This window comes from Oceanicaulis alexandrii DSM 11625 (assembly GCF_000420265.1).
Lineage (GTDB): Bacteria > Pseudomonadota > Alphaproteobacteria > Caulobacterales > Maricaulaceae > Oceanicaulis > Oceanicaulis alexandrii.
The window spans coordinates 56,598-284,805 of the sequence record NZ_ATUP01000001.1 but is presented as its reverse complement, the minus strand read 5'-3'; the positions used below and the strand labels follow the sequence as shown (position 1 = coordinate 284,805).

At 61.8% G+C, this 228,208-nt stretch carries 208 protein-coding genes and 4 tRNA genes (2 of these 212 only partly in view); 135 read left to right on the top strand and 77 right to left on the bottom strand.

Annotation, left to right across the window (positions count from 1 at the left end):
- The 7 genes from G405_RS0101365 to G405_RS0101335 form a co-directional block, all read left to right on the top strand.
- On the top strand, positions 1–125 hold the 3' end of the coding sequence (locus tag G405_RS0101365; protein ID WP_022699701.1) for an RluA family pseudouridine synthase. 853 nt of this gene lie to the left of the window's left edge; only the last 125 of its 978 coding nucleotides appear in the window; its start codon lies off the left edge, out of view; the stop codon is at positions 123–125.
- Entirely contained in the window at positions 122–811 is a 690-nt protein-coding gene (locus tag G405_RS0101360) for an HAD-IA family hydrolase (protein ID WP_022699700.1), read from the top strand. Before G405_RS0101365 ends, G405_RS0101360 begins: the two co-directional genes overlap by 4 nt.
- Positions 808–1,548, top strand: a complete 741-nt coding sequence (locus tag G405_RS0101355; RefSeq protein ID WP_022699699.1) for an ATP12 family chaperone protein — start codon at positions 808–810, stop codon at positions 1,546–1,548. The genes G405_RS0101360 and G405_RS0101355 overlap by 4 nt, the downstream gene beginning before the upstream one ends.
- Before the next feature lie 107 nt (positions 1,549–1,655).
- Entirely contained in the window at positions 1,656–2,765 is a 1,110-nt protein-coding gene (locus tag G405_RS0101350) for an ATP-binding protein (protein WP_022699698.1), read from the top strand.
- Positions 2,766–2,774: 9 nt separating this feature from the next.
- Positions 2,775–3,143, top strand: coding sequence for a response regulator transcription factor (locus tag G405_RS0101345; RefSeq protein ID WP_022699697.1), 369 nt, complete (start codon positions 2,775–2,777; stop codon positions 3,141–3,143).
- 4 nt (positions 3,144–3,147) lie between these two features.
- Positions 3,148–5,457: a methyl-accepting chemotaxis protein gene (locus G405_RS16280; protein WP_156861314.1), complete on the top strand. Its 2,310-nt coding sequence runs from the start codon at positions 3,148–3,150 to the stop codon at positions 5,455–5,457.
- A 155-nt stretch (positions 5,458–5,612) separates the two neighbouring features.
- On the top strand, positions 5,613–7,145 hold the full coding sequence (locus G405_RS0101335; protein WP_022699695.1) for an acyl-CoA carboxylase subunit beta: 1,533 nt from the start codon (positions 5,613–5,615) through the stop codon (positions 7,143–7,145).
- A 293-nt stretch (positions 7,146–7,438) separates the two neighbouring features.
- Here G405_RS0101335 and rnd read toward each other — a convergent pair whose 3' ends face one another.
- The 5 genes from rnd to G405_RS14670 form a co-directional block, all read right to left on the bottom strand.
- A complete protein-coding gene (rnd, locus tag G405_RS0101330) occupies positions 7,439–8,593 on the bottom strand; it encodes a ribonuclease D (RefSeq protein ID WP_022699694.1) in 1,155 nt (384 codons plus the stop codon).
- 46 nt (positions 8,594–8,639) lie between these two features.
- Positions 8,640–9,947 carry an MFS transporter gene (locus tag G405_RS0101325; protein ID WP_022699693.1) on the bottom strand — a complete coding sequence of 436 codons (1,308 nt, stop codon included), beginning with the start codon at positions 9,945–9,947 and terminating at the stop codon, positions 8,640–8,642.
- Positions 9,944–10,657 (bottom strand): lysophospholipid acyltransferase family protein, encoded by a 714-nt coding sequence (locus G405_RS0101320; RefSeq protein ID WP_022699692.1) that lies wholly within the window; start codon positions 10,655–10,657, stop codon positions 9,944–9,946. The genes G405_RS0101325 and G405_RS0101320 overlap by 4 nt, the downstream gene beginning before the upstream one ends.
- 37 nt (positions 10,658–10,694) lie before the next feature.
- Positions 10,695–11,309, bottom strand: coding sequence for a TetR/AcrR family transcriptional regulator (locus tag G405_RS17225; RefSeq protein WP_022699691.1), 615 nt, complete (start codon positions 11,307–11,309; stop codon positions 10,695–10,697).
- 292 nt (positions 11,310–11,601) lie between these two features.
- Positions 11,602–12,321 (bottom strand): lysophospholipid acyltransferase family protein, encoded by a 720-nt coding sequence (locus tag G405_RS14670; RefSeq protein WP_022699690.1) that lies wholly within the window; start codon positions 12,319–12,321, stop codon positions 11,602–11,604.
- A 150-nt stretch (positions 12,322–12,471) separates the two neighbouring features.
- On the opposite strand from G405_RS14670, the gene aspS reads away from it, so the two are divergent.
- Positions 12,472–14,289 carry an aspartate--tRNA ligase gene (gene aspS / locus G405_RS0101305; RefSeq protein ID WP_022699689.1) on the top strand — a complete coding sequence of 606 codons (1,818 nt, stop codon included), beginning with the start codon at positions 12,472–12,474 and terminating at the stop codon, positions 14,287–14,289.
- A gap of 69 nt (positions 14,290–14,358) precedes the next feature.
- Here the strand turns inward: aspS and G405_RS14665 are convergent, their stop codons facing one another.
- From G405_RS14665 to G405_RS16275, 3 genes are all read right to left on the bottom strand, one after another.
- Entirely contained in the window at positions 14,359–15,789 is a 1,431-nt protein-coding gene (locus G405_RS14665) for a pentapeptide repeat-containing protein (RefSeq protein ID WP_022699688.1), read from the bottom strand.
- Positions 15,790–15,901: 112 nt separating this feature from the next.
- Positions 15,902–16,393 carry a pentapeptide repeat-containing protein gene (locus G405_RS0101295; protein WP_022699687.1) on the bottom strand — a complete coding sequence of 164 codons (492 nt, stop codon included), beginning with the start codon at positions 16,391–16,393 and terminating at the stop codon, positions 15,902–15,904.
- A 54-nt stretch (positions 16,394–16,447) separates the two neighbouring features.
- Positions 16,448–19,048: a TSCPD domain-containing protein gene (locus G405_RS16275; protein ID WP_022699686.1), complete on the bottom strand. Its 2,601-nt coding sequence runs from the start codon at positions 19,046–19,048 to the stop codon at positions 16,448–16,450.
- A 243-nt stretch (positions 19,049–19,291) separates the two neighbouring features.
- Here G405_RS16275 and G405_RS0101285 point away from each other — a divergent pair, with 243 nt between their 5' ends.
- From G405_RS0101285 to G405_RS0101275, 3 genes are read left to right on the top strand one after another with little or no spacing between them, the layout of a single operon-like run.
- Positions 19,292–19,705, top strand: coding sequence for an NADH:ubiquinone oxidoreductase subunit NDUFA12 (locus tag G405_RS0101285; protein WP_022699685.1), 414 nt, complete (start codon positions 19,292–19,294; stop codon positions 19,703–19,705).
- Between the two features lie 4 nt (positions 19,706–19,709).
- Positions 19,710–20,183, top strand: a complete 474-nt coding sequence (mlaD, locus tag G405_RS0101280) for an outer membrane lipid asymmetry maintenance protein MlaD (RefSeq protein WP_022699684.1) — start codon at positions 19,710–19,712, stop codon at positions 20,181–20,183.
- A 44-nt stretch (positions 20,184–20,227) separates the two neighbouring features.
- Positions 20,228–20,701, top strand: coding sequence for a DUF2155 domain-containing protein (locus tag G405_RS0101275; RefSeq protein ID WP_233345971.1), 474 nt, complete (start codon positions 20,228–20,230; stop codon positions 20,699–20,701).
- Here the strand turns inward: G405_RS0101275 and aat are convergent.
- The 4 genes from aat to aroQ are packed head-to-tail and all read right to left on the bottom strand — an operon-like array spanning position 20,668 to position 23,668.
- Positions 20,668–21,318: a leucyl/phenylalanyl-tRNA--protein transferase gene (gene aat / locus G405_RS0101270; protein ID WP_022699682.1), complete on the bottom strand. Its 651-nt coding sequence runs from the start codon at positions 21,316–21,318 to the stop codon at positions 20,668–20,670. The genes G405_RS0101275 and aat overlap by 34 nt on opposite strands.
- Positions 21,319–21,334: 16 nt before the next feature.
- Positions 21,335–22,684: an acetyl-CoA carboxylase biotin carboxylase subunit gene (accC, locus tag G405_RS0101265; protein ID WP_022699681.1), complete on the bottom strand. Its 1,350-nt coding sequence runs from the start codon at positions 22,682–22,684 to the stop codon at positions 21,335–21,337.
- 10 nt (positions 22,685–22,694) lie between these two features.
- Positions 22,695–23,189, bottom strand: coding sequence for an acetyl-CoA carboxylase biotin carboxyl carrier protein (gene accB, locus G405_RS0101260; protein WP_022699680.1), 495 nt, complete (start codon positions 23,187–23,189; stop codon positions 22,695–22,697).
- A 23-nt stretch (positions 23,190–23,212) separates the two neighbouring features.
- On the bottom strand, positions 23,213–23,668 hold the full coding sequence (gene aroQ / locus G405_RS0101255; protein WP_022699679.1) for a type II 3-dehydroquinate dehydratase: 456 nt from the start codon (positions 23,666–23,668) through the stop codon (positions 23,213–23,215).
- A 111-nt stretch (positions 23,669–23,779) separates the two neighbouring features.
- Between aroQ and thiS the strand changes: the two genes are divergently transcribed.
- The 3 genes from thiS to G405_RS0101240 are packed head-to-tail and all read left to right on the top strand — an operon-like array spanning position 23,780 to position 25,272.
- On the top strand, positions 23,780–23,989 hold the full coding sequence (thiS, locus tag G405_RS17125) for a sulfur carrier protein ThiS (protein ID WP_022699678.1): 210 nt from the start codon (positions 23,780–23,782) through the stop codon (positions 23,987–23,989).
- Positions 23,990–23,992: 3 nt separating this feature from the next.
- Positions 23,993–24,787, top strand: coding sequence for a thiazole synthase (locus G405_RS0101245; protein WP_022699677.1), 795 nt, complete (start codon positions 23,993–23,995; stop codon positions 24,785–24,787).
- Positions 24,788–24,843: 56 nt separating this feature from the next.
- Positions 24,844–25,272, top strand: a complete 429-nt coding sequence (locus G405_RS0101240) for a VOC family protein (RefSeq protein ID WP_028284452.1) — start codon at positions 24,844–24,846, stop codon at positions 25,270–25,272.
- Here G405_RS0101240 and G405_RS0101235 read toward each other — a convergent pair whose 3' ends face one another.
- The 4 genes from G405_RS0101235 to G405_RS0101220 all read right to left on the bottom strand — a co-directional run bounded on the left by G405_RS0101235 (position 25,273) and on the right by G405_RS0101220 (position 31,364).
- Entirely contained in the window at positions 25,273–26,184 is a 912-nt protein-coding gene (locus G405_RS0101235) for a hypothetical protein (RefSeq protein ID WP_156861312.1), read from the bottom strand.
- A gap of 94 nt (positions 26,185–26,278) precedes the next feature.
- Positions 26,279–27,007: a DsbA family protein gene (locus G405_RS0101230; RefSeq protein ID WP_022699674.1), complete on the bottom strand. Its 729-nt coding sequence runs from the start codon at positions 27,005–27,007 to the stop codon at positions 26,279–26,281.
- An 80-nt stretch (positions 27,008–27,087) separates the two neighbouring features.
- On the bottom strand, positions 27,088–28,512 hold the full coding sequence (locus G405_RS0101225; protein WP_022699673.1) for a M48 family metalloprotease: 1,425 nt from the start codon (positions 28,510–28,512) through the stop codon (positions 27,088–27,090).
- Positions 28,513–28,637: 125 nt separating this feature from the next.
- Positions 28,638–31,364 (bottom strand): Rne/Rng family ribonuclease, encoded by a 2,727-nt coding sequence (locus G405_RS0101220; RefSeq protein WP_022699672.1) that lies wholly within the window; start codon positions 31,362–31,364, stop codon positions 28,638–28,640.
- A gap of 524 nt (positions 31,365–31,888) precedes the next feature.
- Here G405_RS0101220 and G405_RS16270 point away from each other — a divergent pair.
- The 3 genes from G405_RS16270 to prfB all read left to right on the top strand — a co-directional run bounded on the left by G405_RS16270 (position 31,889) and on the right by prfB (position 36,986).
- Positions 31,889–33,109, top strand: coding sequence for an N-acetylmuramoyl-L-alanine amidase (locus G405_RS16270; RefSeq protein ID WP_160091578.1), 1,221 nt, complete (start codon positions 31,889–31,891; stop codon positions 33,107–33,109).
- 118 nt (positions 33,110–33,227) lie between these two features.
- On the top strand, positions 33,228–35,759 hold the full coding sequence (locus G405_RS0101205) for a penicillin-binding protein 1A (RefSeq protein WP_022699669.1): 2,532 nt from the start codon (positions 33,228–33,230) through the stop codon (positions 35,757–35,759).
- Positions 35,760–35,872: 113 nt separating this feature from the next.
- Positions 35,873–36,986, top strand: a protein-coding gene (gene prfB / locus G405_RS0101200) for a peptide chain release factor 2 (protein WP_156861310.1) whose coding sequence is annotated in 2 segments (ribosomal slippage) — positions 35,873–35,941 and positions 35,943–36,986 — 1,113 coding nt in all. Because the reading frame shifts where the segments join, the coding sequence is not laid out codon by codon here.
- A 75-nt stretch (positions 36,987–37,061) separates the two neighbouring features.
- On the opposite strand, the gene G405_RS14650 is transcribed toward prfB, so the two are convergent.
- The 4 genes from G405_RS14650 to bcp all read right to left on the bottom strand — a co-directional run bounded on the left by G405_RS14650 (position 37,062) and on the right by bcp (position 40,306).
- Positions 37,062–37,541, bottom strand: a complete 480-nt coding sequence (locus G405_RS14650; protein WP_051143325.1) for a bactofilin family protein — start codon at positions 37,539–37,541, stop codon at positions 37,062–37,064.
- Between the two features lie 64 nt (positions 37,542–37,605).
- Positions 37,606–38,844, bottom strand: a complete 1,239-nt coding sequence (locus G405_RS0101190; RefSeq protein WP_022699666.1) for a M23 family metallopeptidase — start codon at positions 38,842–38,844, stop codon at positions 37,606–37,608.
- Positions 38,845–38,999: 155 nt separating this feature from the next.
- The gene (locus tag G405_RS0101185; protein WP_022699665.1) at positions 39,000–39,842 is read right to left on the bottom strand and encodes a ferritin-like domain-containing protein; all 843 of its coding nucleotides are present in this window, start codon (positions 39,840–39,842) and stop codon (positions 39,000–39,002) included.
- A complete protein-coding gene (bcp, locus tag G405_RS0101180; RefSeq protein ID WP_022699664.1) occupies positions 39,839–40,306 on the bottom strand; it encodes a thioredoxin-dependent thiol peroxidase in 468 nt (155 codons plus the stop codon). The genes G405_RS0101185 and bcp overlap by 4 nt, the downstream gene beginning before the upstream one ends.
- A 94-nt stretch (positions 40,307–40,400) precedes the next feature.
- Here bcp and G405_RS0101175 point away from each other — a divergent pair, with 94 nt between their 5' ends.
- On the top strand, positions 40,401–43,868 hold the full coding sequence (locus tag G405_RS0101175) for a YhdP family protein (protein WP_022699663.1): 3,468 nt from the start codon (positions 40,401–40,403) through the stop codon (positions 43,866–43,868).
- Complete coding sequence (locus G405_RS0101170; RefSeq protein WP_022699662.1) at positions 43,865–44,971, top strand: anhydro-N-acetylmuramic acid kinase; 1,107 nt, start codon at positions 43,865–43,867, stop codon at positions 44,969–44,971. The genes G405_RS0101175 and G405_RS0101170 overlap by 4 nt, the downstream gene beginning before the upstream one ends.
- 83 nt (positions 44,972–45,054) lie before the next feature.
- Here the strand turns inward: G405_RS0101170 and G405_RS0101165 are convergent, their stop codons facing one another.
- Positions 45,055–45,738 (bottom strand): alpha/beta hydrolase, encoded by a 684-nt coding sequence (locus G405_RS0101165; RefSeq protein ID WP_022699661.1) that lies wholly within the window; start codon positions 45,736–45,738, stop codon positions 45,055–45,057.
- Positions 45,739–45,971: 233 nt separating this feature from the next.
- Between G405_RS0101165 and G405_RS0101160 the strand changes: the two genes are divergently transcribed.
- The 11 genes from G405_RS0101160 (at position 45,972) to G405_RS0101110 (ending at position 54,794) form a co-directional block, all read left to right on the top strand.
- Positions 45,972–46,439, top strand: a complete 468-nt coding sequence (locus G405_RS0101160) for an Rrf2 family transcriptional regulator (protein ID WP_028284451.1) — start codon at positions 45,972–45,974, stop codon at positions 46,437–46,439.
- Complete coding sequence (locus G405_RS0101155) at positions 46,436–47,575, top strand: cysteine desulfurase family protein (protein ID WP_022699659.1); 1,140 nt, start codon at positions 46,436–46,438, stop codon at positions 47,573–47,575. The genes G405_RS0101160 and G405_RS0101155 overlap by 4 nt, the downstream gene beginning before the upstream one ends.
- Positions 47,576–47,595: 20 nt before the next feature.
- Entirely contained in the window at positions 47,596–49,107 is a 1,512-nt protein-coding gene (gene sufB / locus G405_RS0101150) for a Fe-S cluster assembly protein SufB (RefSeq protein ID WP_022699658.1), read from the top strand.
- Between the two features lie 3 nt (positions 49,108–49,110).
- On the top strand, positions 49,111–49,428 hold the full coding sequence (locus tag G405_RS14645; protein ID WP_022699657.1) for a hypothetical protein: 318 nt from the start codon (positions 49,111–49,113) through the stop codon (positions 49,426–49,428).
- A complete protein-coding gene (locus G405_RS0101140; protein WP_022699656.1) occupies positions 49,421–50,077 on the top strand; it encodes a hypothetical protein in 657 nt (218 codons plus the stop codon). Before G405_RS14645 ends, G405_RS0101140 begins: the two co-directional genes overlap by 8 nt.
- A gap of 101 nt (positions 50,078–50,178) precedes the next feature.
- Entirely contained in the window at positions 50,179–50,943 is a 765-nt protein-coding gene (sufC, locus tag G405_RS0101135; protein WP_022699655.1) for a Fe-S cluster assembly ATPase SufC, read from the top strand.
- A complete protein-coding gene (gene sufD, locus G405_RS0101130) occupies positions 50,943–52,040 on the top strand; it encodes a Fe-S cluster assembly protein SufD (protein ID WP_022699654.1) in 1,098 nt (365 codons plus the stop codon). Before sufC ends, sufD begins: the two co-directional genes overlap by 1 nt.
- Positions 52,040–53,281 (top strand): cysteine desulfurase, encoded by a 1,242-nt coding sequence (locus G405_RS0101125; RefSeq protein WP_022699653.1) that lies wholly within the window; start codon positions 52,040–52,042, stop codon positions 53,279–53,281. Before sufD ends, G405_RS0101125 begins: the two co-directional genes overlap by 1 nt.
- 74 nt (positions 53,282–53,355) lie before the next feature.
- On the top strand, positions 53,356–53,742 hold the full coding sequence (locus tag G405_RS0101120) for an SUF system Fe-S cluster assembly protein (RefSeq protein WP_407667926.1): 387 nt from the start codon (positions 53,356–53,358) through the stop codon (positions 53,740–53,742).
- Positions 53,743–53,752: 10 nt separating this feature from the next.
- Positions 53,753–54,112 (top strand): HesB/IscA family protein, encoded by a 360-nt coding sequence (locus tag G405_RS0101115; protein WP_022699651.1) that lies wholly within the window; start codon positions 53,753–53,755, stop codon positions 54,110–54,112.
- 76 nt (positions 54,113–54,188) lie between these two features.
- Positions 54,189–54,794 (top strand): glutathione S-transferase, encoded by a 606-nt coding sequence (locus G405_RS0101110; RefSeq protein WP_022699650.1) that lies wholly within the window; start codon positions 54,189–54,191, stop codon positions 54,792–54,794.
- 74 nt (positions 54,795–54,868) lie between these two features.
- Here G405_RS0101110 and G405_RS0101105 read toward each other — a convergent pair whose 3' ends face one another.
- The 4 genes from G405_RS0101105 to G405_RS0101090 all read right to left on the bottom strand — a co-directional run bounded on the left by G405_RS0101105 (position 54,869) and on the right by G405_RS0101090 (position 60,402).
- Positions 54,869–55,930, bottom strand: a complete 1,062-nt coding sequence (locus G405_RS0101105) for a GGDEF domain-containing protein (RefSeq protein ID WP_022699649.1) — start codon at positions 55,928–55,930, stop codon at positions 54,869–54,871.
- 95 nt (positions 55,931–56,025) lie between these two features.
- Positions 56,026–57,531 carry a DEAD/DEAH box helicase gene (locus tag G405_RS0101100; protein WP_022699648.1) on the bottom strand — a complete coding sequence of 502 codons (1,506 nt, stop codon included), beginning with the start codon at positions 57,529–57,531 and terminating at the stop codon, positions 56,026–56,028.
- Positions 57,532–57,703: 172 nt separating this feature from the next.
- A complete protein-coding gene (locus tag G405_RS0101095) occupies positions 57,704–58,975 on the bottom strand; it encodes an amidohydrolase family protein (protein ID WP_028284450.1) in 1,272 nt (423 codons plus the stop codon).
- Positions 58,975–60,402 (bottom strand): amidohydrolase, encoded by a 1,428-nt coding sequence (locus tag G405_RS0101090; RefSeq protein WP_022699646.1) that lies wholly within the window; start codon positions 60,400–60,402, stop codon positions 58,975–58,977. The genes G405_RS0101095 and G405_RS0101090 overlap by 1 nt, the downstream gene beginning before the upstream one ends.
- A gap of 207 nt (positions 60,403–60,609) precedes the next feature.
- On the opposite strand from G405_RS0101090, the gene G405_RS0101085 reads away from it, so the two are divergent.
- The gene (locus G405_RS0101085; protein WP_022699645.1) at positions 60,610–61,446 is read left to right on the top strand and encodes a penicillin-binding transpeptidase domain-containing protein; all 837 of its coding nucleotides are present in this window, start codon (positions 60,610–60,612) and stop codon (positions 61,444–61,446) included.
- Between the two features lie 30 nt (positions 61,447–61,476).
- On the opposite strand, the gene parE is transcribed toward G405_RS0101085, so the two are convergent.
- A complete protein-coding gene (parE, locus tag G405_RS0101080; RefSeq protein ID WP_022699644.1) occupies positions 61,477–63,636 on the bottom strand; it encodes a DNA topoisomerase IV subunit B in 2,160 nt (719 codons plus the stop codon).
- Between the two features lie 86 nt (positions 63,637–63,722).
- Here parE and G405_RS0101075 point away from each other — a divergent pair, with 86 nt between their 5' ends.
- Positions 63,723–64,127: an ACT domain-containing protein gene (locus G405_RS0101075; protein ID WP_022699643.1), complete on the top strand. Its 405-nt coding sequence runs from the start codon at positions 63,723–63,725 to the stop codon at positions 64,125–64,127.
- Here G405_RS0101075 and G405_RS0101070 read toward each other — a convergent pair.
- The 4 genes from G405_RS0101070 to G405_RS0101055 all read right to left on the bottom strand — a co-directional run bounded on the left by G405_RS0101070 (position 64,124) and on the right by G405_RS0101055 (position 70,317).
- Positions 64,124–64,732, bottom strand: coding sequence for a transglycosylase SLT domain-containing protein (locus G405_RS0101070; protein ID WP_028284448.1), 609 nt, complete (start codon positions 64,730–64,732; stop codon positions 64,124–64,126). The genes G405_RS0101075 and G405_RS0101070 overlap by 4 nt on opposite strands.
- A gap of 227 nt (positions 64,733–64,959) precedes the next feature.
- Positions 64,960–68,307 (bottom strand): autotransporter outer membrane beta-barrel domain-containing protein, encoded by a 3,348-nt coding sequence (locus G405_RS0101065; protein ID WP_022699641.1) that lies wholly within the window; start codon positions 68,305–68,307, stop codon positions 64,960–64,962.
- 211 nt (positions 68,308–68,518) lie between these two features.
- A complete protein-coding gene (gene glnA, locus G405_RS0101060; protein WP_022699640.1) occupies positions 68,519–69,925 on the bottom strand; it encodes a type I glutamate--ammonia ligase in 1,407 nt (468 codons plus the stop codon).
- A gap of 53 nt (positions 69,926–69,978) precedes the next feature.
- The gene (locus G405_RS0101055) at positions 69,979–70,317 is read right to left on the bottom strand and encodes a P-II family nitrogen regulator (protein ID WP_022699639.1); all 339 of its coding nucleotides are present in this window, start codon (positions 70,315–70,317) and stop codon (positions 69,979–69,981) included.
- Positions 70,318–70,466: 149 nt separating this feature from the next.
- Between G405_RS0101055 and G405_RS14640 the strand changes: the two genes are divergently transcribed.
- The 4 genes from G405_RS14640 to G405_RS0101035 all read left to right on the top strand — a co-directional run bounded on the left by G405_RS14640 (position 70,467) and on the right by G405_RS0101035 (position 76,405).
- Positions 70,467–71,999 carry a bifunctional ADP-dependent NAD(P)H-hydrate dehydratase/NAD(P)H-hydrate epimerase gene (locus G405_RS14640; RefSeq protein ID WP_022699638.1) on the top strand — a complete coding sequence of 511 codons (1,533 nt, stop codon included), beginning with the start codon at positions 70,467–70,469 and terminating at the stop codon, positions 71,997–71,999.
- 67 nt (positions 72,000–72,066) lie between these two features.
- Complete coding sequence (locus G405_RS0101045) at positions 72,067–74,337, top strand: NADP-dependent malic enzyme (protein WP_022699637.1); 2,271 nt, start codon at positions 72,067–72,069, stop codon at positions 74,335–74,337.
- A 71-nt stretch (positions 74,338–74,408) separates the two neighbouring features.
- The gene (locus G405_RS0101040; protein WP_156861308.1) at positions 74,409–74,906 is read left to right on the top strand and encodes a hypothetical protein; all 498 of its coding nucleotides are present in this window, start codon (positions 74,409–74,411) and stop codon (positions 74,904–74,906) included.
- 134 nt (positions 74,907–75,040) lie between these two features.
- Complete coding sequence (locus G405_RS0101035) at positions 75,041–76,405, top strand: MATE family efflux transporter (RefSeq protein ID WP_022699635.1); 1,365 nt, start codon at positions 75,041–75,043, stop codon at positions 76,403–76,405.
- Here G405_RS0101035 and G405_RS0101030 read toward each other — a convergent pair.
- The gene (locus G405_RS0101030; RefSeq protein WP_022699634.1) at positions 76,402–77,289 is read right to left on the bottom strand and encodes a hypothetical protein; all 888 of its coding nucleotides are present in this window, start codon (positions 77,287–77,289) and stop codon (positions 76,402–76,404) included. The two genes, G405_RS0101035 and G405_RS0101030, sit on opposite strands and share 4 nt — an antisense overlap.
- Before the next feature lie 72 nt (positions 77,290–77,361).
- Entirely contained in the window at positions 77,362–77,991 is a 630-nt protein-coding gene (locus G405_RS0101025) for a methyltransferase domain-containing protein (protein WP_028284447.1), read from the bottom strand.
- Positions 77,992–78,156: 165 nt separating this feature from the next.
- Between G405_RS0101025 and G405_RS0101020 the strand changes: the two genes are divergently transcribed.
- Positions 78,157–78,241: transfer RNA gene (locus G405_RS0101020), tRNA-Leu, on the top strand.
- A 254-nt stretch (positions 78,242–78,495) separates the two neighbouring features.
- Here G405_RS0101020 and G405_RS0101015 read toward each other — a convergent pair.
- Positions 78,496–78,684, bottom strand: a complete 189-nt coding sequence (locus G405_RS0101015) for a YqaE/Pmp3 family membrane protein (protein ID WP_022699632.1) — start codon at positions 78,682–78,684, stop codon at positions 78,496–78,498.
- A gap of 28 nt (positions 78,685–78,712) precedes the next feature.
- Complete coding sequence (locus G405_RS0101010) at positions 78,713–79,408, bottom strand: hypothetical protein (RefSeq protein WP_156861306.1); 696 nt, start codon at positions 79,406–79,408, stop codon at positions 78,713–78,715.
- Between the two features lie 98 nt (positions 79,409–79,506).
- Between G405_RS0101010 and G405_RS0101005 the strand changes: the two genes are divergently transcribed.
- Positions 79,507–79,872 (top strand): YidH family protein, encoded by a 366-nt coding sequence (locus G405_RS0101005; protein WP_022699630.1) that lies wholly within the window; start codon positions 79,507–79,509, stop codon positions 79,870–79,872.
- Between the two features lies 1 nt (position 79,873).
- On the opposite strand, the gene G405_RS0101000 is transcribed toward G405_RS0101005, so the two are convergent.
- The 4 genes from G405_RS0101000 to G405_RS0100985 all read right to left on the bottom strand — a co-directional run bounded on the left by G405_RS0101000 (position 79,874) and on the right by G405_RS0100985 (position 82,533).
- Positions 79,874–80,428, bottom strand: coding sequence for a hypothetical protein (locus G405_RS0101000; RefSeq protein WP_156861304.1), 555 nt, complete (start codon positions 80,426–80,428; stop codon positions 79,874–79,876).
- A gap of 85 nt (positions 80,429–80,513) precedes the next feature.
- Complete coding sequence (locus tag G405_RS0100995) at positions 80,514–80,780, bottom strand: DUF7218 family protein (protein WP_022699628.1); 267 nt, start codon at positions 80,778–80,780, stop codon at positions 80,514–80,516.
- Positions 80,777–81,961 (bottom strand): mechanosensitive ion channel family protein, encoded by a 1,185-nt coding sequence (locus tag G405_RS0100990; protein ID WP_022699627.1) that lies wholly within the window; start codon positions 81,959–81,961, stop codon positions 80,777–80,779. Before G405_RS0100990 ends, G405_RS0100995 begins: the two co-directional genes overlap by 4 nt.
- A 62-nt stretch (positions 81,962–82,023) precedes the next feature.
- Positions 82,024–82,533 carry a Dps family protein gene (locus G405_RS0100985; RefSeq protein WP_022699626.1) on the bottom strand — a complete coding sequence of 170 codons (510 nt, stop codon included), beginning with the start codon at positions 82,531–82,533 and terminating at the stop codon, positions 82,024–82,026.
- A gap of 256 nt (positions 82,534–82,789) precedes the next feature.
- Here G405_RS0100985 and G405_RS16730 point away from each other — a divergent pair, with 256 nt between their 5' ends.
- The 5 genes from G405_RS16730 (at position 82,790) to G405_RS0100960 (ending at position 84,789) form a co-directional block, all read left to right on the top strand.
- Positions 82,790–82,966 carry a DUF1328 family protein gene (locus G405_RS16730; RefSeq protein WP_022699625.1) on the top strand — a complete coding sequence of 59 codons (177 nt, stop codon included), beginning with the start codon at positions 82,790–82,792 and terminating at the stop codon, positions 82,964–82,966.
- A gap of 81 nt (positions 82,967–83,047) precedes the next feature.
- Positions 83,048–83,269, top strand: coding sequence for a hypothetical protein (locus tag G405_RS0100975; protein WP_022699624.1), 222 nt, complete (start codon positions 83,048–83,050; stop codon positions 83,267–83,269).
- 47 nt (positions 83,270–83,316) lie between these two features.
- Positions 83,317–83,601, top strand: a complete 285-nt coding sequence (locus tag G405_RS0100970) for a hypothetical protein (protein WP_022699623.1) — start codon at positions 83,317–83,319, stop codon at positions 83,599–83,601.
- 10 nt (positions 83,602–83,611) lie between these two features.
- On the top strand, positions 83,612–83,974 hold the full coding sequence (locus tag G405_RS0100965) for a hypothetical protein (protein WP_022699622.1): 363 nt from the start codon (positions 83,612–83,614) through the stop codon (positions 83,972–83,974).
- Between the two features lie 11 nt (positions 83,975–83,985).
- Complete coding sequence (locus G405_RS0100960) at positions 83,986–84,789, top strand: formate/nitrite transporter family protein (protein ID WP_022699621.1); 804 nt, start codon at positions 83,986–83,988, stop codon at positions 84,787–84,789.
- 432 nt (positions 84,790–85,221) lie between these two features.
- Here G405_RS0100960 and G405_RS0100955 read toward each other — a convergent pair whose 3' ends face one another.
- A complete protein-coding gene (locus tag G405_RS0100955) occupies positions 85,222–85,947 on the bottom strand; it encodes a PRC-barrel domain-containing protein (protein ID WP_022699620.1) in 726 nt (241 codons plus the stop codon).
- A 196-nt stretch (positions 85,948–86,143) separates the two neighbouring features.
- The gene (locus tag G405_RS0100950; RefSeq protein WP_022699619.1) at positions 86,144–86,917 is read right to left on the bottom strand and encodes a response regulator; all 774 of its coding nucleotides are present in this window, start codon (positions 86,915–86,917) and stop codon (positions 86,144–86,146) included.
- Positions 86,918–87,079: 162 nt separating this feature from the next.
- Between G405_RS0100950 and G405_RS17285 the strand changes: the two genes are divergently transcribed.
- The 4 genes from G405_RS17285 to G405_RS16725 all read left to right on the top strand — a co-directional run bounded on the left by G405_RS17285 (position 87,080) and on the right by G405_RS16725 (position 89,819).
- On the top strand, positions 87,080–87,298 hold the full coding sequence (locus G405_RS17285; protein WP_407667901.1) for a NepR family anti-sigma factor: 219 nt from the start codon (positions 87,080–87,082) through the stop codon (positions 87,296–87,298).
- A 40-nt stretch (positions 87,299–87,338) separates the two neighbouring features.
- The gene (locus tag G405_RS0100940) at positions 87,339–87,917 is read left to right on the top strand and encodes a sigma-70 family RNA polymerase sigma factor (RefSeq protein ID WP_051143358.1); all 579 of its coding nucleotides are present in this window, start codon (positions 87,339–87,341) and stop codon (positions 87,915–87,917) included.
- A 2-nt stretch (positions 87,918–87,919) separates the two neighbouring features.
- Positions 87,920–89,620, top strand: a complete 1,701-nt coding sequence (locus tag G405_RS16265; protein WP_022699616.1) for a sensor histidine kinase — start codon at positions 87,920–87,922, stop codon at positions 89,618–89,620.
- A gap of 61 nt (positions 89,621–89,681) precedes the next feature.
- Positions 89,682–89,819 carry an entericidin A/B family lipoprotein gene (locus G405_RS16725; RefSeq protein ID WP_022699615.1) on the top strand — a complete coding sequence of 46 codons (138 nt, stop codon included), beginning with the start codon at positions 89,682–89,684 and terminating at the stop codon, positions 89,817–89,819.
- A gap of 47 nt (positions 89,820–89,866) precedes the next feature.
- On the opposite strand, the gene G405_RS14625 is transcribed toward G405_RS16725, so the two are convergent.
- Together G405_RS14625 and G405_RS0100920 are read right to left on the bottom strand one after the other, a co-directional pair.
- Positions 89,867–90,541: a gamma-glutamyl-gamma-aminobutyrate hydrolase family protein gene (locus G405_RS14625; protein WP_084683377.1), complete on the bottom strand. Its 675-nt coding sequence runs from the start codon at positions 90,539–90,541 to the stop codon at positions 89,867–89,869.
- Positions 90,538–91,833, bottom strand: a complete 1,296-nt coding sequence (locus G405_RS0100920) for an ATP-grasp domain-containing protein (protein ID WP_156861302.1) — start codon at positions 91,831–91,833, stop codon at positions 90,538–90,540. Before G405_RS0100920 ends, G405_RS14625 begins: the two co-directional genes overlap by 4 nt.
- A gap of 84 nt (positions 91,834–91,917) precedes the next feature.
- On the opposite strand from G405_RS0100920, the gene G405_RS16875 reads away from it, so the two are divergent.
- The 8 genes from G405_RS16875 (at position 91,918) to lon (ending at position 106,060) form a co-directional block, all read left to right on the top strand.
- On the top strand, positions 91,918–92,094 hold the full coding sequence (locus G405_RS16875) for a hypothetical protein (protein WP_022699612.1): 177 nt from the start codon (positions 91,918–91,920) through the stop codon (positions 92,092–92,094).
- 115 nt (positions 92,095–92,209) lie between these two features.
- Positions 92,210–93,940, top strand: a complete 1,731-nt coding sequence (locus G405_RS0100910; protein WP_022699611.1) for an autotransporter assembly complex protein TamA — start codon at positions 92,210–92,212, stop codon at positions 93,938–93,940.
- A gap of 2 nt (positions 93,941–93,942) precedes the next feature.
- Positions 93,943–97,974: a translocation/assembly module TamB domain-containing protein gene (locus G405_RS0100905; RefSeq protein WP_022699610.1), complete on the top strand. Its 4,032-nt coding sequence runs from the start codon at positions 93,943–93,945 to the stop codon at positions 97,972–97,974.
- A gap of 216 nt (positions 97,975–98,190) precedes the next feature.
- Positions 98,191–99,621, top strand: a complete 1,431-nt coding sequence (gene tig, locus G405_RS0100900; protein WP_022699609.1) for a trigger factor — start codon at positions 98,191–98,193, stop codon at positions 99,619–99,621.
- A 181-nt stretch (positions 99,622–99,802) separates the two neighbouring features.
- Positions 99,803–100,426 (top strand): ATP-dependent Clp protease proteolytic subunit, encoded by a 624-nt coding sequence (locus G405_RS0100890; RefSeq protein WP_022699608.1) that lies wholly within the window; start codon positions 99,803–99,805, stop codon positions 100,424–100,426.
- 233 nt (positions 100,427–100,659) lie between these two features.
- Positions 100,660–101,931, top strand: a complete 1,272-nt coding sequence (gene clpX / locus G405_RS0100885; RefSeq protein WP_022699607.1) for an ATP-dependent Clp protease ATP-binding subunit ClpX — start codon at positions 100,660–100,662, stop codon at positions 101,929–101,931.
- Positions 101,932–102,038: 107 nt separating this feature from the next.
- Positions 102,039–103,463, top strand: a complete 1,425-nt coding sequence (locus G405_RS0100880; protein WP_022699606.1) for an alpha/beta fold hydrolase — start codon at positions 102,039–102,041, stop codon at positions 103,461–103,463.
- A gap of 191 nt (positions 103,464–103,654) precedes the next feature.
- A complete protein-coding gene (gene lon, locus G405_RS0100875; RefSeq protein ID WP_022699605.1) occupies positions 103,655–106,060 on the top strand; it encodes an endopeptidase La in 2,406 nt (801 codons plus the stop codon).
- 57 nt (positions 106,061–106,117) lie between these two features.
- On the opposite strand, the gene G405_RS0100870 is transcribed toward lon, so the two are convergent.
- Positions 106,118–106,933 carry an amidohydrolase family protein gene (locus G405_RS0100870; RefSeq protein ID WP_022699604.1) on the bottom strand — a complete coding sequence of 272 codons (816 nt, stop codon included), beginning with the start codon at positions 106,931–106,933 and terminating at the stop codon, positions 106,118–106,120.
- Between the two features lie 71 nt (positions 106,934–107,004).
- On the opposite strand from G405_RS0100870, the gene G405_RS0100865 reads away from it, so the two are divergent.
- On the top strand, positions 107,005–107,433 hold the full coding sequence (locus tag G405_RS0100865) for a MarR family winged helix-turn-helix transcriptional regulator (protein WP_022699603.1): 429 nt from the start codon (positions 107,005–107,007) through the stop codon (positions 107,431–107,433).
- A 3-nt stretch (positions 107,434–107,436) separates the two neighbouring features.
- On the opposite strand, the gene G405_RS0100860 is transcribed toward G405_RS0100865, so the two are convergent.
- Entirely contained in the window at positions 107,437–108,036 is a 600-nt protein-coding gene (locus G405_RS0100860) for a peptidylprolyl isomerase (protein ID WP_022699602.1), read from the bottom strand.
- A 243-nt stretch (positions 108,037–108,279) separates the two neighbouring features.
- Between G405_RS0100860 and G405_RS0100855 the strand changes: the two genes are divergently transcribed.
- From G405_RS0100855 to G405_RS0100845, 3 genes are all read left to right on the top strand, one after another.
- Positions 108,280–109,446: a bifunctional chorismate mutase/prephenate dehydratase gene (locus G405_RS0100855; protein WP_022699601.1), complete on the top strand. Its 1,167-nt coding sequence runs from the start codon at positions 108,280–108,282 to the stop codon at positions 109,444–109,446.
- A gap of 25 nt (positions 109,447–109,471) precedes the next feature.
- Positions 109,472–109,547: transfer RNA gene (locus G405_RS0100850), tRNA-Val, on the top strand.
- 128 nt (positions 109,548–109,675) lie between these two features.
- Entirely contained in the window at positions 109,676–109,894 is a 219-nt protein-coding gene (locus tag G405_RS0100845; protein WP_022699600.1) for a hypothetical protein, read from the top strand.
- A gap of 14 nt (positions 109,895–109,908) precedes the next feature.
- Here G405_RS0100845 and G405_RS16260 read toward each other — a convergent pair whose 3' ends face one another.
- Positions 109,909–111,192, bottom strand: coding sequence for a glucuronyl esterase domain-containing protein (locus G405_RS16260; protein WP_022699599.1), 1,284 nt, complete (start codon positions 111,190–111,192; stop codon positions 109,909–109,911).
- 164 nt (positions 111,193–111,356) lie between these two features.
- Here G405_RS16260 and G405_RS0100835 point away from each other — a divergent pair.
- Positions 111,357–111,433, top strand: a tRNA-Asp gene (locus G405_RS0100835).
- Positions 111,434–111,504: 71 nt separating this feature from the next.
- A tRNA-Asp gene (locus tag G405_RS0100830) sits at positions 111,505–111,581 on the top strand.
- Positions 111,582–111,664: 83 nt separating this feature from the next.
- On the opposite strand, the gene G405_RS0100825 is transcribed toward G405_RS0100830, so the two are convergent.
- The 4 genes from G405_RS0100825 to G405_RS0100810 form a co-directional block, all read right to left on the bottom strand.
- Positions 111,665–112,369, bottom strand: coding sequence for a CPBP family intramembrane glutamic endopeptidase (locus G405_RS0100825; RefSeq protein WP_022699598.1), 705 nt, complete (start codon positions 112,367–112,369; stop codon positions 111,665–111,667).
- Positions 112,370–112,491: 122 nt separating this feature from the next.
- The gene (locus G405_RS0100820) at positions 112,492–113,742 is read right to left on the bottom strand and encodes an ABC transporter permease (protein ID WP_022699597.1); all 1,251 of its coding nucleotides are present in this window, start codon (positions 113,740–113,742) and stop codon (positions 112,492–112,494) included.
- A complete protein-coding gene (locus G405_RS0100815; protein ID WP_022699596.1) occupies positions 113,739–114,422 on the bottom strand; it encodes an ABC transporter ATP-binding protein in 684 nt (227 codons plus the stop codon). Before G405_RS0100815 ends, G405_RS0100820 begins: the two co-directional genes overlap by 4 nt.
- Entirely contained in the window at positions 114,419–115,891 is a 1,473-nt protein-coding gene (locus G405_RS0100810) for an efflux RND transporter periplasmic adaptor subunit (RefSeq protein ID WP_233345969.1), read from the bottom strand. Before G405_RS0100810 ends, G405_RS0100815 begins: the two co-directional genes overlap by 4 nt.
- 332 nt (positions 115,892–116,223) lie before the next feature.
- Between G405_RS0100810 and G405_RS0100805 the strand changes: the two genes are divergently transcribed.
- The 19 genes from G405_RS0100805 (at position 116,224) to G405_RS0100715 (ending at position 135,243) form a co-directional block, all read left to right on the top strand.
- Complete coding sequence (locus G405_RS0100805) at positions 116,224–116,589, top strand: NADH-quinone oxidoreductase subunit A (RefSeq protein WP_028284441.1); 366 nt, start codon at positions 116,224–116,226, stop codon at positions 116,587–116,589.
- A 5-nt stretch (positions 116,590–116,594) separates the two neighbouring features.
- Complete coding sequence (locus G405_RS0100800) at positions 116,595–117,158, top strand: NuoB/complex I 20 kDa subunit family protein (protein WP_022699593.1); 564 nt, start codon at positions 116,595–116,597, stop codon at positions 117,156–117,158.
- Positions 117,159–117,182: 24 nt separating this feature from the next.
- Positions 117,183–117,797, top strand: coding sequence for an NADH-quinone oxidoreductase subunit C (locus G405_RS0100795; RefSeq protein ID WP_022699592.1), 615 nt, complete (start codon positions 117,183–117,185; stop codon positions 117,795–117,797).
- A 5-nt stretch (positions 117,798–117,802) separates the two neighbouring features.
- A complete protein-coding gene (locus tag G405_RS0100790) occupies positions 117,803–118,993 on the top strand; it encodes an NADH-quinone oxidoreductase subunit D (RefSeq protein ID WP_022699591.1) in 1,191 nt (396 codons plus the stop codon).
- Positions 118,990–120,030 carry an NADH-quinone oxidoreductase subunit NuoE gene (gene nuoE, locus G405_RS0100785; protein ID WP_022699590.1) on the top strand — a complete coding sequence of 347 codons (1,041 nt, stop codon included), beginning with the start codon at positions 118,990–118,992 and terminating at the stop codon, positions 120,028–120,030. The genes G405_RS0100790 and nuoE overlap by 4 nt, the downstream gene beginning before the upstream one ends.
- A gap of 3 nt (positions 120,031–120,033) precedes the next feature.
- Positions 120,034–121,341 carry an NADH-quinone oxidoreductase subunit NuoF gene (nuoF, locus tag G405_RS0100780; RefSeq protein WP_022699589.1) on the top strand — a complete coding sequence of 436 codons (1,308 nt, stop codon included), beginning with the start codon at positions 120,034–120,036 and terminating at the stop codon, positions 121,339–121,341.
- Positions 121,342–121,350: 9 nt separating this feature from the next.
- Positions 121,351–123,462 carry an NADH-quinone oxidoreductase subunit NuoG gene (gene nuoG, locus G405_RS0100775; RefSeq protein WP_022699588.1) on the top strand — a complete coding sequence of 704 codons (2,112 nt, stop codon included), beginning with the start codon at positions 121,351–121,353 and terminating at the stop codon, positions 123,460–123,462.
- Between the two features lie 5 nt (positions 123,463–123,467).
- A complete protein-coding gene (nuoH, locus tag G405_RS0100770; protein ID WP_022699587.1) occupies positions 123,468–124,520 on the top strand; it encodes an NADH-quinone oxidoreductase subunit NuoH in 1,053 nt (350 codons plus the stop codon).
- A 16-nt stretch (positions 124,521–124,536) separates the two neighbouring features.
- Positions 124,537–125,025 carry an NADH-quinone oxidoreductase subunit NuoI gene (gene nuoI / locus G405_RS0100765; RefSeq protein ID WP_022699586.1) on the top strand — a complete coding sequence of 163 codons (489 nt, stop codon included), beginning with the start codon at positions 124,537–124,539 and terminating at the stop codon, positions 125,023–125,025.
- Positions 125,026–125,129: 104 nt separating this feature from the next.
- Positions 125,130–125,738 carry an NADH-quinone oxidoreductase subunit J gene (locus G405_RS0100760; protein ID WP_022699585.1) on the top strand — a complete coding sequence of 203 codons (609 nt, stop codon included), beginning with the start codon at positions 125,130–125,132 and terminating at the stop codon, positions 125,736–125,738.
- Positions 125,738–126,049 carry an NADH-quinone oxidoreductase subunit NuoK gene (nuoK, locus tag G405_RS0100755; RefSeq protein WP_022699584.1) on the top strand — a complete coding sequence of 104 codons (312 nt, stop codon included), beginning with the start codon at positions 125,738–125,740 and terminating at the stop codon, positions 126,047–126,049. The genes G405_RS0100760 and nuoK overlap by 1 nt, the downstream gene beginning before the upstream one ends.
- A 9-nt stretch (positions 126,050–126,058) precedes the next feature.
- The gene (gene nuoL / locus G405_RS0100750) at positions 126,059–128,191 is read left to right on the top strand and encodes an NADH-quinone oxidoreductase subunit L (protein WP_022699583.1); all 2,133 of its coding nucleotides are present in this window, start codon (positions 126,059–126,061) and stop codon (positions 128,189–128,191) included.
- Positions 128,192–128,197: 6 nt separating this feature from the next.
- A complete protein-coding gene (locus tag G405_RS0100745) occupies positions 128,198–129,745 on the top strand; it encodes an NADH-quinone oxidoreductase subunit M (RefSeq protein WP_022699582.1) in 1,548 nt (515 codons plus the stop codon).
- 12 nt (positions 129,746–129,757) lie between these two features.
- A complete protein-coding gene (nuoN, locus tag G405_RS0100740) occupies positions 129,758–131,209 on the top strand; it encodes an NADH-quinone oxidoreductase subunit NuoN (protein ID WP_022699581.1) in 1,452 nt (483 codons plus the stop codon).
- A complete protein-coding gene (locus G405_RS0100735; protein WP_233345968.1) occupies positions 131,199–131,945 on the top strand; it encodes a biotin--[acetyl-CoA-carboxylase] ligase in 747 nt (248 codons plus the stop codon). The genes nuoN and G405_RS0100735 overlap by 11 nt, the downstream gene beginning before the upstream one ends.
- A gap of 24 nt (positions 131,946–131,969) precedes the next feature.
- On the top strand, positions 131,970–132,764 hold the full coding sequence (locus G405_RS0100730; protein ID WP_022699579.1) for a type III pantothenate kinase: 795 nt from the start codon (positions 131,970–131,972) through the stop codon (positions 132,762–132,764).
- Positions 132,758–134,431: a ribonuclease J gene (locus G405_RS0100725; RefSeq protein WP_040704865.1), complete on the top strand. Its 1,674-nt coding sequence runs from the start codon at positions 132,758–132,760 to the stop codon at positions 134,429–134,431. The genes G405_RS0100730 and G405_RS0100725 overlap by 7 nt, the downstream gene beginning before the upstream one ends.
- 18 nt (positions 134,432–134,449) lie before the next feature.
- The gene (mce, locus tag G405_RS0100720) at positions 134,450–134,890 is read left to right on the top strand and encodes a methylmalonyl-CoA epimerase (RefSeq protein ID WP_022699577.1); all 441 of its coding nucleotides are present in this window, start codon (positions 134,450–134,452) and stop codon (positions 134,888–134,890) included.
- On the top strand, positions 134,887–135,243 hold the full coding sequence (locus G405_RS0100715) for a DUF1467 family protein (RefSeq protein WP_022699576.1): 357 nt from the start codon (positions 134,887–134,889) through the stop codon (positions 135,241–135,243). Before mce ends, G405_RS0100715 begins: the two co-directional genes overlap by 4 nt.
- A gap of 3 nt (positions 135,244–135,246) precedes the next feature.
- Here G405_RS0100715 and G405_RS0100710 read toward each other — a convergent pair whose 3' ends face one another.
- Positions 135,247–136,197: a DMT family transporter gene (locus G405_RS0100710; protein ID WP_022699575.1), complete on the bottom strand. Its 951-nt coding sequence runs from the start codon at positions 136,195–136,197 to the stop codon at positions 135,247–135,249.
- 128 nt (positions 136,198–136,325) lie between these two features.
- Between G405_RS0100710 and proS the strand changes: the two genes are divergently transcribed.
- The 21 genes from proS to G405_RS0100600 all read left to right on the top strand — a co-directional run bounded on the left by proS (position 136,326) and on the right by G405_RS0100600 (position 159,218).
- Positions 136,326–137,654: a proline--tRNA ligase gene (gene proS / locus G405_RS0100705; protein WP_022699574.1), complete on the top strand. Its 1,329-nt coding sequence runs from the start codon at positions 136,326–136,328 to the stop codon at positions 137,652–137,654.
- Positions 137,651–138,994 carry a lipoprotein-releasing ABC transporter permease subunit gene (locus G405_RS0100700; protein ID WP_022699573.1) on the top strand — a complete coding sequence of 448 codons (1,344 nt, stop codon included), beginning with the start codon at positions 137,651–137,653 and terminating at the stop codon, positions 138,992–138,994. Before proS ends, G405_RS0100700 begins: the two co-directional genes overlap by 4 nt.
- Complete coding sequence (locus tag G405_RS0100695) at positions 138,987–139,676, top strand: ABC transporter ATP-binding protein (RefSeq protein ID WP_022699572.1); 690 nt, start codon at positions 138,987–138,989, stop codon at positions 139,674–139,676. The genes G405_RS0100700 and G405_RS0100695 overlap by 8 nt, the downstream gene beginning before the upstream one ends.
- Positions 139,677–139,993: 317 nt before the next feature.
- Positions 139,994–143,446 (top strand): DNA polymerase III subunit alpha, encoded by a 3,453-nt coding sequence (gene dnaE, locus G405_RS0100685; protein ID WP_022699570.1) that lies wholly within the window; start codon positions 139,994–139,996, stop codon positions 143,444–143,446.
- Positions 143,447–143,699: 253 nt separating this feature from the next.
- Positions 143,700–144,545 (top strand): 30S ribosomal protein S2, encoded by an 846-nt coding sequence (rpsB, locus tag G405_RS0100680; protein WP_022699569.1) that lies wholly within the window; start codon positions 143,700–143,702, stop codon positions 144,543–144,545.
- A 34-nt stretch (positions 144,546–144,579) separates the two neighbouring features.
- The gene (gene tsf, locus G405_RS0100675; protein ID WP_022699568.1) at positions 144,580–145,521 is read left to right on the top strand and encodes a translation elongation factor Ts; all 942 of its coding nucleotides are present in this window, start codon (positions 144,580–144,582) and stop codon (positions 145,519–145,521) included.
- 102 nt (positions 145,522–145,623) lie between these two features.
- A complete protein-coding gene (gene pyrH, locus G405_RS0100670) occupies positions 145,624–146,361 on the top strand; it encodes a UMP kinase (RefSeq protein ID WP_028284439.1) in 738 nt (245 codons plus the stop codon).
- Positions 146,362–146,380: 19 nt separating this feature from the next.
- Positions 146,381–146,938 carry a ribosome recycling factor gene (gene frr, locus G405_RS0100665; protein ID WP_022699566.1) on the top strand — a complete coding sequence of 186 codons (558 nt, stop codon included), beginning with the start codon at positions 146,381–146,383 and terminating at the stop codon, positions 146,936–146,938.
- A gap of 55 nt (positions 146,939–146,993) precedes the next feature.
- Entirely contained in the window at positions 146,994–147,713 is a 720-nt protein-coding gene (gene uppS / locus G405_RS0100660) for a polyprenyl diphosphate synthase (RefSeq protein WP_022699565.1), read from the top strand.
- The gene (locus tag G405_RS0100655) at positions 147,706–148,560 is read left to right on the top strand and encodes a phosphatidate cytidylyltransferase (protein ID WP_233345967.1); all 855 of its coding nucleotides are present in this window, start codon (positions 147,706–147,708) and stop codon (positions 148,558–148,560) included. The genes uppS and G405_RS0100655 overlap by 8 nt, the downstream gene beginning before the upstream one ends.
- Positions 148,557–149,738 carry a 1-deoxy-D-xylulose-5-phosphate reductoisomerase gene (gene dxr, locus G405_RS0100650; RefSeq protein WP_022699563.1) on the top strand — a complete coding sequence of 394 codons (1,182 nt, stop codon included), beginning with the start codon at positions 148,557–148,559 and terminating at the stop codon, positions 149,736–149,738. The genes G405_RS0100655 and dxr overlap by 4 nt, the downstream gene beginning before the upstream one ends.
- A 25-nt stretch (positions 149,739–149,763) precedes the next feature.
- Positions 149,764–150,957 (top strand): M50 family metallopeptidase, encoded by a 1,194-nt coding sequence (locus G405_RS0100645; protein WP_022699562.1) that lies wholly within the window; start codon positions 149,764–149,766, stop codon positions 150,955–150,957.
- Between the two features lie 35 nt (positions 150,958–150,992).
- Positions 150,993–153,398 (top strand): outer membrane protein assembly factor BamA, encoded by a 2,406-nt coding sequence (bamA, locus tag G405_RS0100640; RefSeq protein ID WP_022699561.1) that lies wholly within the window; start codon positions 150,993–150,995, stop codon positions 153,396–153,398.
- Positions 153,399–153,402: 4 nt separating this feature from the next.
- Entirely contained in the window at positions 153,403–154,008 is a 606-nt protein-coding gene (locus G405_RS0100635) for an OmpH family outer membrane protein (protein ID WP_022699560.1), read from the top strand.
- Positions 154,009–154,020: 12 nt separating this feature from the next.
- Complete coding sequence (gene lpxD / locus G405_RS0100630) at positions 154,021–155,049, top strand: UDP-3-O-(3-hydroxymyristoyl)glucosamine N-acyltransferase (RefSeq protein ID WP_022699559.1); 1,029 nt, start codon at positions 154,021–154,023, stop codon at positions 155,047–155,049.
- Positions 155,046–155,504 carry a 3-hydroxyacyl-ACP dehydratase FabZ gene (gene fabZ, locus G405_RS0100625; RefSeq protein ID WP_022699558.1) on the top strand — a complete coding sequence of 153 codons (459 nt, stop codon included), beginning with the start codon at positions 155,046–155,048 and terminating at the stop codon, positions 155,502–155,504. Before lpxD ends, fabZ begins: the two co-directional genes overlap by 4 nt.
- A gap of 10 nt (positions 155,505–155,514) precedes the next feature.
- Positions 155,515–156,306: an acyl-ACP--UDP-N-acetylglucosamine O-acyltransferase gene (gene lpxA, locus G405_RS0100620; RefSeq protein WP_022699557.1), complete on the top strand. Its 792-nt coding sequence runs from the start codon at positions 155,515–155,517 to the stop codon at positions 156,304–156,306.
- Between the two features lie 3 nt (positions 156,307–156,309).
- A complete protein-coding gene (locus G405_RS0100615; RefSeq protein WP_022699556.1) occupies positions 156,310–157,194 on the top strand; it encodes an LpxI family protein in 885 nt (294 codons plus the stop codon).
- Positions 157,166–158,350: a lipid-A-disaccharide synthase gene (gene lpxB, locus G405_RS0100610; RefSeq protein ID WP_022699555.1), complete on the top strand. Its 1,185-nt coding sequence runs from the start codon at positions 157,166–157,168 to the stop codon at positions 158,348–158,350. The genes G405_RS0100615 and lpxB overlap by 29 nt, the downstream gene beginning before the upstream one ends.
- 87 nt (positions 158,351–158,437) lie before the next feature.
- On the top strand, positions 158,438–158,995 hold the full coding sequence (locus tag G405_RS0100605; protein WP_022699554.1) for a hypothetical protein: 558 nt from the start codon (positions 158,438–158,440) through the stop codon (positions 158,993–158,995).
- On the top strand, positions 158,988–159,218 hold the full coding sequence (locus G405_RS0100600; protein ID WP_028284435.1) for a helix-turn-helix transcriptional regulator: 231 nt from the start codon (positions 158,988–158,990) through the stop codon (positions 159,216–159,218). Before G405_RS0100605 ends, G405_RS0100600 begins: the two co-directional genes overlap by 8 nt.
- Before the next feature lie 70 nt (positions 159,219–159,288).
- On the opposite strand, the gene gltA is transcribed toward G405_RS0100600, so the two are convergent.
- Together gltA and gltX are read right to left on the bottom strand one after the other, a co-directional pair.
- Entirely contained in the window at positions 159,289–160,593 is a 1,305-nt protein-coding gene (gene gltA, locus G405_RS0100595) for a citrate synthase (RefSeq protein WP_022699553.1), read from the bottom strand.
- Between the two features lie 56 nt (positions 160,594–160,649).
- Positions 160,650–162,041: a glutamate--tRNA ligase gene (gene gltX / locus G405_RS0100590; RefSeq protein ID WP_040705076.1), complete on the bottom strand. Its 1,392-nt coding sequence runs from the start codon at positions 162,039–162,041 to the stop codon at positions 160,650–160,652.
- A gap of 109 nt (positions 162,042–162,150) precedes the next feature.
- Here gltX and G405_RS14615 point away from each other — a divergent pair, with 109 nt between their 5' ends.
- The gene (locus G405_RS14615) at positions 162,151–164,271 is read left to right on the top strand and encodes a ComEC/Rec2 family competence protein (protein ID WP_156861298.1); all 2,121 of its coding nucleotides are present in this window, start codon (positions 162,151–162,153) and stop codon (positions 164,269–164,271) included.
- A gap of 1 nt (position 164,272) precedes the next feature.
- Here the strand turns inward: G405_RS14615 and G405_RS0100580 are convergent, their stop codons facing one another.
- From G405_RS0100580 to G405_RS0100560, 5 genes are all read right to left on the bottom strand, one after another.
- On the bottom strand, positions 164,273–164,947 hold the full coding sequence (locus tag G405_RS0100580) for a 2-hydroxychromene-2-carboxylate isomerase (RefSeq protein WP_022699550.1): 675 nt from the start codon (positions 164,945–164,947) through the stop codon (positions 164,273–164,275).
- Between the two features lie 65 nt (positions 164,948–165,012).
- Entirely contained in the window at positions 165,013–165,690 is a 678-nt protein-coding gene (gene lexA, locus G405_RS0100575; RefSeq protein ID WP_028284434.1) for a transcriptional repressor LexA, read from the bottom strand.
- Between the two features lie 84 nt (positions 165,691–165,774).
- Complete coding sequence (trpC, locus tag G405_RS0100570; protein WP_022699548.1) at positions 165,775–166,566, bottom strand: indole-3-glycerol phosphate synthase TrpC; 792 nt, start codon at positions 166,564–166,566, stop codon at positions 165,775–165,777.
- A gap of 29 nt (positions 166,567–166,595) precedes the next feature.
- A complete protein-coding gene (gene trpD, locus G405_RS0100565) occupies positions 166,596–167,612 on the bottom strand; it encodes an anthranilate phosphoribosyltransferase (protein ID WP_022699547.1) in 1,017 nt (338 codons plus the stop codon).
- Positions 167,609–168,196 (bottom strand): anthranilate synthase component II, encoded by a 588-nt coding sequence (locus G405_RS0100560; protein ID WP_022699546.1) that lies wholly within the window; start codon positions 168,194–168,196, stop codon positions 167,609–167,611. The genes trpD and G405_RS0100560 overlap by 4 nt, the downstream gene beginning before the upstream one ends.
- Positions 168,197–168,285: 89 nt before the next feature.
- Between G405_RS0100560 and G405_RS14610 the strand changes: the two genes are divergently transcribed.
- Complete coding sequence (locus G405_RS14610) at positions 168,286–169,272, top strand: divergent polysaccharide deacetylase family protein (protein ID WP_022699545.1); 987 nt, start codon at positions 168,286–168,288, stop codon at positions 169,270–169,272.
- On the opposite strand, the gene trpE is transcribed toward G405_RS14610, so the two are convergent.
- Entirely contained in the window at positions 169,269–170,771 is a 1,503-nt protein-coding gene (gene trpE, locus G405_RS0100550) for an anthranilate synthase component I (protein ID WP_022699544.1), read from the bottom strand. The genes G405_RS14610 and trpE overlap by 4 nt on opposite strands.
- Positions 170,772–170,787: 16 nt before the next feature.
- Complete coding sequence (locus G405_RS0100545) at positions 170,788–172,695, bottom strand: peptidylprolyl isomerase (RefSeq protein ID WP_022699543.1); 1,908 nt, start codon at positions 172,693–172,695, stop codon at positions 170,788–170,790.
- A gap of 180 nt (positions 172,696–172,875) precedes the next feature.
- On the opposite strand from G405_RS0100545, the gene tpiA reads away from it, so the two are divergent.
- From tpiA to G405_RS0100490, 11 genes are all read left to right on the top strand, one after another.
- On the top strand, positions 172,876–173,607 hold the full coding sequence (gene tpiA, locus G405_RS0100540) for a triose-phosphate isomerase (RefSeq protein WP_028284433.1): 732 nt from the start codon (positions 172,876–172,878) through the stop codon (positions 173,605–173,607).
- A gap of 73 nt (positions 173,608–173,680) precedes the next feature.
- A complete protein-coding gene (locus G405_RS0100535; protein ID WP_022699541.1) occupies positions 173,681–174,685 on the top strand; it encodes a response regulator in 1,005 nt (334 codons plus the stop codon).
- 53 nt (positions 174,686–174,738) lie between these two features.
- Entirely contained in the window at positions 174,739–175,152 is a 414-nt protein-coding gene (gene secG / locus G405_RS0100530) for a preprotein translocase subunit SecG (RefSeq protein ID WP_022699540.1), read from the top strand.
- Between the two features lie 206 nt (positions 175,153–175,358).
- Positions 175,359–176,987: a CTP synthase gene (locus G405_RS0100525; RefSeq protein ID WP_022699539.1), complete on the top strand. Its 1,629-nt coding sequence runs from the start codon at positions 175,359–175,361 to the stop codon at positions 176,985–176,987.
- Positions 176,988–177,099: 112 nt separating this feature from the next.
- Positions 177,100–177,282, top strand: a complete 183-nt coding sequence (gene rpmF / locus G405_RS0100520) for a 50S ribosomal protein L32 (protein WP_022699538.1) — start codon at positions 177,100–177,102, stop codon at positions 177,280–177,282.
- A 171-nt stretch (positions 177,283–177,453) separates the two neighbouring features.
- Positions 177,454–178,731: a phosphopyruvate hydratase gene (gene eno / locus G405_RS0100515; protein WP_022699537.1), complete on the top strand. Its 1,278-nt coding sequence runs from the start codon at positions 177,454–177,456 to the stop codon at positions 178,729–178,731.
- A 181-nt stretch (positions 178,732–178,912) separates the two neighbouring features.
- A complete protein-coding gene (locus G405_RS0100510; protein WP_022699536.1) occupies positions 178,913–179,245 on the top strand; it encodes an FtsB family cell division protein in 333 nt (110 codons plus the stop codon).
- Positions 179,246–179,376: 131 nt separating this feature from the next.
- Positions 179,377–180,405 (top strand): pyruvate dehydrogenase (acetyl-transferring) E1 component subunit alpha, encoded by a 1,029-nt coding sequence (pdhA, locus tag G405_RS0100505; RefSeq protein WP_022699535.1) that lies wholly within the window; start codon positions 179,377–179,379, stop codon positions 180,403–180,405.
- Positions 180,406–180,410: 5 nt separating this feature from the next.
- A complete protein-coding gene (locus G405_RS0100500) occupies positions 180,411–181,826 on the top strand; it encodes a pyruvate dehydrogenase complex E1 component subunit beta (RefSeq protein WP_022699534.1) in 1,416 nt (471 codons plus the stop codon).
- Positions 181,827–181,836: 10 nt separating this feature from the next.
- The gene (locus G405_RS0100495) at positions 181,837–182,268 is read left to right on the top strand and encodes a hypothetical protein (RefSeq protein ID WP_022699533.1); all 432 of its coding nucleotides are present in this window, start codon (positions 181,837–181,839) and stop codon (positions 182,266–182,268) included.
- Between the two features lie 12 nt (positions 182,269–182,280).
- A complete protein-coding gene (locus G405_RS0100490; RefSeq protein ID WP_022699532.1) occupies positions 182,281–183,630 on the top strand; it encodes a pyruvate dehydrogenase complex dihydrolipoamide acetyltransferase in 1,350 nt (449 codons plus the stop codon).
- 49 nt (positions 183,631–183,679) lie between these two features.
- Here G405_RS0100490 and G405_RS0100485 read toward each other — a convergent pair whose 3' ends face one another.
- Positions 183,680–184,585 carry a haloalkane dehalogenase gene (locus tag G405_RS0100485; protein WP_022699531.1) on the bottom strand — a complete coding sequence of 302 codons (906 nt, stop codon included), beginning with the start codon at positions 184,583–184,585 and terminating at the stop codon, positions 183,680–183,682.
- A gap of 128 nt (positions 184,586–184,713) precedes the next feature.
- Here G405_RS0100485 and lpdA point away from each other — a divergent pair, with 128 nt between their 5' ends.
- From lpdA to G405_RS0100445, 7 genes are all read left to right on the top strand, one after another.
- On the top strand, positions 184,714–186,162 hold the full coding sequence (gene lpdA, locus G405_RS0100475) for a dihydrolipoyl dehydrogenase (RefSeq protein WP_022699529.1): 1,449 nt from the start codon (positions 184,714–184,716) through the stop codon (positions 186,160–186,162).
- Positions 186,163–186,256: 94 nt separating this feature from the next.
- Positions 186,257–186,946 carry a hypothetical protein gene (locus tag G405_RS0100470; RefSeq protein WP_156861296.1) on the top strand — a complete coding sequence of 230 codons (690 nt, stop codon included), beginning with the start codon at positions 186,257–186,259 and terminating at the stop codon, positions 186,944–186,946.
- A gap of 147 nt (positions 186,947–187,093) precedes the next feature.
- The gene (locus G405_RS0100465; RefSeq protein WP_022699527.1) at positions 187,094–187,984 is read left to right on the top strand and encodes a TolB-like translocation protein; all 891 of its coding nucleotides are present in this window, start codon (positions 187,094–187,096) and stop codon (positions 187,982–187,984) included.
- Between the two features lie 226 nt (positions 187,985–188,210).
- A complete protein-coding gene (locus tag G405_RS0100460; RefSeq protein WP_022699526.1) occupies positions 188,211–189,062 on the top strand; it encodes a translocation/assembly module TamB domain-containing protein in 852 nt (283 codons plus the stop codon).
- 13 nt (positions 189,063–189,075) lie between these two features.
- Positions 189,076–190,329, top strand: a complete 1,254-nt coding sequence (locus tag G405_RS0100455; protein WP_022699525.1) for a polymer-forming cytoskeletal protein — start codon at positions 189,076–189,078, stop codon at positions 190,327–190,329.
- A 117-nt stretch (positions 190,330–190,446) separates the two neighbouring features.
- On the top strand, positions 190,447–192,888 hold the full coding sequence (locus tag G405_RS0100450; protein ID WP_022699524.1) for a M1 family metallopeptidase: 2,442 nt from the start codon (positions 190,447–190,449) through the stop codon (positions 192,886–192,888).
- Positions 192,889–192,890: 2 nt separating this feature from the next.
- A complete protein-coding gene (locus tag G405_RS0100445) occupies positions 192,891–193,394 on the top strand; it encodes a DUF6702 family protein (RefSeq protein WP_022699523.1) in 504 nt (167 codons plus the stop codon).
- Here the strand turns inward: G405_RS0100445 and G405_RS0100440 are convergent.
- The 3 genes from G405_RS0100440 to G405_RS0100430 form a co-directional block, all read right to left on the bottom strand.
- Positions 193,391–195,121: an alpha/beta hydrolase family protein gene (locus tag G405_RS0100440; RefSeq protein WP_022699522.1), complete on the bottom strand. Its 1,731-nt coding sequence runs from the start codon at positions 195,119–195,121 to the stop codon at positions 193,391–193,393. The two genes, G405_RS0100445 and G405_RS0100440, sit on opposite strands and share 4 nt — an antisense overlap.
- Before the next feature lie 136 nt (positions 195,122–195,257).
- Positions 195,258–195,857 (bottom strand): hypothetical protein, encoded by a 600-nt coding sequence (locus G405_RS0100435; RefSeq protein WP_022699521.1) that lies wholly within the window; start codon positions 195,855–195,857, stop codon positions 195,258–195,260.
- Complete coding sequence (locus G405_RS0100430; RefSeq protein ID WP_022699520.1) at positions 195,844–196,149, bottom strand: autorepressor SdpR family transcription factor; 306 nt, start codon at positions 196,147–196,149, stop codon at positions 195,844–195,846. Before G405_RS0100430 ends, G405_RS0100435 begins: the two co-directional genes overlap by 14 nt.
- 123 nt (positions 196,150–196,272) lie before the next feature.
- Here G405_RS0100430 and lipA point away from each other — a divergent pair, with 123 nt between their 5' ends.
- Together lipA and G405_RS0100420 are read left to right on the top strand one after the other, a co-directional pair.
- A complete protein-coding gene (lipA, locus tag G405_RS0100425) occupies positions 196,273–197,256 on the top strand; it encodes a lipoyl synthase (protein WP_022699519.1) in 984 nt (327 codons plus the stop codon).
- 8 nt (positions 197,257–197,264) lie between these two features.
- Positions 197,265–197,783, top strand: coding sequence for a type II toxin-antitoxin system RatA family toxin (locus G405_RS0100420; RefSeq protein WP_022699518.1), 519 nt, complete (start codon positions 197,265–197,267; stop codon positions 197,781–197,783).
- Here the strand turns inward: G405_RS0100420 and G405_RS0100415 are convergent.
- The 3 genes from G405_RS0100415 to G405_RS0100405 form a co-directional block, all read right to left on the bottom strand.
- A complete protein-coding gene (locus G405_RS0100415; protein ID WP_022699517.1) occupies positions 197,775–198,260 on the bottom strand; it encodes a CinA family protein in 486 nt (161 codons plus the stop codon). The two genes, G405_RS0100420 and G405_RS0100415, sit on opposite strands and share 9 nt — an antisense overlap.
- The gene (locus G405_RS0100410; RefSeq protein ID WP_022699516.1) at positions 198,257–199,396 is read right to left on the bottom strand and encodes a bifunctional 2-C-methyl-D-erythritol 4-phosphate cytidylyltransferase/2-C-methyl-D-erythritol 2,4-cyclodiphosphate synthase; all 1,140 of its coding nucleotides are present in this window, start codon (positions 199,394–199,396) and stop codon (positions 198,257–198,259) included. Before G405_RS0100410 ends, G405_RS0100415 begins: the two co-directional genes overlap by 4 nt.
- Before the next feature lie 136 nt (positions 199,397–199,532).
- Complete coding sequence (locus G405_RS0100405) at positions 199,533–199,736, bottom strand: hypothetical protein (protein WP_022699515.1); 204 nt, start codon at positions 199,734–199,736, stop codon at positions 199,533–199,535.
- A 168-nt stretch (positions 199,737–199,904) separates the two neighbouring features.
- Here G405_RS0100405 and dusB point away from each other — a divergent pair, with 168 nt between their 5' ends.
- The 9 genes from dusB (at position 199,905) to hflX (ending at position 211,436) form a co-directional block, all read left to right on the top strand.
- Positions 199,905–200,930: a tRNA dihydrouridine synthase DusB gene (gene dusB / locus G405_RS0100400; protein WP_022699514.1), complete on the top strand. Its 1,026-nt coding sequence runs from the start codon at positions 199,905–199,907 to the stop codon at positions 200,928–200,930.
- On the top strand, positions 200,927–201,973 hold the full coding sequence (locus G405_RS14605) for a two-component system sensor histidine kinase NtrB (RefSeq protein ID WP_022699513.1): 1,047 nt from the start codon (positions 200,927–200,929) through the stop codon (positions 201,971–201,973). Before dusB ends, G405_RS14605 begins: the two co-directional genes overlap by 4 nt.
- Positions 201,973–203,244, top strand: coding sequence for a response regulator (locus tag G405_RS0100390; protein ID WP_022699512.1), 1,272 nt, complete (start codon positions 201,973–201,975; stop codon positions 203,242–203,244). The genes G405_RS14605 and G405_RS0100390 overlap by 1 nt, the downstream gene beginning before the upstream one ends.
- A 72-nt stretch (positions 203,245–203,316) precedes the next feature.
- A complete protein-coding gene (locus G405_RS0100385) occupies positions 203,317–205,539 on the top strand; it encodes a sensor histidine kinase (RefSeq protein WP_028284432.1) in 2,223 nt (740 codons plus the stop codon).
- A gap of 5 nt (positions 205,540–205,544) precedes the next feature.
- The gene (gene ntrX, locus G405_RS0100380) at positions 205,545–206,954 is read left to right on the top strand and encodes a nitrogen assimilation response regulator NtrX (RefSeq protein WP_022699510.1); all 1,410 of its coding nucleotides are present in this window, start codon (positions 205,545–205,547) and stop codon (positions 206,952–206,954) included.
- A 20-nt stretch (positions 206,955–206,974) separates the two neighbouring features.
- Complete coding sequence (gene trkA, locus G405_RS0100375) at positions 206,975–208,348, top strand: Trk system potassium transporter TrkA (protein WP_022699509.1); 1,374 nt, start codon at positions 206,975–206,977, stop codon at positions 208,346–208,348.
- Positions 208,349–208,352: 4 nt separating this feature from the next.
- Positions 208,353–209,747, top strand: coding sequence for a potassium transporter TrkG (locus G405_RS0100370; protein WP_022699508.1), 1,395 nt, complete (start codon positions 208,353–208,355; stop codon positions 209,745–209,747).
- A 103-nt stretch (positions 209,748–209,850) separates the two neighbouring features.
- Positions 209,851–210,108: an RNA chaperone Hfq gene (gene hfq / locus G405_RS0100365; RefSeq protein ID WP_009800894.1), complete on the top strand. Its 258-nt coding sequence runs from the start codon at positions 209,851–209,853 to the stop codon at positions 210,106–210,108.
- On the top strand, positions 210,105–211,436 hold the full coding sequence (gene hflX, locus G405_RS0100360; RefSeq protein WP_022699507.1) for a GTPase HflX: 1,332 nt from the start codon (positions 210,105–210,107) through the stop codon (positions 211,434–211,436). Before hfq ends, hflX begins: the two co-directional genes overlap by 4 nt.
- Before the next feature lie 5 nt (positions 211,437–211,441).
- Here the strand turns inward: hflX and mazG are convergent, their stop codons facing one another.
- Positions 211,442–212,293, bottom strand: a complete 852-nt coding sequence (mazG, locus tag G405_RS0100355) for a nucleoside triphosphate pyrophosphohydrolase (RefSeq protein WP_022699506.1) — start codon at positions 212,291–212,293, stop codon at positions 211,442–211,444.
- A 120-nt stretch (positions 212,294–212,413) separates the two neighbouring features.
- On the opposite strand from mazG, the gene G405_RS16255 reads away from it, so the two are divergent.
- Both G405_RS16255 and G405_RS0100340 read left to right on the top strand, forming a co-directional pair.
- Positions 212,414–214,747 (top strand): ATP-binding protein, encoded by a 2,334-nt coding sequence (locus G405_RS16255; protein ID WP_084683373.1) that lies wholly within the window; start codon positions 212,414–212,416, stop codon positions 214,745–214,747.
- A gap of 12 nt (positions 214,748–214,759) precedes the next feature.
- The gene (locus G405_RS0100340) at positions 214,760–215,155 is read left to right on the top strand and encodes a response regulator (RefSeq protein WP_022699503.1); all 396 of its coding nucleotides are present in this window, start codon (positions 214,760–214,762) and stop codon (positions 215,153–215,155) included.
- Here the strand turns inward: G405_RS0100340 and G405_RS16250 are convergent.
- Both G405_RS16250 and G405_RS16245 read right to left on the bottom strand, forming a co-directional pair.
- Positions 215,152–215,958, bottom strand: a complete 807-nt coding sequence (locus G405_RS16250) for a response regulator (RefSeq protein WP_022699502.1) — start codon at positions 215,956–215,958, stop codon at positions 215,152–215,154. The two genes, G405_RS0100340 and G405_RS16250, sit on opposite strands and share 4 nt — an antisense overlap.
- A 69-nt stretch (positions 215,959–216,027) precedes the next feature.
- Positions 216,028–216,792: a response regulator gene (locus G405_RS16245; protein WP_022699501.1), complete on the bottom strand. Its 765-nt coding sequence runs from the start codon at positions 216,790–216,792 to the stop codon at positions 216,028–216,030.
- A gap of 328 nt (positions 216,793–217,120) precedes the next feature.
- On the opposite strand from G405_RS16245, the gene G405_RS0100325 reads away from it, so the two are divergent.
- A complete protein-coding gene (locus G405_RS0100325; RefSeq protein WP_233345966.1) occupies positions 217,121–217,891 on the top strand; it encodes a Crp/Fnr family transcriptional regulator in 771 nt (256 codons plus the stop codon).
- Between the two features lie 10 nt (positions 217,892–217,901).
- On the opposite strand, the gene G405_RS14585 is transcribed toward G405_RS0100325, so the two are convergent.
- The 8 genes from G405_RS14585 to tmk all read right to left on the bottom strand — a co-directional run.
- Positions 217,902–219,356: a DUF1254 domain-containing protein gene (locus G405_RS14585; protein WP_169447481.1), complete on the bottom strand. Its 1,455-nt coding sequence runs from the start codon at positions 219,354–219,356 to the stop codon at positions 217,902–217,904.
- 22 nt (positions 219,357–219,378) lie between these two features.
- Positions 219,379–221,730, bottom strand: a complete 2,352-nt coding sequence (locus G405_RS0100315; RefSeq protein ID WP_022699497.1) for a TonB-dependent receptor — start codon at positions 221,728–221,730, stop codon at positions 219,379–219,381.
- A gap of 47 nt (positions 221,731–221,777) precedes the next feature.
- Complete coding sequence (locus G405_RS0100310; protein ID WP_233345965.1) at positions 221,778–222,971, bottom strand: hypothetical protein; 1,194 nt, start codon at positions 222,969–222,971, stop codon at positions 221,778–221,780.
- A 526-nt stretch (positions 222,972–223,497) separates the two neighbouring features.
- A complete protein-coding gene (locus G405_RS0100305; protein ID WP_028284429.1) occupies positions 223,498–224,886 on the bottom strand; it encodes a M24 family metallopeptidase in 1,389 nt (462 codons plus the stop codon).
- Positions 224,887–225,122: 236 nt separating this feature from the next.
- Positions 225,123–225,986 carry an MBL fold metallo-hydrolase gene (locus G405_RS14580; protein WP_022699494.1) on the bottom strand — a complete coding sequence of 288 codons (864 nt, stop codon included), beginning with the start codon at positions 225,984–225,986 and terminating at the stop codon, positions 225,123–225,125.
- Positions 225,983–226,765 (bottom strand): TatD family hydrolase, encoded by a 783-nt coding sequence (locus G405_RS0100295; protein WP_022699493.1) that lies wholly within the window; start codon positions 226,763–226,765, stop codon positions 225,983–225,985. The genes G405_RS14580 and G405_RS0100295 overlap by 4 nt, the downstream gene beginning before the upstream one ends.
- Before the next feature lie 8 nt (positions 226,766–226,773).
- Positions 226,774–227,814, bottom strand: coding sequence for a DNA polymerase III subunit delta' (locus G405_RS0100290; protein ID WP_022699492.1), 1,041 nt, complete (start codon positions 227,812–227,814; stop codon positions 226,774–226,776).
- A protein-coding gene (tmk, locus tag G405_RS14575; RefSeq protein WP_022699491.1) for a dTMP kinase crosses the window boundary here: on the bottom strand, positions 227,811–228,208 show its 3' portion. The gene runs 238 nt beyond the window's last position; only the last 398 of its 636 coding nucleotides appear in the window; the start codon falls outside the window, past its right edge; it ends in the stop codon at positions 227,811–227,813. Before tmk ends, G405_RS0100290 begins: the two co-directional genes overlap by 4 nt.

The following is a 228,208-nucleotide window of genomic DNA, read 5'->3' as shown; positions in this document are numbered from 1 at the left end:
CGCGCGACGGTCAGCCGCCTCTGGTGCTGGAAGCGGATTTGCCGCGCCATATGGCCGACAGTTTTGACGCGCTGGGCTTTAACCCCGACGACAATCTGATGCTGGTTGAAGAGGCGCTCACATGAACGAGCTCAAGCTCGCCGTCTTTGACGTGGACGGCACGCTGGTCGACAGCCGCGAGGTGATCCACCGCGCCATGACCCGCGCCTTTGACCGTGCCGGGCTGGGCGAGATCCCCTATGACAAGGTGCGTATGATCGTGGGGCTGGAGCTGACCGAAGCCGTGCTGCGTCTGGCGCCGGCCGACTATCCCGCCGAACGCATTCCCGAACTCGCCAATTTCTACAAGCAGGCCTTTGTGGAGATGCGCGCCCAGGACGGCTTCTCAGAACCGCTCTATGAGGGCGCTCGCGAAACCGTGGAACGCCTGGCCGATGAAGGTTGGCTGCTGGGCGTCGCCACGGGCAAGGCGCGGCGCGGGCTGGATATCGTGTTTGAGCATCATGGCCTTCACAAGCATTTCCAGACGCTTCAGACCGTGGATGGCGGGGCGGGCAAGCCCAATCCGCGCATGGTGCTGGACGCGATGAAGGAAACCGGAGTCGACGCGTCGCGCACCGTGATGATCGGCGACACCAGCTGGGACATGCTGATGGCGCGCGCGGCGAAAACCCATGCGCTGGGCGTCTCCTGGGGCTTTCACACCCATGACGAGATCGCCGAGGGCGGCGCTCATTCCATCCATGATGAATTTGAACACCTCAATGCGGCGCTCGACGCCTTTGCAGAGCATGGAGACAGCGCGGCATGAGCATGTCGAAAGCCAAGGCGGAAAACCGCGAATTGCCCAAACGGTTCTACAAAGAGGTCAGCCTTCAGCCCGGCGAAGGCGGCTGGTCGGTGCTTTTGGACGGACGCCCGGTGAAAACTCCCGCCAAGCGCGCCTTGCAAGTGCCGTCCGAAACGCTGGCTCAGGCGCTGGCGGCGGAATGGTCGGCGCAGGAGACAGTGATCGATCCCTTCACCATGCCGATCACGCGCATCCTGCATGTGGCGCTCGACCGTATCGAAGGCGTGCGCGAGGGCGCTGCGGAGGAAGTGGCGAAGTTCGGACGCACAGATCTTTTGAGCCATCGCGCCGACGAGTCCGGTCTCGCCGCGCGACAGGCTGAACTGTGGGATCCGTATCTTGAGTGGGCGAAAACCGCTCTGGACGCACCGCTCAACGCGGCCGCGACCGTATTGGCGCTGGAGCAGCCTGAAAGCTCGATCGAGGCGCTGAAGGCGCGGGCGCTGGCCCAGGATGATCTCCGGTTGACGGCGCTGGTCAGCGCCACGCCAATTCTCGGCTCGGCGATTCTGGCGTTTGCATTGTTGGAAGGTGAGGCCGACGCAGAGGCCGTCTGGACCGCCGCGCGCGTGGATGACGATTACCAGACCGAACGCTGGGGCGAGGATTCAGAGGCCGCTTTGGCCGCCGCCAATCGCAAGCGCGATCTGATCGCCTGCGAGACCGTGATGCGGGCGCTTGATGAGGCAGAAGTGTAATTCCTTAAGTTGTTGCGAGCCAGGCGGCTTCCCCTCAGGGGATCACTAGCGGCACTTACCGTTAATCTTATGCGCGCGAAATGCGTCCGAAGGAGTGTTCGGGCGCCATGCGTAATCTTGAGATCTCTCCCCCTGTCGATCTTCCAGACGCCAATCTTTTAGGGCAGGCGATCGAAGCGTGCGAAGTCAGTATCACCATAGCCGACATGTCGCATCCAGATGGCCCTTTGACCTTCGTCAATCAGGCTTTTCTGGATACGACCGGGTATCGTCGGGACGAGGTGATCGGTCGAAACTGCCGTTTCCTGCAGGGGCCTGATACAGACCCTGATGCGATTAGCGCAATGCGAAACGCCATTCGCCGGGGCGAGTCCCTTCGTATTGATCTGCTCAATTATCGCAGGAATGGCGAGACGTTCTGGAATGCGCTCCATCTGTCGCCGCTCTGCGGGCCACGCGGAACGGTGCGCGCCTATATCGGGTTGCAGCACGACGTGACGCAGATTCGCGCCGCCCGTCTCGCCGAGCATCACCGTCAAAAGATCGAGGCGCTAGGGCGTCTTGCGGGCGGTGTGGCGCACGAGATCAACAATTTGCTCCAGCCGCTGATTTCCTTGCCGGAACTCGTTGCTGAGGACCTGCCCGAACATGCGATTCAATCCAGAGCGGATCTGGACCTGATGGTTCAGAGCGCCCGTGATGCGCGGGATCTTGTCGCTGAGATTCTCACATATACGCGCACATCGCCTCAGGCCGGCGAGCAGCTGGTTCTGGCGCCGGCGATTGCTGACGCGCTGGCGTTTGTGAAACGGTCTCTTGCGAGCTCGGTCCAGGTGACCTTCACGAATGAGGCGACTGAGGAGCTGGCTGTACGTGACCTGTCGCGCGCAGGACTGCAGCAGATCCTGACGAATCTGATTCTGAACGCCGCGCATGCGATGGGCAGCGCCGGGGACGTCACGCTTCGCCTGCAGTCAGACAAGAGCGATCTGGTCCTCACGGTTGAGGATGACGGACCCGGCGTGAGCCCTGAGGTCGCGGACAAGATTTTCGAGCCTTTCTTTACGACCAAAGCCGCCGGCAAAGGCGCTGGGCTCGGCCTGTATGTGGTTTTTGACCTGGTCTCGCGAGCTCATGGCCAAGTGCGACTTCTGCCCCGCGCAAAGGGCGCCTGTTTTGAACTACGGTTTCCATCTTCCAACGCCCCTCATCTTTAGGAGTCTGATATGGCCAAGGTCTTGATTGTTGACGATGTCCCTGGAGTGCGGCGATCCATCGCCGGTGTACTCAGTCGTGCCGGGCACGAGATTGAAGAAGCGGCCGACGGTGTCGCCGGTATCGAGGTTGCGCGGCGCTGCCGACCCGATATCGCGGTCGTGGACATGCTGATGCCGGAACAGGATGGCCTGGAAACGCTGGAGCAATTGCGCGCAGGCGGGTTGGCGGGAAAGCTGATCGCGATATCCGGCGGCGGCGCCCTGATTGACGCTGAAGACGCGCTGTCCGCCAGTCAGAACCTTGCGGACGCGACGATCCGCAAACCGTTCGAAAACAGCGAACTTGTCTCACTTGTGAATTCACTGAGCGAGGAGTGATCCCGTGCTTGCAAGCATCATGAGAAACTGGCCGATTTCCCGGCGGATTGTCGTCGGATTGTCGGTTTTGGGTCTGTGCCTTGTGCTGATCGCAACGAGCGCCTTGTTCAGCCTGAACCAGATCACATCCGCCTTTAAGCATTACGAGACCGCCTCTCTGGAAGTTGAGGCGGCGGATATGCTGAGAGTCCGTACCACGGACTTCATCGGGGGGGCGAAGGAGTACGCCGCACGTAACACCCAAGCGCGTTTTGACGCGACCCAGGCCTTGTTCGAGGCTGTTGAGCAGGCTCAGGCCGAGGCGCTCGATGTTGCTCCTGACGAAGCCTATCGAACGGCGTTGCAGTCTGCAGGCGAGGAGCTCGCAGCGCTGCGCCAGGCCTTTGAGCTCATGGCGCGAGAGCGTGTGGAGCGAAACCTGATTGTTGAGGAGCAATTGCGTCAGACCGGAGAGCGGATGACGCAGGACCTTCAAGCGGTGCAGCTCGGCTCAGGGACAGACCCAGGCGTCATGACTGTGCTGTTTCACATCGCTCAAGCTCGCAATCTGGCGAACCGCTTTTTGGATGATCTGAACGCAACCGACCTGGCGGGCGCCCGGTTGGAAATCGAGGAAGCCTCACGTCTGGCGAGTTTGCTTGAGGCTCCGTCCATGCGTTTGCCTGAGGGTTTGGAGCGGTTCGACACGGGGCTGGATTTGCTGGCGCAGGCCATGTCTGAAGAGCAAAGCGCCAATAGTGCGTTTTTTGATCAACGCGTGCCCGCTTCCATGACCGCCATTAACGCCATGGTGGAGGTGGCCAACCACTCCAAGACAATGGCCTTGAATGAGCTGGTGGCCGCTAAAGCGGCCGCGTTTGTCCAGATCGGATTAGTTCTTGCGCTTGCGGTCGCCCTGGGCGCCGCCGCCGCCTTCGTGCTTATTCGCTCGATTGTCACGCCGGTCACTGCGTTGACTGCGTCCATGACCAATCTGGCGGAGGGGCGGCTGGAGACCGAAGTTCCAGGCGTTGACCGACATGACGAGATGGGCGCCATGGCGCGGGCGTTGTTCGTGCTGGCGGAGAATTCCAGGGATCGCGTCAAGCTTGAGCAAGAGCGCCTGGTGAAGGTTCAGGAGCAGCGGCACCGTCAGGATGCGATTGATCAGCTTGTGGCGATGTTCGGCAAATCCACGGCCGGGGTCATGCAGCGATTTGACCAATCCTCGTCCTCCATGGGCGGTACGGCGCAAAATATGGAAAAGGCCGCCGACCAGACTCACGCCAAGGCGAATTCCGTGGCCCGCGCAATGGTGCAGGCGCAACAGGCGATCGAAACCATCGCCTCGGCCGCTCAGGAGATGAACGCCTCAGTCGCCGAAATCGGGGAACAGGCGACGCGCACCTCCCAGATGAGCAAATCAGTGAAAGACAGAGCTGATGAAGCTGGCGCCGATGTGGGTCGGCTGGGCGAAGCGATCGACCAGGTGTCCAGTATTGTGTCCCTGATCAATGAGATCGCGGACCAGACCAATCTTCTGGCCCTTAACGCGACCATCGAAGCGGCGCGCGCCGGTGAAGCAGGCAAGGGCTTCGCCGTGGTGGCCAGCGAGGTCAAATCTCTGGCCGAACAGACGAGCCGGGCCACGGATGAAATTGGCGATGCGATCAAATCCATCACCAGTCTCTCATCAACCGCCACGCAAGCGATGGAAGATATCCAGTCCTCGATCCTGGCGCTGGACGAGGTGGCGGAGACGGTTGCTGCAGCCGCTGAAGAGCAGCGCGCCGCCACAGACGAAATTGCGCGCTCTGCGGGGGCGCTTGCGGATCAGTCAGGACAAATCACAAGTGAAATCGAAGAAGTGAATGTGGCCGGCGCGGTCGCGCGTGAAGCGTCTCAGGAAGTCCGTACGGCGTCCTCCAGCCTCAGCGAAGAGGCATCGGTGCTTTCAGAAGAGGTGCGAAGCTTCCTCGACGGCATCGGCGATAGCAGCACGCGTGACGCCATTGCGCCCCAGCCTGTTCATATCGCAGCCCATCTGGAGGTGAGGGGGCAAAGGCAACCGGTCACGATCATGAGGATTTCTCCTGCAATTGTGGAGATTGAGGGGAATATCGCCATGGAGTCAGGGACGCGGTGTCAGTTGACCCTGCCGGACCATGAGCCTGTCTTTGTTCGCATTGCAGGCAGCACCGAGCGGATTACGCGCCTTCAGCTTTCTATGGAGCGGTCCGCCCTGGACGCCATGGAGCGTTATCTGAATTCGGTGCTCGACCAGTATCGGCGCGCTCCGGGAGGAGAGTTGTCACAGGCCGCCAACGCAGCCTGACACTCAACCCTGAGACAAATGGGTCAGACAAGACCCCGAGGCCCTGCTTGATGGTGGGAGCCTCGGGGTCTTGCTGGCTTTACAGCACATTTGCACAGGAGCGCGAACCGGTGCTAGCAAGCGCATAATGAATAATAATCTTGGGAGTGTGGCTGATGAAAGCCGTCCTGGAACAGCTCGACGCGAAACGTGAAGCGGCCCGCATGGGCGGGGGTGAAGCCCGCATCAAGGCCCAGCATGACAAGGGCAAGCTGAGCGCGCGCGAACGTCTGGACGTGCTTCTGGACGAGGGCAGTTTTGAAGAGTTCGACATGTTCGTCGAACATGACTGCACCGAGTTCGGCATGGCCGAGAAGAAAATCCCCGGCGACGGCGTGGTCACGGGCTCGGGCACCATCAATGGCCGTCTGGTCTATGTGTTCGCCAAGGATTTCACCGTGTTCGGCGGCTCTCTGTCCGCCGCTCATGCGCGCAAGATCTGCAAGGTTCAGGACGCGGCGCTGAAAAACGGCGCGCCGATCATCGGCTTGTTTGACGCCGGCGGCGCTCGCATCCAGGAAGGCGTGGACGCGCTGGGCGGCTATGCCGAGATATTCCAGCGTAACACGCTGGCTTCGGGCGTCATTCCGCAAATCTCCGTCATCATGGGGCCGTGCGCGGGCGGCGATGTCTATTCGCCCGCCATCACCGACTTCATCTTCATGGTGAAGGACACCTCCTACATGTATGTGACGGGCCCGGACGTGGTGAAAACCGTCACCAACGAGATCGTCACCCATGAAGAGCTGGGCGGCGCCTCCGTTCACGCCAAGAAATCCGGCGTCGCCGAAGGCGCGTTCGAGAACGATATCGAGGCGCTGGTCCAGGTGCGCCGCCTGATCGACTTCCTGCCCGCCTCCAACCGTGAAGACCCGCCCGTGCGCGAGGTCTTTGACGCGCCAGACCGCGTCGAGCCCAGCCTGGATACGCTGGTCCCGCCGAACCCCAACAAGCCTTATGACATCAAGGAATTGATCGCCAAAGTGGCCGATGAGGGCGATTTCTTCGAGATCGCGCCCGATTACGCCACCAATATCGTGGTGGGCTTTGGCCGACTGGAGGGCCAGACCGTGGGCTTTGTGGCGAACCAGCCGCTCAGCCTCGCCGGCGTTCTGGACATTGACGCCTCCAAGAAGGCCGCGCGCTTTGTGCGCTTCTGCGATGCGTTTGAAATTCCGCTGATCACCTTTGTGGACGTGCCGGGCTTCCTGCCGGGGACGAAGCAGGAATATGGCGGGCTGATCAAGCATGGCGCGAAGCTGTTGTTCGCCTATGCCGAGGCCACCGTCCCGAAGCTCACCGTCATCACCCGCAAGGCCTATGGCGGCGCCTATGACGTGATGGCGTCCAAGCATTTGCGCGGCGATGTGAACTATGCCTGGCCGACGGCGGAAATCGCGGTGATGGGCGCCAAGGGCGCCGCGGAAATCATCCACCGCAAGGATTTGGGTGACGCGGACAAGATGGCCGAGCATGTGAAGGAATACGAAGACCGGTTCGCGAACCCGTTCGTGGCCGCCTCACGCGGTTTCCTGGATGATGTGATCCAGCCTCACAACACCCGCCACCGCCTGATCAAGGCCCTGCGCACCCTGCGCGGCAAAGAGCTCACCAATCCCTGGAAGAAGCACGACAATATTCCGCTTTAGGGAATGTCTCGCTGAATGTTTGAAAAGCCCCGGTCATGGACCGGGGCTTTTTGTTTGGGATTTGAACGATCTCTTTCACCGCGCAGGCGGGGATCCAGAGCCGGATGTGCAGCGCTTGATGATCTCTGGGTCCCGGCCTTCGCCGGGAGAGAGAGGGAGTATGAAATGCTGAAACATCAACCACGAGCAGCGCTACTCCCTCTCAAGGGCCTCCGGATCAAGTCCGAAGGCCGAGAGGGCCGGGCTTAGCATTTCGGTCCTCGGACTTGATCCGGGGACCCATAGCGAAACCGCTATTCCAGCTCGACAGCCTCGACCTTGCCGTTTTCCAGCACCAGGGCGATCTCGCCGCGTTTGAGGCGCAGGGCTTCGGCGCCGAACACGTCGCGGCGCCAGCCCTTGAGGGCGGGAATGTCAGCCTCGTCGTCGGCGGCGAGCTTCTCGAGATCGGGCACGGTGGCGATCAGCCGGCTGGCGACGCCCTCCTGCTCGGAGACGACCTTGAGGAAGACTTTCAGGATTTCGATGATCGGCCCCAGATTGGGCGGGCTGGCTTCGGGCTTGTCCACCTTGGGCGCATAGGCTTTGGGGTCGGCCAGCGCTTCTTGCATGATCGCGATCAGGCGCTCGGCGGGCTTGGAGCGTTCAAAGCCCTTGGGCACGGCGCGCAGATTCTTCAGGTCATCCAGCGAGGTCGGGCTGGCGTGCGCCAGCTCGTACAGGCCGTCATCCTTGATGATGCGAGAGCGGGGAATGTCGCGGGTCTGCGCTTCGGTCTCGCGCCATTCGGCGGCGGCCTTCAGCCCCGCCAGCCATTTCGCGGTGGTCTTGCGCAGTTTCAGACGCTTCCAGGCGTCTTCAGGATGCATCTGATAGGTGGCCGGGTCGGTGAGGGTTTTCATCTCCTCGGCCAGCCAGGCTTCGCGGCCCACTTTGGCGAGTTTCTCACGCAGGATCGGGAACAGGTCGCGCAGATGGGTCACATCCGCGAGCGCATATTCCTTTTGCTTGTCAGACAGCGGGCGGCGCGACCAGTCGGTGAAACGCGAGCCCTTGTCGAGATTCACCTTCACCAGCGCACGCACCAGATTGTCGTAAGACACGGAATCGCCCAGGCCCACGGCCATGGCGGCGATCTGGCTGTCAAACAGCGGTTTCGGGATCAGCCCGCCGCCCTCGTGAAAGAAGATTTCCAGATCCTGCCGACAGGCGTGAAACACCTTCATGACGCTCTGATCTGTCAGCAGGTCATAGAAGGGCTGAAGGTCGAGACCTTCGGCCAGCGGGTCGATCAGCACTTCGGTCTCGTCGCCCGCCGCCTGTATCAGGCACAGCTGCGGCCAGAACGTGCTCTCGCGCATAAACTCGGTGTCTACGGCGACAAACTCGGCTTCACGCAGCTTCGCACACGCTTGGGCCAGGGACTCAGTATCGGCGATCCATTCCATGGCCCGCTCGAATATACCGAAGAGAGCGGTTTGGCGAGCCCTCAGCTCACTGAGGGCTTTTTCGTCGCGACAGCATGCGCCAGATAATGAAGGCGACCGCTCCCAGCGATCCCAGGGCGACGAAGACGAAGGCGGTTTGCAGCGGCGCGCTGACCGCGCCGATGATCAGAAGCACCAAAGGCCCCAATGTGCCGCCCAGCCCGTTGAGCACGCCCGACGCCGCCAGCAGCCGCCCGCGCATCTCCGCCTTGGCGCGGCGCTGAGCCATGGCCTGCAACGGCACCAGGAACAGCCCGCCGCCCACGGCGGAGAGGGTCAGATCAAAGAGGATGCGCCAGTTCTCGCGGTCGGACAGGAAGTCTGCGGCGTTGATCAGCTCAAGCCCCGGCGCCCGGTTCATCGTGTACAGCGCGATGTCGAGGGGGAAGACGGTCAAGAGGATCGCGCCGATCAGGGAGAAGCGCAGCGCATCGCCCGATTTTGACAGCGCGCCGCAGATCACGGCCCCGAGCGCAGCGCCTATGGTGAAGATCAGCTGGAAGACCGCCACTACGCCTTCATCGGCGCTCAGAACATCGCGGGTGAACAATGGCAGCACGGTGATCACCGCCGCCGCCAGCATCCAGAACCAGGCGACGCCCAGGAGAGGCCGCAGCACCTCAGGCGCGCGCAGGGCGTGACCGAGCATGCGCGGGGTCTCCCACAGGACGCCCAGCAGCCCCCAGCGGACTTTCAGATCGGGATTGCCGCCCGGCGCCGGGGTTTGCTGGCGCATGGCGATCCAGCCCAGCACCGCCATGACCACCAGAAGCGCGCTGATCAGCGGCACGCCCCAGTCCGGCGCGATCAGCAAGGTGCCGCCAATGGCGCCCGACAGGATCGCCACATTGATGGCGCCGGACAGCGCTGCATTGGCGGGGACCAGCTCGTGCGGCTCCATCAGGGAGGGCAGGGCGGAATTGCGCGCCGGCAGGAAGAAGGTCGACTGCACGCCCATCAGGAAGAGGGTCAGGAGCAGCGCCAGCGGCAGCTGGAACAGGAAGCCGATCGCCGCCAGGACCATCAGGATGATCTCGGCGAATTTGGCGATGCGCATGATCTTGGTGCGGTCGTAGCGGTCGGCCACCTGTCCGGCGATGGCGGAGAAGGCGAAGATAGGCACGGTGAAGGCCGTGGCGGCCAGCGGCACCATGACGGCGTTGTCGAGACCGAACACCGTCCAGCCCTGATAGGTGGCGAGCGCCACCAGCGCATAGCGGAACAGATTGTCGTTAAAGGCGCCCAGGGTTTGCGCCAGCCAGAGCGGCAGGAAGCGGCGCTGGGTCATCAGGGTCGAGACGATTTTCAGGCTCATGTCAGCCCCTCCTTCACCAGCGCGTCGGTGCGCGCTTCAATCACGGCCTCAAGGCGCGCCATGAATTCATCTTTCTCAAGGCCGGGCTCGATGGGATCGAGAAACTCCACAACGGCGCGGCCCGGCGTCTTGCGAAAGGATTGCTGGTTCCACGCCAGCCCTAGATTGGTGGCGACCGGCGTGCACGGGCGGTTCAGGTCAGCGTAGAGGTGCCAGACGCCCTTGCGATAGGCGTGTTTCTCGCCCGGCGCGGCCAGATGGCCTTCGGGATAGATCAGCACGTCACGGCGCTCATGCCGAAGCATGTCCAGGCTGTCGTTCATCCGGGCGCGGGCGTCGTCTCCGCCGCCATTGGACAGGACGATGGCCCCGAGCTTGTTGAGGATGCGGCCGACCAAAGGGAATTTGTACAGATGATCGCCCGCCACGAAGGACAGCTGGGCCAGTTCGGAAATCATCACAAAGCCGTCGCCCCAGCTTTGATGCTTGGCGGCGATGACGCTGGGCTCTCGCGGCAAGCGGTCCTTGCCGCGCACCTCGATGCTGATCCCGGCGATGAAGAACAGCGCGACGCGCTGGGCGGAGCCATAAAGCTGGATGCCATAGGCAAGCGGTTTGCGACCTGGCAACAGGGCCAGCAGGGAGCAGGCGAGGGCGAACACGGCGGTGATCAGCCAGTAGGCGACGAAATAGGCGGCGGAGCGAACCATGGCGCATCCTCCTTGAGACGTCGGTGAAGAGAAGGGCTCAATCCGTTTTCAGAGCGGCCAGGGCGGCGTGCGCCAGGGCTGGCGCATTGTCTGTCATCAGGCCTGTCAGGCGCCCGGCCATGCGGTGGGCGGCGGGTTGCAAGACAAGACCCAGCGCCATGGCGGCCTTCAGCTCGGGGTCGCCGGGCGGGCAATCCCCATTGTCCATGGCGCGGGCGATGGCCTGGGCGATCAGGGTCACCGGGTCGGGGCGGCCCGCGCGGTCTGTGCGGCCAAAGCGGAACATGTGGATGAGATGGTATTCAAACAGCGCCGGGTCTTCATCAGCGGCCTGGCAATAGACACCCACCACACGCGTGACGGCGTCTTCAAAGTTGACCGCTTCGCTCAGCGCGGTCTCGACCAGATCAAACAGACGCGAGTGGATCGCTTCGAACAGGGCTTCGGCCAGCACTTCCTTGCTTTTGAAATGGCGGTAGATCGACCCTTCGGCCACCTGAGCCGCACTGGCGATCTCACGGGTGGACACCGCGTCCACGCCATGTTGCGCGAACAGCACCAGGGCCGCGCGTTCGATCCGCGCCTTGGCGGTGCCGTCCACAGCGGTCACCCCGCGGGGATCGGGGATTCCGGGGAGAGCGTCGTCCGCCATGTGAACCTCCTTGATGCGCCCTGAACTTGTGGCGCTGATGGGTGAGACCAGTACTTACTCTAGAGCGATTAAGCCAATGAGTGAGCGATCACTCACATTTGCATCATGGCGGAGCCTGGCGGGCGAGTCAACACTGAGTGAGCGTTCACTCATTTTTGGTCCAGCGCTTGTATGACTTCCGGGAAGGGGAGGGAGATGGGGCGGTGCAAAGGAGGTGCGCTTGCGGGCGCGGATGCTTGGGGGTCTCGCATCCATGCACGAAAGTTGAGGCGGCGTATGGCCGGTTCTCGCCTTACGGGCGCTTGGCCAGCGCTTCAGCTTCAAGCGTGCGCGTGTGGTCCTGAACCCTCTGTTGCAGAGCACTCATGAAGGCGCGGCTATCAGCCTCGAGCGCCATGGCGGGCAGAAATTCGATCACGGCTGTGCCTGGATGCAGCACTTTGTCCTGCTCAGGCCAGAAACACCCAAGATTGGTGGCGACGGGGATGACGGGACGGTCCAGGGCATGCGCCAGACGGTGCACGCCTTTTCGAAAGCGTCGCCCGCCGCCCACCGGCGTCAGGCCGCCTTCAGGAAAGATCAGGGCCGAACGTTGATCGCGCGCCAGCTGCGCCGCGCCGGCATCAAGCGCGCCTGTGGCGCGTCGGCCCGCATCATTGTCCACCACCACGGCGCCCGCGCGCTGCAGATACAGCCCGACCAGCGGAAAGCGCAGCATGTGATCGCCGATCACATAGGCGAGGCCGGGGTCGCGGGCGATATGGCATAGCCCGTCGCCATACGATTGATGCTTGGCGGCGAAGATGACGGGCTGATCGGCGGGGATATGCTCAAGCCCGCGATATTCGAGATTCACGCCGCATACATGCAGCCAGCCCCGGAACAGTCTTGAGAAGGCGCCGATCGCCCAGACCGCCGCCTGTCGGCCGGGCCAGAGCAGCAGCGGCGCGCAGGCAATGGCCAGCGATCCCGCCAGCGTCCAGAACCCGGTATGAAAAAGCGTCGCGCGCATGAGCGTCAAAATTGATGTGTTCGCCCGGTCTCACAAGCGCTTCGTGTGCAGCGCGACGCTCTTTACTCTGTTGCATGTCTTGACAGAGCAGGTGCAAACGTTCCTTTTCCAACCGCTTCTCGACCGCCCAATTGAAACGGACGATTTTCCATGCACGCTTATCGCACCCATACTTGCGGAGAGCTGCGCAAAGCCCAGATGGGCGAAACTGCGCGGCTGTCCGGCTGGATCCACCGCAAGCGCGACCATGGCGGTCTGCTGTTTGTGGATTTGCGCGACCATTACGGTCTGACCCAATGCGTGCTGGAGCCTGATAATCCCAATTTCGCGACCCTGGAACGGATGCGCGCGGAAAGCGTCGTCACCGTGACCGGCAAGGTCGTGGCGCGCTCTGAGGACACGATCAACCCCAACCTGCCCACCGGCGAGATCGAATTGCTGGTCGAGGACCTTGTGGTTCAGTCCGCCGCTGAAGAGCTGCCGCTGCCCGTGTTCGGCGAGCCGGACTGGTCAGAAGAAGTGCGCCTGAAGCACCGCTATATCGATCTGCGCCGGGAAAGCCTGCACAAGCGCATCGTGCTGCGCTCGAAGATCATCGACTCCTTGCGTCGCCGCATGGTCGATGAGGGCTTCACCGAATACCAGACGCCGATCCTGACCGCGTCTTCACCGGAAGGCGCGCGCGACTTCCTGGTGCCGTCGCGCCTGCATCCGGGCCAGTTCTATGCGCTGCCCCAGGCGCCGCAGCAGTTCAAACAGCTGATCATGGTGTCGGGCTTTGATCGCTACTTCCAGATCGCACCGTGCTTCCGGGACGAAGACGCCCGCGCCGACCGCGCGCCGGGCGAGTTCTATCAGCTCGACATGGAAATGAGCTTCGTCACCCAGGATGAGGTCTTTGGCGTGATGGAGCCGGTTCTGGCCGGTCTGTTCCGTGAATTCGCCGACGACCGCAAAGTCCCTGACGAGGCTTTCCCGCGCATTCCCTATGCTGAAGCCATGCGCAAATATGGCTCTGACAAGCCTGATCTGCGCAACCCGATCGAGATGGAAGCCGTCACCGAGCATTTCGCCGGGTCCGGCTTCAAGGTCTTTGCGGGCATGATCGAGAAGAACCCCAAGGTCGAGGTTTGGGCGATCCCGGCGCCGAAGGGCGGCAGCCGCGCGTTCTGCGACCGGATGAATTCCTGGGCGCAGAAGGAAGGCCAGCCGGGGCTGGGCTATATCTTCTGGCGTGAAGAAGAGGGCGCGCTGGCCGGCGCCGGCCCCATCGCCAAGAATATCGGTCCGGAGCGCACCGAGGCCTTGCGCACCCAGCTCGGTCTTGAAGCGGGCGACGCCGTGTTCTTCGCCGCGGGCGAGCCGTCCGCGTTCGCCAGCTTCGCCGGCAAGGCCCGCAATGTGGTCGGCCAGGAACTGAACCTGTTTGAAGAGAACGTCTTCCGCTTCTGCTGGGTCGTCGATTTCCCGATGTATGAATGGGATGAAGACAACAAGAAGGTCGACTTCTCCCACAACCCGTTCTCCATGCCGCAAATGGATCCCGATGAGTTCATGGCGCTCGACAAGAACGACCATGAAACGCTTCTGGGGATGAAGGCCTGGCAGTACGACATCATCTGTAACGGCATCGAGCTGTCTTCAGGCGCCATCCGGAACCACCGTCCGGACGTGATGCTGAAAGCGTTTGAATTCGCTGGCTATGGCGAGGATGTCGTGGAAGAGGCCTTCGGCGGCATGCTGAACGCCTTCCGTTACGGCGCCCCGCCGCACGGCGGCATTGCGCCGGGCGTGGACCGGATCGTGATGATCCTGGCCGATCAGGACAATTTGCGCGAAGTCGTGATGTTCCCGAAAGACCAGCAGGCGCGCGATCTGATGATGAATGCGCCGGCCCCTGCGGAGATGCGCCAGCTGCGCGAACTGCACCTGCGCACCGTGACGCCCGAGGCCAAGAAAGACAGCTAAGGGGTCACCCCCTGCTGCAGAAATGAAAACGGCGGGTCACTGACCCGCCGTTTTTGTATTTGAGGCTTTTCAGCCTTCGTTTTCAGGCGGACGAGGCGGTTGCGGCGGCTGGGGGCGTTCATTGCGCGCTTCGCGTTCGCGGCGGCGCTCTTCAGCACGCTGGGCGGCCTCTTGCTGGCGCTGGGCTTGCTCGGCAGCTTGTTCGGCCCGCCGCCGTGCTTGGTCCGCCGCTTGCTCCATGCGGCGAGCTTCGTGCTCCGCCAGCTCGGCATGGGAACGCGGGTTGGGCTGTTTGGGCGGCGCAGGCGGCGCGCCGTCCAGCGTCATGGGCGGTGCGACAGGTTTGGGGGCTGGACCGCTTTGCTCCAGGATCAGTCGAATGCGGTCTCCCAGCTCGGTGGGATGGAAATCGAAACTCCAGTCCACCTGATCCAGATCGCCATTGGCCTGAGCTTCGGCCAGAGCGCGAGCGGCGACGCGCAGACTGTCTCTCACCACTTCCGCTGTGGCTTGTTCGATCGCCAGCTCGACGCTGTCGGAACTCTCGGTTTCGTTGATGCGCACAGTCACGTCCTGTGCGGCATGACGCAGCTCTGACAGCGCCTCGCGCAAGGCGAGCGCCATTTCACGCTCGCGCACGCGCATGATCTGGCCGCTTTCGGAGATGGCCGCTTCCAGTTCGGCGCTGGCGCGTTCCAGCTCGGCGCGCTGGCTTTCCAGGCTAGCCACCGGAGCCGCCACTGCAGTCTCCGAACTGCGGCGCAGGGTGAACACCAGGCTGCCATCCTCTGAACAGCGAGTCAGCGTGTAGTCAAAGGGCAGGCGCGTATTCTCATCGCCGCACACATGCTGGAAATTCTCCGCCGTCAAACCTTCCGCATCGCGCAGATCGGTGGACGACAGATTGACCGCTATGAATTGCGCATCTGAAAAACGGGTGTCGCGCAGATCGGCGAAACTCAGATCGGTGTTTTCAAAGATCACGTTGCGAAACAATCCGCCGCGCCCGTCCACGCCGCGCAGCCGGGCGCCGAAGAAGTGGGCGCGCATCAGATTGGCGTCACGCAGATTGGCCTGGCTGAGATCGGCTTGCCGGAAGACGGTGTCGGGCAGGTTGGCGCTGCGCAGATTGGCGCCGCTGAGATCGGAGAGGAGGTAAACCCCGCCCTCCATATTCGCATCTCGCAGATTGGCGCCGCGCAGGCTGACCTGATGCGCGCGCAAGCGCATCATCTGAGCGTCTTCCAGATTGGCGCCATCCAGCTCGACATTCGACAAACGGGCTTCTGACAATGTGGCGTCGGTGAAATTCGCGCCGGACAGATTCAGGTCGATCAGCTGTGCGCCAAGAATCTGGGCGTCTGAAAAGTTCGCGCCGGAAAAGTCGCCGCCGATCATTTGAGCGCCGGCCAGATTGGCGTCAACAAAGTCACAGGATGGACAGTCGCCGCCGATCACGAGACGGCGATGGGGTTCGCCAGCCAGTCCCGGGGCGGACAAACACGTGCTCAGGGCCAAAGCCAATATGAATGTGCGGTATGGCATGGCGATAGATGTAATCCGCCTATGCATCAGGGGCGACTAAATTCGCAGTAAGATGCAGTGAACCTGTTCACCGACAAGGCGGAATTCTCAGGCCGGGCGGTAAAAGCGTGCTGGCGTCGCCACATGCTGTATTGAGTTGAGCCTGGGTCAGGCCGCGTGCGGTTTCCATTTCGGCGCCGGACAGATTCGCGCCATCGAGGCGTGCCCCTGTGAAATCAGCGCTGCCGAAATAGGCGCCCGCCGCTGTGGCGCGGCTCAGGTCGGCATAGGCGAAGCTCGCGCCTGTGAAGCGCGCGCCGAATAGGTTGGAGACGGACAGATTCGCTCGTGCGAAATTGGCGTGGTTCATCGTCGCCAGGCTGAGATCGGCCTGGCGCAGACGGGCGCCTGAAACGTCAATATGGGGCAGATCGAGATAGCTCAGATCCGCCTGAAACAGATTGCAGCCCGGACAGGACTGACCGGCTTGAACCCGCGCGATTTCGCTGACGTTCTGGGCGAGAGCGCTGCCCGGCAAGGCCGCAAGCAGGCCAATAACGCAAAGAAACTGTTTCAACATGGCGCACACCTTGTCTGTTACCGGTCTGCCCTGCGCAAGTTTCAGGCCTGAACCCTAGACCTTTCCCGCCCAGCCGCAGGCGTCACAGCCCAGTAGCCCGGCGTTTTCAATCACGGTGAAATGACCGCATTCCGGGCAGGGATCGCCATGATAGTTCACCGCAGGCTCTTCCAGCCGCTCCACGGACGCGCCGCCCGCATGACCGCCGCCTGAGGCGGGCTTGGGATCAAACTCAAATCCCGTGCCTGCGGCCGGACTGTCAGAGCTTTCCGGTTTGGACCGGCTGCCCAGCATGACCACATTGTCGGGCAGCTGACCGCGGGAGAAGCCCTTGGAGATCAGGCTGGCGGGATCTGCTTCGCGCACCAGCTTTTCCTGTTCGACGCCTTTGCCAAGTCCGCCGGGATCATAGGGGTGGGCATCAGCCTGGGCGAGGTCTTCACGGCCCAGATAGCTCACCGCCAGTTCACGGAAGATGTAATCGAGGATCGAGCTGGCGTGCTTGATGGAATCATTGCCGCCCACCGCGCCCGCCGGTTCGAATCGGGTGAACAGATAGGCGTCCACATACTCTTCCAGCGGCACGCCGTATTGCAGGCCGATGGAGATGGAGATGGCGAAATTGTTCATCAGCGAGCGGAAGGCGGCTCCTTCCTTGTGCATGTCGATGAAGATCTCGCCCAGCTCGCCATCCTCGAACTCGCCGGTGTGCAGGTAGACCTTGTGGCCGCCCACAGTGGATTTCTGGATATAGCCCTTGCGGCGATCGGGCAGCTTGCGGCGCTCGGCGGCGCGCTCGACATATTTCTCCACCACGCGTTCGACGACACGCTCTTCAGCGATGACCGAACGGCGCACAGAATCGCCGGTTTCATATTCGATCGTGTTCAAAAGGTCATAGAGCGCATCGCCTTCACGGCGGATGGACAGGCCCGTCAGGCCGCGCCGCGCGCTGGAGGCGATCAAGGCGCCCAGCTCTTCAATGGAGCTTGAACCGGGCAGGGCCAGTTCCAGACTGGCTGAGCCTTCAAGCGCCTCTTCACAGGCCTCCGCCATCGCCAGTCGCGCCTCGGGGGCGGGGTCTGCGAATACGGCGCGCAGTTCGGGGGGCAGCGTGTCGCAATCATCCAGGCGTCCTGCGCCATGCACATAGCGTTCGGCGGCGACCACTTCGAGGGGATCCACGCCGAGCTTTTCCAGAAGGCGAGGACCCGCCTCGTCAAAATGTTCAGGGCTCAGCCCGCATCTGCGAGCGACTTCTGCGCCCAGACTCCAGCGATTGATCGCAAAGCGTAGCGGCACGCCGTCGCTGAGCGCCGCGTCGATCCGGGCGAAGCCGGCCTGGTCGACGCCTGCGGCTTCCAGCTGGCTGATCCAGGGCGCGGAGTGCCCCGCCAGTGCGCCAGCGCCCAAGGCATGGCGGCGGGCGATGCCCTGTTCATGCTCGGACAAGCTGCTGAGCGCCGCGCTTACGCACTGGGCGAACTGACGGCCGCCGGGGGCGTCGAGGGCCGCAGGGGGGTGAACGCCTACTGATTCTGCGTCTACGAATCCCGCAGCCAGCGGGTCGGGCCGCGCCAGGCTGACGGGCGCGGGACATTCGCTGCGCAGTATGGTCAGAACATGTCGGGCGCGTTCTCGGGCCGTTTCGCTGTCATAGGCGAGCGACAGGGCGGTGAGAGCCGCGCCCAGGCCAACGATCACGAGCGCGCCGTTCTGACGCCCGGCGACTTGCCCCCACAGACGCGCCGCATAGGCCAGCCCGTCTTCATCAAGGCTCTGGCCGTCGATGAAGCGCGCCAGATTGAGCACGATAGCCGGGCTGACGCTCAACTCCGGCTCCTTGAAATGAAGCGCGGGCTTGCCGTGGGTCCAGACGGCTTCAGCCAGGCGGGTCATCACCTGGCGCGCACTTTGTCCATCTGCAAGCACGGCGTCGCTTTCGACCGCCTCAAAAAATTCTCGCCCAAGCTGAATGTCGGGCAGTTCGGCCGCGGGCGGCGTCGCGAACAGGCCTTGTTCAGGCGTGATCAGTCCCTGACGCGCGCGGGCTATGGCGCGCTCGATCATCGGGTCAGGCGCGCCGTCGCGTCGGGCGGCGCGCACGGCGCGCGCCAGGGCGCGATTGCGACGCGGGTCAAAGCATTCATCGTCCGCGCCGTCGCAATTGACGCAGGCCAGCGCCACAGCTTCCAGACGTTCAGCCAGAACCCTTGCGCCCACATTGGCGGCGGCCTGGCCCATTTCCGCAGCGTTGAGATCATGCAGGGCTTCGGTCAGCCCTTCTGCGCCGATGGTCGATTGGCCTTCAGGCGGCAGCAGGCTCTCGCCCCGCCACAGCGCCGGAACCGGCGCGGCTTCGCGGTGCAACAGGCTGGCGAGCAGTTCGTCGTGTGCGACGGCGTCACCCTCCGCCAGCGACTCAGCCAGCTCAGACAGGACATGGCCTGCATGGAGCTGTTCACCGGGTTGCGCCCCGCACAGCGTGACAAGCGCGGCGATCGTGCGCGTATCCCACCCTTGCGGCGTGAGCACCTGAACCTCGGCCTCTTCATCGATGGCGTCAGGGTCGGGATTATCCGCCTGTCGGCTCTGAAAGGCGAAATCATCCAGCGGCGAAACACCGTTTCGGGACAGGCGGCGGGGATTGCTCATGACGGCTCCTACCAGTCGGGCGCGCGAATCACCCTGATGGTACCGGAGGAGCGGGGGCGGAGTCGAAGCATGAACAGGGCGCTCTTAACCTGATCGTGGAAAACTGACGATTACAGCGTCCCAGAGGCCACGCCCGCGAGCAGAAAGCATGGATTTGGCGCCCAATTGCGGGCGCATGACTGGACCCGCAGGGTGTGCAAGGGCATATAGCGGTCACAAGTATTTTTTGCGAAGGAGCACGCCATGCTTGGCCTGCTGTCAAAAGTCTTCACCTGGTGGAACGGCGCGTCTGCGGGCGCGGCCTGGACGATCTGGCGTTCTGGCGAGCTCGTCGGCGAGGATGAGTTCGGCAATAAATACTATCAAGAGCGCAAGGCCGGGACGGGCGCAGACGGCAAGACCCGCCGCTGGGTCGTCTATAACGGCTATGCCGACGGATCTCGGGTGCCCTCTGACTGGCACGGCTGGATGCACCACACCTTTGATGAAGTCCCCACCGATGCGCCGCTGCCGCGCAAGGATTGGGAGCAAGAGCATCAACCCAACATGACCGGAACGCTGCACGCCTATCACCCGACGGGATCCTTGATCGGCGGGTCGGCGCGTCAGCGTCAGGCGACGGCGGCCGATTACGAATCCTGGACACCGGGAGATTAAACTCATGCGTGGCGGCGCCGTTCTCGAAACCGTGCTGGGTCTGCTCGTGCTGGTCACCGCCGGCGCCTTCCTGATCTACGCCCAAGGCCAGATTGATGACGGGTCCGGGTCTGACGGCTATACGCTGACGGCCCGCTTCTCATCAGTGGGCGATCTGAGCCGCGGCGCCGATGTGCGCGTGGCGGGTGTCCCGGTGGGAACGGTCACCACAGTGCGCCTCGATCAGGACACCTATTTCGCTGAAGCCGTGTTCGAGCTGAATGGCGAGATTCAGATCCCGGCGGATTCCACCGCCAAAATCGCCACTGCAGGCCTGATCGGCGGTGTCTTCATCGAAATCGAACCCGGCGGCGATGTGGACATGCTGCAAGCGGGGGAGGAGATCTCCTTCACCCAGGGCGCCGTGGACATGTTCGACCTCATCGGCCAGGCGGTGATGAACCGCGGCTCGTCCGGATCGGGCGGCTCGGAATCCTGAGCTGCGCCTTGGTCTCGCCTCAAACGCCTAACACAGTGATGACCATGATCCGCTCAATGATTGTTTCAACCTCCTTGATCTCAGCGCTTTGCCTTGGCGCGCCTGTCCTGGCGCAACCGGTCGAGATGCAACAAGGCGTGGCGAACCAGCAATCGGCGCAGACCCGTGTGCAGGATGATCCTGATGCGCCGGAGCTGACCTCAGAGCCGGGCTCTGTCGTGGTGTTGCGCGGCCTTGATAAGGTCACGGCCCGCACCCGCGATTTCCAGGCCCCCATTGGCGAGGCTGTCGAGTTCGGCGCCCTGTCGATCACGGTTCAGTATTGCCGCAAGCGCCCGCCGGAAGAGCCGCCGGAAGTGTTCGCTTTTGTCGAGGTTGAAGACCGCCGCACGGATGGCTTCGGCGTTCAGGCGGAGGGAGAATTGATGTTCTCAGGCTGGATGTTCGCATCCAACCCGGCGCTCAACGCGCTGGAGCATCCGGTCTATGACGTCTGGGTGATTGACTGCAGAAGCTGATCGCCGGCCACGCCCTCGGGAAGCGTGAAAAAGTCAGCTGAGCGCTCGATCGCCTCATCCAGCTGCTCACGATACGCTTCTTGTGAGATCGTCTGCGCCCCAAAGCGCTTGAGATGGTCTGTGTTGAACTGGGTGTCCAGCAGCGTGTAGCCGCCAGCGTTCAGGCGCGCCACCAGAGACACCAGCGCGACCTTGGACGCGTCCGTCTCGCGCGAGAACATGCTTTCGCCGAAGAACGCGCCGCCCAGGCTGACCCCGTAAAGCCCGCCCGCCAGCTTGCCGTCCTTCCACGCCTCGATGGAATGGGCGTGACCGGCGGCGTGCATATCCAGATAGAGCATCAGGATCTGATCATTGATCCAGCTGTCCTCGCGCCCGGGCGCGGGAGCGGCGCAGCTGCGCACCACCGTCTCGAAACAGCGATTGACGGTCAGGGCGAACTCATCGCGCCGGACTATCTTTTTCAGGGATTTGGGAATGTGAAACCCATCAAGCGGGATGACGCCGCGCTCATCAGGTTCCAACAGGTAGACACGGGTGTCGCTGCGCGACTCCGCCATCGGGAAGACCCCGCGTGCATAGCACGCCAGCAATTCCTGAACGCCGAAGCCGCGCATGACAAATACTCCGCGCTTATGAGCCCTGGCGCTTGGCCAGCCAGCTTTCCAGCCAGCGGATATGGTAATCCCCGGTCAGGAATGCAGGCTCTTCCAGAAGGGCCAGGTGCAACGGAATGGTCGTCTCGACACCGCTGACGACCATTTCGGACAGGGCGCGTTTCAGGCGCAACAAGGCTTCCTCACGATCACGCCCGTGCACGATCAGCTTGCCGATCATGGAGTCATAATAAGGCGGGATCTTGTAGCCGGTATAGAGCGCGCTATCGAGACGTACGCCCAGGCCGCCCGGCGCATGGAACTCGGTCACCGTGCCCGGGGAGGGCGTGAAGGTTTCCGGGTTCTCCGCATTGATGCGGCACTCGATGGACCAGCCTTCCAGCTTGATGTCGTCCTGGGTGAAGCTCAGCTCATGGCCCGCAGCGACGCGGATCTGCTCGCGCACCAGGTCGATGCGCGTGATCGCCTCGGTCACCGGGTGCTCCACCTGGAGACGGGTGTTCATTTCGATGAAATAGAACTCGCCGTTCTCATAGAGGAACTCCACCGTGCCGGCGCCGCGATAGCCGATCGCTTTCACAGCATCCGTCACAGTCTTGCCGATCTTGGCGCGCGCCGCCTCGTCGAGGGCGACGGAGGGCGCTTCCTCGAGCACTTTCTGGTGACGGCGCTGCAGCGAGCAGTCGCGCTCGCCCAGATGCACCACATTGCCATGAGTGTCGGCGATGACCTGGATCTCGATATGCCGCGGCTGACCGAGATATTTCTCGATATACACAGCGCCGTCGCCAAAAGCCGCCTGGGCTTCAGAGGACGCCGTTTGCAGCGCGCTTTCAAGCTTATCTTCGGTCTCTGCGACTTTCATGCCGCGACCGCCGCCGCCGGAGGCGGCCTTGATCAGCACAGGGAAGCCGATGGATTTGGCGACCTTGCGCGCTTCATCCATATCGGTGATCGCACCGTCTGAGCCGGGAACGACAGGAATGCCCGCGTCCACAGCGGCTTGCTTGGCGGTGATCTTGTCGCCCATCAGGCGGATCGTGTCCGCGGTCGGACCGATAAAGGTCAGGCCGTGCGCTTCCACGATTTCGGCGAAGCGCGCGTTTTCCGACAGAAAGCCATAGCCGGGGTGGATCGCCTGGGCGCCGGTGATTTCGGCGGCGGCCATGATGGCGGGCACGTTGAGATAGGACCGGCCAGCGGGCGGCGGACCGATGCAGACGCTTTCATCGGCCAGCTTGACGTGCATGGCGTTGGCGTCGGCTTCGGAGTGAACCGCCACCGTCTTGATGCCCATTTCCTTGCAGGCCCGGTGGACCCGCAAGGCGATCTCGCCGCGATTGGCGATAAGGACTTTATCGAACATGAGCGACCGCCTAGCTGATGATGAACAGGGCTTCGCCGTATTCCACCGGTTGGGCGTCATCGACCAGAAGCTCGGTGAGCGTGCCCGATTTGGACGCGGTGATGGGGTTGAAGGTCTTCATGGCTTCAACCAGCAAGATGGTGTCGCCTTCCTTCACGCTGTCGCCGGCTTTCTTGAACTGGTCCGCTTCAGGAGAGGGACGCAGATACACCGTGCCGACCATGGGCGAGGTCACGGCGCCGGGATGGCTTTTCGCGTCGGCGGCGCTGACGGCAGCCGGCGCTTCCGGTGCGGAAGCCGGCGCAGGCGCGGGGGCCGCAGCCATGGGCGCAGGAGCAGGCTGAGTCGCGTAAACAGCGGGCGCAGCGGTGATTTCGCGCGCGACGCGGATACGCATTTCGCCTTTTTCGACTTCGATCTCGGTAAGATCGGTGTCGTTGAGAATATCGGCCAGCTCGCGCACGAGCTTGGAATCGACCTGCGGGTTCGACGTGGTGGACGCCATAGGTTTACTACCCTTTCTAGTCATTATTTCGCACGCGCCTGCGCCAGTTGCACAGCGGCTCTAATCCCCAGCTCATAGCCGCGCGCGCCTAAACCGCTGATGGTGCCAGCGGCGGCAAGTGACACATAAGAGACAGCACGAAAGGCCTCTCGCGCAACAGGCTGGGACAGATGCACCTCAATTGCGGGCGCGTCCACCCCTTTGATCGCGTCCAGCAGCGCTATGGAGGTATGGGTGTAGGCGGCGGGATTGATCACGATGGCCGAGCCCCTGGCGCCGGCGGTATGAATCAGCTCCACCAGCGCGCCTTCATGATTGGTCTGCTCAAACACCAGCCCGACGCCCAGCGACTCAGCCGTCTGGCGGCACAGCGCTTCGATATCGGCGAGGGTGGTGGTCCCGTAGATCTCAGGCTCACGCGTTCCCAGCAGATTGAGATTGGGGCCGTTGAGCACGAAGACGGGTTTGAGGTCAGACACTTTTGTTCACTCCGGCCAGGCTGAAGGGCGCCAGCGCGCCTTGACTGCCAGCCTTGGTTCTACGACCTCATAGGGGTGTGAACAAGCAAACCCGTGCGTGGGAAGCAGGTCATGAGCCAGATCGACGTCGAGCTGAACGGGGAAACCCGCCAAATCCCTTCAGGCTTAAGCCTGAAAGGCTTGCTGGAGCATCTTGAGCTCGATCCGCGCAAGGTCGCTGTCGAACGCAATCTCGAAATCGCGCCGCGTGACGGCTATGACGCGATTCGAATCGAGACCGGCGACCGGCTCGAAATCGTGCATTTTGTCGGAGGAGGGTGAGCCATGACGGCCCAGACCCAGATACAGGACGACGCCCCGCTGGTCGTGGCGGGGCGGAGTTTCAAGTCACGCCTGATCATCGGCACCGGCAAGTACAAGACCTATGAGCAGAACGCGCAGGCGCTGGTCGCTTCAGGCGCGGACATGATCACGGTGGCGGTGCGCCGGGTGAATTTGTCTGACCCCAGCCAGCCGCGGCTCGTCGATTTCATTGATCCCAAAGAATACACCTTCCTGCCCAACACGGCCGGTTGCTTCACCGGCGAGGATGCGGTGCGCACCCTGCGTCTGGCGCGCGAAGCGGGCGGCTGGGATCTGGTGAAGCTCGAAGTGCTCTCTGACCCAAAGCACCTCTATCCGGACATGGCCGAAACCCTCCGAGCGACCGAAATGCTGGTCAAGGAAGGGTTCGAGGTCATGGTCTATTGCTCGGACGATCCGGTCTACGCCAAGCGTCTGGAAGAGGCGGGCGCCTGCGCGATCATGCCTCTGGGCGCGCCGATCGGTTCAGGGCTGGGCATCCAGAACCCGGTGAATATTCGCCTGATCATCGAAGAGGCCAAGGTGCCGGTGATCGTGGATGCGGGCGTCGGCACGGCGTCTGACGCCGCGGTGGGCATGGAGCTGGGGTGTGACGGCATTCTGATGAACACCGCCATTGCGGAAGCGAAAGACCCCGTTCGCATGGCCAAGGCCATGAAGCATGCCGTCATCGCGGGCCGTGACGCTTATCTGGCGGGACGCATGCCGAAAAAACGCTATGCCGATCCCTCGAGCCCGCTGGCGGGCCTGATCTGAGGCGCTTGCGCGCGTTCTTATAATGTTCCAAGATGTCCGGGTATCGGGAGGACGCCATGGAACAACGTATTTCTATGATTACGCTCGGGGTTTCAAATCTCGCACGCGCTCGCGCCTTTTATGAGGGGATGGGCTGGTCCGCACTGCCGTCCGAGAGCGATCAGATCGTCTTCTTTGATCTGAACGGAGTGATCGTGGGTTTGTTCGGCGGCGAGGCGTTGGACGCAGATATGGGGCGTCAGAACCCGACGAACGGTCGCATCGCTCTTGCGTATAATGTGCGCAGCCGCGATGAGGTGCAGCCGATTCTTGATCAGGCAGCGCAGCTGGGCGGGTCTGTGCTCAAACCCGGTGAAGACGTCTTCTGGGGCGGGTATTCAGGCTATTTCGCTGATCCGGACGGACATGCTTGGGAGGTCGCGCACAATCCGTTCTGGCAGATCCTTGAAGACGGGCGGATCAAACCTGAGCCGCCCGCCTGCTGATCAGCGAGACCGTCGCAGCGCTTCGGCGCCCAGCGGCAGGTCGTCCTGCACCTCGGCGCAGACCGGACGCGAAACGCGTTCGCCGCGGCCCAGCAGCGCCAGTTCATGCTCACGCATGGCCGTGCCACCCATGCAGGGCAGGACATGGCTGATTTGCAGCATTCCGCGATCCGCCATGCCGCGAAAGACGGCTGCGGCGAGGGCGTCGCTGACCAGGGCGTTCACCTGCCAGGCGCGCTCCGCCCCCGACCAGGCCCCATAAGAGCGACCTGACGGGCCGACCATCAGCTCGGTGTCAGTCTCTCGCAGACGAATGGGAACAAGCGGCAGCCATTCCGGCCCTGCATAGGGCGGATACGTAGTGTCCCAGCGGGCCCCGACGCTGAACCAGGGGCTGTCATAGAAAAAGGGAAAGATGTTGAAAACGCGCCAGTATTCGCCTGTGGCCCAACCGGCTTCGTCGACGCCCGGCCAATAGGCCTCGCGGCGGACGGAAACCGGTTCGTTCAGGATGACCCGACCGGTCAGGCGATCTTCGATCCAGACGCGTCCCAGCAGGGCTGCATCCATGTGCGAGCCAAAATCAGGGCCATCGACCTGATCAAAATCCAGCGAGATGACATACCGGGCCTGATTGCGATCGGGCGCGGCGAGCCCCGCCTGCTCCAGCGCGGCTTCAAAACGGGGGCGCAGGATCGAGCGGTTGGGCTCTGGCAGGAACCAGGAAAACTGGGATGTGCCTGTGACCGGACCGAGCGCCATCTGGTGATAGAAAGGGCTGGCGGCGTCGACACGGAGGGTCTGCGTGTCCAGAGGTTGCGGCGCCTGGCGCGCGGATATGGCGTCGCGGCTGGCGCAAGCGGTCAGGGTCAGCGCGGCACACGCGGCCACAAGGATCGTCAGGTGTTTCATCATCCCCTCCAGGTTCGGGACGATGATTAACCACAAGCGGAAAACAAGCTGTAAACGGCGCCGGGACTTGTCCCGGCGCCGTCAGTCATCACGATTAACGCGACAGTGCTTCATTCACCAATCGGTCCAGGCCTTCGATGTCAGCGCCAGGAACGACTGTGTCTCCGACAATAAAGAAGGGCGTGCCCGTAATCCCGATCGCCTGTGCCAGCTCGCGCACATCGCCGAGCTGACGGGTGATCTCGTCTGAGTCCATTTCGGCGCGCATGGCCGCCACATCCACGCCGGCGGTGACGGCGAAGGCGTCGATCCGTTCATCGGGCAGGGGGCCGCTGGCGTTCATCAGGGCGTTGTGAAACGCTTCGTAGGATTGAGGTGCGATCCGCCAGACCGCCAGCGAGGCGCGCGAGGCGTTGGTGGATTGCTCGCCGCGAATTGGGAATTCCTTGAAGACAAAGCGCACCTGATCGCCATGCTCTTCCAGGACCGACTGGATCCATTCATTGGAGACCGTGCAGTACGGGCAGCGATAGTCAAAGAACTCGACCACCGTGACGACTGGGTTTTCCGCGCCGACGACCGGGTCGCGAGCGTCTGCATACAACCGGTCCTCGCTGGAGGTGACAGCGCCCAGCATGGCGTCCTGTTCACGCTGGCGGGCGCGGCGCTGCAGCTCGATCAGCGCTTCCTCGATAATCTCGGGATTGGTCAGGATGTAGTCGCGCACAATCTGCTCGATTTCGGCGCGATTGGCGGGTTCTTGCGCCGGGGCGCAAGCGGTCATGCCGAGAGCGGCGGCGAGGGCGAGCAGCAAGATGCGCATGAAAACTCCAGTTATCAGTCAGAAATCATTTGGCCCCGCGTTTAGCGCGGTTCGACGCACAGGCACAATCACAAGCCCGTTTAAGGCTGTAACAGAGCGCCGCGATCCAGATGTTGGAAGTTTGGCTGACGTTCGCGCTCGCGGCGGTTCCAGTCGCGCATTTCCCGGCTGTCCGGGCGGGTGACCGCCAGGATTTCCGTCGCGCGAATCCAGGCCTCAGTACCGCGTTCAAGCTCTTCATGAGCCCGCGTGGCGAAAATGTGGGCCTGCATCTCGTCGCCGACCGCATAAGCGCGTTCCGCTGTGGACAGTTCGGCCATGGCGGTTTCACCCAATTGCTGGTGCGCCAGAGAGCGCTGGAACCAGGCGTAGGGGTTTTGCGGTTCGCTCACCAAGGCCATGCGCAACTGGCCGAGCGCCTCACGGGCGTTCGCCTCGTTATTGGTGGCGATCAGCGCAGAGGCGTAACCGATGCGCAAGAGCGGCGCATCGGGCAGCAATTCAATGGAGCGGCGATAAGGCTCAAGCGAGCGGTCGATAAAGCCGCTCTCATAAAGCATCTGGCCTTTGAGCTCATGAAAATAGGGATTGTCGGGTTCAAGCTCGAGCAAGTGATTGACCGCACGCTCGGCGTTGTCGGTCAGGCCTTGCTTGTAATAGGCCACTGCGCGGGCATAGCGCGCCGGGATTGAAGTGTCGCTTTCAGGATAGCGCGAAAAGGTTTGCGCAGGCGGCGCCATGAATCCGATGATCTTGGCCTGAAGCCGTTGCAGCTCGGCGATCTCCTCGTCGCTGTCGGGAACATCGGCGAAGTCGGAGGCTTCCACATTGCGGCGCAGCGCCGCCACCCGGTCTGAAGACAGCGGGTGAGAGCGGAAATACTCCCAGCGGCGTTGAAACGAGATGCGTTCCTGGTAAGCGAGGCGTTCAAACGTCGCCACCAGACCGCGACCTGATTGTCCGGTTTCGGTGAGAAACCGCACGGCGGCCTGATCGGCGGAGGCTTCCTGGGCGCGGGTATAGGTCAGCAGGTTCAGCTGACCAAATTGCGGAGCGGACGCCATGATCGCCGCGCCTGCATCGGGCGCGCCGGCAAGGGCTGCGATCAGCCCCACGCCCAGCGAGGCGGCCATGGTGGCCAGGCCCGCCCGGCTGGCTTCGCCGCGCCGGATGATGTGGGCGCCTTCGATATGGCCGATCTCATGGGCGATCACGCCCTTGATTTCGTTTGGGCTCTCTGCGCGAACAATGGTGCCGGTGTTGAGGAAGATGTTCTGTCCGCCGGTGACGAAGGCGTTGAACTCCATATCGCCGACCAGATAGAAATCCACTGCGCTCACATCGAGCCCCGCCGCAACCAGCAGCGGGTCGGTGTATTCGCGCATGGCGCGCTCGGTCTCGGTGTCCCGGATCAGGCCCTGTGCGTGAGCGCCTGAGAGACTGGTGAGCGCCAGACCGACCGCGGCGGCGATGCAGGTCGCGCCGGTCTTAAGAGAGGTGAGCATACGCAATGCAAGCGTCCTTCGTGTCAGCCAGCCTCGGAAGACAACAGTCTATCCTTCTGTCCGTCTGCACGCCAGAAAACGTGAGAACGGCGCCGGAAGTGTGACCACCGGCGCCGTTCACGTGATCAGCTCAGGCCCAGGAACTTGGACGAGCGCTGCCACCAGCCGCGTTTCGCGGGGCGGTTCTCGTCTGATCCTTCGTCCTGGCTCGCCTGATCAGCCTCTTGCGGGGCCGTGCCAGACGGCTCGCTATGAGCGGGTTCGGCGTCGCTCTCGCTGGCGGTTTGAGGCTCCGGCGCAGGCGCGCTGGCCTGCTCCATGGCTTCGCGCGCCGCCGTATCGGTCGTGTCAGCCTCTGCAGCGGGCTCCGCTTTCTTGCGGCGGGTCCGGCGCTTGGGCTTGTCGGCGTCCGTCTGAGCGGCCTCTTCGCTGGACGCATCGCCTTCGGCAGCCGCTTCAGCGGCGGGCGCGGCCTTCTTGCGACGCGTGCGTCGCTTGGGCTTGTCCTCAGCCGCATCACCCTCAGCAGCTGCCGGGGCGTCTGCGTCAGATGCTTGAGCCTCCGGAGCGTCTGATGCGTCGTCGGCGGGATTTTTACGCGTGCGGCGGCTCCGCTTGGGCTTGGCTGGCGCGTCCTCGGCATGGGCGGCGCTGTCTGCTTCCGCCGGTGTGCCCTCGGCCTGCGCTTCAGAAGCGGACGCGTCCTGAGCGCTCGTCTCCGCCTGACTTGCGTCATCCTGAGCCGCTTCGCTCTGGCCGGCGGGCTTGCGACGACGGCGGCTGGGGCGTTTGCGCCGGGGCGGCGTGTCTTCACCGTCAGTCTGAGCGCCAAAGGGTTCAGATTCAGACGGTTCGATCACTTGCAGGCCTGCGACCTCATCGGACGCTTCGGCATCCCGGGACGTCGAAGCGGTTCCGGATTCGCCATCGCTATCCTCGGTCGCGTCCAGAGCGGCCTGGGCGTCCTCTGATGATCCGGCCTCGTCATTGCGCTTGCGGCGATTGCGACCGCCGCGGCGGCCGCGACGACGGCGTTTCTTCGAGCCGTCTTCATTGGTCTCGTCAGAGGCGGAGCGAGCCGGGCGCTCGTCGCGTTCCTGACGCTCTTCACTCGCCTCCGCTTCGTCCGCATCCTCGATGTCATCGTCTTCATCGATGTCTGCGACAACAGCGGCTGCGCTGGTCAGCGGGGTGTCGGCGCGGGCGGCTTTCGCTTCGGCGCGCGCCGCTTCGCTGCGGCTTTCAAGGCGCTCAAGGGTGCAGTCCGGACGGATCAGGCTGTCATCGGCGTCCACCGTGACGCTCATGTCATAGCGCGCTTCAATCGCTGTGAGATGATCGCGTTTCTCGTTGAGAATATACAGCGCCACTTCCGGCGCGCAGAGCAGGCGGGCTTTGGACGTGCGGCCGCGAACGCCTTCCTCTTCCAGAGCGCGCAGGGCCACCAGAGCGCTGGATTCGATCGAGCGCATATGGCCCGAGCCCTGACAATGCGGGCAGACATTGCTCGAACCTTCGACCAGCGAGGTGCGACGGCGCTGACGGCTCATCTCCATCAGGCCGAATTGCGAGATGCGGCCCACTTGCAGGCGGGCGCGGTCACGCTTGAGCGAGTCCTTCATCTTCTTTTCGACGGCGCGAACGTTTTTGTTCTCGTCCATGTCGATAAAGTCGATGACAAGAAGACCGGCCAAATCGCGCAGACGCATCTGGCGGGCGGCTTCCTCGGCCGCCTCCATATTGGTCTTGAGCGCGGTTTGCTCGATATTGCGTTCCTTGGTCGCCTTGCCCGAGTTGACGTCGATGGAGACCAGCGCCTCGGTCGGGTTGATGACGATGTAGCCGCCCGATTTCAGCTGCGCGACAGGCGAATGGATCGCCTCGAGCTGGCTTTCCACCTGATGGCGCAGGAAGAGCGGCGTGGCGTCGCGATAATGCTGAACCTTCTTGGCGTGGCTTGGCATCAGCATGCGCATGAAGGCCTTGGCCTCCTTGTACGCGTCCTCGCCTTCCACCAGCACCTCGTCGATCTCCTTGTCGTAGAGATCACGGATCACCCGTTTGACGAGATTGCCTTCTTCGTAAATCAGCTTGGGCGCGCTTGATTCCAGCGTCGTGGTGCGGATCGTCTCCCACAGCCGGATCAGATAGTCATAGTCGCGTTTGATCTCGACCTTGGTGCGCGCTGCGCCTGCAGTGCGGATGATCAGGCCCATGCCCTGAGGCACGGCCAGTTCGGACACCGCCGATTTCAGACGTTTGCGGTCGGGCGCGTTGGTGATCTTGCGCGAAATGCCGCCGCCGCGCGCGGTGTTGGGCATCAACACGCAATACCGGCCGGCCAGCGACAGATAGGTCGTCAGCGCCGCGCCCTTGTTGCCGCGCTCTTCCTTGGCGACCTGAACCAGCAGCACCTGACGGCGCTTGATCACTTCCTGGATCTTGTAGCGGCGCATGAAGGAGCGGCGACGGCGCGCCGCTTCATCGATCAGATCGTCTTCATCGGGCGTCGGCGCGTCGTCATTGTCGTCGTCAGGACCAGCGTCGTCATTCAGATCGCCGGTCGCTTCAGCTTCCGCTTCGCGCAGCGCTTCGCGATCCGCATGGGGGATCTGGTAGTAATCGGGATGAATCTCGTTGAAGGCGAGAAAGCCGTGCTTGTTGCCGCCATATTCAACGAATGCGGCCTGTAGCGAGGGCTCTACACGCGTGACCTTGGCGAGATAGATGTTTCCACGAATCGGCTTTCTGGAAGCCGACTCAAAATCGAATTCCTCAACCCGATTGTTGTCGACAATCACCACCCGGGTCTCTTCCGGGTGGGCGGCGTCGATCAGCATTTTGCGTGACATTAAAATACGCTCCATACCGCATGGCGAAAGCCGCGCTCAACGAGGAGGCGGCTTCGGACGTACGGCGATTGTTGCAGGAACGCGCTCGGCGGCGATCTGTTCTTACTAAAGATGATCTCGCGGCGGGAGCGCGCATCATGGGTCTGTCCTTAACCGGGCAGGGGCGCGTCCTGATTCGGAGCGTCGCCCGAGCGCCAGTCATTCTGGCTTTTGGCGCCGGCGGCGGGCGTGAGCCCTCCCGCGTCGTCCAGAAATCTGTGTGCTTTGAAGATTTGCGCCCTGGGGCGGATCTTCAAGGGTGTTCATATGGGCGGCGCGCGAACGCGCCTGATCCCGATCTCGAACATAATCACATTGCACGAGAATGTCGCCAATGAAAAGCGAGCTACACCGTGTTAGACTCTCGGTAAGGACTCGCTAACCGAATCTCAAGGCGTGGCGTTTTACAGTGGTTTTATCGGAGCATTTGCGCGACTTAAAATGACGCAAAGCCCGTTTGGGACTTCGGCATGGTGGTGGTCGGAATGCGATTTTTAGCGGGTCTTGTTGCTTGCGCCCTGGCGTTGTCCGCAGGGACTGCGCTGGCGTCTGACATTACGAATGTGCGCTTTGGCGCTTACGAGACCCACACCCGCATCGTCATTGAAAGCGAGACGCCGCTTGATTCGCGCGCCTTTACGCTGGCCGAGCCGGTTTCGCGTCTCGTGGTCTCCTTTGACCAGGCGGGGTGGAGCGTTCCCGGCCTGCCTAATCGACAGGGGCAAGGAGAGGGGCTGGTGGGGCGGTTCCAGTTTGACGGACAGGCCGGTGCGCCGCGTCTGGTGTTTGCGCTAAACTCGCCGTCCACTGTTGATCATCATTTTTCGCTCGCCCCTGATGGCGGCGGCTACCGCACCGTGGTGGATCTGGCGCCTGTGGGCGCCGCGGCGTTTCAGCAAACCTCGGGCTTTCCGTCCGAAAGCACCAATATGGCGCAGTTCCTTGTGGAAAACGCGGTCGTGTCGGCGGCGCCGCCGGCTTGTGAAGCGGTGCGCGTGGTGATCGATCCCGGTCATGGCGGCCGTGATCCCGGCGCGCTGGCGCGGTTCGGCGGCGGGGATGAGGCGGACGTCAATCTGGCGGCCGGTCTGGTCCTGCGCGACATCCTGAACGCCACCGGGCGCTATGAGGTCATCATGACCCGGGACCGTGATGTTTATGTGGACCTGTATGACCGCGTCGAGATCGCGCGCCAGGCCGAGGCGGACCTGTTCATTTCCCTCCATGCAGACTCGGCAGGCAATTCTACGGGGCCTGAGGGCGCGACCGTCTATTCGATGAATCACCGGGCCGTGGACCGCGCGCGCAGCCGCGCCATCAGCCAGGGCGACTGGGTGGACCCCAACCGTCCCGAAGAGGTCTCTCGCATCCTCGTCGAGATGTCCCTGACCAACAAGGAAAGCCAGTCTGAACGCTTCGCGGATGCCCTACGCACCGAAGTCGGCCGGGTGCAGCCCTTGTTCCGCGAGACGGCCATGCGCGCCAATTTTGCGGTGTTGATCGACGCTGAAGTGCCAGCGGTCCTGTTTGAAATGGGCTTTTTGACCAATCGCAATGACGCCCGGCGTCTGAACAGCGCCACGGACCGGCGGCGGCTGATGCAATCGGCGGCGTCCGCCATCGATGAGCACTTCTCTCATTGCCAGGGCGGCGGCCCTGATCGCTATATCGCCCAGAATGCGGTGAGCGCCTCCAGCACCCGTTAATCCGGAGCTGTGCGGAATCCGTCATTGGGTTGACGCCTGAGACACGCCATAATAGCGCCATGTGCGGGCGTCAAAAGGCGGGGGCGGGCAAGCCTTGCGCGCCGTCTAAGAGGGCAAGATGAAGCTGTTGAGTTGGAAAAACGCGTTGCGCGCCTTGATTTGGGGTGCGGGCGCGGCGGTGGTTCTGGGCGTGGTGGCGGCAATCGCCATCGCTGTCTATGTGGTCCGCGTCACCGAAGACCTGCCTGATTATCAGCAGCTTGCCGAATATGAACCCCCGATCATGAGCCGGGTGCATGCTGGCGACGGGCGCTTGATCCAGGAATACGCCATCGAGCACCGCGTCTTCGTGCCGATCGAAAACATCCCGCCCTTGGTCATCGACGCCTATCTGTCCGCCGAGGACAAGAATTTCTACAATCATGGCGGCGTGGATTATCTGGGCATGATCCGGGGCGGCATCCGCTCGGTGATCGCGCGTCTGCGCAACCCCAACGCGGCGTTGCAGTCTGGCTCCACCATCACCCAGCAGGTGGCCAAGAACTTCCTCTTCAGCTCGGACCAGCGCATCGACCGCAAAATCCGCGAGATCGTCATTTCGCGCCGGATGGAACGCGCCTTCACCAAGGACCAGATCCTCGAGCTTTATCTCAACGAGATCTATCTGGGCAACCGCGCCTACGGCATCGCCGCCGCAGCTCTGAACTATTTCGACAAATCCCTGGACGAGCTGGAATTGCACGAAGCGGCCTATCTCGCAGCCCTGCCCAAAGGGCCGAGCAATTACCATCCGACCCGCAATACCGAAGCCGCGATTGGCCGCCGCAACTGGGTGCTCTCGCGCATGATCGCCAATGGCGTCATCAGTCGTGAAGAGGGCGAAGCGGCAATGGAAATGCCGCTGGAAACCGCCGAGCGGCTGGACGGCGACGAGTATCTGGCGGCGGAGTATTTCGTCGAACAGGTACGCCGCGAAGTCTTCAACCGCTATGGCCAGGACCAGCTCTATGAAGGCGGGTTGTCGATCCGCACCACGCTGGACACTCGTATGCAGCTGGCCGCTCGTGCGGCCCTGCGCGACGGTCTTGAGACCTATGATCGCCGTCACGGCTATCGCGGTCCGGTCGCGCGGATGGAAAACTTTGACGCCTGGCCGGACCAGTTGGCCGAGATTGAGCCGCCCGCAGACCTCGATGAGGGCTGGCGTCTGGCCGTGGTGCTGGAGATGACGGACAGCGATGCGCTGATCGGCTTCGCCGACCGCAGCCGCGGACGCATCCCGCTTTACGCCCTGGCCTGGGCGCGTGAGCCGCGTCGGGATGAGAACGGCTTCCCGCGGACGGGCGGCGCCATTGGTCGGCCGTCTGACGTCTTCGAGCTGGGTGATGTGGTCATCGTGGAAGATCTGGTCGCCGAGGATGCGCCCGAAGAAAACGTTGAAGACGACCATTACGGCTTGCGCCAATTGCCGGACGTCAATGGCGGCATTGTCGCCATTGACCCGTTCACAGGCCGGGTTCTGGCGATGGTGGGGGGGTATTCCTTCCAGCACAGCCAGTTTAACCGCGCGGTGCAGGCGCGTCGTCAGCCGGGGTCCTCGTTCAAACCGTTTGTCTACGCTGCGGCACTTGAAAACGACTATACGCCCGTCTCCATCATTCTGGACGCGCCTTTCGTGGCGTCGGGCGACGCCGAGATGCGCTTTTATCGCCCGCAGAACTATTCGGAGGTGTTTTACGGACCCTCCACGCTGCGGCGGGGGCTGGAGCTGTCCCGGAACGTGATGACGGTGCGCCTGGCGCAGGATATGGGCATGGCGCCGATCGTGGATATCGGCGAGCGGACCGGCATTTATGACGACCTTCAACCCACGCTCGCCATGTCGCTGGGCGCGGGCGAGACCACGCTGATGCGGCTGATCGGCGCCTATGGCGCTCTGGTCAATGGCGGCCGCCTGATCGAGCCGGCGCTGATCGACCGGGTTCAGGCCCGCTCAGGCGAGACGATTTATATTCACGACCAGCGCGAATGCGTCGGCTGTGACGTGCCCGGCGGCTATGACCCCTCTCTTCAGGAGCCGCAATTGCCCGAGTTGGGCGAGCAGGTGATCGACCCGGTCACTTCCTATCAGATCGTGCATATGCTCGAAGGCGCGGTTCAGCGCGGCACCGCCACGGCGCTGCGCTCGCTGGGCCGCCCGCTGGGCGGCAAGACCGGCACCACCAATGACTTCCACGACGCCTGGTTTGTGGGGTTCAGTCCTGATCTGGTGGTCGGCGTCTATGTCGGCTTTGACACGCCCAGGCCGTTGGGTTCGGGCGAGGCGGGCGGCCGTGTCGCCGCGCCGGTGGCGGCCGATTTCCTGGGCGCGGCGCTTGAGACCTATTCCGTGGCGCCGTTCCGCGTGCCCGACGGGGTGAGCCTGGCGCCGATTGATCGCGAGACCGGCGAGCCATCCGTCATCGGACGTCCTGGTGTGATCCTGGAAGCGTTCAAGCCCGGCACCGAGCCTCAGCGCGGTCAGACCGATGCGGAGGAAACGCTGAGCTTTGGCGCCAATGCGTTGGGCGTGGACTTCTCTTCGGGCGCGCAAGACGATGCAGACGACGATGATGATGATGACGAGGACGCACTGGGCGGGCTTTACTAGCGCTCAGCCTCGCCGTTTCACACGATGACAACAGGCGCAGTCCCTTGTCCGGGGGCTGCGCCTCGTTTATCGACCCGATCCGACCCTTTTCCCAGACTATCAGGAGATCCGCCATGCGCGCCGAGATCGCTGAACTTAAAGACGCCATCGAACAGTCCACCGCCTTGCTACGGAGGCGTCTTTGACTGGCCTACGGCTGAGAAACGACTCGATGAACTGAACGCCAAGGCCGAAGACCCCGGCTTGTGGGATCGGCCCTCAGAGGCGCAGGCGCTCATGCGTGAGCGCAACCGGCTGGACCAGTCCATGACCGAAGTGCGCGAGATCGACACCGACCTCGCCGATACGCTTGAGCTGGCCGAGATGGCTGAGCTGGACAGCGATGACGCGCTCTATGAGGAGGCGGCGACCGCGCTGCGTGGGCTTAAAGCGCGCGCCGGCAAGGCTGAACTGCAAGCCTTGTTGTCTGGCGAAGCGGACAGCAATGACAGCTATCTGGAAATCCATCCCGGAGCCGGCGGCACCGAGGCGCAGGACTGGGCCTCCATGCTGGCGCGCATGTACACGCGTTGGGCGGAGAAGTCCGGCTACAAGGTTGAGGTGATTGAGGCCCAGGCCGGTGAAGAAGCCGGGCTGAAATCCATTACCCTTCTGATCAAGGGCGAGAACGCCTATGGCTGGCTGAAAACCGAAGCGGGCGTGCACCGCCTGGTGCGCATCTCGCCCTATGACAGCTCCGGTCGCCGTCATACCAGTTTCGCGTCGGTCTGGACCTATCCGCTGGTGGACGACACCATCGAGATCGAGATCGAGGACAAGGATGTGCGCGTGGACACCTATCGCGCCTCCGGCGCGGGCGGTCAGCACATCAACAAGACCGATTCCGCCGTGCGTCTGACCCACGAGCCCACTGGCATCGTCGTCGCGTGTCAGACCGATCGCTCGCAGCACAAGAACCGGTCGAACGCGTGGACGATGCTGCGCGCCCGGCTTTACGAGCTGGAGCTTCAAAAGCGCGAGGAGGCGGCCCAGGCGGATGCGGAATCCAAGACCGATATCGGCTGGGGGCACCAGATCCGCTCTTACGTGCTGCAGCCCTATCAGATGGTCAAGGACCTGCGCACCCAGGTCGAAACCTCAGACACCCAAGGGGTGCTGGACGGCGATCTGGACGATTTCATGGGGGCGGCGCTGGCTCAGCGTGTGGGCAAATCTGACGAGGATTAAAGCACGCTGTGTACGGGAATTAAAAAAAAGGGCCGGCGAAACGCCGGCCCTTTTTCTGTGTCTGTCCCTGAAACCCTAGGATTTCGAGGTGAAAGGATCGTTGGCGACAGCCTTGTCCGCGCTGGCGGCGGCCCGCGGCGGGGTGTTGGAGGCGGCGCTGGTCGGCGTAGAGGCGCTGCTGCTCTGGGAGGCCGGCTTGCTGGACGACGCCGATGAGGATTTGGCGTCCGACAGCGGATCGGAAGAGCGCTTGCACAGGCCGTCAAAGAAGGCGCCGCTTTCAATGGCCAGCGTGGCGTGGATCACATCGCCTTCCACACGGGCGGTTGCGGAAAGCTGCACCTGGCGGGCGCGCACGGAGCCGACGACGCGGCCGCGAATGACCACGTTCTCGGCGACCACTTCACCCTTGATGGAGGCTTCCTCGCCGATGGTGAGATCCGTCGCGCGCACATCGCCTTCCACAGAGCCGTCGAGCTGAACTTCGCCGTCGGACACGATGGAGCCGGTGATTTTCAGATCAGCGCTCAGGATGGATGGGGCTTTGGCTTTCATGGCGGACCTCTTGGTCGGAGCAGGAACGGCGGCGGCTTGGTTGTCGCTGGGGGGCGTATCTTTTTTAGTGAACATAGCGTCCGGCTCTTATGTAATCTTCGGGGTCAATGTGTTCGCCGCGGAACCAGATTTCATAATGGAGATGCGTGCCGGTGGAACGTCCGGTCGATCCCATCCCCCCCAGTCTTTGGCCCAGCTCCACCTCATCGCCGCGGCGAACGTCGATCGCGTGAAGATGGCCATATCGTGTGCGGAACCCGTATCCGTGATCCACTTCGACGGTGCGACCATACCCGGCCCGCCAGCCTGCGTAAACGACTTCACCGGGCGCAGGCGCCACAATAGGTGCGTTTCTGAAGGCGGCGAAATCCTTGCCGGCATGCATGGCCAGCCGGCGGGTGAACGGGTCGATGCGAGCGCCATAGCGCGAGGTTTCGCGGAACGGGCCTTCAATCGGCAGACCCAGAGGCGTGGCGTTGAGCAGGCTTTCCACCTGTTCGCTCTCCACAATCCGGTTTGCGATGCGGGCGACGCGCGCATTGAACGGGTCGTCCAGATTGAGCGCGTCACTGAACAGCGGCGCCTGGTCCAGACTGATCAGAGGGCCGCCGGTTCCGCCATCTTCATCTTCCAGCGGGCCTTCTTGCATGGCTTCATCCACGCGCATGCCGGTCAGGCGCAGAACCGCGCGCAAATTCTCAAGGCGGCGTTCTGCGGCGTTCTCGGCTTCGGCGAGAGCCGCTTCCTGATCGGCCAGAAGCGCAGCGACGCGCTCTTCAGCCAGGCCGTCGAAGGCTTCTTCACCGACGGGGTCAACCAGGGCCTGGCGCGGATCGGGATCGGCGGGTGAGGCGGCCATCAGAATCCGGCCCTCATCCAGGCTGGGGCTTTCGCGTTCTTCGCCCACAGACAGATCGTCGGCGAAGTCGAGAAGACGGCGTAGCGTATCATGGCGCATCTGGAATTCGCCCGCCGTGCGGTCAAAGGCGTCCGTGCGCGATTCCATATAGGCGATGGCGGCGGCCTCGGCGGCGCGCGCTTCATCTACCTCGTTTTGATATTCGGCTTCGATCTGGGCGAATTGCTGCTTGGCGCGCTGATCGGCTCGGCCGTCCAGCAACATGCCCACAGTTGTCAGGGATAACCACACCGCCAGCAGACACACGCCGCCGATAGCCGAGAGTTGCATCTCGGTCGTGATAGCGAAGTATCTCACCTGACCCTCGGTCCGATGATAGATCTGCCGATCAGGGAAGCGTTGCTTGATCTGCTCCCACGGCCCGGCCAGTAGTCGTTTCACCATCCGACTGCGTTCGCCTCGCTATCCTCGCCCCTCGATGCGCTATCTCGCATGATAACGCATCGTTTATCAACTGGTCCGTTGCAAGCCTTGTTCCGGTCCCTATGGGACGCATTGGAAAATGTCCGGTGCGTCGGCATCAGATGCAAGCCCTGGTTTCAGGAAAGCTGTTCAGCCAGAGGTTCGTAGAAACAGCCCGGCAAGCCCGCAGCAGCCCTGGCGTCATCGTTGAAGGGGCGCTTCAACGCGCCGCTGAAATAGGTCGAGACCAGCCGATGAAAGCAGTGTTCGGGCGTGTCGGTCTCATCACGGCACACATGGTCAAACCAGCGCGCGCCTGCGGCGACATGGCCCACTTCTTCTTCGTAGATCACGCTCAGGATGGCGACGCTGTCAGCATCGCCGACACTCGACAGCTTCTCGATCATCTGCGGCGTGACGTCCAGCCCGCGCGCTTCCAGCACCAGAGGGGCGACAGCAAGCCGCGCCGCCAGATCATGCGCAGTGTTCTGCGCCGCCTCCCACAGGCCGTCATGGGCAGCCAGGTCGCCATAATCGCCGCCCATCTGCTGAAGACGGTCACGCACCAAGGTGAAATGACGCGCTTCGTCATCGCCGACGCTGATCCAGTCTGACACAAAGCTGGCGCGTTGGTCGTCAGCGATCCTGGGATCGCCTGCAAACCGCGCCACCATGTCAAAATGCAGATCAATGGCGTTGAACTCGATATGCGCCACCGCATGCATCAGGGCGAAGCGGCCTTCAAGACTGCCCAATCGCCGCCGCGGCGTCTGACCGGGCGGTTTCAGCTCCGGGTGCGGGGGCCGGCCCGGAGCATCCGGCGCTCGGCAGGGGGCGTCCCTGTCCGGCAATGCGAGGGCGCCCGCCCGCCAAGCGGCGGCAGTCTCCCGCGCCAGTCGGGTCTTGTCGTCAGGGGCGGGGGTGGCGACCACGCGCGCCGCCGCCTCCATCACGCACGGTTTGGAGTGTTGTTCCGTCACGCAGACTTCACCGCGTCCAGAACCGCCTCCACATGACCTTTGACCTTCACCTTGCGCCAGACCTTTTGGATCACGCCGTCAGGTCCGATCAGGTAGGTGCAGCGTTCAATGCCCATGTATTTGCGTCCATACATGTTCTTCTCCACCCAGGCGCCGTAGGCTTCGGTGACGACGCCGTCTTCGTCAGACGCCAGCATGACTTTCAGCTCATGCTTGTCGCGAAACTTGTCATGCTTGGCTACGGTGTCCTTGGACAGGCCGATGACCACCGTGTTTTCGGCTTCGAATGCGTCAATATGCTCGGAAAAGCCGATGGCCTCCTTCGTGCAGCCAGGCGTGTCATCCTTGGGATAAAAATACAGGACGACGGATTTGCCCTTCAGCTCACGTAATGACACCTGTCGGCCGCCATCTGCAGGAAGCGTGAAGTCTGGGGCCTTGTCGCCGGGCTTAAGCTCGCTCATGAGTGTCGTCCTTGATGATGATTTCCGAAGCTCTGGCCCGGAAGATTGTCAATTCGCCCCGCCACGTCCAGTCGCGACCCGACTTTGAGTTCACATGCGCCGTATCGCCCGCCTGTCCCTTGTGTATGTGCTTGAAGCCATCGCTGCGCTTCTGGCGCTGGCTGTGGTGGCGTTTGGCGCAGCGCTGTGGCGCCTCGCCGAAGGCCCGGTCAACGCCGAGATGATGCGCCCAGTGGTCACGGAAGTGCTTCTGGAAGCAGTGCAGGGGGATGCGGCTGCGATCGGTGATCTTGAACTGAGCTTTGATCCTGCGCTCGCCGCGCTGGTTGTCACCGCGCGTGATGTCAGCATCACGCGTGAGGGCGGCGAAGTTGTCATTTCCTCAGACCTGATCGAGGCGGGGCTGGCGCTGGACCTTTTGATGACAGGTCGGATTGCGCCGGTGAGCCTTGAAGCGCGCGGCGGCACGCTCTGGCTGTATCGCGACGAGCTTGGTCGTCTGACGGGGGGATTGGGCGCGCTGGAAGACCGGTTTGGCGCCGCTCAGGACACCGACAGCGTCTCGCCGGATTTCGACATGGATCAGGCCAGTCGGGTGTTTTCACGTTTGCTGATGGTTGACGTCTCTGACGTGACCTTGCAGGTGCGTGAAGAATATCATGACTGGACGGGGCTGTTCACGGGCATGGGCGGCGCGATGAACCTGTCGGAGGGCGTGGTGTCGCTTCGGGCTGAGGGCGGGTTGGTCACCTCAGCCGGCATGGCGCCGATCACCCTGAATGTGCAGACAGGCCGTTCGCTGGAGAGCGTGTTCGTCGAGGCGCGGCTGTCCAATCTGGTGCCTGCGGCTTCTGCGCCTTTGCAGGGCCCGTTCGCGGGCGTCTCCGCGCTGGACGCGCCGTTTGACATGCACCTTGTATTTGACGCTTCGCGAGAGGAGGGCCTGCGCCAGGCCAGCCTGCAGATGGAGGCGCAGTCCGGCGTTGTCCGCCTGGCCGGGGGGCAGACGGAGATACGCCAGGCCTTGATTGACGCAGCGCTGGATGTCGATGCGGGGCGTCTTGATCTGCGGACGCTGGATGTGGATTCCGATCTTCTGTCCTTGTCGCTCAGCGGCGCGCTTTATGACTTTTCCGACTATGACGATGCGATTCCAGCGCGCGCACGCTACGAGTTGAGCTCTGGCGCAGGGCGTCTTGATCTCAACGGCGCCTTTCCCGAGCCCTTGCAGTGGCGGTCAGCCGAACTGGCGGGAACGCTGGACCTTGAAGAAAGCCTGATCAGCTTTGAAACGCTGGACGCGGTGCTGCCAGCCGCCCGAGCATCAATGACGGGCTCCCTGGCGATGGAGCAGACGATTGCGGGGCTGCTTCCGACCGTCAAACTCAGCGGCCCGGTTGAAGGCGAGCTGACCAAGACAGACGTGCTTAATCACTGGCCTGTCGATTTTGCGCTCGGCGCCCGGGACTGGGTGCGAGACAGCATTCTGGACGGTCGGGTGACCAGTGCGACGCTGGACCTCAATCTCACGGCTCAGGCGCTGGCCGCACAAACGATTGCGGATGAGGACCTGACGCTCAGCTTCCAGTTCTCCGATGCGGATGTGCGCTATATGAGCACGATGACGCCGCTGCTGGGGCTGTCTGGGGAAGCGGTGCTGCGGGGCAATTCGCTCAGCCTCGAAGGCGCGGGCGGCGCCATCGGTGAGCTGGAAGCGACGCGGATCTATGTGGACATCCCGCGGCTGAACCCTAAAGGCGCGTTGGCCCGCTTTGGCGGCACGGGGCTGGGCGGCGTCTCTGACTTCCTGGCGCTCGTCAGTGAGCCGCCGCTCAATCTTTCGACGGAGTACGGGTTTGATCCTGCAGCCTTTGGGGGGCAGGGCGAGCTGGAGTTTGAAATCCGCCGTCCGATGTTGCGCACCGTCCCGGCCGAGGATCTGGGTTTTGACATTACGGGCCGGTTTGAGGATGTCTCTGGCCCGGCTGGGCCGCCCGGCATTGCGCTCTCTGAGGGCGCAGTGACCCTGACGATCAATCCTGAAGGATTGCGCGCGGAAGGGGATGCACAGATCGCGTCGGCGGATGCTCATCTTGTATGGACGGAGACGTTCGGCCTCGACCCGGAGGTCAACTCGACGCAAGTGCGTGTAAACTCTGTCATGACCGCGCGGGAGCTGGACCAGATCGGCTTGCCCTTGCGGCGTTTCATGGATGGCGCGGTGGGCGTTGACGCAACGATCGAAGGTCGAGGCCTCGCCTTCTCGCAAATGGCGCTGGAGCTCGATCTACAGGACGCGGCCATCGCCCTGCCTGCGGGGTTGTGGGACAAACCCGCCGGCGAGCCGGCCGCCGCCTCCCTGCAAGCGGGGGTCACGGAAGACGGCGCGGTGCAGCTCGACCGTCTGCGGCTGACCGGCGAAGACGTGGCGCTCGAGACCAGTGCTGAACTGGCGCCGGACGGGCGATTGCTGGCCGCGCAGGCGTCTCGGGTGTTCGTTCGCGACAGGCTGGATCTCAGTGCAGAGATTTCCCGTCCTGACGGCCCGGAAGGATTGCTGCAGATCGTGGTTCAGGGCCCTTTCATGGACGCTGAAGACCTGTTCGGGATCGCGGCGCCGTCTGGCGGCGGCGCGACCCTGGGCGCATCGGTGAATTTTGAGGGCGTTCTGGATCGGGTTCTGGTGCGTGATCAGCGTTTCACGGATGTGGGGCTGGTGCTGAATGTGCGGCCGGAAGGTGTTGAACGGTTTGTTCTCGAGGCCGATGCGGCGCAGGGCCCGGTCATCGTGCGTTTCGAACCTGAAGCGGACACCGGCGTGCGTCGGTTGAGCGCGTTGGGCCCTGACGCGGGCCTTCTGCTCTCCGCTTTCGCCGGGTTTGACAATATTTACGGCGGCGCCTTGAGACTGAACGGGCAAGCGCCCCCTCTGGGACAGCCGGGCGGTGTGAGCGGCGACATTGAAGTGGCGGAGTTCACACTCAACCGCATGCCTTTGCTGGCGCGCATTCTGGCGGCCGGCTCGCTGGAAGGGCTGGGCGGTTTGCTCAGCGGTCAGGGCATCGGCTTTGAGCGACTGGAGAGCGAGTTTGTCTGGCAGGACGGCATCATTGAAATGCGTGAAGCGCGCGTCGCCGGGGCGTCTCTCGGCGCGACCTGGAACGGGCTTGTGGATTTCAGCGATGAACGCATGTCGGTGAACGGCACGCTCTTGCCCTCATACGGCGTCAATTCGGTTCTGGGTTCGGTTCCGGTTCTGGGCGAGCTTCTGACCTCGCGCCGCGGTGAGGGCGTGATTGGCGTGACGTTTTCGGTCAGCGGACCGTTCAGTGAAACGCGCGTCAGCGCCAATCCGCTGTCCGCGCTCGCACCGGGCGTGTTTCGCCGCATCTTCGAAGGTACGTCTGCGGAGCGTGAGCTTGAGGCGCTGGAGGCGGACCGCCGCGCTGAACAGGAGCAAGCGCGCGAAGATCGCGAAGAGGCGGCTGCAGACGAACCGGCGGTGGCCGCTGAAGACCCTGCCGACACAGCTCCAGATGAGCCTCAACAGGATACGCCATGATCTGCATCGGTTTGATGAGCGGCACTTCGCTGGATGGCGTGGACGCCGCTTTGCTTGAGACGGACGGCGAGACCATCACGCGGTTCGGGCCGGGAGCGGAAACCGCGTTCTCGCCGCAAGAGCGCGCGGTGTTGAAAGCGGCGGTCGATGCTGCGCTCGACTGGCGTTTTGAGGGCGCCGAGCCTGAGATTTTCAAGCAGGCCGAAGACGTGCTCACCCAGACCCATGCCCGCGCTGTGGAGGCTGTGGCCGAACGCGCCGGGCTGACATTGGCCGAGATTGATCTGGTCGGCTTTCATGGCCAGACGGTGATCCATATACCGCCACAGCGGGACCGCTCCGGCCGGACCTGTCAGCTGGGTGACGGCGCCGCGCTGGCGCAGCGTCTGGGCGTGCCGGTGGCGTATGACTTTCGCACCGCTGACATGGACGCTGGCGGGCAGGGCGCGCCGCTGGCGCCGATTTATCACGCCGTGCTGGCGCAAGGGTCGGGTCTTGAACGGCCTTTGGGCGTTCTGAACATTGGCGGCGTCGCCAATCTGACCCTGATCCGCGCGGACGGATCGCTGGACGCCTTCGACACCGGGCCCGGCAACGGACTGATCGACGCCTGGGTGGAGGAACGCACGGGGCAGCCTATGGATCGGGATGGCGCTTTGGCGGCTGAAGGACGCGTGCATGAGGCGGGGCTCGAGGACTTGCTGGCGCACCCGCATTTCGCGCTGGAAGGCCCCAAATCGCTCGACCGTTGGGATTTTTCCCTCGATGCGGCGCGCAATCTGAGGGTGGAAGACGGCGCGGCGACGCTGAGCCAGTTCACCGCTGAAGCCATTGGCCAGGGGCTGGCGGCTTGTCTTGAACGTCCCGAGCGGCTGATCGTCTGCGGTGGTGGTCGGAAGAATGCGGATCTTTTGCGCCGTATCAGCGAAGTCACAGGGATGTCGGTCTGCAGCGCGGAAGCGATCGGCTGGCGCGGCGATCTGATCGAGGCGGAAGCCTTTGCGGTGCTGGCGGCGCGAACGCTGCGCGGCTTGCCGATCAGCTTTCCGGGCACCACGGGGATTGCGCAGCCGCTCACCGGGGGCCGGATCGCGCGCCCTTGAGCGTTTGACCTCTGAGCGCAAACAAAAAGCCCCGGCCTGACGGGCCGGGGCTTTTGAAATGTGCAGGCGAGTCGACTGGCGGCCTAGCGCTTGCCGGTGTTCGCCATCTCGGCGCGTTCGATATCCACTTCAGGCAGCCGCTTGTCGAGATAGGTCTTCACAGACGCTTCCAGCGGTTCCAGATGGTCGGTGAACAAATGGCCGGCGCCCTTGATGATGTCATGGGTGATGATGATGCCCTTCTGGGTGCGCACCTTGCTCATGGCGCGCTCCATCTCGTCATGCGGGACGATGGCGTCTGATTCCCCATGCGCGATCAGGCCGGACGCCGGGCAGGGCGCCAGGAAGCTGAAATCATACATGTTGGTGGGCGGAGACACCGAGATGAAGCCGGCGATTTCCGGACGGCGCATCAGAAGCTGCATGGCGATCCATGCGCCGAAGGAATGCCCGGCCACCCAGCAATACGACGCGTTGGGATTGTGCGCCTGCGCCCAGTCGAGCGCCGTGGCGGCGTCTGACAGTTCGCCCAGGCCCTGGTCATACGTGCCCTGGCTGCGGCCGACGCCGCGGAAATTGAACCGCAGCACAGAGAAGCCGCGTTCCTTGAACTCGTCATACATCATGGTGCTGACCGGCGTGTCCATATGACCGCCGCCGCGCGGGTGGGCGTGCAGGATCAGTGCGACAGGAGCGCCAGGGGTCTTGGACGGGCTGTATTTGCCTTCAAGGCGGCCGGCCGGGCCGGGAATGATAACGTCGGGCATGGAAAGCTTACGGGTCCTGCTTCAATTTCCCTAGCTCTGCACTCAGGAATTGATTTCCAGGTGGTGCAAGGGGTATGCGAAAACCAAGTCCTAATACTTGACTCTCGCGCTGGGGATACTAGCTCCCTGATACGCGAGCGCTGTTAGACAATCGGATCGGCCTCATAACACGGCCGGGCCGCACAATGCGAGCGCGCCGCGCTTATTTGTACGGGTTAGCCAAGGATAATGTCATGAAGCTGAGCACCAAGGGGCGTTATGCAGTGATGGCCATGGTCGATCTCGCCCAGGCCAGCCTAGAGCGTCCTGTGCCGCTGGGTGACATCGCCTCGCGCCAGGAAATCTCGCTCTCCTATCTTGAACAATTGTTCGCAAAGCTGCGCCGCGCCGGCGTCGTCAAATCCGTGCGCGGCCCGGGCGGCGGCTACAAGCTGGGTCGAGCGCTCAATGAAACCCGTATCGCCGACATCATGCTGGCGGTTGAAGAGCCGGTGGACGTGACCCGGTGCCAGGGCAAGGCGGCCGGCTGCCTGGAAAGCGGACGACGCTGCGTCACTCACGACCTGTGGGATGAGCTGAGCCGGCATATCCATCTCTTCCTGAGTGATGTGACCTTGGAAGACGTGCTGGAACGCCGGGTGATGGGCCTGTCCATGGGGCGCCGCACGGCTAACGCGACCCTGGAGGCGGCGGCGGAGTGACGGTCTATCTCGATCATAACGCCACGGCGCCGATCCGGCCAGAAGCGCGCGACAGCGTGCTGGACGCGCTTGGCGCGGCCGGCAATCCGTCTTCGGTTCATGGACCGGGGCGGACGGCGCGTGCGCGCGTCGAGGCGGCGCGCAGCGTGATCGCCAAGGCAATCTGCGCGCGGGCGGAAGACCTTGTCTTCACCTCGGGCGGCACCGAAGCGAACAATCTCGGTCTCAAGGCCGGTATCGCGGCCGGCGCGACGCGTGTGATCGTGTCCGCGATCGAGCATGAAGCGGTCGGCGCCGCTGCGCAAAAGCTTGGTGTTCCGTGTGAAGTCTGGCCGGTGACGGCTGACGGAACAGCGGACATCCATTGGCTTGAAAATCGCCTGCAACGCGCTGAGCAAGAAGGTGAAACGCCGATCCTGTTCGCGCTGATGGCGGCCAATAACGAAACCGGCGTGATCCAGCCTTATGAGCAGGCGGGGCGGATGATCCGCGAGGCGGGCCATCTTTATCACATCGACGCGGTCCAGATGCTGGGCAAGGCGGGCTTTGATTTTGCCGGCTCCATGGCGCACTTCGCTGCGCTGTCCTCGCACAAGATCGGCGGTCCTCAAGGCGTCGGCGCTCTGGCGGTAGCCTGTGAAGCCGGTGTCGCGGCGCAAATGATTGGCGGCGGCCAGGAAAAAGGCCGACGGGCGGGCACTGAAAACGTGGCCGGGATCGCCGGCTTCGGCGCAGCTGTGGCTGCAGCGGGCTCCGACGAAGAGCTTATCCGGATCAAGGGCTTGCGGGATGCTTTGCAAGTGCGGCTTCAGGCGGGCGCTCCCGAGCTGACGATCTGGGGTGAACGCGAGAACCGGCTCGACAACACGCTGTGTCTGTCCGCGCCGGGCTGGCCCAGCGAGATCCAGGTGATCGCGCTTGATCTGAACGGTTTCGCCGTCAGCGCCGGATCGGCCTGCTCGTCGGGCAAGGTGCGCAAATCCAAGGTGCTGGAAGCCATGGGGGCGTCATCTGCAGACGCGGAGAGCGCGCTGCGCATTTCGTTGGGCTGGACGACGACCCAAGACGATATCGAGGCGTTCGCGAACGCCTGGCTGAGTGAATACACCCGCCTGCGCCCCCGCGCGGCGGTCTGAGAGTAAAAAGGAAGCGGCTTATGCCTGCGGTCAAGGAAACCATCGAAGACGTTCGTCAGCTGGAATCTGACAAGTACAAGTACGGCTTCACCACCGAGATCGAGCAAGAGCGCGCGCCGAAGGGTCTGAGCGAAGACACCGTGCGCTTCATCTCGGCCAAGAAAGGCGAGCCGGACTGGCTTCTTGAGTGGCGTCTTGAAGCGTTCAAACGCTGGACGCAGATGAAGGAGCCCGACTGGGCGAAAGTGGGCTATCCGCCGATCGACTATCAGGATGCGTATTATTACGCGGCGCCGAAAGACTCGGCGAAATACAAGAGCTTGGATGAAGTTCCTCAAGAACTGCTCGACACCTACAAGAAGCTTGGCATTCCGCTGAAAGAGGCGGAAGTCCTGCTCGGCGTTGAAGGCGCGGACGCCAGCGCCGCCGATGCGCGCACCGAAGGGTCGCAGCGCAAGGTGGCCGTGGATGCGGTGTTTGATTCCGTCTCGGTGGTGACGACCTTCAAGGAAGAGCTATCCAAGGCCGGCGTGATCTTCATGCCGATCTCCGAGGCGGTTCACGAATACCCCGAGCTGATCAAGAAGTATCTCGGCTCGGTCGTGCCGGTGACGGACAATTTCTTCGCCACGCTCAACAGCGCGGTCTTCTCCGACGGCTCGTTCGTCTATGTGCCCAAGGGCGTGCGCTGCCCGATGGAGCTGTCGACCTATTTCCGGATCAACGCCGAAGGCACCGGCCAGTTCGAGCGCACGCTGATCATCGCGGATGAGGGCGCTTACGTGTCCTATCTCGAGGGCTGCACCGCGCCCATGCGCGACGAAAATCAGCTGCACGCCGCCGTGGTGGAGCTCGTGGCGCTCGATGACGCCGAGATCAAATACTCAACGGTCCAGAACTGGTGGCCGGGCGACGCGGACGGAAAAGGCGGGGTCTATAACTTCGTCACCAAGCGCGCCGACTGCCGCGGCCGGAACTCCAAGGTCAGCTGGACCCAGGTTGAGACGGGGTCTGCGATCACCTGGAAATACCCATCCTGCGTGCTGAAGGGCGATGGCAGCCAGGGCGAGTTCTATTCCATCGCCGTGACCAATGGCCGTCAGCAGGCCGACACCGGCACCAAGATGATCCATCTGGGCCGTAATACGAAGTCGCGCATCATCTCCAAGGGCATCTCGGCGGGTAAATCGGACCAGACCTATCGCGGGCTGGTTTCGGTCCACTCAAAAGCCGAGGGCGCGCGCAATTTCACCCAGTGCGACAGCCTGCTGATCGGCGATACCTGCGGCGCGCACACCGTGCCCTATATCGAATGCAAGACGCCCAAGGCGACGCTGGAGCATGAGGCGACCACCTCCAAGCTCTCTGAAGAACAGCTCTTCTACGCGCGCCAGCGCGGCCTGGATGAAGAAAGCGCCGTGGCGCTGCTGGTGAACGGCTTCTGCCGCGAAGTGCTGCAGGAGCTGCCCATGGAATTCGCTGTGGAAGCCCAGGCGCTCCTGAAAGTCTCGCTCGAAGGGAGTGTGGGCTAAACGATGACCCAGTATTGGTTCGCACGTCGCCGCGCTGAAGATATCGGCAAGCCAGCCTTCAAGGGACGGTTCTACCCCATTGTCTGGCAGGGCTGGGCCGTGGTCGGCGTGTTTCTGGGGGCGATGGCTCTGGGCGTGCTTTTGTTGTTTGAAAGCGCGCGGCTCGGGGCTGACCTGGTGATGAGCCTTATCCCGTTCATCATGCTGACAGCGTTTGGCGTAGGCACGCTTATGCTGGCGACAGTCAGCAAGGGCGACCCGAACCGCACCGTGGCGCAATACCGGGCTGGCGACGTCGAAAGAGGGCGCGAGCATGGATAAGCGTAAGTTGATTTGCTCTGGCGCGACCCTGGCGTTCACCGCCTTCATCACGGCCTGCAGCTCGCCTGAAGCCGAAGCTCCGGCGCCGTCTGTGGAACAAACCAGCCCCCGCCTCGCCATGTGCGGCGAGGGCCTTGCCGAAGGCTGTGTTCAGTCCGTCAGCGACACAATGGGCCTGATCTATACGGCCACTGACGGCGGTTATGACTTCCGTCTGCTGGCGCTGGAAGACGGCGCGGAGCTGCAGAGCTTTGACGAAGAGCATGGCGACGCCATGTCGGCCCCGTCTCTGGAAGATCTTGATCAGGACGGCGATCCTGAGCTGATCATCCCGGACTTCACCGGCAATGTGAACACGGTGTACCGCATCCGGCAGCTGATTGACGGGCGCTTCGAGCCCGCCGGCGAGGTTAGCGGTCTGGGGCTTGAGCGCGATGAGGATACGGGCCTTCTGGGCATCACCTCGCGCAGCTCTGCAGTTCGATATGGCTACCACGCCTATGTGCTCTCTGATGACGGGCTGGTTCTGGCTTATGCGCTGGACAGCGATCTGGCGGATCGCGCCTGCGTTTTGACCCCCGGCCCGGCGTTTGACGCGGCGGGGCTGGATGCAAACACCCTGCTGACCGCCTGTGAGGCGGAGCTGTAGGACGAGACGAGATGGCGCGCGCCCAGGGCGAGCGCCGAAACGAATAAGGGTTCGAGCCGGCCTCCCTCTCATGCGCCGGCGCGACGACAAGGAAGACGACCATGTTGGTGATTGACGATCTCAAAGCGCGTGTGGATGCGGAAGACGGCGACGGCCGTGAAATTCTCAAGGGCGTCAGCCTGAAAGTCCCGGCGGGCGAGGTGCACGCCATCATGGGCCCCAATGGCTGCGGCAAGTCCACTCTGTCCTACGTGCTGTCGGGCCGTGACGGGTATGAGATCACCGGCGGCTCGATGAGCTTTGACGGTCAGGACCTTGCAGAGATGGCCCCGGAAGAGCGCGCCGCAGCGGGCGTGTTCCTGTCCTTCCAGTATCCGGTCGAAATTCCCGGCGTGCCGACGCTGACTTTCGTGAAGGAAGCGCTGAACGCGCAAAAACGTCTGCGCGGCGAGGATGAAGTGCCGGCGCCGGCTTTCATGAAGCTGGCGCGCGAAGCCGCCGCTCAGCTGAGCATCAATAATGACATGCTCAAGCGCCCGGTGAATGTGGGCTTTTCGGGCGGCGAGAAGAAGCGCATGGAGATTTTCCAGGCGCTGATGCTGCAGCCGAAATTCCTGATCCTCGACGAGACGGATTCCGGCCTCGACATCGACGCGCTGAAAGTCGTCGCTGACGGCGTGAACGCTCTGCGCAATGAAGAGCGCGGCATGCTGGTGATCACCCACTATCAGCGTCTTCTCGATTACCTCAAACCGGACGTGGTGCATGTGATGGCGGCGGGCCGGATCCAGGAGACCGGCGGCCCGGAGCTGGCGCACAAGCTCGAAAAAGAAGGCTATGACAAATACGCAGGCGAGGCGGCGTAATGGGTGCGGCTGTCAAACTGACTGATATGGAGACGGCGCTGATTGGTCAGCTGCCCGAGGACGCGCCCTTGCGCGCTCTCCTCTCCGAACAGGGCCTGCCCAATCGCCGCGTGGAAGAGTGGAAATGGACCGATCTGCGCACGGTGGTGGGCAAACTGCCCGCCGAGCCGGGCGTTCTGACCTTCACCATCTCGCGCGAGCCTGACGCCTGGGCCGAGCAGGACGAAGAGCCGGGCCTCCTTATGCCTCGCCTCGCTTCAGCGTTAGGCGAGGACATTCAGGTCTACACGCTGGAAGACGGCGAACGGCTGGAGCTGGGCGTCGAAGCCACCAAGGGTTTCGCTCACCAACAGGTTCTGGTGCTTGTGCCAGAAGGCGTGAAGGCGGAGCTGATTGAAAGCTACGCCGTGGAGGCGGACGGGTTTGCGAACCTGACGCTTGTGATCGTGGTGATGCCCGGCGCGGAGCTGGAGCGGATCATCGAGCAGGACGCCTCGCCGGACGGGGCGCTTGTGGTCACCAGCCTGATCGATCTGGCGCCGGGCGCGACGTTGAACCAGACGACGTTGGGGTTTGGCGCCAAGCTGGCGCGTCTTGAAACCCATGTGAATCATGCTGGCGAGGGCGCAGAGCTGCAACTGAACGGCGCTTATGTGCTGGGCGAGGGGATGCATCTCGATCAGACGTCAGTCGTGCGCCATGTGGGCCCGAACGGCGCGACCTCAGAGCTGTTCAAGGGCGCGGCCGCCAAGGGCGGCAAGGGCGTGTTCCAGGGCAAGATCCATGTGGAGCAGGCGGCGCAGAAGACTGACGCCCAAATGCAGCATCGGGGGCTCTTGCTGGACGCCAAGGCCGAGATCGACGCCAAGCCCGAGCTTGAAATCTATGCTGACGACGTGGTCTGCGCCCATGGCAACGCCTTTGGCGCCCTGGACGAGGACGCGTTGTTCTACATGCGCCAGCGCGGCCTGCCGGACGTGAAAGCCCGCGCGCTTCTGACGCAAAGCTTTCTGGCGGAACCGATCGAACGCATCCGTGATGACGATGACCGCGAGCGCCTGATGACGCGCTTGATGGCGGCTCTGGAGGCGCTCTGATGTCAGCTGAACGCAAACCTGTGAGCGGTCTGGACGTGGCGCATGTGCGCGCTCAGTTCCCGATCCTCAGCCGCGAGGTGAACGGCAAGCCGCTGGTCTATCTCGACAGCGCCGCGTCCGCACAGAAGCCCGAGGCGGTGATCGAGGCCGTTGCGGATGTGTGGCGTCATTCCTACGCCAACGTCCATCGCGGCCTTCATACGCTGGCCAATGAGGCGACCGAAGCCTTTGAAGCGAGCCGGGGCAAGATGGCGCGTTTTCTGGGCGCGGATCATGCCGACCAGATCGTCTTCACGCGCGGCGCCACTGAAGCGATTAATCTGGTCGCGGACAGTTTTGGCGCGACGCTGGGCGAGGGTGACGAGATCATCCTCAGCCAGATGGAGCACCATTCCAACATCGTCCCCTGGCATTTCTTGCGTGAACGCAAGGGCGTGGTGCTCAAATGGGCGCCGGTGACCGATGACGGCGCGCTGGATATGGACGCGTTCGATGCGCTTGTGACCGAGCGCACCAAGCTGGTCGCCATCACCCATATGTCCAATGTGATGGGCACCATTTCGCCCATCGAGGCGATTGTGAGCAAAGCCCATGCCGTCGGAGCCGCCGTGCTGGTGGACGGCTCTCAGGGCGCGGTTCACATGCCGGTCGACGTCAAGGCGCTCGGGTGTGACTTCTACGTGGTGACCGGCCACAAGCTCTATGGCCCCAACGGCGCCGGCGCGCTTTATGCGGCGGGCGACTGGCTGGACCGGTTGCGCCCCTATCAGGGCGGCGGTGAAATGATCGCTGAAGTGCGCGAAGACGGCGTGGTCTACGCCGACGTGCCGCACAAGTTTGAAGCCGGCACGCCGGTGATCGCTGAGGTCATCGGTCTGGGCGCGGCGCTGGACTGGATGTGCGGCCTCGACCGGATCGCGCTGATGGAGCATGAGCGTCAGCTGATGGACCGGTTCGAAGCGGGGCTCGCCGAGTTTGAGGGCGCGACCATTTACGGCCGCACTCAAGACAAGGGCGCCATCACCTCGTTCGGTCTTGAGGGCGCGCATCCGCATGACCTGGCGCAACTCATGGACAAGTATGGCGTTGCGGTGCGTGCGGGCCATCATTGCGCCCACCCGCTGATGCAACGCTTTGGCGTCCCGGGCACGCTGCGCGCCAGCTTCGCCGCCTACAACACCGAAGCTGATGTGGATGCGGCGCTTGAGGCGTTGCGAAAAGCCAAGAGCTTTCTCATCTAGAGAGTATGACGAGCATGGATACTGACAACAAAAGCTCTGAGCGCGACATGATGGATCTGGGCGCCGCCCCGTCCATGACCCTGGATGCGCCGACTTCGGCTGATGCGAAACCGGCGCATGATGCTGCGGCGGAGTCCGAGATTCCGCAAGAAGAGATCGAGCGCATCACCCATGACGTGATCGAGGCGTTGAAAACGGTGTTTGACCCGGAAATCCCGGTCGACATTTACGAACTGGGGTTGATCTATCAGGTTGATCTGGAGCCTGATCACAGTCTGAAGGTCGAGATGACGCTGACGGCGCCGGGCTGCCCGGTCGCCGGTGAAATGCCGGGCTGGGTGCGCGATGCGTGTGAAACGGTCAAAGGCGTGGAACGGGCCGATGTCACCCTGACGTTTGATCCGCCCTGGACGCCGGATCGCATGTCTGACGAAGCCAAGCTGACGCTGAACATGTTTTAAGGAGCCGATCATGGCCCGACAAAGACTCAAAGCCGTCACCCTGACGGAAGCCGCCGCTGAGCGCGTCAAAAAGCTGATGGCGGACCGTGACGCCGGCTATCTGCGCGTGGGCGTCAAAAATGGCGGCTGCGCCGGCATGGAATATGTCATGGACTATGTCAGCGAGCCTGATCCGCTGGACGAGCGGGTTCAGGATCAGGGCGTGGAGATTGTGGTGGATTCCAAATCCCTGCTCTTCATGCTGGGGGCGCAGATTGATTATGAAATCACGCCTTTGCACGCCAAATTTGTTTTCCGGAACCCCAATGAAACCGATGCCTGTGGTTGTGGGGAGAGTGTGACTCTGGTGCCTGCACAGCTGGCGGATTAAGCCGACGCCTGCATCCTCCACTTGCCTTTCAGCGGGCAGCGCGGCCACATGCCGCTCCCAACAGAGGACTGGCGCTGTGAAACTTTATGTCTCTCCCACTTCGCCCTATGCGCGTAAATGCCGGGCGCTGATCATCGAGAAAAGCCTTGAGCGCAAGATCGAAGTGATTGAATGCGATCCGCGCAGTGATCCTGAAGCGCTCCTCGCCATCAACCCGCTGGGCAAGGTTCCAGCGCTTGACCGTGACGGCGCCCCGGCCTTGATGGACTCTCCTCTGATCTGCGAATTCATCGACAGTATGGACGAAGAGAACTGGATTCCGCGGCGCGGCGAGAGCCGGATTCTGGTCATGCGTCAGCAGGCGCTGGCGGACGGGCTCATCGACCTGACCATCGGTCGCCGGATCGAGATGCAGCGTGACGCCGACAAGCAGTGGGATTTCTGGTCAGAGCGTTGGGAGCGCGGCGTGCGGCGTACTCTGGACGCCTTAAACCAGGACCGTTCCCAATATGAGCGCTCGGTGGATCTGGGCGCCCTGAGCGTCGCCATCGCGCTTCATTATCTGGATCTGAGGTTTGCTGAACTGAACTGGCGTGAGCACTATCCCGAGCTCGCGACGTTTGCGGCGCGTTGGGACCAGCGCGCCAGTTTTGAACAGACCCGCCCGCCGTCTGGCGCCTAGGCGGCCTCCGAAATGAAAACGCCCTCAAGCTTTTCGCTTGAGGGCGTTTTGTCTTCATACGACCGTCAGAGGCATCAGGCGGCGGCGATGCCTTGTCGGTTAGGCAGTTGATCGCCGTCCACAGTGACCCGATTGCGGCCTAGCTGTTTGGATTTGTACAGATTGGCGTCACAGCGCTCGATCAGGCACTCCACCACTTCAGAGGGCCTGAACTGGGAGACGCCCATGGAGATCGTGATATTGCCCAGGTCCTCATTCGTGGACTTGCGCAGCAGGCGTTTGCTCTCAACGACCTGACGGATTTTCTCTGCGATCGCCTTTGCGTCTTCAAGAGACGTGTTGGGCATGACGATGCCGAACTCTTCACCGCCATACCGCGCCACCACATGATGGTCGGACGCATAGCGCGCCAGACAGGCGGAGACGAAGCGGATGATCTGGTCACCGGTCTGGTGGCCCCAGGTATCGTTGAAGCGTTTGAAGTGGTCGATGTCACACAAGACCAGTGAGAAGGGCGACCCGTTCAGATCAGCGTCCCGGCGCGACTTGCGCATGGATTCATCAAAGCGCTTGCGATTGGCGACGCCGGTCAGGGCGTCGGTCATGGCTTCCTCGCGCACTTTTTCGAGATTGCTGCGGAGCTGATTGACTTCCTGACTGGTTTCCTGGAGGCGGCGCTCAAGATCACGTGACCGGCGCTGCATCCGTGCCGTGGCGGCGACCAGGCCTTCCACCATCTGTTTGATTGCGTTGGCGTCTGTGACCTTGTCCAGGCGGCCCGTGGCGCCTGCGAGTTCCGCGCCATAGGCGGCGGTGTCGCGTTCAGCAGCCTGCAGGGTTTGAACGACAGAGCCCAGCTCGCGGCTCATGGCCCCACCTGCATCCAGAACCGCGCTCTGGATGCGTTTGAAGCTGAAATGCGTGTCGTAAAGATCTTCGAGAAGCTCAGAGGACAAGGGCTCGTCCCGATCAATATGTCTTTGAATGACCGAGCATAAATCAGGAATGGTGTCAGACACGTATGCCGTGAAGACCGCATAGTTATGAGGCGTGGGAACAAGTCCGAGACTCGCCATCAAATCCAGCGCTTTGCGCCCGATTTCGATCCCTTCAGCAGCGTGTAAACGACCGTTCAAAGCATACCCCTGACCTTGGACCGCTATTCTGCGGTTCTTGGCAGGAAGTATGCCCTCCGAATCAAAAGATCGGGTAAACGCCGGCCATTTTTTGCCTACGGAAACGCGGGCCGAAGCAAAAATTCGGGCACATGGTCGCCAAATCCAACCGGCGACGTATCGCGCTCATGGCGATCGTGACGCGACGGCCTGTCCTGACGCGAGCCGCGTTGTGAGCGCGAGGAGCGCTCTCTGGGTGCAGCACGCTCAGAGGATTTAGGCTCTTCATGGTCACGGGCTTCCACAGGGGCCTCAGCCATCGCTGGTGCGTCTTCTGAAGCCGCCAGATCAGGGGCCTCAGAGGCGTCCGCCTGGACCTTGCTGGCCTCCGGTTTGTTGCGCGAGCGCGACCGGCGACGAGACTTTGGTTTTTCCTCGGAGGAGCCGGTCTGAGCCGGTTCAGGCGCGGGTTCAGCTGCAGGCGCACCGGTTGCAGACCCGTCGAGCTTGAGCTCTTCAGGTTCCTTGCCGATCAGCTTGACGACCTTGGCGAGGGCCTTGGCGTCTTCAGCGGAGACCAGCGTCACCGCTTCGCCCTTCAGACCCGCGCGACCTGTCCGGCCAATGCGGTGGACGTAATCGTCGGCGTTCCGCGGAATGTCCACGTTGAACACATGACTCACGGCGGGAATGTCGAGACCGCGCGCGGCCACGTCAGAGGCGACCAGCAGGCGCAATTCGCCAGACTTGAAGTCCGCCAGGGTTTTGGTGCGCTGGCTCTGATCAAGGTCGCCATGGATCGGGGCTGCGGAAAAGCCGTGACGCTGCAGCGAGCGAGCGACCACATCCACATCGCGCTTGCGATTGCAGAAGATGATGCCGTTTTTCACGCCGTCGCGATTGATGGCGTTGCGTAGGGCTTCACGCTTGGTGCGCGCCTGGTTGTCGGACACGCGCAGAATGTACTGGGTGATCAGCTCTGCGGTTTGCGCCGGACGCGCCACTTCGACCCGCACGGGATCGTTGAGGAAGTTGTCGACCAGATGCTTGATCTCTCCCGGCATGGTGGCCGAGAAGAACAGCGTCTGACGCCGCGGCGGCAACAGTTTCAGGATGCGTTCGATATCGGGAATGAAGCCCATATCCAGCATGCGGTCGGCTTCGTCGATGACGAGGATTTCGACGCCGGTCAGCAACAGGCCGCCGCGTTCAAAATGGTCCAGCAGCCGCCCCGGCGTGGCGATCAGGATGTCCGCGCCCTGATCGAGAATGCGCTTTTGCGGCTCAAAGGAGACGCCGCCGATCAGGAGCGCCATGTTGAGCTTGTGGTTCTTGGCGTAGAGCTTGACGTTATCAGCCACCTGCGCCGCCAGCTCGCGGGTCGGCGCCAGCACCAGAGAGCGCGGCATGCGGGCGCGGGCGCGGCCGCGCGACAAGCGCTCGATCATGGGCAGGGTGAAGGATGCGGTCTTGCCGGTGCCGGTCTGGGCGATGCCCAGCACGTCCCGTCCGGTCAGCGCAACCGGAATGGCGCCCTCCTGGATCGGGGTGGGCTTTTCGTAACCAGCGTCAGCAATAGCTGAAAGGAGTGCGGGGCTCAGCCCGAGGTCTTCAAACGTCATGCGCCTCTGAAGTCGCTAAATCGGCCAAGATCGGGGTCGATCTCGTCATACCGGCGCCGACTTTTCCGGCGCATCTGCGTGGCGCGAACATAAAAGGCCGGCGCGCGCTGTCAACGCGGCCGGCCCTTTTCTGTGACTAAATCGCCCTAGTGTGGCGTTTTAGGGACGCGATTTAGTGCTCATAGGCGTAGGCATGATCGTCAGTCACCTGGGCGTAACGGTCCCGCAGACGCGTTTGCCGGGTCTCAAGGCTCTGCGTTTCGCCATTGATGAACACGTGAGTCGGCGCGCTCATCACTTCGAGCGGATCGCCGTCCCAGACCACTACGTCCGCGACATATCCCGTCGCTAGCGCGCCATACTGGTCGCCGACGCCGTAGATTTCAGCCGGCGTCAGGGTGATCGCCAGGAAGGCGTCATCCCAATCCGCCCCGTGCGCGACGGCGATGCCGGCGTGCTGGGCCAGAAGGCGCGGGTTGAAGTACAGGTCAGAGCCGACCGTGGTGTAGGCCAGCTGGACGCCTGCGGCATGCATGATCGCCGCGCCTTCATTGGTGGAGGCGAGGGTGTCAAAGCTGTCGGGCAGGTTGCGCATCGGGTCATAGATGACCGGGATGTCCGCCGCCGCCAGCTCGTCGGCCACCAGATGCGCTTCCGCGCCGCCGGCGATGATGATGCTGATGGCAGGATATTGCGCGGCGAAGGCGATGGCGCGACGGATATCCGCTGCCCGGTCCATGATCATCACCAGCGGAATTTCCCCACGCACAGCGCCGACGAGCGCTGCGGCGTCATAGCGGTCAATGGCGTCGCCTTCATGGTGAGACATGAAGCGTCCCGGGTAGAAGCGGGCGTCCTCGATGGCGGCGCGCAGGAAGGCCCAGGCCGCCGTGCGAGAGCCGCCAGCCGTGCGGGCGCCGGACTGGGACATGTCCACCAGCATGAACTGGCGCGTGGCGAACAGGCTGTCCGGCTCGCCGCTGGCGTCCGCCAGTGCGCCGCGACCGGCCAGGATGGCCGAACCCGTATTGGGGTGCACCGCAAACCGGGTCAGGCCCTCAATCCTGGCGGAATCGATATGCGTGCCGGACGGGTTGAAGCCGTCGGCCACATCGATGGCCGCAGTGAAGCTGGACTCGTCCGCCGCATCATCATGGGTGGAAGGCTCTGCGCCCACCTCGATCAGACCCAGCTGGGTGTGCGGGTGGAACAGGCCCGGCGTGATCCAGCCGCCCTGGGCGTCGATGACCTCGGCCCCATCAGGAATGGAGACGCTGGAGCCAACGTCGACGATAGCGCCGTCACGGATGACCACGCCGCCGTTCTCGATGACGCCGGTCGCCGTGTTGGTCACCACGCGGCCATTGTTGACGACGATGGTCTGAGCGCTGGCGGGCGCCATGACGGCGGCGGCCAGCATTAGGGATGTCAGGAGCTTTTTCATTAATAGTCTCCTTCACCGGGTTGACCCAGCATGAAGTCGCGGATGGTGCGGCGGTCCGGATCAGCGCGATCAAACATGAGGGCGCCGTCGATATAGACGTTGTCCGCCAGCGCGTAGCTGGAGAAGGGATGACCCGACCACAGCACGATGTCGGCGCGTTTGCCTTCCTCGATGGAGCCGGTCTCTTCAAAAATGCCAAGCGCACGGGCCGGCGCAGAGGTGAACCAGCTCACCGCGTCCGCATCGGAGATGTCCAGACCCATCCGGCGTCCGTCTGAGAGCGCCTTGGCCACTTCGTGATTGAGGCGCTGAATGCCCAGATCACTATCGGAGTGGATCATCGCGCATGCGCCGCCCGCATGAGTGAGCGGAAGGTTCTCGCGAATGGAGTCATAGGCTTCCATCTTGAAGCCGCCCCAGTCGGCCCATACCGCCGCACAGGTGTTGTGCTCGGCCAGGACGTCCGGGATTTTGTAGGCTTCGACGGCGTGGTGGAAGGTGGTGACCTGATAGCCGAACTCATCGGCCATATCGAGGATCTGCACCATCTCGTCCGCGCGATAGCAGTGCATCTGCACCAGGATCTCGCCGTCGAGCACGCCCATCAGCGTGTCCAGCTCCAGATTGCGCGTGGGAGGATTGGCGTCCTCGCCGTTTTCAGCCGCTTCCCAGTATTCGTTCCAGGAGCGGCGATACTCAGCGGCGCGCTGCCAGGCTTCACGATATCCGGCCACATTGCCCATGCGCGATCCCGGCGCCTGGCCGCGATTGCCGTAAACGCGCTTGGGATTTTCACCGCACGCCATTTTCAGCGTGTAGGGCGCGTCGGGGAATTTCATGCCCTGCACCGAACGTGACGGCACATTGCGCAAAGTGACGCCGCGTCCGCCAAACAGGTTCGCGGAGCCTGGCAGGACGTGCAGCGTGGTCACGCCCGCCGCCAGCGCGGTGTCAAAGCCGGGATCTTGCGGCCAGACGCCGTGCTCGGCCCAGACTTCTGCGGTGACGGGGCTGGTGACTTCATTGCCGTCGGAGTGCGCGTTCACGGCCGGTGAAGGATACACGCCCAGATGCGAGTGAATGTCCACCACGCCTGGCGTGATATAGCGGCCGTCCGCGTCGATCACGCTCGCGCCTTCAGGCGCCTGCAATCCCTGGCCGATGGCGGCGATACGACCGTTCTCGATCAGAATGTCGGTGTTTTCCAGCTCGCCGCCGACGCCGTCAAACACGGTCGCGCCGGTGATCAGGGTGACGCCAGACGGAATGGGCTCATATGTGCTCGGAAACGGATTGGTCTCATAGCGGACGACATCGACATCGCCGCTGGATCCTGAACTGGATCCGGTTTCTGACGAGCACGCGGCGAGGCCGAATACGGACAGAGCCGCAATCGACGCGCCAAGCGCTTTGAGTGTTCTGTGCACAGAAGTCTCCCCTTATTGTCGCGTCATTTGCGAGACGCGGATCGCGAAGGTCGCAGACTGGCTTATTTCCAAGGGGTGAGGGAAGGGGTTACTTGATAACGTTTGGCGGCAGCGGAGGCGCATTCTCCTTGTGAAAGCGCCAGTTTGGCCCTGTCTTCGCCTTGATGCCCCCTTATCCGGGATGGAAATGAGCAAGAGGATACACCGATGACGTCACTCCTATGCCGCCTGGGCGTGCTCATCGCGCTTGGCTTCAGCGGACCTGCGTTGGCGCAGTCTGCAGTCGAACTGGACCGATCGCCCCATGCTGAGCAGATCGGCGATCGACAGGTCAGCTTCATGGCGCGCGATCTCGAAACCGGAACGAATTATGTGCTGGAGGGGAGTTCGGTCGATGCGCGCCGCACGCCCTGGTCGACATTCAAGATCCCTAATCTGATCATCGCTCTGGAGACCGGCGCGGCCGAGAGCCTTCAAACGGATTTGCCCTGGGATCCAGCGCGCCGTCCTGCATCCGGCTATTGGCCGCAGGACTGGCGACAGGACCAGACGCTTCAGACTGCGTTTCAGCGCTCCGCCGCCTGGGCCTTTCGGGATCTGGCCGCAGAGGTCGGGAGCGACGTCTATCGTGATAGGCTTTCGGCCTGGGCTTATGGCGATGCTGAAGTCGCGGAGGGCTCGGACCTGTTCTGGCTGGATCATACGCTAGAGATTTCACCACGCGAGCAGGTCGACTTTCTCGACCGCCTTTTGAGCCGTGAGTTGGGCGTTAGCGAGATCAGCTTTCAGGCGCTCGATGACGTTTCTCTTTCGGGTGACCGTCCGGACGGTGCGCTGCACGGCAAGACAGGTTCAGGCCCTGTTGAGCTGGGTGACATGAATGGCCGGTTTGAAGGCTGGTATGTGGGCTATCTGGTCCGCGAAGATCGCGCGCCCATTGTTTTCGCCCTGCATGCAGAAGCATCGAGCTTCAGCGGCATTCGCACCTTCCGGCGCGAAATGGCCGAGCGTCTGCTCAGCGAAGTGACGGCGCAGATCGAATAAGCTGGATGGATGGCGTGCGGGCGTCTGGGATCAGACGTCCACATCCTCCACGAACGGCGCGTGGTCCTGAATGAACTGGAAGCGCAGTTCCGGCTTCTTGCCCATCAAGGTCTCCACCAGAGCGTCCGCGCTTTCGCGCATCTCCGGCGTCACCACCACACGGGCCAGCGAGCGGCTTTCGCGCAACATGGTGGTGGATTTGAGCTGGGGCGGCGTCATCTCGCCCAGACCTTTAAAGCGGCCCACCTCGACCTTGCCCTTCTTGAAGGCGGTCTCGAGCAGATGATCTTTTTCCGCGTCGTCTTGGGCATAGAGCGTCTTGCCGCCCTGGGTCAGGCGATAGAGCGGCGGCTGGGCCATGAACAGGCGGCCTGATTCAATGAGACCGGGCAGGAATTTATAGAAGAAGGTCGCGAGCAGGGCCGCGATATGAGCGCCGTCCACGTCGGCGTCACACATGATGATCACACGCTCATAGCGCAGATCCTCAAGATCAAACTTCTTGCCCGGTTGCACGCCCAGAGCCAGCAGCAGGTCCGAGATTTCCTGGTTCGCCGCGATCTTGTCGGCCGTGGCGGAAGCCACGTTCAGGATCTTGCCGCGCAGGGGCAGGATGGCTTGTGTTTTCCGGTCGCGCGCCTGCTTGGCGGACCCGCCTGCGGAATCGCCCTCCACCAGGAACAGCTCGGCGCCCTCGGCGGAGTTCTGCGAACAGTCCGCCAGCTTGCCAGGCAGGCGCAGCTTGCGCGTCGCAGACTGGCGTTTGACTTCTTTTTCGCGTTTGCGCTTGAGACGGTCCTCGGCGCGTTCCACCGCCCACTCCACCAACCGGGCGGCATCCTTGGGGCGGCCGGCGAGCCAGTGATCGAACTGGTCGCGAATGGCCTGCTCCACCAGACGCCCGGCCTCGGCGGTGGACAGGCGGTCCTTGGTTTGGCCCTGGAACTCGGGATCCTTGATAAAGACTGACACCAGGATGCCCGCGCCGCCCATCACGTCATCGGCGGTGATCTGGGCGGCTTTTTTTACATTGGCCAGTTCGCCATAGGCGCGCAGCCCCTTGGACAGCGCGGCGCGCAAGCCCTGTTCGTGGGTGCCGCCCATGGGGGTGGGAACCGTGTTGCAATAGCTCTGGCAGAAGCTGTCATCGGGGCCGAAGCCGTTTTCGGAGAAGGCGACCGCCCATTCCACGGCGCCCATGCGGCCGTCACGCTCCACACGTCCTGAGAACTGCTCGGTGACGAGCGAGGAATTGGGCGTCAGCTCGGTCAGTCGGTCGGCCAGCCCGCCGGGGAAGGCGAGGGTGGTTTCGGCCGGAATGTCGGTGCCTTCGACCAGAGTTTCAGGGCATTTCCAGCGAATCTGGACGCCACGACGCAGGAAGGCCTTGGCGCGCGCCATGTTGAAAATGCGCGGCGCTTTCAGGACCGCACGCGGGCCGAAAATCTCAGCATCGGGTTTGAACCGGACTGTGGTGCCACGGCGATTGGGCGCGGCGCCCACTTTCTCCACCGGACCTTGCGGCAGCCCGCGCACATAGGTCTGACGCCAGAGCGTCTTGTCGCGCGCAACCTCCACCTCGACCAGTTCGGACAGGGCGTTCACGACAGAAATGCCGACGCCGTGCAGGCCGCCGGCGGTCTGGTACGCCTTGTCAGAGAATTTGCCGCCGGCATGGAGGGTGGTCATCACCACTTCCAGCGCGGACTTGTCGGGGAATTTCGGGTGCGGATCGACTGGAATGCCGCGGCCATTATCGCTGACGGAGACAAAACCGTCCTCATCCATGATGACTTCGATACGGTCGGCGTGACCGGCCACCGCTTCGTCCATGGAGTTGTCGAGGATTTCCGCGAACAGGTGATGGAGCGCGCGCTCGTCTGTGCCGCCGATATACATGCCCGGGCGCTTGCGAACCGGCTCCAATCCTTCCAGCACCTCGATCGAGGATGCGTCATAACCCTTGTTCTCAGCGGATGCCGCAGGCGGCGGGCTGGCGGGTTTGGGGGCAGGCTTGGGCGCGGGTTTCGGCGCTGCCGGTGCGGGCTCTGGCGTGGGCGTGGAAGCCTCTGCAGCCGGCCCTGACTTGGGCGCAGGCTCAGGCGGCGTCACACGTGGCGCGGACGGTGTAGCGGGCCCTTTGGGCGCCGGTGGAGCGGAAAACAGATCGTCTTGCGAATCATCAGCCATCACATCGTAATCTGCCCTAGCGTCGGCCCAGGGTGTAGAGGGAGGACGCAGCCCGTGCCGCAATGCCATGTGGAAAGTTGATCGTTATGCAGCCTATCACCGATCTCGACATCTTGTTGCGTCAATTGAGCCCGGCGCTCGACCCTGAGCGTTATGCCTACGCTGCGACGCGACGTTCACAGGCGCTGGACGCGCTCTCGCCGATCGCAGTCTTTGAAGAGGCGGAAGGACTGTCCGTCATCGCCCCGCTCTCACGGCTCGAAGACCAAGGGATTGAACCCGTCTTCATTTGTCGCCGCATCACGCTTGAGGTGAACTCGGCGCTGGAGGCTGTGGGATTGACGGCGGCGGTCAGCCAGGCGCTGGCGGGTGCGGGGGTCAGCGCGAACATCGTCGCTGCGCTTCACCATGACCATGTGTTCGTTCCAGAGGACAAGGCAGGCGACGCCCTGAGCGTTCTGAAACAGCTCTCAGACCGTAACGGAGCCTAGAAGAACGGGATCAGTCCGCGCCCGAGCCGTCGTTCGCAGCGGCTGATCTGGGCGTCATAGCGTTCCGCATCGGTCCGGACGGTGCGGGCGGCGCGCAGGAGCCAATCCTTGTTGCGATAGGTGCGGCGGTTATACCCGCCATGCCCCTCATGATAGGCGAGATAGAGCGAATACGGGTCATTCAGAGAAATGCCGGACAGGCGTTGGGATTTGTTGGCGTACCAGCCGATGAAATCCACCGCATCGCCAAAATCGTTCCGGTCCGCACCGCGCCGTCCTGTGTCTTCGCGATACCAGTCCCAGGTTCCATCCAGAGCCTGGGCGTAGCCAAATGCCGAGGACGGGCGCGCGCCTGGAATAACGCCCAGCAGTCGCCGACGCGCCGGACGCGCATTGCGGTTAAAACTCGATTCCTTTTTCAGGAACGCCAGTTGGGTGCCTGGAGAGACGCCCCATCGCCGCTCGGTGCGCTGCAGGTCGCGCCACCAGCTGCGATTGTCCTGAAGGATCAGGCAGGCGTCCTGGACCTGGTCAGGCGGCCCTGACGCGCACCCAGACAGCAGAACGAGGCTAAGAACGCCTATGATGACTGACCTGAAAACCATGCTGTCAGTCTCGCCGAACACGGTTAACCGGCGATGAAACGCAGCCGCAGCTTCAGTGAGGAGCTCCTGAGCGGAGCGATGGCGAGCTTCAAAAAAAGGGTCGGCGCGCCTGCGTCGCACGCGCCGACCCATGTCTTCGCCGTCAATGCATGGGGTCAGGACAGGAAGACTAATGAGCCTTACCAGATTCCCCTGACACGTGCAAACGGCCTATGTGCGGTTGTCGCCTAGAAGGTCAGGCGAATGACCAACCGGGCCACATGGCGGACGAAATCGTCCCGAATATCGGCGTCATACGCAAAGGTGAAGGTCGAATACTCCGAGCCTGCGCTTAATCCGAAACCGACCAGCGCACCGGAATTTGAAAGCTGTTCAGAGCGCAGGGTGAACGGGTTCCCGTCCTGGCCGAACTGGGCCGTGGTGTCGCCGCCCGAGCTTGAGAATTCGCCGCGATAGCCGACCCGCAGCGAGGGCGCCCACCAGGACACATCCGTGCCGAAGCGACGCGCCAGGGTCAACGTGCCCGAACCCAGAACCGTCGAGGAATCGCGGTCATCCACGATCAGCGCGAGACCGCTGATCGCGTCAGCATTGCTGCCGGACGTGGTTTCGGTATAGCCGCTTTCAAACAGCGACAGATACGTCACAGCCGCCTCGGGACGCAAAACCCATGAGCCAAAGGCGAAATCGCGTCCGGCTTGCAGGCTGGCGGTGGCGTGCCAGCCGCTCCAGTCGGCGCTGGTCAGCGCGCTGAAATCACCAATGCGGATCTCGCGATCAGTTTCGAAATAATCGTAGCCGATGCCGATATTGCCCGAGATATCAAAACCGCCGAGATCCATCGCGGCATAGCCGCCGATCTGGCCGGTCAGAGACACCATGGGCTGGTCGAAGCCATTGGTTTCTTCGATTTCACTCGCGGCGCCGACAAGCTGAACGCCCACGGCGTAGAACGGACCCACCGGGCGATCCAGGCCAACGGCGATGCCGACGCCCTGACCCCGATAGCCTTCGGCCAGCGCTGAGCCGGAGCGGTCCGCGTAATAGCCGAATTCCTGGATCCAGACGCCCGCCAGATCATCCGGCGCGAGGCGCGCATTGCGCAAACGTCCCTGAAGGGCGCCGGCCGCGGCGTCATTTGACGCGAGCGCGAACTGGATGGCGCTGGCGGCGTATTCCGGCAGCAGCTGGTCATAGGCGCCATAAAACTGCTCTGCGTTGCGCAGGCTGGCGAAGGCCGCTCCCAGGCTCTCGACGGTCTCGAAAGCGGCGAGGGCTTCGTCATAGGCTGCGGCCTGGTTGGCGTGCATGCCCAGCTCGTCCGCCGTCTTGAGTTGAAGCGTGAGAATGATCTTGTTCTCGTCCTCGCTGGAGCGTTCCATAGAGGCGTTATAGAGGAAGGGCGAATCAGACGTGGTCAGCGTGCCGGCCTCATCCGCCAAGGTCAGGTCGCCGGCGGAAACGATGTCAAAAACGCCGCCCTGGCCGATCATGTTGTCCAGTCCGACCGACAGCGACGAGCCTTCTTCAAAAGTGACTGATCCGGAGGCGTTGACGAAGGCGGCGGAGCGGTCTGCGGTGTCGATCGTGACCTGAAGCTCGCCGCCATTGCGGAAGACCGCATCGCGAAGCGCCAGGGCGTCGGTGCCTGTCAGACCGATCTGACCGTTGGTGACATCCAGAACAAGATCACCGTCCGCATCGCTTACAGCGCCATTGAGCGTGGCGTTGTCGATGATCAGGACATCCGCCCCCAAACCGAAAGCAATGTCGCCATTCACGGCGCCAGCAAGGATTTCCACGCGGTCGTCACCATCGCCGAGCAGAATATGGCCATTGATGACCGGCGCGTTCAGCGCCTCGCCGTCAGCATCAAAGCCTTGCTCCTGAATAATGCTCAGGCCGCCATTATTATTGCGCGCATCGACAGCGATCAGATCAATATCATCGGCGGAATATGCGTCGTCGATATTGCTGACGAATGTGGTGATCACGCCTGTGTTGCGAATTTCTTCGAGGCTGTCGTCATTGGAACGGATGGCGACTGCGCTCTGACCGCCGCCGATCAGAGAGGCGGAAATCGTGCCGGCCTCATTGAGGATGGAGCGGATCTGCGAATTCTCGTCGAGATCAATCGCAATCGCCTCACCGACGCCATAGGAGTCGTCAGCGAACCCGTCTGCAGCATGGCCCAGGGACGACGCGGCGCGGATCGTGCCGGCATTGTGAACCGTGTCCAGCTGGGCGCCTTCGCCGAAGTGCATGGCCACAGCGCGCCCGTCATAGGCGGTCGCGGAAACCGTAGCGACATTGGACAGGCCGCCAGCTCCGAGGATGACTGAACGCAGGACGCCGTTGTCATTGCGTCCGACAATCAGGAATGCGGTGGCGTCCTTGCCGTCGAAGATGCCGTTATTGCCGATCGTGCCTTCATTGACGACGCCGTACCCGAGCAGGTCTCCGTCATCATCGTCATCCGTCCGGTTGCTTGTGAAATCGTCAGGCAGGGCGACCTCGCCGATCACCATGTCGCCCGAGCCGTCTTCATCGGGACGGAACTCAACGGCGGCGCCGCCGCCGGTGTAGGCTTGAATGCTGCCAGCGGCCGAAATGAACACGCCATCAGCCACGGAGCCAGCGATCAGGAAGGCGGAACCTGAATCGAGATTGTCTGCGACGTCGCCGCGCTCGGCGGCTTCCGCTTCGCTTTCAAACAGCGCCATAAGGCTTTCGCTGTAGCGCGTCGACGTGCGGTAACCATAGGTCTGGATAAGGCCGGTCGCGCGGATGCCGCCTCCCACGTCACCTTCAATGGCGACGCCTTCTCCACCGGGCGTGACGGCGGTCACCGAGTTGACTTGAACATCACCGCTGACGTCGCCTTCCAGAGAAATGGCGCGGCTGCCTTCACCGGTGACGCCCACGGACCCTCGAGAGATGAAATCGCCGTCCAGATTGGTGACCGCGCGGACGCCAAAGCTGTTCTGACCTTGAACAATCACGGAGCCGCTAGCCGAGATTGTGACGTTACCCGTCACCGCATCCTGGTTGGCGATGGGATTGAAGTCGGAGTCGACTGCGCCGATCAGAATGCCGGTCTTGTTCTGGTCCTGCGCGAAGGGGCCGTCGAATTCCTGATCCGGGTCATCGGCCTGACCGTCGCCATCTGTGTCGATCAGGTCGTCTGTTTCGCTATCGGTCGCATCGTCGCTGTCATCAAGCAGGATACGGCCATTGTGCACAAAATCGCCTTCGACGCCCGGATCCATCTGAACGCCGACCGCGCCGTCCACACTGACGGCGTTGCCGTCGGCGTCGCGGTCATTGATCTGGATGATCGCACCGTTGTCAGTCGTCAGATTGTTATTGGAATTGACGTGCACGGCCGGGGCTGGAGCGCCGATCAGCGTAACCCGCCCGTTCGTGCCGATGACGATATTGTCGGCATTTCCAGCGCCGTCAGCGTCAGCCGTCTCGATTGGCTGGGTGCGTTCGTCGTTGATTTCCTCGTCCGCCCAGGACGGCGAAGCGATGAGGGCGGTCAGGGAAACGGCGGCGAAAAGGCTGCGGCGCATGCGTCAGTCTCCGGTCAGGCGCAGGTTCACAGCTTGTGAACCAAACGTGCGTCATCCCGTCTTTCTAGCCCATGGTTTTGCGCACGTCGACCATTGCAAGCCCGCGCGCCGCAGCCATTTTTTACGCTTGCTCCGAAACTGGCCCCCAAACAGGAGCGGCCGCCCTGGAAGTCTCCAGGGCGGCCGCTTAAAACCCAAGGCAGGCCTGAGCCTAGACTTTGTAATACATCTCGAACTCAACCGGGTGCGGGTGGTGTTCGATGCGGGTCACTTCTTCCATCTTCAGATCAATATAGGCGTCGATCTGATCATCATCCATGACGCCGCCCTTCTTGAGGAAGTCGCGGTCAGCGTCGAGTGATTCCAGGGCCTGGCGCAGCGAGGAGCAAACGGTCGGGATGTCCTTGAGCTCTTCAGCCGGCAGATCATAAAGATCCTTGTCCATGGCGTCGCCGGGATGGATCTGGTTCTCAATGCCGTCCAGGCCCGCCATCAGCAGCGAGGCGAAGGTCAGGTACGGGTTCCCGGCCGGATCAGGGAAGCGGGTTTCGAGGCGCTTGCCCTTGGCGGACGGCACGTGCGGGATGCGGATGGAGGCCGAGCGGTTGCGCGCCGAATAGGCGAGCAGAACCGGCGCTTCAAAGCCCGGCACCAGACGCTTGTAGGAGTTGGTCGACGCGTTGGCGAACGCATTGATTGCGCGAGCGTGCTTGATGATTCCGCCGATGTAATACAGGCAAGTGTCGGACAGGCCAGCGTATTTGTCGCCTGCGAATAGCGGGTTTCCGTCTTTCCAGATCGACTGGTGCACGTGCATGCCGGAGCCGTTGTCTGCATGGACCGGCTTGGGCATGAACGTCGCGGTCTTGCCATAGGCGGCGGCGACATTGTGCACGATGTATTTATAGGTCTGCATGCGGTCGGCCATCTCGGTGAGGGTGGAGAATTTCATCCCCAGCTCATGCTGCGACGGCGCGACTTCGTGGTGATGCTTTTCTGGCTGCAGGCCCAGCTCTTTCATCACCGACAGCATTTCAGAACGCATGTCCTGAAGCGAATCAATCGGCGGAACCGGGAAGTAGCCGCCTTTCGGGCCAGGACGGTGGGCGAGGTTGCCGCCCTCCATTTTCACGCCGGAATTGTACGGGCCTTCATCGGAATCGAGCGCGTAGAAGGTGTTGTTCTGGGCGGTGGACCAGCGCACATCATCAAAGATGAAGAATTCCGCTTCCGGGCCAAAGAACGCCTTGTCGCCAATCCCTGAGGCAGCGAGGAAATTCTCGGCTTTCTTCGCGGTGGTGCGCGGGTCGCGGTTATACGCCTCGCCAGAGTCCGGCTCCAGAATGTCACAGACCACGGACAGGGTGGTTTGCTGGAAGAACGGGTCGATATGAGCCGTGCTCGTGTCGGGCATCAGCACCATGTCGGACTCGTTGATGGCTTTCCAGCCGCCAATGGACGAGCCGTCGAACATGGAGCCTTCTTCAAAGAAGTCTTCATCCACCATGTCCACGTCAAAGGTGACATGTTGCAGCTTGCCGCGCGGGTCAGTGAACCGCAGATCGACGAATTCGACGTCTTCGTCCTTGATTTGCTTGAGAATCTTGTCAGCAGACATGGTAGGGTCCTTATGGCTGGCTGTGGGTGCTGGCGGGCGATGTCTTGCGGGGGTCAGATGGCGTCGTCATCGGTCTCGCCGGTGCGGATGCGGATCGCGCCTTCCACCGGGAGAATGAAGATCTTGCCGTCGCCGATGCGCCCGGTCTGGGCGGCGGTCTGGATCGCCTCAACGGCGGCCTCGACGCGATCATCGGGAATGACCAGTTCGATTTTGATCTTGGGCAGGAAGTCCACGACATATTCTGCGCCGCGATACAGCTCGGTATGCCCTTTTTGACGTCCGAAGCCCTTGGCTTCGGTGACGGTCAGGCCTTGAAGCCCGATCTCTTGCAGGGCTTCCTTTACGTCGTCCAGCTTGAACGGCTTTATGATCGCTTCGATTTTTTTCATTCGGGGCCTCCGCTCACCGGATGGACGCTAACTGTCGCGCCGAACGCCGCAAGTCGGAGCAAGGTCGCAGGCATGCGCAAAACTCGCATTGCTCGATTTTGCAGCGCCGATGCTCGATACTAATGCGAATTTGAAGGATAGCTCTGACAATGTCTGATCACCCCCACGCCATCCTCAGCGTCTCCGCCATGGGACGGGCGGATTCCCATGCGGTCTCGCAAGGCGTGTCTGGCTCGGTCTTGATGCAAAACGCCGGGGAGGCTGTCGCCCGGGCCATCCGTCAGAACTGGTCGCCGCGCCCTGCGGCGGTGCTATGTGGTCCTGGCAATAATGGCGGCGATGGCTGGGTCATCGCGCAGTGTTTGTCCAAAGCGGGGTGGCCCGTCAGCATCTTTACGCTGGCTGATGTCTCTGACCTGAAAGGGGATGCGGCCTGGGCGGCAAAAGGCTGGAATGGTCCTGTCCGCCCGCTTGGCGCCTGCCAGCTTGATGACTACGCCCTGATTGTGGATGCGCTGTTCGGCGCGGGGCGGAACCGGCCGCTTGAGGGAGATGCTGCGCGGCTGGCGCAAGACAGTCAGTCCTTTGGCGGCGTCTGTGTCGCTGTCGACACGCCCAGCGGCTTGTCCGGCGATATGGCGGCTTTACAGGGACCGGTGTTTCGCGCGGATCTGACCGTCACCTTCCATCGGTACAAGCCGGCGCATCTGTTATCGCCGGGGCGAGCGCTCTGTGGAGAGCTCATCGTGAGCGGCATCGGCATTCCTGATGGCTGGAGTGAAGCGGCCGCGCCGTGCGCGACAGTGAACCATCCTGACCTCTGGCGAGTTCCGGGCGCGCGCTTGGATCGTGACGCCCACAAACATAGCCGCGGACGCTTGTGCGTGCTGGCGGGCGGGCGCGGCGCGACGGGCGCGGCTCGACTGGCGGCGCGGGCCGGGCAAATTGGCGGCGCGGGTTTCGTTACGGTCCTCTCCGGACAGGGGGCGCTTAATGAGATCGCGTCCGCTTCAGACAGTCTTGTGGCGCGGCGGTACGAGGCTGAGCAGCCGTTCGGCGAAGTGCTCGAGCAGCACCGCGCCAGCGCCGTCGTGATGGGGCCTGGTGCCGGGATCAGCGCGCGTTTGAAGGCGCAAGTGCGGTCAGCCTGCGCGTTCAAGGCTCCACTGGTGCTGGATGCTGACGCCTTGAGCGTGTTCGAAGACGCGCCGGACGCCTTGTTTGAAGGCCTGCATGCGGACTGCGTCCTGACCCCGCATGGCGGAGAGTTCGCGCGGCTCTTTCCAGACCTCACAGAGGCGAAGCATGCAGGCAACAAGATCGAACGCACGCGAGAGGCCGCCCGGCGTTGCGGGGCGGTGGTGGTGTTCAAGGGCGCGGATACGGTGATCGCTACGCCGGATGGCGAGGCTTGGGTGAATGTTCACGCCAGCGCGCGTCTGGCGACGGCAGGGACGGGCGATGTGCTGGCCGGACTGATCGGCGCATTTCTGGCGCAAGGCGCGCCGACGCATGAGGCGGCCTGTGCGGCGGTTTATATTCATGGCGATGCGGGACGACGCCTTGGGCCGGGCGGGACGGTGGACACGGTTCTGACTTGTCTGCCGCAGGCGCTGGACGCTGTTTCACAGGCGCAAATTCGCAAGGCGGCTCTGCAGCGATTGAACCCACACATGGTGTAGCAAGCGAGCGCGCAGACGCGTATAGCTCTGACACGACTCCTTCAGAGCAGATAGATCCATCATCGCCATGTCCGACACAGAAAAGCTTTCCTCGACCGACGCAGACGCGCTGGAATTTCACCGCGCGAGCCCGCCGGGCAAGGTGGCGATGATTCCGACAAAGCCGATGGCGACCCAGCGTGATCTGGCGCTGGCCTATTCGCCGGGCGTGGCGGCGCCGGTGCGAGCGATCGCGGAAAACCCGGATGCGGTCTATGATTACACGTCCAAGGGCAACACCGTGGCGGTGGTCTCCAACGGCACGGCGATCCTGGGGTTGGGCAATCTGGGCCCCGCAGCGTCAAAGCCCGTGATGGAAGGCAAGGCGGTCCTGTTCAAACGCTTTGCGGACATTGACGGCTTTGATCTCGAGATCAACTACACAGATCCCGACAAGTTCGTCGATTGCGTCGCCGGGTTCGGCGACAGCTTTGGCGGCATCAATCTTGAGGACATCAAGAGCCCGGAATGCTTCGAGATCGAGGCGCGCTTGCGCGAAAAACTCGATATTCCGGTATTCCATGATGATCAGCATGGGACCGCGATTATCGCAGCCGCCGGGCTGATCAACGCTTGTCATCTGACGAACCGCAAGTTTGAAGACATCAAGCTGGTGCTCTGCGGCGCCGGCGCGGCGGGCCTGTCGGTGCTGGAGCTGGTGAAGTCCCTGGGCGTGCAGCACGATAATGTCACCGTGGTGGATGTGAACGGCGTGGTTCATACGGGCCGCAACGATCTTCATGACCGACTGGCGCAACATGCTCGTGAAACGGACTTGCGCACTCTTAAAGAGGCGATGGTGGACGCGGACGTGTTCCTGGGCCTTTCGGCGGGCGGCATTGTCAGCCAGGACATGGTGAAGTCCATGGCGGCCGATCCCATACTTTTCGCCATGGCGAACCCGACGCCGGAAATCATGCCCGACGAAGTCCGCGCGGCGCGCTCGGACGCGATCGTGGCGACTGGGCGCTCTGATTTTCCCAATCAGGTCAATAACGTGCTCGGATTTCCTTATATTTTCCGCGGCGCGCTGGACGTGCGCGCCCGGACGATCAATGAGGAAATGAAGCTCGCGGCCGCGCGCGCCCTGGCCGATCTCGCCCGTCAGGACGTGCCGGACGAGGTGTCGACCGCCAACAAGTCTGACAGCGGGTTACGCTTTGGCCGCGATTACATCATCCCATCGCCGTTTGATCCGCGCCTGATCAGCTTTGTGCCGCCCTATGTGGCGCGGGCCGCGATTGAAACCGGGGTTGCGCGCATTCCGATCGAGGATGAAGAGAAATACCGCCAGTCGCTGGCGCGCCGCCTGGATCCGACAGCCGCCCTGCAACAGCGCGTCACCCAGGCGATTTCGGGCTCGGACAAGCGTATCGTGTTCGCCGAAGGCGAAGAGCCGAGCGTGATCCGCGCCGCCTTCGCCTTCCAGTCCCAAGGTTTGGGCAAAGCGGTGCTGGTGGCGCGCGAAGAGATCGCCCGCGCCAACATGCGCACGCTTGGACTGCCTGACGACGTGCTGGAAATCCAGAATGCGCGTCTGTCAGATCGCAACGCCGACTATGCGGACTGGCTCTACAAGCGGCTTCAGCGTCAGGGCTATCTGCGCCGCGATGTGCAGCGTCTGGTCAATAACGACCGCAACGTCTTCTCCGCCTGCATGCTCAAATTTGGTGATGCCGACGGCATGGTGACGGGCGTCACCCGCCATTTCACCAACACGATGAGCGATATCCGCCTGGTGCTGGATCCGGCGCCGGGGGGGCGTGTGATCGGCCTGACCGTGGCGCTGGCGCGCGGCAAGATGCTGGTCATTGCCGACACCAACGTCACTGAATTCCCGGATTCTGACGGCCTGGCCGAGATCGCCGTCGGCGCCGCTCACGCCGCGCGCCGGCTGGGCCTCGATCCGCGGGTGGCGTTCATGAGCTATTCCACCTTCGGCAACCCGCCGGGCGAACGGACCAGCAAGGTGCAAAGCGCGGTCAGCAAGCTTGATAAGCTCGATCTTGATTTCGAGTATGAAGGCGAGATGGCGGTTGATATCGCGCTCGATCCCAATCATCGCGAGCGCTATCCGTTCTCACGCCTGTCAGACGCCGCAAACGTTCTGGTGATGCCGGCGGTGCACTCCGCCTCGATCGCCGCGCGGCTGTTGAAATCCGCAGGCGGCGCGACGGTGATTGAAGGGCTGTTAATCGGGCTTGAGCAATCGGTTCAGGTGGCGCGGGTCGGCTCAAACGTGTCTGACATCGTCAACCTGGCGGGGCTGGCCGCCTATGATCTCAATCACACGCCGTAAACTGAACTTATAGCCCAGAGCTTTAACGCCTTGGCGCTAGAGTGCTCTTCTGTTTTCAGGGAGGGGCGCTCATGCGTACGCACATCAGAACACTCACCGTGCTCGGCTTCGGCTTGCTTGGCTGCGGACATGCGGCTGCACTGTCTGGTGACGATCCTCTGCAGGGCCAGGTGTGGGAGGTAGTGATCTCCTCAGACGCGGCCGTTTATCATGAGGATTTCACCATTGAGCTTCGTTTTGATGGCAATTGCATCGCGATGAGCAGCTCTGATGCGGATCTCGACTTTGAAGACTGCGGGTCGCAATTTGCGCTGACTGAGGCTGATGAAAACGGTTACACTTACGCCTTCAGCTATGACTTCCCATACGCCTACATCTTTGCTGTGCAAGCTGGGTTTTCCTCAAACACCATTCATGAGACTGGCCATGCGCAAGGCGATGCCGATTGCGCCGGGTTTGATCTGATGGAGGTGGGTGAAACGCGCTCCGAGCTCTGTGGTCTGCCTGAGCTGACGGTCGAACAGGACTACGCCCATCCGCGCTACAGCTCGATCACCCGGATGCAATAAGGTTCACGGGCGCCTTTCAGCCCGGAAGCCAAGAGATGTGAACAGACCTTTTCCATGAAAGACATGGATCAGCGCCATAGGGCGTCCTACCTATGGGGCTGATCTGATTCCTTGGTCTTCCCGAAAGCGTTCGCATGGCTTCCACCCGCGCCTCCAATGATCTGACGCAGGGGCCGGTCTTCGGTCATATCCTGCGCCTGGTCGCTCCGATGAGCTTCGGCATCCTCGCCATGATGCTGGTGGGGGTGATCGACGCCTATTGGGTGGGCAAGCTTGGAACGGACCAGCAAGCCGCCGTCCAGTTCGTCTTCCCCGTCTCCATGCTGGTGATGAGCATCTCCATCGGTCTCGGGGCCGGGGCGGTGTCGGTGGTGGCGCGCGCGGCCGGACGTGGCGACGGCGAGTCCACTCGCCGCGTGGCGACAGACGCCATCACTCTGTCTTTCATCGTCGTGCTTCTGGTCAGCGTGCTGGGCATTCCTTTGATCGGTCCGGTCTTCCGGGCGATGGGCGCGACGGACGCGATGATGCCCTTCGTGCACGAATACATGACGATCTGGTTTGCGGGCGCGGTCTTCATGGTCGGCCCCATGGTGGCCAGCAATCTGTTGCGCGCCATGGGCGACGCCATCGTGCCGAGCGTGATCATGATCATCGCAGCCTTCATCAATATGGTGCTGGATCCGATCCTGATCTTCGGCCTTGGCCCCATCCCGGCGATGGAAGTCACCGGCGCGGCGCTGGCGACGCTGATCGCCAACATGGCGGTCTTCGTCATCGCCATGGGCGTTCTGGTGTTTCGGGAGAAACTGATTGATTTCAGCTGGCCCGGCTTTGACACCCTGTTCTGGAACTGGCGTGAGATCGCACGGATCGGCGCGCCGGCTTCAGGCTCCAACATGATCGGGCCGCTGGCCAACACGCTCGTCTTTGCGGCCATCGCTCCGTATGGCGAGCCCGCCGTGGCGGGTCTGGGCGTGGGCATGCGGGTTGAGGCGCTGGCGCTGATCCCGCTGTTCGCCCTCTCAGGCTCCATCGGTCCCATCACCGGTCAGAACGGCGGCGCCGGGCTTGACGCCAGGGTGCGAGAAGCCTTCGTGAAATCCTTCATCTTCTGCTGGGGCTGGGGCGCGTCGATGGCGGTCTTATTGTTACTGGCGGGGCGTTTTCTGGCGCCGGTCTTCCTGCCGTCCGAAGACGGGCAGGCCATGGCCGTGGCCTATTGGGCGATCGCGCCGTTCGCCATGGGCGGCTATGGCGTGGCGATGGCCGCTGCGGCGGGCTTTAACGGCCTCGGGCGTCCGTTTCTGGGCGTGGCGTGCAATGCGTTCCGCGGCCTGGTCCTGATCATACCCTTGAGCTGGCTTGGCGGGTTTCTGGGCGGCGCCAACGGCGTCATCTGGGGCTTGTTCACCGCCAATCTGATCGCCGGCCTGCTGATCGGGTTTCTGGTGCTCAGATATGCGCCCCTGACCGCCAAAGAGGGCGGCAAGCGCTAGACCGTGATGGCCAGAGTGGGCGGACTCGGCAGGTCTTGGGAAAAGCTCATCTGAAGCTGAACGCTGTTCAACTCGGTGGAGACATCGGTTTGAAAGTCTTGAAGCTCGTCTTCAAGCTCTTTGATGTCGTCCTTGGTCTCATCCAGAACGCGCTTGGCGGAGGCCTCGTTAGGCTGTCGCGCGGCGTCGCTTTTGGCTTTTTCGAACAGGTCCTTGATCTGCCGTGTCAGCTCGCGAACCTCTTTGGCGAAGTGCTGATCCGCTTTCAGCTCACCCTCGCGCTCGGCCAACGCAATGCGCCGTTGGTCGTCCGGGGAGCCCGCCTGTGAAGACTCGTCCTGCGCTTGCGCATCCAAGTGTGCAGCTTCAGCTGCAGCTTCAGCGTCTTCAGCAACGTTCTGCGTTTCGCGCTCGGCGGTCTGGGCCTCATTTGAGGCGGCTTCAGCTTCGGCCTCAGCGGACGCCGTGGAATTTGGGACGGGCGTGGCGGTGACTGAAGAGGCGCTGACGCCAAGATCCGACAGGCTTCCGCCCGTGCTGGCGTAATCCTTCAGCGCGCTTTTGAGTTCGTTCGCGATCTGCTTCAACGCCCGAGCCAGCGCTTTGGGGTCCATGCCAGAGAACTGCTTGAGCATTTTGATGCGCTCTTTGAGGGCTTCGACCCGCTCGCGCGCCTGGGCTTTGGCCGCTTTTGCGGGCTCGTCCTGGGCGCGGCTCAGCGTTTCCACGACAGACTTCAGCGTACGCAAAGCCTTCTCATCGCGCTCGTCGCCGCTGGTTTTGAACAAAGGTCCGGTCTGGGCGGGCGAAGGCTTGTCCGCGTCACGCGCCATCCCGGCTTTAAGCAGCGTTGCGGCTGAATATGTGGGTCCGGTCGTGATCATTGGCTTGCCCTGATACAGAATTCCACTCTCGGGCTAAGACTTTAACAAAGTGCTTTGACGCTTCAGACAGGTTTAGACCCGCGTCAGAACCGTGCCCAGTTCGGCCTTGCCGTTCAGTCCGCCATGCGGGTAGGGACGCGGTTCGGCCTCGGGCCAGCGCCAGCGGTCTTCGGTGAACAGGGCGCGCATGGCGTCAAGGCCGCAGCCATAGGGTGGGCCGCCCAGCTCGGACTTCTGCATGAACAGCGCCAGCAAAAGCCCGCCCGGTTTGAGACTGGCATGGGCCATGGCTTCATAGTCATCGCGCTTTTTGGGATGGATGGCGCACAGAAAGGTCTGCTCGTACAGCACATCAACCTGCGTTTCCGGGCGCCAGGCGAGGGCGTCCGTTTCTATCGCCTGCGCGTTGACGCTTGCGCTTTCAAAGCGCGCCTTTTGCCAGGCGATGGCGCTGGGCGCGATGTCCGTGGCGATGACGCTCAGCCCCTGTTGCGCCAGAAAGACAGGTTCTTCGCTGCGCCCGCATCCGGGGGTCAGGACAGTCTGACCAGGCTTCAGAACGCCTGAATCAATCCAGTCGATCAAGGCCGGGTGGACGCCCTGACGCTCCCAGGGGGCGTCATCGGCCTGAAAACGCGCTTCCCAGTCAAAGCCGCTGCGGTCTTCTGATTGAGGAGCGTCGGCGGGGCGGTCAGTGGTCATGGCGCGATCTCTCTTGGTGAAAGCTGCAGACATGATGAAGCGCTGACCTGTGACGTCCAGATGCAGACGCAGGTCAGGTACGGGGTGTTGATCTGTGTCGCGACGGCAAACGCAGATTGACCGCGGCATGGACCAGACGCTAATCCTGCGGCCTGCCTTGTCTGTGCGGGTGTGGCGGAATTGGTAGACGCGCTGGTTTTAGGTACCAGTGTCTTATGACGTGGAAGTTCGAGTCTTCTCACCCGCACCATTTCCTCTTTGCAAAGACATCCTCGCTTCGCTGCGGGCGGGCGTTCGCCCTTGCGAACCCTTCGGGTTCGGTTTCCCCTGATGCTCAAGCCGGTCGGGCTTTCGGTCCTCGCTTCGCTGCGGGCGGCCTTCGGCCTTTGCGAACCCGTTGGGTTCGGTTTCCGTTTTATACGGAGTTGGCCCTGATCCAGATATGCGTCGGGCGCTGGAGGGGGAGGCTCCAGCGCCCGATGATCGTGTTGGCGATGTACCGGTCTAGCGGCGTGTGGCGATGATCCAGACGGCGTGAATGATGCCGGGGATATAGCCAAACAGGGTCAGGACGATGTTCAGCCAGAAATGAAGGCTGAGGCCGACCTGGAAGAACACGCCGAGCGGCGGCAGAAGAATGGCGAGGATCAAACGCAGAATGTCGCCGCCTGTGGCTGTGGATTGAGTGCTCATGAAGGTCTCCTATACAAATGAATAAAGATCAGGACGCGTTGGACGCGCTGAGGAACAGGGACGTATCGCGACCCGCCAGTGCGTTGATCTGGGCGTCGTTAACCGTGGTGGCCACGGTCCACCCGCTGGGCTGTTCATAGTCAAACTGCAGCGCATTCACAGGGATGCGGCCATCCAGTTCGCCTACCGCGCGCCAGACCGTATTTTCAAAATGAACCGCCATCACGGCGCCCGCCTGACTGATCTCCAGATCATCAATCGCGATGCCGGGCGCAGAGGCGCTCACATCAATCGCCTGGCCCATAAGGGCGCGCGCGGACTGGGCGCCGTCGTATTCCGAAGCCCAGCTCAGGCCGATCGGCTCGTACCCGCCGCCTTGCGCCAGCATGTCAAATTCTGCTCGAGTGATGTCGACACGCAGCGTCTCGTTTCCGGGAGCGCCCGCCAGATAAACAAGGTCCGCAGCGATCGCGGCGTCACCATCCAGCCAGTTGGGGTTGTCGACCACGACCGCGTGCAGATTGCCCGCCTCATCCACCAGCAAATCCTTGATGGCGACGTCGCCATCCGTGAAAGCCAGACGCGACTGCAGAAGGGTCGAGGCCAGATAGTAAGCCTTGCCGTCAGCGGTCTCGTGGATCAGCGTGTTCTGAGGTGCATCAATGTTTTGGGTGAAGGCGGTCGCCGAAAGTCCGGCCAGAGCCGCGATCGCGGTCAGTGTCATGGCGGTCTTCATCGGCAGGGCCTCCTTCTTGATTATTCGGGCTTGGTATAGAAACGTGTCATCGGCCGACCGGTTCCCGGTTTTCTCAGAGGGCCGGGATGACCGTTAGGAAAACAGAGCTTGCCGAAGATCGTACGAACTGGGCCGAAGACCGCACTCTGATGGCGAGTGAACGCACTTTCGCCAGCTGGCTTCGCACGGCGTTGGCGGCGATCGGCGTGGGGCTGGGCATGCAGGTCGTGTTCGACAGCTTTGAACCCACATGGGTCGCCAAGCTGATCTCCAGCCTGTTCATGCTTCTGGCTGTGGGATTGATCGTGATGGGACGATTGCGCGACCGGGCGGTTGCGCGCTCACTCAGCGCACACTGTCTGGAAGGGCGATCTGTCTGGTTGGGAGAGGTCGTGTCGGCCGGCCTGGGGCTCGGCGCGATGGGCGCTGTGCTCGTTATCTGGCTGGTCTAGCTCACCAGGCCTGACGATAAGTCAGCCCGACGAAATCCGATTGGGCGTCCCAGCTGTTCTCACCAAAACGGATTTCGCGTTTTTGCCGGATATAGCCCGCGGTCACTGCGCCATGGTCATTGAGCGACATGCCCACGCCGGCAAAGCCGTCCGCCACGCCGATTTCACCGGCCACGCGGGTGAGAGCGCTGACGCCGCCGCCACCCGGACGCATGATCACCGTCTCCTGGTCATAGGAGACGATCAGGCTGAGCCGGGAGATCGACCGGAAGGCGAGGGGGCTGGTCTCCAGCTCAAGGCCCACGCCGAAGGCTGACAGTTCGTCGCTGTCTTGGCGGCTTTCGTTTTGCGCGGAGAGGGTGGGGATCAGAGACGCATGCTCGTGGCCGCCGAGCGGAATGGACCAGGCGCTGTCGCTGGTCTCGCCGAATTCCGCCTGCAACTGCTGAGTAAAATTACGCAGTACAGGATCGGGAATATGCGCGTCAGAGGACGCCTGCACGCTCGAAGTGGATGCAGTCTGCAAGACAAGCAAAGCAGCGGTTGCTACGAGCATGATGTCCTCCCAATTCAGTCTGTAATAATAACGCCGAACGGTAGGAGCAGTTCCATTTCTCCTGCGTCAGAAATTTGATTGATGATTATTGTCCGTCGCGCAACGCCTTGATCAGTTCGTCCTTGGTCATATCCGAACGCCCTTCAATGCCGATCTCCTGGGCGCGGTCGTACAGCTCGTCTTTCGTCCAGTCCTCATAGGGTTTATGTGCGCCGCCTTTCGCGGCCGCGTCGTCATCATCGGACGCCTGGGCGTTGGCGATACGGGCGGCTTTGGATTTCGACGCGCCGTCCTCGCGCAGGGCTTCATAGGTTTCGTCGTCCTTCACAGACGGGCCATGGTCCTTGGTCATTGCTCATCCCTTTCCTGGGTCTGTGTTGATGCGGCGGGGTCGATCACCGAGCCGTCTTCGCGGGCGATCATCAAAGTGCGCGTGGGATAGGCGAACTCGACTCCTTCCTCGGCGAACTTGCGGACAAGCGCGAGATTCACGGCGTGTCGCACATCCATGAAGACGGCGTAGTCCATGCTCTGTGCGTGACAGACGATCTCGAATTCCAGAGCGCTGTCGGCGAACCGGGCGAAATGGGCGCGCTCAAAGCGAGCCTGATCGGTCTCCTCGATAATGGATTTGATCCATCCGGGGATCTGCTCAAGCTGATCCGCCCCGGTCTGATAGGTGACGCCAATCTGAAACAACCAGCGCCGCTCATCCAGCCGTTGGTAATTGCGGATCGTCTCGTCGAGCAGATTGGTGTTCCGGATGACGACCTCTTCGCCCGACAACGAGCGCAAGCGTGTGGTCTTAAGTCCGATCTTGCTGACCGTGCCTAGAAAGTCGCCAAACTCGATGAAGTCATCGCGCTGAAAAGGTTTATCAAACAGGATCGATATGCCGGCGAACAAGTCACTGAAAAGGCCTTGTGCGGCAAGACCGATCGCAATGCCGCCAATCCCCAGGCCTGCGATCAGGGCGGTGATGTCCACGCCGGCGTTATCGAGCAGAACCAGCAGTGCGGCGGACCAGATGAAAGTGCTGATCGCCCATTTGATAATGGCGATGCCGTTCCAGACCGCGCTGCGGCTGTCGGCGCGTTTGAGAGCGCGGCGTTGCACCAGATCGATGGCCAGGCCGCGCACGATAGCTGCGACCTGTATGATGAGGACAAGTCCGAGCACATACCAGACGGCGTCCTGCACACTGTCGGGCGAGGGGGTCGCGCTTAGTCCAACACTGGCGCCGAGAACCAGGAACGTCATGGCTGACATACGATCAGCGGAGCCCAGAAACACATGAGCCAGACTGCTCTGATCGGTGCGCTGGCGCGCAAATGACACGCCCCATTTGATCAACAGGGCGATGATTGTCACTGCTAGGGTGATCGCAAGCGCCAGAGTGACCGATTGGGTGTCTTCGGTGATCCAGTCCAGAAGTTCGACAAAAGCCGTGCGGCCTTGCTGTACGACGCCTTGGACGTTCTGTTCAACAGAACTGAGGGCCTCTGACGCTGATGAATTCTGAGGTTGGGTCATGATCCGTCCCCGCGCATGAAAAAAGCGGACCCGCAGGCCCGCTTTTCCAACAGAAGATGAGCCTATTGCTCGGCGATGATGGCGTTGAGCATCCAGATCGCTTCTTCGTGCCAGCTCATGCGTTCAATCAGCATGTCGGCGGTGACGAAGTCTTTCTTGTCTTCGCACCATTCGATGGCGGCGCGCATGGACTTCACCGCTGTGCGGTGGTCCTCCACCAGCATGCGCACATGCGCGTCTGCGGATTGTTCCAGGTCGTAATCACGGATCTCGGACAATTCGCCATATTTTCGATAGGAGGCGGGGGCTTTCTCACCCAGGGCGCGGATCCGCTCGGCAAGCTCGTCGATGGCGCGGTAGAGGTTCTCGTAATGCTCTTCCGTGAGCTTGTGCAGGCTGTAGAAGGTCGGGCCGACAACATTCCAGTGCACGCCTTGGGTCTTGATGAACAGCATGTAGCTGTCGGCGAGGACTTTGCCGAGCGCACCCGCAATTTCGGCGCGGTCTCCTGGCTCGATACCGGCTTTCGGTGCGAAGGCGGCGGTTTTGGACGCGAATGCGGCGCTGCTCATATCAATTCTCCATCATTTGCGGACCGTATCAACGCGAGCCAGGGCGGATGGGTTCCGAAAAGAAGCAGTAAATCTGAAGTGCGTGCTCCAGGATCCAAAAACAAATCCATTGGAAGCCGGCGGGTTGAGGATGCAGAGAAAAACTATGCTTTATTATAAGGGCTGAAGATGAGGTGGTATTTTCTGAAAAATTTTGGGAACTCGTTTGAGCGGAGGGCGTTGATTGGGGGACTGTTTGATATTGAAGGAGCTACCCATGCTGAGACTGGCCCTTGGATTTTTCGTCGTCGCCCTGATCGCGGCCCTGTTCGGTTTTGGCGGCATTGCAGCTGGCGCGGCCTCGATCGCGCAAGTCCTGTTCTTCGTGTTCCTGGTGCTGTTCGTCGTGTCACTGCTGTTTGGCGCGCTGCGCGGACGATCTCCCCGAGCCTGAACCAGGCGACCCTAACAAGTTCGGCGGCGTCATCGCCGCCGGACTTTGCCTTACCCGCTTAACAAACAAGGATATTTGATCATGAAAAAGTATGCCCCGCTGTTCATCGCCCCGTTCTTCATGGCCGCCGCGGCTTGTTCTGACGGCCCGGCTGAGAATGCTGGCGAAAACATGGACGAGGCGGTCGAGGACGTGACTGGTGAGGACCAGGATATGTTCGAGGAAGCTGGCGAAAACATGGATGACGCGGCCGATGACGCCGAAGACGCCATCGAAGACGCGACCGACGAGCCGTCTCGCTAACTCGTCTCTTTCGCCCATCACAACCTTCAGAAATAAAGGAGAGCGACATGGCACGCGCCACTGCTAATTCCGACGTTACGACTGAAGAACTCAAAGCCGATCTGGATTCGCTGCGTGCGGATATGGATCAATTGGTGGGCGATCTGTCCAAGATCGTTCAGCAAAGCGGGGAATCTGGCGTCAAAGCCGGGCGGTCTGCAATTGAGGACGGCCTGGACGCCGCTGAAGAAGCTCCCGATCAACTGCGTGAACTCATTCGCGAGAACCCGCTTGGCGCCTGTGGCGCCGCGATCGGCGCAGGCTTTCTTGGCGCCTTGCTGATGCGTCGCTAGGAGACGCGCTGTGAACGTGCTTCTGATAGCTATCGCGCTTATCGGGCCCGTGCTCGGCGCAGTGTTCGCCACTCATGCGGGATGGAGCTGGGCGTCAACCCAGTACTCCCCATGGGTGGCCAGCGCGCTGATCGGCGCCTTTTATGCGTGCCTGGGTTCAATCGCTGCGGCGACACTGTTGTGGAATGCCAAGGCGAGCAAGCCCCCAGCCCAGACACCTACGAGTTCAGCGTCGCCTCTGGCGCTGGTCGAGACCGCAATGAAACGTAAGCCGCTGCAAACAACGGCAGCCTTGATGGGACTGGGCGCGCTTCTGGCTCGTAAGCCAAAGCTTGCCCTGTCAGCCCTCTCAAAGTTTGCGGCCTCCAGTTAAAGGGTCTTCCCTTGTCGAAAAAAAATGATCAGGAGCTGCGCGCCAAACGATTTGCGGCGCGCAGCGAAATTGCGTCTAAAACCCTGTATTCCATCATTGCCGAGACGGGTAAGGAGGAGCTTCTGCGCCCCTCCAGCTCGCTTCTGTATTCCGCGCTCACAGCGGGGCTCGCCATGGGCGCGTCCGTATTGCTGATGGGGGCGATCGAGCGGGCGGTCGGCGATGCCAGCTGGAGCTATCTGGCCATCGCGGTCGGCTACCCGGCCGGCTTTCTTCTGATCGCCATGGCGCGTATGCAATTGTTTACGGAAAACACGCTGACAGCCGTGTTGCCGGTGACCAAGCATCGCCGGTGGAGATCCGTGCGCCTGTTGATGAGGCTCTGGGCCATTGTGTTGTTCGGCAATCTGGTCGGAGCTGTCTTTATCGGCGCCATGCTCAGTCATGTGACCGAGCCGGACCTGTTTGACGCCATGGTCACTGCGTCATCGCATATCACCCATCGCGACATCGTGGGCAATTTCATCGCTGCGCTGCCCGCCGGTTTCCTGATCGGCCTCATGGCCTGGTCGCTGCCCGGGTTGCCCTATGAAAAGCTCGGGGCCGTTTTCATCGTCACGTATCTGGTTGGAGCAGGGGGCTTTCCGCATATTGTTGCAGGTACGGTCGAGGCGACGGTTCTGATCGTTGCCGGGACTTGGGGTGTGGGAGACGCGATCAGCTTCATTATTCCGGTGTTGATCGGCAATACGCTTGGCGGGGCCGCTCTGTTCGCGGGTCTGGCGTACGGTCAGGTGCACGAAGAAGTCGAATAAGAAGAGGACGGTCTGGAACCTTGTGGGGCGCCAGGCGTTGATGAAGTGTCCCGGCCCCTGACGGGATGTGAAAATCGCGCTGTACGGTCGATCCTCCCCCTGACCACCGCTTTCAGCGTCAATCGAAGCCGTCCTCTTTCAGAGGGCGGCTTCTTTTGTTTCCGGGTGATCGGCGCCGCAACAGTTTTCGAGCTTTAAAGGCTGACGCGTCGCGCTTCGTGGTGCGTCCTGCCTGGACGCTGCCTCTGGAATTGTCTGACAGACGGGGACGGTGGGCCGCCAGGATTTATAACGCATTTTAGAGGCTGAGACGGACACTGATGATGGTGTCGACGAAGATTGGCCGTGCATCTGTCGCCTGTCTGTCGCTCTCATAAAAAAGGGGCGCGCCGTAGCGCGCCCCAGTATTCAGGCTGGTCAGGCCTTGGTCATTTAGCGCCCGTCGAGATAGGCCCCCGCATTCACAGGGGTTTCCTCCAGAATCTCGACATCATCGGCGGTCAGATCGGCTGACACGGTCCAGCCGGCGTCAGCGGTGTAGCCCAGTTCGAGAGCCTGGAAATCAACGCGCCCGACTTCGCCGCCGAAACCCAGAAACCCGCCGTCGCGAATAATGGCGTATTCAGTGACGCCCTGAGTCGTGAACTCCAGGTCTTCAAGGTGGGCGATGGTCTCGCCGGCGCCGTTCTGGATATCAGCGCCAGTCAGGTCGCTGTAAAACAGATCCCCGTCTTCACGCTGGTCCTCGACAGACACCATGAAGGGGCTGTCATTGATGACTTCGGCGTCATCCAGCTGTGCATCCGTGATGGATGCAGTCACAACCAGTTCGCCTTCTGAGTTGTGAGACAGGTTTGCGGCCACGGTGGACACCGCGACTTCCTCATCGAAGAGGCCCAGAAAGCCGCCGCGGGAAATGATCAGCGCTTCGGGAGCGCCGGCGTCGCTCATGCGGATGTCAGTGATCGCGGAAGCGCCATTTGCGTATTGCAGGTCGGCTCCGACAACGTCAGACGCTTTAACGGTCTCCGTCATCATGGCGGCTTCGGCGTGAGTCTCCGTCTCCGTATGCGCCATCGCGTCCTGGGCTTGCGCCGTTGCGAGAGCGGTTGTGGAAATCAGAGCGATCGAGGTGGTCAGCATCAGCTTGTTCAACATAACGTTTCCTTTTTGCTAGCGATCAATTCGAACGCAATAAGTAAACGTTGAGGCGCTGAGTGTGTTCCAAAATATAGTTTGACTATTTCGCGAAGTTATTATGTTCAAGTGACTTTGTTTCGACACAATTGGAACTTGGGCGCACAAAAAACGCCGAGGCAGGGCCTCGGCGTTTTGATTGGAAGTGAAGCGAGATTTACTCTGCCGCAACAGCGTCCTTATCGAAGAAAAACAGCGCCTGGCTCATGGTGGCTGTTACGGTTTCCGGCATGAAGGGCTTGGTGATGAGATAAGTCGGTTCAGGCCTTTCGCCGGTCAACAAGCGCTCAGGGTAGGCTGTGATGAAGATCACGGGCAAATTCATCTCGCCCATAATATCTTTGACGGCGTCGATCCCTGAGCTGTCGTCAGCCAGCTGAATGTCAGCGAGAACCAATCCCGGCGGTGATTTTTTGGCTAGCTCAACCGCCTGGTCCCGGGTGCGGGCCACGCCGGTCACCGTGTGCCCCGCATTTTCCACGATGGCCCGCAGGTCGAGGGCGATGACGGGCTCGTCTTCAATGATCATGACTCGCGTGGCGAGCCCGGCGTTCAGCTCCTGTTGCGCGGAAATCAGCAAAGCCTGAGCCTCACTGTCATCAATGCGCAGAATGGAGGCCACGTCTTCGATGGAAAATCCTTCCACGGACGTCAGCAACATGACTTGCCGGGCCTTCGGGGTGACGTAAGCCAGAGGATTCTGGCGTTCCCCGTCTTCCGTCACGTCCAGCTGGGTGTTCCAGCAGGCGTGAAACAATTGAAAAAGCGCTACATGGGGCGGCAAATCCCGTCCCAGTTCTTCATTGCCTTCAACAGCAGCCTCCAAGCAGGCGCGCACATGGGCGTCGCCGCTTTGCTGTGATCCCGTCAGTATCCGCGCATATCTGCGCAGGTAGGGAATGTGTGAGCGTATCGCTGAAACAAAACTCATAATTGGGCTCTCCCCACAAAGGTGTCACGCTACAAACGAACAAATATGAGAAGGGTTCCAAAAAAAATCAGATTGTTTGGAACTCATTCCCGATCTCCACGTTTCTCACTTAAGGCCGATACATTCGGTATGATCGTTTTCATGTGAGATTGGCGATTAATAATGGCAATGTCTGAGGACAAAAACAGATCTGGCGGCAGGCCAGACCCTGCGCTCGTGCAGCGGACCCGCAAGCAACAGGAAACTCTGGGCGCGGGGCTGCGACATATGTTTGATTCTGTTGTTGATGAAGGGGTGCCTGACGCATTTGCAGACCTTCTTGACCGACTGGAACAAAGCGAGTCGGACCGAACGACCGAAAAGGGTGACGGTCATGAGTGAGTCTGACTCAGACGATACAGGCCTGAAACCTTCAGAGATCATGTCTCAAAGTCACTTCCGGTTGGAGCTTACTGAGGCCATTCCTCACATGCGCGCCTTTGCGCGAAGCCTCACAGGCGATGCTGCAAGTGCTGACGACCTGGCCCAGGACGCTCTGATGAAAGCCTGGTCTGCGCGCGCTAAATTCAAAGCGGGTACGAACTTTCGGGCCTGGGTGCTCACCATTGTCCGCAACCAGTTTTACTCAGACAAGCGCCGGTCCTGGCGACAGGCTGACTGGGATCAGGAGTTGGCTGAACGCACGCTGCCGGCTGTCGACAACCAGGAACAGGTTGTGGCGCTGGATGAATTGCGTCGAGGGCTTGCCGAGCTTCCCGAAGATCAGCGTGAAGCGCTCATTCTCGTCGGTGCGGGCGGATACTCTTATGATGAAGCTGCAGCAATTTGCGGCTGCGCGACCGGCACCGTGAAAAGTCGTGTCTCCAGGGCTCGCCTGGCGCTTGAGGGTATTATGAAAGCGGGTCCCGCCGCCAAGGCGAATACGGATGGGATCGCTGCATCTGATGCTGTCGATACATTGCTTGGCCAAGTCAGCGACCTGGCGGAACAGGTACGCTGACAATGCCCTTCAAACCTGGGGGCGAGCTGACCGGGAGATTGCGGTTCGTACTCGCCCTGGTCCTCGCTGTGGCGCTGTTTCCACTCCTGATGATCGCCGTAGCGCAAACCTGGAGTGAAGCGCGTGAAGAGCAACGCGTTCAGAGAGATCGCATGATCATTCTGGGCGCGTTGGCTGCGTCTGAACTCAATGAATCCATCGCACGGGCTCAAGGCGTCGTCGATGCGGTCTCCACGCGCGGTTTCGCGTTCATGAGCGCGCCGGGAGGGTGCAGCCGCGCCATGGCGCAAATCGCCAGTGGCGATACCGTGTTGACCAACATCGCTCTGACCGATGCGGACGGCGAAATCATTTGTTCGGGGCTTGAAGGGGCTCAAAACCTGAACATGGCGTCTGAGGATTGGCACGCAGCGCTCAGCAGCGGTGAGCAACAAACCGTTTCCGGGGTTTTGATGGGGCCGGTTTCCAGAACGCCTATTCTCGTCGTCGCCAACCGGCTTGGACAAGAATCAGTCTTCAGAGGAACGGCGGCGGCCGCCATTGACGTGCTTCGCGCCTCAAGAATTCTGATCGACAACGCTATGGCGGATGGCAGTCAGGTCCTGCTTGTCACCCCGACGGAGGCGCGGGAAGTGGACCGCTCCCGCATGCTCAAGCCGGCGAGCATCGATATTCAAAGCGACTTGCTTGAAAGCGTTCTGCAGATCGACCAGCCGCAACCGACACGCATTCGGTTTGAAGGCGTAGACAGGCCCGCCGTGCTTGCGCCGCTCGTGGAGGGACAGCTGGCCTTGCTGTTGGTCTCACCGACTCCGACCACGCAATGGGGGCTCGTCTCGGTCGCTGCAACCTTTCTGGTGCCGCTTTTGATGTACGCCTTGGCGCTCGCCAGCGTCTGGCTGGCCGTCGACCATTATGTTTTGCGTTGGCTGGGCTATTTGCGCCGGATCGCGGCCGTATATGGCGGCGGGCGTTTGGATGTTGTGCCTGTCCGCGCGCGAAATGCGCCGCGCGAGATTCGTGAACTGGCCAACACTATGGGTGAGATGGCGGCGTCTTTGGAAAAGCAGCAAAACGAGCTGGAATCAGCGGTCGACCAGCGCGGCGCCTTGCTCAAGGAAATTCACCACCGAGTCAAAAACAACCTTCAAATCATCGTCAGCTTGCTCAATCTTCAGGCGGGTCGCATGACAGACGGCGAGGGGCGCACAGCCCTGATGGAGGCGCGTCGGCGGATCAACGCCTTGTCGCTTGTGCATCGCAGCCTCTATGAGGCGGATGATCTCAGAGCGGTCTACATGCCCGGTTTCCTGAATGAGCTGGCGCTAAATCTTCAGCAAGCCAGTGATGACGGATCGCGTTCGGTCAGTGTTCAGGCGGAGTGCGATGACGTGTCGTTCGAGCCTGACACGGCGGTGCCGGTGGCTCTGTTCGTGGCTGAAGCGGTCACGAATGCTTACAAGCATGCGTTCACCAGCCGCACTCAGGGGCGCATCCTGATCTCGCTGAAGGCGGACTCTCCTGAAGTGTTGACCTTACGGATTTCTGACGATGGCGAAGGCATGACCGATACCGCCTCACAGGGCACGGGCTCGTCCTTGATGGAGGCGTTCGCCATGCAGCTGGATGGTCGGACCTGGTCAGAACCCAATGCAGACGGCGGTATGGATTTTGTCCTGCAAGTGGGTGAGAAAAAGAATTGAACTGAAGGGAACGGGGCTTGAGCTGACGCGTTTTATAAAGGTCCAAACTCAGGAGGCTTTTATGAAGTATGTTGTTCTTAGTGTTTTTGCCGTCGCAACTCTTCTTTTGACCGGTTGCAACACCATCGCTGGCGCTGGTCGCGATATTGAAGAAGCTGGCGACGCGATTGAAGACACGGCTGAAGAAAACCGGAACTAGATCGCCGCTATGGCGTGAAAAAGCCCCGTCTCAGGACGGGGCTTTTTTTATGCGCAGGACTTCACAAAAGTCCGGAACAGACGCCGCATATCGCGCCTGTAAACCAGAAGCTCAGGGTGGAACTGCACGCCCAGGCGCAAAGGCGCCGTATCGGACTGAATGGCTTGGACGCCGCCACGCTCGCCGCAAGCGATAGCATGAAAACCCGGCGCGATTGAACGCACCGCCCGGCGATGCAGACTATTGACCGAGACGCTGTCATGGGGCGCGACAACGTCCGCGAGAAGACTCTCTCCGGTGAGGGAGATCCGCTTTCTGAAAAAGGTGTAGCCGATGGGACCGTTGGGCCAGTCGCGCGTCATCTCCGGGTCGAGCTTTTGATGCAGATCGCCCCCGTAAAAGACGTTGAGCATCTGCAGCCCGCGGCAGACGCCCATGACCGGCAGGTCATGATCGCGCGCATGTTGAAGCCAATCAGTTTCAAGGGCGTCCCGTTCCGGATCAAACCGGCTTTCAACCTCGATAGAGGCATCGTACCGGCTGGGATGTATATCCAGTCCGCCCATCAGAATAAGGCCGTCACACTGTCTCTGGCCGGACGCAGGTTCGCGTCTCAACCGCAAGGGCTTGCCGCCGGACAGACGAATGACGGCCCCGACCAGTAAAGAGAGCAGAGTGTCGCCTTTTGGGGCTGTGACGTAACCGATGACGGGGCGTGTCATGATCCGACCGAGTCAAAGCTGACTTCTGGCGGAAGCTCTCCGTACTTGGCCAGGTGAGACACAATGAACAATGCGCCGAGCGCCGCGGCTGGATCGTCCTTCGCCAGAAGGTCCACGTCCAGATGGGAGCGGTCCATGACGCGGTGGGTGACATCCTCAAGCGCTTCCTTGGCGGCCTTGGCGTCGGACAAGGACGCCACCAGGCGTCCGAAATTTTTCAAGCTGAATCCCTTGGAGTTCTTGAGCCTGTCCCAGCTATCGGACAGCTGGTTGGCGTAGTCGCTCTCGCTGAACGCGCCGTCGATGGCCGATGGGATCCAGGCGAGCGGAACCTGTGAGCGGAAACCGATGTCGGGCGTACCCGGATCAGACTGCAAGCCGCCATGCAGGGTCAGCTCAGCCAGCAAGCGGGCGTAATCCACGCCGCTGAGAGTGGAATGACGCAAGCCTGCCCAGAACCGTGCATTGACTTCAATGGCGGAAGGGGCGTCCGCCTCATCGCCGGTCCACATGAAATCGGCTTCAAAGACACCGGTCCAGTTGGTGGCTTTCGCGATCTTGCGCACATCGTCTTCAAACGGGGCGCTGCTCACTGTTTCGCGCACCACCCCGGCGCCGGCCTCGACAGGCTGGTTCTCAAGGTTGGTGTAGGCGGACATCACAAGGACTTCGCCATTGTGAGCCAAGGCGCTGACGCAATAGTCATCCCCCTCCGCCAGCGACTGAGCCAGCAATGGATACTGGTCTTCATGCGCCTTCAGATAAGCCGTGTATTCATCCTCAGATGAGACTTTTGAGATGCCGCGCCCCCCGGCGCCTCGACTTGGTTTCATCAGCACCGGGAACGGCATATCCGGCCCGCCTTGAGCCTCTTCTGCGCTCTCAAAGACCTGCGTCTTTGGCGCGTTGATGGCGTTGTCCTGGATCAGAGTCGCGAAATGATGCTTGGGGGTCACCTGTTCGATGGAGGCGCAATCGGGCGCCGCCAGTTTCGCGTTATCTGGCAAGAGCGACCTGTGACGCGCCAGCCCTTCCATATCTTCAAAGCCTGGCAGTATGAGCACCGTATCTGGCGCAAACTCCTTGCAGATCGCTGCAACGTCCTTGGTGTAGGCGACTTCGTCAGAGGGCTCGCAGACAGTCCGCGTCTCATCGCAGTATTTGGAGAACGACAGGGCGGTCATCCCGATCGTATCCAGGCCGATGACATGGTCGACCAAAGGCCGGACCGACTCCGCCATGGTCAGCGCCATCAGGCTGCGGCCATAGGTGATCAATGCATGTGTTTTCATGACGGTGTAACGCACAATGAGACCGGTCCGTTCCCGATTTCTCGGAACCCTTCACCTTGAATGCGCGTTAGAGGGGCAGACATCATGGAGCAGGCGATGAAAAATCAAAAACCAAGCCCTGTCGTTCTCATCGGTGCCGCTGTCATTCTTGTTCTGATGGGCACGCTCGGGACACTTGTCTGGCAGGAGTCCCAAGACAACACGGTCGAAATCCAATTCGGGGACGGGGATATCCGCTTTGAAACCGGTGCGCTGAATTAGTGTTTCCGGCATAAGAGGCTGCTTTTTGGCCATACTTGTTTCCCATAGGATGCAGAGCCGGCGGGGTTGCGACCCCGCCGGTCCTTTTTGACTGTTGGCTGCGGGACCAGAGCTGATGACCGTGCTTCGCGCACTCGCCATTTCGGCGTGCCTCACCTTGTCCGCCCAGGCGCACGGGCAGAGCGTGGCTCTGTCAGGAGACGCGAACGTCGAGTTGTCAAATGCCTTGCAATCCCTCTTGGACGAGCGGAGCAAGAGCGGCGCAACTGATGCTCAGGCGAGCGCGGACCGTCTTTTGCGCTATCTTCGGTCTGAAGGGTATTACACGGCCCGCGTCATTGTTGACCAAAGCGATGATGCGCCAAGCTTTCAGGTCACCCAGGGCGAGCTGTTCAGGTTTGCCAGCATTGCTGTGACGGCGCAGGGACAGGATGACGCCCGCTCTGTCGCGCGCAACGCCATCGCGCTTCAAGCCGGCGATCCGGTCCGTGCTGCTGACGTGCTCAGCGCGGAGACGGACGGCCTGCGCGCCTTGCGCAACTCAGGCTGGCCGGATGCGCGACTGGACCACCGAGAGATCACGGTTGATCATGCAGACGCCAGCGGTGACGCCGTTTTCATTTACGAGCCTGGCTCTGAAAGCCTTTATGGTGATGTTTCGCTGGATACAGACCGGTGGCGCGCCGGGTTCATTCGCCGGCAGGCCCCGTTTGAACCGGGCGAGCGTGTAAGCAGGGCCCAACTCCGCACCTTTGAAAGTCGCCTCGAAGCGCTTGAGAGCATTTCGGGCGCAGCTGTGACGCTGTCCGCCCCCGTTGATCAGCCGGGACCGCAAAGGCGCGCTGTCACTGTATCCGCCACACCAGCCCCGCGCCATGTGGCGGAAGCGGGGTTCAGCCTGTCCACCAGCGAAGGGGGCGGGGTCAGCGGCGCCTATAAACGACGTAATCTGTTCGGCGGCGATGAAACCCTCGACATCTCATTGAATCTGGCGACCGTCTTGAGCGGTTTGACCGTTGAACTCAGCGCTCCTCACTGGCGCAGGCTGGGGCAGAAACTGACCCTGGAAGCGCATACCGGACGTGAAGAGACGGACGCCTATGATCTGCTGGAAGCCGGCGTCGGCGCGCGTGTGTCACGCCCTCTCAGTGAGACATTGACTGTTTCGCTTGGGGCGAATGTCACCAGCGCTCACAGCGAAACAGATACGCTTGATCTGAATGTTTACACAGGTTCGATTTCGCTGGGCGCCGTCTGGGATGATCGCGACAGCGCGATCGCGCCCACGGATGGCTATCTGTTTTCGGTGGATGTTTCTCCGGCAGTGGTGACCGGGGACACGGCGACGCAAGACTCAAGAACTGTGGGGCAGACGCAGTATCTTAGAACCGTGGGTGAGGTGCGCACCTATCAACGGCTCTCCTCATCGCTGATCATTGCAGGGCGTTTGAGAGCGGGGAGCATCGTCGGCGCGCCTTTATACGCTCTGCCGCCCGAACAGCGGTTCTTCGCAGGGGGCGGCGGGTCGGCGCGCGGCTATGAGTATCAGTCGCTCGCGCCTCGCAACGAGGCTGGAGCCTTGATTGGCGGACGCTCCATCATCGAAACCAGCATTGAAGCGCGCTGGCGGCGATCAAGGCGCTGGGGCGGGGTGGTTTTTGTGGATTCAGCAGCGGCTGGCCGCGATGAGACCCCTGATTTCGGCGCGATGCGAAGCGCCGTCGGGTTCGGGCTGCGCTATTATCTCGATTTCGCGCCTGTACGCTTTGACGTGGCGACGCCACTGGACCCTGTTTCCGGCGATCCTGAACTGCAGGTTTATATCGGGCTTGGGGAGGCGTTCTGAGCATGCGCGCTTCAACGCTTCTCAAGACCGGCCTCGCCATACTGGTCATAGCGGTGGTCCTGGTTCTGGCTGGCCTTGTCAGTCTCAGCCAGGCGCCGGGCCGTGCTCTGGTTTCCCACTTGGTGGATGGACGCCGGGTCGATGCGGTCGGGGTCGTGCATCTGGCCGGCCTGCAAGGCGACGTGCTGTCAGACTTCAGCGTCGAGCAGCTTACGTTGTCAGACGAGCAGGGTGTTTGGCTTGAAGCAGACAATGTGCGCGTGGGGTGGCGCGCTCGCTCCTTGTTGGGGCCAACCGTCGCTATCGAGGCTGTCGAGGCGGACCGTATTGTGATGCATCGCCGTCCTGATCTTGAGCGCGCAGACGCGTCTCAAGGCGGGGCGTCACGGGGGGTGAGGCTCAATCAGCTTCTGATTTCGGAGCTCGTGCTTGAGGCGCCTGTTCTGGGCGAACGCGCAGCCTTGCGCGCTGAAGCGGCTCTGACCAGCAGCCCTGAAGCGGGGCAAAGTCTGAGGGCTGAAATCGTGCGTATTGACGGCGCATCTGATCGCCTCGTTGCGGACCTGACCCGCAACGCTCAGGGGGTGATTGCAGGGCAGCTCTCCGCTCATGCTGAAGCAGATAGCCCGTTGGCTGATCTGGTTTATGCGAGCGGGCGCGGATTTGAGCTGGAAGCGACGATCAACGGGACGCCTCAGGCTGGACAGGCCGATTACAGCTTTGTGGTCGGCGAGATTGCAGGACTTGAAGGTCGCGGCCTGTGGGAGGATGGCGCATGGCGGCTCGAAGGTCTGACGGTCGCCGACGCCTGGCCAGAGCTGCCGGCCAATGTGCAGGCGCTTCTGTCTGGCGGGACGATTTCGGGCGAGGGCGCGCTTGATCCTCTAACTGGCCGCCTGGCCTTCTCCAGTGATGCCGGCGAGCTCTCCGTGAGCAAGGCCGAAACACCGCTCATTGACCTCACAGGGCGTCTGTCATCGGACGGCCTGTCTCTGTTTCTGCCTCAAGACCTGTCGATTCAAGAGGCGAGCGTTCAGGCGCAGCTCAATCGTGCTGATCGTGACGCCTGGTTGTCAGGCGATGTGCAGGCGCGCGGTGTCGAGCATTCCCAGATCGAGGCGGAACACATCAGTGCGCGCTTTGTGGTGGGGCGTCAGGACAGCACATTTTCATATGACGTGAACGGAGAAGCGCAGACCGTGCGTTGGGAAAACGCGCGGGCTGGAGCGGCGCTGGGCGACCAAATCAGCTTTATCGCCAATGGCGCTTATGATCGGAACGAGCAGACACTCAGATTTGAAACAGCCCAACTCCAGTCTGAGGGCGTCGCCGCCAGTGCGGCAGGCGCATTCGACTTGATGACGCGCGCTTTTCAAGGACGTGTCTCTGTCGCGCTTGATGATGCCGGCCGGATTCAGGACGGCCTGTCCGGGCCCGTTTTGCTTGAGGGCGTCGGCGATGAGGCAGGACTGTCGCTGACGGTTCAGGCTGATAGCCTGACCGGAGAGGGCGTGCCTTACGTTCTCGCCTCGGGATTGAGCGGACAGGGACGACTGAGCCTGACCGATGGGCTGGCCCTCACAGATCTGCATGTAGAGGGACGCTATCTGCGGCTGAGCGGCGATATTGCACGCACTGCAGACGCCAGCAGCTGGCAGGGCGCGGTCGAGTATGCGGTGGACGCCGCGGCGTTTGACGTCGCCAGCCTTTCCGGGGTGATTGCGGGCGCCGCGGAGCTTGACCAAAGCGGGCGCGGCCTGACGGCGCGCCTCCAGGCGCAGGCGGACGCCTTGTCGTTGGGCGGCGTTGCGCTTGACCGACCGATGCTGCGTATCGAGATTGCACCGTCTCAAACAGGGGTGGCGGGTGATTGGCGCTTTGACGCCGCGAGCGGCGAGAGCGAGGTGCTCTTACAAGGCGATCTGGACTGGTCAGGACAGGCCGGCCGCATTGGCGTGCGGTCTGGTCAATATGCTGATGTCGTGGTTCAGGGCGAAGCGCGATTGCTCGAACAAGCCGTGGAACTTGATTTCACCGCCGAGCAGGACGGCGCCATTGAGCTATGGTCCGCCTCGCTTGCCTATCAGGCCTCTCGCACGGAAATCCTGGCGGGACGGCTGGATTTGAGCGCAGCGCTTGAAGGGGTGCGGGTTTCAGGCGTCACCGTGAATGCTGCGGACGTACGGTTGTCGGGCCCGCTGGACGCGCTGACATTTGACTTGAATGCTGAAGGGGCGGTCGCAGAGCCCTTTAATGTGTCTGTGAGCGGGCCTGTGGCCTATGCAGACGGTCGCGCTGAAGCTGTTCTAGACGTATCTGGTGAGGTTTCAGGGCGGCGCTTGGCCTCGCCCGGCCCGCTTTCTCTGGACTATGAGAACGGCGACATGACGGCGGCCGCCCGGTTGGCGCTTGATCAGGCGAGCCTGACCTTCCGAGCTGAACGCGCGCCTCAAGCCGCCTCCATTACCTATGATTTCACCGCCCTTCCTGCTGACCTGATCATGGGCTTGCTCAGCTTGCCCCAGGGGCAGGGCGACTTGCAATTGGCTGGCGATTTCTCACGCGCAGACGGCCGCTGGACAGGCCAATCGCGTCTGGCGGTGTTGGACTTGTCCTCGGCGACGGACAATCAGTTCGGCGCGTTGAACGGCGCTATCGAGCTGGAGCTCACGCCCGACCAGTCCCGACTGAACGGTCAATTTGCAGGCACTGATCTTGATATCGGACTGGATCTGACGCTGCCGGGCGCCGTGACGGGATATAGTGATCTGTCGCGGCCAGACTGGCGGGGCGATTTAAACGTCAATGGAGACGTCGCCGTGCTGGCGGGGCTCTATCTGCCAGAAGGCGAGATTTTGCGCGGCATCTTGTCCGTCGACGCTTCGATTGAAGGGATGGAGACGTCCGGCGTCGTCAGCTTTACAGACGGCGCGCTTTCTTCCGCGATCGCCGGCCGCAGTTTTGAGCCGATCAACGCTCAGGGGGGCTGGCGCAATGGCGCGCTGGTCATTGAATCGCTGCGTGTCGGCGAGGATGCGAAGAGCGGCGCCAATGCGCAGGCCGAATTTCGGATGACCGAGGGCGGTTTTGAAGGGGAAGGGCGTATCGAGCTGAACCGGCTCCATCTTGTAGACCGCCCGGAATTGTCAGGCGGGGCGTCCGGCTATGCCGACTTCACCCTCAGCGAGCGGGTTCTGACGGTGACGGGCGAAGCAGACGTGCAGCGCCTGGATGTGCGTCCGAGCGCGGGCGGCAATGGCGGCCCGTCCATCCCCCAGATTGAAGTAGTGGAGCTGAACCGGCCTGACAGTCTTGATCGCGCCTATCGTCGTCCGATCCGGCTCGAGCTCGATTATCACCTGCGCGCGGATGACAGGTTGTTCGTCTCCAGCCGCGCCTTCACCTCTGAATGGTCCGCCGACGTGCATGTGACGGGTACGGCGACCCGGCCGAATCTGTCCGGCCAGGCGACTTTGATTGCAGGGCAGGCGTCCTTGCTGACGGCGCCGTTCACCCTGACGACAGGACGCGTGACCTTTGACGGTCCGGTCAATCAAAGCCGCGTCGCGATCGAGGCTCTTCATGAAACCAGCGATCTGACTGTGATCGGGCGTGTTGAGGGATCGGTGCGGGCGCCGGAGGTGTCTTTTGAAAGCACGCCCAGCCTGCCCGAAGACGAGATCTTGTCTCGGCTCCTGTTTGGGTCCGGTGTTTCTGATCTCAGTCCTTTGCAGGCGTCACAGCTCGCCGCCCAGTTGTCTGGCGCGGGGTGGCTTGACGCCATGGCGGGGGTTCGCGCTGTTTTGGGCATGGACCGGCTCGATGTTCGTCAGAACGGCGATGGCGCCGTGAGCGTATTGGGCGGACGGCAATTGACCGAAGATGTCTATCTGGAGCTCGAGACTGGCGTGGGGCAGGCGCTGGGGGCCGCCCGTATCGAATGGCGTCTGTCCCCGTCATTCGTCCTGGCGTCCGAGGTCAGTGGTGATTCCAGCAATGAGATCTCGCTCAGCTGGCGCAGAAGTTTCGATTGAGTCCGCGGCGGGAGCATGCTGTTTAATCCTTGCCTGCACCCGTTTGACGCCCTTGATTTTCCAGAGCGAGAGGCCGGGCTGCACACATTCACCGCCGCTGGGCGTTGCGTCAGCAAATTCTGCGTGACATAACGCGCGCTCATTCCCGGCCGCCGCCCGCGTGCATTTGCACGTTTGAGCAAGGCGGCGACCGCATTCTAACAAGGCCTCGCCAAGATGAACGTAGTTGAAAAATCCGCTGAAGGGCTCTCGCGCACGTTTGAGGTTGTCGTGCCCGCGTCGGAGCTCGAAGCGAAACTGACCGCCAAGATCGAAGAGATCCGTCCTGAAGTGCGCCTGAAGGGCTTCCGCCCCGGCAAGGTGCCCGCCAACCACATCCGCAAGATGTTCGGCGCCTCCATCATGGGCGACATCCTTCAGGAGCTGGTCCCGCAAGCCACCCAGGAAACCCTGGACGAGCGCAAGATCCGCCCGGCCTCCCAGCCGGCCGTGGATGTGAAATCCGATGCGGAAGACGTTCTGAAAAGCGGCGCTGATTTCTCGTTTGAGATCAGCCTCGAGATCATGCCGGAATTTGAGACGGTCGATCCCAAGACCCTCAAGCTGACCCGCCCCGTCGCCAAAGTGGCTGACGCACAGGTCGACGAGGCGCTTGAAGAGCTGGCCAAGCAGTCGGTGTCCTATGAAGACAAGTCCGGCAAGGCTGCGGACGGCGACAAGGTCGTGATCGACTTCGTCGGCTCCATCGACGGCGAAGAATTCCAGGGCGGCGCTGCTGAAGGCGCTGAGCTGGTGATCGGTTCCGGCCAGTTCATCCCGGGCTTTGAAGATCAGCTGATCGGCGCGAAAGCCGGCGACAAGGTCGACATCAAGGTGGCCTTCCCCGCAGATTATCAGGCTGAACACCTGGCCGGCAAAGACGCGGTCTTCGCCACCGAAGTGAAGGGCGTTCAGGGGCCGGGCGAAACCAAGATCGACGATTCGCTGGCTGAACGCCTGGGTCTGTCTGATCTCGAAGCGCTCAAGGACGCGCTGATCAAGCGTTTTGAAAGCGAGCACGGCCAGGCCTCTCGCATGAAGGTCAAGCGCACCTTGCTGGACGCGCTCGACGCTGAACACGGCTCTGTCGAGCTGCCTGAGAAAATGGTCGAGCAGGAGTTCGAGCAGATCTGGCGCGAAGTCCAGAACGCCATCGAGAACGACCAGCTTGACGATGAAGACAAGGGCAAGTCCGAGGACGAGCTCAAGGACGATTACCGCAAGATCGCTGCGCGCCGCGTGCGTCTGGGCCTGGTGCTGGCGGAAATCGGCCGGAAAGCCAATGTGGACGTCACGCAGGAAGAGCTGTCGCGCGCCGTGAACCAGGAAGCTGTCCGCTTCCAGGGCCGTGAGCGTGAAGTGGTCGAGTTCTATCAAAAGAACCCGGGCGCCATTCAGGCCCTGCGCGCGCCGATCTATGAAGAGAAAGTCGTCGATTACATTCTCGAACTGGCTGATGTGACCGACGAGGAAGTCGATCGCGAAACCCTGTTTGCTGAGGACGACGAGGCGCCCGCCGCCGAAGAGAAAAAGCCCGCCAAGAAGAAGGCTCCGGCCAAGAAAAAGGCGGCTCCGAAGAAAAAGGCTGCAAAGTCCGACGAGGACTAATCCAGTCTTAACCCTGACGGGACCATCAAGGCCTGGGTCGGTTTCTTCTCGAACGAGAGGAAAAAGGCCCGGGCCTTGTGCATTTGAGGGTTTGCGCCCAGGCGCGGGCCTTGTCACAGTGCTGATCCATGGCCATATCCGGCCGACCTAGACGAACACTGCTTTCCTTGAGGAGCTGGCTATGCGTGAGCCGCAGGATGTGATGATGAACCTCGTTCCCATGGTGGTCGAGCAAAGTGCGCGGGGCGAACGCGCCTACGACATCTATTCGCGCCTGCTGAAGGAACGCATCGTGTTCGTCACCGGGCCGATCGAAGACCATATGGCGAGCCTGATGGTGGCTCAGCTGCTTTTCCTCGAATCGGAAAACCCGAAAAAAGAGATCGCCATGTACATCAACTCGCCCGGCGGGTCGGTGAGCGCAGGTCTCGCGATCTATGACACCATGCAATATATCAGCTGCCCGGTGGCCACGGCCTGCGTCGGCATGGCGGCCTCCATGGGCTCGCTGCTGCTGACGGCTGGCGACAAGGACATGCGTTTTGCGACGCCGAACGCCCGCATCATGCTGCACCAGCCGTCTGGCGGGTTCCGCGGCACGGCGGCGGATATCGAGCGTCACGGCGAGGACATCCTCAAGATCAAGCGCCGGATGAACGAGATTTACGTCAAACACACCGGCCAGCCGCTCGAAAAAGTCGAGAAAACGCTGGATCGGGACTTCTACATGGATGCGATGGAGGCCAAGGATTTCGGCCTGATCGACCATGTTTACGAGAAGCGCGGCGGACCCGAAGCGTCCTGATTTAAGTCAGGTCTGTCTCGGTTCTGAGCACCCAAGCCGCGCTGCGCCAGATCAGGCCAGCGCGGTTTTGCATGCTTGATCACCCCCCTCTGGCTGTGATCACATGCGCTTTAGAAACGTTTCGCTAAGGTCCGGCCTTGATCTTGCAGGAACGGGCCGAGTCACTTTTGACGAATTTAGGCCAAAGCGAACCAACCGCGCCACGGCGCACAGCGGGACCGACGGGAGCAGCCATGACCAAGGCGACCACAGGCGACGGAAAGAGCACGCTGTATTGCTCATTCTGCGGCAAAAGCCAGCATGAGGTCCGCAAGCTCATCGCAGGGCCTACGGTTTTCATCTGCGATGAATGCGTTGAATTATGCATGGACATCATCCGCGAGGAGAACAAAACCTCGCTTGTGAAGTCCAATGAGGGCGTGCCCAGCCCGCAGGAAATCTTCCAGGTCCTGCAGGACTATGTGATTGGCCAGGCCAAGGCCAAGCGCGTGCTCTCGGTCGCCGTTCACAACCACTACAAGCGTCTCAACCATGCCGGTCAGAACGGCGAGGTGGAGCTGTCCAAGTCCAACATCCTGCTGATCGGCCCGACGGGTTGCGGCAAGACGCTGCTGGCGCAGACGCTGGCGCGCATTCTGGACGTGCCTTTCACCATGGCCGACGCGACCACCCTGACCGAAGCCGGTTATGTGGGCGAGGACGTGGAGAACATCGTTCTCAAACTGCTGCAATCGGCGGACTACAATGTCGAACGCGCCCAGCGCGGCATCGTCTATATCGATGAAATCGACAAGATCAGCCGTAAATCCGACAACCCCTCGATCACCCGCGACGTGTCGGGCGAGGGCGTGCAGCAGGCGCTTCTGAAGATCATGGAAGGCACGGTGGCTTCGGTCCCGCCCCAGGGCGGCCGCAAGCATCCGCAGCAGGAATTCCTGCAAGTGGACACCACCAACATCCTGTTCATCGTGGGCGGCGCGTTCGCCGGCCTCGAAAGCATCATCTCCCAGCGCGGCAAAGGCTCCGCCGTGGGCTTTGGCGCTGATGTGCGCGATCCTGACGCCCGCCGTCAGGGTGAAGTCCTGTCTGAAGTCGAGCCGGATGATCTGACCAAGTTTGGTCTGATCCCTGAATTCGTCGGTCGTCTGCCCGTGATCGCGACGCTGGAAGATCTCGACGTTGACGCCCTGGTTCAGATCCTGACCGAGCCGAAGAACGCTCTGGTCAAGCAGTATCAGCGCCTGTTCGAAATGGAAGGCGTCGGCCTGTCCTTTACCGAGGATGCTCTGACCGCCATCGCCAACAAGGCGATCCACCGCAAGACCGGCGCGCGCGGCCTGCGCTCGATCATGGAGGGCATTTTGCTCGACACCATGTTTGACCTGCCAAGCCTTGAGGGTGTCGAGGAAGTGGTGGTCAACGCCGAAGTCGTCACCGGCGACGCCACCCCGCTGTACATCTACGCCAAGTCCAAAGGCGAGGCTGCACCGAAGCAGGGCGCGTAGTCGTCTACATTACCGGGAGTTAATTCGCTTCAGAATTGCACCCCGCACTAGGCTTCAAAGGCTGCACCCCCGGTGCAGCCTTTTTGCTGTCTGGGCAGGGGGCGCGCATGGCGATATCAAATCAGGTCCGCAAGGCGCTGATCGCATTGTGCGCCGTGTTGACGCTGACGGCCCCGGCTTGGTCACAGGCCGCGCTGCCCCGGTTTGAACCGGTGGCGGAAGGGTCGGCGTTTCCCATTGAGGTGAGCGGCGCTCGCTATCAGCGCGGCTATTTGATTGTCGCGCAAAGCGACAATCCTGAAGATGGCTTGGAGCTCCGGCTGCCTGTCATCCACATCCGCGCGGCCGAGCCCCATCCAGGATTGGCGCCGGTTCTGTTTCTACCAGGCGGGCCGGGGGTGGGCGGGTTATCTGCGGCGCAGTATCCCGGCGCCTATCTCTGGAGCGTGGAACGCGATTTCGTCATTCTGGGACGGCGCGGGACGCAATACGCCGAGCCTTCCCTTCGGTGTGAAGCGATCGGTCCGGCTCTGGCGAGCGCGAAGCCGGGCGCTGAGGCGCGGCTGGAGACGGCTCTGCAAGAGTGTCGCGCGGCGCTTGATGCGCAGGGCGTAAGGCGCGACGCCTATCACAGCGCCGCCAGCGCGTCTGACATAGACGCCTTGCGGCAGGTGCTGGGCTTTGAGCAATGGTCTTTGTTCGCTCTGTCTTACGGTACGCGGCTGGCCCTGACCTATGCGCGGGATTATCCCGAGCGCGTCCAGTCCATGGTTCTGGACTCGCCTTTGCCTCACAGCGCGCGCTTTGACGACGCATACCCTGCTAATCTTGAACAGGCTTTGAGACGGGTCGCGCAGATGTGCGCCGCTCAAACCGAGTGTGACACGGCTTTTCCGGACCTCGAGGCCAGATTCTTCGCAGCGGTCGAAGCCGCTCCCAGAGCGTGTGAAGCCGACCAGGTGTGCCAGCGGACTCTTGTGAATTCGGTTCCGCTCGGCTCCGCTGCTGATTTGGCGCGCGCGCCGCTCTTGATGGATCAGGCGACCCGTATGGAAGGCGCGACGTCCCAGAGTTATGGCGTTTCTGATTTTGACTGGGGTGTGCGCCTGTCTGTGTGGTGCAGCGAAGCGCTGCCCTACGCCCAGCGCCGCAACGGCCCCTTGCCGGACAGTTTCGCCGGGATCGACAGCGCCACTTTCACACCCGAGACGTGTGAGAGCTGGGCTGTGCCTCCGCGACCCGCATCTGAGGTGGCGATCACTACAAGCGATGCGCCGACCTTGATCCTGGCGGGAGAACTGGACGCGCTCACCCCTCCGGCCTGGGGGTATGATGCGGCCCGCACCCTCAGCCGCAGTCGCGTCATCGTTCTCCCCGGCGGGTTTCACACTGAAAGCACCCAGTGGGATGGCGATGGCTGCGCCATGTCGCTTGCTGTGAGATTTTTTTCATCACACGATGAGATGATCGCAGATACGAGTCTGGCGCCCTGCATCGAGGCGCGCGCTGAGCCGGCTTTCATCACCCGCTAGGGGCCTGCGCTGCAATCTGCGCTGAGCCTCAGGCTTGAAGCTGCAAGGCGCCGCCTCCACTTGTTTAGGCATGCAAACACGGCGAGGCTCGGCTTGATGAGCGGGCCAGGTCGTGAGGCCGGCGCCGCAAGGGTCGGCGAGGTTGAGTTGCGCCCCGGTTCGGGAGCGACCCGGCCCCTTGGAGAATGACTATGAGCGAAACTAAAACGCTTCCCCTGCTGCCGCTGCGCGACATCGTCGTCTTCCCGCACATGATCGTGCCCCTGTTTGTGGGCCGCGAGAAATCTGTGCGGGCGCTCGAGGAAGTGATGCGCGCGGACAAGCAGATCCTTCTGGCCACCCAGAAGAATGCGGCTGATGACGATCCGGCCCATGAAGCGGTCTACAACGATGGCGTCGTGGCGTCTGTGCTGCAGCTTCTCAAGCTGCCCGACGGCACGGTCAAAGTACTGGTCGAAGGCGGTCGCCGCATGACCATCACCCGCTTTCTGGACAATCAGGCCTATTTCGAAGCTGAAGCTGAACTGGTCGAAGAAGAACTGGCCGATCCGGCGGAAGTCGAGGCGCTGATGCGCGCAGCGGCCGAAAAGTTCGAAGACTACGTCAAGCTGAACAAGAAAGTGCCGCCTGAAGCGCTGGCCGCTGTGGGCGAGATCACGGACGCCGCCAAGATGGCGGACACGATCGCGGCGCATCTGTCGGTGAAGATCGCCGAGAAGCAGGCGTTGATGGCCAATTCCAATGTGGTGGAGCGCCTGGAAAAGGTGTTTGCGCTGATGGAAGGCGAGATCAGCGTGCTGCAGGTCGAGAAGAAAATCCGCAACCGCGTGAAGCGGCAGATGGAGAAGACCCAGCGCGAATATTATCTCAATGAGCAGATGAAGGCGATCCAGCGCGAGCTGGGCGAGGGCGATGACGGCCGTGAAGAGCTGTCCGAGCTTGAGCAGAAAGTCGCCGACGCCAAGCTCAGCAAGGAGGCGCGCGAAAAGGCCGAGGCGGAGCTCAAGAAGCTGCGCCAGATGAGCCCCATGTCGGCGGAAGCCACCGTGGTGCGCAATTATCTCGACTGGATGCTGGCGTTGCCCTGGGGCAAGCGCAAACGTCTGAAGAAAGATCTGGGCGTGGCCGAGCAGGTGCTTGATCGCGACCATTTCGGGCTTGAGAAGGTCAAGGAACGCATTATCGAGCATCTGGCGGTGCAGACGCGCGTGAAGAAGATGCGCGGCCCGATCCTGTGCCTTGTGGGCCCGCCGGGCGTGGGCAAGACCTCGCTGGGACGCTCCATCGCGGAAGCGACGGGACGTGAGTTCGTGCGCGTGTCTCTGGGCGGCGTGCGCGATGAAGCCGAGATCCGCGGTCACCGCCGCACCTATATCGGCTCCATGCCGGGGCGCATCATCCAGTCGCTGAAAAAAGCCAAGTCGACCAATCCGGTCATTCTGCTCGATGAGATCGACAAGCTGGGCGCGGACTATCGCGGCGATCCAGCGTCGGCGTTGCTGGAAGTGCTCGATCCGGAACAGAACTCCACCTTCAACGATCACTATCTGGAAGTGGATTACGATCTGTCCGACGTGATGTTCATCACCACGGCGAACACGCTCAACCTGCCGCAACCGCTTCTCGACCGGATGGAGATCATTCGGATCGCGGGCTACACCGAGGATGAGAAGGTTGAGATCGCGCGCCGTCACCTGATCCCAAAACAGCTCAAGGTGCATGCGCTCAAGGAAGCTGAGTGGACCATTGAGGACAGCGCCTTGCGCGATCTGATCCGCTATTACACCCGTGAAAGCGGCGTGCGCAATCTGGAGCGTGAGATCGCACGGCTTGCGCGCAAGACCGTGCGCAAGCTGGTTGCGGGCGAGGGCGACCACATCATCATCAACGCTGAAAACCTCGATGAATTCGCAGGCGTGCGCAAACACCGCTTTGGCGAGACGGAAACCGAGGACAAGGTGGGCCTGGTGACGGGCCTCGCCTGGACTGAGGTCGGCGGCGATCTTCTGACCATCGAAGCGGTTCAGATGCCCGGTCGCGGCAAGATGACGGTGACCGGCAACCTCAAAGAGGTGATGAAGGAATCGATCTCGGCGGCGAACTCCTATGTTCAAAGCCGGGCGCCGACCCTGGGCATCAAGCCCACGGTCTTCCGCACCACCGACATCCACGTTCACGTCCCCGAGGGCGCCACGCCCAAGGACGGCCCGTCTGCAGGCGGGGCCATGATCACCGCCATCGTCTCCACGCTCACTGGCGTGCCGGTGCGCAAGGATGTGGCTATGACCGGCGAGATCACCTTGCGCGGCCGCGTGCTGCCTATTGGTGGTCTGAAAGAGAAGATGCTGGCGGCCCTGCGCGGCGGCGTGAAGACGGTGCTGATCCCCAAGGACAATGAAAAGGATCTCGCCGAAATCCCGGACAACGTCAAGGAAGGGCTCAAGATCATCCCGGTCGAAACGGTTGAGGAAGTCCTCAATGTCGCGCTGACCGAGCCGATCCAGCCGATCGAGTGGACGGAAGCGGATGCGGCGGCGCTGGCCGCGCTTCCCGGCTCCACTGAAGTCAGCGGCGGGGGCGAGCAGCGCCCGCATTAACTGACACGACAATTGACACTGAAACGGCCCCGGACATCCGTCCGGGGCCGTTTTGCATCAGGCTTTCAGGCCAAAGACGTCCTGGGCGATGCCGGACAGGAAGCGATCCTTGTGAACCGGGTCGAGCTCCAGCGCATCGAGCCCTTTCAGGCATTTTTCAGGCGTTATCATCGGCCAGTTGGAGCCAAACATGACCCGGTCGCGACCCGGGCCTTTCATATAGGTCTGAAAGTCTGGCGGCAGCCGGTGCAGGGCGTAGGCGGAGGTGTCCACATACAGATTGGGAAATTTCAAGGTCAGACTGGTCAGCTCGTTCACCCATGGAAAGCCCACATGCCCGCCGACGACCTTGAGCGAAGGGAAGTCCAGCAAGACATCTTCGATATAGGGAATGAGCCGGCCGACCTCGGAGCGGCGCAACGGCCCGGTATGGCCGATCTGGGTGCAGAACGGCGCACCGACCTCCACACACGCGGCGTAGACCGGATAATACCAGGCGTGATTAGGCGGCAGGTTCCAGATCCAGGGTAATACGCGGACGCCAACGAAGCGCTCGCCGTCATAACGGTCGCGAATGGTTTTCGCGGCGGCCTCGGGCTGGCTGATGTCCACGCTCAGAAACCCGCGAAATCGATCCGGGGCAGTGTTTATGGCTGCATCCACTTCGTCATTGGTGATCAGCCAGCCTTCAGGGGCGCTCCAGGCGCTGAGGATCATCAGGTCGACGCCAGCCTGGTCCATAGCTCTCAATGTGGCGCTTTCACTCAACTCCAGGTCGGTTTGTTCAGCCTTCATCCAGCGTAAAAGTGAACCAAGCCATGGAGTTTGCGTCATCCGTGTCGTAAGAATCTGCCCCCACACGTCTATGATCATTCGCAACTCCATTATAACTTAAGCATTAGGCTAATGGGTGCGCGGCCCTAAGAACAAGAGACTTGAAAACCATGAGCGCCAGCAGCCCCCGTTTGTATTCCGCCGTGATCAAAAGCGCCGAACGGCTTCGCCAGGAAGCGGATTCCGTTGTTATCGAGGCGGCGGGCCTCACGGTCGCGCAAGCCGCGCTTCTTGGCGTAGTGCTGAATGACCCTGACGCGACCCAGAGCGATATCGCCGTGCGTCTGGAGTTGTCAGAACCGGCGGTGACCCAGATGGTGGCGCGGCTTCAGCGTGAAGGCCTGATCGAACGCACGCGCGATGAAAACGATCGCCGCCGCTGGCGCCTGAAAGTCACGACAGATGGCCTCGCCAAGGCTGAGCGCGCCCGTGTAGCTTTTGAAGCGGTCAACGCACGCCTTGAGAAAATGATGGGCGAGGAGATCGCCAGCGATGTCGCCCAGCGTCTGAACACGCTGCGTCTCGAGCTGAAAAGCTAGATCCTAGTCCGCGTTGCGGATGCGGACCGTTTCAATGACGACCGGCTCCGTCAAGAATTGCGGGTAAGGGAAGTCGTCCGGCGCACTGTCCAGGCTGGTCGGGCTCATCCAGATGCGTTCCACCACATCCATGCCCTCGATCACTTCGCCGAACACCGCGTATCCGGCTTCATCGGGGTTGCGGCCATCCGGCCCGGCGTCGAGGCCGGGATAGTCGGCAATCATGATGAAAAACTCTGTGGTGGCGGTGCCAGGTTCGTCGCGCGCCATGGAGATGGCGCCGCGCGTGTGGCTCAGGTCGGTGTCGAGGGTTGATTCATGGGCGATACCCTCAGCCTCAGCCAACCCGTCAAAGCTGTGCCCGCCCTGGATAAGGTTCATCGGAACCACGCCTTCGCGCTCGTTATCGTCGCGGACTGAGCGATAGAAAGATCCGTCATCGAAATGCCCCGCCTGGGCGTGAGCGATGAAATTGGCGACGCTCAAAGGCGCGGCGGCCTCATCAAGTTCGACCACGATGGCGCCGTGGCTGGTTTCGATGACCGCCTGGGGAAGCGCCAGGGTGAGGGCTGCGACTGAGAACGCAGTGAAGAGTGCAGGCATGGGGCGTGTCCTTTGAGAGGGTGACGCTATCGGGCGGTGTTGCAGGCGGAATGTCAATTGTCCGGCCAAAAGGGCTTGACCGTACGCGGCATACGGTTTCATGCTGCGATGCATGATGAACACGAACCTCTTTGTCTTCGGCGGCTATTTCTATCGTCCTCTCGGGGCCGGTTGACGCTGCTTGCTTGCAAGATGAAGTCACCAGCCCCGCCCTTCGGCGGGGTTTTTTAATGGGAGTCGGCCATGAGCCAGACCGAGCCGCGCGATGAGCGTCTAATTCTGCGACAGGCGATCGATGCGTCCGATTCAGAGATCTTGAAAATCCTGGCCGAACGCCGGCGTCTGGGTGAAGCGCTTGGGGCGTTGAAAGCGGGCGAGCACAGTCCAGTGCGCGATACGGATCGCGAGCGCGCCGTTATCGAGCGCGCCGTGGCCAAGGGGCGCGAGTACGGCTTGTCTGACAGCTTCGTTGAAACCCTGTTCCAGGCGATCATCGACGACTCCCTGCGCCGACAGCGCGCCGGTCTGGATGCACGCGTCGGTGACGCCATGCTGACCGAGGCGCGGGTCGCCTATCTGGGCGGGCCGGGTTCCTATTCGCAGTTCGCGGCGAACGCGCACTTCTCGGGCCGGTATTCGGGCGTCGCGCCGGTCATCAAGCGTGATTACGCGTCGATCTTCAAAGCGCTAGAAAATGGCGAAGCCGATTACGGCTTCCTGCCGATCGAGAACACGGCCACGGGCGGCGTCAACGAAGTCTATGACCTGCTGCGTGATTCAAACCTGAAGATCGCCGGCGAGCACCATATGAAGATCCAGCATGCGCTGATGGGCAAGGCGAGTGATCTGGGGCCCGTGCGCACAGTTTACGGCCACCCCCAGGCGCTGCGTCAGGCGCAGCGATGGCTCAATTCGCGCACCGATCTGAAGAAAGTTCCGGTGACTTCCACCACGCGGGCGCTGGAACGTGCGCTTGATGAAGGGCCTGAAGTGGCCGCTGTGGCAGGGCCGGACGCCGCGCGCCTGTTCGGTCTGAACCTGATCGAGCCGATGATCTCCGACTTTGAAGGCAATGAGACCCGCTTTGTCGCTCTGGCGGTTGACCCGGCCCCGGCATCCCCGCTCTTGCCGTGCAAGACCTCGCTGGTCTTCATCACCTCGGACGCGTCCGGCTCACTGGTGGATGCTCTGGACGGGTTCCGCCAGCACGGGGTGAACATGACCAAGCTCGAGAGCCGGCCGGTGCCCGGATCGCCCTGGGAGCAGATGTTCTTTCTCGATCTGGAAGGCCATGAAGAGGACAAAACCGTGGCCAAGGCGCTGGAGCATCTGTCCGGCTATGCGAAATCTGTCCGGCGCTTCGGCTCTTACGGTTCAGACCGCTTGAAGCCGACCTCGCTTGAAGGCTAAAAGAGCGTCCTTCCGAGTCGGGAGCGGGTGGTTAGCTCAGCTGGTAGAGCAACTGGTTTACACCCAGTAGGTCGGCGGTTCGACCCCGTCACCACCCACCATCCGGCTCAAGTTTTCTCACAGGACGAGACGTGTCGGGATATTTCCCCATTGCCGTCGGAAGACGGCTCAGCCAGTGTTTCAGGTCTGAGAGGCGTCATTGCGCCTCCTGGCTTGGGGAGCAAGCCTGATGACCCCGTATGACGCGTTTATCGCCGCTCATATCGACACCGACTTTGAGACTTACGCCGCCTTCCTCAAAGCGATGGACGAGGCGGGGCTTGAGGGCGATGACCGTCAGCGCGCCTATTCCGCCTGGCGGCTCGGTTGGAGCCGGGCCATGCTGGGCGCGGAAGGCGGCGAACAGCTGACCGAAGTGCGCGAGGGCCGCATCAAGCAATGGCGCTAGCGTTCGGACGCTGATCACGCTCCGAACTGCGTATCCAGAAAGCGCAAGAACGCATCCCAGTCTTCCCCGCGCACGCCATGCGTGGCGGGGCGGATGTGAAACGCGATACGGCCGGTGACGTTCATCTCTTCAAGACTGTCCTGCATCAGCCCGTCCTCGCCATAAAGCGACCAGACCGGGCTCGCCGCTTCCGCCGCGCGCCAGGCGCCCGCCGGGTCAGACCAGACATCGCGGCGGCCATTGCCCAGGAGCACGCTGCGCGGCGCGATCATCGCCAGAAGATAATGCGCATCCAGCGGCAAGGCGTCTTCGCGGTCTGCATAGGTCGCATAGGCGGGCGCGAACCAGTGCGGATAGTTTTGTGTGATCGAGGCGAGCGGTTCGCCCAGATTGTCCCGGTGCAGCGAGGCGCCCCCGGTGCCTGACTGGTGCGCGATCACGACGCCGAAGCGTTCATCGCGTGCGCCCGCCAGCAAAGCCGCTTTGGCGCGGCGTGAATGGCCCATGACGCTCAGCTGGTCGGACGCGATGCGGGAATCGGTTTGAAGATGATCGGCCACACGGCTCATCATCCACGCCCAGACCCCGATCACGCCGGGCCTGTCAGGCGCGTCTGGGTCGAGATTGAGCGCGCGGAGTGTTGCGTCATGAACGCTTGCGCGGTCGGGCGCGATATCGCTTTCATGCCAGGCGGCGACCGCATAGCCGCGCCGCAGGATCTGCTCAAGCGGCGGGCTGACCACGTAATCGCCGAAAAAGCTGCTTGCGAAGTCTTCGAGCGCCGAGCCCGAGGGTTCGCAATAGCCTGGAACCGGGTTTTGGGATTGAGGCCAGTCAGGACGGCGCAGCTGGGCGCGCAAGCCGCAATCGCTGGGAATCAGAATGACCGGAACCGGGCCTTGAGCATCGCGCGGCGTAATCAGCGCCAGCTCAATCGCGCCCTGACCGCCGTTTTCAAGCGCGATGGAAAGCGATACCCGCTCCAGTACGCCCGATTGATGATAGGCCTGCGGATCGATCAGTTCGCGTTCTATGACCTGCACATCCGCGGCGGGCAACGGGGCGCCGAACAGCGTGTCAGACAGCGATTGTGCGACCTGGGGGCGGGTCTGGATCCATCCCTCCAGCCCTGCGCTCAGCCCAGGCAGAGGCGGCTCCGCGGCCGGACCCGCGCCATGGGGATTGGCGGTCATCATGATATAGCGCACGGGGCTGCACGATGCGGCGAGGCCGAGCATCAAGGGCGTGATGAGCGCGAGGAGAAGGGCGGTTCTCAGGACGAAACGGGGCTGGGTCATCAGGTCAGCTTAGCGTCGTCCCGGGCCCGCGGCGAGCGGGCTCACAACGCTGTGATTTTCCCACAGGCGAACGCTGCATTTGCTGGCAAAACCCGCTTGACCCTTCGCGGGTGCGCCTTTAGACACACGCTTCCTGACGCGGCCCAGCGCCGCAGATGATCTGAGCGGGTGTAGCTCAGTTGGTTAGAGCGCCGGCCTGTCACGCCGGAGGTCGCCGGTTCGAGCCCGGTCACTCGCGCCATCAGATCATCAGGACATGCCGCTTCGAGCGGCGTTTTAGTTGGCGCCGAGCTTATCGACGCATTGATCTGAGCGGGTGTAGCTCAGTTGGTTAGAGCGCCGGCCTGTCACGCCGGAGGTCGCCGGTTCGAGCCCGGTCACTCGCGCCAGTTCAGATCGAATATTTCCCGACTTTCAGACGCGTTTCACAATCGCCGACGCCTGTCGTCAGGCGCCGGCTGACAGTGTGCGTCTAGATGTCCAGATTGAAATACAACGCTGTGAACACAAGGCAGTCCACGGCGGCGTGGGCGATCACCAGGGGCCACAGATTGCGTTTGTAGATCAGGAACAGAAGGCCGAGTGAAAGCCCGATCAGACCGGTCGTTATAAGGCCTCGCAATCCTTGATAATACACATGACCGTAGCCGAAATAGAGCGCTGGCAAGATCACGCTGACGGCGGTCATCACAACGCCTGATCCTAAGGCGTCACGCAGCCGGTTGATCATGTAGCCGCGAAAGAACAGCTCTTCGCCTAGGCCCGCCGCAAGGATCGAGATTGCGAGCCATAACAGGTAATGAGGCAGGCTTCCGTCCGCGACCGCGCCGAAGCGATCCGTGACGCCTGCGGGCTCCTGACCCATGAACTCAAAACCCAAAGCGGTCCCGATAGAGGCTGAGCCCACACCCGTCGCCAGAATGACCACGACGCCGAGCAAAGCTTGCAGAGGCAGCAGGAGCCAGGATTTCAGCTTGGGCAGTTTGATTAGACCAAAGGACCGCCAACCCAGCCCCCGCCAGTGCAAATAGACGGTTAGTCCCGACAAAACGATCAGCAGGGTCAAGGGCCCGGCATAGCGCCACAAGACGAGGCCGATCAGGGCTTTGATCGTCATCGCGGCGAGGGCTGCGATCAGGACCTCCAGTAACATGAGGGGGCGGGGCGTGGTGGTCATGGCGGGCTCGCTTTGAAATCATGAATGTTCAAAGTCAGATGCCTGCTTGGTTCGAAATGGATGCAAAAGAGGCCGCGCCTGACGGAGCGGCCTCTGATGGTTTCGTATTTCGGGGGAGGGCTTTATTCGTGGCGCAGCGCCGTGATCGGATCGAGGCGGCTGGCCTGGTGCGCTGGATAAAAGCCGAACAGAACGCCGACCAGCGTCGAGGCCCCAATCGCGACCAACGCGATGGTGGGTTTCACCGCCACGTTCAGGTTGACGCCCAGCGCTGGCGCGAACTGCTCGATGCTGAGCGCCAGACCCAGACCGAACAACAGACCCAGCACGCCGCCCACCGAACACAGCACGACCGATTCAATCAGGAACTGATTGCGGATGTCCGCCCGGCGCGCGCCGATGGCGAGACGCAGGCCGATTTCACGCGTGCGTTCGGTCACCGAGACCAGCATCACGTTCATGATGCCGATGCCGCCGACGATCAGGGTGATCAAACCCGCCACAGCTAGCAGCAATCCCATGACGGTTTCAGTGGCGCGGAAGGCGGTGATGAATTCAGCGAAGTTGCGGACCTGAAAATCGTCGTCCTCTCCGGGATCAATCCCGCGCAGGACGCGCAGGAAGTTTTCCAGCTCTTCCGTCGCGTAATCCATGTCCTCGCCCGCGGCGATCTTCACCCAGACCCGCTGGACCGGATCCCGCACGCCAGCGCGCGAATAGCCCACCACGCGCGAGCGCACGGTGGAGATGGGCGCCATGATGATGTCGTCCTGGTCCTGGCCAAAGCTCGACTGGCCCCGCTCGGACAGGATGCCGATGATTTCAAACGGCTGGCTGTTGAGCCGGACCGAAGCGCCGATGGCGCCGCCTGAGGGGAAGAGTTCATCCGCCACGGTCTGACCCAGAACCGCGACGCGGGAACTGCGGTCCACATCGACTACGGAGAACATGCGGCCGTCCGAGACCGTCCAGTCGCGGATTTCGAGATAATCGGGATGAACGCCCGTGATTTGCGTCGGCCAGTTCACGCCGTCCACGACCGCGGTGACGGCTCCGTCGATCGTGCCGGAGGCCGCCACGACCACGTCCACCTGATTGCGCATGGCGTCGACATCATCAGAGGAAAAGGGCGTACCGCTGCCGGCGCCGCCACGCCGTCCGCCGCGATTATTGGACCCGGCGCGAATGTTGAGCGAGTTCGAACCCAGAGAGGAAATCTGGTCCTGCACGGCCTGGCTGGCGCCATCGGCCAGCGAGACGGTCGTGATCACGGCCATGACGCCGAAAATCACGCCCAGAATGGCCAGGAAGCTGCGCAGGGCGTTGACGCGCAAAGCTGTCAGCGCAACTCCAATCGCCGCCATCATGTTCATCGGTCGTCCTCCACGATCAGGCCGTCCCGGAACCAGATCCGGCGTCTGGCGCGAGAGCCCACTTCGTTTTCGTGCGTGACGAGCACGATCGTGATGCCCTCGGCATTGAGTTGATCGAGAATATCAAGCACCTCAATCGTGGTCTGACTGTCGAGAGCGCCTGTGGGTTCGTCCGCCAGCAGGATGGAGGGCTTGCCCGCCAGGGCGCGGGCGATGGCGACACGCTGCTGCTGACCGCCGGAGAGTTGGGACGGATGGTGGTCCATCCTGTCCCCGAGCCCGACCATCGTCAGGCATTCCGCGGCGCGTTCCTGACGCTGTTTGGGAGGCATTCCGCGATAGAGCAGGGGCAGGGCGACATTGTCGAGCGCCGTGGTGCGCGGCAGCAGGTTGAACTGCTGGAACACGAAACCGACCTTGCGATTGCGAAAGTCAGCCAGCTCGTCAGGCGTCATGCCCGACAGGGCTTCCCCGGCGATCACAAGTTCGCCAGAGCTGGGCCGGTCCAGCGCTCCCACCATGTTCATGAAGGTGGATTTGCCGGAGCCGGAAGGCCCCATGATGGCGACGTATTCGCCGGCGTTGATGGTGCAATCCACTCCGGCGAGCGCGTAAACGTTACTGCCGCCCAGAGTATAGACGCGCGTCAGACTGCGCGCCTGAATGAGTGGCTCGGTCATCCGTTGGTCTCGCGAACGCGCGTGACGACGCGATCCGTCTCGGTGATCGAAGGGCCGAGGATCTGGGTGTACTGCCCGTCAGAAAGACCGATGCCGACCTGGCGTTCCTGAAGGCGGCCCTCGGCGGTTTCAATCCAGATCGAGCCGCGGCGCACCTGATCGCGTTGGCGCGAGCGCTCCTGGCTCATCTGGTCATATCGCGCCAATTGTTCTGTGGTCAGAATGTCAGACAGAGCGCGCCGGATCAGCGCTTGCGGATTGGGACGCGCGGCGCCGGGGGCGGGGTTCTGGAACTGGGCGCGCATTTGTTGGAAGGTTTCACGTAAGGCGCGTTCGGCTTCGCTGCGCTGCTCATCGGTCAGCTCAAGCTCTTCGGCGAGCCGGTCGATCATGCCGGCGCCGCCGCGACCGCCGCGTTGGCCGCCGTCCGCCTGGTCTTCAGCGGCGACGACCAGGCTTTCCGCCGCGCCGCGCGGGGCGAAGCGCAGCGCGGCGTTCGGCACGGACAGCGCGCCCTCGACCTGACCGGTCACGATTGAGACGTTCGCCGTCATGCCCGGCAGCAAGCGCTGGCCCGGATTGTCCGCCTGGATCACGACCGTATAGGTGACCACATTGCCTTCATTGGTGGCGGCGAGGCGCACCTGGGTGACTTCACCGGCAAATTCCCGGTCGGGATAGGCGTCCACGTCAAAGGTGACGGTCTGACCCTCATCAATCTGACCAATATCAGCTTCATCGATTTCCGCTTCGATCTGAATGCGCGACAGGTCCTGCGCGATCAGGAACAGCACGGGCGCATTAAAGGATGCAGCCACGGTCTGGCCTTCATCAATCTGGCGGTCGATCACGACGCCCTCGATGGGAGATCGAATGAAAGTGCGCTCCAGATCCACTTCCGCGCTTTCAAGCGAAGCGCGGCGTTGCTGTTCGCTGGCCCGGGAGTTCCGCAAATTGGCCTGGGCCACCAATAGCGCCGCATTGGCCGCCGCCAACTCTGATTCCGCTGCGTCATACTGAGCGGCTGAATAGGTGCCGCGCTGGACCAGCTCCTGCGCCCGATCGAAATTGCGTTGGGAGATTTCACGATCCACCCGCGCGCGTTCCAGATTGGCCTCCGCCACAGAGACCTGGGCGCTCGCGACTTGCAGCGTGGCCTGAGCCTCCTCGACGCGCGTCTGGAAGGTCTGCGGATCGATGCGCGCCAGGAGATCGCCTGAAGAGACCTGGTCATTAAAGTCGGCATGCAGCTCAAGCACCTGACCGGATAGCTGTGAGCCCACCTCAACGGTGATCAGGGGCGCGATGGCGCCTGAGGAGGAAACGATTCGCGAGATGTCGCGCGCCTCAACAGGAGAGGTCTCCACGAGAAGGTCGCCGGTCGCTGCGGCGTCCCCGCGTAAAAAGAGGAACCAAATCAATGCTGCGGCGGCGAGAATCGCTCCGCCTGCGAGTAAAATGCGTTTCACGTAGATGCCCCTGGCCGAATGTGGACGCTGTTGCGTCATCATGCCCATACGTACGGCGTATCATGGCTGGATCTGTTGCAGAAAATGAAACACTTGAAAGGATTAGTTCGGTAACTGAGAAGCATTCGCAATTATTGTCGTCTTTTCCCCATATTAGACCGCATTTGGACAGTGCTTTCGGCTTGCGAGCGGGCAGTCACCGGACTAGCTTCCGCCTCAACCGCGGCCGGGGACTCACTGTGCAAGCGTTTGTTTGGATTTATCTGACCGAATGAACAGCTGTGATGCTTCGGCCCATTGGCCATCTTGATGCGGGGAAGGTGCGACCTCTCATGAACGCGCTCCTGTTGGAATATCTGCCGATCCTGATCTTTCTGGGCATAGCCGCTGGGCTGGGCCTGGCGTTCATTCTCGCCGCTTTCGTGCTGGCGCCGTCTGATCCGGATCCGGAAAAAGTCTCCACGTATGAATGCGGCTTCAACGCCTTTGACGACGCGCGGATGAAATTCGACGTGCGCTTCTATCTGGTGGCGATCCTGTTCATCATCTTCGACTTGGAAGTCGCATTCCTCTTCCCCTGGTTGTTCCCGATCTTCGACGGCAGCATCACGGCCTTCTGGTCGATGATGGTCTTCCTGGGGGTTCTCACGGTTGGCTTTCTTTATGAGTGGCGCAAAGGCGCGCTGGACTGGGAGTAGGGCTCATGTCTGACCTGATTGTTCCGGCGGGCGCCGCCGCGACTGCCAAGACGCCGCATTACGACCCGCAAAAGCACGATCCGTTCTTTGACGGCGTCAGCGATCAGCTGGCCGACAAGGGCTTTCTTGTGGCGCGCGCCGACGACCTCATCACCTGGGCGCGCACCGGCTCGCTGATGTGGATGACCTTTGGTCTGGCCTGCTGCGCGGTGGAGATGATGCAAGCCTCCATGCCGCGTTATGACGTGGAACGTCTGGGCGCTGCGCCCCGCGGCTCGCCCCGCCAGTCCGACGTGATGATCGTGGCCGGCACCCTGACCAACAAGATGGCTCCGGCTTTGCGCAAGGTCTACGACCAGATGCCTGAGCCGCGCTATGTCATCTCCATGGGCAGCTGCGCCAATGGCGGCGGCTATTACCACTATTCGTATTCTGTGGTGCGCGGCTGTGACCGCATCGTGCCGGTCGACATCTATGTGCCGGGCTGCCCGCCGACCGCTGAGGCTCTTGTGTACGGCATCTTGCAGCTTCAGAAGAAAATTCGCCGCGAAGGCTCGATTGAGCGCTAAGGCGCCTGTCCAGGAGACGCTCTTATGAGCAAGACCGAAACGCTGACAGAACTGGGCGCGCATATCTCTGCGGCGCTTAGCGACGATGTCCGCAGTGTGGATGTCGCCCATGAGGAACTGACGCTGACCATTCACCGCGACCGCGTGGTGAAGGTTTTGCGTTTCCTGCGTGACGACGCCCTGTGCCGCTTCACGACGCTGATCGATATTTGCGGCGTGGACTGGCCGTCTCGCGCGGATCGGTTTGACGTGGTCTATCACCTTCTGAGCATGCATCTGAACCAGCGCATTCGCGTGGTGCTGAGCACGGATGAAGACACAGCGGTCGATTCTGTCGTCGAGCTGTTTCCGGCGGCGAACTGGAATGAACGCGAAGCCTTCGACATGTATGGCATCCTGTTTGACCACCACCCCGACCTGCGCCGCATCCTGACCGATTATGGTTTCCATGGTCATCCGCTGCGCAAGGACTTCCCGCTCTCGGGCTTCAACCAGGTCGTTTATGACGACGAGCAGAAGCGCGTGGTCTACGAGCCCGTCGAGCTGGTTCAGGACTACCGTGACTTTGACTTCCTCAGCCCTTGGGAAGGCGCGAAATACGTGCTGCCCGGCGATGAGAAAGCGGAAGGGAAGGCGTAAACGTCATGGCTGAAACCGACATCCGCAATTTCACGATCAACTTTGGTCCGGTTCACCCCGCCGCCCACGGCGTGCTGCGCATGGTGCTGGAGCTGGATGGCGAAGTGGTCGAGCGCGTGGACCCGCATATCGGTCTTCTGCACCGCGGCACCGAGAAGCTGCTGGAGCACAAGACCTATCTGCAAGGCATCGGCTATTTTGACCGCCTCGACTATGTGGCGCCGATGAACCAGGAGCATGCGTTCTGCCTGGCGATAGAGAAGCTTGCGGGCATTCCCGTGCCCAAGCGCGCCTCTTATGTGCGCGTCTTGTATTCTGAAATCGGCCGTATCCTGAACCATTTGCTGAACGTCACCACGCAGGCGATGGATGTGGGCGCGCTGACCCCGCCGCTCTGGGGCTTTGAAGAGCGCGAGAAGCTGATGGGTTTTTACGAGCGCGCCTCCGGCGCACGCTTGCACGCTCATTATTTCCGTCCGGGCGGCGTTCACCAGGACCTGCCGCAAGAGCTGATTGACGATATCGACGCCTGGTGTGACCAGTTCACCCAGCATGTGGACGATCTCGAGACCCTTCTGACCGAGAACCGCATCTTCAAGGCGCGCAATGTCGATATCGGCGTGGTGTCCAAGCAGGATGCGCTTGAATGGGGCTTCTCCGGCGTCATGGTGCGCGGTTCGGGCATGGCCTGGGATCTGCGCCGCTCGCAGCCCTATGAAGTCTATGACGAGCTGGAATTCCAGATTCCGCTGGGCAAGAACGGCGACAATTACGACCGCTATCTGTGCCGCATGGAAGAGATGCGGGAATCCATGAAGATCATGAAGCAGTGCTGCGACTGGCTCTCCCGCGAGGAGAACCAGGGCGATGTGCTGCCGGTGGATTCCAAGTTCGCGCCGCCGCGTCGCGCCGAGATGAAGCGGTCCATGGAAGCGCTGATCCAGCACTTCAAACTGTACACCGAAGGCGTGCATGTTCCCGAAGGTCAGGCCTATGCCTGCGTTGAAGCGCCCAAGGGCGAGTTCGGCGTTTACCTGATCGGCGACGGCACCAACAAACCCTATCGCCTGAAAATTCGCGCGCCTGGTTTCGCGCACCTTCAGGCCATGGATTACCTCAATAAGGGCCACATGCTCGCGGACGTCTCCGCGATCCTGGGCTCACTCGACATCGTGTTCGGGGAGATTGACCGATGAGCGCGCGTCGCATCGCCGCCGAGCAACCCGAAAGCTTCGTCTTCAATGAGAAGAGCGAAGCCAAGGTCCAGTTCTGGCTCGCCAAATACCCTGAAGAGCGCAAGGCGTCAGCGGTCATTCCGCTGCTCTGGATCGCGCAAAAGCAGGACAATTGGGTGTCAGAACCCGCCATGCGCGAGATCGCGGAACGCTGCGGCATGCCGTATATCCGCGTCTACGAAGTGGCGACCTTCTACACCATGTTCAATCTCGCCCAGACCGGCAAACACCTGATCCAGGTGTGCGGCACGACCCCGTGCTGGCTGCGCGGGGCGGATGACCTCAAGGCGGTGTGCGAGAAAAAGATCGGCAAGAAGGGGCGCGAATACGTCTCTTCGGACGGCCTTCTGGCCTGGGAAGAAGTCGAGTGCCTGGGCGCCTGCGCCAATGCGCCGATGGTCCAGATCTCCAACACTGAAGGCGATCTCTATTACGAAGACCTGACGGCGGATGCGCTCGAGCAGATGCTCGACGATCTGCGCGCCGGCAAAGAGGTCAAGGCGGGCCCGATCTCGGGGCGCTCTTGCTCTGAGCCGACCCAGGCGACCACCCTGACCCTGGTCGATGAGAGCCTGTATGACGGCTCGCGCGCCAAAAAGGTCAAGCTGCCCAACACCAAGGGCGCGACCGATGCTGACGTGCGCAAGGCGGAGCCCGCCAAGCCGCAGGAAAAGTCAGCCGAGACCAAGGCCAAGCCCAAAGCCAAGGCGAAATCGCCTGCGCCGAAAGGCGCTGCAGCGGACGCTGGCGCCGGCAAGGAGCCCAAGCTCCTGAAAAAGCCGAGCGGCAAGGCCGACGATCTCAAAAAGCTGACCGGTCTCGGGCCGAAGCTTGAAACCTCGCTGAACGAAATCGGCGTTTATCATTACAGCCAGATCGCAAGCTGGAGCGCTGAAGAAGCGGTCTGGGTCGATGCGGCGCTGAAGCTGCGCGGCCGGATCGAGCGCGATAACTGGATCGACCAGGCGAAAGCCCTGGCCGGCAAGGCGGAAGGGTAATCCATGACCCAGCTATTGCAGGATCAAGACCGGATCTTCACCAACCTCTATGGCCGCCATGACTGGCGCCTTGAAGGCGCGAAGCAACGCGGTCACTGGAACGCCACCAAGGACATTCTGGATCAGGGCCGGGACTGGATCATCGACGAGATGAAGAAGTCCGGTCTGCGCGGCCGCGGCGGCGCGGGCTTCCCGACCGGTCTGAAATGGTCGTTCATGCCCAAGGAAGTGGGGGCTCGCCCGCACTATCTGGTGGTGAACGCTGACGAATCCGAACCGGGCACCTGTAAGGACCGGGAGATCATGCGCAATGATCCCCAGACCCTGATCGAGGGCTGCCTGATCGCGTCTTTCGCCATGCAGGCGCACGCTTGCTACATCTATATCCGCGGTGAGTACCAGTTCGAGCTGGGCCGGATGGAAGCCGCCATCAAGGAGGCGTATGACGCCAAGCTGATCGGCAAGGACAATGTCCATGGCTGGGATTTCGATCTCTACATCCACCACGGCGCCGGCGCTTACATCTGCGGCGAGGAAACCGCGCTGCTCGAAAGCCTGGAAGGCAAGAAGGGTCAGCCGCGCCTGAAGCCGCCATTCCCGGCGAACGCCGGCCTGTATGGCGCGCCGACGACTGTGAACAACGTGGAATCCATCGCCGTCGCGCCGACCATTCTGCGCCGCGGCGCGGACTGGTTTGCAGGCTTTGGCCGCGAGGGCAACGCCGGCACCAAGGTGTTCTCGATCTCGGGCCATGTGAACGCGCCGTGTAATGTCGAAGAGGTGATGAGCATCCCGCTCAAGACCCTGATCGAGACCCATTGCGGCGGCGTGCGCGGCGGCTGGGACAATCTCAAGGCGGTCATTCCGGGCGGTTCGTCCGTGCCATTGCTGCCGAAAGAGATCTGCGACGACGTGCTGATGGATTTCGATGCTCTGAAAGAGCACAAATCGGGTCTGGGCACGGCGGCGGTGATCGTGATGGACAAGTCCACCGATCTCGTCAAAGCGATCGCGCGCATCTCGTATTTCTACAAGCACGAGAGCTGCGGCCAGTGCACGCCGTGCCGTGAAGGCACCGGCTGGATGTGGCGCGTGCTTGATCGCATGTCCCGCGGCGAAGCGGAGACGAGCGAGATTGACGATCTTCTGGACGTCGCCGGCCAGGTGGAAGGCCACACCATCTGCGCGCTCGGCGATGCGGCGGCCTGGCCGGTTCAGGGTCTGATCCGCCATTTCCGTTCCGAGATCGAAGATCGCATCAACAACTACCGCGCCGGCAAGCCGGTGTTCACGCCCCAGGCTGCGGAGTAGGAACCAGACATGTCTGATAATCTGCGCACCATCGTGATCGACGGCGAGGAAGTCACCGTCCCCAACGATTACAACCTGCTTCAGGCGTCCGAAGCGGCAGGCCGGGAAATCCCGCGCTTCTGTTATCACGAGCGTCTGTCTGTGGCGGGCAACTGCCGCATGTGCCTGGTGGAGCTGGTGGGCGCGCCCAAACCCGTCGCCTCCTGCGCCTTCCTGGTGCGCGACATGCGCGGCGGGCCCAATGGCGAGCCGCCGCAAATGCGTACGCTCAGCCCGCTGGTGAAAAAGGCGCGCGAGGGTGTGATGGAGTTCCTCCTGATCAACCACCCGCTCGACTGCCCGATCTGCGACCAGGGCGGCGAATGCGACCTTCAGGACCAGTCCCTGGCCTATGGCCGCTCCGGTTCCCGCTTTGACGAGAACAAGCGCGCGGTCGAAGAAAAATACATGGGTCCGCTGATCAAGACGGAGATGACCCGCTGCATCCAGTGCACGCGCTGCGTCCGTTTCTCCACCGAGATCGCGGGCGTGCCCGAGCTGGGCGCGATCGGCCGTGGCGAGAACATGGAGATCACCACCTATCTGGAACAGTCCATGACGTCCGAACTGTCGGGCAATGTCATCGATCTGTGCCCGGTGGGCGCGCTGACCTCTCGCCCCTACGCCTTCAATGCGCGTCCGTGGGAGCTGACCAAGACCGAGACCATCGACGTGATGGACGCGCTTGGCTCCAACATCCGCGTCGACAGCCGCGGCGGCGCCGTGCTGCGCATCATGCCCCGCCTGCATGACGACGTGAATGAAGAGTGGATTTCCGACAAGTCCCGCTTTGTGTGGGATGGCCTTGGTCGCCAGCGTCTGGATCGCCCGTTCGCCAAGAAAGACGGCAAGCTCGCGCCGATCGATTGGGATGAAGCCCTGACCATTGCCGAAGAGAAGCTCTCAGGCGACGCGTCCAAAATCGGCGTCATCGCCGGCGATATGAACGATGTCGAGGGACTCTACGCCGCGAAAGAGCTGTTTGATGCGCTTGGCGTCAAATCTATCGACGCGCGTCAGGACGGCTCGAAACTCGGCGCCGGTCCGCGCGAAAGTTATCTTTTCAACTCCACGATCAAGGGCATTGATCAGGCCGACGCCATTCTCATCGTCGGCGCCAATCCGCGCGTGGAAGCGGCGGTGATGAACGCCCGCATCCGTCAGCGCTGGCTGACCGGCAAGTGCGAGATCGGCGTCATCGGCGAAGCCCACGACCTGACCTATGACTATGCCCATGTGGGCGAGGGCGCCAAAGACCTCGCAGCTCTTGGCGGCAAGCGCTCGGGCTTCATCAAGACCCTGAAAGACGCCGAGCGTCCGATGATTATTCTGGGCGCTGGCGCGCTGGCGCGTGAAGATGGCGCGCAGGTGCTGCGCGCGGCGGGCGAACTCGCGGACAAGATCGGCGCAGTGAAAGACGGCTGGAACGGCTTTAACGTGCTGCATACGGCGGCGAGCCGCGTCGGCGCGCTTGATCTCGGCTTCGTGCCGGGCGAAGGCGGCCGCGACACCACCGCCATTCTTGAGGGCGCGGCGTCGGACGACGTGGACACCGTCGTGCTTCTGGGCGCGGACGAGATCGACATGGCCAAGCTGGGCTCCGCCTTCGTGATCTATGTGGGCCACCATGGCGAAAAAGGCGCGCAACGCGCGGATTTGGTATTGCCGTCCGCAGCTTACACCGAAAAACCGGGCCTTTACGTGAACACCGAAGGCCGGGTTCAGATGGCCGAACGCGCTGTGTTCCCCAAGGGCGAGGCGAAAGAGGACTGGGCCATCTTCCGCGCTCTGTCCGCACGCCTTGGCAAGACGCTGCCATATAACGACTTGAACGCTTTGCGCGCCAAGCTGATCGGGGATCATGAGATCCTGGGCCAGATTGACCACGCACCGGGCGCTCTGAATTCGGCTGAATTCAAACCGGCCGAGCTGGGTGAGGCGGGCGATGTGTCCGACGCGCCGTTCACGAGCGCGGTCACCGACTTCTACTTTACCAATTCGATCGCGCGGGCGTCCAAGACCATGGCTGAGTGTTCAGCTGCGGCGACGGCGGCGCGGCAAACCCTGCAAGCGGCGGAGTAGGGCGCATGTACGATTTCGTCACTCAATGGGGACCGCTCTGGGGCACGCTGGCGTCTGTAGGCCAGATCCTGGGCTTCATGGTCGTCTTGCTGCTGTCGCTGGCCTTCCTGCTGCTGATGGACCGCAAGGTCTGGGCAGCGGTTCAGATGCGCAAAGGCCCCAACACGGTCGGCGCGTTCGGCCTGCTGCAGTCCTTTGCGGACTTCATCAAGTTCGTCCTGAAGGAAATCATCGTGCCCGCCGGCGCGGACCGGCCGCTGTTCATTCTGGCGCCGCTTCTGACGCTGACTTTCGCCTTTATCACCTGGGCGGTGATCCCGGTCGCCCCGGGCTGGGTCATCTCGGACCTGAATGTCGGCATCCTTTATATCTTCGCCATCAGCTCGCTGGGCGTTTACGGCATCATCATCGGCGGTTGGGCGTCCAACTCGAAATATCCGTTCCTGGGCGCCATGCGCTCGGCGGCGCAGATGGTGTCCTATGAGGTCTCCATCGGCTTCATTCTGGTGACCATCCTTCTCATGGTCGGCAGCATGAACCTGACCGATATCGTCGAGGCGCAGGCCGGCGGGTTCTGGAACTGGCATGTGCTGTCGTTCGACATGTTCCCGGTCCCGGTGTTCGTGATCACCATTCCGATGTTCGTGATGTTCTTCATCTCGGCGCTGGCGGAAACCAACCGTCCGCCGTTTGACCTTCCCGAAGCGGAATCCGAACTGGTAGCCGGTTATCAGGTGGAATACTCCTCCACCCCGTATCTGCTGTTCATGATCGGCGAATATCTCAACATCGTTCTGATGTGCGCCCTCATGACCGTCCTGTTCATGGGCGGCTGGCATGCGCCGTTTGATATCGTTCCGTTCACCTGGGTTCCCCCGGTGTTCTGGTTCGCGATCAAGGTGGTTCTCTTCTTCTTCATGTTCGCCATGGTCAAAGCACTGGTGCCCCGGTACCGCTATGACCAGCTGATGCGTCTGGGCTGGAAAATCTTCCTGCCCACCTCGCTGGCCGCCGTGGCGCTTATGGGCGGCATCGTCGCCTACTCGAACGCTGGTTAAGGGCTAAGGATCTGACATGAGCCGGATTGCACAAACCCTGCGCGGCGCCGCCCTGATGGACTTCTGGGGCGCGTTCGCACTTGGCATGCGGTACTTCTTCCGCAAGAAGCCGACCATCAACTATCCCTTTGAAAAGGGACGTCTGAGCCCGCGCTTCCGCGGCCAACACGCGCTGCGCCGCTACGCCAATGGCGAAGAGCGCTGCATCGCCTGCAAGCTGTGTGAAGCGGTTTGCCCGGCGCAGGCGATCACCATTGAAGCCGAACCGCGCGAGGACGGCTCGCGCCGCACCACGCGCTATGACATCGACATGACCAAATGCATCTATTGCGGATATTGCCAGGAGGCATGCCCGGTGGATGCAATCGTTGAGGGGCCGAATTTCGAATTCGCCACCGAAACCCGCGAAGAGCTCTACTACGACAAAGCCAAGCTCCTCGATAACGGCGACCGGTGGGAACGTGAAATTGCGCGGAACCTCGAACTCGACGCGCGCTACCGTTAACGCTATCACGGCGCGCGACTCCATACCGGGGCTGGGGATTCTCTCCCGCTCCACTTGATCTCAGTCCGGCGAGCCTCAGCTCGTCGCCCGTAAGGGGGGCAACAGTGCTGTCAGCAGCGGCCTTCTACATTCTCTCAGCGACCGCCGTGTTCTCCGCCTTGATGGTGGTGATCGCCAAGAACCCGGTTCGAGCGGTGCTGTTCTTGATCCTCGCCTTCTTTTCGGCGGCGGGGCTGTTCGTCCTTCTCGGGGCCGAGTTCCTGGCGATGATCCTGGTCATCGTCTATGTGGGCGCGGTTGCGGTGCTCTTCCTGTTCGTGGTGATGATGCTCGACATCGACTTCGCCCAGCTCAAGGAAGGCTTCATCAGTCACGCGCCGCTCGGCGGCCTGGTGGCCATCGCGCTCGCCGGCATTCTGGCGACCACGGGGCTGGGCTGGGTCAGCGCCGACAGCGCCAGCTCCGCCCTGCAATCGCCGACGCCGGACGACATGACCAATGTCGCCGCCTTGGGCGCGCTCATTTATGACCGCTACGTGTTCTTCTTCCAGCTTGCGGGCCTCGTGCTGCTGGTCGCCATGGTCGGCGCCATTGTGCTGACCCTGCGCCATCGCGACGGCGTCAAGCGCCAGGACATGCACGCTCAGGTCAATCGCAAGCGCGAAGACTCCGTCGAGATCGTCGACATCAAAAGCGGCGAGGGGATTGGCTGATGCTTGAAGTTGGTTTGGGTCATTATCTCGCCCTGGCGGCGATCCTGTTCACCATTGGCGTTTTCGGCATCTTCGTGAACCGAAAGAACGTCATCATTCTTCTGATGTCGATCGAGCTGATCTTGCTGTCTGTGAACATCAACATGGTCGCGTTTTCCGCCCATCTGGGCGATCTGACCGGCCAGGTCTTCGCCATGTTCATTCTTACGGTCGCGGCCGCCGAAGCGGCGGTCGGTCTCGCCATTCTCGTCGTCTTCTTCCGCAACCGCGGCGATATCGCGGTTGATGACGTCAACCTGATGAAGGGCTAGCGCACGGTCATGGCTTATATCGTCGTCTTCGCCCCGCTTCTGGCGGCCATCATCGCCGGTCTGCTGCAAAAGCAGATTGGGGACCGTCTGGCCCAGATCCTGACCACCGGCGCCACCATCGCGGCGGCGCTCGGCTCTGTCGTGCTGTTCTTTGACGTCGCGGTCGGCGGCAACGCCCGCACGATCGAGCTGGCGCAATGGATGGCGGTCGGTAATTTCGAGATCAACTGGGCGATCCGCCTGGACACGCTGTCGGCGGTCATGCTGGTCGTGATCACGTCGGTGTCCTCGCTGGTGCACGTCTATTCATGGGGTTACATGTCCCATGATCCGCACCGCGCGCGGTTCTTCGCCTATCTGTCGCTGTTCACCTTCGCAATGTTGTCGCTGGTGACGGCGGACAATTTCATCCAGATGTTCTTCGGCTGGGAGGGCGTGGGGCTCGCCTCCTACCTCTTGATCGGGTTCTGGTACCAGAAAGAGAGCGCCACCAGCGCCGCCATCAAGGCGTTCGTGACCAACCGCGTCGGCGATTTCGGCCTCGCGCTCGGCATCATGGCGATCTATCTGGTGTTCGGGTCGTTGCAGTTTGATGAGGTGTTCGCCCAGGTTCCGGGCATGGTGGATGAAACCATCGCCTTCTTCGGCATGAATTTCAAAGTGCTCGAACTGATCGGCTTCCTGCTGTTCATCGGCGCCATGGGCAAGTCTGCACAGTTCTTCCTGCACGTCTGGCTGCCCGACGCGATGGAAGGCCCGACGCCTGTGTCCGCGCTGATCCACGCCGCCACCATGGTGACGGCGGGCGTGTTCCTGGTGTGCCGCGCCTATCCGATCTTCGAACTGGCGCCCAACACCTCCGCCTTCATCACCTTTATCGGCGCGTCGACGGCTTTATTCGCGGCGACCGTGGGGCTGGCGCAGAACGACATCAAGCGCGTGATTGCGTACTCGACCTGTTCGCAGCTGGGCTACATGTTCTTCGCGGCGGGTCTGGGGCTGTATTCGGCGGCCATGTTCCACCTGTTCACGCACGCCTTCTTCAAGGCGCTTCTGTTTCTCGGCGCAGGCTCGGTCATTCACGGCCTGCATGACGAGCAGGACATGCGCAATATGGGCGGCATCTACAAATTGCTGCCGGTCACCTGGATCATGATGATCATCGGCACGCTGGCGCTGACGGGCGTGGGCATTCCGCTCCTGGGGATCGGCTTCGCCGGGTTCTACTCCAAGGATATGATCATCGAGGAAGCCTTCATGATGGGCCAGGACGGCGTCGCCTTCGGCATGTTCGCCTTCTGGATCGGCGTCATCGCGGCAGGCCTGACCAGCTTCTATTCCTGGCGTCTGATCTTCATGACCTTCCACGGCAAGCACCGCGGCAAGGAAGAGGTGCTCAAGCACGCCCATGAAAGCGGTCCCGTCATGGTGATCCCGCTGGTGCTGCTGGCCATCGGCGCCTTGTTCGCCGGCATGGCGTTCAAGTCCGATTTCGTCGGCAAGGGCGCTCTGACCTTCTGGGAGGAAAGCCTGCCGGCCGGACCTTACGCTGAAGGCAATTACGGTCATCTGGTCGAAGGCTATGGCCAGAGCCACGCCGACGAGCATGGCGTCGAGCTGAGCGAGGCGGAAGCCGCCTCGCTGGAAGCGGCCATGTCCGACGATGAGGCCCATTCGGCTCAGGAACACGCTGTCAGCGCCGCTGATGATCATGGCGATGCTCATGATGGCGAGCATGCCGGGCACCATCCGCCCACCTGGGTGCTGTTTGCGCCTGTGGCGGTGACGCTGCTCGGCTTTGCGCTGGCCTGGTACTATTACATGGCCAATCCTGAGCTGCCGCGCCGTATCGCCGAGAAGAGCGGTCCGCTGCACCGCTTCCTGCTGAACAAATGGTATGTGGACGAGATCTACAACGCCACATTCGTCCGGGCCACGCGCGGTCTGGGGGATCTGTTCTGGAAGTTCGGCGACCAGAAAATCATCGACGGTCTGGGACCGAACGGGATCGCCGCCACGGCGATGTCCTCGGCCCGCCGGATCGCCAAGCTGCAGAGCGGCTATCTCTATCACTATGCATTCGTGATGCTCATCGGGGTCCTCGGACTGGCCCTGTGGCTGATCGCTGGCGCTGGAGCGTAGGGTCTCATGCTCGGTCAACTTCCCATCCTCTCCGCCATCACCTTCCTGCCCGCTCTCGGGGCGGTCGCGATCTTGCTGCTGCGCGCCCTGATGCGCAGCGAGGAAAGCGCGGTGCTGGACCGCAACGCCAAGGGCGTCGCGCTGTTCGTGTCGCTCTTTGTCTTTGCGTTGTCGCTCCTGCTGGTGGCTGAATTTGATTCCTCACAGGCTGGCTTCCAGTTCGTGGAAAACCTGCCCTGGCTGCCCGCGCTCGGCATCTCCTACAAGATGGGCGTGGACGGCATTTCGGTCCTGTTCGTGGTGCTGACGGCGTTCCTGATGCCGATCTGCATCCTGTCGAGCTGGAAGCTGGACAAGCGCGTCGCCGATTACATGGCCGCCTTCTTGCTGCTTGAGACCCTGGTCATCGGCGTGTTCTGCGCGCTCGACATGATCTTGTTCTACATCTTCTTTGAAGGCTCGCTGATCCCGATGTTCCTGATCATCGGCGTCTGGGGCGGTCAGAACCGGATCTACGCGGCGTTCAAATTCTTCCTCTACACCTTCATCGGCTCGGTTCTGATGCTGGCGGCGATGATCGTGATGTTCGTCCAGGTCGGCACCACCGATATCGAGGTGCTGCTGGCGCATCCCTTCGCCCGTGATCTTCAGATCTGGCTGTGGCTGGCCTTCTTCGCGTCCTTTGCGGTGAAGATGCCGATGTGGCCGGTGCACACCTGGCTGCCGGACGCCCACGTGCAGGCGCCGACGGCGGGCTCTGTGATTCTGGCGGGCATCTTGCTGAAGCTTGGCGGCTACGGCTTCCTGCGCTTCTCGATCCCGATGTTCCCGAACGCCAGCGACTTCTTCGCGCCGATGGTGTTCGTGCTGTCGATCATCGCCATTGTCGTCACCTCGCTGATCGCTTTCCGTCAGACCGACATCAAGAAGCTGATCGCCTATTCGTCCGTGGCTCATATGGGGTTTGTAACCCTGGGCATCTTCACGATGACCGAGCTCGGCGTGCAGGGCGCGATCTTCCAGATGCTCAGCCACGGCGTCATTTCCGCTGCGCTCTTCTTGTGCATCGGCGTGATCTATGACCGCTTCCACACCCGCGAGATCTCCTTCTACGGCGGCCTCGTGCACAAGATGCCGGTGTTTGCGGCCGTGTTCGGCCTGTTCGCCATGGCCAATGTCGGGCTTCCGGGCACGTCGGGCTTCATTGGCGAGATCATGACCATGACCGGCGCCTTCCAGGTGGATCCGCGGGTCGCCGCCGGCGCTGCGCTCGGCGTGATCTTCTCGGCGGTCTACATGCTGGTCGCCTACAAGAAAGTCGTCTTCGGCGTGATCACCAATCCCAAGCTTGAAACCGCGACCGACCTCAATGGCCGCGAATGGATCAATCTGGGCGTTCTGGCCGTGCTGGCGGTGTATTTCGGTTTCTTCTCGACGCCGATCACCGACACCACTCGCGCCTCCGTGGACCAACTCATTCAGCACTACCAGTCCGCGCAGACGGTCGAGGCGATCGCCTCTGACGTCGCGCCGGCTGAAACCGCTGCGCACTAGCAAGGACAGGTCATGACTGTTTCGACGCTGCTCGCCGACCTTCAACTGCTGACGCCGGAGCTTCTGCTCTCTGTCGGCGCCATGGCGCTCTTGCTCATCGGGGTCTACACCAAGGGCGAGGCCAAGGCGGCCCAACGCATCATGACGCTGGCGACGGCGCTGTTGATCGTGGCGGCTGGCGTGTCGGTCTGGATGGCGCAAAGCCCGGGCGGCACGGCCTTTCACGGCGCGTTCGTGCTCGATTCCTTCTCCATGTACGCCAAGACGGCTGTGTATCTCGCCGGTGCGGTGGCTCTGGTGCTGGCGGGGCATTACCTGCGCGCCGAACAGCTCGCCCGGTTTGAATACCCGGTCCTGGTGACGCTCGCCGTCACCGGCATGAGCGTGATGGTGTCAGCCAACGACCTGATCACGCTTTATCTGGGCCTGGAGCTGCAATCTCTGGCGCTCTACGTGCTTGCTGCGTTCAACCGCGACTCCCTGCGTGCGTCCGAAGCGGGCCTGAAATACTTCGTGCTGGGCGCGCTCAGCTCGGGTCTGCTGCTGTACGGCTCGTCTTTGGTTTACGGCTTCTCAGGCTCCACCGCATTTGACGCCATCGCTGTCGCGGCGGCTGAAGGCGGCCAGAATATGGGTCTGCTGTTCGGCCTGGTCTTCGTGATCGCCGGTCTGGCCTTCAAGGTGTCCGCTGCGCCGTTCCACATGTGGACGCCGGATGTGTATGAAGGCGCGCCCACTCCGGTCGCCGCCTTCTTCGCCACCGCGCCGAAACTGGCGGCCATGGTGCTGCTGGCCCGCGTTCTGATGGAGCCGTTCGGCCCGATGACCGAGCAATGGCAGCAAGTCACCATGGTGATGGCGGTGCTGTCGATGGCGTTCGGCTCGTTCGGCGCGCTGATGCAGTCCAACATCAAACGCCTGATGGGCTACTCCTCCATCGGCAATATGGGCTATGTGCTGGTCGGTCTGTCCGCCGGCACCGCGCTCGGCCTGTGGTCGGTGCTGTTCTACATGACGCTGTACGTGATCGGCGTCGCCGGCGCGTTCGCCGTCATCCTCTCCATGCGTCGCTCTGAGGGCATGGTGGAGCGGATCGAGGATCTGGCCGGTCTGTCGCAGACCCGCCCGGCGCTCGCCTGGTCTATGACAGCCCTGATGTTCTCCATTGGCGGCATGCCGTTCATGATCGGCTTCTTTGGCAAGCTCTTCGTGTTCTATGCGGCGGTGCAGGCGGGTCTGATCTGGCTGGTCATTCTGGCGGTGCTCTTCTCCACCGTGTCGATCGCGTACTATCTGCGGGTCATCAAGGTGATCTGGTTTGACGAGCCCAATGGCGATTTCCTGCCGGCGCCGGCCGGTCCGGCCATCGTGTCGCGTCTGGCGGCTCTGGTGGCGGTGTCCATGCCGGTCGTGGGCGTGATCATCGCGCTCGTGGTCAATGCCGGGGCAGGCATTGGCGGCTAAGCCCGGCCTGCCGATCACCTATTTCGACACGCTGGACTCCACCAACGAGGAAGCCAAACGTCAGGCGATGGCGGGCGCAACGGGTCCGCTCTGGATCGTTGCGCATCGTCAGAGTTCAGGGCGAGGGCGCCGGGGGCGCGTCTGGACCTCGACACCGGGCAATCTCTTCGCAACCGGGCTCTACCGGCTTGATTGCGAGCCGGCGCGGGCCGCCCAGCTGTCCTTTGCGGCGGCTTTGGCGGTCGGTGATCTGTGCGCCAGTGTTCTGGACCCTGACCGCGTCCGCCTGAAATGGCCCAATGACGTCCTCGTGGGCGGACGCAAGATCAGCGGCATCTTGCTGGAATCCGGCCAGCATGCGAACGGCGGGCTGTGGCTGGCGGTCGGCATCGGCGTGAATCTCAGCCACCACCCTGAAGACTCCGAGCGCCCGGCCACGGATCTGCGCGCTCAGGGCGCTGAACTCAGCGTGGAGGACGCCGCTGAACGTATTTCCCAACGCTTTGACCATTGGCTGAACCGATGGGCTCAGGATGGGTTCACGCCGATCCGTGAAGCCTGGCTGTCGCGCGTTCACGGATTGGGCGAACGCTGCGTCGTCCGACTGGAAACCGAAACCCTGGAGGGCGTGTTCGCCGATCTGGGGCCGGACGGCTCGCTGCGACTTGATTTGAAAGATGGCGGTCGGCGCTTTATCTCCGCTGGTGACGTTTTTTTCCCCGGCGCTTCAACCTGATGCGCCGCTCCAAGGAGCCGGTCCATGCTTCTCGCGATTGATTGCGGCAACACCAACACGCTGTTCGCCGTGCATGACGGCGATGACTGGCGCGCGCAATGGCGCACCGCGACCCATTCCACGCGCACGGCGGATGAATATGCTGTCTGGTTGCAGCAACTGCTTCAACTTCAGGGGCTTGATCTTAAAGACTTAAAGGGTTGCGTGATCTCTTCCGTGGTGCCGCAATCGCTGTTCAACCTGCGCAATCTGGCGCGGCGCTATGTGGGCGCTGATCCTGTGGTTGTGGGCGATGCGCATGTGGATCTGGGCGTGGGCGTGAACCTGCCGCGTCCCGAGGAAGCGGGCGCAGACCGTCTGGTGAACGCGCTTGGCGGCCGGGTGCGGTATGACGGCGCGATGATCATCGTGGATTCCGGCACGGCCACGACCTTCGACGTGGTCTCCGCCGATGGTAATTTTGAAGGCGGGGTGATCGCGCCGGGCATCAACCTCTCCATGCAAGCGCTGCATCAGGCTGCGGCGCGACTGCCGCGCATCGCAATCGAGAAACCTCAACGGGTTATGGGCAGGGATACCGTCGGCGCCATGCAGTCGGGCGTGTTCTGGGGCTATGTCGATCTCATCGACGGGCTTGTGACGCGGCTCAAAGCCGAGTACGGCCAGCCCATGACCGTTATTGCTACTGGCGGCGTTGTTTCCCTGTTTGAGGACGCGGCGCGCACAATCGACCATTACGACCCTGATCTGACCATGCGGGGCCTTCTGGAAATCTGGAAACGTAACGCGCCTCAAGGCGAGGGGATTCACGCATCGTGAGCCAGACTGACAACGCATTGTATTTCGTCCCGCTCGGCGGCTCCGGCGAGATCGGGATGAACCTGAACCTTTATGGCTATGGTCCCGAAGAAGATCGCAAATGGATCATACTCGATTGCGGGGTGACCTTTGGCGACCTGACCACGCCGGGCGTGGACATCATCACCCCGGATCCGCGCTTCATCGCGGAGCGCAAGCACCAGCTACTGGGCATCGTGCTGACCCACGCCCACGAAGACCATATGGGCGCGGTGGCGCATTTGTGGCGTCAGCTGGAATGTCCGATCTACGCGACGCCGTTCACGGCCTGGTTGATGCGCGATCGTTTGGCCGAGCATGGCCTGCTCGATCAGGTGGCGCTGCACGAGATCGACCTGCACACGCGGTTCGAGCTGGGCCCGTTCGACATGCAGCTGGTGACGCTGACCCACTCCATCCCCGAACCCAATGGCGTGATCATCCGCACGCCGGTCGGCACGGTGCTGCACACCGGCGACTGGAAGATCGATCCCGAACCGCTGATCGGCGCTTCGACCGATGTCGCCGCGCTGGAAGCGGCGGGCGAAGAGGGCGTGATGGCGATGGTGTGCGACAGCACCAATGTCTTCACCGAAGGGGAATCCGGCTCTGAAAGCGATGTGCGCGACAACCTGATCGAGCTCGTCGGCAAGCAGACGGGCCGCGTGGCCATCGCGGCGTTCGCGTCCAATGTCGCGCGCCTTGAAACCGCGATCCGCGCAGGCGAAGCCAATGGGCGTCGCGTCTGCCTGGTGGGCCGGTCCATGCACCGGATGACCCAGGCCGCGAAAGCGGTCGGTCTTCTGGCCGATTGCCAGCCCTTCATCGAGGAAGAGGAGATCGGCTATTTCCCGCCCGACAAGATCTTGCTGCTGTGCACAGGCTCTCAGGGCGAACCGCGCGCCGCACTGTCGCGCATTGCTGAGGGATCACATCGCAATGTCACGCTAAATAAAGGTGACAGCGTGATTTTCTCCTCCCGGATTATTCCCGGAAACGAACGCGGGATCTTTGATCTGATGAACCGTCTGGCCGAGCGCGGCGTGGACATCATCACCGAGCGCGACGAGCATATCCACGTCTCGGGCCACCCCTGCCGGGACGAATTGCGCCAGATGTACGCCTGGGCCAAGCCCACCACCGCGATCCCGGTGCATGGCGAATATCGCCATCTGGTCGAGCACGCCCAGCTGGCGCGTGACCTTCAGGTGCCCAACGCCGTGGTGCCGCGCAATGGCTCGATCATTCGCATCACCCAGGACGGCGCCTCCATCGTGGATGAAGCGCCTGCGGGGCGCCTTCATGTGGACGGCAATTTCCTGACCGAGGCGGATGCGGAATCCATCAAGGAGCGCCGCCGTCTGGCCTATAATGGTCATCTGACCGTCGCCGCCGTACTGGCGGACGGCGAGCTGGTGTCAGAAATTGATGTGCGCGCCATGGGCGTGGCGTCCACCCATGCCTATGACCTTGATGACTTCCTGGATGATCTGGCGGAGGCGGCGGACACCGCGTTCAAACGCCTGGATCGTCGGGCGCGCAAGGATCCGGGCGCGGTTGAAGAAGCGATCCGCCGCGGCGTGCGGCGGGAGGCGAGCCGGATCTGGGGCAAGAAACCCCATGTGGAAGCCATTATTCTCACGGTTTGATAAGCACGGAGAGTCGTCATGAAGCTGGGACGTTTGAACCATGTGGGCGTTGCGACGCCGGATGTGGACGCCGCTGCGGCGGTCTATGCCGAGCTTTATGGCGCGACCGAGCGGACCGAAACCAAGGATTTCCCGCATCTGGGCGTCCGGGTGGTGTTTGTGACCTTGCCGAACATGCAAATCGAGCTGATCGAGCCTCTGGGCGAGGCGAGCCCGATCCACAAATACCTCGAAAAGAACCCCAAGGGCGGTCAGCACCATATGTGCTTTGAGGTCGAGGACATCGTCAAAGCGCGTGACGCCATGGTGGAGCGCGGCGCGACGGTGCTCGGGACCGGAGAGCCTTATATCGGCGCCCATGGGGTGCCAGTGATCTTCGTCCATCCCAAGGACACAGGCGGCGTGCTGGTCGAGCTGATGCAGGACCCGGCGCTATACCAGGGCGAGGCGGACCATTGAGGCGCTATGCGGAATACGCCCTTCTGGGCCTGGTCTTTGTGATCTGGATCGCGCAGGGCTTTTTGCCCGACCGTGGCGTGGGTCTGGTCACTGGCGTGGTGATCTTCCTGATTTCCTGGTGGATGCTGTTTCTGGGCGTTTTGCCGCTCAAGGTCCGCGGGCAGTTTGAAGATGATGATGTGGTCGAAGGCTCCGAGCCCGGCGCGCCCGTATCGCCTCGCATCAAAGAGAAGATGTGGCTCGCCACCGTTTTGACTGCGGGAGTGTGGCTGGTCCTGTTCACGATCCTTGAATTTGGCCTGGTCGATCTGGACTCCCTGACCTGGGGGCCGAGCTATATCGAGTACGACTAGCGATCAGTCCTCCTCTGGAGTCTCGCTGTCATCTGACATGCTGGCGTGCTCCCAGCTCATCAGCATGACGCCTGAAAACACCACCGCGAAGCCGGCCAGGTGCACCCAGGCGAACGCCTCGCCAAGCAGGATGTAGGATAGAACAAGCGCGGACACCGGCATCACGCCCATGAACGCCGCTGCGGTCGCGCCTTCGGCTTTCTGAACGCCCGCATACCAGAGCCAGCTGCCCAGTGCGAGGGTGCCCACGCCATACCAGACCAGCGCGGTCCAGACGCCGGCGTCAAAGTCGGACGGCGTGAATGACGGCCATTGCCAGACCGCCAGCGGAACAAAGAGCGGAATGGAGAGCGCCGACGCCAGAAAGGCCACCAGCACAGGGTCCATGCTCTTGGTCAGAGTCTTGCCCAGAAGCGTATAGGCGCTTTCGCAACACACCGCTGCGAACACCAGAACGACGCCCCAGAGCGAGCCGCCAGTTTCAGCGCCAGAGCCGCCCAGTTGCAAGATCAGGACGCCTGAAACAGCGCAGCCAATCGCGACCAGCTTGCGCCAGGTGGATCTGTCTCCCAGAAACGCCATGGAGGCGGCGGCCGTCACCGCTGGCGTGGTGCTCATCACCACGGCGCCCGTCACGCCGGATGCGAGCCGCATGCCGTAGAGCATGAAGGCGGAAAAACCTACCATGCCGAAGAGAGCGATGAAGCCGATCCGCACCCAGTCGGCCGTCGCGATGTCGCGGACGGTGTCACGGCGTCGCCAGGCGAGGGGCGCCAGAAACACCGCGCCCAGTCCCACACGGAACAAAGAGGCGATGAACACAGGCGCAGCCTGGGTGACGATCTTGCTGACGGGCGTGGCCGATCCGAACATCGCCATGCCTGCGATCAGTTGCGTGATCGTGAGCGCTTTTTGAGAGGTTTGGCTGTCAGAAGAGGCGGGGCGTTCGCTCATTAGGAGTGATCCGGCGTTTGGCGTATGAGTTCAGTGAGGCGGGGCGGGTCTGCATGGCTTGTCCTTCTCCAACGCTAAGTCTAATCGTTGGGTTCCCGCTGTTTTCATAGTCGCCGGATTCTTGCCCCATGCGCCTGTCCCGTTTTTTCCTGCCTGTTTTGAAGGAAACCCCTTCTGACGCGCAGATCGTCTCTCATCAGCTCATGTTGCGCGCCGGCATGATCCGCCAGGAAGCGGCGGGGATTTACGCCTGGTTGCCGCTCGGGCTGCGGGTGCTGCGCAAGATCGAAAATATCGTGCGCGAGGAACAGAACCGCGCCGGCGCGATCGAGCTTTTGATGCCGACCTTGCAGCCGGCGGATCTGTGGCGTGAGAGCGGGAGATATGACGATTACGGCAAGGAGATGCTGCGCATTGTCGACCGCCATGAGCGCGATCTTCTGTACGGTCCGACCAATGAAGAGATGATCACGGAGATCTTCCGCGGCTATTGCCGGTCCTACAAGGACTTGCCGAAGATCCTCTATCATATCCAGTGGAAGTTCCGCGACGAGATCCGCCCCCGCTTTGGCGTGATGCGCGGCCGCGAATTCCTGATGAAGGACGCCTATTCCTTCGACCTGGATTACGACAGTGCTGTAAAGGCTTACAATAAAATGTTTGTGGCCTACCTGAACACGTTTGCGCGTATGGGCCTCAAATCCGTGCCGATGCGGGCGGACACCGGCCCGATTGGCGGCAAGCTGTCGCACGAATTCATCATCCTGGCCGAAACCGGTGAGAGCGAAGTGTTCTGTGACGCCCGGCTGGTGGACATGCCCGCGCCGGGTGAGGTCGATTTTGACGGTGATCTTCAGCCGCTGGTCGACGAGCGCACCGCGCTCTACGCCGCCACCGAGGAAATGCACGACGCCGCGCGCTTTGAAGCGGAAGTGCCGCAAGAGCGACGCGTTTCCGCGCGCGGCATCGAAGTGGGCCATATCTTCAATTTCGGGACCAAGTATTCTGACCCGATGAAGGCGTTGGTCACCGGGCCGGACGGCAAGGACACGGCGGTTCATATGGGCTCTTACGGGGTCGGCGTGTCGCGTCTTCTGGGCGCGATCATCGAAGCCAGCCATGACGAGAACGGCGTGATCTGGCCTGATGCCGTCGCGCCGTTCGGCGCAGGCGTGATCAATATGCGCGCGGGCGACGAGGCGTGCGACGCCGCGTCCAGTGATGTCTACGCCAAGCTCGACGCAGCCGGGCTTGAGCCGCTTCTGGACGACACCAATGAGCGCGCAGGCGCGAAATTCGCCACCATGGACCTGATCGGCGTGCCGTATCAGGTGGTCATCGGTCCGCGCGGCCTGAAAGAGGGCAAGGTCGAGGTGAAGATTCGCGCCTCTGGCGAGCGCCATGAGCTCAGCCTTGAAGACGCCGTCAATCGCCTGGTGGAGGGCGCGTTCAAGTGAGCTCTGACGCCGCGTCAACAGTAGCGCCTGATACGCCGCCATCCTCAGGCGCGGCGCCGTTCTCCGGCTATGAATTCATGCTGGCGTTCAAGTATCTGCGCGCCCGCAAGAAACATGGCGGCGTGACGCTGATCTCGGTGATCTCGTTTGTGGGCATCATGTTGGCGGTCGCGGTGCTGATCACGGTCATGAGCGTGATGAACGGGTTCCGGCACGAGCTTCTGACGCGGCTTCTGGGCGTTCAGCCTCATATCTATGTTTATGTCCCGTCTGAGCAGGGTGAGGCGGCGCTGACGCTGGCGGACCGGATTCGCGAGCTGGAGGGCGTGCGCCAGGCAGGCCCGGTTGCGACCGGACAAGCGCTGGTGACGTCAGGGCGATCCGCCGCCTTTGCGCAGGTGTCCGGCGTCCGGCCTGACGATCTCGCGCGTTTTGATTTGATCACCGGCGCGCAAGGCGCGGATGCGGTCGGCGGCGGGCTTGTGTCTGGCTCGATTGATGATTTCGGGGCGGGGCGTAATGGCGGCGACGTGATCATCATGGGCACGGTCATGGCCGCTCAGCTCGGCGTTGGCGTAGGCGACCAGGTGACCCTGGTGTCGCCCCAAGGCGCCACCACCGCGCTCGGCATGACGCCGCGCTCCAAGCGTTACACCATTGGCGGGCTTCTGAGCGTGGGGGTTCAGGACCTGGACCAGATCCTCATCTACATGCCGCTTGACCAGGCGGCGCTGTTTTTCAATCGGCCCGCTCAGGGCGATTATATCGACGTCCGTATCGCCGATCCCGATGCGCCCGAACCGGTGATCGAGGCCATCCGCGCCATCGCGCCTGAGGGCAGCGTCATGTTTGACTGGCGGCGGCAGAACCAGGCGTTCTGGAACGCCTTGCAAGTCGAGCGGGTCGCCATGCGGCTCATTCTTTCGGCCATCGTGCTGATCGCCGCGATGAACATCATCTCCGGTCTCGTCATGCTGGTGAAGAACAAGACCCGCGACATCGCCATTTTGCGCACCATGGGCGCCAGTCAGGGCGCCATCATGCGTATTTTCCTCATCGCCGGGGCGGCGGTGGGCGTGCTGGGCACGCTGGCCGGCATCGCCCTGGGATTGCTGGCGGTGATCGGCATTGGCCCGATCCAGGATTTCGTGTCCTGGGCCAGCGGCGTCAACGTGTTCGACCCCAGCGTCTATTCGCTCTATCGCCTGCCGGCGCGGCTCGATTGGGGCGAGGTGGCGTTCGTGTCCTTCTGGGGGGTGTTCGCGTCCCTGGTGGCCACGCTGGCGCCGTCCTGGCGCGCGGGCCGCATCGATCCTGTGGAGGCGCTCCGCTATGAGTAAGCCAGCGCTCTCCCTAAAGGGCATCACGCGCATTTATGAAACCGAGGGCGAGCGGCTGGAGGTTCTGACCGACGCCGATCTCGACCTCAATCCCGGCGAGCTCGTGGGGCTGGTGGGGCCGTCTGGCTCAGGCAAATCCTCGCTGCTTCATGCGGCGGCGTTGCTTGAGGCGCCCAATGCCGGCGAAGTCTGGATCGGCGGTCAGAACGGGCTGGCGCTGTCGGAGCGCGACCGGACGGCGTTGCGCCGCCGTGAGGTGGGGTTCGTCTATCAATTTCATCATTTGCTGCCTGAACTGGACGCTCTGGATAATGTCGCCTTGCCGCGCATGATCTCTGGAACCAGCCACAAGGTCGCACGTGAGGCGGCGGAGACCCAATTGACCGCTTTGGGATTGGGCGGGCGCTTGCGCCATCGTCCCGGGCAGTTGTCAGGGGGCGAGCAGCAGCGGGTCGCGATTGCACGGGCTCTGGTGAACGAACCGCGCATTCTGCTGGCGGACGAGCCTACGGGCAATCTTGATCCCGCCACATCCGATCAGGTGTTTGAAGCGCTCGCGCACGCGTGTCGCGGGGCCGGGGCGGCGGCGTTGATCGCCACGCACAATCACGAGCTGGCGTCGCGCATGGATCGCGTCGTAACGCTGGATCGCGGCCGCGTCGTCCCGTTCACGAGCGCCTGACGCGCCTCCAATTCCGTTCTCCAAGTGTTCCAAGTTGCGGGTTTTCCGCAGCTTTTCAGATCGAATCAAAAACGACTTGACGGTCGGAACAAAAGCAGAAAATATGCAATGGAACAAAACAGGAATAACTGCTTTAGACGCAGTTGATCAAGGAGTTGTCCCCATGCGTAACCTGATTGAAGACATGACGTCCGCCGCTGTGATCGTAGGCTTCATCGCTGTGGCTCTCAGCCTGTCCGCCGCAATCGCAGGCTGACCTCGGCGCCGGACGGGCGCTAGAATGAAGCGGTGAGTCCGCCAGATCTGGAGCGCCCGTCGTGAGCGATGCCCCCTTCGTCCATTTGCGTGTCCGGTCGCCATACTCCTTGCTGGAGGGGGCGATCCGGATCAAGGAGACGGCGGCGCTATGCAAGACCTTCTCCATGCCGGCGGCGGCGATCACCGATTCCAACAATCTGTTTGGCGCGCTCGAATTTTCTGAAGTGCTGTCGGATGAGGGCGTCCAGCCCATCACCGGCGTGACGCTGTCGGTTCAGGTCGAAGCGCCGCGTCCGGGCGAACGGGCGAAGCCGGACGGTACGCTGGTGTTGTTGGCGCAATCCCAAGAGGGCTACGCCAATCTGATGAAGCTGTCTTCGGCGGCTTATCTTGACGTCGCCGCTACGGATGAGCCTCATGTGCCGATTGAAAAGGTGCTGGAGCTGAGTGAAGGTCTGATCTGTCTGACGGGCGGATTTGACGGCGCGCTGAACCGTTTTCTCTGCACAGGGCGGGACGGGCAGGCGCAGGCCCTTCTGGAACGCTTGCGCGCGAGCTTTCCCGATCGCCTGTATCTCGAACTTCAGCGTCACGGGCGTGCGGACGACGTCACCGCCGAGTCCTGGCTGGTCGACCAGGCTTATGCCCTGGACCTCCCGCTGGTGGCGACGAACGAGCCGCATTTCCCGAAGCCTGAATTCTATCAGGCCCATGATGCGCTGCTGTGCATCTCCGAAGGCGCCTATGTCAGCATGGATGACCGGCGCAAGCTGACCGCCGAACATGACTTCAAATCCGGCGCTGCGATGGCGGAGCGCTTCTCCGACCTGCCTGAAGCGATTTCCAATACGATTGAGATCGCCCGGCGTTGTTCCTTCCGGCCGCGCACCTCCAAGCCGATCCTGCCGCGCTTCCCCACCCAAGGCGATCGCAACGAGGCTGAGGAGTTGCGCGCCCGGGCGACTGAAGGTCTGGAAGACCGGCTGGTCAAAATCGAAATGGCCGATACGCGAGAGGCGTATTTCGAGCGCCTGGATTACGAGCTCGGCGTTATCGAACGCATGGGGTTTCCGGGCTACTTCCTGATCGTGTCTGACTTCATCCAGTGGGCGAAATCCCAGGACATTCCTGTGGGGCCGGGACGGGGGTCGGGCGCGGGGTCTCTGGTCGCCTGGGCGCTGACCATCACCAATCTTGATCCGCTGCGGTTCGGTCTGCTTTTTGAGCGCTTTCTGAACCCCGAACGCGTGTCCATGCCGGACTTTGACGTGGACTTCTGTCAGGATCGCCGCGGCGAGGTGATCCGGTATGTGCAGGAGCGCTACGGTCAGGACCGGGTAGCGCAGATCATCACCTTCGGCACCCTGCAGGCGCGCGCGGTGGTGCGCGATGTGGGCCGGGTGCTGCAATTGCCGTTCGGTCTGGTGGACCGGATCGCCAAACAGGTGCCCAACAATCCCGCGCAACCTGTCACTCTGGCGGAAGCGGTCAAGACCGAGCCCAAGCTGCAGGAGATGCAGCGCACCGACGACATGGTCGATCAGCTCATCACCGTGGCTTTGCAATTGGAAGGCTTGTTTCGCAACGCCTCCACCCACGCCGCGGGCGTGGTGATCGGCGACCGGCCGCTCACAGATCTGGTCCCGCTCTACCAGGATCCGCGCTCGGACCTGCCCGCCACGCAGTTCAACATGAAATGGGTCGAGCCTGCGGGTCTTGTGAAGTTTGACTTTCTGGGGTTGAAAACCCTCACCGTGATCGCGCGTGCGCTGAGCTATATTGAAAGCGCGGGACTTGCGCGTCCGGACATGGACGAGATCAGCCTGGAGGATCCCGCCACGTACGAGCTTCTGGGCGCTGGATCCTCCATCGGCGTGTTCCAGCTTGAAAGTACGGGCATGCGCGACACGCTGCGCAAGCTCAAGCCTGACACTATCGAGGACATCATCGCGCTGATCTCGCTTTATCGGCCGGGCCCGATGAAGAATATCGACGTCTATGTGGACCGCAAATTCGGGCGCAAGAAGCCCGATTACCTGCACAAGGACCTCGAGCCTGTCCTGAAGGAGACCTACGGGGTCATCATCTACCAGGAACAGGTGATGCAGATCGCCCAGATCCTGTCCGGCTATTCTCTTGGAGAGGCCGACCTTCTTCGCCGCGCCATGGGCAAGAAGAAGAAGGAGGAGATGGACAAGCAGCGCGTGCGCTTCAATGAGGGGGCTGAAAAGCGCGGCGTTTCCAAGGATAAGGCCAATTACATCTTTGACCTGGTGGCTGAGTTCGCCGGTTACGGCTTTAACAAGTCACACGCCGCCGCCTACGCTCTGATCGCCTATCAGACGGGGTGGCTGAAAGCCAATCATCCCGCCGCCTTCATGGCCGGTCTGATGAGCCTTGATAGCGCCAACACCGAGAAGCTTGCGGTTTTCTTCCAGGAATCCAAACGCATCGGTCTTGAGGTCCTGCCGCCGGATGTGAATGCGTCGGAAGCGGATTTCGCGCTTGAAGACGGTCATATCCGGTACGCCCTCGGCGCTATTCGCAATGTGGGCTATGCGGCGATGGAACATGTGGCCGAAGTGCGTCGCAGGGGCGGGCCTTACAAGGACGTGTTTGATTTCGCCGAGCGGGTGGATCCGCGTCAGGTGAACAAGCGCGCGTTTGAAAACCTCGCTCGCGCCGGCGCGTTTGACACCCTGGAGCCCGACCGCGCCAAGGCGCTGGCCTCCGCTGAAATGCTGTTGTCCGTGTCCCAGAACGCCCAGTCCGAACGCGACAGCGCGCAGGCCTCCCTGTTTGGCGGGGGCGGGGAGTCTGGCGGCGCCAGGCTTGAGCGCCCCATTCTGCCTGACCCTGAGCCCTGGGATCCGGTTCGGCGTCTTGATGAAGAGCTCGCCGCCATCGGGTTCTACCTGTCCGGTCACCCGCTTGATGACATGATGCCGGCCCTGGCCCGGCGCGGCGTGGTGGTTTTTGCAGACCTGCCGTCCAAGGCCGCCGAGGGCGCACGCGCCGCGCGGCTCGCCGCCGTGGTGCGCCGCCGTCAGGAAAAGGTGTCTCAGCGTTCGGGCGAGAAATTCGCGTTCGTCACGCTGTCTGACCCTTCAGGGGAGTTTGAGGCGCTGGTTCCGCCGAAAGTGCTGCGAGAAATTCGCGAGGTGATCGAACCGGGCGCGTCAGTGCTGGTGAACGCCAAGATCGAGGCGCAGGATGAAGGGCTTCGCCTGATCATTGACGGTGCCGACACGATCGACCCCTTTGCGGCTGAGCATATTGGTCAGGGGCTCAAGATCCGTCTGGGGCAATCAGGCGCGCTCGAGCCCTTGCGCAAGCGCATCGACCGGGCCGATGGCCGGGAGGGCGCCGTGAAAGGCTCCATCCATCTGATCGTGCCTTTGTCTGACGGACGTCTCGCTGAAGTGCGGCTTCCCGGACGTCATGCGGTCGACCCGGCGGCCCGGGCTGCGGTGAAAGCGGTCGCCGGCGTTTTGGAGGTGGAGACGCTGTAAGCTGCACCTCTGGGCGTCCTTGGCCTCAGAAATGACAGTTCAAGCGGCAGGCAGAGGCGGAAAGTCCGCTCTCATGGCTTGCAGCTTTGGGCTGCTGCCCGTATAAGCGCGCCCGATCCCGCACGCGGAGCTTCGGCTTTTCAGGTGAAAAGTCGCTCCGGTGCCGCAAGTCATGTCTGACGCCCAAGCTGGATGTCAGATGAGGCGAGCGGCTCCGCTCCGCGGAGGCCAACCGGAAAAAGGACCTAAAATTATGGCTCTTCCTGATTTCTCCATGCGCCAGCTGCTCGAAGCCGGCTGTCACTTCGGTCACCAGACCCACCGCTGGAACCCGAAGATGAAAGATTACATCTTCGGCGAACGCGCCAACATCCACATCATCGACCTGTCGCAGACCGTTCCGCTGCTGCACCAGGCGCTGGTGAAGGTGCGTGAAGTCGCCGCCAAAGGCGGTCGCGTTCTGTTCGTGGGCACCAAGCGCCAGGCCGCCGAGCCGATCTCTCTGGCCGCGTCGCGCTGTGCGCAATACTACATGAATCACCGTTGGCTGGGCGGCACGCTCACCAACTGGCAGACCATCTCCAAGTCCATCGCGCGTCTGCGCGAGCTGGAGACCCTGCTGGACGCCGAAGGCGGCCCGACCGGTCTGACCAAGAAAGAAATCCTGATGCTGACCCGCGAGCGTGAAAAGCTCGAGCGTTCCCTGGGCGGCATCAAGGAAATGGGCGGCACGCCGGACCTGATGTTCGTGATCGACACCAACAAGGAGTCCATCGCCATTCAGGAAGCCAAGCGCCTGAACATCCCGGTCGTGGCCATCCTGGACACCAATTGCGACCCGGATCCGATTGATTTCCCGATTCCGGGCAATGACGACGCCTCTCGCGCCCTGTCGCTGTATTGCGACCTGATCGCGGACGCCGTGCTGGACGGCATCGCCGACAGCCAGGCCGCTCTGGGCATGGATCTGGGCGAATCTGAAGCGCCGAGCGAAATGGCTCTGGGCGTGGACGAGAGCGAAGCCGCTCCGACCGAAGAACCCGCCGCCGAAGCCGCGCCCGCTGCTGCGGAAGCGCCGGCTGAAGACGCCAAATCCTAATAGCGCCAAACGCGCGATCCAAGGAGACCTCCCCATGGCTCAGATCACCGCCGCTCTCGTCAAAGAGCTTCGCGACAAAACCGGCGCCGGCATGATGGACGCCAAGAAGGCGCTTGTGGAAGTTGACGGCGACATGGAAGCCGCCGTCGACTGGCTTCGCAAGAAAGGCCTGTCCAAAGCCGCGAAAAAAGCAGATCGCGTCGCAGCTGAAGGCCTGGTGGCCGTCAAGTCTGAAGACAAAGGCGCTGGCATGGCTGCGTCCGCTGTTGAAGTGAACGCAGAGACCGATTTCGTTGCACGCAACGAAATCTTCCAGAAAGCTGTTGGCGAGATCGCCGCTCTGGCGATCAACGCTGACTCTGTGGACGCGCTGAACGCGGCTCAGATGTCTTCTGGCAAGTCCGTGGCCGACACCATGACCGATCTGATCGCTCAGATTGGTGAGAACATGTCGGTTCGCCGCGCCGCCACCCTGTCTGTGGATCCGGGCGTTGTCGCAGCTTACGTGCACAACGCGGCTGGCGACGGCATGGGCAAGATCGGCGTGCTGGTTGCGCTGAAGTCTGAAGGCGACAAGGCGGTTCTCGCCGAGCTGGGCCGCAAGGTCGCCATGCACGTCGCTGCTGGCTCTCCCGCACCGGCTCTGGCCGTCCATGAGGGCGAGCTGGACCAGACCGTGGTCGAGAAAGAGCGTGAAGTGTTCGCCGGCCAGGCCCGTGAATCCGGCAAGCCTGAGCAGATCATTGAGAAAATGGTCGAAGGCCGTCTGCGCAAGTTCTACGAAGAAGTCGTGCTCCTGAAGCAGGTCTTCGTGTTCGACACCGACAAGACCGTCGCCGAAGCCATCAAGGCGGCTGAAGGCGATGCAGGCGCACCGATCGAACTGACCGGTTTCGTCCGCATGGTTCTGGGCGAAGGCGTCGAGAAAAAAGAAGAAGACTTCGCCGCTGAAGTCGCAGCCGTCGCTAAAGGCTAAAGGTTTCGGCCCGGGCGTGTGAAGTCACGTCCGGGCCGGACTCCATCTGAAGACAGCAATCATGCGGAGTTTGCCGTGACCGACACCGAGGACCGACCGCTCATTACGCCTAAAGGCCCCTATAAACGGGTTCTTTTGAAGGTTTCCGGTGAAGCCCTGATGGGCGATCAGCCCTACGGCATCGACATGACAACTGCAGATCGCATCGCCCGCGAAGTCGGCGAAGCGGTCGAGGCTGGCTACGAGCTGTGCCTGGTGATTGGCGGCGGAAACATCTTCCGCGGTCTGACCGCCGCCGCCAAGGGCATGGAGCGCGCCGCCGCCGACTATATGGGCATGCTGGCGACGGTGATGAACGCGCTGGCCATGCAGACCGCGCTCGAGCGTGTCGGCGTCCAGACCCGCGTCCAGTCCGCCATTCCCATGACCACCGTGTGCGAGCCTTATATTCGCCGCCGCGCTGTGCGCCATATGGAGCGCGGACGCGTCGTGATTTTCGCCGCAGGCACGGGCAATCCGTTTTTCACCACCGACACGGCCGCCGCCCTGCGCGCCGCCGAAATGGGGTGTGACGCCTTGTTCAAAGGCACCAGCGTGGACGGCGTTTATGATGACGATCCGCGTAAAAATCCGCAGGCCAAACGGTTTGAGTCCCTTGACTATATCGACGTTCTGGCGCGCGATCTCAAAGTTATGGACGCCTCGGCGGTGACGCTGATGCGCGACAACCAGATTCCGATCGTGGTGTTCAACATTCGAGAGCAGGGCGGTCTCGCCCGGGTTCTGGATGGCGAGGGCACGTGTACGGTCGTGGGCGGCTCATCCAGCTCAGCCGCATAAATAAAGGGGAGACACGGACATGTCCGGTTTCGACATCAAAGACATCGAGCGCCGCATGGATGGCGCGATTGACGCGCTCAAGAAAGAATTCGCCGGCCTGCGCACCGGTCGCGCTCACGCCAGCTTGCTCGACCCGATCAAGGTTGAAGCCTATGGCGCGCTGACCCCGATCAACCAGGTCGGCAATGTCTCCGTGCCTGAGCCGCGGATGATTACGATTTCGGTCTGGGACAAAACTCTGGCCGGCGCTGTGGAAAAGGCGATTCGCAACTCCTCGCTGGGCCTGAACCCGGTCTCCGAAGGCGAAACCCTGCGCATTCCGATTCCGCCGCTCAATGAAGAGCGCCGCGTCGAGCTGGCCAAGACCGCCGGCTCCTACGCGGAAAACGCCCGGGTCGCCGTGCGCAATGTGCGACGCGACGGCATGGATCAGCTCAAGCGCGACGAAAAAGACAACGAGATCAGCGAAGACCAGCACAAGAAGCTGGCTGACCAGATCCAGAAACTGACCGACGCCAAAGTGGCGTCCATCGACACCCTGCTGAAGACCAAGCAGGACGAGATCACTCAGGTCTGATGGGACGGGCGCCCGCCCTAGGGCGGCGCCCTGTAACGGCGGGAGGGCCGTTTCCATGAGCGAGACCGAACCGTCCGGCCAGACGCCGCAGCACGTCGCCATCATTATGGATGGCAATGGTCGCTGGGCGGCGTCTCGGGGGCGCCCGCGCGCCTTTGGTCATCGCAAAGGGGTTGAGGCGGTGCGCGAGGCCGTGCGCGCCGCCGGTCAGCTTGGGGTGCGCTATCTCACCCTCTTCAGCTTTTCCACCGAGAACTGGAACCGTCCCGTCGCCGAGGTCGAGGCGCTGTTCGAGCTGTTGCGGAGGTTCGTGGCGGCCGATCTCGACCGGTTGCATGCCGAAGGCGTTCGCGTGCGCATCCTGGGCCGCCGCGAGGGGCTGAGCGATGAGTTGCTGCGCCTGATAGAGTCTGTGGAAACGCGAACCGCGGACAATGACGCCTTCTTTCTCAACATCGCCTTCAATTATGGCGGCCGTGACGAGATCGTCCGCGCCGCGCAGCGTGCAGCCAAGGCCCATGACGGCGATTTGTCCGCACTGAACGAAGCCGAGTTCGCCCGTTATCTGGACACGGCTGACCTGCCCGACCCAGATCTGGTGATCCGCACCAGCGGTGAACGCCGCATCTCCAACTTTCTTCTCTGGCAAGCCGCTTACGCCGAATTCGTCTTTATGGACACGCTCTGGCCGGACTTTGACAAATCAGCCTTTGAGGCCGCCTTGTCTGAATACGCCAGCCGGGACCGTCGCTATGGCGGCGTGCGCCATGGCTGACCCTGATGACCCTGAAAGCACCACCGCGCCTCGCAAGCCTATGCGCGGCGATCCCATGTTCTCCAGACGGGTGCTGTCCGCGCTGGTGCTTGCGCCTGTCTCAATCGGATTGGTGATCTGGGGCGGGTCGGCGTTTTCCATCTTCATCGCCGCTTTCTCCGCCGCCATGGCGTGGGAATGGGTGCGCATGTCCGATCCGATGGCTCCGCCGCGCGCCTTTGCGATCGCCACAGGCACCGCTGTGGGCGGGGTGATGCTCGCCAGCCAGCTTGAGCTTTTGGGGGCTGCGGCCTGGATCCTGGGCGGCGCTCTCGCAGCCTACGCAGACCGGAGACCTCGCAGCCGGGGTTATGAGGCCTTGTTCGGCGTTGCGTATGTGGCGCTGGCCGCGAGCGTTCTGGGCGCTTTGCGTCATGAGGAGAGTGCGGGACTGGCTGGCGTCGTCTTTCTGATCAGCGTCGTCTGGGCGGCGGACACGTTCGCCTATCTGGCGGGGTCCTGGCTGGGCGGTTGGAAGCTGTTACCCGCCGCGAGCCCCAACAAGACCTGGGCGGGGCTGGTTGCGGGGCTCGCCTTTGGTGTGATCGCCGGCGCGTTTTCGGCCTGGTGGGCGGGCTGGGACCCAAGGCATGGTGCGATGCTGGCTGCGCCCACGGCGCTGTCGGCGGTGGCGGGTGATCTGTTGATGTCGCTGGCCAAGCGCCGCTTCGGGGTCAAGGATGCCGGCACGGTGATCCCCGGGCATGGCGGCGTGCTGGACCGGGTGGATGCGCTGATGATGGCGGCCCTTTTCGCCGGGATATGGTCCTGGGTCGGGCCGGGCGGATGGCCTGGAGGGGGCGCATGAGCGCACGGACCGTTACAATTCTGGGCGCGACCGGCTCTGTCGGGCGCGCGACGCTGGATCTGATTGAACGGGCGCCCCAGGGCGCGTTTGATGTCGTGGCGCTGACGGCGAACAGCCAGTCCGCTGACCTGGCCGCGCTTGCGATCCGGACGAAGGCGCAGTTCTGCGCCGTCGCCGATCCGGAAGCCGGGCCTGCGCTCGAGGCTGCGCTGCAAGGCACATCCATTCGCAGCGCCGCCGGGCCTGACGCTGTCTGTGAAGCCGCGCGCATGTCTGCGGACTGGGTGATGGCGGCGATCGTCGGCGCAGCCGGACTGCCGCCGACGCTGGAGGCCGTGCGTCGCGGTGCAGCAGTGGCTTTCGCCAACAAGGAAGCGCTGGTTTGCGCCGGGGATCTGTTCATGACCGCTGCGCGGGAGGCGGGGGCCCGCCTGTTGCCCGTGGACTCAGAACATAACGCCATCTTCCAGGCCTTTGACGAAAAGCAGCGCGCTGGCATTCGCCAGATCATCCTCACCGCATCGGGCGGCCCGTTCCGGCACTGGACGCTCGAGCAGATGGGGCAAGCGAGCCCGGCGCAGGCGGTGGCGCATCCGACCTGGACCATGGGCGCGAAAATCTCGGTGGATAGCGCCACCATGATGAACAAGGGTCTTGAAATCATAGAGGCGTGCCATCTGTTCGGTCTGCCTCAAACCGATGTGGATGTTCTGGTGCACCCGGAATCCATTGTTCATGGCCTGGTGGAGTACGCAGACGGCGGCATGCTCGCTCAGCTTGGCATGCCGGACATGCGCACGCCCATCGCTCACGCCCTGGCCTGGCCTGACCGGCTTGAGACGCCTGTCGAGCGGCTCGATCTCGCCAAGCTCAGCCAGCTTACCTTCGAAGCTCCTGATCCGGTGCGGTTTCCTGCGCTTGGCCTGGCGCGAGCCGCCTTTGATGCGGGGCGGGGCGCGCCAGCGATTTTCAATGCGGCCAATGAAGTGGCGGTCGCCGCCTTTCTGAATGGTCAGATAGGCTTTCTTGACATCGCGGCATGTGTCTCTGACTCTCTGGAGCGAGGGGAAGCAGACGGCGTCGCATCCGTGCAGCCATCTGACTTTGAGGCTGTGTTGGACGTGGACCGGCAAGGCCGCCGGTTGGCGATGGACGCGGTTAAGCAGCGAACCCGTTAAAGCGGCCGCTGCGTAAGGAGACTACATGCTCGACTGGCTTGGGTCCGGAACCCTGTCCATTCTCGCCTTTGTCATGGTGATGGGGTTCGTCGTGATCATTCACGAGCTGGGCCATTACTGGGCCGGGCGGCTCTGCGGCGTACAAGCGGATGCGTTCTCAATGGGGTTTGGCCCGACGCTGGTCTCGCGCACCGACAAGCTTGGAACGGTCTGGAAAGTCAGCGCACTGCCCCTGGGCGGGTTTGTGCAGTTCCGCGGCGACGCCAACGCCGCCAGCGCGCCGGATTACGAAACGCTCGACAGACTGCGCGCTGAACATCCCGATCCCGATAGCGTGCTGCATTTCAAACCGGTCTGGCAACGCGCCTTCATTGTGGCGGCGGGGCCGCTGGCCAACTTCCTTTTGGCGATGGTGTTGTTCTCGATCCTCGGCGTGATGAATGGCGAGCGGGTGATCGAACCGCGCATCGGCGTGGTGGAAGAGGGCTCTGCGGCGGCGCAAGGCGGGTTCATGCCCGGCGATCTTGTGACAGAGATCAACGGATCACAGATCAGCAATTTCAACTCGATCCGCGAATATGTCGCCACCCGCGCCAATCAGCCCATCCGTTTCACGGTCGAGCGTGACGGATCGCCTGTTGAGCTCACCGTCACGCCCGATCGCACCTTGCGGCCTGACGGCCTGGGCGGCGAGCGCGCTGTCGGATTCATGGGGGTGGGCGTCTCTCAGGATGCGCAGATCCAGGTGGTCCGACCCGCGCTCTGGGAAGCGCCGATTTACGGCGTGACGCGAACGGTCGAGACGACCGGCACGATCATCAGTTATCTGTCGCGACTGGTCACGGGGCGAGCATCCACAGAACATATCAACGGCCCGGTCGGGATCGCCACCACGGCGGGGCAACTCGCCAATCTGGCGGTCAGCGATGGCGGCGCGGCCCAGCCAGTCGGCCTGCTAACGCGTCTTGAGCGGCTGTTTGTGGTGATGTTGGCGCTGTCCGCCCTGCTGAGCGTCGGACTGGGGTTAATGAATCTTCTGCCCATTCCGGTTCTCGACGGCGGGCACCTTGTGTACTACGCCTATGAAGCGATAGCGAAGCGCCCGCCAAGCCCCTCCGTTCAGGAAATGGGGTTTCGGCTGGGTCTTGGCTTGATTTTGGCCATGTTCTTGGTGGCCACTTGGAATGATTTGAGCTATTTGCGCGGACAGTTCCTGTGACAGGGGACGTCGCGGGCGAGGGACGAGGGCCTTTCATGAATGTGATTTTCAAAGGATTGGCGGCTGCGCTCCTGAGCGTGATCACCGCAGGCGTCGGCCATGCGCAGGATGCGGGCGTTAACCCCGCAGCCTCCACGCCGGAGACGGCGCAGGTGGAAAGTGCGCCGCAGCGAGCCCAGCAGCCCATCCTGCAAATCCTTGTGGAAGGCAATCAGCGCGTCGAAGCGGATACGATTCTGTCCTATCTGCTGATCCAGCCGGGCGACCTGCCCAATTCGCGCCTGATCAACCTGTCGATCCAGACCCTTTACAGCACCAACCTCTTCTCGGACGTCCGGGTGGCGGTCGACGGCGCGTCCCTGGTTCTGTTTGTGGAAGAAAATCCCATCGTCAACCGTGTGATTCTCGAGGGTAATCGCGCCATCAACGACGAGAAGATCACCGACGAGATCGAGCTTCAGGCGCGCGCCATCTTCACCCGCTCCCGGGTGCAGTCAGATGTGCAGCGCATTCTCGAAGTGTATCGCCGTTCGGGTCGGTTCGCGGCTCAAGTGACCCCGCAAATCGTCGAGCTGCCGCAAAACCGGGTTGATCTGGTCTTTGAAATCTCTGAAGGCCCGGTGACGGGCGTCGAGCGCATCTCGTTTGTGGGCAATGAAGCGTATTCTGACCGCCGACTGCGCGGCGAAATCGTCACCACCGAGGCGCGATGGTGGAAATTCTTCAGCTCGAACGACAATTACGATCCGGACCGGATCGAATATGACCGTGAGCAGCTGCGCACCTTCTACAATGACCGCGGCTTTGCAGATTTCCGCGTCACGTCGGTTTCCGCCGAGCTGGCGCCTGATCAATCTGAATTCTACGTCACCTTCACCATGGATGAGGGCGAGCGCTATGAGTTCGGCGATATAAGCGTCGAAACTGAAATCTCTGATCTGAACATCGAGTATCTCGAAGCGGTTCTGCCGACCCAGCCGGGCCGCCTTTACGTGGGCAGCCTGATCGAGGACGCCACGGATTCGCTCACCTTCGCCGCGGGCGCCGCTGGCTACGCCTTTGTGGATGTCAGCCCGCGCGTGGCGCTGAACCGGGAAGACCAGACGGTCGACATCACCTACGTGATCGAGGAAAGCCCGCGCGTTTACATCGAGCGCATCGACATCATCGGCAACACGCGCACCTTGGACCGCGTCATTCGCCGCGAGCTGGATCTGGTGGAGGGCGACGCCTTCAATCAGGCCCTTGTGAACGTGTCGCGCTCGCGTGTGGGGCAGCTGGGCTTCTTTGAAGACGTCCAGGTCGAGCCGATCCAGGGCAGCGCGCCTGATCGCGCCCAGGTTCAGGTGCGCGTGGCGGAACAGCCGACCGGTGAACTGGCCTTCGGCGCCGGCTTCTCATCGACGGACTCCTTCCTGGTCGATTTCTCGATCTCCGAGCGCAATTTGCGCGGCCGTGGCCAGTTCCTGCGTCTGCGGGTCTCCACCAGCTCGCGCCAGCAGCAGATCGATATCCGCTTCACCGAGCCGCGCTTCCTGGATCGCAATCTGGCCGCAGGTTTTGACCTGTTCCGCGTGCGCTCTGATTTCTCGAGCGAAGCCTCGTTTGAGACGGAATCAACGGGCTTCACCCTGCGCGCCGGTTTCCCGCTGACGCGGGCTGTGCAGGCAGGCGTCAGCTATACGATGCGCACCGATGACGTGACGACCTATTCGGGCGTCTCGGAATCCATTCAGCGCGCTGCCGGCTCACGCGTCACTTCGCTGATGGGCTATTCGCTGCGCTGGAACCGGACGGACGATTATCGGGAACCGACCCGGGGCTTCCAGCTGAGCTTCAACCAGGATTTCGCCGGTCTCGGCGGGGATGTGCGGTATGTCCGCTCCGAGCTGCAGGGCGGCATCTATCGCAGCGTCTGGCGCGATCGCCTGGTGTTCAGCGCCACCGGGTCTGCCGGCTATCTGTTCTCCTGGGGCGGCGACACGGCGCGAATCAATGACCGCTTCTTCAAAGGCGGGAACTCGTTCCGCGGCTTTGAAACCGCCGGTATCGGCCCTCGGGTCGTGCAGCGACGCGATGAAGCGCTGGAAGACGGCGATGAGTTTGTCTCCGGCGACGCTCTGGGCGGTAATTTTTACGCCATCGGCGCTCTGGAAATGGGCTTCCCGCTGGGTCTGCCGGAGCAATATGGCATTCGCGGCAGCCTGTTTACTGAATTCGGCACGGTCGGCGTCCTTCCCGATGACGACCAGATCGCCGATGATGGCACGGACGCGGCCATCTTCACCGTTGACGACCTGGCGCTGCGCGCATCGGCCGGTATGAGCATCTTCTGGGATTCTCCTTTCGGCCCGGTGCGGTTTGACCTGGCGCACGCCTTTATCAAGGAAGATTACGACCAAGGGGCGTTCTTCCGCTTCAGCACACGAACGGGGTTCTAAACTCATGAAACGTCAGATTTTCGCCACTATGCGCCCGCTGCGCATGCTCGCCGCAGCCCTGGCTTTGAGCATCGGCTTCAGCGCTGCGAGCTTTGCTCAAGGCGTGCTGGTCATGAACGAACAGCGCATCTTGCGAGAGAGCGCTGTCGGCCAGCACATCACCACGCGACTTGAAGCCATCGGTCAGGAGATCCAGGCCGAACTTCAGCCGCAACAGGCTGCGATCCAGTCTGAAAGCGAAGCGCTGAACGCTGAGCTCTCGGCTTTGTCCGAAGACGCGATCCGCCAGCGTCCCGACCTGGCTGCGCGCTATGAAAGCCTGCAGCGTGACGCGGCGACCTTCGAGCAGACCCGCCGCATTCGCGCTCAGGAACTGCAAGCGACCGAGCAACAGGCCATGCGTCCTGTTCTGCCGATCCTGCAGGAAGTGCTGCAAGAGATCGTCAATGAACGCAATGCGGACGTGCTCATCGACCGCTCTGTGGTGGTCTATGCCGCAGATTCCGTCGACATCAGCCAGTCTGCGATCGAGCGCCTGAACCAGCGGATCTCGACCACGCCGGTCAACCGCGTGCGCGTTCCCACCCAGCCTGCTCAACAGCAGCAATAAGGTTGGTCTGATATGGGGGCCGACCCGCGATTTTTTGAGCGGCTCGGCCCGCTCAAGGCTTCTGACATCGCCGCGCTTATCGGGTCTGACCTGATCGGCGACGGCGATGTCGCTGTTTTTGACGTCTCAACACCTGACGCGGCGCAGCCGGGCGAGTTGATGTTTCAGGCCGGCAAAGCGCCGCCGGAAACGCCGCCCGTTGCTGGCGTCGCGATTGTCCCGGACGCCAGCTGGGCGGACGCCTTGCCCCATTGCGAGGCTGTTCTGGTGCACCGGGTTCCACGCGCAGGTTTTGCGCAGGCGGCGGCCCGGCTCCTGACTACGCGATTTCATGACGGCGCGGACTTCATTCACTCCACTGCACAGATTGCCGAAACAGCGCGTCTGGCGCCCGGCGTCATCGTCGGCCCGGATGCTGTCATTGGCGAAGGCGCGCGCATTGAGGCCGGAGCGATTATCGGGCCTGGCGTCGTCATCGGCGCGCACACACGGATCGGCGTTCGCGCGAATGTGCAATGCGCGCTGATTGGCGCGAAATGTGAAATTTCCGCAGGCGCGGTTGTCGGGGAGGCCGGCTTCGGCCTGGCCTATGAAAAGGGTGAGGTGTTCACCCTGCCGCATCTGGGGCGCGTGGTTATCGAAGACGAGGCGACGCTCGGCGCCAACGCGACCGTGGATCGCGGCATGCTCAAGGACACCCGGATCGGCAAGGGCGCGCGGATCGATAATCTCTGCCATATCGGCCATAACGTGGATGTGGGCGAGTATGCGGTGATGGCGGCGTTTGCCGGCATCTCAGGCAGCACCATCATTGGCGCTGGCGCGCAATTTGGCGGCCGTGTGGGCGTTGCAGACCATTTGAAAATCGGCGCCGGGGCTCGGCTTGCGGCGGACGCCGCCGTGATGAAGGACGTGCCGCCGGGGGAAACCTGGGCGGGGTCGCCCGCGCAGCCCATCCAGAGCTTCATGCGGGAGACGGCTTGGTTGCGGCGTGCGGTTGGACGCAAGTCCAAACCTGATCGCAAGAAGGATGAGACATGAGCGATGAGTCCACGGCCATCGGGCCTGATGAAATCCTGCGCCGTCTGCCCCATCGCTATCCGTTCTTGATGGTGGACCGGGCGGAAGCCTATGTGGCGGGAGAGTCCATTGTCGGATTCAAGTGCGTCTCGGCCGCCGAACCGCACTTTCAGGGGCATTTCCCCGAAAACCCGGTCATGCCCGGCGTGCTGATCATCGAGGCGCTGGCCCAGACGGGCGCAATCCTGATGTCAAAAACGCTCAATGCGGACATTTCCAACACGCTGATTTATTTCATGGGTGTCGAGCAAGCCAAATTCCGGCGTCCTGTCCGTCCCGGTGATGTGCTGGAGATGCCCGTTGAGGTCACTGCGAACCGCCGCGGCGTTTTCAAATTCAAGGGCGAAGCGCGCGTGAACGGCGTCCGATGCGCGGATGCGACCTTCTCGGCGACGTCTGCGCCGCGCGAAGCCTGACGGAGCGAGCATGACTCACACCATCCATCCTACCGCCCTTGTAGACGACAGCGCCCAGCTTGGCGACGGCGTCGAGATCGGCCCGTTCTGCACTGTCGGTCCGAATGTGAAGATCGGCGACCGCACGCGCCTGATCTCTCATGTGACGCTGAGTGGTCAGACGGATCTGGGCGCGGACTGCTTGCTGCACCCGTTCGTTTCGCTTGGCGAACCGCCCCAGGACTTCAAGTTCAAGGGCGGCGATGTGCGGCTGATCGTCGGGGATCGCAACATTCTGCGCGAGCAGGTGACCATGCATATGGGCACCGAAACCGCGAAGGGCGTGACCCAGGTCGGCTCTGATAACTTCTTCATGGTCGGGGCGCATGTGGCCCATGACTGCACCGTCGGAAACCATGTGGTGTTCGCCAACAATGCGACGCTGGGCGGTGATTCCACGGTGGCCGATTACGTGATCATGGGCGGGCTGTCGGCGTTGCACCAGCAATGCCGGATCGGCAAGTACGCCTTTATCGGCGGCGGCGCCCCGGTGACGGGCGACGTTATTCCCTATGGCATGGTGGATAATCTCGGTGCGCTGGCGGGTCTCAACCTGGTCGGGCTCAAACGTCGCGGCTTTGCGCGCGATGCGATCCATGATCTGCGCGCGGCATACCGTCTGGTCTTCGCCAATGAAGGCGCGTTCAATGAACGCATCGAGGACGCGGCGCGTCTGTTTGAGAACCGGCCTGAAGTGATGGATATCGTTGAGTTCATCCGCACTCCGGCCAAACGCCCGCTTTGTTCGCCAGAGGGGCGCTAGGTCTTGGCGGAGTTTGAGCGTCTGGGGCTGATTGCGGGGGGCGGCGACCTTCCTGTCTATGTGGCCGAAGCCGCTCAGGGCGGAGACCGGCTGGCGTGCGTCATCGCGCTCAAAGGATTTGCCGATCCGACTCGTTATGAGAGCCCGATCATTCGCGGCATCGCCCAGCTGGGGCAGGTGGTGAAGGATCTGCGTCTGGCCGATTGCGACGCAGTCTGCTTCGCCGGCATCGTGACACGGCCAGATTTCTCGGCGCTCAAACCTGACCTGAAGGGCATGACCTTTCTGCCCCAGGCGCTGGCGGCCGCGACCCGGGGCGATGACGCGCTGTTGCGCGCCATTGTCGGGTTCTTCGAGAAAGAGGGTTTCACAGTCATCGGGGCCAATGACATTGCGGACGAGCTTCTGGTCGATCCTGGTCTGATCGGCACGGTCGAGCCGAGCCCAGGCGTGCGGGCGGACGCCGCCAAGGCGCTTCATATCGCTGGGGTGACGGGCGCGGAGGATATCGGGCAGGGCGCTGTGGTGTGCGACGGGCTTGTGCTGGCCGTGGAAGCGCAGGAAGGCACCGATCAGATGCTGGCGCGCGTCGCCGGCTTGCCGCCCGAGCTGAGAGGCTCCGCCATGACCCGCAAGGGCGTGCTCGCCAAACGTCCCAAGCCCGATCAGGAACGGCGTATTGATTTGCCGGTGATCGGCGTCTCTACGGTTGAGGGCGCCGCGCGCGCGGGTCTCGCCGGTATCGTCATCCCTGCGGGCGGGGCTATGGTTTTAGGCCGGGAGGCTGTTGCGCGCGCCGCCGATGCGGCGGGGCTCGCAGTCTGGGCCGTATCTATGGACGAGCTGGCGGGTGTCGCCGATGACCGAAACTCTGACCGCAAACACTGATCTGGCGCGTGCGCCCAGGATTTTCCTGGTGGCGGCGGAACCGTCTGGCGATGCGCTGGCGGGCGATCTGATCGACGCCCTGCGCGTACTACGCCCGGATGTCGAGATCGCCGGCGTTGGCGGGCCAGAGATGGCGAAGCGCGGCGCCGTCTCTCCCTTTGACATTTCCGAGCTGTCGGTTTTTGGACTGTTTGACGGGCTGAAAATCATCAACCTCGTCCATCAGCGCGCTCAGGAGACCGCGGACGCCGCCAAGGCGTTTGGCGCGGATGCTGTGGTGCTGATTGATTCGTGGGGGTTCATGCTGCGCGCCGCCTGGAAACTGCGTGAAGCTTTGCCGGACGTGCCGTTGATCAAATATGTGGCGCCTCAGGTCTTCGCGGCCCGGCGCGAGCGCGCCAAAGTCGCAGCAGACACGTTTGATCACCTCCTGGCGATTCATCCGTTTGACGCGCCATACTTCACCGAACACGGCATGGATGTGAGCTTTGTGGGCAATCCGGCGCTTGAGCGTGACCTCAGCGGCGACGGCCCGGCTTTTCGCGCCCGTCACGGCGTCAGCCCCGAGGATCCGCTTTTGCTGGTCTTGTTCGGCAGTCGGGCTTCGGAATTGACCCGGCTATTCCCGCGCTTCGCCGACGCCGCCCGCCGTTTAAAGGCCGAGCGGCCGGACCTCAAGCTGGTCACCCCGCTGGCTCCGTCTATTGCGGCGCAGGCGCGGGAGATGCTCAAGGCGGAGCCCGCCTTTGAAGATCTGATCATCGTGGATGGCGAAGAGCGCCGGGACGCGTTCCATGCTGCGGATGTGGCTCTGGCCTGTTCAGGCACGGTGACGCTGGAGCTGGCGCGTTTGGGCGTGCCTACGGTTGCGGCCTATCGTCTGGGCTGGCTGGCCTGGGCGGCGGCGCGGTTCTTCCTGATGAAATCCAAATACATCTCGCTCGCCAATATCGCCGCAGACGAAATGCTGATCCCAGAACATGTCCAGACCCAGTGTCGGGGCGATGTGCTGGCGCACAGCGTCGGCGCCTTGCTGGATGATCCTGAGCGCCGGTCGGACATATCAGCCAAGCTGCGTGCGGTGACCGATCATATGCGCGGTGAAGGCGGATCTCCGTCCGCGAACGCCGCCGCGGCGGTGTTGTCCCTGATCTGAGCGGTGACTGATTCCATACAAGGGACATGCTTGCGCTTAGAAATGTAGCATATATACTATCTTTCGAAGCTTAAGCAGGAGGTCATCATGCGTGCTCAGGGCCCGCTCCACGGTTTTTACATCGCTGACTCCAGCGACGATCCACAAAAGGCGCAAGCCTGGGCGCAGACGTCCAAACGGCGCCCATTGGTGGTCCTGACCGTGATGATGTTTGTGGTCTTCGCAATCGTGCTGTCCGTCGTGATCGACGGCGTCCTTCAGGCCCTGATCGCGCAAACGGCGATTATTGAGTCCATGACGGGGCTTGCGCCCGTTCTGCTGATTGGCGCGGGGGCTGCGATCTGGCTGGACAGAAAGCTTTATCTGGCTAGTCGACCAGCCTTCGCCGTGCCGGGGGAGCCCTATGATGAGCGGCAGCAAGCGCTTGTCGCCATGGCGACTCGGCAAGGGCTGAAACTGGCGCTCGCGCTTCTGGTCATCGTCGCGGCGGTTGGCGCGTCGCCCTTGCCAGCAGGATATTCAATCGGTGTAGGCTTGGCGGCGATCGCACTAGCCCTGTCCGGACCTCAACTGGTGCTGGCCTGGACGTTGAAAGCCTCTGATTTCAACTTTTCAGGCGATGAGGATGGGGACGCAGATGGCTGATCCCGTCGCCTTCCAGAACCGGGTGAAGACCTATCGCGTGGATCGCGGCTTGTCCCGGCAGGAGCTGGCGAACCGGGTTCAGGTCCACCCCCAGACGATCGGGGCCATCGAGCGGGGCCAGTTCAATCCCACCATCGAAGTTGCGCTAAGGCTGTCTGAGACGCTGGGAGTTGGGCTCGATGACTTGTTTTCACGAGATGGATTCGGCTCGCTGAAAGGCTAGTGTGCTGACAAAAGAAAACCGGCGAAGCTACTGCTTCGCCGGTCTTTTTTGTAATCTACTTATAAGCCGATTAGCGTTTGTCGATGCCGACGAAGTCGCGGGCGGTCGCGCCGGTGAAGGCCTGGCGCGGACGGCCGATTTTCTGGCTCGGATCCTCGATCATTTCCGACCATTGCGCGATCCAGCCGACAGTGCGGGCCAGGGCGAACAGCACGGTGAACATCTCGGTCGGGAAGCCCATGGCTTTCAGGGTGATGCCCGAATAGAAGTCGATGTTCGGATAGAGCTTCTTCTCGACGAAGTACGGATCTTCCAGCGCGATCTTCTCCAGCTCCATGGCGACGGCCAGAAGCGGATCATTGCGCACGCCCAGCTCGTCGAGCACGGCGTGGCAGGTTTCGCGCATCACTTTGGCGCGCGGATCGTAGTTCTTGTACACGCGGTGGCCAAAGCCCATCAGGCGGAACGGATCGTTCTTGTCTTTTGCCTTGGCGACGTATTCGGGGATGTTCTCCACCGAACCGATTTCCGCCAGCATGTTGAGCGCCGCTTCATTGGCGCCGCCATGCGCCGGGCCCCACAGCGAGGCGATGCCGGCCGCGATGCAGGCGAACGGGTTGGCGCCCGAAGAGCCGGCGAGACGCACGGTCGAAGTCGACGCGTTCTGCTCGTGATCGGCGTGCAGGGTGAAGATCTTGTCCATGGCGCGCGCCAGGGTCGGGGAGACTTCGTATTTCTCCGCCGGAACCGCAAAGCACATCTGCAGGAAGTTGGACGCGTAATCGAGATCGTTCTGCGGAGTCACAAAGGGCTGGCCGATGTGATACTTGTACGCCCGCGCCGCGATGGTCGGCATTTTCGCGATCATGCGATGGCTCGCGATCAGGCGGGCCTTCGGATCATTGACGTCCGTAGAGTCGTGATAGAACGCGGACAGCGCGCCCACAGTGCCGACCATGATCGCCATCGGGTGCGCGTCACGACGGAAGCCGCGGAAGAACTGGTCAAACTGGTCGTGCAGCATGGTGTGGCGACGGATCGTCCAATCGAACTCTTCGAGTTCCTTGGCGTTCGGCAGTTCACCGTTTTGCAGCAGGTAGGCGACTTCGATGAAGCTGGCGTTGTCGGCCAGCTGATCGATCGGATAGCCGCGATACAAAAGCGTGCCTTCATCGCCGTCGATATAGGTGATCTGGCTTTCGCATGACGCGGTGGACGTGAAACCGGGGTCAAAGGTGAAAACACCCGCATTTTTATAAAGCGCACGAATGTCGATGACGTCCGGACCGATGGAGCCGCCATACACAGGCAGGTCATAAGTCTCGCCATTAATCGACAGCTGTGCGGAACCTTTCGGTTGAATCTTGTTTTCCATATCTCCAACCCCTTTTCTATGGGTCATGATGAACGCGGCCTGTGAAGGGGCGCGACCTAGTCCATCACGTCATTGAGCCGATCCAGAACTTCATCGCGTCCCAGAACCGCCAGTACGAAACTCATATCCGGCGCTGGCGCGCCACCGGTGAGAGCCGCTCGGAGCGGCTGGCCCACCTTGCCAAATCCAACGTCTTCAGCCTCTGCGAAAGCGTTAAGCACCTCGCCCAAAGCCGCCTCGGTCCAATCTGGCGTAACCCGTAAAACCTCTGCAAGGCGCGATAAAAGCGCCTTGGCGTCATCCTTGAGCGCCTTTGCGGCTTTGCCCGTCAACTCGATCGGGCGCGGACGGATGAGGAAATAGGTCTGATCTTCCAGTTCTGCGAGGGTGGCCGCCCGTTCTTTCAGCACTTTCATCGCTGAAGACACCCAGACTTTCGCCTGATCATCCAGCCGCACATCTTTGCGGCCTTCAAGGCGATCCCACAACAGATCGGTCAAACGCGCATCTTCGGCGCGCTTCATATGCCAGGCGTTGACGCTGGACATCTTGTCGAAATCCAGCCGCGCCGGGGCTTTGCCGAGGCCTTTGAGGTCAAAGGCTTCAACCATTTCAGCGTCGGTGAAGTATTCCTGGTCCCCTTTGGACCAGCCGAGCCGCAGCAGATAATTGCGCAGGCCCTCGGGCAAATAGCCCATGTCGCGATACGCTTCCACGCCCAGCGCGCCATGGCGCTTGGACAGTTTCTTGCCGTCCGGCCCGTGAATCAGCGGGATATGGGCGAAGACCGGAATGTCCCAGCCCAGCGCATTATAGATCTGGGCCTGTCGGCCAGCGTTCACCAGGTGGTCATCGCCGCGAATGATGTGGGTGACGCCCATATCATGATCATCGACCACGACGGCGAGATTATAGGTGGGATTGCCGTCACCGCGCAGAAGCACGAGATCGTCAAATTCCTTGGCGCCCCAGCGCACTTGTCCCTGAACCGCATCCTCGATCACCGTGTCGGTGTCCGAGGCGCGAAAGCGCACGACGAAAGGCGCGTCTGCAGGCGCTTCGGACAAGGCGCGGTCGCGCCAGGGCGAACGCAGCGCCCGGCCTTCAGCGAAGGCCTGTTCGCGCAGGGCCTCTGTTTCTTCCGCCGTGCAATAGCACCGGAACGCCGCGCCTTTTTCGATCAGCGCGTCCACAATTTCACGGTGGCGGTCCGCGCGGGCGAATTGGGAGACGGTCTCGCCATCCCACTCCAGGCCCAGCCAGCTCAGGCCGTCCACGATCGCCTGAACCGTCTCGTCAGTTGAGCGGGCGCGATCGGTGTCTTCAATGCGCAGCTTGAATTCGCCGCCATTCGCCCGCGCAAACAGCGCGTTGAACAACGCGGTGCGAGCGCCGCCAATATGCAGGTAGCCAGTCGGGGACGGCGCGAACCGGGTGATGATTTTCATATGATCTTGCAATTGCGAATTCATGCTGCAGTGCGAAGGGTCGTGCTCTTTAGCACGCCAAACCGCATCCGTCATAGCCTCAGCCTGATGTTCACGCCAAAATGAAGGTGTGAAGTCTTTCAAGTTTCCACCCACAGGGGAAAGTCCCGCCCTGCGCCAGGCGATGCTCGCCGGGCTGGGCGCCCCGTTGACTGTGAATGCACCTGATCCATACCGGCTGATCTTATGGGCGCCGGTCGCGCTTGCGGTGGGATCCGCGGCTTACTTCTCCTGGCCGGTTGAACCGGGAGGAATTCCGGTCCTGACAGGCGTAATTATCACCGCGCTTTGTGGGCTGGGCTGGAGCGTGCGCCGTGATGTCAGCACGCTGTATGTCTGGGTTCTTCTTGGCTGCATCTGTCTGGGCTTTGTTCTCGCGGGGCATCGCAGCCATGCGTTGGCGCCGCCGCCGCTGGAGCGCTATGTCAGCGAACGCAGCGCGCAAGTGACGGGCTGGATCGAACGCGTGGAGCGACTGGATGGGCGTGCGCGCCTGTTGATCCGGGTCCATGAGCTGGAACACGCCGAGACCCCGCCTGTACGCGTGCGGGTCCGGGCGGGGCTGGGCGCTTTTGAACCCGGCGACGCCATCCAAGTGCGCGCCCGCCTGTCGCGGCCGTCAGCGCCCGTGGCCGCAGGCGGGTATGACCCGGGCCGAGCGGCCTGGTTTGATCAGATCGGTTTGACGGGATACGCGATCTCCGATCTGGAGCCCGCCGAGATCGCCGCGCCCAGACCGCGAATTCTGGATCTGGCGCGGTTTCGCTGGCGCTTGTCTGAGCGATTGCAGGCGGGGGCCGGGTCGCGCACCGGCGCCGTGGCGGCGGCCTTGCTGACCGGGGAGCGGGCGCGCGTGTCCTTTGAGGATGCAGAGGCCCTGCGCCTGTCGGGTCTGGGCCATATTCTGGCGATTTCCGGGCTCCACATGGCCTTGTTCGCCGGCGGCGCTTATTGGCTGATCCGCCTGATCTTCGCCGCATGGGAGCCTTGGGCGCGCGGGAATGATCCGCGAAAGCCCGCAGCCCTGGGCGCGTTGGTCGCGGCGAGCCTCTATCTGGTGGTGTCAGGCGCTGCGGTGTCCACCCAGCGCGCCTATATCATGGCGTTCGTGGTGCTGGTCGGCGTCTTGTGCGACCGGCAGGCCTTTTCCATGCGGTCTTTGGCGCTGGCCGCCATTTTCATCATCCTCATCACGCCTGAAAGCGTCATCGAACCGGGGTTTCAGATGAGCTTCGCCGCTGTTGCGGCGTTGATCGCCAGCTTTGACGTTTATCGTCGCTGGCGTCCCGAGGGCGGCGGCTCAACCTCGATCCTCGCCAAGCTCAAGGACGCGATAGCCGGCTTGAGCGCCACATCCCTGATCGCGGGGTCGGCGACCGGCGCGTTTGCGGTGTTTCATTTCCAGCGCATGGCCGCTTATGGGCTTTTGGCCAATCTGGCGGCCATGCCGCTTTTTACGTTCTGGGTGATGCCGGCGGGCGGCGCGGCGCTCCTGTTTTCGGTGATTGGGCTGGAAGGCCCGTTTCTATGGATCATGGACCAAGGGCTGCGCCGGGTTCTGGACGTGGCGTATTGGGCGTCAACGCTTGAAGGGGCGGTGGTGGGCGCCAACGCCGCAGATCCCGCGTTGCTGGCGCTGTACGGTCTGGGTTTCGCCTGTCTGGTGATCGGGCTGGGGTGGATGCGGCTGGGCGGCGGTGTGCTGGTTTGCGCCGCCTTGGCGCTTTTCATGGTGCAGGCGCCGCCGCAGATGATGATTACGGATGGCGGCGTGGTGCTGGCGCGGTTTGAGGGGGCGGGAGACGCCTTCACCGTCAGTGACCGCAGGCGGGGCCGGTTTGATGCGCGCGTCTTCCTGCAACGCACCGGAGCGAGCTATCGCCCGGAACGTGCGGCGCTGGCCTGCGACTCTCTGGGATGCACGGGGCGCACCGCGGAAGGCTTGCTGCTCGCCGTCACGGATAATCCCGAGGCGCTAGAGGATGATTGCGACCAGGCGGATCTGATCGTCTTTGACGGGGTCGTCTCCGCCTGGCGTAAGCGCCGCTGTGCAGCCTTGCTGTTAGATGACCCGGCGCGCGCCGAACTCGGCGGGCTGGAGTTCTGGGTGCATGAGGGCCGGGTGGTCCGCATGCGCGGCGCCGAGCAGGCCCGGCAGGGCCGTTTATGGGGCGGCGCGCAGGGCAGCTAGCTTATTGAAGCTTGAGCCCGGATTGAGACATGCGCCAGAGCAGGGCGTCGATGCGGTCCTGACCAAAGAAAGGTTCGCCGTTAAACACCATCAGCGGCACGCCCCAATGACCCGCCGCATCCTGATTGGCTTCGTTTTCGAGGATCTGGGCGTCAATCTGGTCGGATTGGGCGTCCGCTTCGGCATTCAGCCAGTCCGGGTCCAGTCCAGCCTTGTGAGCGGCTTCATCCAGCGCGCCGTCATCGGTCCAGGGTGTTTCATAGCCCGCGCTTGCGCCGCCCCAGATGCGCCGGCTGGCGGCGGCGATATACGCCAGCCCGTCGCCGGTTTGCGTGGCCAGAACGCCCAGTCGGTTGAGATAGGTGATGCGCGGCTGTTCAGGGGCGATCTTCAGTGTGCCTAGATCCTGAGCGATCGGATCGGGCGAAGGCGCGCTGATGGGCAGACCCAGGCGTTCCGCCTCGCGCGCCACATCAATGAGCACATAATGGATCCAGCGCGAATCGCGTTCTTCGAAGAACTCAGGGCTGCGCACCGCCAATGGGCGCACAATACGGACATTGAGCGTGAAGCCGTATTGATCGCGCAGGGCCAGCAGGCGCTGTGCTGCGATATAGCTGTAGGGGCTTCGAAACGACCAATAAAGGTCAAAGCTGAGCGCGGTCTGATCTGTCATGGTCTGTGCTGTCCTGATCGGGCGAAGCCCCGAGCGACAATACTAAACCGCGCAAATCAGCGCGCCTAGTGATAGCGCCGGATCAAGCCGACCAGACGCCCCTGCACCTTGACCTCGTTCGGGCCGAAAATGCGGGTTTCATAGGCCGGGTTCGCCGCTTCCAGAGCGATGGAACCGCCCTTCTTGCGCAGCTTTTTCAGCGTGGCTTCTTCGTCATGGACGAGGGCGACAACGATATCGCCGCTATTGGCGGTGTCGCCGCGTTTGATCACCACCAGATCGCCGTCGAGAATGCCGGCGTCGATCATGGAATCGCCATGCACTTCCAGCGCGAAATGCTCGCCGCCGGAAATCATGTTCGCCGGGACGGGCAAGCGGTCGGTTTCATGCTGGATCGCCTCAATCGGCACGCCGGCTGCGATTCGGCCCAGAACCGGCACGTCCACGCCCTGAATGCTCTCTTCGTGAGCGGGGGCGCCGAAGGGCGCTTTCACCACATTGGAGGCAGGCGCTGACGCGGGAGCGCCGGTTTGCGGCAGCTTCAGCACTTCCAGAGCGCGCGCCCGGTGGGCCAGCCGACGGATGAATCCGCGTTCTTCCAGAGCGCTGACCAGTCGATGCACGCCGGACTTGGAGGCGAGGTTGAGCGCTTCTTTCATTTCGTCAAAGGAAGGCGACACGCCGTCTTCAGACAGACGCTTGTTGATGTAGAGCAAAAGCTCGTGCTGCTTTTTGGTCAGCATGGTCGCCTCTTGGAACAAAATAGAAACTTACTAAAAGTGTTCTATGCATGTTCCGTCTTAACGTCAAGTGAAGCTGCGACGCGTTTAGAGCCCCATAAGGGTGCGCGTCGCCGCGGTGACATCGTCCTGCCGCATCAGGCTTTCACCGACCAGCAGAGACTTCGCGCCAGCGTGCTGCAATCTGACAGCGTCGTCACGGGTGAAGATGCCGCTTTCCGCCACCAGAAGCCTGTCATCACCCACCATAGGGGCAAGAGTTTCAAAGGTTTCCAGTGAGGTTTCGAAGGTGCGCAGATTGCGGTTGTTTACCCCCACAAGCGGGCTGGGGAGGGCCAGAGCGCGTTTCATTTCGGCGGCGTCATGCACTTCGACCAACGCATCCATATTCCATTTGAACGCTTCCTCGATCAGCGCGGCGGCGAGGGAATCATCAACGCTGGCGAGAATCACCAGGATGCAATCCGCGCCCAGCGCGCGTGATTCGGCGACTTGCCAGGGGTCGTAGAGAAAATCCTTGCGCAGGACCGGCAAAGACACCGCCGCGCGCGCCGCGACCAGATAGTCATCATGGCCCTGAAAGCTGGGCGCGTCGGTCAGAACAGACAGGCAGCTTGCGCCCCCGTCTTCATAGGCTTTGGCGAGTATGGGCGGGTTGAAGTCTTCGCGGATCAGGCCCTTGGACGGGCTGGCTTTCTTCACTTCCGCGATCAGGCTTAGCCCATGCTCGGTCGCATCGCGCTCCAACGCCGCCTTGAAGCCGCGGACCGGGCTCGCCTGCTGGGCGCGCTCGCAGACCGCTTCATAGGAGAGCGCGGCCTTGCGCTCGGCGATATCGGCGCGCTTGTAGGCTTCAATTCGGTTCAGGACGTCGCTCATCGGGCGTGTTCTCTTCAAGGTTTAAGCGCTTAGGCGTTGCTGGCTGTGACAAGGGCGTCGAGCGCAGCTTGCGCGCGGCCGTCATCAATCGCTGCGCCAGCCAGTTCCGCGCCGGTCTTCAGGTCTTCAGCCAAGCCTGCGAGCTTCAGCGCGGCGGCGGCGTTGATCAGGACGATATCGCGATAGGGGCCTTGCGCGCCCTTCAGGAGGTCTCGGATCGCCTGAGCGTTCTCTTCAGGTTCGCCGCCTTTCAGATCATCCAGTGCGGCGCGGCGCAGCCCTGCATCCTCAGGCGTGATCTCGTATTCACGGATCTCGCCGTCCGGCGTCAGTTCGGCGACATAGCTGACGCCGGTGGTGGTGATTTCATCGAGCCCGTCTTCGCCATGCACGATCATGGCGGCGTCCGCGCCCAACCCGCGCAGGGCTTCGGCCATGGGAACCAGCCATTTGCGGTCAAACACGCCCAGGAGCTGACGCTTCGCTCCGGCGGGGTTTGATAGCGGGCCCAGCAGGTTGAAAATCGTCCGCACGCCCAGCGTCTTGCGCGCCGGCCCCACATGACGCACGGCGCCGTGGTGAGCCTGGGCGAACAAAAAGCCCACGCGCGCCTGACCCAGTGCGGCTTCCACCTGATCAGGGCGGGCGAACAGATTTACGCCCAGGCTTTCCAGCACTTCCGCAGAGCCCGATTTGGAGGAGGCGGCCTTGTTGCCATGTTTGGCGACGACGGCGCCTGCGCCAGCGGCCACGAGGGCGGCGGCGGTCGAGATGTTCCAGGTGCCGCGCGCGTCGCCGCCGGTGCCGCAGGTGTCGATGGCGGCGGCGGGCGCATTGACCGGCGTCATGCGGGCGCGCATGGCCTTGGCGCCGACCATCAGCGCTTGCGGGCTTTCCCCCAAGGCGGTCAACGCCAACAGAAACCCGCCAACCTCCACAGGGTCGGCCTGACCCTCCATCAGCGCGTCAAACGCGTCCGCAAGCGCAGTCTCATCGGGTTCCTGGCCCAGGGCGAGGGCCTGAATGGCGGGACGCATGCGGCTCATGCCGCTTGCTCTGTGGTCAGACCCGCCAGACGCAGGAAATTGCCGATCAGCGCGTGACCATGCTCGGACGCGATGGATTCAGGGTGAAACTGAACGCCGTGAATGGGGCGGGTCTTGTGCATCAAGCCCATGATCTCGCCGTCTTCGGTGTGCGCATTGGCGACCAGCTCCGTGCCTTCGGGCAGGTCCACGGCCAGTGAGTGATAGCGCGTGGCCTGATAGGGCGAGGGCAGGGTCTCGAACACGCCTGTGCCGTCATGGCGGATCGGGCTGGTCTTGCCATGCATGATCGCCTTGGCCTGAATGACCTTGCCGCCAAACACCTGACCGATCGACTGAAAGCCGAGGCAGACGCCAAAGATCGGCAAGTCCTCCGGGGCGTTCCGGATCAGGTCCAGGCAGATGCCCGCTCGATCCGGATCACAGGGGCCGGGGCTGATCAGAACGCCTTGAGGGTTCAGGGCCAGGGCGTCCTCTGCGCTCATCGCATCATTGCGGATGACGCGGGTCGGCGCGCCCAGCTCCTGGACATAATGAACCAGGTTGAAGGTGAAGCTGTCATAATTGTCGATGATCAACAGCATGGAGGGCTCGCCGCATCCGTGAAAACTGATGTGGAACTTAAGCAAGGCGACACGCGCCGCCAACCGCGACTCGCTGTAAATAGGCACGGATGATCCGTACTGCTTCATATGCGCCGCATCTGGGCTCTGCCCTGGCCGCCGGTTTCATGCTGGTGGCGGCGCTCGCTTATAATCTGGGCGCCAATAGCAGCGAGGCCGAAGCGCGCGCCGTCGCGGCGCCTGCTGACCTCGACTCCCGCCAGCTCGCCTCGTCCTGGCCCGGCGTGATCCGCGTGGAGGCGGCGAACAGGATCGGCGCCGCGCCCGAGCCTTCAGTGGTTGAGACTTCAGTCCTTACCTCCGAGCCCGTTGAGCCGACGCTTTTGACGCCGCCTCTGACGTCAGGGCGGCCGCAACTGGCGGTCATCATTGACGATGTGGGGCTGGATGTCGCGGCGGCCCGGCGACTGATCGCGCTGGATGCGCCTGTCACCTTGTCTATTCTGCCCTATGCCGATGCGGCGTCAGCGCTCGCCCGTGAAGCGGGCGCGGCGGGGCGAGAGGTTTTCGTGCACCTGCCGATGGAGCCGGTGGGCGTGGAAGATCCTGGCCCGCACGCCCTGACCGAATTTCAGAGCCCGTCCGAGATGGCCTCGCGCATCGGCTGGGCGTTTTCGCGTGTTCCGGGCGCTGTGGGATTCAACAATCATATGGGCAGCCGTCTGACGTCTGACAGACGCGCCATGGACGCCATGTTTTCTGCCAGCGATCTGCCGCGCTCCATGCTTTTCGTGGATTCGCTGACCCATCCGCGCTCTCAAGCGGCTTCCGCAGCGCAAGCGGCCGGTCTGACTGCGATGACCCGCGATGTGTTTCTGGACCATGTGCCGGATGAGGCGTCAGTGAGCGTTCAGCTCAACCAGGCCCTGGCTCTGGCGCTGCAGAACGGGCAGGCGATCGCCATCGGCCATCCGCGCCCTGAAACCCTGGCGGTGCTGGCGGATCTGTCGCGCCGGGCGGAGGCCGTAGGCGTGGAGCTGGTCACGATCAGCGCTCTGGGCGCGGCTCAGGCTCAAGCCCAAGTCCAAGACAGCTAGACGAAACGCCAGGCTTCGGCGGCGGCGCGGAACAGGGCGCGCGCCTTGTTCACTGTCTCCTGGTGTTCGGATTCCGGATCGGAATCGAGCACGACGCCTGCGCCGGCCTGCACATGCATCTGGCCATCCTTGACGATGGCGGTGCGCAGCGCGATCGCCATGTCCATATCGCCATTGGCGCCGAAATACCCCACAGCGCCGGCATAGATGCCGCGGCGATAGGGCTCGAGTTCGTCAATGATCTCCATCGCCCGAACCTTGGGCGCGCCGGACACCGTGCCGGCGGGGAAGCCCGCCATCAGTGCAGAAATCGCGTCTTCGCCGTCCGATAGCTGGCCTTCCACATTGGAGACGATGTGCATGACGTGGCTATAGCGTTCGATGATCTCGCGCTCGGTGACGCGAACGGTGCCCGCCTTGGCGACCCGGCCCACATCATTACGGCCCAGATCCAGCAGCATCAGATGTTCGGCGCGTTCCTTGGGGTCTGCGCGCAGATCCGCCTCATGGGCCTGATCGGCTTCTTCGGAATTGCCGCGCGGCCGGGTTCCGGCAATCGGTCGCACGGTGACGGTGTCGCCGCGCAAACGCACCAGAATTTCCGGGCTCGAGCCCACAATGGCGAAGCCGGGCAGGTTGAAGAAATACAGGAAGGGCGACGGGTTGGTCCGACGCAAGGACCGGTACAGCGAGAGCGGCGTCGCTGAGTAGGGCGCGGAAAACCGTTGGCTCGGGACCACCTGAAAAATATCGCCGGCGCGAATATAGTTTTTCGCGGTCTCGACATTCTGGCGATATTGCGCCGGTTCCATATTGCTGACCGGTTCAGGCATCGACCAAGGTTCGGACGCGCTCGCGATCGGGGCCGGGGCGTCGAGCCGGGCGAACACCGCCTCGATCCGGCGCCGCGCGGCGTCCACCAGCAATTCCGGGTCGGCGCCTGGCGCTGGACGAATGGGAGCGGCGGCCAGGATTTCCTGGCGCAAGGCGTCAAACACCACCATCACGCGTGGACGCAGCAATTGACCCTCGGGCAGGCCCAGCGGTTCGGGTGCGGCCTGATCGGGCAGACGCTCGACCTGACGGATCATGTCATAGCCCAGATAGCCGAACAGGCCCGCCGAGATGGGCGGCAGGCCCGACGGCAGTGTGAGTCGGCTCTCTGCGATCAGTTTGCGCAACGCGTGCAGCGGCTTCTCTGCACAGGGTTCAAACGCGCCTGGCGCAACGCCGGGGGCGGGTGCGTGGGCGATCTCGGCCTGATCGCCGCGGCAGCGCCAGATCAGGTCCGGGTCAAGGCCAATGGCGGAATACCGGCCTCGAAACGCGCCGCCCTCCACACTTTCCAGCAAGAAGGTGTTGGCGTTATGGGAGGCGAGTTTCAGATAGGCAGAAACGGGCGTCTCAAGGTCGTCAACGCGCGTGGCGGTCAACAGCACGGTCTGACCGCGCGCGCACAGCTCGGTCGCCGTGTCGAGATCCGGAGCGAAGACGGTCATATAACGCCTGAGCCTGTTACTGCAGCTGTGTCCGGCCCAGAGCCTGATCAATCAGGGTCTGGTCCGTACGCACCTCGTACGCATTGATCAGCGCGCTGGTGACGATCTGTGTGGCGTCGTTGCGAAGCTCGTTCGTCAGCTCTTGCTGTGAGGGGCGTTCCGCCTGCGCCGGATCAACCGAGATCACATCATCGACGAGGACGATAGCGCGGGTGGTCTGGTTGCCGGCGCGCGCGGCGAAGCGCTGGCCTTCGGGCAGACGGAAGGCCTGGCCCACCAGCTGCGCGCTGAACGGCCCTGCGGTTTCGCCGCGGCCCAGAACAGCGGTTTCCACGCGTGCGCCCGTGCCCAGGGACTCGGCGATGGCGTCCAGGGTTTCACCAGCCTCAAGGCGCGCTTGCGCATCGTCGACGAGCGTTTGCAGACGGTCATCCGTTTCACGCACCATCCAGAATTGCGCGGCGTCTTCGCGCACTTCAGAAAGTTCGGACAGACGCGCCGGCTCGATCTCATCCACGCGCACCACGAAATAGCCGCCGTCTTCGCCATAGCTTTCAAGGTCAGTGGCGAAGCCCTGCTGGGCGCTGAACGCAGCCGTCAGCAGATCGGGGTTTTGCAACAGGGTGAGCGCCGGTTCGCGATCCGCGGAGTAGCCGTTGGCGGCGACGAAATCGATCCGTTCCGCGATCAGGCCCGCCTGCATGGCGGCTTCTTCCAGCGTCGCGCCATTGCCGCGCGCTTCCTCAAAGACGCCCAGCGCATCCAGCATCATGCCCTCGGCGTTGTCACGCGCCAGTTCATCGCGCAATTCAGCCTCAAGCTCCGACAGCTCTGGCGTATCCGGGTCGGTCGCCGCGTCGATGCGCACCACGCGCCAGCCCAGCTGGCTCTGAACGGCGGCGATGTCGCCCGCCGCCATTGTGAAGGCCCGGTCAGCGATCTGACTGTCAGGGACCTGATAGGATTGCACGTCGGCCAGAGCGACTTCCTCGCCCAGGCTCAACTCGGTGACGATGGTCGAGACGGTTTCGCCCGCGCTCAGACGAGCGGCGGCGGCCTCGGCGGTCTGCTGGTCGGGCGCAGGCCATTGGGTCAGCGAACGGGTTGCGGGTTCCGCCAGGTCTCCGTTTTCAAGCCGGAAATCATAGAGCGCCTGAAGGTCCTCATCAGACACTTCGACATCGCGCAGGAAATCGGTCGGGCTGACACGCATCAGGGTCAGGCGGCGCTGTTCGGGGCGTTCAAAGATGCGCGCGTTTTCGCTGATGAAAGCGGTCAACGTGTCGTCATCGGGCGCTTCAGGCGTGTCCACCAGGCTCGGCTGCAGGAAAAGGGCGCGCAGGCTGCGGCGCTCGCCATTGTAAGCGGCGCGGATCTCGCCAAAGATCTCGGGTGCATAGACGCCGCCCAGGGCCGCGGAAACGAACTGGCCACGGCGCAGCTCGCTGGTGATGTCGGATTCAAACTGGCGCTCGGCCAGAGGACCGCCATAGCCATTTTCGCGCAGGACCGAGGCGTAGGTGCCGGGATCAAACTGGCTGGTGAACGGATTCTGGAAGGCGGCGATGGAGCGCAGGGTCTCAAACAGGGTGTTGTCAGAGATCGACAGCCCCATCTGATCGGCCTTGGCGTCGACGGCGGTTTCCGCGATCAGGCGTTGGACAACAGAATCACCCAAGCCCATCTCGTCGGCCTGCTCGCGGGTGATTTCGGGGTTGTCGCGCTGGATCTGGAACAGTTGGCGTTCATAGGTGCGCGCCAATTCTGATGCGCTGACCGTTTCAGGCCCCACCACGATCGCAGCATTGCTGTTGTTGCGGAAGATATCGTTCACGCCCCACAACGCAAAGGCGGCGATGAGCAGCGCGATAATCATACCGCCAATGATGGGCGAACGGGCGAGCGAGCGGATAAGCGACAGCATTGAGCGTTCCAGATCAGGCCAAAGGGCTGGTGAGCATAGCGGCGGGACCGTAGCCGGGTGGGGCTTGTGCGGCAAGCAGGCCAGTGCGTTGCGGCCACACTCTTACACTGCTATTTCAGCGCGCCGCGCCTGTTGGACGCGAGCGCACGACATAAACACTATAAAAAAACGGGGATGGCGATGACGCGGCGCAAGCTAGTGGCTGGCAATTGGAAGATGAACGGTCTGGTCAAGGACCGCGACTTTCCAAAGGCTCTGTCTGACGCCCTGGGCGAGGAGCCGCGCTGCGATGTCCTGCTGTGCCCGCCGGTGACGCTCTTGCCCCTGATCGCGGCGGACAAGCCTGATTGGCTCTTGCTTGGCGGTCAGGATTGCGCGCCGCAGGCGTCGGGCGCGCACACCGGGGATGTCAGCGCCGCCATGCTGGCGGATGTGGGGTGCATGCATGTGATCGTCGGCCATAGCGAACGCCGGGCGGACCATGGTGAGACCAATCAGTTGGTGAAGGCGAAAGCCATTGCCGCGCTGGACGCGGGTCTTAGGCCGATCGTCTGCGTCGGCGAGACGCTGGACGAGCGTGAATCGGGCGAGGCGGAAGCCGTGGTGGTCAGCCAGTTTCTAGCCAGTTTGCCAGAGTGTGCGGCGGACAAGATCGTCATCGCCTACGAACCGGTCTGGGCGATTGGTACAGGCCGCACGGCAACACCTGAAGATGCGCAAGCCATGCATGACGCCATCCGGGCGGCCTGGCCAGGAGATGACGCAGCCGCCTTGCGTATTGTTTATGGCGGATCAATGAACCCGGGAAATGCTGAGTCTTTATTGCAGCAATCTGATATTGATGGCGGCTTGGTCGGAGGTGCGAGTTTAAAGCCACAAGACTTCGCGCGAATCATTCAATCGGTCCGGTAAGGCGATCTTCAGAGTTTTTCGCTAGCGTCACCCCTGAATAAAGACATGGCCTGAGAAACAGGCGGGGTGGTGAATGAGCGATATCGATTACAGCCGGGCGAGCGTCGCGCTCTATGATCCGGTGTCCGTGAACCAGCGCACCACGCGCTATTCCCTTCATGAGATTGGTTTTCGTGACATCTTTCAGCTCAATACGCTGGCGGAACTGCGACGCATCGTTCAGGACGACGCCCCGCATCTGATCATCGCGGAGACGGCGGATCACGAGACGGAAGTTTTTCGTCTGGTGCGCGCTATCCGCTCGGGCGAATTGTCCAATAACCCCTTTGTCGCCCTGCTGCTGACATCCTGGCGGCGTGATGCGGATCTTGTGCGCAACGCCATCGGCTGCGGCGCGGACGATCTGTTGATCCGGCCCTTGTCCAACAGCTTTGTGGAAGACCGAATCCGGACGCTTATCCGCGCTCGCAAGCCGTTTATCGTCACGAGCGATTACATCGGACCGGACCGACGCAAGGACCAGGACCGCGGTGAAGGCTCGGCCAAGCCCATCGAAGCGCCCAACGTGCTCAAGGCGGTCGTCACCAACGATATTGACGCCCTTCAACGCGCGCACGCCTGGATTGACGAGGCTCAGCGCACCGTCGAAGGCGAACGTCTGCGTCGCCTCTGCATGCGCATTATTGTGGGCGCCGAAGCGGGCATGCGTGAAATGAAAGCGGGCCGTCAGCCCGCCATTGATCTCAAGGAATTTGAGAACAGCGCGCGTGAATTGCGGGCCCGCATGGCGAAGTTTCGTTCCAGCGAAGCGTCTCGTGTTGCAAAAGCCCTGGTCGACATCGCCCTGGAGCTGCAAGAGCAATCGGGCCTGACCCTGGCCAATCTGTCTCTCGCCAAGGAGCTCTCCATGGCGGCTTATGTGGCGTATGCCGGCGATGACGGCATGGAACGCTCACAAGACGAGATGGCGAAGGCGGCTGAAGCGCTTCAGAAGCGCATGGCGATGGCTTCCGCGCGGAAGATACAGGTGGAAGGTGGCGCTCCGCCTCCAGCTGAGCTAAAACGCGCGGCCAACTAGTCCGTCGCGGTCCTCGCGCGGACGAAACTCTGTTTATTCGGAAACGCCGCGCAATGACTGCTGTCCTTCTGATCATTCACGTTCTTATCGCCGCTGCACTGACCGGGGTGATCTTGATGCAACGCTCCGAGGGCGGTGCGCTTGGCATTGGCGGCGGCGGCCCTGGCGGCATGATGAGCGGCCGCGGCGCGGCCAACCTCTTGACCCGGATCACCATGATCCTGGGCGCGCTGTTCATCGGCAATTCTATTCTTCTGGCGATCCTGTCCGGCGTCACCACCAGCACGGGCTCGGTGATTGACCGCGTGGGCCAGAGCGAAACCAGCTCCGACCTGCCGTTCGGCGATCTTCAGGGGCTGGACGCAGATGCGATTGATGCGCCCGAGGCGACGATCCCGGCCGAGCCTGCGCCAGCTGACGACGCACCGACTGAAGACGAGCCCTCTGCTGAGCTGCCGAACCGGTAGGCGAGGTGTTCGGCGCGTTGCGAACGCGCTGAATGAACGTTTGATGTTTGAAGGCCGTCAGCTGCCGACATGGCGCTGGCGGCCTTTGCGTATGCAGGGCTGAGCGTCTTCTTTCAGACTTTCAACAGCGCTTAACCGCGATTTCCACGGCGAGTATCAGAACAGACGCTTTTGTCCGCCGCGATTCTGCGCTAAGCAGTCCGCCCATGCCGCGATACATTTTCATAACCGGCGGCGTGGTCTCCTCTCTTGGTAAAGGCCTCGCTTCCGCCGCACTCGGCGCGCTTTTGCAAGCGCGCGGGTATAAAGTCCGTCTGCGTAAGCTCGACCCGTATCTCAATGTGGATCCGGGCACGATGTCGCCGTATCAACACGGCGAGGTCTATGTCACGGACGATGGCGCAGAGACAGACCTCGACCTGGGCCATTACGAGCGCTTTACCGGCGTCTCCGCCCATCAGAGCGATAATATCACCACAGGCCGGATCTATTCCGAGATCATCGAACGCGAACGCCGCGGCGATTATCTGGGCGCGACCGTGCAGGTGATTCCGCACGTCACCGACGCCATCAAGAATTTTGTGTTGTCGGACGCGGGCGACGTGGATTTCGTGCTGTGTGAAATCGGCGGCACCGTGGGCGATATCGAAGGCTTGCCCTTCTTTGAAGCCATCCGTCAGCTGGGCCAGGAACTGGGCCGGGACAACGCCATCTTCATCCATGTCACCTTGCTGCCGTTCATCAAGGCGGCGGGCGAGATGAAGACCAAACCCACCCAGCACTCCGTCAAAGAGCTGCGCTCGATCGGCATCCAGCCGGACATTCTGCTGTGCCGGTGCGAAATCCCCATTGATCCCAGCGACAAGCGCAAGATTGCGCTGTTCTGCAACGTGCCTGAAAACGCGGTCATCGAAGGACGCGACGCGTCCTCGCTCTATCATGTGCCGCTGGAATATCACGATCAGGGCCTGGATCGGGTCGTGCTCGAACGCTTCGGCCTTGGCGATGCGCCCGAGCCGGACCTGACGGTCTGGAACGGCATTTCCGAAGCGATCAACAATCCCGACGGCGAAGTGACGGTCGCGGTGGTGGGCAAATACACCGTGCTGGTGGACGCCTATAAATCACTGCTGGAAGCGCTCAACCATGGCGGCATCGCCAATGGCGTGAAGGTGAAGGTGAAATGGCTGGACGCCAGCCAGTTCGAGGATGACGAAAACCTCGTTGAGCTGGAAGACGTGCACGCCATTCTGGTGCCCGGCGGCTTTGGCGAGCGCGGCGCGGAAGGCAAGATCGCCGCGGCGAAATTCGCCCGTGAACGCAAGATCCCGTATTTCGGCATTTGCTTCGGCATGCAGATGGCGGTGATCGAGGCGGCCCGCAATCTAGCTGGCCTGGACGGCGCCAGCTCATCGGAATTCGGTGACCCTAAAGTGCCGCTGGTTGGGCTTCTGACCGAATGGGTCAAGGATAATGAGACGGTGCGCCGTCATGTGGGCGGTGATCTGGGCGGCACCATGCGCCTGGGCGCGTTCCCGGCGTCCCTCAAGGACGGCTCCAAGGTGCGCGAGATCTACGGTCAGGCCGCGATCCATGAGCGTCACCGTCACCGCTATGAGGTGAACATCGCCTATAAAGAGCAGCTTGAAAAAGCTGGTCTGGTGTTCTCCGGCCTGTCGCCGGACGGGGTCCTGCCCGAGATCGTGGAGTATGCCGACCACCCCTGGTTCATCGGTGTGCAATACCATCCCGAATACAAATCGCGTCCCTTTGACCCGCACCCGCTGTTCGCCAGCTTCGTCGCGGCGGCGAAGGATCATAGCCGGTTGGTGTAACAGCCCTGTTGCACTTCAGCCTGCAAACCGGTATAGCCCGCGGCTCACTCGCACAAAGTCCGCTTTGATGCGATCCCGAGTTATTCGCGTTTGAGAACTTAAGGAGAGACCGATGGCGGTCCCTAAGCATAAAGTCACCAAGTCCAAGCGCGGCATGCGTCGCGCGCACGACGCCATCGGCACGACGGCGTACATCGAGGACAAGGATTCCGGCGAACTGCGCCGTCCGCACCATATCGACCTGAAGACCGGCATGTACCGTGGTCGTCAGGTTCTGGATGGCCAGGACGACTAAGCCGGACACCGCGCTGCATTTGCGGCGCGCAGTCTGACAGAAAAAGCCCTGCACCATACCCGGTGCAGGGCTTTTCGCGTTTACGCGCCTCGGCTATGAAGCGCGCATGAAAAGCTCACAGGCCGGGGCGGGGATGCGTCGGCTTGCTCTCACCTGAAGGACGTCCGCGCCATGACCGCCATTGTCGATATCGCCGCCCGTGAAATTCTCGACAGCCGGGGCAACCCGACTGTGGAAGTGGACGTCTTCCTGGAAGACGGCTCCATGGGCCGCGCCGCGGTGCCGTCCGGCGCCTCTACCGGCGCGCACGAAGCTGTTGAAAAGCGCGATGGCGGCGACCGCTACAAGGGCAAGGGCGTGCTGCAAGCCGTCACGGCGGTCGAGACCGAGATCTTTGAAGCCATCGCCGGTATTGATGCGCGCGAGCAGCGCCTGATCGACGAGCTTCTGATTGGCCTGGACGGCACCGAGAATAAGGAGCGCCTGGGCGCCAACGCGCTTCTGGGCGTGTCTCTGGCCACCGCCAAGGCCGCGGCGGAAGCCTCCGGTCTGCCGCTCTATCGTTATGTGGGCGGCGCCAATGCGCGCGTCCTGCCGGCGCCGATGATGAACATCCTCAATGGCGGCGCGCATGCCGACAACCCGGTGGATTTTCAGGAATTCATGATCATGCCGACCGGGCTCGCGACTTTCTCCGAGGCGCTGCGGTGCGGGGCGGAGATCTTCCACGCGCTGAAATCCCAGCTGAAAGCCGACGGCCTGAACACCAATGTGGGTGATGAGGGCGGGTTCGCACCGAACCTCAAAAGCGCCGAGGCGTGCCTGGATACGATCATGAAAGCGATCGAGACCGCAGGCTATGAGCCGGGCTCAGACGTCACCCTGGCGCTCGACGTGGCCTCCACCGAATTCTTCAAGGACGGCAAATACGTCATGGAAGGGGCAGGGCGCACCTGCACCTCTGACGAGTTCGCTGAATACCTGAAAGAGCTGGCGTCGGCCTATCCGATCATCTCCATCGAGGACGGCATGGCCGAAGACGATTGGGAAGGCTGGAAGGCCGTCACCTCCATGCTGGACGGCGATGTGCAGCTGGTGGGCGATGATCTGTTCGTGACGAACCCTGAGCGTCTGGCGCATGGCATTGAAGTGGGTGCGGCCAATGCGCTGCTGGTCAAGGTCAACCAGATCGGCACCCTGTCTGAAACCATGGATGCGGTCGAAATGGCCTTGCGGTCTGGCTATGGCGCGGTGATGAGCCACCGTTCGGGCGAAACCGAAGACACCACCATCGCCGACCTCGCCGTGGCGCTGAACTGCGGTCAGATCAAGACCGGCTCCCTGGCGCGCTCGGACCGCACCGCGAAATACAACCAGCTGCTGCGCATTGAAGCTGAGCTGGGCGATGCTGCGATCTATGCCGGCCGCACGGCGATCGCCGCCAGCTAAGCCGCAGCGTGCGAGTGAATGACGTGAAACGGCTCGGGTCCGCCCGAGCCGTTTTTTCTTGAATATCTTTACAATCTGACGAATCACCTGATTTCTGATTCGCCATAACTCTTCCTTTACTGAGATTGCCTATCGTCCCTTCAGAACGATCCGCAAAAGGCGGGCGGTGGATGGATGGGTTATGATGAAGGTGCTGAAGCGCTTCATCCCCTTGATTGGGTTGGCTTTGGTGATTGGCTATCTCAGCTATCACGCGCTCCATGGCGAGCAGGGCTATCTCAATCATTTGCGCATTCAGGCGCAAATCTCGGCAGCTGAAGCCGAGCTTGCTGAGGTGCGTTCGACCCGTCAGCACATGGAAGATCGCGTCGCGCGCCTGAAGGCGGACGGCCCGGACGGGTCTGTGGATGTCGATTATCTCGAAGAACGCGCCCGTGCGGTGCTGCGTTTCGCCCATCCTGACGAAATTGTTGTTCAGATTGATCGCGGCGCGCAGCCTGAATATGGCGGCTAATTCCTCCGATCACGGTTAATTGTTCGCACGCGCAACATAATTTGCGTGCTTTACGTGATCTCATCATCCCTGTTAAAGGCTGGAGTGACGTCAACAGGGAGTGCGAACCCATTGGTTCGCATGTGAAATATATGGCGACGAAACGCTCGACCAGCGCCGCGAACAAGTCCTCCTCCGCGCGCTCCAAGAAATCCGAAGTCTCTCAAGACCAGTTGATGAGCTGGTACAAAGACATGCTGCTGATGCGCCGCTTTGAGGAAAAAGCCGGCCAGCTCTACGGCATGGGGCTGATCGCGGGATTCTGTCACCTCTATATCGGCCAGGAAGCGGTCGTGGTCGGCGTGCAGGGCGCGCTGGAAGAGGGTGATCAGGTGATCACCGGCTATCGCGACCACGCCCACATGCTCGCCACGGGTATGGATCCGAACGGGGTGATGGCCGAACTGACCGGTCGTGAAGGCGGCTATTCCAAAGGCAAGGGCGGGAGCATGCACATGTTCTCGCGTGACAAGCAGTTCTTCGGCGGTCATGGCATTGTCGGCGCCCAGGTCTCCATTGGCACCGGGCTCGCCTTCTCTGACAAGTACAAGAAGAACGGCAAGGTCTGCGCGACGTATTTCGGCGACGGCGCGGCCAATCAGGGCCAGGTCTATGAGAGCTTCAACATGGCCAAGCTCTGGGATCTGCCGGTGGTCTACATCATCGAGAACAACCAGTACGCCATGGGCACGTCCGTCGCGCGCGCCAGCTCGGAGACGCATCTGCACAAGCGTGGCGCGTCTTTCGGCATTCCCGGCGAGGAAGTGGATGGCATGGACGTGACGGCTGTCTATGACGCCGCCAGCCGCGCTGTCGAGCACGCGCGCTCCGGCAAAGGGCCGTTCATCCTCGAGATGAAGACCTATCGCTATCGTGGTCACTCCATGTCCGATCCCGCGAAATACCGCACCCGCGATGAGGTCAATGATATTCGCGATCACAAGGATCCCATCGACCTGGCGCGCAAGATCATCCTGGATAAGGGCTGGTCTGACGAGGACGCGCTCAAGGAGATGGACAAAGAGGTGAAGGCGATCGTCAACAAATCCGCCGACTTCGCCAAGGACAGCCCCGAGCCCGATCCGTCCGAGCTCTACACCGACGTTCTGATCGAGGGTTAAGACACATGCCAATCAAAGTGCTCATGCCCGCCCTGTCTCCCACCATGGAGGAAGGCACGCTGGCGAAATGGACCGTCAAACCCGGCGATCAGGTCAATTCCGGCGATGTGATCGCCGAGATCGAGACCGACAAGGCGACGATGGAAGTCGAAGCCGTTGAAGAGGGCAAGGTCGGCAAGCTCCTCGTCGATGAGGGGACCGAAGGCGTTCAGGTGAACGCGCCCATCGCGATCCTTTTGGAAGAGGGCGAGGACGACAGCGCGCTTGAGGGCTATGACCCGGAAGCCGATGACGCGGGCGCTGCTGACGCGAAATCCGACGCCAAGGACGACGCATCTGAAAAGGCGGCGGAGTCCAAATCAGAAGACAAAGCGGAAGCGCCGCAAAAGCCCAAGGGCAAGACCCTCTCCGATCCCGACATTCCTGAAGGGACGAAGATGAAGGAAATCACCATCCGCGACGCCCTGCGCGACGCGATGGCGGAAGAAATGCGCGCAGACGACAGGGTGTTCGTGATGGGCGAGGAAGTCGCCCAGTATCAAGGCGCCTACAAGGTGACCCGCGAGCTGCTGGAGGAATTCGGTGACCAGCGCGTTGTGGACACCCCGATCACCGAGCACGGCTTCGCCGGTCTCGGCGTCGGCGCGGCGTTCGGCGGCCTCAAGCCCATCGTCGAGTTCATGACCTTCAACTTCGCCATGCAGGCGATCGACCACATCATCAACTCGGCCGCGAAGACCCTTTACATGTCCGGCGGCCAGATGGGCTGCCCGATGGTGTTCCGCGGCCCGAACGGCGCGGCGTCTCGCGTGGGCGCCCAGCACAGCCAGGACTATTCAGCCTGGTATGCGTCTGTGCCCGGCCTGAAAGTGATCGCGCCCTATGATGCGGCGGACGCCAAGGGGCTTCTGAAAGCCGCCATTCGTGACCCGAACCCGGTCGTCTTCCTCGAACACGAGCTGATGTATGGCGAGACGTTCGAAATCCCCGACATGGATGATTTCGTCCTGCCCATCGGCAAGGCGAAAGTGCGCCGCGAAGGTTCTGACGTCACCATCACCGCGCATTCGCGCATGGTGGGCTTCGCCCTGAAAGCGGCTGAAAAACTGTCTGAAGAGGGGATCGAGGCCGAGGTGATCGATCTGCGCACCCTGCGTCCGCTCGACACCGATACGATTATCGAGTCCGTGAAAAAGACCAACCGCATCGTTTGCGCGGAAGAGGGCTGGGGCCAGCATGGCGTCGGCGCGGAAATCGCTGCGCGGGTGACGCTGGACGCGTTTGATTATCTCGACGCCCCGCCGACCCGGGTGTTCCAGAAAGACGTGCCGCTGCCGTATGCGGCGAACCTTGAAGCCTTGTCGCTGCCGGGCGTCGAGGACATCATCAAGGCCGCCAAGCAGGTATGCTACGCGGACTAGGAGACGCCGCATGACCGAGGCCGATGTCATCGAACAAATGGTGGAGTACCAGGACATCCTGTTAAACGGAGTCCAGGTCTTCTTCACGGTGGTGTCGGCGTATGTGGTGGCGGTGTGGGTGTTCCTGCGCCATGCCGGTTTCGGTTTGCGGCTCTTCTCGTTTTTCTTCCTCACCCTGGTGCTCGCCTTTCTGGGGCGGGTCGCCTACGGCTCGCAACGTATCCATGACGGATTTGTCCAGACGCTGATCGAGCTGGACCAGTCCGTCGGCCTGTCGCCCACCGGGGATGCAGCGCTCAACAATGCGCTCACCGGGATCGACACGCTGATCCAGAATTCGATGAACGGCGCGCTTGTGGTTGTCTATATCGCGCTGTTCTTCCTGACTTTTTTCGCCCGCTCCACGTTGCGCTCTAACGCGCGGCCGGGCGGTTCTGCTTGACGGAGCCCTTTGATGCCCATCGAAATCCTGATGCCCGCCCTGTCGCCCACCATGGAAGAGGGCACGCTGTCCAAATGGACGGTGAAAGAAGGCGATACCGTCAGCTCCGGTGATGTGATCGCCGAGATCGAAACCGACAAGGCGACGATGGAAGTCGAAGCCGTCGACGAAGGCGTGATGGGAAAGATCCTCGTCGAAGAGGGCTCTGAAGGCGTCAAGGTCAACGCACCCATCGGCCTCCTGCTTGAAGAGGGCGAGGACAAGAGCGCGCTGGACGGCTACACGCCCCAGGGCGCCGAGGGCGCGTCGTCCGGAGATGCGGATTCCAAGGCGTCTGACGACAAAGCCCAGAGCGACGATAAAGCGTCAGAGGCCAAATCTGACGCATCAGCCAAATCTGAAACGCCCGCCGCCCAATCTGACAAGGACGGCGACCGCATCAAGGCGTCGCCACTGGCGCGCCGCATGGCGAAGGATGCCGGGCTGGACCTCAAGGCGCTCGAGGGTTCCGGCCCGAAAGGCCGGATCGTCAAACGCGATATTGAAGAGGCCAAGGAGAGCGGCGTCGGCAAGGCGGACGACAAAGCCGCCGCGAAATCTGACGCGCCGAAATCTGAGCCCTCCAAGCCGATCGATGAGCATGAACCGTTGGCCCAATACGGCATCAGCGCGGACCGCTATGAGATCAAGAAGGCCGACAACATCACCAAAATCTCGGCCAAGCGCCTGTCCGAGAGCTTCCGCGATATTCCGCACTTCCCGCTCAATGTGGATTGCCGTCTGGATGCGCTGCTGAAATTCCGCAAGGACATCAACGCCAAGACGCCTGAAGGCGTGAAGGTCTCGGTCAATGACATCCTGATCAAGGCGTCCGGTCTGGCGCTCAAGAAAGTCCCGCAAGCCAACGCCAGCTGGATCGAGGATGGCCGCATCGCTCTGCACAAGCACGCCGACGTCTCCGTCGCCGTGGCGATCGAGGGCGGTCTGATCACCCCGATCATCAAGGATGCGGATCAGAAGGGTCTCGCCCAGATCTCCGCTGAAATGAAAGACCTCGCCACCCGCGCGCGGGATCGCAAGCTCAAGCCTGAAGAATATCAGGGCGGCACCTTCTCGCTGTCCAATCTGGGCATGTTCGGCATCGCCTCCTTCTCCTCGATCATCAATCCCCCCCAGGGCATGATCCTGAGCGTCGGCGCGGGCGAGGAGCGTCCGGTGATCACCGATGGCGCGCTGGCGAAAGCGACCGTGATGACGGTCACCCTGACCTGTGATCACCGCGTGGTGGACGGCGCGAACGGCGCGCGCTGGCTGTCCGCCTTCAAGGGCTTTATTGAAGACCCGATCACCATGCTGATGTAGATTTAGGGGCGGGCCTTGACCCGCCCCTTTCTTCATTGTTTGAGAGCGCTTAATCCGTCAGGCCAAAGTGTTTGAGAGCCGCTTGGGCGATGGGCTCGCCCCATTCCTGGACAAAATGGCCGCCTTCAGCGATTTCCAGCGGTTTGGGGCAGTTTTTGATGACGCTTCTGAGCCAAGCCATGGTGTCCGGTCCGAGCACTGGATCCTGCATGCCCACCGCCATGAAGCTGTCGCCGGTCCAGTCCTCTGACCAGAACCGCAATGCTTGCTGGCTGGTCTGAACGCCCTCCATGTCCGGGCTGATCGGCACAAGGGCGGGAAAACGACGAACGCCGGCCTTGTAGGTCGCATCGGGGAAGGGGGCGGCATAGGCCTTGGCTTCCGCATCAGTCAGGATCGGCGTAGCGCGCTGCATAAGTCCCGCCAAATCCAGATCAGGAGTGTTCGCCATGAAATCACGCCAAGCGATAAAACCCTCACTGGCGCCTTTGCCGACGCCGAGCGCGGTATTCATCACCAGAAGCCGGCTGAAACGGTCAGGATAATCCATCGGCAGGGTCAGCCCCAATAGTCCGCCCCAATCCTGACAGACCAGACAGATATCAGTGAGATCCATCCGATCCAGAAACGCTTTCAGGGCGTTGCGATGCCAGTGGAAGGTGTAGACCTCATCGTCCACCGGCTTGTCGGACCGTCCAAAGCCAAACAGGTCTGGAATGATTACGCGCGCGCCAGCAGCTAGGAAGACCGGAGCCATCTTTCGATACAGATAGCCCCAGCTGGGTTCCCCATGCAGGCAGAGAAACACGGGCGCGCCGGATTTGGGGCCCTCATCTACATAGGCCATGCGCAAGCCCACATAACCGGGCAGATCGTCAACATAGTGCGGCGTGTAGTCGTAGCCTGGCAGGGTTTCAAACCAGGTATCGGGCGTGCGGATGGCTCTGATGGTCATGGATGGTTCCTCCCGTTTTTCTGATCAGCATGGACTGACGGCCTTTTCATGGGAAGGGCGCCCTCTGGCGGTGGCGTCGGGCTGCGCGGCGGAGTAAGAGGGGGTATCCATCATTCGCGGAGAACCCCATGTCGGAAAACAGCTTTGATGTCATCGTCGTCGGCTCCGGGCCGGGCGGGTATGTGGCCGCGATCCGGGCCGCGCAGCTGGGGCTGAAGACCGCGATTGTCGAGCGCGAGCATCTGGGCGGCATCTGTCTGAACTGGGGCTGCATCCCGACGAAAGCCTTGCTGCGCTCGGCGGAAATCCTGGATCACGCCAATCACGCCAAATCCTATGGCCTGGTGCTGGATGGCGAGATGAAGCCCGATGTGGATGCCGTGGTCGATCGTTCCCGCAAGGTCTCGGCGCGTCTCAATGGCGGCGTCGGCATGCTGATGAAGAAGAACAAGATCAGCGTCATCTGGGGCGAGGCGACGCTGACCAAGCCAGGCGAGATCAAGGTCTCCAAACCCTCAAAGCCCGCCGTCGAGCCCCAGCACCCCCAGCCCAAGAACACGCTGGGCGAGGGGAGCTATACCGCCAAGCACATCCTGATCGCCACGGGCGCCCGCCCGCGGGCTCTGCCGGGAATCGAGCCGGATGGCGAGCTGATCTGGACGTATTTTGAGGCGATGAAGCCGAAAAAACTGCCGAAATCCCTGGTGGTGATGGGCTCAGGCGCGATCGGCATCGAGTTCGCCAGCTTCTATCTGTCCATGGGCGTGGATGTGACGGTCGTCGAGCTGATGGACCGGATCATGCCCGTAGAAGACGCGGAGATTTCCAAGATCGCGCGCAAGGCGCTGGAAAAGCGTGGGCTCAACATCATCACTGAGGCGAAGGTCACGAAAGTCGACAAGCATTCAGACGCTGTGACCGCTCATGTGGAGACGTCTGACGGCAAGACCCAAGAGATCAAGGCGGATCGCCTGATCTCGGCGGTGGGTGTTCAGGGCAATATCGAGAGTCTCGGCCTGGAAGATCTGGGCGTGAAGACCGAGCGCGGCTGCGTGGTGATTGACGGCTATGGTCGCACCAATGTGGACGGGCTTTACGCCATCGGGGATGTGGCCGGCCCGCCCATGCTGGCGCACAAGGCCGAGCACGAGGGCGTCATCTGCGTCGAGAAGATCGCCGGTCTCGAGAACGTCCATCCGATGGACACGCTGAAGGTGCCCGGCTGCACCTATTGCAACCCGCAAGTGGCGTCGGTGGGGCTGACAGAAGCCAAGGCGAAAGAGGCCGGTTACGACATTCGGGTCGGCCGTTTCAACTTCGCGGCCAATGGCAAGGCGATCGCGCTTGGCGAAGACAACGGCCTGGTCAAAACCATTTTTGACAAGACAACCGGCGAGCTTTTGGGCGCGCATATGGTGGGCGCGGAAGTGACCGAGCTGATCCAGGGCTTCGTGGTCGCCATGGGGCTTGAGACCACGGAAGAAGAGTTGATGCACACCATCTTCCCGCATCCCACGCTCAGCGAGATGATGAAGGAAAGCGTGCTCGACGCGTATGGACGCACGCTCAATAGCTAAAAGTTAAGTCGCCCTGCATCCAGATTGCGTGCAGCCTGCATCTTCCTTTCAAGTCTCCCCAATCGGGGCGAACTTCAACTCTGGGAGAGCAGACATGGTACGGACGAGTGTGAGCGCCCTCTTGGGATCAGTGCTTTTGGCAGGGTGCGTGCAGGCGTCTGACGGCCCCACCACCACATTTGACGGCCTGGCGGGCCGCCGCACGGTTGACACCAATGGCAATGTGGCGATGAACGGCGCCGCGGTCACGCTGGAAGGCCGCGTCGGCGGTTGGGTCGAAATGAATGGCGCTTCCGTGGATGTGCGCGCTGATATTGGCGGCGATCTGGAAGCCAATGGCGCCAGCGTCGAAGTGGACGGTCAGGTTGCCGGCGCCAGTGAGATCAATGCCGGATCGGCGCAACTGGATGGCGTTTATCTGGGGCCTGTTGAAGTGAACGCCGGCAATGCGCGCTTGCAAGGGCGGTACGCCTCTGAGCTGACGGCCAATGCTGGCGCTTTGACCCTTGAGGGTGATCATGCTGCGCCAGTTCGCTTCGCCGGTCAGGGCCGTGATCGGAATTTCCTGGGTCGTGAACGTCAGGACCAGTCACGCCTGGTGATTGAGGGGCATCTGGCGGTCGGCGGTGATGTCTGCGCGCATGAGGTCATCTTTGAACGCGGCGCCACCTTGGGCGGGGTCCTGCGGGTTCGCGCTGATGCGGCGCCCGATCTGCCGGCCGGCCTGTCACCTGACATGGTCGAGTTCGAGCCGCGCAATGGCGAGCGTTGCGACTCGCTCTGACAGCTTTAGCTGAGACATGTGAAGGGCGGTCAGTCACCTGACCGCCCTTTTTGTGCTCGGCGTCTGTAATCTCACATAGAGTTCACTCGATCCGCTAAACCTGCGGCGCTTAAAACTCATGCATGTCAGACAACAGCGGAGCAGGGCATGAAGATCGTACGGACGGGCGTTTTGTATCTTGTGCTGGTGGCGGGGTTTGGCGCTGCCGGACAGGCTGGATCCGCCATAGCACAACCTCCTTCCCTGGCTCCCTATCTGGACCAGCCGCCGCCCGGTCTGACCCCGGAACCCTTCGCCCCCGGCCTGGTGTCGTCTCCTGGCTATGAATATGGCGGCGTTTTCTCACCGGATATGGACGCCTTCTACTTCATCCGCGGCAGAGATGAGAGCAGCGCCCAGGACTTCGTCGTTTTCAAATATGAGGATGCCGACTGGCGCGAGACGGTGCTGTCGCCTCGGGTCGGTCAGCCTTTCGTCGCTCCTGATGGAGACACGCTGCATCTGGGCGGGCGCTATATGGAGCGCACAGATGCTGGATGGTCGGAGATATACTCGCTGGGGCAGCCGTTCGATGACTTCCAGATCATGCGTCTCACGACGTCATCCGCCGGAACCTATGTGTTTGACGAAATCGGCTCCGCGGACGGGGATGGCGTGCTGAGGTATTCACGGCTGGTTGAGGGCGTTCGCGAAGCGCCCAGACCTTTCAACGCTGCGATCAATACGGGAACTTTCAACGCTCACCCCTTCATCGCGCCTGATGAGTCCTACATCTTATGGGATGGCCGCAGGCCGAGCGGATTTGGCGACTCGGACATCTATATCAGTTTCCGGCAGGCGGACGGGGACTGGGGGCCGGCGATCAATCTGGGCGAAGCGATCAATACGCCCGCTTGGGAGGCTTCTGCGAGCGTCACCCCGGATGGCCGGTATCTCTTCTTTCACAGGTTGATTGGTTCTGCTGACGGGGACGGCCTGCCTGATGTCGATATCTATTGGGTGGACGCACAAATTCTCGACACGCTTCGCCCCGACTGATCGGGGAGGCCATGCGGCGCTTGTATGGCGCACGCCTCAACACAGCCTGAGAGCACCCATAAAGGCGGTCCGTTTCACGGGCCGCCTTCTTTGTGACTTGAGCAAATTGGGCCCGAGAAATGAAAATATTTATCGTTTTTCGAAAAATTTCGCTTCCTTATCGAGTTTCGATATGATATCGAGTTTCGATAAGGTTGGTCATATAAGAAAAATCGGGGAACCCGAAATGACACGTCTCCTTCTCACCACAGCCGTCGCCAGCGTCCTGGCGTTGACCGGCTGCATAGATGTAACGATCGGAACGCCGGCTTACGCCTCGAGCAGCGACAGCAGTCTCAGGGGCGGGGATTTTACAGCGGTTCTGGATGAGCCTGGTGATTTTCGACTGGCGGGCGCCGATGTGCGCGTGTCCGGAGAAGTCTCAGGCCGGCTGCGGGTCAGTGCAGCCGATTTCATCGCACGCGATTTTCACGCCGGCGCTGTGGCGATCACGGCGGCCGACATCGCCTTCACGGGTGATGTGGACGGACCGGTGACGCTCACCGCATCCGATGTCGCCTGGCGCGGCAGCATAGGCGGAGGCGCGGAAATCCGGGCTGCGGATCTGGACTTTGACGGCCGCCTGGACGGACGTCTGTTTGCACAGGTCGCGGATGCGCATCTGTCCGGCTCTTTTGCTGATATCGATGTTTCAGCAGCGGATCTGGAACTGGATCGCGACAGTCATGTTCAGGGTGATGTGCGCGCCAATGTCGCCGACTTTGAACAGGACGGCGTCATTGATGGGCGTCTGGATCTGAGCGCCCGGTCTGTCTGGATCAATGGCGATCTCAACGCGCCCATGGTTCTGAATGTGGACCCGGGGCGAGGGCGGCTGGACCCAGAAGACGGTCTGGTCGAGCTGAACGGCCGCTCTGTCGGCGGTTCGATCTGTGCGCGCCGTGTGGTCGTGCGGGGGCAGGTGAATGGCCCGCTGACCATCATGGCGGATGCGCCGCCTGAAGTGCTTCAAGGCGCTCAGGCGAATGACATCAGTTTCACGGCCCGCAATGGCCAGCGTTGCGAACGCAACTCGTAAAAGGAGAGGTTTGATGATCAAGTCTCTGAAAAGACATTTGCATTCCCTGCTGGTCGCCGGCTTTTTGTGCGGCGCGGCGAGCGGTGCGGCTCATGCGGGCCAATATATCGGCGGGGATCTCAATCTCTCGCTGGATGAAAACGACGATGTGCTCGTTCTGGCTGCCGATGTGGTCGGGGAAGGGCGTATCGGCGGCGATCTGACGGTGTTTGCGGCGGATGTTCGGATGAACGTCACCGTGGATGGCGAGGTTCAGATCGTGGCTGCAGATATCGAACTGGACGGAACCATCCAGGGCGAAGTCGGGCTGGCGGGCGCAGATATTCGTGTCGGCGCCGACCTGTTTGATGATCTTGAAGCTGCTGGCGCTGACTTGACGCTGAACGGCACAGTGGCGGGCAATGCGTCCCTTGCTGGCTCAACCATCATCCTGACCCCGGATGCTGTGGTCTCCGGTGAAACCGAGATCGGCGCACGCGAGCTCTACATGGAAGGTCGTCTGGTCCAGGCCGTCGAAATTCATGCGCGCGATGTTGTGATTTCGGGCACGATCGAGGGGCCGCTGGATATTCGCGCGCGCGACGTTGTGTTTGAGAGCGGCGCTGTGATCACCGGACCTGTCACCGTACGCTCGCCCAAGCCGCCGCAAGTGGCGGAGGGTGCGCAAATCGGCGAGCTGGACTACCAGGAATATGACTTTGACGAGGAGTCCGATTTCAACCATCCGGATGTAAATTTCAGCATTGAGGATTTCGGGTTCGCGCCCAGCCCGTGGGCGATTGGCGGCGTGTTCACCGCCAGCGCCTTCCTGCTGGGTCTGCTTGTGTCTCTGGCGAGCCCGAAAGGCGTGGCCGGTGTCGCGAGTGCGTTCCGTCGCAAGCCCTGGGTGTCCGGACTGTTGGGCCTCGTCGTTCTTGCGGTGCTGCCCATCCTGACCATCACGCTGTTCGTGTTGCTGCTGGCCACTGTGATCGGTATTCCGCTGGCTTTCCTGCTGATCTTTGCGCTGCCGATCGTGCTCTTCCTGTCCTACGTGTTTGGCGGTGTGGTCATCGGTGATCTGGTGATGAACCGGACGGGCGAACCTGCGGGCTTTGGCTTGCGGGCGGGATCCATGCTGGTGGCTCTCCTGGTGATCGGCCTGATCTCCGTGATCCCGTTCATTGGCTGGCTGATCAGCATGATCGTCTTCTGCATCGGCTTGGGCGCCTGGACCATCGCCTTGTTCTCAAGGACGAAACCAACGCCCAACATGGACGCTGTGTAATGAATTAAGTACAGCGTTACCCTGTTACGATCCCGGCTGACCTTGTAGGTTGGCCGGGATTTTTTTGTTCGTAAGCGGTCACAGAGCCGCACGCTTGCTTCAATCAGGGGAGCGCTCATGTCCTTGTTCAAAGTCGCCCTGGCGGCTGGCGCAGCACTGGTGATCAGTGCGCCCAGTTTCGCCGATCCCATTCGTCAGACCACAAATAACTGGCGGGACGCCTTTCGCCAGCTTGAGGATGAGGATTGGCCCACGCCTAATCGCGAACGCCGCGCCACGGGCGCGCCGGGGCCGGATTACTGGCAGCAGCAGGTGGACTATGACATCGACGTGGCCTTTGACGAGAACTCGAAAGTTCTGACGGGTTCGGCGACGGTCACTTACACCAACAATGCGCCCGATACGCTCGATTATCTGTGGTTCCTGATGGACCAGAACCGCTTCCGTCCGGATTCCATTGCGGTGATGACGGAAACCGTGGGCGGCGCCAGCCGCGCCAATTCGCGCACGGGCGCAGCAGCGTCCGTCGACGGCGTTTCCGCCCGGACGCTCAACCGCGCGCAGCGTCTGGATGAGGACGGTCTCGGCTTCAACATCAATGGTGTGACGCTGGAAGACGGCTCGGCGCTTGATTACACTGTCGTCGACACGCTGATGCGGATTGATCTGCCTGAGACCCTGGAAACCGGCGATTCGGTCACCTTCACCATTGATTGGGATCATGTTCTGATCGAAACCGCTGTCATCGGCGGCCGGTCTGGCTGGGAGTGCTTTGACGAGGACGGCGAGGGCGGCGATTGCATCTATCAGATGGCGCAATGGTTCCCGCGCGCCGCCGCATTCTCAGATTACGAAGGCTGGCACAATAAAGCCTTCCTGGGTCGGGGTGAGTTCACCCTGGAATTTGGCGATTATGACGTCGCCATCACCGTGCCGCAGGATTTCGTGGTCGCCGCGACCGGCGAGTTGCAAAACGCTGACGCCGTTCTGACCGAAGCCCAGCGCGAACGACTGGAAGACGCCGCGACCGCGGACGAGCCGGTGTTCATCATTACGCCGTATGAAGCGCGCGCCAATGAGCGTCGCGGCACCCGCTCCACCACGACCTGGGAGTTCTCGGCCGAGAATGTCCGTGACTTCGCCTGGGCGACCTCGCGCAAGTTCATCTGGGATGCGGTGGGCGTCGAGCAGGACGGCGGCGGTCAGGCGCCGGATCGCGTCATGGCGATGAGCTTTTATCCCAATGAAGCCGAGCCGCTGTGGTCGACATACTCCACCCGCGCCATCGAGCACACGATCGACGTCTATAACGAGTTCTCCTTCCCCTATCCGTACCCGACCGCGCAGTCGATTTCCGGTCCGCAGGGCGGCATGGAATACCCGATGATCACCTTCAACGGCGCCAGCTATGGCCGCCCGGTGATCGGCGAAGATGGCGAGCTGACCTATTCACGCCGCGCCAAGCACGGCCTGATCGGCGTGATCATCCACGAGATCGGGCACATCTACTTCCCGATGACGGTGAACTCCGATGAGCGCCAATGGACCTGGATGGACGAGGGACTGAACACCTTCCTGCAGTTCCAGGCCGAGCGTCGCTGGTCTGAAGATTATCCTGTGCGCCGCGGCGACCCGGATCTGATCGCCGACTACATGGTCTCCACCAATCAGGTGCCGATCATGACCCAATCCGATTCCATCCCGCAATTCGGCAACAACGCCTATGGCAAGCCGGCGACCGCTCTGGTGGTGCTGCGCGAGACGGTGCTGGGCCGCGAACTGTTTGATCGCGCCTTCCGCGAATACTCCGAGCGCTGGCGTTTCAAGCGCCCGACCCCGTATGACTTCTTCCGCACCATGGAGGAAAGCTCGGGCGTGGATCTCGACTGGTTCTGGCGTGGCTGGTTCTACTCCACCGACCATGTGGACATCGCGATCACCAGCGTGACCGAAGGCACGGTGAACACCGAAGACCCGGAGATCGAGAACCCGCTTGATCGCCAGCGGGACGCGGACACGTCAAATTCCACGACGTTGCAGAACAATATCGAAGAGGGTCTGGCCTTCTACGAGAACGAGAACCCTGAAGTTCAGGATTTCTACTCGGCCAACGATCCGCATGTGGTCACCAATCGCCAGCGTGAAGCGTATGAAAGCCTGCGCGATGGCGATCTGCCCGAGCATGAAGCTGCGGCGCTTGATTATGACGGCTACGTCTACTTCGTGAATCTGGAAAACCAGGGCGGCGTGGTGATGCCGGTCATTCTGGAGTTCAGCTTTGCTGACGGGAGCACGGATGAAGTGCGTATTCCGGCCGAGATCTGGCGCTTCAATCCCGACTCCGCGATCTGGCGCTACATCACTGACAAACAGGTCGTGTCCGTGGAGCTGGACCCGCATCTTGAAACCGCGGACGCGGATCGCACGGATAATTATTATCCGCCGCAAATCCAGCCCAGCCGTCTTGAGGTGTATCGCAACACCTCCAGCCCGTCCTCGCTGATGGACGATATGGATCTGCGCGTTGAACGCGACAGCATCCAGACCCGGGATCAGTAAGCATGGGTTCCGTCCTCCGGACGCTGGTTCTGGCCGTTGCGCTTTGCGCAGCGGCCGGCTCCGCTTACGCCCATCGGCTTCATGCCGGGCTGACGGATATTTCAGTCAATGCGACCACGGGCGAGCTTGAGGTCGTACACCGGCTCTACACCCACGACCTGCACCCCGCGATCGGGTTCAACGCCATTGACGACGCCGAGTTGTACGAGACCCGCGAGGGCTTGTTGCGCTTGGGCGCGTATGCGGCCGCTCGGTTCTCAATGCGTGTGGAAGGCGAGGGGCCGGCGCCGCTACGATATGTGGGCGCCGAGCCTGATGGCGAGTTCACCTTCTTCTATTTTGTCGGAGACGCGCCTGAGCCTGGTGACTCCGTGATCATCGACAACCGCTTGCTGGTGGATTTCCTACCCAGTCAGTCCAATCTGACGAATGTCCGGCTGGGCGAGGATGTCCAGTCCCTGACCCAGGGACCGGACTCTCGTGCGCCGGGGCGCGCGCGTTTCTAGCGTTCTGCGCCGAAGCGTTCATTGATCCAGTTGGCGATCAGCGCCATGACTTCGGGATCAAAGGTTTCCTCAATCTGCGCATATTCGGTCATGAGGCCCGTCTGGGCGTTCTGGAACAGATGGTTGCGCCCCTCCAGCACGACGATTTGCGCATCGGGCTTGTCAGCGAGCAAGGCGTCCAGTCCCGCCACATTGGGTTCGGCGACGATCTGCAGGTCCAGCGTGCCTTGCAGCGCCAGAACAGGCTGGTCCATCTGCGCGAACCAGTCCGCAGGATCATAGTTCACCAGGGCGCGATACCAGTCCCGTCGCATGGAATTGATGAGGATCGTTTTCTGATCGGCCGGCACTTGCAGTATGGCGAGGGTCTCTTCCGTCAGGAGACCGTCCAGCGCCGCTTCGGCGCTTTCCCGGTCGCGCGCATGACGCACCGCGTCCACCAGCGTCTCCATGACGGCGACGCGCTCTCGGGTTTCGGCGGGATCAACATCCAATGCGTCGGAGTTCGCCACGATCTGGTCAATGATGAAGCGATGCCCCGGCGTGCCGGGCCCCGCCAACAAGATAATGAAGGCGGTGTCGCTGTGCTCGGCCGCGACGATCGGTGCGATCAGGCCGCCCTCGCTGTGCCCGGCGAGGCCGACGGCGTTTATCATGGGATGATTGCGCATCCACTCCGCAACAGCGGCGGCGTCAGAGGCGAAATCGTATGAGGTCGCGCTGGCGAAATCGCCGGTCGAGTCTGCAAACCCCCGGTCGTCATATCGCAACACTGCAATGCCCTGCCGGGTCAGATGATCGGCCAGAACCGCGAAGGGCTGGTGAGTCCATACGGTCTCGTCACGGTCTTGCGGGCCAGACCCCGAAATCAGCACCACGCCCGGAAACGGGCCTTCGCCTTCGGGCAAGGTCAGGCTGCCCGCCAGCGTCACGCCCTCGGCCTCAGGATTGTCGATGCGGACCTCCTCGATGGTGTACGGAAAGGGCGCTTGCGGCGTTTGTGGGCGATTGGGAGCCTCGACCGTCTCGGATACGCGCTCGAATGTCACCGTGACAGTATCAAAACCGGGACGCATCCAGTCTCCGCTCAGCGTGTCGCCATTCACCTGACCTTGATAGGTCACATTGGCGGCGGGCACTTGAAAGGACACTGCATCCCCGGAGCGGCTGAAGTTGCGGACCGGGATATCGTAGGCGGCCTGGGAGATGGAATCGAGCGTGACGCGGGTGCCGTCCTCGCCGGTCTGAATGTTCAGCGCGAACTCCAGCTCGGTGTCGTTTCGGATCAGCTGACCTTCCCAAACTCCATCCATGCCGTCGATGAAGATCGCGGTGTCTCCGGTCGGGCGAGCAAAGCTTGTGGGGATCTGCATGCCCTGGCTGAAGACGCCGTCATAACTGGCTTCGGAGTCGTTCCATTCGCCTTCGAACCGGGCGCCGATCGCGGCGATGGAAAACTCAAAGCGATCCAGGGAGATCGCCACGCTGCTGATCGGAATGAGTTGGCCCGGAGCCTGATCGAGGCTTTCCAGAACCGCTGTCTGCTCGCCGTCTTCATCTATTGTGACCGTAACCTGCAGGCGCATGTCACCGCCCGGTGTTTCCAAAGTCGCTAGCCAGTCGCCCGAGCGATCCGCGACCGATTGCGCCGAGGCGAGACCGGTGACCAGCAAGATCAGAAATCCGCCGGTCAGTATCGTGAACAGGGAGGAGTGTCGTTGGGCCATGGAGTGCTTCTTTCTGTTGGCTCTTGTGACCCGGACACAGCTCTCCTGTTCAGCGGCAGAGTGCGCTGTTGAGATGTGACAGGGTCAGGGGAAGGACAGCCGGAGCGCTTCAGGCGCTCCGGCTGTCAGAGGAATGTCAGGCTTGGGTTTTTGCGCCGAGCATGACCATCAGGCATCGGGCCACCACGAGAAGGGAGCCGCACACGGCGATCGCGGTGAGTGCGAGCGCTGAATAATCCTGTGGCGTGATGAAGGCGGCGAGGATGTAGAGCGCGCCGGTGATCATCAAAACCAGACCGGAAAATCGGGCGATGGCCTGTCGCTGGGCCTGGGAGGCGCTGCCCGGGCTCAATGAGGTCGGGCGTTTCGGGATTGCGTTGGCGATGACGATCATGGCGATGCCAAAGGCGCTGCCCATAATGCGGATTTCCCAAGCGTCGGTGATCCAGGTGAATCCGGAGGTGAACACCACCGTCAAACCCATGGGGATCAGGATCAGAATTCCGGCGGAGCGAATCGATTTCCGCAACGTGACGCGGTCTTCTTCGGAAGGTTTGTTTTCCTGATTGCTGAATTTGAGGGTCTCCACGAGCAGCCAGGCGACCGGCAGGAAAATCGCGCCCAGAATGAACATCCAGCCTTCATCGGGCTCGCGCACGGCCAGGACGCCAGCGAGCGGAAAGGCCAAGGCCAAAATGGCGGCTGTGGAAAAAAACGGAGCTTTAGTCTGCGCCATTGTTTTGGTCCTTTGTATCTGTAGGGGAGCCGTCGCCCAGGCCGAAAGTCTTGGCGAACCCAAGGAGCGCGTCTTCAAGAACGCTGAGCTTGATGCGGTAAGTGACGATTTTTCCTGTTTTTGTAGCGTCCACCAGATCCGCGTCCTTCAGGACTGAGAAGTGCGCGGACATGGTGGGTTTGGAGACGTCGAATTCTGCCGCCAGCTCTCCCGCCGTCATCGGGCGTTCGCGCAGCAGTTCCAGAACCCGGCGTCGTGTAGGGTCAGAGAGGGCTTTGAATACGTTGCTCATGAATAGATGATTAGCTAATCGTCGAAATGAATGCAAGCTAATAATTCGTCATTCGTCTAAATGACCGATATGAGCGCTGTTTGTGAACTTGATGGAAAGGGCCGGGGGGCTTATCTGGGGCGTATGGTCAACCTGATCTCATCCCCCCGCTCCGCCACGCCCGACGCTCGCGCCGCGCGTCACCCGGAAAAGCAAAAGCGCCCCGATACGCCGGTGCTGCGAAAGCCGGACTGGATTCGCGTGAAGGCCCCGACGGGCGGCGTGTTCTCCGAGACGCGTAATGTGGTGAAGGAGAATAATCTCGTCACCGTGTGTGAAGAGGCGGGCTGCCCCAATATCGGCGAGTGCTGGTCGCAAAAACACGCCACCTTCATGATCATGGGTGAGACCTGTACCCGTGCCTGCAGCTTCTGCAATGTGAAGACCGGTCTGCCGGATGCGCTCGATACCGATGAGCCGCGTCGCGTGGCCCACGCCACGGCGACCATGGAGCTCAAGCACGTCGTCATCACCTCGGTGGACCGTGATGACCTCGCCGATGGCGGGGCTGAACATTTCGCCCAGGTCATCCGGGCGATCCGGGAAGCCGCGCCGGGTACGACCATTGAAATTCTGACGCCGGACTTCCTGCGCAAGCCGGGGGCGGCGGAAGTCGTCATCGATGCGCGTCCGGACGTGTTCAACCACAATCTGGAGACCGTGCCGCGGCTCTATCTCGGCATTCGTCCGGGCGCGCGCTATTACCATTCGCTGCGCTTGCTGGAGCGCGTGAAAGAACGCGACCCCAGCCAGTTCACCAAGTCCGGCATCATGGTCGGCCTGGGTGAGACCAAGGAAGAAGTGATGCAGGTGATGGACGATATGCGCTCCGCCGGCATCGATTTCCTGACCATAGGCCAGTATCTGCAGCCGACCCGCAAGCACGCCGCGGTGGACCGCTATGTCACCCCGGAAGAATTCAAAAGCTATGAGACCATCGCCCGCGCCAAAGGGTTCTTGATGGTGTCCGCCAGCCCGCTCACCCGGTCGAGCTATCATGCCGGGGATGATTTCGAGCGCATGCGCGCCGCCCGCGAGGCTGCGCTGGCGTCCGGCAAAACCCTCTAGAGAGTTCCATGAGCGCCGAGCATGTAGAACGGATGCGCTTGCGCTACCGGCCTGAAGATCTCTTTGAGCTGGTCGGCGATGTGCGTCGCTATCCCGATTTCATCAAACTGATCACCGCCATGCGCGTGACTCGCGATGCGGTGGTTGATGGAGTGGGGGAACTCGATGCGGAAGCGCGCGTCCGCTACAAGTTTGTCCGTGAAGGCTTCACCACCCGGGTGACGCTCGACGCGCCGTCGCTCGCCATTGACGTGACCTATCTGTCAGGCCCGTTCCACGAGCTGGCCAATCGTTGGCGCTTTCACCGTCTTGAGGACGGCTCGACGCTTGTTGATTTCTGGATCCGCTACGGGTTCAAGAACCCGGTCCTGCAAATGCTGCTCGATGGCAGTCGGACGCGGGCGATCCGGTATCTGATCGGCGCCTTTGAGGCTGAAGCGGCCAAACGGTTTGAACCGGTCGGCGACCCTGATCTCGATTACACTGAAGCGCTCAAGCGTATTCCGACGCCGGAAGCCTCAGCCTAGGCTGTTCAACAAGAGCTTCAGCGCCTCTTCAACCGTGAGCGCGCGCACCCGGTCGCGTCCGACATCGCCATAGCGGCGGCTTAGAGTCAGCGTGGGTTTTCCTGTTTGTGCGCAGCCAAACCAGACCAGTCCCACAGGTTTGTCCGCGCTGCCGCCTCCCGGCCCGGCGATTCCCGTCACAGACACCGTGAGACCCGCCCGACTGTGCGCCAGTGCGCCTTCAGCCATGGCTTTCGCCGTTTCAACCGAGACGGCGCCATGGGTCTCGATGGTGTCTGGCGACACGCCCAGCATGTCCATCTTGGCGTCGTTGGAATAAGTCACAAAGCCACGGTCCACGACCGCCGACGAGCCCGGAATGCCGGTTAATTCGCCCGCGATCAGCCCGCCCGTGCACGATTCCGCTGTCGCGATCATGACGCCGCGCGCCTTCGCCCGTTCAATGACCTGTTCTGCGTAGCTGTACGCCGGGCTCATGACAGCACCGCCGTTACAATCGCTTCCGCCGCCAGCCCTTCGCCGCGACCGGTGAAGCCGAGCTTTTCTGTGGTGGTCGCCTTGATGTTCACTCGCCTGGGATCAAGGTCCAGAATCTCGGCGACGCGGGATTTCATGGCGGCTTTGTGCGGGCCGATCTTGGGGCGTTCGCATATCAGCGTGACATCCACATGGACCGCGCGCGCTCCAGCTTCTGCGGCGATCTTGGCGGCGTGCGCGAGAAACATCGCAGAATCCGCGCCTTTCCATTGGTCATCGCTGGGCGGGAAGTGGTCGCCGATATCGCCCAGCCCCGCCGCGCCCAGCAGAGCGTCTGTGATGGCGTGAAGGCCGGCGTCGGCGTCCGAATGCCCGATCAGCCGGTAGGGGCACTCAATGAATACCCCGCACAGATGTACGCCATCGCCCGCCGCCATGCGGTGCACATCATAGCCCATGCCGGTCACGGTGAGGGCGGCAGGTGATGCGCCGCCAGCCAACGCTTGCTCAGCACGTTCAAAATCGTCCGGGTAAGTCACTTTGAAATTGCGTTCCTCACCTTGGGTCAGCATGACATTAAGCCCGCTAGCGCGTGCCAGCGAGACCTCATCAGGATAATCGGTTGAAGCGGCCTGGAAAGCCTCGCGCAAAAGCTGGGTTTGAAATGCTTGCGGCGTTTGAAGACGATACAGGCCCTCCCGACTGACCGGCGTAACGCCAGCGTCATCAGATAGCGCCAGGGCGTCGGCCACCGGCAGAGCGGGCGCGGCGCCAGGTGCGCTGTCCAGCGCGGCGCGCAAGCGGGCGATCACGGCGTCGGACACCAGCGGCCGCGCAGCGTCATGGATCAGCACCTGTTCGTGCGACACATGGGCGAGGGCGTTGCGCACGGACTGGGTGCGCGTCTCGCCCCCTTCGACAAGGACGGCCTCGGCGCCATTCAGGCAGGCGCGCACCGCTTCGGCCTGACGCGGCGCATGTGCGATGATGATTTGCGTGCAGGCTGGATCCTGGGCGAACCGATTGATGCTGTAGGACAGCACGGGGCGCCCCGCCAAATTGCGAAACTGTTTTGGCGTCCCAGCGCCAGCGCGCGTTCCGCGCCCGGCAGCGACGATGCATGCGCTATAGCCCATGGGGTGCTCGCTAGACCTCTGACTGTACTGAAGTCAGCGATAGGCAATTCAGGCAACGAGGTCCAGCGACCGTGCACATGAATACGCCCCGGACTCAATGCCGGGGCGTATCTGGCTCAGATCGAGGATCTGAGTTTTACGGATTTAGCGGGCAGGTGTCGCTGAAGACGTCATAGATAATGCCGTTGTGAAAAATCCTGACGCTGTAGAAGCCGGCGACTTCGGTGCAGGACAGCACCACAGCGTCTTCGGGAATAGTAGAGGCCTGCGCGGCCGGAGTGGCGAGCAGGCTGGCGAGGCCCAGCACGGCGGCGCTCAGCATGAAGCGAACAGATTTCATAGTGTCCTCCAGAGAGATAAGAGAATTAGAAAAACAACTGTAGGGGGAACTTAATGGGAGTCAAAACCTTCCAGGGAGAACGCAGCGTGCGGGAGGCGCCCGAATTCTCCTGCACAAGAGTTACGAGTCACAGTGTCACTGGAAGACCGGTGAGAGACGCGGTATCTCATGGACATGACTTGCACTCACCCTCTGCTGACTGGTTTTGACATCGGACCGATCCGCGTCGAGCGGCCTGTGTTGTTGGCGCCGATGTCGGGCGTGACCGATTGGCCGATCCGCAAACAGGCCTTCAAGTTTGGCGCTGGCCTAGTCGTCAGCGAGATGGTGGCGTGTGAAACGCTCGCGCAAGGTCGTGAGGACGTGATCCGGCGCATGCGTGCTGATGGTGATTGCGGTCCTCATGTGATTCAGCTCGCAGGCCGCGAGGCGAAATGGATGGATGTCGGCGCGCGCCTGGCGGAAGAGGCGGGCGCGGATGTGATCGACATCAATATGGGATGTCCGGCGCGTCAGGTGACGCGAGGGCTGAGCGGCTCAGCCCTGATGCGTGATCTCGACCATGCGCTGACGTTAATCGAGGCGACGGTGAAGGCGGTCTCTGTCCCCGTGACGCTGAAAATGCGTCTGGGCTGGGATCATGACAGCCTGAACGCCCCCGAACTGGCTTTGCGTGCGCAAGAGGCCGGCGTGAAAATGGTGACGGTGCATGGCCGCACGCGTCAGCAGTTTTACAAGGATCAAGCCGATTGGGCCGCGGTCGCGTCTGTGAAAGACGCGATCTCTATCCCCTTGATCGTCAATGGCGATATCAGCACGCCTGATGAAGCGCGCTCGGCGCTGAAGCAATCGGGGGCTGACGGCGTCATGGTCGGCCGCGCCTCTCAAGGGCGTCCGTGGTTGCCTGGCGCGATTGCGGACGTGTTGTGTGACGGCGCCGTCTTTGGTGAGCCGGACCTTGCAACCGGGGCGCAATCCCTGTCTGACGCTTTGCAAGACAGTGTGACGCTTTATGGCGAAGCGTTGGGCGTGCGGACCATGCGCAAGCATTTTGCGAGCTTTGTGGATTGGGCGGTGTCTGACCCCGATGACGCACGCGCCTGGCGAGGCCGGTTGTGCCGGGCGAAAAGCGAAGCGGAGGCGCGGTCTGAACTGATGGCGTTCGTTCACAGCCGTCAGGCGAGCGCAGCTTGAGCGACGCTGCGCCCTCCCTGTCGGAACGCGCCGCCGAGGCTGCGCCGATTGCGTTGGTGTTGCTGGATGAAGCGGGCGAAATCGTCTTCGCCAATGCACGCGCTGAGATCCTGTTCGGGCAATCGCGCAAACGCCTGATTGGCAAAACACTTGAAGATGCGGGGCCAGTCGGCAGGGCGTCTTCTGAGCTTGCGCGGCGGTCGCTCCTCGAGAACCGGTCCCTGTACGCTCATGATTTGCCCGTGGGGGTGGCGGATCGCGCTCTGCGCATTTCGGTGGATGTCTCTCCTGATGAAACAGGCGTGTGCGTCTGTCTGCGGCCCTGGCCGGAATCTGGCGGCGGCGCCCGCAGTGACGTGGCGGCGAACGCAGCGGCAGGCTTTGGAATGATGCTGTCGCATGAGCTTAAAAACCCCATGGCGGGCGCACGGGGCGCTGCGCAACTCATCGCCCAGAGCGAGGATGAGGAAAGCCGAGAACTGGCGACCCTGATCATCACCGAACTTGATCGCGCGCGCCGTATCGCAGAGCGCTGGAGCCGGGTGGGTGATATCGGGCCGCCGCGACTGGGGCGGGTCAACCTTCATGCGCTTGTGCGCGAAGCCGTACGTTCAGCTCGGGCGTCCGCGTCTCCGGAAGTCGTCTGGCTAGAGTATTTTGATCCCTCCTTGCCCGATGCCCTGGCGGATCGCGACCTTGTTTCCCAGGCGGTGCTCAATCTGCTGATCAATGCGGGTGAAGCGGCCTGCCAGGGGGGCGGTCGGGTGAAAGTCTATACGCGCTATCGTCAACCCAGACCGGGTGGTCCGGCGCCGGACGCCCGTCTTGAAATCGCCATTGAAGATGATGGTCCGGGCGTTGATGATGCGCTTCGAGACGCGATCTTCAATCCTTTTGTCACCGGCAAACCGGCGGGCGAGGGACTGGGCCTGGCGCTTGTCAGCCGTGTCGCGGACCTTCTCAATGGCGGCGTCGAGTTTGAGACTCGTCCGGGGCGGACAGAGTTTCATTTCTACCTGCCTGTAGAGCGTAAGGACGGCTGATGGCGCACCGGGTCCTGATACTGGAAGATGATGAATCCCTGCGTCTTGTGATCGCGAAGGCGCTGTCGCGCGCCGGGTTTGAAGTGCGCGCCACCGCATCCGCTGATGCGGCGCTTGAACGACTGGCGCGGCGTGAAGTCGATGTGCTGCTTGCGGACGTTTTGTTGGGGCGGGAGAGCTTTCTGGACCGCCTGGACGAGGTCACCCGTGTGCGGCCCGACATACCCGTCATCATCATGAGTGCTCAGACCACGGCGCGCACTGCGATCGAAGCCGGCAAGGCTGGTGTCTTCGAGTATTTGCCAAAGCCATTTGATCTCAATGAGATGGTCTCGGTTATCAAGAGATCGCTTGAAGATGTGGGCCCGGTGCTCCCTGTCGCTTCGTCGCAGGGGTTTGGTGGCTTGGTCGGCCGCTCATCGGCGATGCAGGAAGCGTTTCGCGCCCTGGGACGACTTGCGCGGACCTCCTCGCCGGTATTGTTTACCGGGCCTGAGGGGAGTGGCCGGGCGCACAGCGCCCGGGTTCTCATCGCTGAGAGCGGTATTGCGGGTCCTGTCATAGAGGCGGGGCCGGCGCGGATGCGACGCGAAGGGCCGGCCTTGCTTGAAACAGCGGCCGGCGGCGCCTTGATCCTCCGTCGCGCTGAGCGCTGGGACGAGGACTGCCAGGATTGGGTTCTTGAGGCGCTGGAAACCCCGCGCGGGGATAGTCCCCGTATTCTGGCGACCGCGACCCCGGACATTGGTGAGCATTTAAGGCCGGTCCTGTTGTCTCATTTGGCGATCGGGCGTGTCCAATTGCCGCCTCTGCGTGATCGGGGGGGAGACCGGGCGCTTCTGTTCGCTCACTTCCTGTCAGAGCAATCCACGCCTCGCGAAATGGATGAGACGGTGCGGGCCTTTATCAACAGTCAGGTCTGGCCGGGTGAAGTGCTGGGATTGAAGCGCGTCGCCCTGCATCTTAGCATGCAGGGCGCGCGTGGCCCCTTGTCGGTCGAGGAGATCGAAGCCGCCATCCATGAGTTTTCCGGTCGTGATCCGGGGGTGGATTTGAGTGAGGCCGCAGCGCGATTCTTCGGAACAGCTTTGGCGCTTGGAGAGAGCGGCATAGGTGAGAAAGCCCAGATCGCTGTCGACCGTGGCTTGTTCGCTGCGGCGCTGGAATCGTCAAACGGCGTCCGGCAGGATGCTGCTAAGCTGCTGGGATTGAACCGAAACACGCTGACGAGGCGTATGGCTGCTTTGCAGTCAGACGGCGATGAGACCTAGAAGCCACACCCGTTGAATTTCCGTCACATATGGGCCAAGCTGTCTCTGAGGGGACGCAAGGAGACGCGCAACTTGCCAAAGTTTGCGGGCAATCCAGCTTGGCGACAATCCACGCTATTCTTACTCGGCTTCGTTGTGGCGACGCTGGGCGTGGTTCTGCTCGCCCTGCTATCAGTTTTCCATGAGGGCCGGTTCGGTCCCGGCGGGTGGGGCTTCATCACGCTCATGGCGTTGGTGGCCGCATTGCTGGGCGTGCTCGCCGTCGCGGTTTATCTGCGCGTGATGCAGCAGCTCAGAGGCACGCAAGGGGGCGCATCCGCCGCGCCCCGTCTGCAAATGCGCTTCATCACCCTGTTCGCCGTTGCGGCGGTCGTTCCGGCGGTTCTGATGGCGGGGTTTCAGGCGCTGGTGCTCAATCGCGGCGTGGAGTTCTGGTTTGCAGAGCGGGTCAACACACTGGTGGAGACGACGGCGGAGCTCGGCAATGAATGGCCGCAAGTGGCGTTGAGCCAGACAGGCGATCACATGCGCGGGATCGTCCAAGACCTTGCCGCGCCAGAGGCCGTCAATTCCCTGCAAGATCAGCGTATTCTGTATAGTGGCTATCTGACGAACCAGGCTCGGCTGCGCAATCTGCCGGCTCTCTATGTCATTGACAGTCAGGCGACGATCCTGGCGCGCAGCGACGAGGCTCCGGAGACGCCGGGCTTCGCCGCGCCATCTCAATCCTTGTTCGACATCGCCAATGAAGGCGATATCAGCGCCTCGGCTCCGGTGCGCCGCGAAGACGGGCCAGATTATGTGCGCGTCTTGCTGCGCATGCCTGAATATGAAGACGCCTATCTGTATTCGCTGGTCTTTGTCGATTTCAGCCTGTTGAGCGCAGCGCTGGAAGCCACCCAGTCTTTCCGTGAAGCGATCGCCAGCGAACAGCAAATGCGGATCAGCTTCTTCTTCGTCTACGCACTGGCGGCGGTGCTGGTGTTTCTGGGGGCGGTCTGGCTTGCTTTGAGCGCAGCGGCGCAAGTGGTGTCACCCGTCAGTCGATTGGTCGCGGCGGCCGAGCTGGTGCGGCGCGGCGAGCTGAGCGCCCGCGTTCAGGTCGCGCGAGATAATGACGAGATCGCAGCGCTGAGCCGGGCCTTCAACCGGATGACGCGGCAGTTGGAGAGTCAGCGCGGCGCGCTTTTGGAAAGCAATGCGGAATCAGAACGCCGCCGCGCGTTCATCGAAGCCGTGCTGACAGGCGTCAGCGCCGGTGTGATCGGTCTGGAGCCTGATGGCCGCGTCTCGCTGGTCAACCGATCCGCCGCGCAGCTTCTGGGGCGTGAGCCTGGCGCACTTGTCGGGGATATGATCGAGACGGTCATGCCTGAATTTTCTGAAGTTTTCCAGGCTGTTCACCGTCGGCCCGATGAAATCGCCGAGCGCCAGATCGATCTGGTGGAAGAGGGCGGTGCCACCGTCAGTCTCAGCGTCCGGGCTGCGCAGGACGATGATGGCGGCGTAGTGATTACGTTTGACGATGTGTCGCGCCTTGTCGCCGCGCAGCGGAGCGCCGCCTGGCGGGATGTGGCGCGCCGTATCGCGCATGAGATCAAAAATCCGCTGACCCCGATCCAGCTGTCCGCCGAGCGATTGAAGCGCCGGTATCGCAAGCAGATTGATGAGGATGGCCTTGAGACGTTTGATAAATGCGTTGACACCATTGTGCGTCAGGTCAGCGATATTGGCCGCATGGTGGATGAATTCTCCGCGTTCGCCCGTATGCCTGCGCCCAAGATGGAAGTCGCGGATCTGGTGGATGTCGCCAATGCCTGCGTCTTCGCCCAGCGCGTCGCGTCTCCTGAGCTTCAGGTCCTGCTGACGGTGCAGGGCGGGCCGATTTCGGTGGAATGCGATTCACGGCTGATCGGGCAGGCTTTGGCCAATGTGCTCAAGAACGGCGCCGAAAGCGTCTCGGCCCGCATGGAGCAAGACGGCTCGAAGGCGGGCGGACAGATTGCTGTTTCAATCGGTTCGGAAACTGGTCAGGCGATAATCGAAATAACCGATAACGGTCTGGGCTGGCCCGAACATGACCGGGCGCGTCTGACAGAGCCCTATATGACCACGCGCGCCAAAGGCACAGGCCTTGGTCTCGCAATTGTCCGCCGCATCATGGAAGACCATGGCGGGCGGCTTGAACTGGATGACCGTCCCGACCTGATGCGGGGCGCGGTGGTCCGGTTGGTACTTCCCTTGCTTGAACCCGATACGGACGCGTTGGACACACCAGCGCAGGCGGAGGCTTGAACGCAATGTCGCTCGACATTCTGATTGTTGATGATGAAGCCGATATTCGAGAGCTCATTGGCGGGCTTTTGGAAGATGAAGGCTATGAACCGCGTTACGCCGGGGATTCCGATACCGCGCTTGAGGCTGTGCGGCGGCGCAAGCCGGCTTTGGCGGTTCTGGATGTCTGGCTTCAGGGCAGCCGATTGGACGGGATCGAGCTGCTTGCGGAGATCAAACGCGTTGCGCCAGACTTGCCCGTCGTTGTGATCTCAGGGCATGGCACAATCGAAACGGCGGTCGCCGCTATTCGAAAAGGGGCTTACGACTTTATCGAAAAGCCCTTTAAATCTGATAAGTTGCTGCTGACTGTTGAGAGGGCGCTTGAAGCAAGTCGACTGCGCCGTGAAAATGCGGAACTTCGCGCCAAGTCCGAACTTCATAATGATCTGATCGGGGAGTCCGCGGCGGCGGTTCAACTGCGGCAAACTGTAGACCGTGTCGCGCCGACCAATTCGCGTGTGCTGATCTCCGGTCCCTCCGGCTCGGGCAAGGAATTGATCGCTCGTCTGATCCACACCCAGTCCACCCGGGCCGATGGTCCCTTTATTCCGGTCTCGGCGGCGATGATGGCGCCTGAACGGGTTGAAGCGGAGCTGTTCGGCGCGGAATCTGAAAGCGGTGTTGAGCGCGTCGGCTTTCTTGAACAGGCCCATGGTGGGACGCTTTTCCTCGATGAGGTCGGCGACATGCCGATCGCGACCCAGGCCAAACTGCTGCGCATGCTGGTCGAGCAGCGCTTTCGCCGGATTGGCGGCGCTCAGGATGTCCAGGTCAATGTGCGCGTTCTGTCCTCCACGGCGCGGGATCTGCAAGGCATGATCGAGCAGGGGCAGTTCCGCGAAGACTTGTTTCACCGTTTGGCGGTCGTGCCGCTGGACGTGCCGTCTCTGTCCCAGCGGCGAGAAGACATTCCGCTTCTGGTCAATCACTTCCTCGAGCGTCTGACGGCGATGTCAGGCCTGCCCATGCGCAAGATCGGCGAGGACGCCATGGCGGCGCTGCAGGCGCATGACTGGCCGGGCAATGTGCGTCAACTGCGCAATAACGTCGAACGCCTGCTTATTCTCGCCACCGGATCGCCCGATGAGCCTGTGACGCTGGATTCCCTGCCGTCTGAAGTGGCGGGACGCGCGACCAGCGCAGAGACCGGTCTCGACGCCGAGCGCATGATCGCCTTGCCCTTGCGCGATGCGCGTGAGAATTTCGAGCGTGAATATCTCAAGGCGCAGATCAACCGGTTTGGCGGCAATATCTCGCGCACGGCCAATTTCATCGGCATGGAACGCTCAGCGCTCCATCGCAAGCTGAAGACTCTGGGCGTAGCGAGTTTGAACCGCAAAGGTGATGACGTCGATACAGAGGACGCTGGCTAGAGGCCGGCTGAAATCATCTCATGAAAGCTGTTGTGTGTGGGGCCGGCCGTGTGGGTTACGGCATCGCCAGAGAGCTCGCCTCCGAAGGCAATGCCGTCACCGTCGTGGATTGGTCGCGTGAACTTATCGACAAGGTCACGACCGATCTCGATGTGCGCGGCGTGGTGGGCCATGGCTCACACCCCGATGTCCTGGATCGCGCCGGCATCCGGGATGCGGATTTGCTGGTGGCGGTGACGTATTCTGACGAGACCAACATGGTCGCCTGTCAGGTGGCGCACTCACTGTTCAACACCCCGACGCGTATCGCGCGGGTGAGGGCGCAGAGCTATCTTGATAAACGCTGGGGCGATCTCTTTTCGATGGGCGCCTTGCCGATCGATGTGACGATTTCCCCTGAGCTTGAAGTCAGCCGCTCGATCTTGCAGCGGCTCGAGACGCCAGGCGCTTTCGCAACCGCGCCTTTCGCCAATAGCCGCGTTCAGGTGTTGGGCCTGCGTGTGGACGAGCAATCGCCTGTCGCCGCCAGCACGCGCGCACAGATGGCGGAGCTGTTCCCTGATCTGGGCTTCGACATTGTGGGCGTACAGCGTGACCAGACCCTGTTCATTCCTCAGGACGATGATCCGTTGATGCCGGGCGACAGCATTTATGTCAGCCTGGCCGCCGGGCATGTGAAGCGGGCTCTGGACGTGTTTGGCCGCGCTGCGCCTCGGGCTCGCCGGGTGGTGATCGTCGGAGCGGGTAATATCGGGCTTTATGTGGCCAAAGCGCTCGAACGCGTCGGCGGCGTTCGGGTGAGGTTGATCGAGAATGACAAGGCCCAGGCTGAACAAGCCGCTGACGCGCTGCGCCGAACAGTGGTGCTGCATGGTGATGGTCTCGACCGGGACGTGCTGCGAGAAGCTGGCGTTGAAGACGCTGAATTGGCGCTGTGTCTGACCAATGACGACAAGGTGAACTTGCTCAGCGGGGTCATGGCCAAGAAAGAAGGCGCGGCGCGCTCGCTGTGTCTGGTGAACAATCAGGCGTTCCATCCCGTCCAGGAAGCGCTGGACGTAGACGTGATGATCGACCCCCGCGCGGTCACCGTCTCCACCATCCTGCAGCATATCCGGCGTGGACGGATCACGGGTCTTCAGACCATGGGTGACGGCATGGCTGAAGCTCTGGAAGGGGTCACCCTGTCCACATCGCCTCTGGTGGGACAAAATCTCAGCACGCTTGAGCCGCCAGAAGGTGTGGCGATCTGCGCCATGGTGCGCGGGGACCGCGTTTATTTCCGTAGGGACTCCGTTGTCATTCAGGAAAATGACCGCGTGATCTTTTTCGCGCTGAAGGCTTCAGTGCCGAAGGTGGAGCAATTGTTCCGCGTCAGCCTGGAATATTTCTAGGTCCATGAAATGGTCGCCACGCTTCTTTCGCGCTCTGGCCTGGTGCATGATTTTCATCAGCCTGGCCGCTCTGCCCTTCATCTTGTTCGCAGGGCTTGAAGGACGAGGGGATATAGCGCGCGGCTTTACCGTGACGGTGGCTTCGGGCGCGTTTATCGGCGGCATCGTTCTCGCCGGGACCGGGCAGGTCAATCGCCCGGCCGGCGCCAGCGCCGCCTTGCGGCTGGCGTTTTTTGGTTGGGTTCTGGTGCCTCTGCTGGCGGCGCCGCCGCTGATCGCCGCGACAGGCTCCATGCCTGCTGGAATTTTCGAGGCTTATTCGGCTTTGACCACCACGGGCGCGATTATAAAAAGCCCGGAAGAGGCGGGCGTTTCAATCACGCTATGGCGGTGTGTTTTGGCCTGGCTGGGCGGATTGGGAAGCCTGGTTCTGGCTGCGACTGTGTTTGCAGCGCTTGATCGCCGCGGGGTCGGCTTGCGCCGGACTTACCTGCTGACGGTCGAGCACTCTGACCTGTTCACAAATTTCGGACGCGCGCTTCGCCGATTCGGCGCGATCTATGTGGGTGTGACCCTGGCGGGCTTTGTGCTGCTGATGCTGCTCGGCACGGATCCGTTTGATAGCCTGTGCCTGGCGCTGTCAGGCATCGCCACAGCCGGTCTGGCTCCACAATCTGGGGCGCTTGATGTCTGGTTGTCGCCCGCCGCCCAGGGCGTTCTTGCGCTCTTGTGCCTGATGGGCGCCTGGAACATGGCGGTGCAATATGATCTGGCGTCGCGCCGCCGGATCAGCCGAGGGACAGGCGAATTGCGCGCCATGTTGGTGCTGGGGCTGGGGGCGGCGCTTTATGCGGCTGTGACAATCGATATCTCCCACGCATGGGCGTCCGGCCTCGATATGCTGTTCGCCATCACCACCACGGGATACCAGACGGCGTCGCAACCGGTTTTGCCCCTGACCTTGCTGGTTCTTCTCGCCATGGCGGGCGGCTCGACGATCTCGACGTCTGGCGGAATAAAAATGCCGCGCATTCTGCTGCTTCTGAGACGCGCGGGCGGTGAGCTATCCAGCCTCAGCCATCCGTCTGCGGCCGTGCGCACCCGCTTTATCGGCAGGCCAGTCAGCGATTCGGCTCTGACGGGTGTCTGGGTGTATGCGCTGGCCTATCCGGCGGCTTTAGGTCTTGGGGCGGTCGCTCTTGGGATGACCGGCGCAAGCTTTCATGACAGCTGGGCGGTGTCGGCGGCTTCACTGGTCAATGCGGGCCCCCTGGCAGGCGTTGATTTTGCTGCGCTTTCCCCTGCCACGCTTGCGGTTTCCGCCGCCATCATGGTGCTGGGGCGCCTTGAAGTTCTGGCCGCAGCGGCCGCCATTTACGTGATTTTCGCCCGCGACTGACTGAGGCCCCTGCGGGCAAGTCGGTTGCAGCCGGGCCAAGGTATGTTTACCTAGCTTTTGGGGGCGCACGGACTGCGCCGGGAACTTTTGTGCGATAAGGCCAATGTCTAACGATAAGAAACAAAACCTGCAGGACGTTTTTCTCAACACCGTTCGCAAGGGCAAGACTCCGCTCACCATCTTTCTCGTCAATGGCGTGAAGCTTCAGGGTGTTGTGACCTGGTTTGACAATTTTTGCGTGCTGTTGCGCCGCGAAGGTCAGATTCAGCTTGTCTACAAGCACGCTATTTCCACCATCATGCCAAGCCAGCCCGTCCAGCTTTTCGACAAGGACGAGGCTGAAGGAGACGCCGAGGATTGATCGACCGAAAGCCCGCGCCGCAAACCGCTCTCATCCTGTCTCCGCAATATCCGGGGACGGACGCCAACCGCGCTCAGGCGCGTCTGGAAGAGGCCATCGGGCTGGCGCAAGCTCTGGATCTGGTCACCGCTGAAGCGCGTATCGAGCCCTTGCGTCGTGTTGAAGCCGGCGGGTTCTTCGGCTCGGGTAAGATCGAACAGATCGCCGAGCGTGTTGAGGAGCTTGAGGTCACGGTCGTTATTGTTGACGCCGCCCTCAGCCCTATTCAGCAACGCAATCTCGAAAAGAAGCTCAACGCCAAGGTCATTGACCGGACCGGTCTGATCCTGGAAATCTTTGGTCTGCGCGCGCAGACCCGCGAAGGGCGCTTGCAGGTCGAGCTGGCGCGTCTGGCGTATGAACGCTCGCGCCTTGTACGCACCTGGACCCACCTTGAGCGTCAGCGCGGCGGTCGCGGCTTTCTGGCCGGGCCGGGTGAAACCCAGATCGAGACCGACCGTCGCCTGCTGGCGGACAAGATGGCCAAGCTCCGTCGGGAGCTCGACGAGGTCAAACGCACGCGCAAGCTGCATCGCAAGAAGCGTCTGGCCGCCCCTTGGCCGACGGTCGCGCTGGTTGGCTACACCAATGCGGGCAAATCCACATTGTTTAACCTGCTGTCCAACGCGCAGGTTCTGGCCAAGGACATGCCTTTCGCAACGCTCGACCCGACCGTGCGCGGGGTGAAGCTGCCTTCGGGCCGGCGTGTGCTTATGAGCGACACGGTGGGCTTCATCACAGATCTTCCGACCGAGTTGATCGCTGCTTTCCGGGCGACTCTGGAAGAGGTCATCGAGGCGGATGTGCTGATCCATGTGCGCGACATGGCGGATCCTGACCATGAGGGGCGCAAGGCGGATGTGGAAGAAGTACTGGCCGCCCTTGGCGCCGGAGCCGAGGCGGACCAGCCTGTGATCGAGGCCTGGAATAAATCGGATCAACTCCCCTTGGAGGACCAGGAAGAGCTGGTCTGGCGCGCCAAACTTCCCAAGTCGCAAGACGCACCTGTATGTATCGTGACCTCGGCGGTGACGGGGCTGGGCGTTGACGCCTTGCTCGACCAGGTCGAGCTGGCGCTTTCAGTGAATGATGTGGCGCTGAGGTTGGAGTTCGGCCCTTCGGACGCAGAAGCGCTCGCTTTCGTGCACCGCCACGGCGCGATCTTGTCAGAACAGACGGATACGCAAACGGGCAGAGTGAGCGTTCACGCCCGGTTGAGCGTCGCCGATGCGGGCCGTTTGCGTCAGCGCTATGGCGCGCTTGACGGACTGGAAACGCCTGCCGAGTGAAGCGCCTATTCGGTGGTTTTCACTTCAAGCCAGAGGCTTTCCATCGTCTCAAGATCCGCTTCCTGAACAGATGAGCCTTGCGTGCTCAGCCGGGTTTCGATGGCGCGAAAACGCCTGTCAAATTTGGCGTTGGTCCCGCGCAGCGCGGTTTCCGGATCGATCTTGAGCTTGCGTGCAAGATTGGCGACCGCAAAGAGCACATCCCCGATCTCTTCTTGAATATGGTCAGGGTCACGCTCTTCGATCGCCTCTTTGACCTCATTGATTTCTTCTTCGATCTTGTCGAAAACCGAGCTCAGATCAGGCCAGTCGAACCCGACACGGGCCGCCCGTTTTGACAGCTTTTCGGCTCGGAGGAGGGCGGGCAGCGCGGTTGGAAGGTTGGCCAGTACAGACGTGTCGGTCTTGCCGCTTCTGGCGCGTTCTTCCGCTTTGACAGCCTCCCACGCCTGTATCTGGGCCTGAGCGTCTCTGGGGTCCGCGCCGGCGAATACATGCGGGTGGCGTCGCAGCATCTTCTCACTGATTGAATCCGCCACGTCTTCAAAGCGGAACTCGCCAGCTTCTTCCGCCATCTGGCTGTGAAAGACGACCTGAAACAGGAGGTCGCCCAGCTCGTCCCTCAGGTCCGCCATGTCCTGGCGCTCAATGGCGTCGGCGACTTCATAGGCTTCTTCAATCGTATAGGGAGCGATGGTTTCGAAGCTTTGCTCCACATCCCACGGGCATCCGCCATCGGGATCCCGAAGCCGATCCATGATGGCTAGCAGTCGGTCTAGAGCGCTTGTCTGGTTTGAATTGATCGCTTCACGGTTTCGATGAGGAAAGCCGTTCGTCGTGGTCGGTGTGTGGGTCATGGACGCCTTCAAGGGAGGTTTCTGGCCCGGTGTTCCGGGAAGTGTGGGGAGCGGAATTCGTGCGCGAGAGCGGAATGTTTTGATGGTTTAATGTTTATTCAATGGCGTAAACGACTCTGAGTGCGTTCACTGGTTGTGTTCGTTGCAGGTCTGTTTGATTTCATGTCCGTTTCATTGCGAACCAGGATATTGGTGTTGGTGGTCACAGTCACCGTATCGGTGGCTATGGTTGTCGGCTTCGCCAATTTCATTCAAGCACGATCAATGAGCCGTGCTGCGGCTGAGGCTGAATTATACGCTGAAGCGAGAGCGATTTCTGCACATCTGGAAAGCGCGTTTCAGATCGCGAATGATCATGCATTCATCCTCAGAAACACCCCTCCCATTGATGGCATGATCCGGGCGCAGGCGAATGGCGGCGTCGATCCATACGACGGCAGTTTGTATGAGACCTGGCGTGAACGGCTCGAAGCGATTTTCACTTCGCACCTTCAGGTTCAGAGCGAGTACACCCAATTACGATTCATAGGATTGGCGGATCAGGGACGTGAAATTGTCCGCGTGGACCGGATGGAAGGTGAGATCCGCGTTGTACCCCGGTCAGCGCTTCAGCGCAAAAGTGACGAATTCTACTTTCAAGCCGCACTCTCAACGAGACCATCCTCGACCTACACCTCTCCAATAACCGTCAATAGAGAGCAGGGGGCGCCAGCTCCTGATCAGGTGCCCACAGTCCGCACGGTTCTTCCCGTCGCGAGGTCTGATGGCCAACTTTATGGAATGCTGGTGATCAATGCCGACATTCGCATCGTCCTTGAGAATGCGCTGGCGGCCGCAACGCCCACCTATGACGTATACATCTCGGATTCCTACAACAATTACATTCATTACAGCCCATCCGACGGGATCATGAACTCGCAGTTTTCTTTCGAAGAGGGGTTCGATCCGCCTGAGCTTCTCAGTCGGGATGGCGATGACCTCTTTGATGCGGAGGGGGTCACATACGCTTCTTATAGATTTCAGACGGGCCAAGATGGTCAAGGAATCGATTTCCGCGTCTTGATCGGCGAACCCACGCATGAACTGATGGTCGGGGCGTACGCCATTCGCCAACAATCCATTTTACTCGCTGTCAGCCTGGTTGTGCTGACGGCGATCGGGTCCTTGTTGTTTGTGACCAGTCTGACACGTCCACTGGGACAGTTGACCGATGCGGTTCGCAGTTATGGTCAAAACCGCACCCCGATGGATCTGGACGTTAGCGATAATGATGAAATCGGAGAACTCGGGCGGGCTTTCTGCGACATGATCCGGGCGTTGGAAGAGAATGAGCTGACTGCCAACACATTTGAAAATATCATTGATGGACTGATCCTGATCACGCCGGACGGCGCCATTCAGGCGATGAACCCCGCCGCGAGCTTCATGTTCGGTTACGCTGAAAACGAGCTGGTCGGGCAAGATGTTTCAGTACTGCTTCCTGACGGCGCGCGCCTGGAACGTGACGGCGCTTTCAAACAGATTCCCTGCTTCATAGATCATCATCTTGTGGGAGAGACATTTGAGGCTGTCGCCAAACAGAAAAACTCCACGCCTCTGCATGTGGAGCTGACGCTTAGCGAAGTGCAGAAGCCTGACACATTGCTGTTCAGTCTGCTGATGCGCGATATCAGCGCGCGAAAGCAGATGGAGGTGATGAAGGATGAGTTTGTTTCAACTGTGAACCATGAGCTGAGGACGCCTCTGACATCCATGCTCGGTTCCCTCAGTTTGCTGAAAAAGCGGCTCGAGACAAAGCTTAACGATGATGACAAGGCCTCGATGCTTTTGAACATGGCGCAGCGCAGCTGCGATCGCCTGACTCTTCTGGTCAACGATATCCTGGATCTTGAGAAGATCGCCGCCGGAAAACTTGAATACCGCATGCAGATCATCCCGTGCGATGATCTGGTTCAGGATGTGGTTGAGAGCCATCGCATGCTTGGCGAAGAGCATGGCGTGACGTTCAAGCTGGATCTGCAGGCGGATGATCCGCCGGTGCGGCTTGACGTTTCGCGCTTCAACCAGGCGCTTGTGAATCTATTATCGAACGCAGCCAAATACTCGCCGAACGGCGAGGTGGTCACTGTTTCGACGCAAAACATGGCCGGTCAGAGCATTCGCATCTCTGTGTCTGATAATGGACCCGGCATTCCTGAAGATTTTCAGTCTCGCCTGTTTGACCGGTTCTCCCAGGCGGATAGCTCCACCACCCGCCGGGTCGGCGGAAACGGGTTGGGGCTGAACATCACCAAAACTCTCATCGAGGCTTTTGATGGCGAGGTCAGTTTCGACACGACTGTTGGGGTAGGGACCGTCTTTCACATCACATTGCCGATCGCCTCCCCGGAGGCCGCGCAATCCCCAGATGAGATGGATGAGAATTTCGTAAAGCTCTATCAGGGCATAGCTTAAGGCATACAGGCAATGGTTGAGCTTGAACGCATATGTTGTGTCGAAGACGATTTCGACATCCGGACCATACTTGATCTCTCTCTGAGCGATATTGGCGGGTATCAGGTTGAACTGTTCGAGGACGGACCGAGCGCGCTGAAAGGTCTGCCCGCGATCCAGCCTCAACTGATCATGCTCGACATGATGATGCCTGGAATGAATGGTCTAGAGGTCCTTGGCGCGCTTCGCCAGAGCGAGCAGTTTGCGCAAACGCCTGTGGTGTTCATGACGGCCAAGGCGCAATCCCATGAACTGGACTCTTATATCAGCGCCGGTGCGCAATCGGTGATCGTCAAGCCTTTTGACCCGATGACTTTACCCGATCAGGTGGAAGATATCTGGAAGGAGCTCGAGGCCGCGAACCTCTAATGTGATCTTTGGTGTTGCTGCGCAATCCGTGCAATCGCGCGCATCACCACAGCGCGATTAAAGGGTTTGACCAGGACATGGTTCGCGCCATTGCGTATGACCGTGTGAATCTTTTCAGCGTTGTTTTCAGCGGTCAGAAAAATGACCGGTGTCTGGGCGTTGACCGGCGTGGCGCCTGAGCGGATTTGCCGGAGCAGAGACAAGCCGTCCACGGGCTCCATATGCCAGTCGGAAATGAGAAGTGTCGGAGTGAAGCTGCGCATCGCGTCCAGCGCTTCCTGACCGGAATTGGCCATACAAATATCGCCTACGCCAATGTCGGATAGAAGTTCACGGACCAGGTTGCGCACAGAAATATCATCTTCAACAAACAGAACGCGTTGCGAATTCAGCAACTGCCTGAGGGCGGCTGCGTCGGCGTCACCCAGTGTTTGCTGGGCCGGGTTCTCAAAACTCTGCAGGAGTTTGGATTGCTCGGGGGCCACAGTTCGGCGCAGTTTGGCGACCTTTGAGAGATCCAGATAAATACGCTCCATCAATTGGGGCGTGACGTCTTTCTTGGATTCCAGCAGTCGTTGCGTATTTTGCTCGAGTTTGAAAAATGCTGCGCCAATGCTTGGGAATCCCATGCAATAGGCGGCGCCTTTGAGGCGGTGGCTTTCCTCATGCAGTTTTTTCAAGTTGCGCTTCAGCTGGAACTGGGAGGCTTTTTCATCGCCTATGATACGAGTCAGACTCACCAGCTGGTCTGGAAACTTTGTGCAAAACTGTTCAACGACACGTCTTGGATTTGCGGCAGGCATACATGTCTCCACCTTTTTCAGAGAAACGTAAGCCAATGTTCTATTTTAAAGGTTACACACAATGACGAGTTATGTCTTCAAGGCGCGTGACAGCACGCCATGCAGACGTTGCGCATCAAAGGGTTTGAGCAGATAGCCGTCAGGCCGGTACAGGCCTGCGCGTTCTATGGCTTGTTTCGAGGAGGGGACCGTCATGAAGATGAAGGGCGTCTCTTTCGGGGGGCGCAACCCGCCAGACCTGAGCTTTCTCAACAGATCCAGGCCAGTATCGCCTTCCAGCTGCCAGTCGCAAATGATCGCGTCTACATGATGCTCTGCGAGATGCTCCGCCGCATCCTTCGCGCACGTTTCACACGCGATATCAGCGTAGCCTTCTTGCTTGAGATACAGTTGCGCCAGCCCGTGCAGGGCAACGTCATCATCGACAAAAAGAATACGCTTGTGATCATCGCGGTCCACCAGCGGAGTGTGCTCGGTTTCGACCGGATGCGGCTCATAACCCAAAGTATCCAGCAGGCGGGCTTGCTGCATCATGTCTGCGATCAGGCCGGGCAGACGGGTCTGGTCCATGACCGGGAGCGCCGCGCTTTGCGCAGAGATATGGCTGAGTGCGACTTCTTCGATCAGTTCAAAGTTGCGGGCCATAGCGGGAAAGCCGAACGAACCGTAAGAGCCCATCAGGCGATGAGAGAGCTGGGCGATATCGGTGACGAGTTCGTGTGAGGTCTCGCTATCACAAGCGCTTTCCAGTCGTTCATGAAGCGCCTGAATGTCTTCATGCGCTCGGCTCAAAAAGGCTCGGCGCAGTTCAGAGATTTGGGTGGCTGATGTCATGCGCGCCTCCAGACCCGGTAACCTGACCGAAAGTGTCGAGGGTCAACTGCAAACATCAGGATAATGATTTTGCTTAACGCCTGGTTTGGCACTCGGGATGTGGGTGTTTCCGACAACTGTGAGGCGTACATGGGTTTGCGCCTGATCCAGGCGAAAGCCCATACCGGTCAATCCGCATAATACTCCACAAAAGACGGAAGCGTTGTTTTTAACCGAAAATGATGCGTCTACTGTGGACTAATTGTTTTGGCTCAGGCGTTGTCAGCTCTCTTTTGAAGAGTGCGCAACCGCGTAAGGCCAGTATTTAGCGTATATTCCACCTTAGGGTGTGGGGTTTCAAATATTCAGCTTCTCGTGGCTCTATAAAGCGACCAGTATCAATATCTTGAACAGTGTTGAGGACGATACGATGGCCGGATTGCTGGAACACGGAAGTCTGAAATTTCTCGACCTGTTGAGTGATGACGTCAAAGCGGCTCTGGAATCCGTTGAGCGCAGACTGACCTTTGAAGATGGTCAGATGATCTATTCAGCTGGAGATGACGACCAACGCCTGATGATTGTCCGCTCCGGGGCGGTCAAGATGGGCCGGATCAGTCCCGAAGGGCTGGAAACGATACTGGCTGTTTTTGGTGAGGGGCATTTCATCGGCCTCATGAGCGTCATGGTGGGCCGAAAACGCGAGCAGAACGCTGTGGCCGTAGGCAAAACCGTCATCGGCTATATTCAGCATTCAGAGTTCAATGCTCTGATGGACGTCTACCCGGAAATCGCCCGAGCGGCTTTACCCGCGACCCTGAGCCGCCTGAAAGCGACTCTCAACATGGTGGACGACCTGCGGAGATTGCCTCTGGCTGCCTACACGGCCGTGTTCCTGCACGGCATGCTGGAGTCGGCGGAAGTTCCGGGTGTCATTCCCTGGAGCCAGTCAGATCTGGCGGTAGCCATTGGCGCCTCACGCGTGTCGATCGGAAAGGCTCTCAAGCAACTTGAGGCGGATGGACTGATCACTCTGAAATACAGGGCGATTGAAGTGACCGATGCTACGGCTCTGGCTGACTGGATTGACGCAGCCAGAGCCGAGCATCTTTCGTCCTGACCCCTCAGGATTACTGATCTGAGGCGGGTATCAGAGGCGGCAAGGCGAGTTCCCCATCGTACAGGGACTGGGTGGTTTCCGGTTTGGGTGAGTAAATCCGGAAAGTGACCCGGAACGGGCGACCTTCGGGAGAGGGGAGCCAGTTGGCGTCCAGTTCCCCGCCCGGCGCTTCAGGCTGGATATAGAGATCCAGCGAACCGTCGTCGTTAAACTGGAGGTTATGACGACTGCCGATGGAGTACCGGTCGATGGGGTTGTCGACCAGAAGGAAAGTCTCGCCATCGTACATGGTCACCGACCAGAACCCGAGTGAAGTGATCTCGGGCAGATCCTCGGGTTCGAAATGCATCCTGTAGGACTCACTGCCATCAAGCGGCGCGTTCTCTGAGTCAAAAAAGGTGTAGAAGTAGATCGCCTCTTCAGGATCGTTGCCCAAAAGCCCGACCAGAGAAATCGCGGCGCGGGCCGCATAATCGAAAACTATGTCATCAGCATAGCGCGCCGTATCCCAACCCGTCGGGAAACGCTGGCCTCGATTGCGGCGCAGATATTCCATCACCGCCGGGCCGTCTTCGATCGCGCGCAGGATGCCGGCGCGGGTGTCCGGGTCCAGGGCGTCGGGATCAAACCCCTGACCGGGCTCCAGACCCAGGCGCCACAGCGTGGCGTTCATCGCCGCATGCTGCGGAGGGGGCGGGTTTTCAGCCAGTAGAACGGCCATCTGATGAAAATGTGCGAATGGGCCTTCAAAAGTCTCTCGCTCGACAGGGGCAGGGATGGCGGGTTCCACTTCTGTCGGGCCATTGTTCCAGGCTGAAAGCGGGGTGAGGGACATCTGGTTCTGATATCCGCGTACAGTGGCGAGATCGGTTTCGTTGCGTTGAACGGCCAGACGAATAGCCAGGGCGCCTGACGGAGTGTCGATATCAACCCGTTGGACGCCATCAGGCAGCTCGCCTTCCCAATCAGGTCCGACAAACGCCAGGTGCGCCCCTTCCCCCCCATTCACGCGTGGGGAGTAGTGATAGGTCTGGTTTTCCATATAGGCGTTGACCGACTGCACGACGGCGTAGCGATCCTTGATCTCGGGCATGTCGAGAATGATCGGTTCGGCCCGAAGGTCGAGAGATACGCCCGTGTAGACCGTGTCATTATTGGGGCTGTAGGGCATGTCGCTGTTGGCGTTCGCCAGCCAGTTCATGTGCCCGAGCCGGTTGATGGGGGCGATCGGACCGCGGGTCTGAGCTTCTCTCAGGTTTTCCCGACGCAACCGTTCGCGCTCCCAGATGAAAAGCGGATAGGTGTACAGATAAGCCTGAATGGCGAGGCTGTATGCGAGCGCTTCGCGGCCTTCTGCGTCCACTTCGCTTGTCACGACGGTTTGGGGCGCGGTTTGGGCCTGAGCGGCGACGGGCGTGAGTCCCCAGCCGAGTATCGAGACGGCCGTTAGGAGTGCGTGTTTCATCATGAGTTTTCGAGCCTCTGGCTTAGAATGTGGTGGACAGGCGGACGCCAAACGTACGGGGCGCACCTGTGTTGCAGCGGATGAACGTCCCGCCAGTGGAGGCGTTGTTCAGACCCAGCTGACCGCTCAGCGGCTGGTAGAAGCTGACGCCGCAATAGCCTTCATCAGTGAGGTTTTCGCCATAGACGGCGACATTGAAACGGTCGTTGGGAGCGCTGAGCGTCAGGCGGGCTGACACCAGCGCATAACCGTCTTGCAGGACCTGTGGATTGTTATCGATTACGCCCCCGACGAACTGTTCGCCCACATAGTTGGCGCCAGCCGTCGCGCGCCAGCCCCATTGGGCGACTTCGCCATCGACGGTCACGAACAGATTGCCAGTCCATTCCGGAGCGAAATGGTTCTTGCCTCCGGTCAGGTCCTGAACGCGACGATTGCCGCCAACCGGACCGCAACCGGGAATGTCAGGGCTGGCGGCTGAACAGCCGGGCAGGGCCTGAGCGCCGGTGAAGGAGGTGAACTCGGAGTCCAGATACGCAACCCCGCCGGTCACTTCGATATTGCTGGCGATCAGCAGCGCGCCATCAAGTTCGAACCCCTGGTGAACCAGAGTGCCGGCGTTCCGGGTGATGAAGCTTGAACCGTCAAAGCTGCGGGACTGGAAGTCCTCAAGCTCGGTCCGGTAGGCGGTCAGCGCCAGATCCATGCGGTTGTCGAGAAAGCTTCCCTTGAAACCCAGCTCGAAATTGTCCGCAGTTTCACTGTCAAAGGTGCGCTCCTCAGCAGTCAGGCGCTCTGCGCCGCCGCCTGAGTTGAACCCGCCAGATTTGTACCCGGTGCTATAGGACGCAAACACGGTGTGGTCCGGGCTGACAGTATAACTCAGCGCCACGCGCAAGGTCGGCGTCTCGTCCGAGAAGTCGAGCTGGGTGTCTGCGGGGGCCCTGAAGGCGCGCGCAGACAGCGGGTTGGCCGCCAGCTGCAGGAAGCGTCCCTCACGTTCGTCTGACGTGTACCGCGCTCCGAGCTGAAGCGTCAGCTCGTCTGTCAGCAGGTATTCACCCTGGGCGTAGACCGCCAGGCTGTCCGAGCTCTGAGTCATGCGCAGATCAGACGCTTCCGCTTGAGGGCTGTTCAGGCAGGGCGCGCGAAGCGGGGCGGGCGCGAGCACCATGCAGGTTCGGGGCGTGAAGGACAGAACCTCGCTAAACGCGGCGTCTTCATGGGAGGCGTAAAGCCCGGCCACAAAGCTGAACCGGCCATCCATCAGATCGTCTGGAGAAACCAGACGCAGTTCATGGGACCAGCTTTCACTGTGCAATCCGGCGATGCGGCCGGTCAGAGGCATGGTGAGAAAGAAGATGTCTTCATCGTATTGCTGGTTCTCGTAGTCGCGCCATCCGCTGATGAGCCCGAGCGAGTAACCATTATCGAGATCATAGTTGAACGTGCTTGACAGGCCCCATTGGACATCAGACAGGTCACCCCCAACGATGTGGCTTACCCGGTGATCATACGGATCATCCAGTTCGGGCAGGTTTCCGGCGCCCAGAAACCCGGTCAGGATCGCGCGTCCCACCGGGGTCAGCGTATCTCCGAGGGCCTCCGCCGCACTCGCGCCGTCGCCAGACAGACGCGTGTGATCCAGTCGAACCGACCAGCTGAGACGGGGCGTAAGATCGATATCCGCGCTCAGGCGCGCCGCGACGGTTTCGTCGCCGCCAAAACTGGAGCCGTCCGGAATGGACTCGCCATAGCCGTCAAACTCTGAGGCCTGAGCCGCAAAACGCAGGCGAACCGCGTCGTTCACAGGAAGGTCCACAGCCGCTTCTATCTGTTGATGGCCATAGTCGCCGAATTCGAGGGAAGCGGTCCCATGAAACTCCTCACCTGGCGCCCGTGAGGTGAGGATTACGCCGCCAGAGGTGGCGTTCCTGCCAAACAGCGTGCCTTGCGGCCCGCGGACGACCTCGACGCTGCCGATATCAAGAAATGAAGCGTAGAGAATGGAGGGGCGAGGAATGTACACGCCATCAAGGAAGAACGCAGTGCTTTGGTCCGCCGCCGTGTTGCCGGCCGTCCCGATGCCGCGAACAACGATGCGGGTGTTGGCGGCGGCAGCCCCGCGGGTAGCGTAGAAGTTTGGAACGGTGCGTCCCAGGTCCATGGCGTTCGTGATGTTGCGCTCTTCCAGGTCTTCGCCGCTCACCGCGACGATGGAAAGCGGCACGTCCTGAATGTTCTCCTCACGCTTTTGAGCCGTGACAGTGATCACATCCCGGACGACAGCCGGGTCAGTCTCTTGTGCGAGCGCAGGCGCTCCCGCACTTATGAGCGCGGCAAGCGCCGAGCCTCCAAGCCAGATGGCTTTCATGATGTTTCCTCCAGGTATTTTTTGTTTTTATTTTGATTGGTTCCGGCTCAACGCGTCGGGCACGGGAACAGCGCTTCGACCTGATTGGTCTGCAGATACTGGGTGCGCGGCATGTAGGGGCCGAGGATCGTCTCCAGGTCGTCCTGGCGGTCTACGCGTTCGATGGAGTTGGCGAAGTCGTCTGCGCCCAGCATGTGACGGATCTGGACCACGGTGACGTCCTCATCGAACATGCCGTCGCCATCATCGGCCATCGGCAGCCAGCTCAAGCCGCATTCCGGGCGTGCATTGCGAGGGCGATCTTCTTCACGGCTCACGATGACGGTGAAGAAGCCGCGCGGATCTAGAGGAATTTCTTCGTCGAACAGGCAGTCATTGACGCGCGTATTGACGAAGCTCTGGTTGGAGCAGATCGACCAGTAACGGAGCTGGCCTTCACCCATCGTTTCGTCGCCCTGATAGGTATTGGGCGTTGTCGGCGCCTTGGCGCGGACCATGAAGACCGGGCCATGCTTTCGATTGACGATCGTCCTGATGTAGAAATTGTCCGGATTGGGATAGAAGCCGCCCTCAGATCGACGCGCATCTTCGTTAATCTGGCCGGTATAGATCCCGAGCAGGCTTTCACGATCGAGCTGGATGTACCAGTCCGCAGGAGATTGCGCCGGCCAGGTGTCGGGGCGGTTCGGTTGCGTGATCAGGGCGCGATACTGAGCCGCCGTGATGCTGGCGGCTCCTGCCGCCATGACAGCCGGTTGCAGGGTCCGAAGCGCCTCGCAGGCTTGCTCGCCGCGAAGTATGTCTCCGGAGGGCAGGGTCAGGACAGGTTGGGGCAGGGCTGCGCCGCCATCAGGCGCGGCGCCGCCGTCAGGCAGGTATATCCGGTACAGAATGGTTTGAGGTCCGCCCGGTTGATCCGCGGGAGCATGAAGGATGCTGGTCGGCCCCTCAGCACTGCGCGAGCCGATATCCCGCCGGGTTTCCGGGGGCGCGTTGAGCACCTCCACCGTGTAGCGGTTTGTTACTTCGGAACGTGTGGCGCCTTCAAGAAACGGATTCTCGCCCTGTTCGGCTTCGATCAGAAAGTCAGGAAGGGACTCAATGGGTTGGCCCGAAGCAGTGTAGGATACGAAAGACATGTATCGGCTGGCGGGAAAGGCGCCTTCCAGCGTGAGTTGTGCGCCGTCGGGAATGCTGAAAACGCCCGCCCAGTAAAAGACATTGGCATCAGGGTAGGCCATGTTGATGTATGGGTCCGTCCCGAACGGACCCCGTCGCCAGAAACAATCTCGGGGACCGGGAATAATGCTGGTGTCGACATCTGTCTGGGCGCTAGCAGTCTGCGGTGAGACTGCCTGACTATCAGTGCATGCGGCGCCCAGCATCGTGAGTGCGAATATCGCGCCATAGCCTTTAAGAGACATGGCTTTCCTCCCCATGGTGTTGCGGGAGGCTTGTCCTCCCTGCGTGTTGATCCGAGAGGAAAGAGCAAGTCGTTCTTTGAGACTGCTAACTTGTTTGCATTTCAGAATGTGCTGGGCCGTGAAAGGCTGGCTGTCGTGTCAGAGCGGGGCAAGGTTGAACGACTGGCTGATAAGCCGGGGCGGGGACCGGGCCTGATCGCCGCAACGTCCGCGTCCAACTGCTTGATGACTCCCGGATAGGGCTTGTCGAGCCGGTCCGACACGCGAATCCAGGTCGTTGCTACGCTTGTGTTGGCCAGAAACCTTCGTGCGGTTGCAGTGCATTGCGCACTGCAGGAGAGGGTTAGTCCGCCGGGGCGATCAGCGTCAGTTCCATCTGCCGGCCGTCCAGGAAGCGGACCTCCCGGCCGTCGAAGAAGGCGTCTTCCTCGGTGCGGAAATCCACTACCTGGCCACCCCATTCGGGCACGGCGCTGTAGGAGGTCAGCTCGATTGACCAGGCGGTGTTCTCATTGATCAGTCCGGCGCCGCGCGGATCTGCGTCCTGGTTGTCCCAGAAGCCGATGGCCGGGCCCGCGCCATGACCGTGCGTGCCGATCGGGTGGGAATAGATCGAAGGGTCGAGCCCTTCGCTGATCGCTTCGGCGCGCGCACGCGCCAGAACGTCATTGCCGCTCAGCCCCGTTTGGAAGTGCGACATCAGAATGTCCTGCACCTGGTTGCTGGCGGCGAGGCCTTGCTGCAGGCCTTCGGGCGCTTCGGTCTCGCCGGGCTTGAGCACATAAGCCAGGTGCTGGGTGTCGGTGCTGAGGCGCAGATAGGTGATCCCGAAATCGGTCCAGAGCAGATCGCCCGGCATGATCGCGGTGTCGCCGCGCAGCATCGTCTCGGCTCCCTCGCGCTGGATCCCCACAGACGGGTGGAACCAGGGCGTCAGGCCCAGGCGGGACAATTCCTCGCGATACCACCAGACCACGTCATCGGCGGTGGTCTCGCCCGGCGTGATCACCGCGCGTGAGAAAGCGCGGTCGATCAGGGCGTGGGCGATGCGCACTATGCCGGGATAGATCTCCACCTCTGACGGGGTGCGAGTTTCCAGCCAGCGTATGGCCAGCGTTTCGCCGGAAATGATCCGGTCTTGATAGGTGGCGGGCAGGGCGGCGATCATGGCCCGGTGTTGGCTCAGCGTCATGCCGTCTCCGAAGGCGGTCAGATCGGAAAAGTTGATGGCGATGTTGGCCGGGTCGCGCTCAGCGATGATGTCGGCCACGGCCTGCCACTGGTCGGGTTCTTCATCGGGATTCCAGGACGGCTCGAAGAGGCCGGCGAGCCCATAGCGGCTCACTGTCAACCGCTCGACGGGCTGCCCGTCACCGGGATCAAAGAAGATGAGGATGGTGCGCCGGCGGGCGGCCATGCTGCGTGCGTCCAGCATGCTGTTTACGACGGGTTCCTCGAAATACTCCCGCGCCATAAGCACCCACATGGACACGCCCTGTTCGCGCATGATCTGTGGGATGATCGTGTCCAGCCGCTCTTGCAGAATGCGGTCGATAACCACGGCCCGGTCACGCAGCGGCAGAATGGTCGGAAGTGCGGGCAGGGCCTGTTCTGTCTCGCTCATGGGAAGAATGGGGGGAGACAAGGTCTGCGCTGACGCGCGCACATCCGCTGTGAGCTGCGAAAGCATCGCCGTAAGAGCGACTGCCAGGATGGTCTTCAAACGTGTCATGTCTCGCCCTTATGGTCTTCGCAGCAAACCGTTTAGGGCGTGCAGACACCCCAGCGCTAAATCGTGACCCGATTTTCAAACGGGCTTGGCCAGCATTCAACCCGCATCAGTCTCAGCTGAGTCAAAGCGGTTCGGGGAGTATGGTTCATGAGGCGAACAGGTCGAGCAAATACCGTGGCTGCCTAAACGTCTAAATGACGCATAAGATATATTATGAGAAATTTGGTATGTTGTTATTAGGCGCGTGACGCTTCGATGATGCCGCCCTCAGATAAGGAGAGCGTGACTTCCAGGCCGTCATAGGCTGGCCTGACGCCTTTTGGCAGGCGCTGTGAAAGCGCTTTGTAATCGAGATCGATGTGAAGATTGGTCAGGATGCCCAGAGTTGGTTTGATCTGGGCAAGCCAGTCGAGCGCCTGGCTGACATGGGCGTGGCTGGGATGGGGTTTCTCCCGCAAGGCGTCAACGATCCAAACGCTGGCGCCGCTTAACGCCGCCATCGCATTGGCGTCCAGCCCGTTAACGTCCGGCGTGTAAGCCAGCGGGCCGATGCGCACGCCGCTGCAAGGTTCGCGGCCATGGACCACATCAAAAAGTGAGAGCTCGATATCGCCGCCAGGTCCTGACACGATGGCGAGTTCACCGGGATCAAGCGCCCGGTCATGCATCAGGGGCGGATAGCCCGATCCGTCCGGAGTTTCAAAAATATAGTCAAAGCGCGCTCGCAAGAGCCGACGTGTCTGAGGACTCATCATGGCGACAAGCTGCGCGCCACGTCGATAGACAAAAGCGCGAACATCATCAATGCCATGCGCCTGATCCGCATGCGTATGCGTATAGACGACGCCGTCCAGTGAACTGACACGGGCTTCGAGCATTTGGTGGCGCAGATCAGGCGACGTATCGATCAGCAGCCGTGTGACTTCGCCCGTCTTCAAGGCGTTCCGGGTTTCGGCGCGCTCAACCAGCAAGCTGCAGCGCATGCGTCGGTTTTTGGGGTTTTTCGGGTCGCAATCACCCCAGTCGCCATCAATGCGCGGCACGCCGCCGGATGACCCGCAGCCCAATATGCGGGCGCGCAGAACGGGCCCGTCGCTCACGAGATCGAAATCCGGTCAAACAGTCTCAAGGCGGCTTGTGTCGTGCGCTCCGCGCCCTCCTCCACGCCCCAGCCCTTTACCTCGCACAGTTTCTCAAGAACATGCGGCAAGTAGCTCGGTTCATTGCGCCTTCCTCGATAAGGAACGGGAGCCAGATATGGACAATCAGTTTCAATGATGATGCGGTCTTCGGGCACGATCTCGCGAAACACGGCGCGGACATCCTCGGCTTTCTTGAAGGTGATGATGCCGGACGCAGAGAAATACGCGCCCAGGGCTGACGCACGTCGCGCCAACTCGGCCCCGCCGGTATAGCAATGAAGCAGCGGACGAAACGCCCCCTTCCCCATTTCCTCTTCCAGTAAATCCGCCATCTGCGTGTCCGCCTCCCGGCAGTGCAGGATGATCGGCAGATCCGCCCGCCGCGCCGCCTCGATATGGGCGCGCAATGACGGATACTGATCCTCGGCCGGGCTGTAATTATAGTGAAAATCGAGGCCGGTCTCGCCGATCGCAACCACTTTGGGGTGCTGCGCGATCTCCAAGAGCTGGTCCGCGGTGATGTCGGGGCGATCCTTGGCGTGGTGAGGGTGCGCGCCGATGGTGCAATAGACATCGTCGTGTTTTTCGGCGATCGCTGCGACCTCTTCAAACTCGTGAAGCCGGCAACAGATCGCGATCATAGGCGACACGCCAGCCGCCCGGGCGGCGTCCAGAACCTGATCGAGATCCTCGGCGTATGCTTCGCCATGCACGTTAATATGAGTGTCGATCAGCATTGGGCGCCTTATTGGGTCCGGGCCGCATCCTGCATCAGGCCGAAGGCGGCGTAGAGTGTTTGTTTGGCGTCGAGATAGAGCGTTTCGCTTTCTCTCGCCAGACGGGTCAATTGATCGGCTGCATCCACCCACGCGCCGGCTTTGTCAGCCCCATCGCTCTCAAGCGCCATGGCGCGCGCCCGGTTCTGGGCGTTCGCGATCAGAAAATCGAGGGTGATCGGCTTGATTTGCTCGCCACCCTTGCGGCTCGCGGCTGCGGTGATCTGGGCGATCGCGCCTCGATCCAGCCGCGGCAGGCCTTCAAGCGCGGTATCAATTGTCGCCTTGATGGACGGCGCGTCTGTCTCCGCGAGCGCCAAGGCGCGTCCGGGCGCGCCATTGGCCAGCGCCGCAGCCCGTTGGGCGTCATCGGCGTTCATGGCGTGGGTTTCTATCAGCCATTGCGTCGTGGCTTCGATGCTGGGCGCGCGTAAGATCAAACGGCGGCAGCGAGAGCGTATCGTGGGTAGCAGCCGTCCGGGCGTATTGACGATGAGAATGAGAATGCCGCGTTTAGGCGGCTCTTCAAGAGTCTTCAGCAAGGCGTTGGCGGAGTTGGTGTTTAGCTCATCGGCGCTGTCAACGATGCAGACCCGCCAACCCTTCCCGCTCGCGCTTTTGGAGAAGAACTCCGGCGCACGCCGCGCTTCCTCGACCGGAATTTCACCCTTCAGCTTGCCTGTCTTGTCATTATAGGGGCGGCGGATCAGCAAGAAGTCCGGATGCGAGAGCGCTTCAAGCCGCCGACAGACCGGATCGTCAGGGGCGCTGGCCAATCCGCCTGCACCCTGGGCTTGCGCGCCCAACAGGCGACGGGCCAAGCGGTAGGCGAAGCTGGCCTTGCCCACGCCTTTGGGGCCAGAAACCATCCAGGCATGGTGCATTCGGCCGCTGTCGATCGCAGCTTGCGCCTCTTCCAGAGCCGCGTCCTGACCAAAAAGGTCATAAACCCGTCTGGGATGAGGCAGCCCCCCTTCCCGGTCCGCTTCAGGCCGTTCGTCATCACTCACGCAGGGACCTCCAGATGGTCCTGAATGACCATCATCGCGCGCTCAAAGACGATGTCGGGGCTTTGAGACCCATCCAGGATCACACAGCGGTCAGGTTCGGCGTTTGCGATCTCAAGAAACGCCTGACGCAGAGCATGGTGAAAGGCGCCGGGCTGACGTTCAAACCGCGTCGCCTCTTCGCCGCGCGTTCGGGTGCGCTCGAGCCCCTGCTCAGGGTCGAGATCGACCATGAAGGTCAGATCCGGTTCAAAGCCGTCAAGACAGGCGGCGTCGATCTGGGCGATGCGCTCAGCGGCGAGTCCGCCTGCTGCGCCTTGGTAGGCGCGTGTTGAGTCCGAAAACCGGTCGCAGATGACCCATTTTCCCGAATCCAGGGCCGGTTTGATCAGGCGTT

What these genes read in the sequence shown, in the direction of transcription:
- G405_RS0101360 (WP_022699700.1), top strand. Translation starts at nt 122, where the DNA reads ATGAACGAGCTCAAGCTCGCCGTCTTTGACGTGGACGGCACGCTGGTC.
- G405_RS0101355 (WP_022699699.1), top strand. Translation starts at nt 808, where the DNA reads ATGAGCATGTCGAAAGCCAAGGCGGAAAACCGCGAATTGCCCAAACGG.
- G405_RS0101350 (WP_022699698.1), top strand. Translation starts at nt 1,656, where the DNA reads ATGCGTAATCTTGAGATCTCTCCCCCTGTCGATCTTCCAGACGCCAAT.
- G405_RS0101345 (WP_022699697.1), top strand. Translation starts at nt 2,775, where the DNA reads ATGGCCAAGGTCTTGATTGTTGACGATGTCCCTGGAGTGCGGCGATCC.
- G405_RS0101335 (WP_022699695.1), top strand. Translation starts at nt 5,613, where the DNA reads ATGAAAGCCGTCCTGGAACAGCTCGACGCGAAACGTGAAGCGGCCCGC.
- rnd (WP_022699694.1), bottom strand. Translation starts at nt 8,593, where the DNA reads ATGGAATGGATCGCCGATACTGAGTCCCTGGCCCAAGCGTGTGCGAAG.
- G405_RS0101325 (WP_022699693.1), bottom strand. Translation starts at nt 9,947, where the DNA reads ATGAGCCTGAAAATCGTCTCGACCCTGATGACCCAGCGCCGCTTCCTG.
- G405_RS0101320 (WP_022699692.1), bottom strand. Translation starts at nt 10,657, where the DNA reads ATGGTTCGCTCCGCCGCCTATTTCGTCGCCTACTGGCTGATCACCGCC.
- G405_RS17225 (WP_022699691.1), bottom strand. Translation starts at nt 11,309, where the DNA reads ATGGCGGACGACGCTCTCCCCGGAATCCCCGATCCCCGCGGGGTGACC.
- G405_RS14670 (WP_022699690.1), bottom strand. Translation starts at nt 12,321, where the DNA reads ATGCGCGCGACGCTTTTTCATACCGGGTTCTGGACGCTGGCGGGATCG.
- aspS (WP_022699689.1), top strand. Translation starts at nt 12,472, where the DNA reads ATGCACGCTTATCGCACCCATACTTGCGGAGAGCTGCGCAAAGCCCAG.
- G405_RS0101295 (WP_022699687.1), bottom strand. Translation starts at nt 16,393, where the DNA reads ATGTTGAAACAGTTTCTTTGCGTTATTGGCCTGCTTGCGGCCTTGCCG.
- G405_RS16275 (WP_022699686.1), bottom strand. Translation starts at nt 19,048, where the DNA reads ATGAGCAATCCCCGCCGCCTGTCCCGAAACGGTGTTTCGCCGCTGGAT.
- G405_RS0101285 (WP_022699685.1), top strand. Translation starts at nt 19,292, where the DNA reads ATGCTTGGCCTGCTGTCAAAAGTCTTCACCTGGTGGAACGGCGCGTCT.
- mlaD (WP_022699684.1), top strand. Translation starts at nt 19,710, where the DNA reads ATGCGTGGCGGCGCCGTTCTCGAAACCGTGCTGGGTCTGCTCGTGCTG.
- G405_RS0101275 (WP_233345971.1), top strand. Translation starts at nt 20,228, where the DNA reads ATGATCCGCTCAATGATTGTTTCAACCTCCTTGATCTCAGCGCTTTGC.
- aat (WP_022699682.1), bottom strand. Translation starts at nt 21,318, where the DNA reads ATGCGCGGCTTCGGCGTTCAGGAATTGCTGGCGTGCTATGCACGCGGG.
- accC (WP_022699681.1), bottom strand. Translation starts at nt 22,684, where the DNA reads ATGTTCGATAAAGTCCTTATCGCCAATCGCGGCGAGATCGCCTTGCGG.
- accB (WP_022699680.1), bottom strand. Translation starts at nt 23,189, where the DNA reads ATGGCGTCCACCACGTCGAACCCGCAGGTCGATTCCAAGCTCGTGCGC.
- thiS (WP_022699678.1), top strand. Translation starts at nt 23,780, where the DNA reads ATGAGCCAGATCGACGTCGAGCTGAACGGGGAAACCCGCCAAATCCCT.
- G405_RS0101245 (WP_022699677.1), top strand. Translation starts at nt 23,993, where the DNA reads ATGACGGCCCAGACCCAGATACAGGACGACGCCCCGCTGGTCGTGGCG.
- G405_RS0101240 (WP_028284452.1), top strand. Translation starts at nt 24,844, where the DNA reads ATGGAACAACGTATTTCTATGATTACGCTCGGGGTTTCAAATCTCGCA.
- G405_RS0101235 (WP_156861312.1), bottom strand. Translation starts at nt 26,184, where the DNA reads ATGAAACACCTGACGATCCTTGTGGCCGCGTGTGCCGCGCTGACCCTG.
- G405_RS0101230 (WP_022699674.1), bottom strand. Translation starts at nt 27,007, where the DNA reads ATGCGCATCTTGCTGCTCGCCCTCGCCGCCGCTCTCGGCATGACCGCT.
- G405_RS0101225 (WP_022699673.1), bottom strand. Translation starts at nt 28,512, where the DNA reads ATGCTCACCTCTCTTAAGACCGGCGCGACCTGCATCGCCGCCGCGGTC.
- G405_RS0101220 (WP_022699672.1), bottom strand. Translation starts at nt 31,364, where the DNA reads ATGTCACGCAAAATGCTGATCGACGCCGCCCACCCGGAAGAGACCCGG.
- G405_RS16270 (WP_160091578.1), top strand. Translation starts at nt 31,889, where the DNA reads ATGCGATTTTTAGCGGGTCTTGTTGCTTGCGCCCTGGCGTTGTCCGCA.
- G405_RS0101205 (WP_022699669.1), top strand. Translation starts at nt 33,228, where the DNA reads ATGAAGCTGTTGAGTTGGAAAAACGCGTTGCGCGCCTTGATTTGGGGT.
- G405_RS14650 (WP_051143325.1), bottom strand. Translation starts at nt 37,541, where the DNA reads ATGAAAGCCAAAGCCCCATCCATCCTGAGCGCTGATCTGAAAATCACC.
- G405_RS0101190 (WP_022699666.1), bottom strand. Translation starts at nt 38,844, where the DNA reads ATGGTGAAACGACTACTGGCCGGGCCGTGGGAGCAGATCAAGCAACGC.
- bcp (WP_022699664.1), bottom strand. Translation starts at nt 40,306, where the DNA reads ATGAGCGAGCTTAAGCCCGGCGACAAGGCCCCAGACTTCACGCTTCCT.
- G405_RS0101175 (WP_022699663.1), top strand. Translation starts at nt 40,401, where the DNA reads ATGCGCCGTATCGCCCGCCTGTCCCTTGTGTATGTGCTTGAAGCCATC.
- G405_RS0101170 (WP_022699662.1), top strand. Translation starts at nt 43,865, where the DNA reads ATGATCTGCATCGGTTTGATGAGCGGCACTTCGCTGGATGGCGTGGAC.
- G405_RS0101165 (WP_022699661.1), bottom strand. Translation starts at nt 45,738, where the DNA reads ATGCCCGACGTTATCATTCCCGGCCCGGCCGGCCGCCTTGAAGGCAAA.
- G405_RS0101160 (WP_028284451.1), top strand. Translation starts at nt 45,972, where the DNA reads ATGAAGCTGAGCACCAAGGGGCGTTATGCAGTGATGGCCATGGTCGAT.
- sufB (WP_022699658.1), top strand. Translation starts at nt 47,596, where the DNA reads ATGCCTGCGGTCAAGGAAACCATCGAAGACGTTCGTCAGCTGGAATCT.
- G405_RS14645 (WP_022699657.1), top strand. Translation starts at nt 49,111, where the DNA reads ATGACCCAGTATTGGTTCGCACGTCGCCGCGCTGAAGATATCGGCAAG.
- G405_RS0101140 (WP_022699656.1), top strand. Translation starts at nt 49,421, where the DNA reads ATGGATAAGCGTAAGTTGATTTGCTCTGGCGCGACCCTGGCGTTCACC.
- sufC (WP_022699655.1), top strand. Translation starts at nt 50,179, where the DNA reads ATGTTGGTGATTGACGATCTCAAAGCGCGTGTGGATGCGGAAGACGGC.
- sufD (WP_022699654.1), top strand. Translation starts at nt 50,943, where the DNA reads ATGGGTGCGGCTGTCAAACTGACTGATATGGAGACGGCGCTGATTGGT.
- G405_RS0101125 (WP_022699653.1), top strand. Translation starts at nt 52,040, where the DNA reads ATGTCAGCTGAACGCAAACCTGTGAGCGGTCTGGACGTGGCGCATGTG.
- G405_RS0101120 (WP_407667926.1), top strand. Translation starts at nt 53,356, where the DNA reads ATGACCCTGGATGCGCCGACTTCGGCTGATGCGAAACCGGCGCATGAT.
- G405_RS0101115 (WP_022699651.1), top strand. Translation starts at nt 53,753, where the DNA reads ATGGCCCGACAAAGACTCAAAGCCGTCACCCTGACGGAAGCCGCCGCT.
- G405_RS0101100 (WP_022699648.1), bottom strand. Translation starts at nt 57,531, where the DNA reads ATGACGTTTGAAGACCTCGGGCTGAGCCCCGCACTCCTTTCAGCTATT.
- G405_RS0101095 (WP_028284450.1), bottom strand. Translation starts at nt 58,975, where the DNA reads ATGAAAAAGCTCCTGACATCCCTAATGCTGGCCGCCGCCGTCATGGCG.
- G405_RS0101085 (WP_022699645.1), top strand. Translation starts at nt 60,610, where the DNA reads ATGACGTCACTCCTATGCCGCCTGGGCGTGCTCATCGCGCTTGGCTTC.
- parE (WP_022699644.1), bottom strand. Translation starts at nt 63,636, where the DNA reads ATGGCTGATGATTCGCAAGACGATCTGTTTTCCGCTCCACCGGCGCCC.
- G405_RS0101075 (WP_022699643.1), top strand. Translation starts at nt 63,723, where the DNA reads ATGCAGCCTATCACCGATCTCGACATCTTGTTGCGTCAATTGAGCCCG.
- G405_RS0101070 (WP_028284448.1), bottom strand. Translation starts at nt 64,732, where the DNA reads ATGGTTTTCAGGTCAGTCATCATAGGCGTTCTTAGCCTCGTTCTGCTG.
- G405_RS0101065 (WP_022699641.1), bottom strand. Translation starts at nt 68,307, where the DNA reads ATGCGCCGCAGCCTTTTCGCCGCCGTTTCCCTGACCGCCCTCATCGCT.
- glnA (WP_022699640.1), bottom strand. Translation starts at nt 69,925, where the DNA reads ATGTCTGCTGACAAGATTCTCAAGCAAATCAAGGACGAAGACGTCGAA.
- G405_RS0101055 (WP_022699639.1), bottom strand. Translation starts at nt 70,317, where the DNA reads ATGAAAAAAATCGAAGCGATCATAAAGCCGTTCAAGCTGGACGACGTA.
- G405_RS14640 (WP_022699638.1), top strand. Translation starts at nt 70,467, where the DNA reads ATGTCTGATCACCCCCACGCCATCCTCAGCGTCTCCGCCATGGGACGG.
- G405_RS0101045 (WP_022699637.1), top strand. Translation starts at nt 72,067, where the DNA reads ATGTCCGACACAGAAAAGCTTTCCTCGACCGACGCAGACGCGCTGGAA.
- G405_RS0101040 (WP_156861308.1), top strand. Translation starts at nt 74,409, where the DNA reads ATGCGTACGCACATCAGAACACTCACCGTGCTCGGCTTCGGCTTGCTT.
- G405_RS0101035 (WP_022699635.1), top strand. Translation starts at nt 75,041, where the DNA reads ATGGCTTCCACCCGCGCCTCCAATGATCTGACGCAGGGGCCGGTCTTC.
- G405_RS0101030 (WP_022699634.1), bottom strand. Translation starts at nt 77,289, where the DNA reads ATGATCACGACCGGACCCACATATTCAGCCGCAACGCTGCTTAAAGCC.
- G405_RS0101025 (WP_028284447.1), bottom strand. Translation starts at nt 77,991, where the DNA reads ATGACCACTGACCGCCCCGCCGACGCTCCTCAATCAGAAGACCGCAGC.
- G405_RS0101015 (WP_022699632.1), bottom strand. Translation starts at nt 78,684, where the DNA reads ATGAGCACTCAATCCACAGCCACAGGCGGCGACATTCTGCGTTTGATC.
- G405_RS0101010 (WP_156861306.1), bottom strand. Translation starts at nt 79,408, where the DNA reads ATGACACTGACCGCGATCGCGGCTCTGGCCGGACTTTCGGCGACCGCC.
- G405_RS0101005 (WP_022699630.1), top strand. Translation starts at nt 79,507, where the DNA reads ATGACCGTTAGGAAAACAGAGCTTGCCGAAGATCGTACGAACTGGGCC.
- G405_RS0101000 (WP_156861304.1), bottom strand. Translation starts at nt 80,428, where the DNA reads ATGCTCGTAGCAACCGCTGCTTTGCTTGTCTTGCAGACTGCATCCACT.
- G405_RS0100995 (WP_022699628.1), bottom strand. Translation starts at nt 80,780, where the DNA reads ATGACCAAGGACCATGGCCCGTCTGTGAAGGACGACGAAACCTATGAA.
- G405_RS0100990 (WP_022699627.1), bottom strand. Translation starts at nt 81,961, where the DNA reads ATGACCCAACCTCAGAATTCATCAGCGTCAGAGGCCCTCAGTTCTGTT.
- G405_RS0100985 (WP_022699626.1), bottom strand. Translation starts at nt 82,533, where the DNA reads ATGAGCAGCGCCGCATTCGCGTCCAAAACCGCCGCCTTCGCACCGAAA.
- G405_RS16730 (WP_022699625.1), top strand. Translation starts at nt 82,790, where the DNA reads ATGCTGAGACTGGCCCTTGGATTTTTCGTCGTCGCCCTGATCGCGGCC.
- G405_RS0100975 (WP_022699624.1), top strand. Translation starts at nt 83,048, where the DNA reads ATGAAAAAGTATGCCCCGCTGTTCATCGCCCCGTTCTTCATGGCCGCC.
- G405_RS0100970 (WP_022699623.1), top strand. Translation starts at nt 83,317, where the DNA reads ATGGCACGCGCCACTGCTAATTCCGACGTTACGACTGAAGAACTCAAA.
- G405_RS0100955 (WP_022699620.1), bottom strand. Translation starts at nt 85,947, where the DNA reads ATGTTGAACAAGCTGATGCTGACCACCTCGATCGCTCTGATTTCCACA.
- G405_RS0100950 (WP_022699619.1), bottom strand. Translation starts at nt 86,917, where the DNA reads ATGAGTTTTGTTTCAGCGATACGCTCACACATTCCCTACCTGCGCAGA.
- G405_RS17285 (WP_407667901.1), top strand. Translation starts at nt 87,080, where the DNA reads ATGGCAATGTCTGAGGACAAAAACAGATCTGGCGGCAGGCCAGACCCT.
- G405_RS0100940 (WP_051143358.1), top strand. Translation starts at nt 87,339, where the DNA reads ATGTCTCAAAGTCACTTCCGGTTGGAGCTTACTGAGGCCATTCCTCAC.
- G405_RS16265 (WP_022699616.1), top strand. Translation starts at nt 87,920, where the DNA reads ATGCCCTTCAAACCTGGGGGCGAGCTGACCGGGAGATTGCGGTTCGTA.
- G405_RS16725 (WP_022699615.1), top strand. Translation starts at nt 89,682, where the DNA reads ATGAAGTATGTTGTTCTTAGTGTTTTTGCCGTCGCAACTCTTCTTTTG.
- G405_RS14625 (WP_084683377.1), bottom strand. Translation starts at nt 90,541, where the DNA reads ATGACACGCCCCGTCATCGGTTACGTCACAGCCCCAAAAGGCGACACT.
- G405_RS0100920 (WP_156861302.1), bottom strand. Translation starts at nt 91,833, where the DNA reads ATGAAAACACATGCATTGATCACCTATGGCCGCAGCCTGATGGCGCTG.
- G405_RS16875 (WP_022699612.1), top strand. Translation starts at nt 91,918, where the DNA reads ATGGAGCAGGCGATGAAAAATCAAAAACCAAGCCCTGTCGTTCTCATC.
- G405_RS0100910 (WP_022699611.1), top strand. Translation starts at nt 92,210, where the DNA reads ATGACCGTGCTTCGCGCACTCGCCATTTCGGCGTGCCTCACCTTGTCC.
- G405_RS0100905 (WP_022699610.1), top strand. Translation starts at nt 93,943, where the DNA reads ATGCGCGCTTCAACGCTTCTCAAGACCGGCCTCGCCATACTGGTCATA.
- tig (WP_022699609.1), top strand. Translation starts at nt 98,191, where the DNA reads ATGAACGTAGTTGAAAAATCCGCTGAAGGGCTCTCGCGCACGTTTGAG.
- G405_RS0100890 (WP_022699608.1), top strand. Translation starts at nt 99,803, where the DNA reads ATGCGTGAGCCGCAGGATGTGATGATGAACCTCGTTCCCATGGTGGTC.
- clpX (WP_022699607.1), top strand. Translation starts at nt 100,660, where the DNA reads ATGACCAAGGCGACCACAGGCGACGGAAAGAGCACGCTGTATTGCTCA.
- G405_RS0100880 (WP_022699606.1), top strand. Translation starts at nt 102,039, where the DNA reads ATGGCGATATCAAATCAGGTCCGCAAGGCGCTGATCGCATTGTGCGCC.
- lon (WP_022699605.1), top strand. Translation starts at nt 103,655, where the DNA reads ATGAGCGAAACTAAAACGCTTCCCCTGCTGCCGCTGCGCGACATCGTC.
- G405_RS0100870 (WP_022699604.1), bottom strand. Translation starts at nt 106,933, where the DNA reads ATGATCATAGACGTGTGGGGGCAGATTCTTACGACACGGATGACGCAA.
- G405_RS0100865 (WP_022699603.1), top strand. Translation starts at nt 107,005, where the DNA reads ATGAGCGCCAGCAGCCCCCGTTTGTATTCCGCCGTGATCAAAAGCGCC.
- G405_RS0100860 (WP_022699602.1), bottom strand. Translation starts at nt 108,036, where the DNA reads ATGCCTGCACTCTTCACTGCGTTCTCAGTCGCAGCCCTCACCCTGGCG.
- G405_RS0100855 (WP_022699601.1), top strand. Translation starts at nt 108,280, where the DNA reads ATGAGCCAGACCGAGCCGCGCGATGAGCGTCTAATTCTGCGACAGGCG.
- G405_RS0100845 (WP_022699600.1), top strand. Translation starts at nt 109,676, where the DNA reads ATGACCCCGTATGACGCGTTTATCGCCGCTCATATCGACACCGACTTT.
- G405_RS16260 (WP_022699599.1), bottom strand. Translation starts at nt 111,192, where the DNA reads ATGACCCAGCCCCGTTTCGTCCTGAGAACCGCCCTTCTCCTCGCGCTC.
- G405_RS0100825 (WP_022699598.1), bottom strand. Translation starts at nt 112,369, where the DNA reads ATGACCACCACGCCCCGCCCCCTCATGTTACTGGAGGTCCTGATCGCA.
- G405_RS0100820 (WP_022699597.1), bottom strand. Translation starts at nt 113,742, where the DNA reads ATGAACATGATGGCGGCGATTGGAGTTGCGCTGACAGCTTTGCGCGTC.
- G405_RS0100815 (WP_022699596.1), bottom strand. Translation starts at nt 114,422, where the DNA reads ATGACCGAGCCACTCATTCAGGCGCGCAGTCTGACGCGCGTCTATACT.
- G405_RS0100805 (WP_028284441.1), top strand. Translation starts at nt 116,224, where the DNA reads ATGAACGCGCTCCTGTTGGAATATCTGCCGATCCTGATCTTTCTGGGC.
- G405_RS0100800 (WP_022699593.1), top strand. Translation starts at nt 116,595, where the DNA reads ATGTCTGACCTGATTGTTCCGGCGGGCGCCGCCGCGACTGCCAAGACG.
- G405_RS0100795 (WP_022699592.1), top strand. Translation starts at nt 117,183, where the DNA reads ATGAGCAAGACCGAAACGCTGACAGAACTGGGCGCGCATATCTCTGCG.
- G405_RS0100790 (WP_022699591.1), top strand. Translation starts at nt 117,803, where the DNA reads ATGGCTGAAACCGACATCCGCAATTTCACGATCAACTTTGGTCCGGTT.
- nuoE (WP_022699590.1), top strand. Translation starts at nt 118,990, where the DNA reads ATGAGCGCGCGTCGCATCGCCGCCGAGCAACCCGAAAGCTTCGTCTTC.
- nuoF (WP_022699589.1), top strand. Translation starts at nt 120,034, where the DNA reads ATGACCCAGCTATTGCAGGATCAAGACCGGATCTTCACCAACCTCTAT.
- nuoG (WP_022699588.1), top strand. Translation starts at nt 121,351, where the DNA reads ATGTCTGATAATCTGCGCACCATCGTGATCGACGGCGAGGAAGTCACC.
- nuoH (WP_022699587.1), top strand. Translation starts at nt 123,468, where the DNA reads ATGTACGATTTCGTCACTCAATGGGGACCGCTCTGGGGCACGCTGGCG.
- nuoI (WP_022699586.1), top strand. Translation starts at nt 124,537, where the DNA reads ATGAGCCGGATTGCACAAACCCTGCGCGGCGCCGCCCTGATGGACTTC.
- nuoK (WP_022699584.1), top strand. Translation starts at nt 125,738, where the DNA reads ATGCTTGAAGTTGGTTTGGGTCATTATCTCGCCCTGGCGGCGATCCTG.
- nuoL (WP_022699583.1), top strand. Translation starts at nt 126,059, where the DNA reads ATGGCTTATATCGTCGTCTTCGCCCCGCTTCTGGCGGCCATCATCGCC.
- G405_RS0100745 (WP_022699582.1), top strand. Translation starts at nt 128,198, where the DNA reads ATGCTCGGTCAACTTCCCATCCTCTCCGCCATCACCTTCCTGCCCGCT.
- nuoN (WP_022699581.1), top strand. Translation starts at nt 129,758, where the DNA reads ATGACTGTTTCGACGCTGCTCGCCGACCTTCAACTGCTGACGCCGGAG.
- G405_RS0100730 (WP_022699579.1), top strand. Translation starts at nt 131,970, where the DNA reads ATGCTTCTCGCGATTGATTGCGGCAACACCAACACGCTGTTCGCCGTG.
- mce (WP_022699577.1), top strand. Translation starts at nt 134,450, where the DNA reads ATGAAGCTGGGACGTTTGAACCATGTGGGCGTTGCGACGCCGGATGTG.
- G405_RS0100710 (WP_022699575.1), bottom strand. Translation starts at nt 136,197, where the DNA reads ATGAGCGAACGCCCCGCCTCTTCTGACAGCCAAACCTCTCAAAAAGCG.
- proS (WP_022699574.1), top strand. Translation starts at nt 136,326, where the DNA reads ATGCGCCTGTCCCGTTTTTTCCTGCCTGTTTTGAAGGAAACCCCTTCT.
- G405_RS0100695 (WP_022699572.1), top strand. Translation starts at nt 138,987, where the DNA reads ATGAGTAAGCCAGCGCTCTCCCTAAAGGGCATCACGCGCATTTATGAA.
- rpsB (WP_022699569.1), top strand. Translation starts at nt 143,700, where the DNA reads ATGGCTCTTCCTGATTTCTCCATGCGCCAGCTGCTCGAAGCCGGCTGT.
- tsf (WP_022699568.1), top strand. Translation starts at nt 144,580, where the DNA reads ATGGCTCAGATCACCGCCGCTCTCGTCAAAGAGCTTCGCGACAAAACC.
- frr (WP_022699566.1), top strand. Translation starts at nt 146,381, where the DNA reads ATGTCCGGTTTCGACATCAAAGACATCGAGCGCCGCATGGATGGCGCG.
- uppS (WP_022699565.1), top strand. Translation starts at nt 146,994, where the DNA reads ATGAGCGAGACCGAACCGTCCGGCCAGACGCCGCAGCACGTCGCCATC.
- G405_RS0100655 (WP_233345967.1), top strand. Translation starts at nt 147,706, where the DNA reads ATGGCTGACCCTGATGACCCTGAAAGCACCACCGCGCCTCGCAAGCCT.
- dxr (WP_022699563.1), top strand. Translation starts at nt 148,557, where the DNA reads ATGAGCGCACGGACCGTTACAATTCTGGGCGCGACCGGCTCTGTCGGG.
- G405_RS0100645 (WP_022699562.1), top strand. Translation starts at nt 149,764, where the DNA reads ATGCTCGACTGGCTTGGGTCCGGAACCCTGTCCATTCTCGCCTTTGTC.
- bamA (WP_022699561.1), top strand. Translation starts at nt 150,993, where the DNA reads ATGAATGTGATTTTCAAAGGATTGGCGGCTGCGCTCCTGAGCGTGATC.
- G405_RS0100635 (WP_022699560.1), top strand. Translation starts at nt 153,403, where the DNA reads ATGAAACGTCAGATTTTCGCCACTATGCGCCCGCTGCGCATGCTCGCC.
- lpxD (WP_022699559.1), top strand. Translation starts at nt 154,021, where the DNA reads ATGGGGGCCGACCCGCGATTTTTTGAGCGGCTCGGCCCGCTCAAGGCT.
- fabZ (WP_022699558.1), top strand. Translation starts at nt 155,046, where the DNA reads ATGAGCGATGAGTCCACGGCCATCGGGCCTGATGAAATCCTGCGCCGT.
- lpxA (WP_022699557.1), top strand. Translation starts at nt 155,515, where the DNA reads ATGACTCACACCATCCATCCTACCGCCCTTGTAGACGACAGCGCCCAG.
- lpxB (WP_022699555.1), top strand. Translation starts at nt 157,166, where the DNA reads ATGACCGAAACTCTGACCGCAAACACTGATCTGGCGCGTGCGCCCAGG.
- G405_RS0100605 (WP_022699554.1), top strand. Translation starts at nt 158,438, where the DNA reads ATGCGTGCTCAGGGCCCGCTCCACGGTTTTTACATCGCTGACTCCAGC.
- G405_RS0100600 (WP_028284435.1), top strand. Translation starts at nt 158,988, where the DNA reads ATGGCTGATCCCGTCGCCTTCCAGAACCGGGTGAAGACCTATCGCGTG.
- gltA (WP_022699553.1), bottom strand. Translation starts at nt 160,593, where the DNA reads ATGGAAAACAAGATTCAACCGAAAGGTTCCGCACAGCTGTCGATTAAT.
- gltX (WP_040705076.1), bottom strand. Translation starts at nt 162,041, where the DNA reads ATGAAAATCATCACCCGGTTCGCGCCGTCCCCGACTGGCTACCTGCAT.
- G405_RS0100580 (WP_022699550.1), bottom strand. Translation starts at nt 164,947, where the DNA reads ATGACAGATCAGACCGCGCTCAGCTTTGACCTTTATTGGTCGTTTCGA.
- lexA (WP_028284434.1), bottom strand. Translation starts at nt 165,690, where the DNA reads ATGCTGACCAAAAAGCAGCACGAGCTTTTGCTCTACATCAACAAGCGT.
- trpC (WP_022699548.1), bottom strand. Translation starts at nt 166,566, where the DNA reads ATGAGCGACGTCCTGAACCGAATTGAAGCCTACAAGCGCGCCGATATC.
- trpD (WP_022699547.1), bottom strand. Translation starts at nt 167,612, where the DNA reads ATGAGCCGCATGCGTCCCGCCATTCAGGCCCTCGCCCTGGGCCAGGAA.
- G405_RS0100560 (WP_022699546.1), bottom strand. Translation starts at nt 168,196, where the DNA reads ATGCTGTTGATCATCGACAATTATGACAGCTTCACCTTCAACCTGGTT.
- G405_RS14610 (WP_022699545.1), top strand. Translation starts at nt 168,286, where the DNA reads ATGATCCGTACTGCTTCATATGCGCCGCATCTGGGCTCTGCCCTGGCC.
- trpE (WP_022699544.1), bottom strand. Translation starts at nt 170,771, where the DNA reads ATGACCGTCTTCGCTCCGGATCTCGACACGGCGACCGAGCTGTGCGCG.
- G405_RS0100545 (WP_022699543.1), bottom strand. Translation starts at nt 172,695, where the DNA reads ATGCTGTCGCTTATCCGCTCGCTCGCCCGTTCGCCCATCATTGGCGGT.
- tpiA (WP_028284433.1), top strand. Translation starts at nt 172,876, where the DNA reads ATGACGCGGCGCAAGCTAGTGGCTGGCAATTGGAAGATGAACGGTCTG.
- G405_RS0100535 (WP_022699541.1), top strand. Translation starts at nt 173,681, where the DNA reads ATGAGCGATATCGATTACAGCCGGGCGAGCGTCGCGCTCTATGATCCG.
- secG (WP_022699540.1), top strand. Translation starts at nt 174,739, where the DNA reads ATGACTGCTGTCCTTCTGATCATTCACGTTCTTATCGCCGCTGCACTG.
- G405_RS0100525 (WP_022699539.1), top strand. Translation starts at nt 175,359, where the DNA reads ATGCCGCGATACATTTTCATAACCGGCGGCGTGGTCTCCTCTCTTGGT.
- rpmF (WP_022699538.1), top strand. Translation starts at nt 177,100, where the DNA reads ATGGCGGTCCCTAAGCATAAAGTCACCAAGTCCAAGCGCGGCATGCGT.
- eno (WP_022699537.1), top strand. Translation starts at nt 177,454, where the DNA reads ATGACCGCCATTGTCGATATCGCCGCCCGTGAAATTCTCGACAGCCGG.
- G405_RS0100510 (WP_022699536.1), top strand. Translation starts at nt 178,913, where the DNA reads ATGATGAAGGTGCTGAAGCGCTTCATCCCCTTGATTGGGTTGGCTTTG.
- pdhA (WP_022699535.1), top strand. Translation starts at nt 179,377, where the DNA reads ATGGCGACGAAACGCTCGACCAGCGCCGCGAACAAGTCCTCCTCCGCG.
- G405_RS0100500 (WP_022699534.1), top strand. Translation starts at nt 180,411, where the DNA reads ATGCCAATCAAAGTGCTCATGCCCGCCCTGTCTCCCACCATGGAGGAA.
- G405_RS0100495 (WP_022699533.1), top strand. Translation starts at nt 181,837, where the DNA reads ATGACCGAGGCCGATGTCATCGAACAAATGGTGGAGTACCAGGACATC.
- G405_RS0100490 (WP_022699532.1), top strand. Translation starts at nt 182,281, where the DNA reads ATGCCCATCGAAATCCTGATGCCCGCCCTGTCGCCCACCATGGAAGAG.
- G405_RS0100485 (WP_022699531.1), bottom strand. Translation starts at nt 184,585, where the DNA reads ATGACCATCAGAGCCATCCGCACGCCCGATACCTGGTTTGAAACCCTG.
- lpdA (WP_022699529.1), top strand. Translation starts at nt 184,714, where the DNA reads ATGTCGGAAAACAGCTTTGATGTCATCGTCGTCGGCTCCGGGCCGGGC.
- G405_RS0100470 (WP_156861296.1), top strand. Translation starts at nt 186,257, where the DNA reads ATGGTACGGACGAGTGTGAGCGCCCTCTTGGGATCAGTGCTTTTGGCA.
- G405_RS0100465 (WP_022699527.1), top strand. Translation starts at nt 187,094, where the DNA reads ATGAAGATCGTACGGACGGGCGTTTTGTATCTTGTGCTGGTGGCGGGG.
- G405_RS0100460 (WP_022699526.1), top strand. Translation starts at nt 188,211, where the DNA reads ATGACACGTCTCCTTCTCACCACAGCCGTCGCCAGCGTCCTGGCGTTG.
- G405_RS0100455 (WP_022699525.1), top strand. Translation starts at nt 189,076, where the DNA reads ATGATCAAGTCTCTGAAAAGACATTTGCATTCCCTGCTGGTCGCCGGC.
- G405_RS0100450 (WP_022699524.1), top strand. Translation starts at nt 190,447, where the DNA reads ATGTCCTTGTTCAAAGTCGCCCTGGCGGCTGGCGCAGCACTGGTGATC.
- G405_RS0100445 (WP_022699523.1), top strand. Translation starts at nt 192,891, where the DNA reads ATGGGTTCCGTCCTCCGGACGCTGGTTCTGGCCGTTGCGCTTTGCGCA.
- G405_RS0100440 (WP_022699522.1), bottom strand. Translation starts at nt 195,121, where the DNA reads ATGGCCCAACGACACTCCTCCCTGTTCACGATACTGACCGGCGGATTT.
- G405_RS0100435 (WP_022699521.1), bottom strand. Translation starts at nt 195,857, where the DNA reads ATGGCGCAGACTAAAGCTCCGTTTTTTTCCACAGCCGCCATTTTGGCC.
- G405_RS0100430 (WP_022699520.1), bottom strand. Translation starts at nt 196,149, where the DNA reads ATGAGCAACGTATTCAAAGCCCTCTCTGACCCTACACGACGCCGGGTT.
- lipA (WP_022699519.1), top strand. Translation starts at nt 196,273, where the DNA reads ATGGTCAACCTGATCTCATCCCCCCGCTCCGCCACGCCCGACGCTCGC.
- G405_RS0100420 (WP_022699518.1), top strand. Translation starts at nt 197,265, where the DNA reads ATGAGCGCCGAGCATGTAGAACGGATGCGCTTGCGCTACCGGCCTGAA.
- G405_RS0100415 (WP_022699517.1), bottom strand. Translation starts at nt 198,260, where the DNA reads ATGAGCCCGGCGTACAGCTACGCAGAACAGGTCATTGAACGGGCGAAG.
- G405_RS0100410 (WP_022699516.1), bottom strand. Translation starts at nt 199,396, where the DNA reads ATGGGCTATAGCGCATGCATCGTCGCTGCCGGGCGCGGAACGCGCGCT.
- G405_RS0100405 (WP_022699515.1), bottom strand. Translation starts at nt 199,736, where the DNA reads ATGAAATCTGTTCGCTTCATGCTGAGCGCCGCCGTGCTGGGCCTCGCC.
- dusB (WP_022699514.1), top strand. Translation starts at nt 199,905, where the DNA reads ATGGACATGACTTGCACTCACCCTCTGCTGACTGGTTTTGACATCGGA.
- G405_RS0100390 (WP_022699512.1), top strand. Translation starts at nt 201,973, where the DNA reads ATGGCGCACCGGGTCCTGATACTGGAAGATGATGAATCCCTGCGTCTT.
- ntrX (WP_022699510.1), top strand. Translation starts at nt 205,545, where the DNA reads ATGTCGCTCGACATTCTGATTGTTGATGATGAAGCCGATATTCGAGAG.
- trkA (WP_022699509.1), top strand. Translation starts at nt 206,975, where the DNA reads ATGAAAGCTGTTGTGTGTGGGGCCGGCCGTGTGGGTTACGGCATCGCC.
- G405_RS0100370 (WP_022699508.1), top strand. Translation starts at nt 208,353, where the DNA reads ATGAAATGGTCGCCACGCTTCTTTCGCGCTCTGGCCTGGTGCATGATT.
- hfq (WP_009800894.1), top strand. Translation starts at nt 209,851, where the DNA reads ATGTCTAACGATAAGAAACAAAACCTGCAGGACGTTTTTCTCAACACC.
- mazG (WP_022699506.1), bottom strand. Translation starts at nt 212,293, where the DNA reads ATGACCCACACACCGACCACGACGAACGGCTTTCCTCATCGAAACCGT.
- G405_RS0100340 (WP_022699503.1), top strand. Translation starts at nt 214,760, where the DNA reads ATGGTTGAGCTTGAACGCATATGTTGTGTCGAAGACGATTTCGACATC.
- G405_RS16250 (WP_022699502.1), bottom strand. Translation starts at nt 215,958, where the DNA reads ATGCCTGCCGCAAATCCAAGACGTGTCGTTGAACAGTTTTGCACAAAG.
- G405_RS16245 (WP_022699501.1), bottom strand. Translation starts at nt 216,792, where the DNA reads ATGACATCAGCCACCCAAATCTCTGAACTGCGCCGAGCCTTTTTGAGC.
- G405_RS14585 (WP_169447481.1), bottom strand. Translation starts at nt 219,356, where the DNA reads ATGAAACACGCACTCCTAACGGCCGTCTCGATACTCGGCTGGGGACTC.
- G405_RS0100315 (WP_022699497.1), bottom strand. Translation starts at nt 221,730, where the DNA reads ATGAAAGCCATCTGGCTTGGAGGCTCGGCGCTTGCCGCGCTCATAAGT.
- G405_RS0100310 (WP_233345965.1), bottom strand. Translation starts at nt 222,971, where the DNA reads ATGGCCTACCCTGATGCCAATGTCTTTTACTGGGCGGGCGTTTTCAGC.
- G405_RS0100305 (WP_028284429.1), bottom strand. Translation starts at nt 224,886, where the DNA reads ATGACACGTTTGAAGACCATCCTGGCAGTCGCTCTTACGGCGATGCTT.
- G405_RS0100295 (WP_022699493.1), bottom strand. Translation starts at nt 226,765, where the DNA reads ATGCTGATCGACACTCATATTAACGTGCATGGCGAAGCATACGCCGAG.